Consider the following 228,048-nt stretch of genomic DNA (forward strand, 5'->3'; position numbering starts at 1 on the left):
CAATCTGAGCCAGGATCAAACTCTTCAGTTCAATCTCTGTTTTTCCGATATTGCTACCGGAGGTCACTCACTCAAAATACTGACGAATCTCTTGCGAGATTACGTTTAATATATTTTGTGCGAGCGTTATAACGTATATTTTGAGCATCGGACCCGAAGGTCCGGGCATATCGTCAAACGCCCACACTTATCGACTGTTGATTTTTAAAGATCGCTGCTTGTTTATTCGACGAAGCGTTGTGTTCGTCAGCAGCAGAGAAGCGAGATTATGCGGTACAGCGTGCAACTCGTCAACCCCTTCTTTTTCCCGCTTCGCTTACTGTTTTAACAGTGCTGCGTTGCGAGGGACAGAACTATAGCAAACGATCCGCCTGTCCGCAAGGGCATTCTTCTATTCCCGGAATTCTGCATTCTGTCGCACGCCGGTGGCGGCTTTGCGCAAGGTTATCTACACTTGCCCCATATTCAATAGAAGGTTGCGCATGTTTCCAACTCCGAAAGCCCAAGACACAGCAAAAACTGTCCTGGCCTGGTTACACCGGGCCTTCGATGCGACGACTGGCTGGGTAACACACTTGTCTTGGTGGAAATTTTTCCTGTTTGCCGCGCTGTCGATGATCGCCGCGTCCATTTTGCAGGAAGAACTCTTCTCGCCCTCCCGTGACGAAGAGATGGTGATGCGTTCCCATAAGCGCCCCAACAAGGCCGGGACGGCCGACCCAAATATCACGATTGACGATAGCGGTATTCACTTCAATCCGCGTGCCGGCAAGATCAAGAAGCCGGCAGCGGACGCCGATGCGGACGCCGACACTGGCGACGACACCGCCCCCGCACCGAATGAAGCCGAGGAAGCCACCGCCGCCGAAGCTGCCGCCCCTGCCCTGCCCGCCGACCCGGTCGCCGCGGCAAATCCGGCGCCGCCCGCTCCGCCAGCCCCGCCCGCCCCAAAAGCCGGCAAAACCAGGATGCCTGCCGCACCAGCGGCGCCGGCGGCGCCAATGCCGGGCGAGGAAGTCCATATCGAACTGCCGCCGCAAATTGGTGAGGAATTGTCCAACGCGCTGGAGCAAGCCGTCGACAGCGCAGCCGAAGAAAAGTCTTCCCGCTACCATAAGCAGGCCTCGACCTGGTTCACCAGTTTCATCACGCTCCTGCTGCTGGCCCTTTTTGCGATGAAGGCGCTGGTTGGCGGCAAGAAGAAGGCGGAAGCGGAAGCCCAGGTCGCAAACGCGGCGGCCGAACGCGAATCCATGCAGCGCCAGCTGAGCGAAGCCAAGATGCAGATGATGCAGGCCCAGGTGGAGCCTCACTTCCTCTTCAACACCCTGGCCTCAGTGGAACATTTGATCGAAACAGATCCGCCGCGCGCCTCGGCCATGCAGCGCAGCCTGATCAAGTACTTGCGCGCTGTGCTGCCGCAAATGCGCGAGAACAAGCTGACCAGCACGCTGGGCAGCGAGTCCGACATGGTGGCGGCCTACCTGGCCCTGTTGAAAATGCGCATGGAAGAACGCCTGAGCGTCGAATTTGATGTCTCCGAAGGCCTGCGCACCGCCGCCTTCCCACCCATGATGCTGCAATCGATGGTGGAAAACGCCATCAAGCACGGCCTGGAAGGCAAGCCCGATGGCGGCTACCTGAAGGTTCGCGCGGAAGTGGCGCACAGCAAGCTGCGCGTGACCGTCACCGACAATGGCCTGGGCTTCGGCGCCAAGCCAAGCACGGGCACCGGCCTGGGCCTGACCAATATCCGCGAACGCCTGAAGCTTCTGCACGGCGACCAGGCCTCGCTGAAAATCGAACCCAACCAGCCGAGCGGTGTGATCGCCATTATCGAAGTGCCGTACCAGCTGGCGCGCTCGGAATAAGCGATTGCCTTAAGCTGCGATCCATTGAATAATTGATACTTCTTATTTCATCTTATTGAGCACCATGCCCACTGCAATTATTGCCGACGATGAGCGACTGATGCGTGACCAGCTGCGCATGCGGCTGGAACAAGTCTGGCCGGAACTGGAAATCCTCGGCGAAGCCAAGAACGGCGACGAAGCGATTGAACTAGTCGAGGAATTGAAGCCTGATTTCACCTTCCTCGATATCCGCATGCCGGGCAAGAACGGCATGGAAGCCGCCGCTGAAATCGGCAACAGGAGCAATGTGGTATTCGTCACCGCTTACGACGCCTATGCGGTGGAAGCTTTCGAGCGCGGCGCGGTCGACTACGTGCTGAAGCCGCCCGAGCCCGAGCGCCTGAAGATCACCATCGAACGCCTGAAGGGCCGCCTCTCGTCGCCGGCCGCCAGCGCAGCGCAAGGCGCGGACATGGCTGCCATCCTGAGCCAGCTGGCGGAAAAGATCGCCTCGCCGAAGCCGAAATTCCTGCAATGGATCCAGGCCAGCATCGGCTCCGACCTGCGCATGATCCCGGTCGAGGAAATCCTGTTCTTCCGTTCGGACGAAAAATACACCTGCGTGCAGACCGACAAATTCGAGGCCTTGATCCGCAAGCCGGTGCGCGACCTGGCCGATGAGCTGGATCCCGCCCTGTTCTGGCAGATCCACCGCGCGACCCTGGTCAATGTGAATGCCATCGAAGGCGTAACGCGCGACATCCGGGGCCGCCACCTGGTGATGATCAAAGGCCGTCCAGACAAATTGGAAGTCAGCCGCTCCTTCCTGCATCTGTTCAAACAGATGTGATGCAGATCAAGCCGTCCGGCGGCTGGCTGTAATACGGTGTCCTGGTGGCCGCAGCCGCCAGGAGACCGACCTTGAAGAATCCCCGCACCCGCATCCAGGGACGCCGTTCCACCGATTCCGCCTTGGCGGCGATCCGGGAGGACGAGCGCGTCCACATCTCGCGCGAACTGCATGACGACCTTGGCCAGCTGCTGGCCACCCTGCGGCTTGAACTGACCCTGATGAAGCGGCTTCCGCCAGGCTCGCCGGAAGCCGAAGCCCGCATGGCGAGCATGGACAGCCTGCTGCTGACGGCAATCGGCTCCTTGCGCCGCATCGCGGGCAATCTGCGCCCGCGCGCGCTGGAGGAAGGCGGCCTGTACTTCGCGCTCGAAAGCCTGCGGCGCGAATTCGAAAAGCGGCACGGCATCCGCTGCGCGCTGGAAGCCCAGCCCGACGCGCTGGAGCTCGACGAACGCCATAGCACGGCAATTTACCGCCTGGTGCAGGAATCGCTGACCAATATCGCACGCCATGCCGGCGCCAGCGCAGCGCAGATCAGCCTGCGGCGCGACGACGCTGAGCTGAGCATCGATATCCAAGACGATGGACGAGGCATCGCCAAGGGGGATATGGCGAAAGTGAATACCCTGGGACTGCTCGGCATGCGCGAACGGGTTGCTGCGCTTCAGGGAAGCATCAGCGTGGATGGCAGCGCCAGCCCTGGGCGCGGGACCCGGGTAGCGATCAGGATTCCCCTCCCGGGCGGATCCTGAAAAAAAAAGGCGGGTCCGAAGACCCGCCAAAGATCATGAATCGCTTCGAGAGAGATTTACTGCTTGCTGCAAAAGCTGCTTAGAAGGCGTGGCGCAGGCCCAGGTTGAACGCCTTGTCGCCGGTGCCAGCTTCGGTGTTGTTGCCAACGGTATAGCCAGCGCCGTTCTTGTTCTTGATCTTGGCGATCGAAGTGTAGGCGGTGGTGCGCTTGGACAGTGCATACAGGTAGCCGATGGCGTACTGGTTGGCGTCCTGGTTGTTTTGCTTGTCATCTTTGTGGATGTACGAAGCGACCAGGTTGCCGCCGCCCAGTGGCACGCCCACGCCCAGCAGCCATTCAGCGCTGTTGTTGGAGGACTTAGGGGCAACCGCGAAGCCGTAGGCATTAGCCACTGGCAGTGGTGCGCTGCCGGCGCCTTTGTCTTTTTCGTAGGCGAAGTAGGCCTTGGCGACGCCGAAGTCGTAGTTGGCGGCCAGCAGGGTGTTCTTCGCCTTGTCCTTGCGAACAGCCGGGGTGGCGCCGACTGCGGCCACGTCGTTGTTCTTATTGTTGTGAACCAGGCGCACGTTCAGCGGGCCCTGGGAGTAGTTCAGGCCGAGGCCGAACTGGCGGCCGGCGGTGTTGTCGCCGTTCTGCTCGCCCATGCCGTACATGGCATCGACGTTGAAGCCGGAGAAGACCGGGGAGCTATACACGATGGTGTTGGACGCGCGGGTGTTCACGCCGCCGGTAGGGAACAGGTTCTTGGCGCTGCCGGCGTAGCCCGCGCCGAATGGGTCGCCAACCTGGGACAGGGCGTTGTACAGCATGGTGTACTGGCGGCCCAGTGTGATCTGGCCGGCTTCGGCGCTCTTCAGGCCGACGTAGGCCTGGCGCTGTGCGAACACGCCAGCGGTGTCCTGGTCGCCGGTGTCGATCTTGACGCCGGATTCGATGACGAAGACAGCGGACGTGCCGCCGCCCAGGTCTTCCACGCCTTTGAAGCCCAGGCGGGAAGCCGAACCAACACCACTGGTCACCTTGTTGACGCTGCCGTTCACGCCGCCGCGCTCAGCGACGAAACCTGCGTCAGCGATACCGTAGATGGTCACATTGGACTGGGCTTGGGCTTGCGCGGCGAATGCGCCGATGATCAGTGCTGCCAGGGTAAGTTTTTTCACTTGTCGTCCTACTTTGTTGAAGTTGAGGGAAATGTTTCAAACGCAGCTATATTGCCCTCGAATTACTTCAACAATATGACAAGAAAAACTTACTTCAGGCGCCCCGTCACCACCCAGTAATATTCGGACCGCAGGACCTTGATTTCGCGCGCCGCAATGCCCAGGCGCTTGCGCAGCCAGCTGTCGGACGGGTAGTTTTTCATGACTTCGACGCGGTGTCCGGCGTCATCTTTCTGGAATTCGTAGGTATTTCCGTGCTGGTCGGTGCGCGCGATGGGGAAGCTCTCGCCGTCCACATAATCCTCGCCAAGCAACACCAGCAGGACATCCTTGCCGACCTTCTCACGCAGCTGCTTCAGGAACTTGTCCTGGGTTTCGCGCGGCACCTGGGCCCACAGGAATTCGGCGTAGACGGCCGTGTACTGGCCCGGCTCAGCGTCGAGGGTGGACAGGTCGGTGCTTTCCAGCTGCAGGACCTCATGGTCTTCCAGCAGATTTTCGACGTGCTCGCGCACCTCGTACAGTTCTTCTTCGTTAATCACAGTTCGTAGTTCTCATGTTCGCCCTTCATCGCCTGTTCGATCAACTTGCGGTTCAAAGTCGGCGCCAGCAGTTCGATGAAGGTATATATATAGGAGCGCAGGTAGGCGCCCTGCTTGACGGCCACGCGCGACACATTCATGCCGAACAGGTGTCCGGCAGGGATCGCGCGCAGGTTACGGTCGCGTTCCGGGTCGAAGGCCATGCCGGCAATGATGCCGATCCCCATGCCCAGCTCCACGTAAGTCTTGATCACGTCCGCATCGATCGCCTCCAGCAGCACGTCCGGCTTCAATCCCCGCTTTTCGAAGGCCTGGTCAATGCGCGACCGGCCGGCAAAGGCGGCATCATACGTGATCACGGGGTGCTCGGCCACCTCTTCCAGCGTGACCGATTTGATCCGCAGGAGCGGATGCTCGGGCGGCACCACCACCACGTGCTCCCATTGGTAGCAAGGCAGGGTGATCAGCCCGTCCACCGCGGCGATGGATTCGGTGGCGATGGCCAGGTCGGCCTGGTCGCGCTGCACCATCTCGGCGATCTGCCGGGGATTTCCTTGCAATAAAGACAAGCGCACCTTCGGGTATTTCTGCATGAAGGCCTGCACCACCTTGGGCAGCGTGTAGCGCGCCTGGGTGTGGGTGGTGGCGATGGTGAAGCTGCCCGAGTCCTGGGCGGCGTACTCCTTGCCGATGCGTTTCAGGCTGTCGATCTCCTGCATGATCAATTCCACCGACTGCAACACCAGCCTGCCCGGCTCGGTCAGGCCGCGGATCCGCTTGCCGTGCCTTGTAAAAATATCCACCCCCAGCTCCTCTTCCAGCTCAATGATCGCCTTGGAAACGCCCGGCTGGGACGTAAACAAGGCCTTGGCGGCGTCGGTCAGGTTGTAGTTCTGGCGTACGGCTTCCCGCACGAATCGCAGTTGGTGAAGATTCATTCTCGCTCTCGTTGGACTCCCCTGCGCGTATTTTACGCTGATGCTTATGCCTTAACAGCATATAAGCAAATAAAGACTATGTCGTTTGGAATAAAGCCCCGGTTTATTACCATTGATTCCACTTTGGGCATGCCTGACTGGGAAAGCTATGTATCAATACGACCAATACGACCATCTCATCATCCGCGAACGCATCGAGCAGTATCGCGGCCAGGTGCAGCGCCGCCTGAACGATGAGCTGACCGAAGCCGAATTCCTGCCATTGCGCCTGCAGAACGGCCTGTACATGCAGCGCCACGCCTATATGCTGCGCATCGCCGTCCCTTACGGCCTGCTGAGCGCCAAGCAAATGCGCATGTTCGCGCACATCGCCCGCAAATACGACCGCGGCTACGGCCACTTCACCACCCGCCAAAACATCCAGTTCAACTGGATCAAGCTGGAAGAGACGCCGGAAATCCTGAGCGAGCTGGCCTCGGTGGAAATGCACGCCATCCAGACTTCGGGCAACTGCATCCGCAACGTGACCTCCGACGAATTCGCCGGCGTCGCCGCCGACGAGATCATCGATCCGCGCCCTTATGCCGAGGTGCTGCGCCAGTGGTCGACCTTCCACCCGGAATTCATCGCCCTGCCGCGCAAGTTCAAGGTGGCGATCAACGGCGCCGTGGAAGACCGCGCCGCCATCGCCGTGCACGACATCGGCCTGACCGTGGTGACCAATGAAGCGGGTGAAATCGGCTTCAAGGTCATGGTCGGCGGCGGCATGGGCCGCACCCCGATCCTGGGCAGCGTGATCCGCGAATTCCTGCCGCGCGAACACCTGCTGACCTATACCGAAGCGATCATGCGCGTGTATAACCTGCACGGCCGGCGCGACAACAAGTACAAGGCCCGCATCAAGATCCTGCTGAAAGCCCTGGGCGTGGAAGAATTCACACGCCAGGTGGAAGCGGAATGGGAAGACCTGAAGGGCACCGAACAGACCCTGACGCTGGAGGAAATGGAGCGCATCATCGCCTACTTCCAGCCGCATGCTTACCAAACCCTGCCGGCGATCGATCCGGCCGCCGCGCACGCCGACAACAGGGCCTTCCACAATTGGCTGAAGCGCAATGTGAAGGCGCACAAGGTACCCGGCTATGCCGCCGTCGTGCTGTCGCTGAAAAAGACCGGCGTGCCCCCCGGCGATGCAACCGCCGAACAGATGGATTTCATGGCCGATCTGGCCGAGCGCTACAGCTTTGCCGAACTGCGCGTTACCCACGAGCAGAACATCGTGCTGGCCGACGTCGAGCAATCGCGCCTGTTCGAGCTGTGGCAGGAAATCAAGGCGCACGGCCTGGCCACGCCGAATATCGGCCTGCTGACCGACATCATCTGCTGCCCGGGCGGCGACTTCTGCTCGCTGGCCAATGCCAAGTCGATCCCGATCGCCCAGGCGATCGCGGAGCGCTTTGACCACATCGATTTCCTGCACGATATCGGCGATTTCGAGCTGAATATTTCCGGCTGCATCAACGCCTGCGGCCACCACCACGTCGGCAATATCGGCGTACTGGGCGTGGACAAGGACGGCGCCGAATGGTACCAGGTGTCGATCGGCGGCGCGCAAGGCAACCACTCCGCCATCGGCAAGATCATCGGCCCGTCGTTCTCCGCCCAGCAGATGCCGGAAGTGATCGACCGCCTGCTGCAGGTGTACCTGCGCGAGCGCACGCCGGAAGAACGCTTCGTCGACACGGCGCAGCGCCTGGGCATCGCCCCGTTCAAGGAATTTGTATATGCCACGCCGATTGAAACCGCGGGCCGCCTGGTAGGAGAAGACGAATATGCCTAAGCAAATCATCAAGGGCCGCGCGATCGTGGCCGACGACTGGAACCTGGTGCGCGCCGAAGAAGGTGCCGATGCCGACACCGTGTCCGCCTTGTCGGTGCCGGCCGGCCGCGTGATCCTGCCCCTGCAGACCTGGCTGGCGCGGCGCGAGGCGCTGTCGCCGCGCGCCGCGGCCGGCGAGATCGCCGTGTGGCTGGCACCGGACGAAGATCCGGTCGCCCTGCGCGAGGATTTGCCGCGCCTGGCCCTGGTGGCGATCGACTTCCCGAAATTCACGGACGGCCGCGGCTACTCGCATGCCTGGAACCTGCGCTCGCGCCTGGGCTGGACCGGCGAACTGCGCGCCATCGGCGACGTGCTGCGCGACCAGCTGTTCTCCATGCAGCGCGTGGGCTTCGACGCCTATGACACCCGTCCGGACCGCAGCATCGAAGATGCCCTGCTGGGCCTGACCGTGTTCAGCGAGACCTACCAGGCATCGGTCGACCAGCGCGTGCCGCTGTTCCGCCGCCACGCGCGCCCATCGCCTGCCACGGGAGCCTGACCATGAGCGAGCTCGCCACCCGCGTGCGGGATACGCTCGCCACGCTCGAACGCGTCGCCGCCGAATTTTCGCCGGCGGTGTTCGCCTCCAGCCTGGCTGCCGAGGACATGGTCCTGACGGACCTGATCCTGAAGGCCGGTCTCCCCATCGGCATCTTTTCGCTGGAGACGGGCCGCCTGCACAAGGAAACCCTGTCGATGGTGGCGCGCGTGCAGCAGCGCTACGGCTACGAGATCGCCTTGTACCGCCCGGCGCCGGCCGCGGTCGACGCCTACGTGCAAAAGAAAGGCCTGAACGCCTTCTATGACAGCGTGGAACTGCGCAAGGAATGCTGCAATATCCGCAAGGTCGAACCGCTGGGCCGTGCCTTGCAGGGAAAAAAAGCCTGGATTACCGGCCAGCGTCGCGCCCAATCCGCAACCCGCTCCGAGCTGGCGGTGCAGGAGTATGATGCCCCCCATGGCATGGAGAAATTCAACCCCCTGGCCGACTGGTCGGAGCAGGAGGTGTGGGACTATATCCGCGCCAATGAGGTGCCCTACAATGCGCTGCACGACCAGGGCTTCCCGTCCATCGGCTGCGAGCCCTGCACCCGCGCCATCGAGCCGGGCGAAGACGTCCGCGCCGGGCGCTGGTGGTGGGAAAACCCGGACTCGAAGGAATGCGGCTTGCACCTCGTGGACGGTAAACTGATTCGTATCAAAAAGGTAGGTTAAATGAACGCACTGGTAGAACAACACGTCAATTCGCGCCACCTGGACGCGCTGGAATCGGAAGCCATCCACATCCTGCGCGAGGTCGCGGCCGAATGCGCGAACCCAGCCCTGCTGTTCAGCGGCGGCAAGGACTCCGTGGTCCTGCTGCGCCTGGCCGAAAAAGCCTTCCGTCCCGGTCAATTCCCCTTCCCGCTGGTGCACATCGACACCGGCCATAACTTCCCGGAAGTGATCGAATTCCGCGACCGCCGCGTGGCCGAACTGGGCGAACGCCTGATCATCGGCTCTGTCGAAGACTCGATCAGGAAGGGCACCGTGCGCCTGCGCAACCCGCAAACCGATTCGCGCAACGCCGCCCAAGCGGTCACCCTGCTGGAAACCATCGCCGAACACGGCTTCGACGCCTGCATCGGCGGCGCCCGCCGCGACGAGGAGAAAGCGCGCGCCAAGGAGCGCATCTTCTCCTTCCGCGACGAATTCGGCCAGTGGGACCCGAAAGCCCAGCGTCCGGAACTGTGGGACCTGTATAACACCCGCGTCCACCCGGGCGAGAACATGCGCGTGTTCCCGATCTCGAACTGGACCGAGCTCGATGTCTGGCAATACATCGCCCGCGAAAAACTGGCGCTGCCGTCGATCTACTTTGCGCACGAACGCCAGGTCATCCCGCGCAACGGCCTGCTGGTGCCGCTGACCGGCCTGACCCCGGCCCGCGAAGGCGAGACTGTGGAAACCCAGACCGTGCGCTTTCGCACCGTGGGCGATATCTCCTGCACCTGCCCGGTATCGTCCGACGCCGCCGACGTGGACGCGATCATCGCGGAAACCGCCGTCACCCAGGTCACCGAGCGCGGCGCCACCCGGATGGACGACCAGACCTCCGAAGCCTCCATGGAAAAACGCAAGAAGCAAGGATACTTCTGATGAACGCACTGAACGACAACCTGAACCAGCGTAATCTGCTGCGCTTCATCACCGCCGGCTCCGTCGACGACGGCAAGAGCACCCTGATTGGCCGCCTGCTGTTCGATAGCAAAGGCATCTTCGCCGACCAGTTGGCCGCCGTGTCGCGCGCCAAGCACAAGCGCACCGTGGGCGACACCATCGACCTGTCCCTGCTGACCGACGGCCTGGAAGCCGAACGCGAACAGGGCATCACCATCGACGTGGCCTACCGCTACTTCGCCACGCCGAAGCGCAAGTTCATCATCGCCGACACGCCGGGCCACGAGCAGTACACCCGCAATATGGTGACCGGCGCCTCCACCGCCGACGCCGTGATCATCCTGGTCGACGTATCGAAAGTGAAGCTGCGCGAGGACGGCGGCGTCGACCTGCTGATCCAGACCAAGCGCCACTCCACCATCGCCCACCTGCTGCAGATCGAGCACGTGGTGGTGGCCGTAAACAAGATGGACCTGGTGAACTACGACCAGGACGTGTACGACCGCATCGTCAAGGCCTACGGCGAATTCGCCAAGACCCTGGGCATCAAGGACGTCAAGACCATTCCGCTGTCGGCCCTGGCCGGCGACAACGTGGTCGAGCCGTCCGGCAAGATGCCGTGGTACCAGGGCCCTACCCTGATCGAGTTGCTGGAAGACCTGTCGGTGTACGACGAAGCGCACGATGCGCCCTTCCGCTTCCCGGTGCAACTGGTGGCGCGCCATAACGGGCACGAAGCCAACGACTTCCGCGGCTACATGGGCCGCATCGAGTCCGGCAGCATCGCGGTCGGCGACCAGTTGGTGGTGCAGCCTTCGGGCCAGGCGGCCACGGTCAAGGAAATCGTCACCTTCGACGGCTCCCTGCAATCGGCCAGCGCCGGCCAGTCGGTCACCATCGTGCTGGAAGAATATGTCGACGTCTCGCGCGGCGACCTGCTCGCCTCCAGCGCCCAGCCGGCCACCCTGCTCAAGCAGGTCGCGGCCGACGTATGCTGGCTGTCCGAGGAGCCGCTGGACCTGCGCCGCAAGTACTTGGTCAAGCACGGCACCCGGCAAACGGCCGCAAAAGTGGCGAAAATCGACTCCATCCTTGACATCAACACCCAGCACCGTCACGATGCGAATGTGTTGAAGCTGAACGACGTGGCGCGCATTGCGCTGGCCACGCAGCAGCCGCTGGCGGCCGATGCCTATTCGGACATCCGCGCCACCGGCGCCTTCATCCTGATCGATGAGGTCACACACCAGACAGTAGCCGCCGGCATGATCCGCCTCGGCGAGTAACCTTCGCCAGACAGGAGCCTGCGCAATGCCATTCGGGAAAGTGTATTTAATTGGAGCGGGACCCGGGGCGCAGGACCTGATCACCATGCGCGGCGCACGGCTGCTGGCGCAAGCCGACGTGGTGCTGTACGACGCGCTGGTGACGGAGCAGATGCTGGAGCTGTGCCCGCAGGCCGAGAAGATCTCGGTCGGCAAGCGCGCCGGCCAGCGCTCCACCGCCCAGCAAGTCATCAACCAGCAGTTGGTCGATTGCGCCAGGCGCTACGGCACCGTGGTGCGCCTGAAGGGCGGCGACCCGATGCTGTTCGGCCGCGCCGATGAAGAGCTGTCGGCGCTGGAAGCCGAAGGCATCGACGTCGAGGTCGTCCCCGGCATCACCACCGCCGTGGCGGCGGCCGCAGCGGCCCTGCAGCCGCTCACCAAACGTGGCGTGGCGCGCAGCGTGGCCTTCTTCACCTCCTCCACCGCGCCGGGCCATCCGGAAGAACTCACCATCCCGTCCACCGACACGCTGGTGCAGTACATGGGCGGGCGCGAGGCGATCGCCACCGCCAACAACCTGTTGTCGCAGGGGCGCGCCCCGGAGACCCCGGTGGTCGTCATTGAAAACGTCAGCCGCGCCGACCAGCGCATTGAACGCATCACCCTGGCCGACCTGGCGCACGGCCTGCCGGCCGCGCACGGGCCGGTGCTGGTCATGCTGGGCAATGCCATGGCAGCCCGGCCGCAGCAAACCCGGTAAAATATCGTCCTCTTACAAATAGAGGTACAAGATGAGCCAAGCCCACGAAGTCCTGGAGCGCGCCCGCAATGCGCGCCTGGCAGGCAAATACGAAGACGCGCTGCGCGACCACCTATGGTTCCACGAGCATGCGCTGGAAGCCGATCCGTCGCTGGCGGGTGTGCGCCTGTCTTTCGCCCTGCGCGACTGGATCTACCTCGCCGAACAATTCCCGCTTGCGCGCCGCGCCCTGCAAGCGATCCGCGACCGCGACGCCCAGCGCATCCTGAGCGGCGGCGCCACGCCCGCCCGCTTCCACGACGTCTGCGCCATCAATAGCGCGCTGGGCGAGGAGCGCGCCACCCACGACCTGTTCACCCAGCTCGACACCAAGCTGCCCGAGCTGGCCCGGGACTGCGCCGACCTGGCCTTGCCGGCCCTGGTGGCGGTCGAAGACTTTCCGCTGGCGCGCCGCTACCTGCCCGACCCGGTGGGCCGCATCGCGGCCATGGCCAAGCGCGTCAACGATTTTGCCGAAGACCTGGCAAAACGCGGCAGCACCTCGTCTGCCCCGCAATTGCTGGCTTTCGTACTGAACTACACCAAGGAAGTCAGGCTGGTGGTGGAAGTCTTCCGCCGCCTGGGCGAAGACGAGGAAGTGGCCAAAGCCAGTGCGGCCGCACTCGACTCCCTGAAGTCGGAAGCCCTGCGCGACGCGGTGCAGCGCGAATTCGATACCCCCGGCAGCACCATCGCCGCCATGGTGGCTCACGCCAAAGGCAGCGACGACAAGCAGTAATCGGCCATCGCCTGCAGTACGGTGGGGTCCTCCCCCACCGCGCCGACGGTGCGTACCGTCACAGCGGGATGCGCCAGGCGTATCTCGTCGAGGATCAAGGGCAGGTCGCGCAGCACATGCCCGCCCTGCCCCAGGAACACTGGCACCACCGTCACATCATCCACGCCCCGCGCCACCAGCGCAGCCACCTGCTGCGGCAGCGTCGGCGCCATCAGCTCAAGGAAAGCCAGGGAAACGTCGACATCCGGCGCGCGCGCCGCGGCCAAGTCGCGCAGGCGCTCGAACGGCGCGGCCCAACTGGCCGAGCGTGCGCCATGCGCGAACAGCACCAAGGCACGGCCGCCCATCAGTGCCGCTCCACCCAATACAAGGCGCCCAGGGCCAGCGCCAGGTAAAGCAGGCTTGGCATCAGCGCCGTCAGGAAGGCCGGCAGCGCCGACAGCAATCCGATATGCGAGAACAGGGTATTCACCAGCAGGAAGCTGACGCCGATCATGATGCCGATGAAAATCTTCAGGCTCACACCGCCGGAGCGGGTGTGCAGGTAGGCGAATGGCAGCGCCAGCGCCATCAGCACGAAGATCGCCAGCGGGTCGAACATCTTTTTCCAGAACGCGATCTTGAAGCGTTCGGTGCCCTGCTTGTTCTCCTGCAGGTGGCGCGTGTATACGGCCAGTTCGTTGGCCGACATGCGCTCGGGATCGGAGCCCGATACGGACAGGATTTTCGGCGTGATCTCCGAAATCAGCTCCTTGCTGGCGTGCTTCCTGACCTCCACCACGCTGGTGGCCTGCGCGAAGTTGTTGGCCAGATTGGCTTGCGCGCCTTCCACCGCCAGCGCCGGATTGCTGAAGACATTCTCGGTGACGTCGTTCAGCTGCCAGGTATTGTTGCCTTTGAAGGTGGCCGTCTTCGCCAGGGTCAGCGAACGCAGGCGGAAGCCGGTATCGAAATCATACAACTTGACATCGGCCAGCTCGCCATCGGGGCGCACCTCGCGCACATTGAAAAAGCGCGTCCCCTGCACATCGCCCGTCATGCCGGCGCTCTTGACGATGTCCTTGGTCCACATACCAGAGCGGAACTCGGACGACACCGTGGTGCCGCGGCCGGTCAGGCGGATCTTTTCCGACAGCGGCGCAAGGTAAGGAGTGATCAGCTCGCCGAACAGGAAAGCCAGCACCACCAGCACCGCCCCCACCTTGCCGACCATGGTCGCCGCCATGCGTGTGGTCATCGATGACGCGCGCATGATGGTGAATTCCGACGTCGACGCGAACTGCGCCATCGTATAGATCGTGCCGATCAGCGATGCCACGGGCAGCACCTCATTGACGTGCTGCGGAAGCATGGTCAGCACGTACAGCGCGGCGTGCTGCATGCCGTAACCGTTCTTGCCCACGGCCGGCAGTTCGCCGGTCAGGTCCATGAACGCCTGCAGGCCAAGCAGGGCGGCCAGCGCAAAGGCGACCGCCTGCAGGATGGAGACGAAGAAGTAACGCTGAAGAATATTCATTTCCTGATGCCCCCGCGCTTGAAGGCTGCCCACAGGGCGCGCGGATGATAACGGTGGTTCACGTTCAGGCGCCAGGCGAACATCGCCAGCACAACCAGCGTTGCCGCCAGGTGCAAGGGCCACCAGCCCATGGCGAAGGTCATTTTGCCCTGCTTGATGCTGCCTTCGAACACCTTGGTCAGGTTGTTATACGTGAAGAAGACCAGGACCGCGATGATCAGGTTGATGGCGCTGCCGGCGCGCGGATTGGCGAAACCGAGCGGGATCGCCACCAGGATCAACAGCAGGCAGGTGATCGGCAACGCCAGGCGCCACATCATTTCCGCCCTGGCGAAATTATTGCCCCAGTCGGCCAGCAGCGCTGCCGTCGTCATGGCGTTGGCGTCTTTCGCGCTGCCGACCTCATTCGTTTGCTGCGACACGCGCATGCTATAGCGTTCAAACTCCATGCTCTGGAAATCCGCATCGCCCGGCTTGCCCTGGTAACGGCGCCCGTTCTTCAGCACCAGGTAGCGCTCCCCGTTCGGCATTGCGTCGACCACGCCTTCGCTGGCCACAATCACGGACGTACCCTTGGCGTCGACCTGGTTGACGAACACATTGCGCACCACGGCAGTGCTGCCGGTCACACCCTCGACGAAGAAAATACGGTTGGCCGAAGACGATTCCTTGAACTGGCCCGGCGACACTTTCTGCAGGTCTTCCCGCTTGGCGAAGCGCTCCACATACTCCGAGCTCTTGGCGCGCGCCCACGGCGTGACATAGAGACTGAGCAGGGCCGTCAGTATCACCAGCGGCAAGCCGAAGGCGAGCACCGGCCTGATGAAACGCGCCAGGCTCAAACCCGAAGCGAACCACACCACCATCTCCGAATCCTTGTAGGTGCGGGTGATCACCATCAGTACTGAAATAAAACTGGTGAAAACGAGGACAGTTGGCAGATAATTCAGGGCTGCGAACGCCAGAAGCGCGATGATATCGCTGGAGGCGACCTTGCCGCCCGCGGCCCGGCCCAGGATGGTGACCAAGGTCCACGTCAGGAGAATTGAGAACAGCACCGTAAAGGTGGCCCCGGCGGAGCTGGCCAGCTCACGGCGGAGGGCGCGATGGAAAATCATTCGACGTTTATAATTCGTTCTACAAAATTAAGGAGAATCCAAATGGACTTTAGCATAAAAGCATTCGACGCCAAGAACACCATCGCCAGCGCCAAAAGCGGCTGCATCGTAGTCGGCGTCTTCGAAAACAAAAAACTCTCGAAAGCGGCTAAAGCCCTCGACGGCGCCGGTGAAATCACCGCTGCGCTGAAGTCCGGCGACATTACCGGCAAGGCCGGCACCACCTTGCTGCTGCGCGGCCTGAAAGGCGCCGCCGCCGAGCGCGTACTGCTGGTAGGCCTGGGTGGCGACGAAGCCGTCGCCGAAAAAGCCATCGGTTCGGCCATCAACGCCACCATCAAGGCGCTGGGCACCGTTGCATCGACGGACGCTATTATCGCACTGCCGCTGGAGGAAGTGAAAGGCCGCGACGCCAACTGGGCGATCCGCTGCGTGGTACTGGCCGGCCGCGACGCCGTGTACCGCACCGACGCGCAGAAATCCAAAAAAGACCCTGCATGGGCGGGTCCGAAAAAGCTGGCCCTGGCCGTGGCGAACAACGCCGCCACCAAGCTGGCGCTGTCGCAGGCCATCGCCATCGCCAACGGCATGGAACTGACCAAGGATTTGGGCAACCTGTCGGCCAACGTCTGCACCCCGACCTACCTGGCCAACACCGCCAAGAAGCTGGCCAAGGACTTCGGCTTTGAAGTCGAGATCCTGGAACGCAAGCAGATGGAAGCGCTGAAGATGGATTCCTTCCTGTCCGTAACCAACGGTTCCGAGCAGGCGCCCAAATTCATCGTCCTCAAGCACAAGGGCGGCAAGGCCAAGGAGGCCCCGACCGTGCTGGTCGGCAAAGGCATCACCTTCGACACCGGCGGCATTTCGATCAAGGCCGGCCCGGGCATGGACGAGATGAAATACGATATGTGCGGCGCCGGCTCCGTACTGGGCACCTTCCGCGCCATCGGCGAAATGGGCCTGAAGTCCAACGTGATCGGCATCGTGGCCGCCTGCGAGAACATGCCGTCCGGCCGCGCCACCAAGCCGGGCGACATCGTCACCTCGATGAACGGCCTGACCATCGAAATCCTGAACACGGACGCCGAAGGCCGCCTGATCCTGTGCGACGCGCTGACCTATGCCGAGCGCTTCAACCCGGCCGCCGTGATCGACGTGGCGACCCTGACCGGCGCCTGCATCGTCGCCCTGGGCCACCATAACAGCGGCGTCTTCGCGCGCGACGACGAAGCCGGCAACGCGCTGGCCGACGCCCTGATGGCGGCGGGCAAAGCCACCGGCGATACCGCATGGCGCCTGCCGATCGGCGAGCAGTACAACGAGCAGCTGAAGTCCAACTTCGCCGACCTGGCCAATATCGGCTCCCCGGGCGGCGCCTCCTGCACCGCGGCGGCCTTCCTGGAAAACTTCACCCGCAAGTATCCATGGGCGCACGTCGATATCGCCGGCACCGCATGGAAATCGGGCGCAGCCAAAGGCGCCACCGGCCGCCCAGTGCCGCTGCTGACCAACTTCCTGATCGGCCGCCAATAATTGGTAGAACGGGAAATAAAAAAGCCGGGGTGACCCGGCTTTTTTAATAGATGGACGTCGACGTCGGCTGCTGGAGCGGCGCGCCGCGCGCGGCGGCGCCCTCCCCGCGCTGCAGGATCACCGTCAGCGTCGACGGCAAATCAAAGCCCGCGCCAGTCTGTTTGTCGACAATCTGGCCGGCCCCGAGCGTGAAGATGATATTGCCCCACTTGGAGGCATTCTGGCGCGATTCGATCTGGTCATACGCCCAGACATCCTCGCGGCGGCAATCCACCACCAGCGGCTGGGTGCTTTTATGCACCATCACGCGCCCGGGTGAAGTGACAAACCAGCGCCCCCGGTCATTCGAGAGCACGCAGCCGATGGCGGAAACCTGCTGGTGATCCAGCACGGTCTGGACCAGCACCGATTGCTCGCTGGAGTCGAACAAGGTGGCACAGCCCCCCAGCGCCGCTGCGCAGAACGCAGCGGACACGGATCGACTCAGCCGGGATGGCATGCAGTCGGGCTCAGTCTGCCGACTGGCCTTTTTTCTGCCGCAAACCCTGGATGACATGCATGATGTCGTCCATGCTGTTTGCGCCAATCCCCTGGAACGCGTCAAGAACCTCGTTCAGGACTTCGTTACGCACTTCGGCGTCGGCCGTGGCAATTGCCTGTGGGCGCTGCTGGGTCGCGGCACGAGCGCTGGCTTCCTTGGCGGACTTGCGGCCGCTTGGGGATTTACCATGTTCCAGTGCCGCCTGCCAGATCAGCCAACGACGTTGCGTTTCATAGACCAGGTACTCTTCTGGTTTGTCTTCGCGCCGACGGACGATTTGACCGTCCTTCTGCGCCCATGCTTCGAATGCAGATCGCATGTTATTCCTTTAGTGTGCAGTGCTTTGTTAAATCGGAATTAGTTTCCCTATATTACCACTTATTTACTAGAGACAACATTCCAGTCCGTTGCAAATAAGCAAAAACACCCAGCGTAGTGGAAACAACTTCGATACCAACCTTGTAAGTATATTGATGTTTACGGTTGTTTATAGCGTAATTTTAGTACCAATCTGATAACTATGAAGCACTATTGGAAATTTTTTTTGCAGTTGCACCTTTTTGCGACACGAAAAGGCATTTTTGATGTCACCGCAGAATGATTGTTTGGCTCAAATACGACACCTTTCCACAGCATAGTGAGTGTTGCGCAGATCTGCCCCCACCCAACTTGAAACGTCGCCATGAAATTTGCCGCAAGCAAAGTCCATTCGCGCGTCAGCATGCCCACACCGCAGCCCGCTTCCCCGCTATTTCCCCCAGTGCCCAGTGATCTGTTGTTTCCGGTTGTGCCTGGATATCCCGCGATCTCCCACCTACTTGGGGTAGCTGGAGAGGCAATTGAAAATCCGGCACGGGCCATTCTACCTTGCACTGAAGAATTACCCTTGCACTGGAGAACAACCTGTCCCGACTGGGCAAACGACCACGCCAAGTTTCGGTGCGCCGCTGGCGTGCCAGATCTGGGCCGCAGGCCAAGTCGACGAGCGAAAGCATGGTTGCTTGGCGTAAAATGCGCGGATCGCAACGCTGTGGAAATGCTTGTGAATGCAAGCCTTGACCTCGCTGCTCAGGAACCACATGTGCAGCTGGTTGGCGATCTGCTCCACCGGCCGCAATGCCGATTAAAAGAGAATCCCTTATATGAAATTAGCCACTTGGAACGTTAATTCTTTGAATGTGCGCTTGCCGCACGTCATGAAATGGCTGGCCGAGAACCCGGTGGACGTGCTCTGCGTCCAGGAAACCAAGCTGACGGACGACAAATTCCCGGTCAAGGAAATCGAGGAAATGGGTTATCAGGTCGTGTTCAGCGGCCAGAAAACCTATAACGGCGTGGCCATCCTGTCGCGCCACCCGATGGAAGACGTGGTCAAGAACAACCCGAAGTATCCGGACGAGCAACAGCGCATCCTGGCCGCCACCATCAACGGCATCCGCGTGGTCAGCGCCTATGTGCCGAACGGCCAGGCCCTCGACTCCGACAAGTACACCTACAAGCTGGGCTGGCTGGCGGCCTTCCGCGACTGGCTGGGCGAAGAACTGGCGCGCAACCAGCACCTGGCCGTGCTGGGCGACTACAACATCGTGCCCGATGTGCGCGACACGCACGACCCGGCCATGGAAGGTGATATCTTCTGCTCCGACAAGGAGCGCGCCGCTCTGCAGGCCCTGCTCGAGCTGGGCCTGCACGACTCTTTCCGCCTGTTCGAACAGCCGGAGAAGACCTTCTCCTGGTGGGATTACCGCATGCTGGGCTTCCAGAAGAACAAAGGCCTGCGCATCGACCACGTGCTGCTGTCGGCGCCGTTGAAGGAGCGCTGCATTTCCTGCGTGATCGACCGCGCGCCGCGCAAGTGGCAGCAGCCGTCCGACCATGCGCCCGTCATTGCGACGCTGGGCGCTTAAGCAGCCTTCCTGTCCATCATGAGCTGGGCGCGCACGCCCAGCACGGGTTTCGAGAACAGGTAGCCCTGGGCGTAGGTACAGCCCTGCTGGCGCAGGAGCTGGAACTGCCCTTCCGTTTCCACCCCTTCCGCCACGACCGACAGCTGCAGGCTGTCCGACAACGCGATGATCGCGGCCACGATGGCGCGGTCTTCCGCGCTTTGCTCCAGGTCCTTGATGAAGGCGCGGTCGATCTTGATCTTGCGCACCGGGAAGCGCTTCAAATAGGCCAGCGACGAGTAGCCGGTGCCGAAGTCGTCGATCGACAGGCGGATGCCCATCGCATTGATCTGGTCCAGGATCTCCAGCGTCTGTTCGCCGTGCTGCATCAGCGCGGTTTCGGTGATTTCGAATTCGATCAAGGCCGGATCGATGCCCGTGTCCTGCAGCGTGCGCCGGATCGAGTCGACCAGGCCGCGGTGCATGAACTGGCGCGCCGACAGGTTGATCGCCAGCGGCACCGGCGCCATGCCTTGGCGCTGCCATTCCATGCTTTGTTCGCAGGCGCGGCGCAGCACCCATTCGCCGATCGGCACGATCAGGCCGTTCTCTTCGATCAGCGGGATGAACTGGTCCGGCATGACCAGCTCGCCCGCCGGCCGCCGCCAGCGCAGCAGCACTTCCAGCGTTGCCAGGCGGCGCGAGGCGATATCCATGATCGGCTGGTAGTGCAGCTCGAACTGTCCCAGCTGCAGGGCTGAGCGCAGGCTGCTCTCCATTTCGAAATGCATGGCCGCCGCCACGTTCAACGCTTCGTTGAAGTACTGGTAGTTGTTGCGGCCCGATGCTTTGGCATGGTACATGGCCGCGTCGGCATTGCGCATCAGCGTCGCGACATCGTTGCCGTCGTCGGGATAGGTGCAGATGCCGATCGACGGCGTGATGTGCAGCACGCGCCCTTCCAGCGGGATCGGCTCGGACAGCATGTCAATGATCTTTTGCGCCACATGGCTCGATTCATCCATTTGGTGGATGCCGGGCAGCAGCACCACGAATTCATCGCCGCCCAGGCGCGCCACGGTATCGCTGGCGCGCACCGCCTGCACCAGGCGCCCCGCCACCTCCTTCAGCAGCGCGTCGCCCGTCATGTGGCCGAGGGAATCGTTGATGGTCTTGAAGCGGTCCAGGTCGATGAACATGACCGCCAGACGCTGCTCGGAACGCTGCGCCGCCAGCATGGCGCGGTCCAGCCGGTCAGCCAGCAAGGCGCGGTTCGGCAGGCCGGTCAGGCTGTCGTGGTAGGCCATGTGATGCACGCGGGCCTCGGCCTGGCGGCGCTCCACGATCTCCGCCTGCAGCTGGGCGTTGGCGCCGGCCAGTTCGGCCGTGCGCTCCAGCACGCGCACCTCCAGTTCATCGCGCGCCCGGCGCACCGCTTCGGCGGCTTCGCGGCGCGACGTCACATCGTCGATCAGCCACACCGAGCGGCCTTTCGGGTCCGCCATATCGAAGGGGCGGCCGGACAGCCGTGCCCAGAAGCTGCTGCCGTCCTTGCGCACCAGCTGGTATTCGTAGGAGCTGGCATGGCCGGCCAGGAAATCCGCTTCCGTCACCTTGCGCGCCGCCTCCCACCCGGCCAGGTCGGGATAAAAGGTCTGCACGCTGATGCCGGTCATTTCACCCGGCGCGTAGCCGAACAGCTCTTCCATCTTGGCGTTGCAGCGCAGGTTGCGCCCCCTCTCGCAGACGGAAATCCCCATCACCGCGCTATCGAGGATGGCCTGGTTTTCCAGCAGCGCGTTGCGCAGCGATTCTTCGTCGTGCTTTTGCGCGGTGCGGTCTTCGATGATCCAGATCGTGCCCTGGGTCGGGTCGTCAGGGTTGACCACATAGCCGATCAACTGGGCCCAGAAGTCGCTGCCGTCCTTGCGGCGCATCAGCGTTTCGGAGTGGAAGTGCTTGCCCTGGCTGAGCAGCGGGCCCGCAACCGCCCCCACCCGGTGATAGGTCTCATCGTCGGGATAGATGGCACGACCCGGCATGCCCAGCGCTTCATCGCCCTGGTAGCCGAACATGTCGGCGAAACCGCGGTTGTAGCGCGTGATCAGGCGGTTCTTGGTGAACAGCATGGTGATCGAGGCGTTGGTCATGATGGCCTCGACTTCCATCTGGGTCTGGCGCGATGCGGTCACGTCTTCCAGGATCCAGATCGTGCCGCCCTCGTTATGCTCCTGGTCCACCGCCTGCGCACGCACGCGGCACCAGATGACGGCGCCGTCCTTGCGCACCAGCTGGCATTCGCGCAGCTCGAACAGCTCGCCGGCGGCCAGCAGCGGCCCGGCCTGCGCGCCGAAGGCGGTGTGCTGTTCGGCATTCTCAAACAGCTGAGAAGCGTGGCGGCCGCGCAATTCCTCCAGCGTATAGCCGAACATCTCAGCCATGCGCGGATTGACGGTCAGGATCTGCTGGTTTTTGGTGAACAGGATGCCGACCGAGGCGTTATCCAGGATGGCCTTCTGCTCCATCAGCAGGCGGCCCATCGCCTCCGTCGCCGCGCGCTGCTCGTTGATGTCTTCCAGGATGAAGACAACGCCTTCGCGCGGATCGGATGGATCGAGGGCGCGGCCGTTGCTGCGGCACCAGAACAGCGTGCCGTCCCGGCGCCGCAGTTGCAGCTCGACGACGATCGACCGGCCTTGCTCGAGCTGCGGAAAGTATTCATTGCGGATGCGCTCCGCCTCCTCCAGGGAGGGATAAAGCACGGCACTGGGGGCCGCTTCCAGCTCATGGCGCGCATAGCCGAACATTTCGGCGGCACGCATATTGCACTCGACGATATGGCCGCCCCTGGAGAGGATGATGCCGACCGCGGCATTCTCGAGAATGGCTTGCTGCTCCAGCATCGCCTTGCGCAAGGCGCGCTGGTCGCGCTGGGCGCTGCTGATGTCGTTGAAGGTAATGGTGGCGCCGCCTTCCAGCTCGCCCGGCAACGCCTTGACGGTCAGCTGCACCGCCACGTAATTGCCGCTGGCGTTGGTCAGTACGCTGTCCCACTTGGGGGCGCTGCGCGGTGCCATATGCGGCAAGGCGGCAGAATCGATCAGGGCGGCATTCAGCTGGGCGCCGGCTTCGGCCCGTACATGGCGCGCAAAAATGTCAAGGACGTGGCGGCCCCGTGGATCCGCTTGCAGCAAGGCTTCGAATTCCGCGTTCGCAGCGAATACCAAGCCATCGGCATCGCAGGCACAAGCTGGCATGCCGACCAATTGCAGGGCATTGGCCACTACTTCAACGTTGCTCGACACTGAATTCATGTACACCTGGACGCTCGGGGTATCCCGGCGATCATAGCGTACAAAACTGGCTAGTCAAAGAAAAGCCCGGCCGACCGGGCGTTGTTACAACAAGCACATCGGGTTTTACCGCTGTGCAGCAACACCCGCTATCGTGCGGGCGTTCGCTGGCGTATCGTGGCAGACAACGTTAAGCAAAAGATAATTGGGCGCGCATCGGGATTGGCGCCCGCCCCGCAGGCCGGGCCGCCAATCCCCCGAACCTCAGTCGGCTGGCACTCTTACCCAGCCTTCCATCAAGACCCGCGCGCTCCGGCTCATGATGGCTTTTTTTACGCTCCATTCGCCGTTTTCCTGCGTCGCCTGGGCACCCACGCGCAGCGTGCCGGACGGGTGGCCGAAGCGCACCGCTTCACGCTCGCCGCCGCCCGCCGCCAGGTTGACCAGGGTGCCGGGAATCGCCGCGGCCGTGCCGATCGCCACGGCCGCGGTGCCCATCATCGCGTGGTGCAGCTTGCCCATCGAGAGCGCACGCACCAGCAGGTCGATATCGCCGGCCTGCACCTGCTTGCCGCTGGAGGCGGCGTAGCTGGCCGGCGGCGCGACGAAGGCGACCTTCGGCGTGTGCTGGCGGGTGGCCGCTTCCGACACGTCCTTGATCAGGCCCATACGCACCGCGCCATGGGCACGGATGGTCTCGAACTTCGCCAGCGCGGCCGCGTCGCCGTTGATGGCTTCCTGCAGCTCGGTGCCCGTATAGCCGACGGCGTCGGCATTGATGAAGATGGTCGGGATGCCGGCGTTGATCATGGTCGCTTGCAGTGTGCCGACACCTGGCACGTCCAGATCGTCCACCAGGCGGCCGGTCGGGAACATCGAACCGCCCGCGCCCTCTTCTTCCGCCGCCGGATCCATGAATTCCAGCTGCACTTCGGCGGCCGGGAACGTCACGCCATCGAGCTCGAAGCCGCCGGTTTCCTGCACTTCGCCATTGGTCATGGGAATATGGGCAATGATGGTCTTGCCGATATTGGCCTGCCAGATCCGTACCACGGCCATGCCGTCGCGCGGCACGCGGGCCGGAGCCACCAGGCCGCCACTGATGGCGAAGGCGCCCACGGCAGCCGACAGGTTGCCGCAGTTGCCGCTCCAGTCGACGAATGCCTTGTCGATGCTGACCTGGCCGAACAGGTAATCCACGTCGTGGTCGGCGCGCGTCGACGGCGACAGGATCACCGTCTTGCTGGTGCTCGACGTCGCGCCGCCCATGCCGTCGATCTGCTTGCCGTACGGGTCGGGGCTGCCGATCACGCGCAGCAGCAAGTCGTCGCGCGCCTTGCCAGGCGTGCGGGCCGCTTCCGGCAGGTCCTGCAGCCGGAAGAACACACCCTTGCTGGTGCCGCCGCGCATGTAGGTGGCGGGGATTTTGATTTGCGGTTTGTGTGCCATTGTCATGCCGCCTTTGCCGATTCCAGGAAGTCCTGCGCAAAGCGCTGGAGCACCCCGCCCGCTTCGTAGATCGACACGTCTTCCGACGAATCGAGGCGGCAGGTCACCGGTACGTCAACGCGTTCACCGTTCTTGCGATGGATGACCAGGGTCAGCGTCGCGCGCGGCGCACGTTCGCCGATCACGTCGAAGGTCTCGGTGCCATCGATGCCCAGGGTCAGGCGGTTCACGCCCGGCTTGAACTCGAGAGGCAGCACACCCATGCCCACCAGGTTGGTGCGGTGGATACGCTCGAAGCCTTCCGCCACGATGGCCTCCACGCCCGCCAGGCGCACGCCTTTCGCCGCCCAGTCGCGCGAGGAGCCCTGGCCGTAGTCGGCGCCGGCGATCACGATCAGGGGCTGCTTGCGCTCCATATAGGTCTCGATGGCTTCCCACATGCGGGTCACTTTGCCTTCCGGCTCGACGCGCGCCAGCGAACCGGCCTTGATGCTGCCGTCGGCATTGCGCACCATTTCGTTTTTCAGCGTCGGGTTGGCGAAGGTGGCGCGCTGCGCGGTCAGGTGGTCGCCGCGGTGGGTGGCGTAGGAGTTGAAGTCCTCTTCCGGCAGTCCCATTTTGTGCAGGTATTCGCCTGCCGCCGAATCCATCATGATCGCGTTCGAAGGCGACAGGTGGTCGGTGGTGATGTTATCTCCCAGCACAGCCAGGGCGCGCATGCCGCTCAGCGTACGCTCGCCCGCCAGTGCGCCTTCCCAGTACGGCGGACGGCGGATATAGGTCGATTGCGGACGCCAGTCGTACAGCGGTTCGGCGCGTTCGGCAACTTCTTCGCTGCGTGCGAACATCGGGATATAGACCTTGCGGAAGTGCTCCGGCTTGACGGAAGACGCGAAGATGGCGTCGATTTCTTCGTCGGTCGGCCACAGGTCCTTCAAGGTGACAGCCTTGCCGGCGGCATCGTGGCCCAGCACATCCTTCTCGATGTCGAAACGGATGGTGCCTGCGATGGCGTAGGCCACCACCAGCGGCGGCGATGCCAGGAACGCCTGCTTGGCGTAAGGGTGGATGCGGCCATCGAAGTTGCGGTTGCCCGACAGGACAGCGGTGGCGTACAGGTCGCGCTCCACGACTTCCTTCTGGATCGCCGGGTCCAGCGCGCCGGACATGCCGTTGCAGGAGGTGCAGGCATAAGCCACCACGCCGAAGCCCAGCTTCTCCAGTTCCGGCATCAGTCCCGCTTCTTCCAGGTACAGCGTGACGGCTTTCGACCCTGGCGCCAGCGAGGACTTGACCCACGGCTTGCGCAGCAGGCCGGCCTTGTTCGCGTTGCGGGCCAGCAGGCCGGCGGCGATCATATTGCGCGGGTTGTTGGTGTTGGTGCAGCTGGTGATGGCGGCGATGATCACGGCGCCGTCGGGCATCTTGCCCGGTTCGTTTTCCACCACGCCGGAGATGCCGCGTGCCGCCAGCTCGGAGGTCGGAACGCGCTTGTGCGGATTCGATGGGCCGGCGATATTGCGTACCACGCTCGACAGGTCGAACGTCAGCACGCGCTCATATTCCACCTTGGCCAGGTCGTCCGACCACAGGCCGGTATGCTTGGCGTAGGTTTCCACCAGGGCCACCAGCTCGTCGTCGCGGCCGGTCAGCCTCAGGTACTTGATGGTTTGCGCATCGATCGAGAACATCGCGGCGGTGGCGCCGAATTCCGGAGCCATGTTCGAGATGGTCGCGCGGTCGCCCAGGGTCAGCGCGGTCGAACCCTCACCGTAGAATTCCAGGTAGGCCGAAACCACTTTTTCCTTGCGCAGGAACTCGGTCAGCGCCAACACGATGTCGGTGGCGGTGATGCCGGGCTGCGGCCTGCCGGTCAGCTCGACGCCGATGATGTCCGGCAAGCGCATCCAGGAGGCGCGGCCCAGCATCACGGTTTCCGCTTCCAGGCCGCCCACGCCGATGGCAATCACGCCCAGCGCATCGACCATCGGGGTGTGCGAGTCGGTGCCGACCAGGGTGTCCGGATAGGCCACGCCGTCCGTCACCTGGATGACCGGCGACATGCGTTCCAGGTTGATCTGGTGCAGGATGCCGTTGCCCGGAGGGATCACATCGACGTTCTGGAACGCCTTCTTGGTCCAGTTGATGAAGTCGAAGCGGTCTTCGTTGCGGCGGTCTTCAATGGCCCGGTTCTTGTTGAACGCGTCCGGGTCGAAACCGCCGCATTCCACGGCCAGCGAGTGGTCCACCACCAGCTGGGTCGGCACCACAGGGTTGACCAGGGCTGGGTCGCCGCCCTGCTCCGCGATCGCATCGCGCAGGCCGGCCAGGTCGACCAGTGCGGTCTGGCCCAGGATGTCATGGCACACCACGCGCGCCGGGAACCATGGGAAGTCCAGGTCGCGTTTGCGCTCGATCAGCTGCTCCAGCGAAGCGGTCAGCGTGGCCGGATCGCAGCGGCGCACCAGGTTTTCCGCCAGCACGCGCGAGGTGTACGGCAGCGTGGCGTAGGCGCCCGGCTTGATCGCCTCGACGGCTGCGCGCGCGTCGAAGTAATCGAGCTTGGTGCCCGGGAGTTGTTTGCGGTATTGGGAGTTCATGATTACTTGCGGTCCTTCAGTGGTACGAAGGCCAGGTCTTCAGGGCCGACGTAGTTGGCGCTTGGACGAATGATCTTGTTGTCGATACGCTGCTCGATCACGTGGGCAGCCCAGCCCGAGGTACGGGAAATGACGAACAGCGGGGTGAACATGGCGGTCGGCACGCCCATCATGTGGTAGGACACGGCGGAGAACCAGTCCAGGTTCGGGAACATCTTCTTGATTTCCCACATCACAGACTCCAGGCGCTCGGCGATGTCGAACATCTTCATCGAGCCGGCTTCCTGCGACAGGGAGCGCGCCACTTCCTTGATCACCACGTTGCGCGGGTCGGAGATGGTGTACACCGGGTGACCGAAGCCGATCACCACTTCCTTGTTGGCGACGCGGTTGCGAATGTCCGCTTCCGCTTCGTCGGCGCTTTCGTAGCGCTGCTGGATGTCCAGGGCGACCTCATTGGCGCCGCCGTGTTTCGGGCCGCGCAGTGCGCCGATCGCGCCGGTGATGGCGGAGTGGATGTCGGAGCCGGTGCCCGAAATGACGCGGCTGGTGAAGGTCGAAGCGTTGAATTCGTGCTCCGCGTACAGGATCAGCGAAGTGTGCATGGCGCGGATCCAGGACTCGGACGGCTTTTCGCCGTGCAGCAGGTGCAGGAAGTGGCCGCCGATGGTTTCGTCGTCGGTTTCCACGTCGATGCGCTTGCCGTTATGGCTGAAGTGGTACCAGTACAGCAGCATGGAGCCGAAGGAAGCCATCAGGCGGTCGGCGATCTCGCGCGCGCCGGCGATATTGTGGTCGTCCTTCTCCGGCAGGCAGCAGCCCAGCACGGACACGCCGGTGCGCATCACGTCCATCGGGTGGGCGGAGGCAGGCAGCGCCTCCAGCGCCGACTTCACGCCTTGCGGCAGGCCGCGCAGGGACTTCAGCTTCTTCTTGTAGCCCTTCAGTTCCGCCACATTCGGCAGCTTGCCGTGCACCAGCAGGTAGGCGATTTCTTCGAACTCACAGGTGGTGGCCACGTCCAGGATGTCGTAGCCGCGGTAGTGCAAGTCATTGCCGGTCTTGCCGACGGAGCACAGGGCGGTATTGCCGGCTGCGACGCCGGACAGGGCTACGGATTTTTTGGGCTTGAAGGTTGGCGCTGCTTCGGTCATTTCAAATTCTCCTCGATGTATTCTTGAACCGGCTAAGCCGGTGTCTACGCTTACTTTTTCTGTGCTGCGAACAGGGCATCGAGCTTCTGCTCGAAGTCGTGATAGTTGATGCGCTCGTACAGTTCGGCGCGGGTCTGCATCGTGTCGACGACATTTTGCTGCGTGCCGTCGCGGCGGATCGCGTTATACACATTCTCGGCAGCCTTGTTCATGGCGCGGAAGGCGGACAGCGGGTACAGCACCAGGCCCACGTCGGCGGACTTCAGTTCTTCCACGGTGAACAGCGGGGTCGAGCCGAATTCGGTGATATTGGCCAGCACCGGCACTTTCACGGCCGCGGCGAACTGCTTGTACATGTCCAGCGAGACCATCGCTTCCGGGAAGATCATGTCGGCGCCGGCTTCCACGCAGGCGACAGCGCGTTCGATGGCGGCATCCAGCCCTTCCACGGCCAGCGCATCGGTGCGGGCCATGATGACGAAGTTCTCATCGGTACGCGCGTCGACGGCAGCCTTGATGCGGTCGATCATCTCGCCCTTGCTCACGATTTCCTTGCCAGGACGGTGGCCGCAACGCTTGGCGCCCACCTGGTCTTCGATGTGCATTGCGGCGGCGCCGAACTTGATCATCGATTTCACGGTACGCGCCACATTGAAGGCGGAGGCGCCGAAACCGGTGTCCACGTCGACCAGCAGCGGCAGGTCGCATACGTCGGTGATACGGCGCACATCGGTCAGCACGTCGTCCAGGTTGGAGATGCCCAGGTCGGGCAGGCCCAGGGAGCCGGCGGCCACGCCGCCGCCCGACAGGTAGATCGCCTTGAAGCCGGCGCGCTTGGCCAGCAGGGCATGGTTGGCGTTGATCGCGCCGACCACCTGCAGCGGGGACTCTTCTTGCACGGCCTTGCGGAAGGCGGCGCCTGCGGAATATTGGCTCATGGTGTCCTTTCAGTGTGTGAATGTCTGCCGTGCATAGTGCAAGCGGCGTGCCAGCGGCGGCAGCCCAGCAAAATCAAGCACTTGCAACACCGTCGCCATAGTATAATGTTTCAAATTGAAACACGTGCAACGTTTCAGGTGAAACATGCGACATTCGACACCCCTGCCTTTCGACCCTGCCGACAAGCCCGTCATCTGGACCGTTTCGGTCTCGCGCCTGTCGGAGCTGTTCCGCGACATCACGCTGGAATACGACGCCCTGGCCGACATCGAACCGGTTAACCTCGGTTTCGACGAAGCGGCGCGCCACATCCGCGAACGACTGGCGACGGAGCGCTGCGACGCCGTGATCGCAGCCGGCTCCAACGCGGCTTATTTGAAGGGCCGGCTGTCGGTGCCGGTGGTGATCGCCAAAGCCAGCGGCTTCGATTTCATGCAGGCCTTAGCGCGTGCGCGCAAGGTTTCGGACCGTATCGGCGTCATCACCTACCAGGACGACATGCCCGCCCTGGCCGAATTCGCGGCCACCTTCGGCGTACCGATCGAACAGCGCACCTACGCCACGGAAGAAGATGCGCGCGCCCAGATCAACGACTTGAAGGCCGCCGGCATCAAGGCCATCGTGGGCGCCGGCCTGATCACCGACCTGGCCGAGGAAGCCGGCCTGACCGGCGTCTTCGTCTACTCCGCCGCCTCGATCCGCCAGGCCTTCGACGACGCGCTGGAACTGGCGCGCCTGGCGCAGCTAGAGACCAACCGCAGCCGCCGCCACGTGGTGGCCGACACCCTGCGCGCCAAGCATGGCCTGGCCGACCTGCGCGGCGAATCCGACGCCATGGAGCGCGTGCGCCAGGCCGTGGTCCTGTATGCCAAGTCGCCCGCGACAGTGCTGATCCAGGGCGAAACCGGCTGCGGCAAGGAGCTCGTTGCGCAAGCCATCCACCGCGAATCACCGCGTACGCTGGGCGGCGCAAACCGGCCCTTCGTGGCCGTCAATTGCGGCGCCATCGCCGAATCGCTGCTTGAATCGGAGCTGTTCGGCCATGAGGAAGGCGCCTTTACCGGCGCGCGGCGCGGCGGCCACGCCGGCCTGTTCGAAGCGGCCAACCGCGGCACCCTCTTCCTCGACGAAATCGGCGAAATGCCGCTCACCCTGCAAACGCGCCTGCTGCGCGTGCTGGAGGAACGCGAAGTGGTGCGGGTCGGCGGCACACGGCCGATCCCCATCAATGTGCGCTTTATCAGCGCCACCCACTGCGACCTCGAAGCGCGCGTGCGCGAAGGCCGCTTCCGCGCCGATTTGTTCTATCGCCTTGCCGTGCTGCGCCTGGCGCTGCCGCCGCTGCGCGAACGTCCGGCCGACATTCTGCCCCTGGCCGAGTGGTCGCTGCGCACGGCACTGGCCAGCCTCAGCGCCCGCGCCCACCCCAACCTGGCAGCCGAACTGGCCGCCTGCGCGCCGCTTCTGTTGCGCTACGGCTGGCCGGGCAATGTCCGCGAGCTGCGCAACCTGACCGAACGCCTGGCGCTATTCCTTGCCGCCGAGCCGCTGCAGGCGCTGACGCCCAGTTTTGTAGCCGGCATAGCGCCAGAGCTCGGCACGCCGCTGCCCGGCACAGTACAAGTTGCGCCCCGTGCGATTGCAGCGGAGAGCGCGACCGCAGTACTGGCCCGTTTCGGCGGCCGGCGCGATGCCGCAGCCGACTACCTGGGCATCAGCCGCACCACGCTCTGGCGCCGGCTGCGCGAGGAAAGCGGCGCCTGATCCGCACGCCTACGCCGCCCATCATCGCTTTCGACCACTCGTCACATGGGATCAACGGCGCATGGCCGGACACGGTATGCTCAGGCCCCATGAAAAGAGAACGTTATTTTTGGCTACTCCAGGTGCCCGGGTGGTCCGGCGTGGCGATGCGTATCGCCGTCGTCAACCGGACTGGCAATGAGCGCCCTTTGGCGCACCTTTTGCAAATTGCGCCGCCGGCAAGGCAGGCAGTTGACATCGCGCTAAACGATAGCTGGGTGCGCGCCACCTTGCAATTCCGATTTTCGACCTAACGGAAAGCACCGTATGGACTACAAAAAAATTCCGCCACTCGCCCGGCTTGGATGGTTCACCACTCTGCAGATCGCCGGTTGGAGTCTGTTGTTCTTGCTCATAATCCTTGGCAATGGCCGCTATACCGACAGCGGGACGCTGGCCAGCGTGGCCTGGGTATGTGCCAGTGGATGGCTCCTTACAAGCGCGTGGCATCGCTTCTTCAAGGCACGCCGCTGGAATCGGCATGGCAATGACTGGCGCCTGCCAGCGATGGCACTCCTGGTCATCGGGCCGCTGCAGGCGGTCAGCTGGGAGATATCAGCGAGGCTGTTCCTGAAGCAACGCGGCGTCATGGTCGACCAGTTTGCGTCGGAGCTTGCCTTGGGCTGTACCCTCATGCTGGTCTGGACGATTTGCTATATGTTGGCGGCTGCGTTGCGGCGCGCCTCCCGCCTCGAAGCGGAAGCCCTGCGCCTGGAAATTCTGGCGAAAGACGCCGAACTGCGCGCCCTGCAGTCTCAGGTCAATCCGCATTTCTTCTTCAACAGCCTAAATAGCGTACGCGCCTTGATGTACGAGGACGTCGACAACGCCGCCAATATGGTCGATCAATTGGCGTCCCTGATGCGCTACACGCTGATGTCCACCTTCAACGGCTGCGTGCCGCTGCAGCAGGAGATGGATGCCGTACGCGCCTACCTGGCTATTGAACAAATCCGTTTCGAGGAACGGCTGCGCATGCATATCGAGATCGAACCCGGCATGGCACAAGTGACGATTCCACCGATGACGGTACAGAACCTGGTCGAGAACGCAGTCAAGTATGGCGTCGAGCGCCGCACCGACGGCAGCGAGATCCGCATCGTCGTGCGCCAATCGGCCAGCGACGCGCTGATTGAAGTCGCCAACCAGGGCGCGCTGCTGGTCAACTCCGGCTCCACCCGCATCGGCATAGGCAATGCCCGCAAGCGGCTGGCGCTGGCAAAGGGCGAGCAATCCAGCCTGGATCTCAGCGAGCAGGATGGCTGGGTACGCGCCACCCTTCGTTTCCCGCTGGCGGCATGAACGTGCAGGCCATCAAGACACCTCTGCTGGCCCGGCTGAACTGGTACTGGATACTGCATGTGCTTGGATGGAGCATGGTCACGGCCTTCGTCATGCTTGCCAACGGTCCTTACATTACCCGCCCCGGCGCGGTCACCATCTGCCTCCTCGACGGCCTGACCGGCCTCTTAATGACCGACTTCTGGCACCGGTTCATCAAGGCGCGCCGTTGGAATACGCGCACCATCGACTGGCGCCAGTTGGCAGTCGCCTTCCTGCTGCTAGGACCTCTGCAGACGGCAAGTGCCACACTGATCGCCAGCATCCTTATCCCGGAATCCCGCGGCGGGGGCTGGCTGCCGATGCTGCTCCTGTTCTGGTCGGGCGTCATGGTGGCATGGCAGGTGTCGTACATGGCCGCCACCGCGCTGCGCCGCGCCAACCGCTTCGAGTCGGAGGCCCTGCGTCTTGACGTATTGGCCAAGGAGGCGGAACTCAAAGCCCTGCAGTCCCAGGTCAACCCGCATTTCTTCTTCAATAGCCTGAATAGCGTACGCGCCCTGATCTTCGAAAACCCGCAGTCGGCCGCGCAAATGATCGACCAGTTGGCCACACTCATGCGCTTCACGCTGGCGTCCAGCTATGCCGACACCGTAACGCTGAAGGAAGAACTGGAAGCAGTGCACTCCTATCTGGCCATCGAAAAGATCCGTTTTGAAGAGCGCCTTAGCGTCTCCCTGGCCATTGAAGGCGGGATGGAAACGGTGACGATCCCGCCCATGTCCGTGCAGACGCTGGTGGAAAATGCCGTCAAGTATGGTGTCGAACAAAGCAGTGCCGGAACGGAAATCCGCATCAGCGCCAGCCATGCCAACGGCCGCGCCTCGATCGAAGTCGCCAACCGCGGCGCGCTGGCAACACTTGGCAATTCCACGCGCGTAGGTTTGAGCAACGCCCGCAAGCGCCTGCTGCATGCGAAAGGCGGCGAGGCCGGCTTGGAACTGGTGGAAAGCGATGGCTGGGTGCGCGCCACGCTCACATTCCCCGTTTCGGCATGATGCGCGCCCTGCCCGTCGCCGCTCGCGCGTCCCTTGCCCCGGCTGGCGCACAAGCGCGCTCCGCGGCAGTTCTGCCGCCCCCGGACGCAGCCGGTCTGGCTGGGGCAATGCCGCACACCACTCATCACGCAGTTTGACCGTTCATCAAGTTTTCAATTCAGCGCCCGAGCGGGGCCGGCTAAAGTTTGCTTCACAAGGAGGCAATACCATGAAAACCAAGATCGCAAAAATCGCCGTATCCCTGCTGCTGGCTGCAGCGTCCATTCCTGCTGTCGCCGCGACAGCTTTCAAATCGGAAGTTAAAGGCAGCGGCGAGCCAGTCATCCTGATCCCCGGCCTGGCCTCGTCCGGCGAAGTGTGGCAGGACACCGCCGCCCGCATGTGCGTCAAGCACCAATGCCATATCCTCACCCTGGCCGGTTTTGCCGGCGTGCCGGCATTGGCCGGCGAGTCCCTGCTGCCGGCCGCGGAAAAGCAACTGGCCGACTACATCAGCACCAACAAACTGGTCAAACCAACCGTGATCGGCCATAGCCTGGGCGGCTTCCTCGGCCTGAAGCTGGCCAGCGACTATCCTGACAAAGTGGGGCGCCTGGTCATCATCGACACCCTGCCGGCCCTAGGCGCGACCCGCAATCCCGCCGTCACCAAGGAGCAGCTGCAGGCGGTCGCAACCCAGATGCGCGACGGCATGCGCGGCCAGGACGACGCCACCTTCAGCGCCATGCAGCAGCGCAGCGCCGCCAACCTGGTGACCTCGCCGGAGCACGCGCAGCGCATCGCCAACTGGGGCAAGCAGTCCGACCGCGCCACCGTGACCGATGCCATGTACGACATCATGTCGAGCGACCTGCGCGAAGATGTCGGCCGCATCAAGGCGCCGACGCTGGTCCTCGGCACCTGGGTTGCCTACAAGGCGTACGCGCCGAAGGAAGCCATCGAAGGCCTGTTCAAGTCGCAGTACGCCAAGCTGCCCGGCGTGAAAGTGGAACTGGCCGATACCGCTCGTCATTTCATGATGTACGACGAGCCAGAATGGATGTATGCTCGCATCGACCAATTCATCCAATAAACCGACCACCATGGTAAACACCGCGCGTCCGCTGTTGGCAAGGCTTAACTGGTACTGGATCCTGCAAAGCCTCGGCTGGACGCTGGTGTTTATCATGGTTGCGCTGGTGTATAGCCGCCACCTCGGCATGCCCGGCGTGCTTGCCACCTGCGCCTGGACCGGCGTGAGCGGCCTGCTGCTGTCGGACTTATGGCACCGCATTATCAAGGCCCGCCGCTGGAACGCCGGCGCCATCAAGTGGCGTATGCTGGCCGGCCCGCTGCTTCTGCTGGGGCCTTTGCAGGCCTGCAGCATCGCCGCAGCCATCTATATCCTGCAGGGGAAAATCGACGGCGGCCTGTCCTGGGTGCCTGGTTCATTCGCCCTCTGGAGCTGCGTCTTCCTGGGCTGGCAGATCACCTACCTGGCGGCGCTGGCCCTGCGCCGCGCCAACCAGTTCGAAGCCACCGCCTTGCGCATGGAAGTGCAGGCCAAGGATTCCGAATTGCGCGCGCTGCAGGCACAGGTCAACCCGCACTTTTTCTTCAATAGCCTGAACAGCATCCGTGCCCTGGTCTACGAAGAACCGGATTCCGCCTCGCAGATGATCGACCAGCTGGCCAGCCTGATGCGCTATGCGCTGCAGACCGGCCAGTTGCACAAGGTGCCGCTGCAAAAGGAGCTGGAAGCGGTGGAAGCGTACCTGGCCATTGAAAAGATCCGCTTCGAGGAAAGACTGCGCGCCCGCATCGAAGTCGAACCTGGCCTGGAACAGGTCATGATTCCCCCCATGTCGCTGCAAACGCTGGTGGAGAACGCCGTCAAATACGGCGTGGAGATGAGCACCACCGGCAGCGACATCGTGATCACCGCCCGCCGCGTCGGCGACAATGCCCTGATCGAAATCGCCAACGCCGGCGCCATCCGCGCCTTCGGCAATTCCACCAAGGTCGGCTTGAGCAATACCCGCAAGCGCCTGGCCCTGTCGATGGGCGAGGAAGCCAGCCTGCAGCTGAGCGAAAACAGCGGCTGGGTGCGCGCCACTTTGCAGTTCCCGGTGGCGGCATGATGCGCGCCCTGATCGTGGACGATGAACGCCTGGCGCGCGCCGAACTGCGGCGCATGCTGGCCAACCATCCCGGTGTGACCATCGTTGGGGAAGCCGCCAATGCCGCCGAAGCGGCGCTGCAGGTGGCGGCGCTGGAGCCGGATCTGTTGCTGCTGGACGTGCAGATGCCAGGCGGCAGCGGTTTCGACCTGCTCGCATCGCTGGAAGACGCCCCCGAAGTGATCTTCACCACCGCCTTCGACCAGTACGCGCTGCAAGCGTTTGAGGCCAGTGCGCTGGACTACCTGATGAAACCCATCGAGCCGCAGCGCCTCGCTGCCGCGCTGGAACGCGCCGCTGGGCGCCTTGGCCTTGCGCCCACGCCAAGCAGCACGCCGCGCAAGCTCTTCATCCGTGACGGAGAGCGCTGCTGGTTCGTGCGCCTGGAAGACATCCGCCTGTTCGAATCCGAGGGCAATTACACCCGGCTCTATTTCGACGACGCCAAGCCCCTGCTGGCGCGCTCCCTGCTCCAGCTCGAGCAGCGCCTGGACCCGCAGCAATTCTTCCGCGCCAGCCGCCGCCATATCGTCAACCTGGCCGCCGTGCGCAGCATCGACAACGACGACGGCGGTGCCTTGACCTTGCGGCTGGACGGCATGGAGGTGGAAGTGTCGCGCCGCCGGGCGGCGGCGCTCAGGCAATTGCAGGAATTCTGACGCTTATTTCAGCGCCGGAATCGCCTGCGGCTGCAGCGGCCTGACCGGCTGCTCCTTCAGCTTCTTCTGCAGCATTTCAAGCGCCACTTCCAGCTGGCGGTCGCGGCCCGTGTAAGTGGCGTGCGGCAGGTTGTCCACCTCCACGTCCGGCGCCACGCCAGCGCCCTCGATCAGCCATTGCCCGTCCGCCTCGCTGAACTGGCCGGTTTCCGCCACGCGCACCATGCCGTTGTCGGCCAGGCGATTGCGGTCGCTGAGCCAGACGCCGGCGCCGGCCGTACGTTTGCCCACCAGCGGCGCCAGGCCGAGCGACTTGATGCCGGCGGCGAAGGTCTCCCCGTCCGAATAAGTCAATTCGTCGACCAGCACCACCAGGTGGCCGCGGAAGGTATCCTGCATGTTCGCGTATGTGCGGCCCGAGGGCGGCGCCCAGTAGGCCCAGGCCTTGCGCAGCAGTTTTTCGATGATCCAGCTGTCGATATTGCCGCCCTGGTTGCGCCGCACGTCGATAATCAGCCCATCGCGGTTGACGTTGGCGTAGAACTCGCGGGCAAAGGTTGCGATATCGCCCGAGCCCATCGCGCGCAAATGCATATAGCCGATGCGGCCTTTGGACGCTTCGTCGACCTTGCGCGCCAGACCCTGCTCCCAGTCGCCATAGCGCAGCGCCGCCTGGCGGGCCGCGCTCACGGGAGTAACGATGACGGAACGCTCGGCCCCTTTCTCAGGGCTCACTTTCAGCAGCACCTGCTTGTCGGCCTGGTTCAGCAGCAGGTCGGAGATATCGCGCGCCTCGGTCACGGGCTTGCCGTTGACGGCCGTTATGGTATCGCCTTCGTGCACGTCGACATCCGGCTGGGCCAGCGGCCCGCGCGCGTTCGGCAGTTCAGGTTCGGTGCGGTAGACATGTTCGACGCGGTAGCCCAGGGCGGTACGCTGCAGCACGGCGCCCAGGCCCGCGGGGCTTCCTTCCGGCGTGGGGCGGCGAATATCGCCCGGCGACACCTGGGAATGCAAGGCCCCCACCTCGGCCACCATCATGCCGAGAATGTCGTTCAGCTCCGCGCGTTCACTCACACGCTCCACCAGCGGCGCGTATTTGGAACGCACGGCATTCCAGTCCACACCGCGCATCCTGGCGTCGTACAGGAAATCGCGGTGCATGCGCCATGCATCGTTGAACATCTGCGTCCATTCCAGGCGCGGATTGGAAATCAGCGTCCAGTCATCCACCCGGACCTTGGCCTTGCTGATATCGGACGGCTGCTTGGCGCCAGCCTCCACGATCAGCATATCGCCCGGCCCGCTGGCCGAGAAGGTGCGGTAGTAGATGCGCTTCAGATCCGCCGACAGCTCGTAGTTGCGCACGCCGGCCACGAAGACCTCCGGCGAGGGGCCATTGCGGCCGATGGCCAGGGTCTTCAGCGTGCTGCGGCCGTCGCCGCCGTCGCGCTCGAGGAAATACAGACGTTTGTCGTCCACCGCCAAGTCCTTGTAATTGCCGGCGGCCAGCGGAACCTCGTACACCCGCTCCGCCAGGCCCGCGAACACCACGGCCGGCAGCTGCTTGGCCGCAGCGCCGGGCTTGGCGCCGCCGGTCTTTTCCGCCGCCTTCTCGACGGCCTTCTCGGCGGCCTTGTCTTCGGGCGTTTCGGCCGGCTTGGCGCCCGCCTTGCTCAATTCATCGTCGGCCTTGAACGGGAAGCGGTTACCGGGCTGCAGCGCCAACGCATAGACGCCGACGCGCTTGTCGAACACCGGCCCCATATTCCGGTCGCCCCATGGCGAGCCATTGGCCAGGGTGAAGTTACGCGAGGACAGGAAGTACAGCCAGCGGCCATCCGGCGAGAACGCAGGCGACTCCGAGGCATAGCGGTCGCCGGTGACGAAAGCCAGCTGCTTACTGTCGACGGCGTACAGCCCGATCTGCTCGCGCTGGGCATCGGTATTCGAGCGTACGAAGGCCAGGTTGCGGCTGTCCGGCGACCAGATGGCGCTATCGTGCTGGTCGACGCCGGCCTTGCCGGCATCGTCGATCAGGGCATTGCTGCGCGTGGCCAGGTCCAGCAGCCACATTCGGCCTTTCTTGTCGGTGTGCGCCAGCCATTTGCCATCGGGCGAAGGATACAGCGCCCAGCGGTGGTTATTGCCGTCCGCGGTCAGGCGCTCGCCCTTGCCGGAGCCGTCGGCCGCAAACTTCCAGATCTCGTTTTCGCCGCTGGTATCGACGATCGCGAACACCGATTTCTCGTCATGGCTGAACACCGCATCGCGGGCGCGCGCGCCTTCCGGAATGGCGATCTCCACGCGGCGCAGGCTGCCGGTGCCGGCAATGCTGACGCGTCCCCGCGCCGTCAGCAGCACCCGCTCCTCGCGCGCCGACAAGGCCGTGCTGGTCAGGCTGTCGAGCGGCGAGCGGATCTGGCGCGTGCGCTGCTGGTCGAAGTCCGACAAGAGCGAGACCTTCAGCGGGCGCGACACGCCGTCGGCCAGGTCCAGCACCTGCACGTCGGCGCCGAGCTGGTAGACGATGCGTCCATCGCCCAGGGCGGCGTTGCGCACGTCCCAGTCCTTATGGCTGGTGTGGGCGCGCAGGTCGCCGCCGTTGGCATCGGAAGACCAGATATTGTCGGCGCCATCGCGGTCGCTGATGAAATACAGGCGGCCCTTCCACCACATCGGGCGCTTGCTGTTGCCAGCTTCGCCGGCAAAGACCTGGCGCGCCTCGCCGCCGCCGTCGATATCGTAGCGCCACAGCTGGGCATGCGCCCCGCCCCGGTAGCGCCGCACATTATCGCCGGTCATCACCAGGCCGAGCCGCGTGAAGTACAGCGTCTTGCCGGCATCGTCGAGCACCGCATCGTTGGCGTCCGCCACCGCGAAGGCGCGGCGCGCCAGCGTGGACGGCTTGACCGCCGACACTTCCCATTGGTTGCGCGGACCGCTCTGCGCCGGCAGCGCCACCAGCACTTCGCCCTGTGCCGTCCAGCCCAAGACGCGTGCATTCTCGTTGGCGAACGTGACGCGTTTGGGCAGGCCGCCCGCCAGCGGCATCACATACGCTTCCGGCGTGCCTTCATAGCTGGCGATAAAGGCCAGCCATTGGCCGTCGGGCGAAATGGCGGCCATCGATTCCGTCGCGGCGTGCGTGGTCAAGCGCTGTGCGGGGCCGCCATGGAGGCCGCTCTTCCACAAGTCGCCTTCCGCCGTGAACACCACGGTATCGCCGCGCACGGCAGGAAAACGGAGATAAGGATCGGCAGCGTGCGCGCCGAATGCGGCCAGCAGGCCAAGCGAGAGCAGAAGGGATTTTTTCATGCCGAGATTGTGCAATAAAAAACCCGCTCAGTGAGCGGGCTTTTTCGGCATTTCGATGGTGCAGCGCAATGCCGCGGTCAAGCCTTGCGGCGGCGACCCAAGGCCAGCGCCAACATACCGATGCCCAGCAGCGCCAGCGAGCCAGGCTGCGGCACGCCATGCACCTTGTCGCCCGCCGCCATGCCGTACGCGGCAACGCCGTCACGCACATTGAAGGCATAGCGGCCGACCACACCGACATTGCTGCCGCTGATCAGCGCCAGCGAACCCGCGTCGAGCAGCTTGTTCGGGCTACCCGATCCTTTGAATTCGAAATCGGCTGCCGTGCCCACCATATGGAAACCAGCGCGTGCCTTGTCGCCTTGGTCCCATGTCAGCGCGCCATAGTTGTAGTAGAAGTCGAAGTTATTGGCGCCGGTGTCGGAACGGTCCACCAGCATCAGCTGGAAGGTGTTGCGCTTGTCGTCGTTCGATCCGTAGTAGCCGACTTTGTCCCAGGTCACGGCGAAGGCGTTGTGGCCGTCGAATTGCGTGTTGCCGTAGCCGATGCTGCCATGGCCGTTGCGGATGTCGACATCGCCGAAGAACGGGGCCAGGAAGGAGTTGCTGTAGGCGTTGCCGTTGAATGCGGTCGGCGAAAAGAGGCTCATGCCGCTGCCGAAGGAAACATTGCCATTGGTGTTGACGAACAGGCTGCTGAAGATGGTGCCGTTCAGGCCCAGTTTCATGCCGCCCGCCAGGTTGACCAGGGTGCTGCCATCATCGACGGCCGCCACATTGGTCAGCTTGAAACCGGACAGGATCGGGGAGGCGGAAGCGGTGGCGCTGCACGCCAGCAAGGCGGCGCAAATCAGGGAGGTCAACTTGGTCATATGTACATCAACTAGGCAATTGGGCAACAATGCCTGTCATTATACAAATTGAATTAACCAATAGCAAATAAAAAGCCCGCTCGAAAAGAGCGGGCTTTGGGGCCGCGGCGCGGCGCTTATTCGACTTCGACGGTTTCCGGCGGCGGCGTCGGCGCCGCATCCGGTTCCGGGAACTCCAGCTTGATCGCTTCGCCTTCGTCCAGGTCGACGATCACCCGGCCGCCGGAGACCAGGCGGCCAAACAGCAGCTCGTCGGCCAGCGCCTTGCGGATCAGGTCCTGGATCAGGCGCGACATCGGGCGCGCGCCCATCAGCGGATCGAAGCCCTTCTTCGCCAGGAACTTGCGCAGCTTCTCGCTGAAGATCGCTTCCACCTTCTTCTCGTGCAGCTGCTCTTCCAGCTGCATCAGGAACTTGTCGACCACGCGCAGGATGATTTCCTCGTCCAGGGCGCGGAAGCTGATGGTCGCATCCAGGCGGTTGCGGAACTCCGGCGTAAACATCCGCTTGATGTCCGCCATCTCGTCGCCCGCTTCCTTGCTGTCGGTGAAGCCGATCGAACGCTTCTGCAGGCTTTCCGCACCCGCATTGGTGGTCATGATGATGATCACGTTGCGGAAGTCGGCCTTGCGGCCGTTGTTGTCGGTCAGCGTGCCGTGGTCCATCACCTGCAGCAGAATATTGAAGATATCCGGATGCGCCTTCTCGATCTCGTCCAGCAGCAGCACCGCGTGCGGCTTCTTGGTGATGGCCTCGGTCAGCAGGCCACCCTGGTCGTAGCCCACGTAGCCCGGCGGCGCGCCGATCAGGCGGCTCACCGCATGGCGCTCCATGTACTCCGACATGTCGAAGCGGATCAGCTCAATACCCAGGATGAAGGCCAGCTGCTTGGCCACCTCGGTCTTGCCGACGCCGGTCGGGCCAGAGAACAGGAAGGAACCGATCGGCTTGTCCTGTTTACCCAGGCCGGCGCGCGACATCTTGATGGCGGACGCCAGCGCTTCGATGGCCGGATCCTGGCCGAACACCACATTGCGCAGGTCGCGGTCGATGGTGGCCAGCTTGCTGCGGTCGTCCTGGTTGACGGTCTGCGGCGGGATGCGTGCGATCTTGGAAATGATTTCCTCGATCTCGGTCTTGCCGATGGTTTTCTTCTGCTTCGACTTCGGCAGGATGCGCTGGGCGGCGCCCGCCTCGTCGATCACATCGATGGCCTTGTCCGGCAAGTGGCGGTCGTTGATGAAGCGCGCCGCCAGCTCGGCCGCGGTCGACAGCGCCGACGACGAATACTTCACGCCATGGTGCTCTTCGAAGCGCGACTTGAGGCCGCGCAGGATCTGCACGGTCTGCTCCACGGTCGGCTCATTGACGTCGACCTTCTGGAAGCGGCGGCTCAGCGCATGGTCTTTCTCGAACACGCCGCGGAATTCCGTGAACGTGGTCGCGCCGATGCACTTCAGCTGGCCGTTCGCCAGGGCCGGTTTCAGCAGGTTGGACGCGTCCAGCGTACCGCCCGAGGCCGAGCCGGCGCCGATGATGGTGTGGATCTCGTCGATGAACAGGATGCCGTTCGGGTTATCCTTCAGCTGCTTGAGCACGGCCTTCAGGCGCTGCTCAAAGTCGCCGCGGTATTTGGTGCCGGCCAGCAGCGCGCCCATGTCCAGCGAGTACACGACCGCGCTGGTCAGCACTTCCGGCACGTCGCCCTGAGTGATGCGGTAAGCCAGGCCTTCCGCGATGGCGGTCTTGCCCACGCCGGCTTCGCCCACCAGCAGCGGGTTGTTCTTGCGGCGGCGGCACAGCACCTGGATCACGCGGTCCACTTCCTCTTCGCGGCCGATCAACGGATCGATCTTGCCCTCGGCGGCGGACTTGTTCAGGTTCTGCGTGAACTGGTCGAGCGGCGATTCCTTGGTCTGGCCTTCCGGCGCCGCGCCCTCTTCCACGCCCTCGGACGCTTTGCCGGAATCCATCTGCTGGTCCTTGCGCACGCCGTGCGAAATGAAGTTGACCACGTCCAGGCGGGTCACGCCCTGCTGGTGCAGGTAGTACACCGCGTGCGAGTCCTTTTCGCCGAAGATGGCCACCAGCACGTTGGCGCCGGTGACTTCCTTCTTGCCGTTGGAAGCCGACTGGACGTGCATGATGGCGCGCTGGATCACGCGCTGGAAGCCCAGCGTCGGCTGGGTATCCACTTCACCGGTGCCGGGCACCGTCGGCGTGTTATCGCCGATGAAGTTCGTCAGCGTTTTGCGCAGGTCCTCGATATTCACCGCGCAGGCGCGCAGCACCTCGGCTGCCGATGGATTGTCCAGCAGGGCCAGCAGCAAGTGTTCCACCGTGATGAACTCATGCCGTGCTTGCCGCGCTTCGACAAACGCCATGTGCAAACTTACTTCCAATTCCTGCGCAATCATACTTCCTCCATCACACATTGCAGGGGGTGGCCCGCCTTGCGTGCATGCGTTAAAACGAACTCCACTTTGGTTGAAGCTATATCCTTCGAGAACACGCCGCACACGCCTTTGCCGTAGCGATGGACACTCAGCATAATTTGTGTGGCCGTGTCATGGTCCTTATTGAAATACTCCTGGATGATGGCGACCACAAACTCCATGGGAGTGTAGTCGTCATTGAGCAGCGCCACCTGGTACATAGGTGGCGGCTTTATCGCCTGCCGTTCCAGGACGGTTTCGGTGTCATGCTTGGTTGCCATACGCTTATATTCTAATGCTTTCAGACTGGATGCAACGCTCATTTAAGAGGGGCATTTCCGCCACGACTCATCTTACGCGTTTTCGGCGATTACCGCAGATGGCGGTTGGGTTGGTCAAAATCAAGAGGCATAAAAATAGCTGTTGCATAAATCTCACCATGTGCTAGTGAAAGCGCTTGACATAAAAAATTGTTCCGCCAACAATGCGATATCGACTTTGTGCAGATCTGTACATGTTGGTAAGAAGTGAGTTGTCGAGGAGGGGGCAGGAAGCTTCTTGCTTTTATGGCTCGTGTGATTCGTTTTTAATGAAAGTTTTTTTAAAATGGCAACTGGTACCGTTAAGTGGTTCAATGACTCCAAAGGTTTTGGCTTCATCACTCCTGATGATGGCGGTGAGGATTTGTTCGCGCACTTTTCCGCTATTAACATGAACGGCTTCAAGACCCTGAAAGAAGGTCAAAAAGTGCAGTTCGAAGTCACGCAAGGCCCTAAAGGCAAGCAAGCTTCTAACATCCAGGCTAACTAATCCGTAGCCTCGGACACCGAAAAGCCCCGCCCCGCGGGGTTTTTTTTCGCCTACCGGAAAGCGTATTATGCGGTTTTTCTGCATCGCTATTTCAACCATATGAAGCTTCGCACCCTGCGCCCCGGCGACGCCGACGCCCTGCTCGCCTTCGAACTGGCCAACCGCGCCTGGTTTGAATCCAAGGTCGAAGCGCGGCCGCCAGGCTTTTATAGCGGCGCGGGCGTGGCTCACCATATCGCCGACTGCCTCGCCAAATATGAAGTCGGCACCATGCATCCCTGCCTGTTGGTGGATGACGACGACAGCATCCTGGGACGCACCAACCTGAGGGACATCGATGCCGCAAGCCAGCGCGCCGAAATCGGCTACCGCATCGCGCAGCATGCCTGCGGACGCGGCCTGGCCGGCTTGGCGCTGCGGCATATGCTGGCGCAAGCCTACAGCCGCTGGCAGCTCGCTTCCGTGGAAGCCTACGTCACCGTAAATAATCCGATCTCGGCACACATACTGGCCAAACAAGGCTTCCAGCTGGTCGGCCTGGAGCCCGCCCATGCCGAAGTCGCCGGTCAACGCCTGGACTGCCACCACTACCGCCACCTGCGCGTCTGAGCTGGTAAGATAGACTTATCTTTAGGATAAGTTTTTCATATGCATAAGCCGCGCAATCTCACCGCCACCGTGGAATCAACAAGCTACCAGGTCGAAAGGCATGAGCGCTTGGCGAGCGGGGCGATCCGAAAGGCCCTGGAAGAACCCGACAATCCGCACCAATACAGCCTGCTGGAAGTGCCCAGCCACCTGGCCCGAGGACTGCTGCAGCGCTACGCTCGCGGCGACTCGCCCGACTTGCTGCGTCGCCACTTCCATGGTGACTACCTGCCCTTACTGCAGCAAGCGGCAGACTTGTCCGCCAAGCTGTTTCCCGATCATCGGCTGCGCCTGCACGCTGACCAAACGGCCAGCTGGATGTTGTTGTTCGCCTTGGTCTGCTTCGACGACGAGGGCGCGCATGTGGCGCATCTGGACAACTGGTTCACGCCAGACGGAAATCCAGTCCTGTTTGCGATGGTGCGCAAAGCCTTCGCGCCAGGCGAGCGCTACCCGGCCGACCTCGATATTGAGCACAAGGCGATGCCGCACGAGGAGCAGCTGGTGGGCGCGCTGCTGCAACCGCCCGCCACCTGGCCACACGCATTTGCCGCCTACATGAAGCAGTGGCCCAGGCTCATGAAGGATTACGGCTACCGGGAGCAGGTCGAGGAGGGCAAGTCGGCATTTGATTATTTCCCGCTTCACCTGGGCCTTGCCGTTTGCGCCTTCGATGTCGACGACAGCGCTTTCCGCCACCTGCCCTATTATCCGCACGAGCTGGTCGACCATTACCGCGCGCACGTTCGCCTTGCGCGCGATGCCTGGCGCAGCTGTGTGCTGGACCCGGGCGAGGGCTTGCCCGATACCGCCAAACCGAAACCCAGGAAAGACTACGTGCTGAGCAAAGCCGAAGCCTACGCCCGCTGGATCGAGCTGGTGTGCGGCGAACAGCCTGTCCTGATCGACGCCGCCAGGCAGGCGCTGGGTAAGCGCAAAACGATGCCGCCTATCGATAGGCTGACGGAGACGTTGGCGCCGCGTGGCTTGGCGCTGCATGCCGATTTGAAGGATGACGCCGCGCTAGCCACCCAGGCAACTGCACTGTGCAAAGTCTGGCAATTGCCCGCAACGGCGTTTGCCAACACGGCGCAGCAAGGCGCGGCCGCTGCCACCACGATGCTCAACGCGCTGCAAGACTGTGCCGACGTCAACGCGCGGCGGCTTGCCGTCTTCGATGGCGGCGGCGATAACTGGAACGCCCTTCTATACAGCTATCACCACGAAGCCGAGTTCACGACGCTATGCGAGCAACTTGGCCTCAAGCGCTTGGACCGCAGCCAGTGGCAATAACTAAACAAGCAAAAGGAAAAACAAATGACGACATTCGCATCGGCTTCGACGCACCGCCTGCTGGCTGCCCTGCTACTGGCGGCAGGCGCGTTGGCGAGCCAGCCCAGCCTGGCGGCGCCCGTCGAATTGCCGCCACTGGGCCTGTACCGCATCGATACCGACGGTACGATGGCTTTCAGCGGCAACCCTACCCAAGTCCGGATCACCACCGAGGGTGAGCATGGCGATACCAGCGCACGATGGCAGGCTGGCGCAAACAGCGCCACGCGTGATTTCAAGGGCAGTGGTCCGGTCACGCATTGCGTCAAGGCCGTGACCGGCGGGACGCTACCCTTGCCGCCGCAAGCCAATGCTTGCACCGTGCAGTCGATAACCCGAATCAAGGATGGCTTTACCCAGACCGCCAATTGCTCTTTCGGCAGGCTCGACTTGACCGTGCACCAACTCGACAAGGAGCGCTGGGAATATCTCACGGATATGACGATGATGACGACCGGCGCTGCGCCCGATATGTCGGTCCTGGCGCCCATGCTCAAACAGCAGGCCGAGCATGGCGAGACGCCCGAGATACGTGCACGCGCCAAGCAACAACTGGCCGGGCTGCCGGGCATGCAAAAGCAGGGCGACGCGACTTACGCCGCCACCATTGCACGCATGAAGGCGGAAATGGAGACGAGCACCGATCCCGAAGAAAAAGCCGGCATCCGCATGGCGCTCGACCGCATGCAAGCGGGCACGCCGACCATGAAAACCCGCTCGCGTACCGTTTGGACGCGTATTTCGAATGTCTGTGATAGCGGCAAGTAGTTCATGCCGCGCCGACGTTGAAGGGCTGCGCCAGCCGAGAAAAAACCCCATGTCCTTGCGGAACATGGGGTTTGGCATGCTGCCGGGACGGGCCCGGCGGTATCCACTTTCGCAAGTCCACGGAGTTTTGGACACGCGACCGTAACGGGTCTTAACGCATTTCTTTTTGCAGAAGTACTTAACCAAAAGATGCTGGGGAGTGGACTTCGCATAGTTCAGAAGAGAGGAGTCATCGAAGGTCTCCACAAACAAGTTTAGATGTAGATATAGATGCAATCACTCCATCAGATTTTCCCAAGGAGCGGTTCCAGCTGGCCACAACCGAATAGGAAGTGAACGTGCTTGCCGATACCGCAAATATTCAAGAGCGGTTCTGTTGCCTTTCGCACGATTGCAAGGCATGCATGCCAGCGTTAGGTTCCCTTGCGCGTTTGTGCCACCTCTATCCAATGGGGTCATATGCTCTCGCTCGCCACCACCACCCAGGTCTGCTCCACAGTATGCACATCTGTCACCTAGACGAGCACGAATGAGATCAATCGTAATATCGGAAAGGGGTGGACCAGCATTCGCGCGAGCTGCATTCTGTTTTTCCCACTTTTGCTTGTCGCTCCACTTATTCTCTTTCTGCCATTCGGAAGTTTGTCGATTCTTGCACGTCCGACAATAGCTTCTAAATTGCCCACTTGGGGTGTGGCCAAAATATTCTGCAGTTAGTGGCAATGCAGAACCACAACGGCTGCACGCACGCATATCCTGTGAAGTAGTCATAGCTATTTCACTCCCTGAATACCGCCCTTCGCATCATTCGCTTTGGGTCACACCTTAGTTCATCTGACAGTGGCTGTCAGATCATGCTTGACCCACTCTACACGTAATTCTCAGCGCCATCGTCGTCATCCTAATGCTATGCCCAAATTCCAACGAAGACGCGACACTTGCACGCCTCCATATCGGCATGTTTCCGTTTGCAGCCAGCTCCAACGGAAAGCCTGGTAAAAAGACCTCCGCACCTAGGTCGATGAACATATCTCCATCATGCCCGTCGGGTGAAAGAAGATCACGTGCCAATGACAGCTCGGGAAGCGAAATGGGAAGTGCGCCTACGTCGGCGTTTTGCCCAAGTTGTGGATGATGTAGCCATGCCACAGTACCAAGCGTGGCATCCCCAAGAGGGGCCTCTAATGTGTTCCATTTGATACCCGTACCCGATGAAATGAACGGAAATGCAAAAAAGCCCCACTCTCCTATGAGAATGGGGCTTCTGAAACGAGGTGAAATCTCGTGAATTGCCGTTACATCTGCTCGATCATCACCTCGCCGAAGCCGGAGCACGACACCTGGGTCGCGCCTTCCATCAGGCGGGCGAAGTCGTAGGTGACTTTCTTGGAAGTGATGGCCTTCTCCATGGCGGAGATGATCAGGTCGGCCGCTTCGGTCCAGCCCATGTGGCGCAGCATCATTTCAGCCGACAGGATCAGCGAACCCGGGTTCACGTAGTCCTTGCCGGCGTACTTCGGCGCGGTGCCGTGGGTCGCTTCGAACATGGCCACGGAGTCGGACAGGTTGGCGCCTGGCGCGATACCGATACCGCCCACTTGCGCCGCCAGTGCGTCGGAGATGTAGTCGCCGTTCAGGTTCAGGGTGGCGATCACCGAGTACTCCGCCGGGCGCAGCAGGATCTGCTGCAGGAAGGCGTCAGCGATGGAATCCTTGACGGTGATTTCGCGGCCGGTCCGCGGGTTCTTGAACTTGCACCATGGGCCGCCGTCGATCAGCTCTGCGCCGAACTCCTTCTGCGCCAGCGCGTAGGCCCAGTCGCGGAAGCCACCCTCGGTGTACTTCATGATATTGCCCTTGTGGACGATGGTCACGGAAGGCTTGTCGTTGTCGATCGCGTACTGGATCGCCTTGCGCACCAGGCGCTCGGTGCCTTCGATCGACACCGGCTTGATGCCGATGCCCGACGTTTCAGGGAAGCGGATCTTCTTGACGCCCATTTCCTTGGTCAGGAAATCGATGATCTTCTTCGCGCCTTCGGTGCCTTGCTGGTATTCGATGCCGGCGTAGATGTCTTCCGAGTTTTCGCGGAAGATCACCATATCGGTCTTTTCCGGCTCGCGCACCGGCGATGGCACGCCCTTGAAGTAGCGCACCGGGCGCAGGCAGACGTACAGGTCCAGCTCCTGGCGCAGGGCCACGTTCAGGGAGCGGATGCCGCCACCGACCGGGGTGGTCAGCGGGCCCTTGATGGACACAACATAGTCTTTCAGCACCTTCAGGGTCTCTTCCGGCAGCCACACGTCCGGGCCATAGACCTTGGTCGACTTCTCGCCGGCGAAGATTTCCATCCAGCTGATCTTGCGCTTGCCGCCGTAGGACTTGGCAACCGCCGCGTCGACCACCTTGATCATCACCGGGGTGATGTCCACGCCGGTACCGTCGCCTTCCAGATACGGGATGATCGGGGTGTCGGGTACGTTCAGGGAAAAATCGGCGTTTACGGTGATTTTCTGGCCGTCGGCAGGTACTTTGATATGTTGGTACATCGTGTTCTCCGAAGAAGGGTTTTTCGCAGTCTTCTATAAGACATAAGACATAAGCGTTCCACATTATGCACCAGTATTTTACTGGGCGCCATGCATTTGCGACTACAATCCCGCCTATGCCCCTGATACTTTTTAATAAACCTTTCCAGGTATTGTGCCAGTTTTCCCCTTCGGAAGATAAGCAGACCCTGGCCGACTACATCAAGATCCCGAACGTCTATCCGGCCGGGCGCCTCGACTACGACAGCGAGGGCTTGATGCTGATGACCGACGACGGCAAGCTGCAGCACAAGATCGCCCACCCCGACCGCAAGGAGGCCAAAACCTACCTGGTGCAGGTGGAAGGTGTGCCCGATGCCGGCGCCATGGCGCGCCTGCAGGCGCCGCTCAACCTGGGCGACTTCACCACCTTGCCGTGCACGGCGGTGCGCATCGCCGAACCGGGCTGGCTGTGGCCGCGCAACCCGCCGATCCGCCAGCGCGCCGACCAGCCGACGTCGTGGCTGGCGCTCACTTTACAGGAAGGCAAGAATCGCCAGGTGCGGCGCATGACCGCCGCCATCGGCCACCCCACCCTGCGCCTGGTGCGCTCAGCCATTGGCGGTATTTCCCTGGCCAGCCACCCGCTGTTGCCGGGCGAATGGATGGAAGTTTCGCCGGACGACCTCGCGACGCGCTAAATAAGTCAACCAGGCAAGACTCTTCTGCGTTGATGAAGCAGGTTCATCAGAACCTTCATCCACTATAAAAGGAGTTCGTCATGTCTAAGACTACAGTCGTACTGCTGGCCTCCCTGATTTCCGTCTCCGCCTTCGCTGCCGACCACCATATGAAAGCCTCCGCTTCGGCCTCCGCCGCCGCGTCCGCCGCTTCGATGGCCTCGGCCGCTTCCGCCGCACCAATGGCTTCGGCTGCTGCCGCGGCGCCGGCCGCATCGGCCGCCTCCATGCCCAAGCACAAAGCCAAGAAGCATGCGGCCTCGGCATCCGCCGCCGCTTCCGCTGCCTCGGCCGCCAGCGCTGCCTCGATGAAGTAAGTAACCGCCACCCGGCGAAAAAGCAGCCCGCGCGGCTGCTTTTCTTTTTCATAACGCCGCCGGCGGCAAGCAGCAATACAAAGCGAAAAACCCGCTATGGCGCAATGCCAAGCGGGTTATTCCGGTACACCTGTTTGGCGGCTAATGCCGCCAGCACACGAACTTAGGCGGACAGTGCCTTCAGGGCAGCTGCCAGACGGCTCTTGTGACGAGCAGCCTTGTTCTTGTGGATGATTTTCTTGTCAGCGATCGAGTCGATGGTCGACACGGAAGTCTGGAAGATGGTGGTAGCAGCAGCTTTGTCGCCAGCCTGGATTGCCTTACGTACAGCTTTGATAGCGGTACGCAGGGTCGAACGCTGAGCGGAGTTGTGAGCGTTTTGCTTAACTGCTTGACGAGCGCGTTTGCGCGCTTGTGCGGTATTTGCCATTTGAGAATCCTAATTCGTTGTCAAAGTTCGTTTGCAAACAATAGCGTTTGCCAAACCGGTGCGGTGTTTTCAGAGCCGGCTGAACGTCGCTGCCTGCCATACTGAATTCTGTACAGCCTTAAATTATAACGGGGTTTTGCTGCCAGGGCAATTCAAAATGTCGGTACGTTGCTGGTTTCGCTATAATCAGCGCCCATGAACTTGCTCAAGACCCTCGCTGCCATTTCCAGCATGACAATGCTGTCCCGGATTACGGGACTCCTGCGCGACATCCTGTTTGCCCGTGCCTTTGGCGCCGGCGGATTGACCGACGCCTTCTACATTGCCTTCCGCATCCCCAACCTGCTGCGCCGCCTGTTTGCCGAAGGCGCTTTTTCCCAGGCATTTGTGCCAATGTTGGCCGAATACAAAGGAAAGCAGGGCGACGAGGCCACCCGCACCCTGGTCGACCATGTGGCGACCGTACTGGTCTGGGCAACCTTGCTGACCAGCGCAGCCGGTATTATAGGCGCTCCGCTGTTCGTCTACCTGATTGGTTCGGGCCTGAGCAAGGATCCGGCCGCCTTCGACGCGGCCGTCTGGATGACGCGCCTGATGTTCCCCTATATCGCCTGCATGTCCTTCGTCGCACTGTCGAGCGGCGTGCTGAATACCTGGCGCCAGTTCAAGATCCCGGCCTTTACCCCGGTCCTGCTGAACCTCTCCTTTATCGGCGCCGCCCTGTTCCTGGCGCCGCACTTGAAGCAACCGGTGTATGCAATGGCGATTGCCGTCATGGTGGGCGGCATCCTGCAGGTGCTGGTGCAGGTGCCGTCGCTGGTGAAGATCGGCATGCTGCCGCGCCTGTCGTGGAACCCGGGCGCCGGGCTGGCCGATCCGGGCGTGCGCCGTGTGCTGAAGAATATGGGACCGGCGGTGTTTGCCGTCTCGGTCGCGCAGATCAGCCTGATGATCAACACCACCTACGCGTCGTGGATGGCCGAGGGCAGCGTCTCCTGGCTGACCTTTGCCGACCGTCTGATGGAATTCCCGAATGCGCTGCTGGGCGTGGCGCTGGGCACCATCCTGCTGCCCAGCCTGTCCAAGGCCAGCCAGGAGCAGGACCATGCTGAATACTCCAACCTGCTGGACTGGGGCCTGCGCCTGACGTTCCTGCTGGCCCTGCCCGCCGCCGTGGGTATCGCCGTGCTCGCGCTGCCGCTGATCGCCACCTTGTTCCACCATGGCCAGTTCACCGACCTGGCCGCCCGCATGTCCGCCCAGCCGCTGCTGGCCTATGCGGTCGGCCTGGTCGGCATCATCCTGGTCAAGTCGCTGACGCCGGCCTTCTATGCGCGCCAGGACGTGCGCACCCCGGTGCGCATCGGCCTGTTCGTGCTGGTGGCGACGCAGCTGATGAACCTGATTTTCGTCAAGCAGTTCGCCGTCGCCGGCCTGGCCCTGTCGATCAGCGTGGCGGCCCTGATCAATGCCGCCCTGCTCTATCGCGGCCTGCGCCAGAAGGACATTTACACGCCGCAGCCGGGCTGGCCGAAGTTCTTCGCCAAGCTGGTGGTGGCCGTGACCGTCATGGGCGTCGCCGCCTGGTTCGGCGCACAGCAATTCGACTGGCTGGGCATGCGCAGCCACGGCCTGCTGCGTGCGGGCGCCCTGTTCCTGGTGATCGGCGGCTGTGTCGTGGTCTACTTCGGCACCTTGTTCGCACTGGGCTTCCGCGTACGCGACTTCCGCCGCCGCGCCAAATAAGGCGGGCGGCCTTTAGCGGCGGGCGGGCGGCGCCGGCGGCTCCTCGCGCGCGGGCTCGCTCGAAGGCTCTTGCGGCTCCTGCGGCGGCTCCTGCGGTTCCTGCGGCGGCTCCGGTTCGGGCGGGGGTTCCGGCGGCGGCGCGGTCGGCTTCGGCGGTTCCTGCGGTGTGCCCGGTTTGCTGCCGGGCTGGTTTTCCGGAACCGTCCCTGGCTGGGTACCGGTCATACCGCCGGGCGGCGTGCCTTTCGGAGGCTGCCCGGGCAGTTGGCCGGGCGTCTGGCCATCGCCGCCCTTGCCACCGGGCGTCTGCACGCCTTCGCCCGAGAATTTCCAGTCGCCCAGGCTGGCCTTGCCTTCAAACGCCACGAAGCGCGCCGGGAAATTGCCGATCTTGATCGGCGCCGCCTTCGACAGGCTGTAGATCGCCAGGATGCCGCCGGTTTCATTGGCCTTCACGATGCCCCATTCCGCCTTGCCCGTCATCGGGTCGACGTAGATACGGCGCAAATGCCGCCGCAGCCCGGGGAAACGCGGGTCCTTCAGCAGCTCCGCAAACGACTTCGGGTAATTGGGCTGCCCTTCCGGCGTGGCGGCGGCGTAGCTGGCCAGCGCATTGCTGTACTCCATGCCGATGTCGAGCAAGGCTTGTTCGGCGTAGGCGCGCTGGATGGTCGTGCCCAGGCGCAGCGCCATCGCCCCGACCAGGCCGATAATCGTCACCAGGATCACGACACTGATGTAGGTGAAGCCGTGCTGCTTACCAGTCGGAATAGGGTTTGCCGCTGCGGTCATTGCCGGGCGCTCCGCTCTTGATGTCTGCCATGGCGCCCTTGCCCGCTTCGGCGGGCGGGACGAGGATCCAGCTGTCGCTCTTTTCCGTGATCGGGTCGATCGGCACGGCGCGCAGGTATTTCTTTTCCACCAGCTGCTCCAGGCTGTCCGGGAAGCGCCCGGTATCGCCGTAGAACTGGTCGATGATGGCGCGTGTGCTGCGCAGGTTATCGGCCAGGATGGTTTCCCTGGTCTTGTCCACGCTGGGGAAATAGCGCGGCACGGCAAGCGTCAGCAGCAAGGCGATAATGCCCAGCACCACCAGCAGCTCGATCAGCGTGAAGCCCTTTTTGTTCACCATTTCTTGTAAGGCACGCCGTTCAGGCCCACCTGCTCCGAAGTCGAATACACGTCAAACACATCCTCGCCCTCGCGCGGGTCTTCGGCTTCGCTGGCGTAGCTGCGCTTGCCCCAGGTCTGGGCATTGTTGGCGTTGCCCTCCGCATTGAACGGGTCGCGCGGAATGCGGCGCAGGAAGTAGATCTTGGCACGCTTGGGGCTGCGCTGGTCGACCACCCCCTCCACCAGCACCTCCAGTGTGCGCGGATAGCCGTTGCCGGTGATGGTCTTGGCGATGCGGCCTTCGTCGTAGGCGACCTTGTAGTCGTCCAGCGCCTTGCGGATGATGTGCAGCGCGCTGCGCAGCTCCTGTTCATTGCGGCGCTGGACCACGGTCTGCCCGACCGGGATCGCCAGCGCGGCCAGCAGGCCGAGAATGGCCAGCGTCACCAGCAATTCGATCAGGGTGAATCCGCGTGCGCGCATGCTTACTCTTTTTGCTCCGCGCCGGTTGGAAGCGGCAACGGCTTGGTCACCGTCGATGTGGCGCCCTGCTGGTTTTGCGCGCCTTCCGCAGGCGGGACAGCCGCCGGAATGGCGCCCGGCACGGGCTGCACGGCGCCGCCGGCGGGACGTGCGCCCGGCATGACAACGGCCTGGCGCGGCGTCACATCGGGACGGCGGCGGAAATTGGCCTCGGTGCCGGCCGAAAACTCGGAAGCGGAGATCTCCGGCCGCTGCAGGTTGCGCACCAGGTGCGGCGTAATCGACAGCACGATCTCGGTCTTCTGGTTGTCGTCCGTCTGCGAACCGAACAAGCGGCCAAGGATGGGCAGGTCGCCCAGGCCAGGCAGGCGGCTGGCGGTGCTGCGCTGTTCATTGTTGATCAGGCCCGCCAGCACCTGGTTCTCGCCATCCTTGAGCTGCAGGAAGGTGGACGCCTGGCGCGTGCCGATCTGGTAGGCGACGGTGCCGGTCTTCGTGACGAGCCGGTCGATCAGGTTCGACACTTCCAGCGAAATGCGGATGCCCACCTCGTTATTCAGGTAGATGGTCGGTTCGGCATTCAGCGTCAGGCCGACTTCGACATAGCTCACCGATTCCGAGGCAAAGCCCGCGGTGCCAGGCGACACCGTGGTGGTAATCACCGGCAGCTTGTCGCCGATCACGACCTTGGCTTTCTCCTTGTTGCGCACGCGGATGCGCGGGCTGGCCAGCAAGTTGGTGTCGCCGGCGGTCCTTTTCAGGTTGATGGTGCCGTTCAAGCCGGTCACGCCGACCAGGTCGCGCGTCAGGATATCCAGGTCGCGCAGGGTCACCGTGGAGCCGGTGCCCTTGCTGCTCAGGACCGACAGGCCCACCGCGTTCGGCCACTCGACGCCCAGGCCCAGCAGGCGGCTGCGTTTGACCTCCAGGATGTCCACGTCCAGCATCACCTCGGGCTCCGCCTGGTCCTGCGCGGCGATGATCTTTTCCGCCAGCTTCACGGCGTCGGCGCTGTCGCGCAGGATCACCAGGTTGAGCTTTTCATCGGCCACCACATCGCGCGATTTGAGGATGGTCTTGAGGGTATTGGCCACCGTCTTGGCTTCGGCGTTGGCCAGGTAGAAGGTGCGCACCACCGTCTCCTGGTATTCCTTCAGCTTGGCCGCCGTGTTCGGGTAGATCAGGACGGTATTGCTGTCCATGACCTGCTGCTCCAGCTGGTTGGTCATCAGCAGGAAATAGATCGCCGACTCCACCGTGCTGTTCTTCAGCTGGATGGTGGTGCGGGCATCGCTCTTGACATCCTTGTCGAAGATGAAATTCAGGCCCGAACGGCGCGAGATGATGTCGAACACCTGCTTCAGCGGCGCTTCGCGGAACTCGATCGTGATCGGCGTCTTGTAGGCTTTGGAGAGCCCGGATTCGGACAGCGCCTGCGGCATCTGTTCGTTGATGGTCCGCATCAGGGCGCGCGCCCTCGCATGGTCCGGCTTCTCGGTCAGCACCGTGGCGACGCGGCTCTTCGCCGCATCGAAGTCCTTCTGCTCTAGAAAGGCGTTGGCCTGCGCCAGCAGCTTGTCGTGGCGGTCGGCCATCTCCAGCGCGCGCAAGCCGCCCGCGGCGCGTTCATTCTGCGGATTCATCGCCAGCACGCGCTGGAAGTTCTGCGCCGCCGGAAGGTATTTGCCCTCGTTGACGAACTGGTCGGCCTGCTCCAGCAGGCGCGCGCTGGTGCGGTCGCGCGCCTGCAGGTAGGCGGCGCGGTAGATGGCGCTGCTCGGATCGCGTTCGATCGCCTCCTGGTACTTCAGCAGGCCGGCTTCCACCTGGTCTTTTTCCACCAGGTCGCGTCCTTCGCGAAAGGCCATATCGGCTGCGCAGCCGGACAGCGCCAGCACCAGCACCGACAGCGTCAGCGTTCTCAGACTTGGCTTCACTCAATCACTCCAATATTTAGCTGCTGCACCTGATTCATGGGCAGATAGGTCATCGTCAGGGTAGGCGGTGCAATGGCATCCACGCGGTACATGCCGTCGATCTGGCTGCCTTTTTGCACGACAAAGGTCTGTTCGCCGCGGCCAAGATACACTTCCCACTTGCCGTCCGCAGCCGCCTTGCCGAGGAACTGGAACGGCAGCGGCGGCGCGGTTGGCGGCGGCGGCGGCGCCGGTTTCAGTTCCGCTGCGGACGGCGGCGGCGGCGGCGGCGGGTTCCACGACTGGCCGCCGAACACGCCGTCGCGGCTCTTGAACGAACCCTCGCCGGCATCGCCGATCAATTCCTCGCGCGGCAGCAGGCGCAGGATGGCGGCCGCGCCCGGACGCGCGGCAGCGGCCGGCGCGGCGGCCGGCGCCGTTGCCGGCTGGGCGCGCGCGGGCTTGCGGTCGACCGCTTCGGCCACGCCGGCGTTGGGCGATTTGTCGCCGAACAGCACCAGGACGGCGGCTGCGGCCAGCGCCACGCCCATCAGGATATGGCGCGGCTTCATGGCTGATCCTTCAGGTACAGCGTGAAGCGCACGCGGGCCTCCACCACGGGTTCAGCAATCGCCTCGCGGCGGAAGGCAACATCGTCCAGTGCGGCGAAGGGGATGGCCACCAGGGCCTGCAGGCTGAATTGCCAGATATTCTGGTATGCGCCCTTGACCGGCAGCGTGACCTGGTAAGACGCCACGCCGCTGGCCTTGTCCTGGCCGAACTTGTAGTCGCCCTGCTCCAGCGCCAGGCCGGTCTTGGCGGCGATGTCGAACAGCTGCTTGACCTGCTGTTCGGCATGGCGCTTCTCGCCCAGCGCGGCATAGAAATGGGCCAGGTTCTCGTTGGCGCTCGGCGGCGGAGCCGCCTGCACCAGCTGCGCCGGGGCCGGCGGCAAGGGCTGGTATGCCTGCTGGCGCGCCTTGAGCGACCAGGCCAGCACCAGCGCGCCGGCGGCCAGCAAGGCCAGTGCGGCGCATCCGGCTAGGCCAAGGCGCATCGCGGCAAGGCGCAGCCGCAGCATCACGGCAGTCAGGTTCATCGCGCCCTCCACTGTACTTCCACCTGGAACCGCAGCGGGCGGTTCGGGTCCTGGTCGTTGACTTCGTGGCGCAGCAGCGCCGCGCCGGTAAAGAATTCCTGCTGCTTCAACTGCTCGATATAGCCGACCATATCGTCGCTGTTCTTCGCCTCGGCCGTGATCTTCAGGATCTGCTTGCGCGGGTCGGGATCGAGCGCCAGCAGCGCCACCGTCGGCAGGTTCGCTGCGGCGACCGCGTCCTGCAGCTGGCGCCATGGCAGGTTCAGCTGGAGGATGGCGGCGTTGACCGCGGCCGCCTGGACTTCGGGAATGGCAGTTTCAGGCTTGCGTTCCGGCGCGCGCACGGCGGCGGCCTGCTTGCGCTGCTGCGCCTGCAGGGTCGCGTCGCGTGCGGCCTGCTGCCTTGCCGCCTGCATGCCGACCGCGGCGCCCGCCAGTAGCAGCAGCGCGCCCAGCGCGCCGGCCAGCAGCACGGCCGGATGAATGCGGTACAGCGCGGCGCGCCAGCCCGGCGCCGCGAAATCGATGCGCATCGGCTTCATGCGGCGGCTCCCAGGGCTGCGGTGGCGATATGCTTGTCGCTGCCGGCCGGCTTGGCCAGCGCCGCCGGAATCTCGCCGGCCAGCTGGATCAGGGCCGGCGCTGGCAGACCAAGCAGCAGGGCTTCGCGCTGCGCCGCCTGGGTCAGCCAGTAATGGTCGGCGCCTTGCGGAATCGCGACGTGGCGCACTGCGCGCAGGCGCCCGTCTTCGCAGGCGGCCAGCGCCAGCAAGCCGGCCTGCGCCACGCCGAACCAGGCGCCGTTCTTCAAGGCGCCCGCATGACGGTTCCAGGCCGCCACGAAGTACGGCACGATGGCGGTCGGCACCAGCCCATGCTGGACGGCGGCGTTTTCAATGGCGCTCTTCAATCGGCGCGGAACGGCGGCGGCCAGGAAGGGCGCACCGGCGTTCCAGTCGGCGCTGATATGCCAGGCCGCCGGCGTCTCGCCGTACAGGGCGTGGAAGCGCAGCGCGGTGGCGCCTTCCAGGTCGGCCAGGCGGGCTGCCTGCACCGGCGGCGTTACCTGCCACAGGCGCACCAGTTCATCCGAGAGGACGAAGCTGGCCGCCATGCCGGCCACCGGCTGTCCGGCCAGCAAGGCCGCCATGGCGCCCGGCAGCGCATCGGCGACGGCGTCGTGCGCCAGGCCGGAAGCGGCCGGCGCCAGCGGCTGAGCAGCCAGCAGCTCCGGCGCCGCGCTTCCCCAGCGCCGCGCGCGCAGCAGGCGCAAAGCCTGCGGCGTCACCTCGATGCGCAGCGATTGCGTGAAATTCTTAAGCATGCAAGGTCACCCGCTTGATTTCCGCCAGCGTGGTATCGCCGCGCCGCACCACTTCCATCGCGGCGTGGCGCAGGCTGCGCGTGCCGTTGGCATAGGCGGCGGCCTTGATCTGGCGGATCGGCCGTTTTTCCACGATCAGTTCGCGGATTTCATCGTTCAGGGTCAGGATTTCCGCGATCGAGCGGCGTCCCTTGAAGCCGGTGCCGCGGCAGTCGCCGCAGCCCTTGCCTTCCTTGAAGTGGTAGTCGTACACGTCGGCGCGCGCCAGGCCCACGCTGGCCAGCTCCTCGTCGGACGGGGTCACCTCGACCGCGCAATGCGGGCAGTTGATGCGCACCAGGCGCTGCGCCCAGATGCCGTTCAGCGCCGAGACGAAGGCGTACGGGTCGATGCCCATATGGGTGAAGCGGCCGAACACGTCGAATACATTATTGGCGTGCACGGTGGTCAGCACCAGGTGGCCGGTCAGCGCCGACTGCACGGCGATTTCCGCCGTTTCGCGGTCGCGGATCTCGCCCACCATGATCTTGTCCGGGTCGTGGCGCAGGATCGAACGCAGGCCCTTGGCGAAGGTCAGGCCCTTCTTCTCGTTCACCGGAATCTGCAGGATGCCCGGCAGCTGGTATTCCACCGGGTCTTCGATGGTGATGATCTTTTCGCGGCCGTTGTGGATCTCGGTCAGCGCCGCGTACAGCGTGGTGGTCTTGCCGGAACCGGTCGGCCCGGTCACCAGCAGCATGCCGTACGCCTCCTGAGCCAGCGAGCGCAAGGTCGCCAGCGACGCCGCGTCGAAGCCCAAGGCTTCCAGCGTCAGCGAGCCGTAGGATTCGATCATGGCGCGCTTGTCCAGAATACGGATCACCGCGTCTTCACCGTGGATCGAGGGCATGATCGACACGCGCAAGTCGATTTCCCGCCCCATCGATTCGACGCGGAAGCTGCCGTCCTGCGGCACGCGGCGTTCCGCGATATCGAGTTCGGCCAGCACCTTCAGGCGCGAAATGATCTGCTCCGCCACATCGATGCCGTTGACGGCGGTGGCGTGATCGAGCACGCCGTCGACGCGGTATTTGACGGCCAGGCCGCCCGCCGTCGACTCCAGGTGGATGTCGGAAGCGCCGGCCTTGAGCGCATCGTACAGGGTGGAATTGACCAGGCGCACCGCCGGGCTGGCGCCTTCCGAAACGGAGGCGAACGACAGCACCGCCGCCGTCTTGCCGTCGCGCCGCGCGCCCTCGCCGCCGGAAACCAGGCTGTCGACCGCGCGGGCCGACTCTTCCTGCTTGGACAGGTAGGCCTGGATATCGGCCTGCAGCGCCAGCCGCAATTGCAGCGGCGCCGACGCCGGGCAGCGCGCCTGCGTCGCCAGCCAGGTCTGCAGATCGAGGTCGAACGGATCGGCAATCACGCCCACCGACGCGCCGTCCTGCGTGCGCAGCAGCACGCAGTGGCGCGCCATCGCCTGCGACAGCGGCAACAGATCGAAGGCCGGCGCGAAGGCCAGCATATCGGCCGTCTCCAGCACGGCCAGGCCGAACGGCTGGGCCAGCGCCCGCACCGCCAGGCGCGGCTCGATGCCGGACAGCTGTTCCAGTTCCTCCACCAGGCTGCGCTTGGACAGCGCGCACTGGGCGCGCGCCTTGGACAATACATTCGCGTCGAGCACCGGCAAGGTCATGCCATCTCTCCCGCCAGGTCAAAAATCGGCATATACAAAAGCACCACAATAGCGCCCACCACCAGGCCGATACAGGCCATCAGCAGCGGTTCAAATGTCCGGGTAAAACGGTCGATCCAGCGCCCGATCTCGCCGTCGTAGAAGGCCGCCGACTGCGTCAGCATCGCCCCCATCTCGCCGGTGCGCTCGCCCACGCGCAGCATGCGCAGGGAAATTGGCGTGGTCAGGCCGTTGGCCTCGAACGCCGAGGACAGCGGCAACCCCGCTTCGATCATGGCGCGCGCGCCCTGCAAGCCCTCTTTCACATTGGCCGAGACCATGGCCTGCACCGTGTCCACCGCGTTCAGGATGGTGATGCCGCCTTCGCTCAGCATACCCAGGGTCAGGTAAAGGCGCGACAGCTCATAGATTTTCACCCGCTCGCCCACGCCCGGCAAACGCGCCAGCAGGCGCGCCATGCCGCCGCTGCGCAGCAGGCGCTGCACGCCCAGCACCAGGCCGCCGATCAGGGCGCCGATGCCGGCCAGCAGCGGCACCGTATGGGCCGCCGCGAACTGGCCCCAGGTCAGCATCAGCTGCGACATCCACGGCAGGTTGCGGCCGGCGCCCTGGTACACCTCGGCAAAGCGCGGCACCACATAGGCGATCAGGAACAGCGAGACCCCGCCGCCCACCAGCAGCAGGATGCAGGGGTAGATGGCGGCGCTCACCAGCTTGGCGCGCACCAGGTCCACGCGCTGCTGGTAATCGATGAAGCGTTCCAGCGAGCGCGGCAGGTCGCTGGTGCCTTCGGCCGCCTTGACAATGCCCACGTACAGGGGCGGGAATAATTGCGGCTGCTCGGCCAGGACGGTGGAAAAGCGCTGGCCTTCGCGCAGGCCATCCAACAGGCGTTCCAGCACGCTGCGCGTGGCCGGGGCCGCCTCCTTTTCCAGCAGCGCTTCCAGCGCTTCCACCACGCCCAGGCCGGCATTAAGCAGCGCCAGCAGCTCCTGGCTGAACAGCACAAGGGATAGCGCCTTGGTTTTGCCCGCGCGCAGCCCGGCGCGGCGCGGTGCGATGGCGCTGACGAACAGGCCGCGCGCCTCCACCTGGCGGCGCGCGTCGGCCTCGTCGCGGCCATCGACCACCAATTGGCCGATCGCCATGTCCGGTGACAGGGTTCGAACGTCGAACTGCATCGTTCAGGCCGGGCCGTGCTTATTGGGCGCCGATATCGGCGTTTTCGCCCTCGCCGCCGGGCTGGCCGTCCTTGCCGAGGGAGATGATCTCGTATTCCGCCTTGGCGCCCGGCGCCTTGTACTGGTATGGACGACCCCACGGATCGGCCGGCACGACCTTCTTCAGATAAGGACCGTTCCATTTGGCGCCGGCCGTGGCGGGCGCCGTCAACAGGGCGCCCAGGCCCTCTTCCGTGCTCGGGTAGCGGCCGACATCCAGGCGGTAGGTGTCCAGCGCTTTGTCGAAGGCCTCGATCTGCGCTTTGGCGACCGTGACTTCCGATTTGCCCAACTGGGAAAAATATTTGGGGCCGACATACGCGGCCAACAGGCCAATGATGACGATCACCACCAGCAGCTCAAGCAGGGTGAAGCCGCGATTGGCTCTGCCATGAATCCGTGCTGCAAACATCCGTACCACCTCCGCCTTGAATAGAACTGCAGAGGCTACCACGCAGCTTTAGGTTTCGACAATGTTTTCTGTAGTGCGTGTCCACCAACCGCTTGCCGGACGCCATTTCGTCTCAAGCTTAACAAAAGTGTCGCGAATTTTTCACAACTAAAACTATCGGCCCATCTCGTTTCTTCATAGGAATGTCCAAACTTTATATGTTCTTCGCTTAATAAAATTAAATTTATATCATTGAAATTTTGATCACTTTCTGCCGCACTATTGCTATATTCGTTGCAACCTGAACAACACAGGGATCGCCGTTTTCGACCACAAAAATGTAAGGGAACGCAATATGCAACAGCATTTCACACGCCTTAAAAAGCTTGCCGGCGGCACCCTGCTCGGCGCAGCCGCCGTGTTCGCCGCCCCGGCCCACGCCAGCGTCGCCAGCTTCGACGGGCAAGCGCCCATGGTGTACAACCATGGCGAAAAATTCCAGGATAGCGGCCTCACCTTCACGTCGCAGATTTCGGCTTACCTCCAGTCCCAGGGCGTCAATTCCGGCATGGGCGGCGCCATCCTCGACAGCAACAACCCGAACAGCTGCGGCGCCCTCAACGACTGCCCCACGGGCGGCAGCGGCAAATTCTATGCAGGCTTGAATGATGGTTCGGTCGACATCGGACATGCCGGCGGCTTCTTCTCCCTGAACTCCCTGCGCTTCGCCTTCTTCACCCCGCTCGCCGGCCTGGAAAACCTCACGTTCGGCCAGCTGGTGCTGAACGCCACCACCGTCGATGGCACCAGCCTGCGCCTCAGCACCGACTTCGCCGGCCAGGATGAAGACGGCCACTTCATGTTCTCGACCTGGAAGCTGGCGCCCGACTTCAAAGCCCTGCGCCTGAGCAAGATCAACCTCAGCGCCTGCCTGTACGACGGCAATGGCGGCTGCTTCAATATGGCCGACTGGGCGCCTTACGCGGCCCAGTTCGCCATCGACGACCTGGACGTCAATGTGCCGCTGCCCGGCTCCGTCCCGCTGCTGCTGCTCGGCCTGGCCGGTCTCGCCGCCATCCGCCGCCGCGCCCACTAACCGTCAACCAAGGATCCCTCCATGAAATTGCGACCCCTGAGCCTGGCCGTCATGGCCGTGCTGTCCGGCCTGGCCGTGCAAGCGTCCGCTGAAGACGCGCGCCATTCCTATATCGTGCAACTGGCCGACGCACCGGCCGCCAACTACACCGGCGGCGTGAGCGGCCTGAGCGCCACCAAGCCGGCTGCCGGCAAACGCCTCGACATCACTGCGCAGAACGTGCAGGACTACATGGCCTACCTGGAGCAGAAGCAGTCGAGCGCCACCGCCATCGTACCGAACGCCGAAATCGTCCATAAGTACAAACTCGTGCTGAACGGCTTCGCCGCCCGCCTGACCGACGCCGAAGTGCGCGCCCTGAAGAAATCCGGCGCCGTGGCCAGCATCAGCGCCGACGAAGCGCGCCCCCTCGACACCAACTACACCCCGAAATTCCTCGGTCTCGACACCCCGGGCGAAGGCCTGTGGTCCAAGCTGGGCGGCATCGACAAGGCCGGCGAGAACGTGGTGATCGGCATCGTCGACGGCGGCATCTGGCCTGAACACACCTCCTACGCCGACCGCGTCGACGCCCAGGGCAAGCCCACCTACGATATCAGCGGCACCCTGGTCTACGACAAACCCGCCGACTGGAACGGCGCCTGCGAAACCGGCGAAGGCTTCACCGCCGCCCATTGCAACAACAAGCTGATCGGCGCGCGCTTCTTCAATGCCGGCTTCATCGCCAGCGGCCGCCCGATACACTGGAGCGACTTCGTCTCGCCGCGCGATTCCCTGGCCGGCCCGACCGGCCATGGCGGCCACGGCACCCACACCTCGACCACGGCCGGCGGCAACTTCGGCGCCGTCGGTTCCCTGTCGGGCATTCCGGTGGGCAGCATGTCCGGCATGGCGCCGCGCGCCCGCATCGCCGCCTACAAGGTGTGCTGGACCTTCCTCGATGCCACCAATCCCGACGGCACCGGCACCCGCAATTCCTGCTTCAACTCCGACAGCGTGGCCGCGATCGACCAGGCTGTGGCCGACGGCGTGAACGTGATCAACTTCTCCATCGGCGGATCGCAAAACAGCGTCAACGACCCGGTCGAGATGGCCTTCTTCAATGCCGCCGCCGCCGGCGTGTTCGTCTCCGCGTCGGGCGGCAACTCCGGCCCGGCCAATGCGGTGGCCCACCTGTCGCCCTGGCTGACCACGGTGGCCGCCTCCACCCACAACCGCGCCAGCATCGCCAGCCTCAAGCTGGTGGGCGGCGCCAGCTATTCGGGGGCTTCCTACAACCAGGCGCCCCTGCCCGACACCCCGACCATCCTGGCCCGCGACGCCACCCTCAAGCCCTACGCCCAGCTGAGCACGGCCGACAAGGCCGCCGCCCGCCTGTGCTATACCGCCAGCGACCGCCTGACCTATGGCGGCGGCGCCGATGCCGCGCTCGATCCGGCCAAGGCCAGCGGCAAGGTGCTGCTGTGCGAACGCGGTAACAGCGCCCGCGTCGACAAGTCGCGCGCCGTCCGCGAAGCCGGCGGCGTCGGCATGATCCTGATGGACGCCTCCGCCACCCAGGCGCCGGCAGCCGATCCGCACAGCATTCCGACCGTGCACCTGAACTTCGCCGACGGCTCCGCCGTGCGCAGCTGGATCGCCGGCCACCCGGATGCCTTGAGCAGCATCGACAAAGCCGTGCTGACCACCAGCGCGGTGCCGGCGCCGCAACTGGCCGCGTTCTCGTCGCGCGGCCCGAACATGCACAACGCCAACATCCTCAAGCCCGACCTGACCGCCCCCGGCGTCGACATCCTGGCCGGCGTGACGGCCGACTACAACAAGCAGGCCGACCGCGACGCAATCGCCAACGGCACCCTGGTGCCCACCGCCAACTGGGCCAGCTACCAGGGCACGTCGATGTCCAGCCCGCACGTGGCCGGCCTGGCCGCCCTGCTGCGCCAGGCCCACCCGGACTGGACCCCGGCGGCCATCAAGTCGGCCCTCATGACGAGCGCCAGCGACACCTTTGCCGATGGCCAGCCCGGCATGGCGGCCGGCACCCTGCCCTGGGGCCAGGGCGCGGGTCATGTGCGCCCGAACAAGGCGGTCGATCCCGGCCTGGTGTACGACTCCGGCACGCTCGACTGGGTCCGCTTCATGTGCGGCATCCCGGGCACCCTGCCCGCCAGCATCTGCGCCTCGACCGGCGCGATCCAGCCGTACAACCTGAACCTGGCATCGCTGACCGCGGCCAATGTGCTGGGCAAGCTGACCATGAGCCGCACCGTCACCAACGTCGGCAGCGAGGAAGCGACCTACACCGCCAGCGCCAACCTGCCCGGCTACAACGTGGTGGTCAGCCCATCGACGCTGACGGTGGCGCCAGGCGCCAAGGCCACCTTTACGGTCAACCTGACCAATGTCAGCGCCGCGGCCAATACCTGGTCGTACGGCAGCCTGACCTGGAGCGACGGTGCCGGCCACGTGGTGCGCAGCCCGCTGACGGCCCGTCCATCCATGCTGGTCGCGCCAGGCAAGCTGTATAACGAGGCAGCCAACGGCAGCACCTCCTTCACCATCGGCACCGGCTTCAGCGGACCGCTGGCGACCATGAAGGGCGGCCTGAAGCCCGCCACGCGCAGCGCAGCCACTGTCGGCACCGACGCTTCCAGCGATGCCGGCCTGTCCGCCTGCCGGGCTGGCGGCAATGCCGGCGTCAAGATGCATACCGTGACCGTGCCGGCCAATGCGCTGGTGGCCCGCTTCGCCCTGTACGATGCCGACACCTCGGGCCACGAGACCGGCACCACCGACGACCTGGACCTGCTGGTGCTGAATCCGGCTGGCACCCAGGTCGGCACCAGCGGCGGTTCGACCTCGAACGAAGTGATCACGCTGAACCAGCCGGCGCCCGGCAATTACAAGGTGTGCGTGATCGGCTATGCGCCGCACAACGGCAGCGCCGATTACACGCTGTCCTCGTGGACCGTGGCCAAGGATGAAATGGGCGGCAACTTGAAAGTGGGCTTGCCGCCGATGGCATTCACTGGCGCCACGGCGACCATCGCCGCTTCCTGGTCCGGCTTGGGCAACGCCAAGCACCTGGGCGCCATCGTCTTCACGGCGCCGGGCGGCAATGTCTCGACCACCTTGCTGGAAGTCGATACCACCCTGCCGCTGCCTGAGCAGAGCCAGCAGCGCAAGCTGGCCGAGCGCCGCGACTGAACCATCGCCGCAGCATCGAAACGCCGCGCTTGCCGCGGCGTTTTTTTTATTCCACCAGTGCCCCGTTCGCGCCGCCCAGCTGGCATTGGCCGGCACGGCACTGCGCTCCCGGATCCATCAGGAAGCTGCAGTCGCTCGCCAGGCCGCTCGCCTTGTTTTCCTGCTCGCGCTCCTTGCGGTAGCGCTCAGCCAGCGCTTTGACCTTGTCGGGGCTGGATTGGGCCGTGGAATAGGCCATATACGCTTCCGGTCCGCCACAGGGCTTGGCGCCCAGCGCCACCGCCTTGCATTGCTGGTCGGATGTGCAGGCGGCTGCGCGGCCCAGGGCGCGCAGCGCCATCAACGTACTGGAAGCGCCAGGCGAGGCATGGCCACATCCAGCGGCGGTAACAAAGGCCAGGAGAAGAATGATCGGTTTCATGGGAGGAAATAACTGCTGAGCGTAGGTTCCGGTTCACAAAACGGGCGCAGTACCGAATAAGGCACCCTGTTTTCACGGCTATTAAACCACAGCAGCGCCGAACGACTCGGGCCGCCGCGCAAGCAGCTGCGACAGCCGTTGCAGTCCCGCGCGTAAGCGTGCACGGTCCTTGATATTCCCTAACGAGATACGGATTGCATTCACAGATCCGCTGCCAGTTGCGAATGCCTCCGCCGGCGTGACTGCAATGCCCTCGCTGTCGGCTGCACGCGCAAGCTGTGTCGGGGTCCAATAGGCAGGCAACTCAAGCCATACATGCAGGCCGTCGCCGGGGCCGCTGCACCGCCCCGCCAAAATATCCCGGGCCATCCGCTGGCGCAGGCGCGCTTCCTTGCGTACGCCTTCCATCAATTCCCCGGCCGAACCGGAGAGTATCCACTGGGTGGCCAGCGCGGCCGTCAGAGGGGCAACCATCAGCGCAAATGATCTGAGCGCCGCCAGGAAACGTTCGCGTTCCTGCGGGTCGCGTATCAGCACGAAGGCGACGCGCAAGCCGGGCGTCAGGCATTTCGAGAGGGTGGAGATGTAGTACACCAGTTCCGGCGCGAACGTGGCAACCGGCGCTGGCGGGGCATCGGCAAGGAGCCAGTAGGGGTCGTCCTCGACGATGCGTACCTTGCAGCGCCTGGCGATGCTGGCGAGCGCCTTGCGCCGGTGTTCCGGCATGGTGAGGGCGGTCGGATTCTGTAATGTCGGATTGAGGTAGATCATGCCAGGCTTGTGCTGGCGGCATGCCGCCTCAAGCATCCCAGGCACCATCCCGTGCTGGTCCGCTTCCACCGCCACGATGCGCCGGCCGAACTGGGTCGCTGCGGCACGCAAGCCGGGATAACTGCTCGGCTCTGCCAGGATGACATCGCCAGGCTCCGTCAGGGCCAGGATCAATGCGGCGATCGCCGCTTGCGCGCCCGGACAGACCACCAGCTGTCGGGAATCCAGGCAAGCGAACATCGGTTCCAGCCATTTGGCGCCCGCCTGGCGCTCGGCGTCGCTGCCCCCGGCCAAGTGATAAGTCATCAGCAATGCAGTGTCCGCCCGCATCAGCACTTGCGACAAACCTTGTTTCAACAGGTCGTCGAAGTCCACGCCATCCGGCGCAGGCGGGGTATTCATGCTGAGGTCGAGGATGGCAGTCAATTCGACTTTCGGCGCCGCGACATAAGTGCCGCGCGCGCCGCGGCCCTCCAGCAAGTGGCGGCGCCTGGCTTCGTCGTATGCGCGCGTGACCGTCGTCAAATCCACGTCCAGCTGTGCCGCCAAATGGCGCTGCGGTGGTAGCCGGTCACCCGGCTTCAGCGCGCCGTCGGCCACCGCCGCCTGCAAGGCATCCGCAATCTGCAAGAAACGTGGCCCGCCGTGGACGGCCAAGCGCGGCAACCAGATTGGCAAATCTACATCTTGTATGGTTTTCAGCTGGGACAATTTGTCTCAATGTATGGAAATTGCTTTCAGTTAGTATGTCTCAAATCTTTCAGCGGCACCATCCAGATTCAAACAGGATGCCTGCGAGGGCCCCACGGTAGATAGCGTCAAGTAAAAGTCAGGAAATACGGAAAAATGGATTGGATCCCTTTCGTCTTGGTGACCTTCAAGGTAATCGTGCTCGCGACGGGCATGTTCTTCGCCATCAAGTGGCATTACGACCAAGGGAAGAAGGAACAGGTGCGGGAGAAGGCGGCGGAGCGGCGCGCGGTGCTACGCGCAGGCGGCAAGATCGCCGCAGTCTTCATGCTATCGCTCCTGGCCCTGGGGCTTGCCACCTTCGTCTTGGGCAAGATGCTCGGTTTGGACTTGAGCTACCCTTGAAGCCAACGGCTCCTGATAGATCGGGAGCTCATTGACCCGCGGGCGGCTGCCAAAGTTCAACCTTATTCCCCTCCGGGTCCATCACCCAGGCGAACTTGCCAAAGTCCGATTCCTCGATCTTGTCGAGGACGTGGCACCCTTCTTCCCGCAGGGCCTTGACCAGGCCGTGCAGATCGTCAACCCGGTAGTTGACCATGAACGAAGCCGGGCTCGGGGCGAAATGGTCGCTCTCCTGGCTGTTGATGCACCAGGCCGTGGTACCGGCAACCGGCTTTCCTTCCGCATCGGTCCAGTCAAAAGCGGCCCCGCCCCAGGTTTGCACATCAACGCCCAAATGCAGTTTGTACCAGGCGCGCAGTGCCTGGGCATCCTTGGCTTTGAAGAAAATACCGCCGATACCGGTCACTCGTTTCATGTCGTCTCCTTTGCTGTGAAGGACCTTTGCGGTCCCGATGTGGAATTAAGCGATACTGCGCGCCACGGCATGGGCGCGGTTATTGACGCCGAGCTGGCGGTACAGGCGCTGCAGATGGTTCTTGACTGTCAGCGCGCTGATGCCCAGCAAGCGGCCGATTTCCTCATTGCTCTTGCCTTCGCGCAGCCATTGCAGGATTTCCGTCTGGCGCGGCGACATGGCGGAACCGGCGGGCGAGACCCACGCTGCCGAAGCAATGCGCTGCGCGGCCAGGTGAAGGTATGGCAGCAGTACTTGCAGCAGCCAGCCTTCGCGCAAGCCCGCAGCGCCAGGCAGTCCAAGCAAGGCAAAGGCGCTGCCGCCGGCCGCCAGCGCGCCGCTGCCGTGGATGAGGCCATGCCCCAGCTCGCCCGCCCGCAGCGCCAGCGGCTGGCCGCCGCCCTGCTGCCATTGGCGCAGCCAGGCCGGCACCGGGCCTTGCGCCGGGTCGCACAGCAGGGATGGCGCGAGCAGCGTACTGCTCAGGCACTCCACCTTGCGCGGCCGGCCCTGTTCATCCAGCTGGACGCACAGCAGCACGCCATGCGGCAGCAGGGTTTGCAGCGCGCCCTGGCTCCACAGGAACAGCTCGCGCTGGCTGGCAATGCCGCGCGCGCCGTCCAGGGCGTGCAGCAGGTATTCCTGTTCGCGGGCGTCCGGGCTCAGCATTGGGCATGGAAACGGTAGCCGCTGCCGCGCACAGTCTGGATCGCGTCGTGCATGCCGCTGGGCTGCAAGGCGCTGCGCAGCCGGCCCACGTGGGCATCGACCGTGCGTTCATCCAGATAGACATGGTTGCCCCAGACCTGGTCCAGCAACTGGGCACGGCTGTGCACGCGGCCCGGGTGGTGCATCAGGTAATTCAGCAGGCGGAATTCGACACGGCCCAGGTTCAGCTGGCGGTCGCCCGCCGTCACGCTCAGGGTGTGGGGATCGAGGCGCAGGCCGGCCACTTGCAGTGTGCCCGGCATGGCCGACGGACGGCGGCGGCGCAGCACCGCATGCAGACGGGCGATGGTTTCGCGCGGGCCGAAGGGCTTGCAGATGTAATCGTCGGCGCCGCTTTCCAGCGCCAGCACCTTGTCCTGCTCGGCGCTGCGTACGCTCAGCATCAGGATCGGCAGCTCGCAGGTACGCGCCGTCGTGCGCCATTGGCGGATCAGGGACAGCCCGGACTGTCCCGGCAAATCCCACTCCAGCAGGACCGCTTCGGGCAGTTCGCCATGCAGCGCCCCCTGCGCTGCGGCGCCATCGCCATGGCACTGCACCGAATAGCCCGCCTGCCCCAGGTTATGGGCTAGCAGTTGCTGCACGGCAGGGTCGCTGTCGATGACGAGAATATTGAATGACATGGCAAAAAACGCAGGTCCTTATGCGGAAAACTATGAATCATGCCAAGTCCTGGGCGCTAATACAATTTTAATTAAGTATTAATATTCTGCCGAAATAAATCGCCCTCTCCCTCTATGACTTGCAAATGAAAAAGCACCCCGGGAGCCGAAACTCGCGGGGTGCCTGTGGCGTTTGTACAACCAGTGCTGCTTAAGCGCGGCGGCGTGCCAGGGCCAGCATCAGCAGGCCGAGGCCGGCCAGGGCCAGGGCGCCCGGTTCCGGCACGGCGACCGGCGCGGCGTCCACGCTGGCCACGGCATTATTGATGGTGACGACCTGCAGGTCGGCACTGCCGTCCGGCGCCGCGACAAACATCAGGTCCAGGATCTTGCCCTTGATCTGGTTGCCGTTGATGTCATAGGCCAGGATGCCGAAATCCGAATTCAGCAGCGCCGAGGCGTCGCCCGAAATCGTCAGCAGGAAGCTGAACATGCCGCCGAACACGCCCTGGTAAGCCACATCGTTCAGGTTGGTCGAGTTCGGCAGCGCAAAGCCGCCTGGCACCAGCGCCGCGTCACCGCCCAGCAGGAAATTGGCCGGGTCCATGTCGAAGCCCTGCAGCTTGGACATGGTCGCCGTGGCGGCAGGTGCGCCGTCCACGCCATTGAAGGTGAAGTCCAGGTAGCCTGGACGTCCGGCGCCATACACGGCCGTGTCCAGGGTGACCAGGCGCACGATATCGGCCATGGCCTGGCCGCTGGCGCCGAATGCCAGCAGCAGGGCCAGGGTGCGCAGGCAACGGGAGATCAATGAGTTTTGCATGGTGTCAGGTCCTTAGAAACTGCCGTTATAGACTTTTGGCGTGTAGTTGACGGCGACGTGGCCTGGGTTATTGAATTGCAGCTGGACGGTAAGCTTGGCGCCGGCAGCCATCGACGATGCGACGGTGATGTAAGGCATGCCATTGAAATAGCCGCTGGCATTGTTCAGGGTCACGCCGGCCGGCAAGCCTTGCAGCACATACTGCACTTCCGCGGTCAGGTCGGCGCCGCTGGCATTGGTCAGCCAGGCCGTGGCCGTGCCGATATTGCTGAAGCGGCCCTGCACCAGGCCGGAGCGCTGGATCTGCATGCCGGCACTCACGTCCACGTAGGACGGCGCCAGGTTCAGGCCGATCACCACCGGATCGTGGTCCGAGGCGCGGTAAGGCAGCGCGTTGTACAGGGCCTGGGCGGCGGCATTCTTGCCGTTCAGGTTGTAGTCCAGCACCTCCGGCTCGTCGGCATTGACATTCCACAGCGTGGCGCCGGCTACCTGCGGCCCCAGCGAAGTGCTGGCCAGGGCCTGGTCCAGGTAGCCGCTTTCGCCGGCAAAGACATAGGAGTGCGGCATGCCGTTCGGGCGCACGAAGCGCTCGATCTGGTTGTCGAAGCGGACCTGGCGCTCTTCCGCGGCCAGGAACATGATCGGGTCTTCCATGCCGTTCGCATTGAAGTCGCCCATCAGCAGCACATCGCTGTCGCCGGCGGCCGCCACCACTTGCGGCACGAAGCTGTCGCCCAGCTGCGCCACCTGCGCCAGGCGGTCGGCGTTGAAGCAGCCCTGGCCGTCGCCCTGGTCGGCATTGGCGCCGCTGGCGCCGCTGCAGCGCTTGGCGCGCAGATGGTTGACCACCAGGCTGAACTTGGCACCGTTCGGGGCCTTGAAGGTCTGCGCCATGGGCGGGCGCTCGAACACGGACGAAGCATCGGACAGCGCGCCGCCCACCAGGGCCACCTTGCCCGGCTTGTAGAGCATCGCCACCCGGATCGCGTCGGTGCCGGTGGCTGGCGGCTTCGGCACGTAAGCGTATTCCACCTTGCCGTAGGCGGCGTTCAGGCTGTCGACCAGGTAGCTGGCGGCGTAGTCGCCGTTGTTCTGGATCTCCATCAAGCCCACCACGTCGGCGTCGATCGCCTTTAGTTCGGCGACGATCTTGTCGCGCTGGCGCACGAACTCGGTCATATTGTCGGCGCCGCGGCAGTTGGCCTTGCTGGTGCCCGAGCCCAGGGTGCAGCCCTGGTTGGTCTGGCCCAGCACATCGGTGCCGTCGGTGAAGGTGGTGAAGAAATTCAGCACGTTGGCGCTGGCCACGCGCAGGCTGCCCGCCACCGCTTCCGGCGCGGCGCTGCGCGGATTATCGCGCGAGAACAGCGGCGCTTGGGTCGGCTGCAGCTTGAAGCCGGCACCGCCGCTACCCAGCGCGCCGTAGTCGACCACGCCGGTCAGGCCGCTGACGGTATCGCCGCTGCGCACCGTACTCTCCTGGCCGAGGTAAGGCACCGTGTCCGGCGCGACAAACAGGCCGTCGTCCAGGGTGATCATATTGGCGGCATTGGCCGCGGCCATGGCGATGGCGTCCGAGCTGCCCGCCGGGTAGCGGTTGGTCGGCGCTTCGCGGCGGCCGACGGCCAGCGTCAGTTCGCCGCGGCTGCCCAGGGACCCGGTGCCATTGACGGTCAATTGGCCCGGGAAACGCACCAGCATGCCTTCCACACTGGCCAGGTCGATGCCCAGCAGGTCGAGGTTGACAGGCGTAACGCTGTGGCCGCCGCCCTGGCTGACCACGCTGGTCACGGTCGACAGTTCGGTATAGCTGCGGTTCGCGCCGCTTGGCTTGTATTCGGTGACGGTGCCGCTGACGCGCACCAGGTCGCCCACGGCCGCCGTCACCGGCGTATTGCCCATGTAAACAAAGATGCCGTCCGACGTGGCGGGATCGCCGTCGCCATGCTCGTCCTGGATGAAGAAGCCGGTGCCGACCTTGGCCGTCACCACGCCCTCGGTGGTCAGCTTGACGCCGTTGAACGGGCTGGCGGCGCCCGCGCCCTGGATTTGCGGCACCGGCACCACGGCCGTGCCCATTTCGACGGTCACGCTGACCGTGCAGCTGGCGTCCTGGCCCTGGTTGTTGCTGAACTTGATGGCCACCGGATAGGTGCCGATCGCCACGGAGGGCGCGGCAACCAGCGCGACGCTGGCATTGCCGCCGGCATCGGCGGCCGGCGTCATGCCGCCCAGGCTCAGGCCGGGCACCGCAACCGAGGTGATCGCTGCGCCGTTGACGATGCCGTCCACGTCCGAGGCGGACAAGGCGATGCTGCCGCCCTTACCGAAAGTCAGGGTGGCGCTGGCCGGGCAGACTGGCACGATCGGCTGAGGCACGGGGCCGCCGCAGGCATTGGCCGGCGAGGCCGCCGTGCGGAATTGCGGCGCGGCCGCGCTGAAGTCGGTGGCGTTATTGTTGGCGTCCGTGCAGCCGCCATTGGCGCGCAGCAGGCTGGTGGTCGCGCTCATGGCCGGCGCGGCCGCCGTTTCCGAGAAGTTGGCCGTGCCGTAGCCGACCAGGTCCTGGATCGACGGGCTGTTCGGCTGGGCCCCCGACAGGGCGATATTGTTGTTGACCAGCGCCACCTTGCCGGAGGCGCCGCTCATATTCACGCCGCCGTTGACGAAGTCGGCGGCCAGGTCGGCGCCCACCGAGGTATTGCTGGAGGCCAGTTTGACCAGGAAGTACTTGCCCGGCTCGATGCTGATGCCGGCCGGCAGTTCCGCCCGGCCCCAGCTGGTGCCGGTGGCCGATGCGTACTGGATGGTCCAGCCGCCCACGGCCACGGCGCTGCTGCCGCGGTTGAACAATTCAACGTAATCGTAGCGCAGGGTAGCGCCGGTATTGCCGCCCGCACCGTACATCTGGCTGATGACCACGTCGGCTGCGAAAGCCGGCTGGCAGGCCAGCAAGGCTGCCAGCGCGGTAGCGCGCAAGGAAATGCGTTTATTCATAAATGTTCGACCCAAAAGTGCCAAGCGAAAGGAAGATGTTGTTATTCTTTGCATATTAGTTGTTTGATATGACCACTTGGTGACGCCAAACTAGTCCGAACGGACTAATGGCGCAGGGGGCGGCTCAGCGCTGATAAGTCCGGGCCAGCGGCTCGCCGATGAACACGCCTTGCGCGGGCCACGCCACGCTGCGCCAATATGCTTCGATCGCCGTCGCGCCGCTGAGATAATGGCGCAACAGGATGGCGGGATGGGGAAACTTCTGCCAATGGCTGCACGGTTCGCTCACCGTGCCGTAACTGGCCGTGGCGCCCGCTTCGAGCCAGCGCAGGCTGCTCATCTGCGTGCTGCCCAGCAGGTCGCCGCCCCAGGACGTCAGGTGGTCGGCCAGCGCGCCGGGCAGGAAGTGCAGCGTGTCCAGTTTGTCCACCTGGGCCGCGCCGGTCTGGTACAGGATGATGTCCGCCGCCCCTTCCAGCACGTCCTGCCGCAGCGTATGGATTTGCAGCTGCCGCGCCGGCACACGGGCGCTGGGCGGGAAGAAGCGCGCCCGCACGCTGCGCGCCTTGTCGCCGGTCTCCAGGAAATAGGCGCCGGCCTGCGGCACGCTGAAGCCTGCCACCCGGCCCCGGTCGACCACGGCGCGCGCCAGCGCTTCCGGCGTCGACGGCAGCAGCATGGACAGGCGCATGCCCTGCGGCAGGGCGCTGCGGTTGAAATAGGGATTCTCGCGTCCGGGGGCGCAGGGCTGGCGGCATTGCCCGCCATCGAAGCCCAGGGTGTACGCGGCGCTCAGGCCGTTGCATTCGACCGCATACGGCGCGGTCCACACGAACAGCACGGCGCGCACTTCGGGGCCCAACTGGCCGTCGACCTGCTGTTTCAGGGCGGCGAACGCGGCGGCATCGAGCCGGCGCGGCGGGCCGGGCAGGCGCACATGGGCCACCCGGCGCTCGGGAATGCCGCGCGCCTGCCGGTAATACGCGGCAATGGCCACGCTGGAGGGATCGGCGTCGTTGACGACCAGGCCAAGCTGGGCCGGCTGAAGCTGGGCGCGCGCCCCGGCTGCCACCAGCAGGAGCGCGGCAAAAACGCAGCGTTCAGCCGCGGTGGTAGACATCCTCGAAGCGGACGATATCGTCTTCGCCGAGGTAGCTGCCCGACTGGACTTCGATCAGGTGCAGCGGCAGCTTGCCGGGGTTTTCCAGGCGGTGGTTCATGCCGATCGGGATATAGGTCGATTCATTCTCGGTCAACAGGGTCACCTTGTCGCCGCAGGTCACGCGCGCCGTGCCCGACACCACCACCCAGTGCTCGGCGCGATGGTGGTGCATCTGCAGCGACAGCTTGCCGCCCGGGTTGACGATGATGCGCTTGACCTGGAAGCGCTCGCCCATGTCGATGCCTTCATAGCTGCCCCAGGGGCGGTACACCTTGGTATGGTGCAGGTGTTCGGTGCGGCCCTTGGCCTTCAGGTGCTCGACCACCTGCTTGACGCGCTGCACCTGGTCCTTGTGCGCCACCAGCACCGCATCGGCGGTTTCCACGATCACCAGGTCCTGCACCCCGATGGCGGCGACGATGCGGCCCTCGGCGCGCACCAGACAATTGCTGGCGTTGTCGGTGTAGACATCGCCGCGCGTCACATTGCCGTTGCCGTCGGCCGGTAGCACGTCGACCAGCGCCGACCAGGAACCGACGTCGCTCCAGCCCAGCGAAGCGGGCACCACGAGCGCATTCCTGGTGTGCTCCATCACGGCGTAGTCGATGGAATCGGAGGCGCAGGCCGTGAACGCCGCTTCATCCAGGCGGCAGAAATCCAGGTCGCGGTAGCCTTTGGCCACCGCCTCCTTGCTGGATGCGGCCATCCCCGGCTGAAACTGCGCCAGCTCCTTCAGGTAGGCATCGGCGCGGAACAGGAACATGCCGCTGTTCCAGAAGAAATTGCCGGCATCGAGGAAAGCCTGCGCCGTCGCCCGGTCGGGCTTTTCGACGAATTTGGCGACCTTGAAGCAGCCCTGCGCCGGCAGCGCCTCCCCGCTCTGGATATAGCCGTAGCCGGTTTCCGGCGCGCTCGGCACGATGCCGAAGGTCGCCAGGGCGCCGCCTTCCACCTGGCCGGCGGCGCGCAGGATGGCGGCGTAGAAGGCGTCGACATCCTGGATCACGTGGTCGGCCGGCAGCACCAGCATCACCGCCTGCGGGTCGATCGCCTGCAGGTAATGGGCGGCGGCGGCAACCGCCGGCGCCGTATTGCGTCCCACCGGCTCCAGCAGGATGCCCAGCGGATCGATGCCGATCTGGCGCATTTGTTCGGCCACCAGGAAACGGTGCTCATTGCCGCAGACGACCAGCGGCGCCATCATGCCGTCGCGGCCGGCCAGGCGCAGCGCGGTTTCCTGCAGCATCGTCTTGTCCGACACAAGGGGCAGCAATTGCTTGGGCAGTGCCGCGCGCGACAGAGGCCACAGGCGCGTGCCGGCGCCGCCGGACAGGATGACGGGGTAGATTTTCATGTTTATAGTTGTTTATTTTGCAACATTTTCCTCGGAACGGCGGTCCACGCGGCGATCCCGCGCATTCATCCATCCGCCGCAATCAGCTTGCGAAACATGGTGCATTTCGCCGGCGCGGTCGACACTGTAATCCTTAAAGACGATCAGTTCGTCGATTGTAGCGTCTGACAATACCCGAGTATATTCGAACAACACGCTGCGCACTACCCGTGCGCCGCTGCTGATCTGGCTGCCGTGTCCGACCCAGGTCGGCCCGATGATGGTGGCGCCGGCCTCGATCCGGCATCCGGAGCCGATATACACCGGCCCGACGATGCGCGTGCCCTGCCAGTCGATGCTGGTGTTCAGGCCGACCCAGACCCCGTCCTCCACTTGCACGCCGGGCACCGTCATATTGCCGATGCCGCCGGTCAGCACGCCCTGCAGCACTTCCCAGTAATCCTTGACGCTGCCGATGTCGATCCAGTTGAACTTGCGCGTCTGGCAGTAGAACGGCAGGCCGCGCTGCGCCAACAGGGGGAACAGCTCGGAGCCGATATCGAACACCTGGCCCGACGGGATCAGGTCGATCACCTCCGGCTCGAACAGATAGATACCGGTACTGGCGCAATTCGACTTGGCCTCGTCGCGCGACGGCTTTTCCTGGAATTCGCGCACCCGGCCGTCTTCGTCGCTGACCACCACGCCGTAGCTGCTGACTTTGTCGAGCGGCACTTCGCGCGTGATAACGGTCGCCATGGCCCCCTTGCGGCGGTGCTCGTACAGCGCCGATTTCAGGTCAAGGTCGATCAGCGCGTCGCCGCACAGCACCACCACGGTTTCGTCGAAAAAACCGCCGAATTCCTGGATTTTCTTGATGCCGCCGGCCGAACCCAGCGGTTCGGGCACCACTTCGCCCTGCTCATTGATATAGCCCTCGAAGGAGTAGCCGATCTGCACGCCGAACTGGTGGCCCTCGCCGAAATACTCCTCGATCTTTTCATGCAGATAGCTGACGTTGACCATGATCTCGCTCACGCCGTGGCGCTGCAGGTGTTCCACCAGGTAGGCCATCACGGGCTTGCCGAGAATGGGGATCATCGGCTTGGGTAATTCGTACGTCAAAGGACGCACCCGCGTGCCCTTGCCTGCCGCCAGTATCATCGCTTTCATGGGTTATCCTTCTCAAAAATAAGCTCTGGTGCGGAATACAGGCGTTCGTAGGCTGCCAGCAGCTTGGGCGCCTCATATTCCCATTCTAGTTCGTTGACGACGCGGTTGCGACCAAACGCCCCCATGCGTGCGCGGCGCTCCGGATCATCAAGCAGTTCAACAATTTTCAGGGCCATGTCGACCGGGTCGTTCTTCGCCGCATACAGCGAAGCGTCCAGTGCCGACACCCTGCCCTCCGTGAGGTCGAACTGTACTATAGGTTTGCCCAGCGCCATGTACTCCATGATCTTGTTCATGGTGGATTTGTCGTTCATATCGTTCGCCACGTCCGGGTTGACGCAAACGTCGGCCGTATTCAGCATCTCGAGCAACTGCTGGTCGGGCACCCGGCCGGTGAAGGTCACATAGTCGGCCACCCCCAGCTCGCGCGCCAGCGCCTTCATCTGCTCCAGCGACGTGCCGCCGCCCACCAGGCCGAAGTGCACGTCGCGCCGGCCCATGTCGTACACCATGAAACGCACGCTTTGCAGCAAGAGGTCGATCCCCTCCTGCGCTCCCATGACGCCGACATAGCCCACCAGGAAGCGCCGCCCCTGTTTCAGCGCCGCCACCGGCGGCAGCACGCGCAAGCGGTCCAGCTTCGGGCCGCTGCGCACCACATACACCTTGTCCGGGTCCATGCCGCCGCGCCCGACGGCGATGCGCTTGTAGGAATCGTTGGTGGCGATCGAGATGTCCGCGGTGCGGAACGACAGCCGCTCCAGCCACACCATCAGCCGGTAGAAAACGTCGCGCCGCCCGAACTTGGCTTCGTAGAGTTCCGGATTGATGTCGTGGTGGTCGAACAGAAAGCGCTTGCCCAGCGCGAATTTGAAAAAGGCGCCGACCAGGAACAGCAGGTCGGGCGGATTGCAGGCATGGATCACGTCGAAGCCGTGCCGGAACAGCACCTTCCACGCCAGGCGGGAGCTGTGCCACAGCGCCGCCGAATACTCGAGCGCATAACCCAATGCCCCCTCGGCCTCCATCGGCAGCCGGTAGCGGTGGATGTGGATGCCGTCCAGCTCCTCGTAGCGCGCCTCGTATCCTTTGCCGGTCGGGCAGATGATCGCCACCTGGTAGCCATTGGCATGCAGGGTGGTCGCCTCCTGCCACACCCGCCTGTCGAACGGCGACGGCAGGTTCTCGACGATGATCAGGACGCGGCGCTTACCAGCATATGCCATCGTAGGCCCCTTCGCTCTGGCGGTCCGACACGCGCACCAGGTCGACCAGGTGCTGCCCCGGGCGCAGCTTGTCCGGCACAGACTGGAATTCCGCCGCGCCGTTGCCGATCACCACCGTGTCGGCGAAGGCCAGCACATCGTCCAGCGAATCGACCATCAGCCGCGAGATATGCGGGATGATGTTCAGGATATAGTCCTGGTTGGCGCCGGTCAGCGCCGCCAGCTTCACGTTCCGGTCGTACAGCTTGAGCTCATAGCCTTTTCCGATCAGGTGCTCGATCACGTCGACCAGCGGCGACTCGCGCAGGTCGTCGGTGCCGGCCTTGAAGGAGAAGCCGAGGATGCCGACCTTCCGGCCCGGCTTTTCCATCACCATCTTCAGGCCTTTTTCCACCTGCTTGTGGTTGGACGGCAGGATCGCGTTCAGCAGCGGCAGTTCCAGGTCGAGCTGGCGCGCCTTGTAGATCAGGGCGCGCACATCCTTCGGCAGGCAGGAGCCGCCGAAAGCGAAGCCGGGCTTCATATAATAGGGCGAGAGATTGAGCTTGGTGTCCTTGCAGAAAATCTCCATCACCTCATGGCCGTCGATGCCGACCGCCTTGCAGATGTTGCCGATCTCGTTGGCGAAATCGACCTTCAAGGCATGCCAGGTATTGTCGGTGTATTTCACCATCTCCGCTGTTTCGACATCGGTGCGCACCACCGGCGCCTCCATGCCGGCATACAGCTGCAGCAGCAGCTCGCCGGAGCGTTCATCGGTTTCGCCCACCACCGTCTTGGGCGGGTGATGGTAGTCGTGCACCGCCGTTCCCTCGCGCAGGAACTCGGGATTGCTGCACACGCCGAAGTCGGCGCCGGCGCGCTTGCCCGACGCCTGCTCCAGCGCCGGAATCACCAGCGAGCGCATCGAGCCCGGCAGCATGGTGCTGCGCGCAACGACGACGTGAAAGCCATGCTTCTCGCGCAGCGCCGCGCCGATCTGTTCGCAGACCTTGCGCACCGCGCTCAAGTCAAGATTGCCGTTCAGCTGGGACGGCGTGCCCACGCACACCAGCGAAATCTCGCTGTCGAGCACTGCCTCGCGCACGTTTTCCGTCGCGCGCAGGCGGCCGTCGCGCACTGCCGCAGCGATCATCTCGCCAATATCCTTTTCGATGATCGGCGTGCGGCCTTCATTGATCAGCCCGACCTTGGTGCGGTTCGGATCGACCCCGATCACGGTATGTCCGTCCGCCGCCAGGCAGCCAGCGGATACCGCCCCCACATACCCCATGCCAAAGATACTGATCTTCACGATGACGCTCCTTCAAGTAGGGCAATTTCGGTCACGATCGTGCTGGTGCCGCGTATCGTTCCGCGCCAAATGGCTGTCGTGATTCCGGTTTTGCAGTCAAAAGTGCGCGAGATCCATCCCGCGATCGGCGCCGTGCTGGCGCAATAGAGTTGCGGCCCTTGTCCGAAGCGGCAGTCCATGCGCAAACCCTTGCCGCGCCTGGCGGCGTGCAGCGTCTGCCCACGGGCTTCGGTATAGCAGCCTTCCGCAAAATGCCAGTGCAGGGCCACCTCGTGCTCGCCAATGCATTCTAGGGTATCCTCCACTTTCAGCGCGTTCCGTTGCGCGTCGAAGCGGACCGCGCGCCGGTGCAAGACAGGATCACGCAAGCGCAGGTAGCCGTCTTGTTCTCCCTCAAAGAATTGCGCCGCGTCGTGCGCCAACGCAACGGCCCGCGCCTTGTGCAGCCACATGAAGTTGCCGCCGATCTCGGACTGGTCTTTGCCATCGACTTGCACCGTGTTGTGCGCGGCCGTGCTGCGGAAGTAATCGCGCCAGTGGCGCTGCGTATGGTAAGCGTACGTGCCCGGATCGATCAGCAGTTCCTCGCCGCCCATCGACAGCGTGAACGCCAGCGCATCGGCATGGCCGTGCGCCGCCAGCGAGAGATAGCCCAGCGGACCGCAGTCGATCACGATGCGCACCTCGCGCGGCGTGCCGAAGTCCTTGCCGAGCAGGTAATAGCCGCCCTGCGGAAAGGCCATCCTGGGAGCTTCAGCCGCCGCCGGCCCCAGCGATGCCCAGCGCGCATCGGCATCGGCGAACAGCCAGCGGTTGCGGTCGTCCAGCACCGCGGCCTTGGCCTTGAAATCGGCGCGGCCGAACAGCAGCGCGGCACTGGCAAGCAGGGAACGGTAAGGCGGCGCGGCTGCCGCATCGAGACGCAGCATGCGGGCATCGTCGGCATCGCCGATCATCGGCACATTGCCGCCCGCGTCCATCAGGGCCGCAAGGAATTCCGCCATGCGTTCAAGGCGCGCCAGCCAGTCGGCACCGAAGCCGCCGCCGTTGGCCTGTGCGGCCAGCTGGCAAAGCAGCATCATGTCCATCACTTCGTGGTGATAGTAGACGGCCTGCTCCTTGTTGACGCCATCCTCGCAATTCTGCCGCAGGCATTCGCCGGCCAGGCCCCGTTCCGCCATCGCGCGCCAGCGCACGCTTTCTGGCCAGCAGGGCCATTGCAGGCTGGCGAGGTACAGGCCCGCATACTCGCCCAGCAAATGGTTGTTGGCCGAGGAGTGGCGCGACAGGTGTCCGCTGATGAAGTGGCAATGCTGGTAGACTGCATTGAGCCAGCGCTGGCGCCAATCGTCGTCGATGTCCCCGCCCAGCAGCTGCCAGGCGGCGGACCAGTTCAGCAGGCGCACGCCAAGCTCCAGCGAACTGGCCCAATGCACGCCGTGCGGATAGGGACACTGGTCCAGCCATGACAGCAGCAGTGCGCGCGCGCCGTCCTTGTATTTGCGCTCCCCGCTGCAGCGCCAGGCCTGGGCCAGCGTCACCAGTTCCAGGTGGCGCGCCGGTTCCCACAGATATTTGATATCGCCCACCAGGGACGGGTCCCGGTAATCGATGGAAGGCCCCGGCGCCATCGGCGCCAGGACACCCGTGCGCGGATCGCGGTTCCATTGCGGCGGAAAGCCCAGCGGTGCACCCTGCAGCGCAAACACCTTCCAGCGCCCGCCCAGGAGTTCATCGGCCGCGGCGCACAACGCTGCCGCATCGACGCCTGCCGCATCGACTCCGGCCGGGACGGCGAGGAACGCGGCGCCGAAGCGGTCCAGCGCCGGCACCGGCGGATGCCTGGCCAGGCCGAGTCCCATGGCCCCCGCCTTGCGGCGTGCCAGCTGGTGCACGCGCCAGGCGATTTCGGCGGGCCCCATCAGTTTGAGGCGGTTGATTTTCCAGGCCAGGGTGGTCATCGCGGCATGAACCCGAGTTCACGGTACAGCCGCTCGACTTGCGGCAACACGGCATCGCTGCTGAAAGTCGATTCCACCTTGCGCCGCGCCGCCGCGCCCATGCGCCGCGCCAGCGCATCGTCCTCCAGCAGCTGCGCCAGCCGCGCCGCCAGCGCCTCGACGTCGCCCGGCGCGACCAGAAAGCCCTCGACCCCGTCCGCCACCGCCTCCGGAATGCCCCCGACCGGCGTCGCCAGCACGGGCAGCCCGGCCGCCATGGCCTCCAGCACGCTCATCGGCAAACCCTCGTTATATGAAGGCAGCGCATACAGGGAAGCCAGGGCCAGCTGCTGCTGGCGCCCTTCCGCCCCGACCCAGCCGAGCAGGTTCAGCTGGCTGGCAAGCCCCAGCTGCGCCGCACGCGCGCGCACGGCATCCAGTTCGCCGTCCCCGCCCAGCCGCAATTCCAGCCCGGACACCTGGGGCGCCACGCGCGCCGCCGCCTGCAGCAAATCGTAACTGCCCTTGCGCCGACCCAGCCGGCCAAGCGACAGCACGGCGCCGGGCCGCCGCGCCGCCCAATCGCTGGCTGGCGGCAGCAGCACCGGGTTGTAGATCGCTTCCACGCGGGGGTTGCGCGACATACCCTGCACCCAGCGGCGCCAGGCTTCCGACAGCACCACCACGCGCGCCGCATGATCGAAGATGAACCGTACAAAGCGCTTGCGCCACGGCCCGCATTCATCGCCGTAAAACTGGTTGAACTCCGCGCCATGCAGGTGCAGGATGGCCGGCACGCGCGCCGCAAACGCCAGCAGGAAAAACCCCGACTTGCGCCAGAAACTCGCCCTGGAGGAAAGGTGCACATGGATCAGGCCCACTTCCCCGCGCAGCAGGAGGGCGATGAACGCGGCGTAAGCCCTGCACATCACGCCCAGCTTGCGCCATTTGCCGCCGTCGCAGTGCGTGGCCAGGTAGCGCACGCCGTAACGCCGCAGCAGGCCGGCCTGCGCGTACACCTTGACCACGGAAGAGACGCCGCCCATGGTATTCATCCCGGTTCCCAGCATCACGATGGTTTTCATGCGCGGCGCCCGTCTTCCCATTCGTTGACCACCCAGCGGAACTTGCCCGCCGCCGTGTTCGGCAGTTCGTCGCGCAGCACCACCCTGACCTGCACCGTCGCATCGACCAGCGCGCGGATGTTGTGCAGCAGCTTGTCCACGTCGACCTGCGAAAAATTCGCGTCCGGCACCAGGCGCAATTCCCAAAGTCCGGGCCCGACCTGCGCCACCTGCGACTTGCGGATGTTTTCCACGCCCTTGAAGGCGAACGTCAGCACGGACGGGCTGACTTCCGCACCGTCGCCGCCCGTGATGCGGTCTTCCAGCTTGCCGGTCACCGCTTCGATCATCGGGAACGGGCGTCCGCAGGCGCAGCGTCCCGGCTTCCAGCGGGTGCGGTCGCTCAGGCGGTAGCGCACCAGCGGCATGGCCAGGTTATGCAGGGTGGTGCCCACCACGTGGCCGTAGCCATTGGTCGGCTCGCCGTATTCGTCCAGGATCTCCACATGCGAGTAGTCGGTGTTGAGGTGCAGGGAGCCGTACTCGCATTGCGTCGCCAGCGCTACCCGCTCCGCCATGCCGTACATGTCCATGATCCGTCCCGCCAGGCGCTCGCGTATCAGTTCCTGCTGATGCGGATACAGCGGCTCCGAGGCCGTAAACAGAAACGGCACATGCAGCGCCATGCCGCGCCGCTCCAGCTGCTGCGCCAGCGTGTAGGCCGTGGAAGGATAAGCCTGCATCATGGCCGGCGCGTAGCCGCGCAGCTTGTCGATGATGGGATCGATGCAGCGGTCGGTCAGGTGGCGCGAGGACAGCAGCAATTGCCGGTTATAGCGGTTCTCGAACCAGAACGGCGGCGCCTGCTGTTCCAGCCCCGCCACCATATCGCCGCGCAGGGTGGCGCGCGGCATGCCGTCGACATAGCCGCCCCAGCTCCAATGGCGCTTGATGAATGCCTGCTCCATCTGCACCGACTGCAGGCTGCGGATCAGCACCAGCGGCGTCCCCGTGGTGCCGCTGGTCTTGCCCAGCACCTGCCACGGCCGCCTGGCGCCGCCGTTCGGATACAGCGCGCGCGGATGATCGAGCAGCGCCGTCTTGTCGATGACGGGGAACATCTCGCGCAGCACCTGGCGCGCTTCGACCGGCGAGAAGTCGCGCGGGATATGCGCGTAGTACGGCAGCCTGTCGATCGCCGCCTGCAGCGTGCGGTGCAGCAGCCGGTCGCCCAGTAGTTTCAGGGCGTAGTCGTCCATCAGCTCATGTCCCCGCAGCCGCCTGACCAGGCGCTGGCTGAGCGCGTTGTCGCGCACCAGCGCCCGGCCACCGTAGAGGAACTCCTTACGCAATTCGGCCAGCATACCGCCTCCTAATGTGCGCCCAGCAAACTCCGATAACGTTGCGCCACCGCCGCGCCCAGCACCCGGTAGCTGCGCACGGCCTCGATGAAACCCGGTCCGGCCGCCGCACGTTGCCGCGCCGCCTGCGGGTCGCGCAGGATCTCCAGCAAGGCCTCCGCCATGGCCTGCGGGGTACTGGCCGCCAGCCATCCGGCGCCGCTGGCGGCCAGCACCGCCGCCTGGTCCGGGATATCGTTGCCGACACAAGGCACCCCCAGCGCCAGGTACTCCAGCAGCTTGGTGGGCGAACTCGCGTCGTACAGCGCGCCCCGCGGCACATACGACACCGCGGCCTGCGCGCCCAGCAGGTACTCCCGGGCCTGCGCAGCGGGCAGCCAGCCGGTCACCTGCACGGCGCCGTCCAGCCCGCGTGCGCGGGCAGCCTCCAGCAGCAGCGCCTCATCGCCCCGCTGCGGCGCACCGCCGATCAGCAGCAGGCTGGCCTGCGGCAACTCGCGCCGCACCAGCAGCAAGGCATCGAGCAGGCGCTCAAGGCAGCGCGCCCGGTCCAGCGTGCCGAGGTAAGCCAGCACCGGCCTGCCGTCCCAGCCCGGCCAGGGCCGCGCTGCAGGCTGCGCCAGCACTTCCATGTCCACCCCCATCGGCACTGCGCTGATGCGCTGCGCCGGCACGCCATGCCGCGCCACCAGGCGCGCCATCTCTTCGCTCTGCACGAACACATGGTCGGCGCGCGGCAGCAGCACCCGGTACAGCAGCCAGCGTTCGGCCAGCCCCTTGAGCAGGACCAGCCGCGCGCGGGCGCCGCGCTGCCCGCGCGCGCGCTCGATGCGGCCTTCGCTCATCAGGTATGACAGCCAGTACACCATCGGCAAGCCTTTCAACCTTGCGACCAGCAGCGCCAGCAAACCGATACTGACCATGTCGCGCACCTGCACCACATCGAGGCTGCGCCGGTTCGCGCCCAGCAAGGCGCGCAGGCACAGCATCAAGAACGACCATTCCGCCTTCCAGCGCGCACCGGCGCGTGCCCGGCGGGAAGAAGCGAAGCCCTGGTCATCGGCCGGCGCGGCGCTTCCCTTGCCGACGACATGGCACTGCACGCCATGGCGCGGCAGGTATTTCCCGAACAAGGTCGCCACATCGGCGCGAAACGTCGGCAAAGGTTCCGGCACCAGCTGCAGGATGCGTAGTGGTCGAGCCATGCTTCATCCTAGCAAGAAGCGCTCGATTTCAACGCCCGGTTCGCCGTGCCCTTCCAGCCGGCCGGCGGCCGTGCGCACGCGCTGTGCCAGTTCCGCGCGGCGCGCCGGTTGCTCCAATGCACAAGCCAATGCCTGGCGCATGGCTTGCACATCATCGTGCGGGACAAAGCCCGGATAGTCTTCGCCCAGATAGGCCTCGATCGCTTCATGGCGCGTCGCCACCAGCGGCTTCCCATGCCGCAGCACGCGCAGCAGCACGCTTTGTCCGCAAGCTTCGCCCAGGCCGCGCAGCGGCATCGCCACCACGCTGCTGCGCGCCAGCAGTCCTTCGAACTCCGCTTCCGGCAGGTCGCGCAGGATGCGCGTGCTGCCGGAAGCCGGCGGCCGGATGCGGTTGTTGCGCGAGGCGACAATCACCAGCGGCGCCGCCAGCGCTTCGGCTGCATCGAGCAGCAGGTCGTAATCGCGGTTCGAGAAGCCGCCCGCAAAGATACTGCCGTCGGCGTCCTGCGGCGCGGCGCGGCCGTCGAGTTCCTGCCGCCACAAATGGCAATACACGTCCTGCGGCGCCATCCCCACCCGCTCCACCAGGTTGCGCGCCTCGCCGGGCGAGAAGGCGATGAAGCCCAGGCCCGGCACCCGCAATGCGCGCAGCAGGCGGTCCGCCATGCGGCGCGCGCGCTGGCCGTGCACGAAACAGCCCATCACCAGCAGGCGCTCCGGCCGCGGCAGGATGCGCGCCTTCACCAGCGCCAGCAACGGCAGGGCCTGCCAGCCGACGACCAGCAGCCGGTCCTGCCGCCGCCACAGGCCGAAACAGCGCAGCAGGCTGGGCGACAACATGGCCAGCAGGATGGCAAGCTTGCCGCGCATGCCCTGCGCCTGCGGTCCGATCACCGTGACGCGCGCGCCGCGCTCCCGCAGGTATTCGGTGATATCGCGATAGCCGCCGCTTTGCGACTGCAGCACATGGATCATGGCCGCCTCCCGTCCGCCACCACCTCGCGCAGGATCTGCAGGTACTGGCGGCTGACCACGTCCGCCGTATGTTCCGAGGCATAGCGCAAGGCGCCGCCGTCCTGCAGGGTGCCGTAATATTCGGCGTCCCGGTACAGGCGGTTGATCGATGCCACCATGTCCGGCACATCCTGCGGCATCATGCCGGTCCAGCCGGGCACGATACTGAAGGTCGACTGCGGACAAAGCAGCGGCGTGCGCGTCGACCATGCATCGCACAGGAAACCCCAGCCGGACGTGCTTTCCGTGTAGGCAAACCAGGCGGAAGACAGGCGTTGCAGGGCTTCGATGCGGGTCACGCCTTCCACATGCTCCACCCGGTCGCCCAGCTGCGCCTGCAATTTCTTCACGATGTGCGCATAAGGCCCGCGCCCGATGACGACGAAGCGCTGCACCGGCGTCTGCGCCAGGATGGCCGGCACCGTTTCCAGCCAGCGCTCGCAGTTCTTGTGGCGGATCAGCGAGCCGACGTAGATCATGTCCCCCTGCCGCCGCGCCTGCGCCGGCCGCCATTCCGCCGGCCGCTGCGCGCAATGGGCCGCGTAATACGCGCGCCGCCCGCGCAGGCCCAGCGTCGACAGCCGCGGCAGGTCGGCCGGATCGTTGCTCATCAAGGCATCCACCTGCCCGCATACCTGCCACCAGCGCATGCGTCCGGCCACCTTCCCCAGCGCCGGGACGCCGCCGTAATAGCGCCGCCGCAGCAGCAAGATGGGGTCGGCGGACTCCACCCGCAGCAGCACCGGCACCGGATACAGGGGACGCAGGAGCGCCAGCAAGGGCAGGCAATGGAAGGAATTCACCAGCAGCACGTCCGGCTGGAAAGCATCGGCGATTGCCCGTACTTGCGGCAGGTAGGGCTCGGCCTCATGCGACAAGGCGCGCAGGCTGGGGAAGATGCGATGGATCGCCACGCCCTGGAAATTCTCGTAGGCCGAGCCGGGCTCCGAACTCTTGAGCGCCGAAACACGCGAGGTGACCACCTGCACCGCCACTCCGCGGGCCACGAGCGGCGGCAACACATATGCCACCTCGTCGAAGGTGGGGTTCAGGCCGGGATAGATGGCAAGCACTTTCATGTCGATCTACGCCGCGCGGCGCCCCAGGACTCGGTTAATCAGCTGTCGGTCTTTCGCATCAATCGCACCCGACAATAACAGTGCCGCGGCAAACACGGCGCACAGCAAGAGGCTTCCCGCCGCAGCGGCGCGCACGCCCTGCCCCTGCAACAGCGCCGCCACGCAAGCCGCCGCGCCGATCGCCAGCAGCGCGCGCGCCCACCAGCGCAGCCCCAGCGGCCAGGGGAAACCGCGCCGCCGCATGCCCGCCACCACCAGTCCATTCACGATCAATTCATTGCCCAGCAACGCGGCAGGCAATAGCCACAATCCCAGCAGCGGCGCGCCCAGCCAGGCCAGCAGCGGCAGCACGAGCAGGGAGCACAGCGACGCCAGCGCCCACATGCCCATCAGGCCGATGGCGTTGCACACCACGTTGAGGATCAGGCGATGCAGGCGCAGCGCCAGCCAGCCGCACAGCACGGCGAACAGCAGCCGGTATTCGCCGAAACGGCCGCCGCTGGCCAGCTGCAGCACCAGGTCGCCATATACGGCCGCCACGGCCAGCACCGGCAGCAAGCTCAACGCGCTGACCTTGAAAACGAAATGCGCCCAGCGCTGCAACTCGCCGTAGTCGCTATTGCCTGCGTAGGCGCCGATCATGCGCGAACGCACGACGGAGAAAATGACCATGCCGGGCATATAGTTGCGGATGATATCCGTCAAGCGCAGGACGAATCCCAGGCCCGCCATCGCTTCCGGGGCCTGGCTGCGCGCAAGCAGCAGGATCAGGCTGGAGGGCGAGTACAGGTATTCGACAATGCCGCTGGCGTAGTTGTGCAAGGCAACGGCGCGCATCTGCGCCAGCCCGGGCGGCTGCCATCCTGGACGGGAATGCAGCGGCAGCCGGCGCACCGCATGGGCGATGGCGCCCGCCGCCAGCAGCAGCGCGCCCAGGCTGGCCGCCAGTTCCGCCAGCAGCAATTGGCGCGCCGTCCCGCTGCCCATGGCCAGCAAGGCGCCGGCCATCACCGCGCCGCGCAGCAGGGTGACCGCCTGCATGCGGCTTTGCAGGGCCAGCGCTTCGAGCGTGTTGTCGCGCAGGATGCGCAGGCCGCCCTCCACCACCAGCAGGCCCGCCAGCACGCCCGCCAATTCCGGCGGGAAACTGGCCGGCAGCAGGCCGCGGCTGCGCGCCAGCAGCAGCACGCAGGCCAGCAAGGCCAAGGACAGCACCCGCACCGCGGCGATCCGCGTCACCAGCGCGGCCAGCGCGCCGCGGCTGCCGCGCAAGCGGTACTCGGGAAGGAAACGCAGCAGGACCCAGTCGAGGCCGAAACTCGACAGGCCCAGCACCAGCTCCACCAGGGCCATGCCCACCACATAGTGGCCGAACTCGGCGGCCGGCAGCACCCTTGCCGACAGCCCCAGCACACTGGCGGTCAGCAAGGCGGTCGGGATTTTTCCGACCAGGAAGGCGACGATATTACGCCGCGTTTGGGGGCCTGAGTATGGCTCGGTCATGGCATGGCTCAGTCCCCCCGCTCGCTCAAGGCAGCGGCAATGTGATGGTTTGGCTGCCCACCGTCAGCACGCGGCTGGTGGTGCCGGTCGTGAGCTTCACGGCAGGCTTCTTGCACCCGATGTCCAGCAGGACGACAAACTCCCCCTTGGCCGCGGCGGGCCGCGTGAAGGCGGCATGGTCTTCAATCCCCGTGCGCGGCGCGGGCCCCTCGCGCTTGACGAGCGTTGCCCCCGGCGTCAGCGAACTCACGCACAGCGAGCGGTCGCCGTTGACGATGGTGGCGCTGCCATCGGCATTGGTGGCGATCGTCACTGCCGCGTGGAAATTCCACTCCCAGGCATGGGGCACCGTCGCGGTCAGGGTATCCATCACGACCGCCGCATCCTGGCCGCGCAGGTACCACAGCTTGCGGCGGTTCAGCGACAGCGCGCCTTCGAAAGCCGGCGTGGCATCGCCCTCCACATAGTCCATGGCCGCCGTGGTCGAGAAACCGGTGATCTTGCCGTTGCGTGCCAGGTTGGCGGTATTGCCTTCGATGCGCTGCCCCACGCCATTATCGTAAGTGACGGCATTGTGCGATTTGGTGGCGCGGTACCAGCTGCTCCACAAGGGCGAGCCATACCAGTCGTAGTAGCCGGCCTCGATCAGCAGCCGCTTGCCGCCGCTGTTCAGCACGATCGAATTCTGGTCGCCATGGCTGTGGTTGTACGAGCCGTACGGGCTGGACTTGAAGTACAGCGAGGTGCGCTTGGTATCGGCCATCGAACTGTGCATCGCCGCCCAGCCCACGCTCGGATAGAAGGCGGCATTCGACGGCGGCACGGCGGTGGCGACCGTCGTGACCGGCAGCGGCGACGGCGCCTGCAGCAGGGTCAGCGGGTCTTCCACCCCGGCCATGCTGTTGTAGTACCACTTCGCCACCGGCGTATTGAAGCGCGACGCGAAGGCTTTCAGCAGGTAGGTGTTGGGCACATCCTCATGGCCGTCGCCGAAGACATGGTTCGGCGTGCCGGGCGGGACGAAGTGGGCCAGGAAGCGCAGGAAGCCGTCCGACCATGGCTTGCGGTAGATCGAGACGCCAAGCGCCTGGCTCAGCGGATCCCAGATCTGCACAGAGAAATCGGCCGCGGCCTGGCCATAGGCGGTGCCGTTGGCATAGCCGCCTTCCGGGCCGCTCCAGGTATAGACCTGGTGCACATAGGTTCGCACCGCAAAATCGAACCAGGTTTGCGCCAAGGGCACATCGCCCAGGTTGAGGGCGCCGATCAGCGCCAGGAAGCCCAGGGTGTTGCCGCCGTGCGCATCGTAGGGATACTGGTCCATGCGGCCGTTGCTGCCGGCCAGGTCGTTATAGATATCGGTGGTACGCCGCGCAATGGCGTTCTGCCAGGTGGTTTTGCGGGTGGCATCGAGGTTCGCCCACAGCATGTCCATGGCCTTCGACAGCGACAGCGCGATGGTACGGGTGGCCTGGTCCTGGTTGGCATAGCTGGTCGGTCCGGTCGGGCTCAAGGCCGCCAGTTCGTCGCCGCGCTTGATCGCTTCGTTCAGGTAGGCCGTGGCGATTGCTTCCCCCTGTTTCAGACGGTACAGCAAGGCCGCCGCTTCCACCTGGTGCGCGGTACGGTTGATGCGGTTGCGGATGTCGGAATTCTGGTTGCTCAGTGCCGTGGTCATGGTGCCGCTGCTGGCCAGCGGCCAGTCGGTATCCTTGACCGGCGCCAGCGTCAGGCGCGACTGCACGGTCTCGATCAGGCGCCGCACCTGCTCGCCGCGCTCGGCGATCATGGCCGGGCTCCACTTGGCATACGGCAGGAAGGTCGGCGATAGCATGCGCGAGCGGGGGTGGCTCAGCACGTTATTGCGCAGGGTGGCGTTGTCCGGCACTTCGAACTTGACGGCGGTGCTGTCGATCGTGAAGCTGCGCACCGCCGACCAATCCTTGGCCACGGTTTCCGCCAGGGGCACCACGGCAGCTTCCGCCGCCGCTTCGATCTGGGCCTGGTTGGAACCGGCCGCCTTGGCCTTGGCGCGTGCCGCCGCGTCGGCATCGTTCATGGCCTGCGTGCGGTTGAACGGCGCCACCTTCCAGGTGTAAATGCCGGCCGCGGTGAAGGCATGGGTCGGCAGCAACCAGTTGCGCGGCACTACCGACTTGATCGGCGCCGCTGCACCGGGCGGCTGGATCACCACCAGGTACCAGGTGGCCGATGTGGCAATCGGATAACGCGACCAGGAAAAGCCGGGCGGATTCTGCGGCTGCAACTGCATTTTGTCCGGCGCCGGGCGCACGGCTTCGATGTTGGCGGAGGTCGCCCAGTCGGCATGACTTGCGGTAGCAAAACTAGCCAGGGCAGCGAGTACGGAAGAACGAAGCAGGGATGATTTAACGAATTTCATGTGATACTCTCCAGATAATTTCGTTTGCGAATCAATAAGTTAACCCATCATTGACGCGCGACTGCAAGGAAAGTCTACATCACGTATTTCACAAATTCGTTTCTGCGCGATAAAAGTTTTGTAACAATGTCGCCCAGAAATGACACAATTCCCTAGCTTCGGAACGCGCTGAAGCGGCATAGCTGAACGATCGTCCCCATGCACATCATCAGGAGCAGCTGGGCGGTGGGTTCATCCATCAGCGCGCGGTTATATACCAGCATCATGAGAAACAGCAGCATTGCGGCGACGCAGGTATCTGCCAGTGCGAGCTGGGCCACGCCACCTTGTTTTCGGCGTACGTAGCGCCAGGCAGCCAGCAGGGAAAACAGTAACATGGCGCCGTAAGCGAGAGCGCCCAATAGACCGACATCCCAGAGCAGGATGGCCAGCGCGCTGGCGTCCAGATGCAGCGGCTGGTAGCGCCGGGCCACCTCCCCCGCGCCCAGCAGGCCCGAGGGTTTGCTGGCGCCGGGGCCGTACCCCACCAGGCGGCGCGGCGTGCTGGCCAGCGGATCGCGCCACCACAGCGCCAGCGACGCGGCGCGGCTGATTTCCCCGGTGCGGTAGTTGACGTTGTCGGGATCGAAGAAATAGCCGCCGCCGCGGTTGAACTTCTCGGCCACATTGTGCGCCGACTGCACTTTCTTGCCCCAGTACAGGGCATCGTAGACAAAATACGTGGTGCCGAGAAAAGCCGCCAGCAGGATGCCGAATCCGACGAAGGCGGCGAAGCTGCGCAGGATACGGCGCCGCAGCACCCAGGCCAGCACCAGCGGCAGCCAGACGAAGGCGGCCTTCACTTCGCCCAGCAGGATGATGGCGAAACCGACCGCCTGGAAGGCCAGCATCGCCCGGCCTGTCATCTGTCCCGCGTTCCAGCGCGCGGCGGCATAGCCCATGGCCAGCACGGTAAACAGCACCATGATGGCGCTGTTGCCGCCAAAGCCCGGCGTGCCGCCGAAGGTGCCGACAATCGAGTCGAAGCTGGTGCTCGTGGCGACAAAAAAATGCTGGTACAGCACCACCGGCACTTGGAGCAGCACCACCCAGAACATCATGCGCCAGCTGGTTTCCAGGTGATGCTCCTTCCAGCGGAACCAGTACAGGGCGAACAGCACCGAGAACATCGGCAGCATCGCCTTCACCGAGGAAAACACCTGCGCCTTCGGCACGCGGTTGAACACCAGGCTGATGGTAAAAGCCAGCAGGAACAGGATGGCGGCGATTTCCACCGTCGAACCATCGCCCTCGCGCATGCGCCGCGGCTCGCGCTTCTGCAGCACCAGGTCGAGCAGCGCGCGGCAGAAGAACAGGATGGCCAGGCCGAACGCCAGCCAGGCGGCCGGCCGCAGGCGCAGGAAGTACACGGCCGAACCCTGCAAGAGGAAGGTCAGGATGAACAGGCACCAGAACATGCCATGCAGCGGCAGCACAAACAGCAGCAGCACCGACAGCACCGCCGTACCGACGATCGCCACCAGCGGCGGGGAATCGAGCCCGCCCACCATGCCGACAAACACCGCCAGCAGCATGAATGGCAACAGCAGCATCAGCGGCAGCCCCCGGTGGGGCGCCGCAAGCGCCCGCGCGCCGACCCTGGACGGAACGGCGCCGGCGGGGGCCGTGCGGCGCAACGATAGCATGCGTATCATTGTCGCCCCCTAATCGCCGAACACGCCGGCCAGCCGTTCGCGCGCCGGCCGCTCCAGCGCCGCCAGCATGGCGCGCACGAACTGGTCCTGCAGCGCATACGCCGCATCAGGGTCGGCGCCGATACTGGACACCCGTACCAGCATGCCATCCGGCACCGTCCCGCTCAAGCCATAGCGCAATTCCTGCAAGCGCTGGTCGACGCCGGGCATGGTGGCCTTGCGGCCGATGGTGATCCAGTAGGTGATCGGTTCCTGCCGCGCACCGGCGACGGCGAACAGGCGTTTTACCGGCAGCACGCCCTGCCCGGTATCCAGGCCGCCCGGCTTCCCGTCGCGCACCGTGAAGCCCTGCGCCGTGTAGCACACCTCGGGCTTGTGCACGCCCATATTGTCGCCCTGGTCGCCGCCGTAGGCGATCGACAGCATGATGCGCTCGCCAAGGCGGTTGACATAGGTGCGGCCCAGGGTCTGGTTGTAAATCTTGTCCAGCTTGGCCTGCGTGGCGGGATCGACTTGCAAGGGAATCACGCGCGTATCGACCTGCCATTCACCGAAGCTGCGCGGCACCATCTGCTCCAGGCTGAAGCGGCCCTGCGCGTCGGCCATGCGCACGGTCGGCGTCAGTGCGCGCGTCACGGCGGCCGAGGACAGCATCAAGGCCGCCAGCACCACACTCACGATCATCGATTTCTTCATGAATTGCGCCATTTCACAAACCATTGCAGGAAGGCGTCAACGCCGATAATCAGCAGCAGCGCCGTGAGGAAGAGCACCATGCCGGCGAAGCCGTGCAGGAAGCCCTGCCCCGCCGCGTCGCCGAGATAAAAGGTCACCAGCGACAGCGTGATCACCCGGATCACATTGGCGGTGAAGGAAATCGGGATGATCAGCAGCGCCAGCGCCACGTTCCGGAAGGCGGAAGAATGCCGCACCACATTCAGGTAGAACAGGCCCAGCGCCTCGAGCGTCAGCAGGGTTTGCAGGCCGGCGCAGGCGTCGGCCACCAGCAACTGGTACTGCCCCACCTGCAGGATCACCCCGCTGCGCGCGATCGGAAAACCGGCTGCGTACAGCACATGTTCGGTGGCCCACGACACCGCCATCTTCATCGGCATGGTCAGCATGCCGACCAGCGGCCCCGGCAAAGGCACCATGAAGGCCATGAAGAAGAAGGCGAACCATTGCACGCGCAGCGCGCCATGCCCGCATTTGAGCATCAGCAGCGCCGCCAGCAATACGATGAAGGAGGCAATCTCGAAGGCGATGATGCCCTGCGAGCGGCCCAGGATGTAGGCCAGCAGCCCCCCCCCCAGCACCGGCCAGCCAAGCGCGGACGGCTGGCCGTCGGCGCGCGCCTGCATGGCCGGCCATTGCCTTGCCATCAGCCACAGCGCCAGCAGCAGGATCATCGGCCCGTGCGCCTGCTCCTCGGTCGACCATAGGCCGGTAAACAGGCGGTAGAAGGTGGGCACGTACAAGACCAGCATGCCCATCGCAACAGGCAGCCAGTCCAGCAGCGCGGCGCGCTGCGCGGCGCGCATGGCTGCCGGCGGGCGGACGGCCAGGCCCGGGTCCACTCAGAACTCCAGCAACACCGAGCCGACCACTTCGGCGCCGGCGTAGCGCACCTGCTCGCTGAGCGCCGCCACCTCGTACAGCGAGGTCGCATTGCGGCGCACCACCAGCAGCACACCACGGGCGCGCGCCATCACCGGCAGCGAATCGTGGGCGGTGAGCACGTCCGAGGTATCGTACAGCACGACGTCGTGCAGCGCCTCCAGCTGGGCATTGAGGCCGGTGAAGTCCTTGCGCGCCAGCAGTTCGGCCGGATTGGGCGGCAGCGTGCCGGCACCCAGCACGGCCAGCGACTCGAAGGCGTCGATGCGCGTCACGGACGCCATGGTGGCACGCCCGGCCAGCATATCCGACAGGCCCAGCCTGCCCGGCAGGTTGAAGATGTCGTGCTGCGCGGGCTGGCGCAGATTGGCGTCGACCAGCAGGGTGTTCTGTCCCAGCTGGGAGAACACCACGGCCAGGTTGGCGGCGAACAGGCTGGTGCCGGAGCCCGGTTCCACGCCCACGATGGCGAGCGACTTGTGGCCGCGCGCGAACCAGCGCAGCATCAGCTGGCCGCGCACGGCGCGCAGCATTTCCACCTGGCGGCTGAACGGCTCATAGGCCGCCACCAGGTGCGGCGAGTAGTAATGCTCGCCGGACGGGAGGTAGGGATAATCGAACTGCCGCGCCAGGACTTGCTGCACGTCGGCGGCGCTGATCATGCCCAGCGCCTGGGCCGCCTCGCCGAAGCGGATGCCGGTTTCCTCCTGCATGCGCAGCACGGCATCGGTATTCTCCGGCGTCAGCTTGCCCGCTTCCTGCAGCAGGGCGCCGATGGTGGCATCGCCCACGCCTTGCGGCGAGGCGGGATTGAAATGCAATGGGCTGTTCATCGGCGTCTCCTAATTCAGGCGCAGCTGGCGCGGCGCATGCAGGCGCGGCAGGCCGAAGCGGCGCCGGCGCGGCGGATTCCAGTCGATCGTGGCCAGCACGGGGATCTGCACCACCTCGGCCAGGTCGGCTTCCGAACGCACGCGCCGATCGAACATCTCGGACAACATGGCGATGCCAATGCCCAGCATGCCGCCCAGCAGCAGCGACAGCACCGTATTCAGCAGCACGCGCGGGCCGGCCGGCTCGATCGGCGGCACGGCCGGGTTCAGTACCGAGACGTCGGACTGGTCGGAGCCGCCCTCGATACGGGTCTGCGACACGCGCTGCGCCGCCGCGTCGAAGGCGCGCTGGGCGCTCTCGACGTCCTTGTTCAGCACATTCATTTCATCGCGCTGGCGGTTCAGCTGCAGCACCTTGGTTTTCTGCTCGGCCAGCGCCGTGCGCAGCGCCGCTTCGCGCTGGGCGAACACGCTGGCATTGTTGCTGACCGACGAAGTGACCAGGGCCGTCTGCTCATTCAGGCCGGCGCGCAGGCGCGCCACCTCCGCCGCCGCGCTCTGGTATTGCGGGTGGTTGCGCCCCAGGCGCTGCCCCATTTCGGCCAGCTTGGATTCCTGCTGCGACAGGTTGACGCGCAGGTTCTGCACCACTGGGCTGGCCGTCACGTCCGGCGAGGCGTTGCCGGAACCGCGTGCCACCGCCTGCCGCGAATTGGCCTCCATGGACTGCGACTGGGCCGACACCAGCTGGGCCGACAGGTCGTTCAGGCGCATCGATTCCACGTCGAGGCGGTTGTCGACGCTGACGATGCCGTGCTCCTGCTGGTACTTGGAGAGCTTGGCCTGCGCCACTTCCAGGGTATCGCGCAGCACCTTCAGCTGGGAGTTGAAGTAATTGGTGGCCTTCTTCATCGGCTCCACCTTGAGCTGCACATTGATCTTCTGGTATTCGTCGGTGAAGGCATTCGCCACCGCCGCCGCGAACTGCGGGTCGGACGCCTTGAAGGTCACGTTCAGCACGGAGCTTTCCTTGGCCGGCACGATATCGAGCTTCTTTTGCAGCAGCTCGGCCAGCCAGTCGCGCACCGTCCCCAGGCCGCCGGTCGACTCGTTGAACTGGGCGATCACGGCCGGGCTGTCGGCCAGCTTCAGCTGGTCCACCACACGCAGTGCGACATTCTTGCTGTTGATGATGTCGATCTGGGTGGCCATATAGCCGGGCAGCAGCTGGCCCGGCAACGCCATCCCGGTCAACGGGTCGACGCCCTTGTAATTCATCACCAGCGAACTGGTCGCCTCGTACGTCTTGGGCAGCAGCAGGCTGACAACCAGGGTGGCGCTGACCGTGACCAGCAAGGTCAGCAGCACGATCTTCTTGCGCGCCTGCAGGATCAGCAGGAACTGGGCGAAATTCATAATGCCTCCTTAGAACCAGCTTTCCTTGATGAAGATGACGTCGTCGGTCTGCACCACGTCCTCGTTCCGGGCGGCGATCACCTGTTCCGAACCGTCGCCGCCGCGGCGCTTGATCTTGATGCCGCGCTCAGTGCCGCGCGGAGTCAGGCCGCCGCCCACCGCCAGCGCCTGGCTGACCGTCATGGTGCGCTCGAGCCGGAACGAACCGGGGCGCTGCACCTCGCCATAAATGTAGAAGCGCGGCGAGCGTTCGGCATAGATCACATCGTTGGGCCCCAGCTCGATTTCCTGGTCCAGCGCGCCGTTGCGCACCATGTCCACCACGTCGATCACGGTCTTCGTGGTCTTGCCGTCGCGGGTACGCACCACGCTCACCGTATCGCCGCCATCGGCATTGAAGCCGCCCGCCTGGGCCAGCATATCCATCACACCGCGCTTGCCGCCATCGAGCGGATAGCGCCCGGGCCGGTTCACCATGCCCAGCACCGATACTTGCGCGCTCTGGATCTGCGAGACGATGATGCTGACCTGGGCCGTCTTCAGGTAGCCCTTCTTCACCAGCTGCTCGCCGATGGCGCGCTCGGCCTGCTGCACGGTCAGGCCGCTCACCTTGACCTCCCCCAGCAAGGGGAAGGTGATGCGGCCCGACTCACTGACCCGGGTTTCGGTCGCCATGTCGGGGTTGCCGAACACGGAAGCCTTGATCACATCGCCCGCCCCCAGCGTCAAGTCCGCCGCCGGCGCCAGCCCCGCGCCCAGCGCAAATGCCAGCGCCGCCATCCACATCATCAGTCGTTTCATGATCGCTCCTCGTTCGGTTATTTCAGGCCGGCGACGCCGCGTTCGATTTCGGTGGCCGGTCCGCCCGCATCCGCTACCGGCGAGGGCTGGTTGATATAGGCAATCTTGGCGCCGGCGCGCAGGCGCTTGACCTCCTGCTCCGCCGCCTCCTTCCCTTTTTTAGCGACCAGGTATTGTTCGATCTGCGGCCGCGCTGCATCGAGCTCCACCGGTGAAGCGCGCACATCGGCAATGGTCAGCAGCATGCTGCGTTCGCCTTCCCGCACGATGAACAACTGCCCTTTCGACAGCGCCAGCAGCTTGGCCGACAGTTCCGGCGGCAACTCCGAACCGCTGCGGCTCAGCTCCGCTTTCTGGTACTTGACTTTATGGGCATCGAGCCAGGCCGCGACCTCGTCCAGCGAACGGGTCTTGTCCATCACGGCCTTCAGTTCGTCCGTCACCTCGCGCGTGGGCAGGACGATTTCATGCATATCGAAATGCTTGCGCTGGGAAAAGAACTGCGGATTCTGGCTGTAGTAGGTCTCGACTTCCGCCGCGCTCGGTTTGGCCGGCGTGCCCAGGCGTTTCTGCATATAAGCCTGGGCCAGGATCACCGCGCGCGCCCTTTCGATGGCCTGCACCACGCGCGGGTCGCGGTCGACCTTTTCCCTGGACGCTTCGCCGATCAGCAGCTGGCGGTCGATCAGCGCTTCCAGCGCCTGTTTGCGCGCGGCTTCCTGCTGCGCGGCCGGGGCATTGCTGCGCGACAGTTCATCGTTCAACTGCATGACGGTGATTTCATTGCCATTGACACTGGCGAGCGCCTGGCCGGGTTTCTGTTCCACCTTGCTGCTGCAAGCGGACACCAGGACCAGCAACAGTCCTGCGCAAGCCTGATTCGGGTTGATGTGCTTCAAAATATCCTCCCTCGACTATTGCAACTCATTCTAATAGCGCGGCTGGCGCGCACGATTGATTCAGTACGCGTTTTGCCGTGCCAGCACCACCTTGACTGTGCGCAAGATGATCCACAGGTCGAGCCACAGCGACCAGTGGCGCAGGTAGTCCAGGTCATAGCGGATACGCGCCTCCATCTTTTCCAGCGTCTCCGTTTCGCCGCGCAGGCCGTTGACCTGGGCCCAGCCGGTAATGCCCGGCTTGACTTTATGGCGCAACATATAGCCCTTGATCAGCTTCCGGTATTGTTCGTTGTGCGCCACGGCGTGCGGCCGCGGCCCGACAATGCTCATCGTTCCCTGCAGCACGTTGATGAACTGCGGCAGCTCATCGAGCGAGGTCTTGCGCAGGAAGGCGCCGATGCGCGTGATGCGTGGATCGCGGGCCGTGGCCTGGCGCACCACGGGGCCATCCTCCGTCACCCGCATCGAGCGGAATTTGTAGACGATGATTTCCTCGCCATACAGGCCGTAGCGGCGCTGGCGGAAAATCACGGGGCCCGGCGAACTGATCCACACGGCCAGGGCAATGGCCAGCATCAGCGGCGCCAGCGCCATCAGGATGGCACTGCCGATGATCACGTCGCTGGCGCGCTTGACGATGCCGTCGAAGCCGACAAAGGGCGTCTCGCAGATCGCCACCACGGGCATGCCGCCCACGCTGTCGAAGCGCGCCTGCATCAGGTCGAACACATAAATATCGGGCAGGAAATACACCGAGGCCGTCGTGTCCTGCAGTTCATCCAGCAATTTGCGGATGCGCGGCTGGGCCGAAATCGGCTGGCTGATGAAAATCATCTTGATGTGGTGATCGCGCACGAAGTTGGCCACCTCGGCCATTTTCCCCAGCATGGGGTGCGACAGGTCGCCCCTGCGGCGGTCCGCCGTACGGTCGTCGAAGAAGCCGCGCACACTGAGGAAGAGATTGGGCAGGCGCTCCGCCGTGCGGGCGAACTTGGTGCCGACCTCGTTGGCGCCCACGATCACGATGGAGCGCACTTCGCTTTCCTTGGCCGGGTCGGTGCCGACATGGCGCGCCGCCAAGTGGCTCATGAGCAGGGCAAACGGCGTCGCCAGGAACCAGCTGAAGACCACGGATTCGTCATAGTGGTAGGCCAGGCCGCTGACGTTGCCGAGGAAGACCAGGATCAGGGCGGTGGCGAACCAGCCCATGAAGATATCGCGCGCATAGGCCAGCACGCGCCCGCTGCGCCAGGTGCGGTAGGGGTCGACATGCTCGTACACCGCCGAGGAAATGAAGAAAGCCAATATCATCAACACCAGCGAATACCCGGTAAACGGTTCTCCATACGCCATCGACGTGGCGTACAGCATCACCATGATGATCAGGGGATCAAGCACGCGCTGGAAGAAGGACACCAGGGGTATATCGTGTACCGTCATCACCGCTCCTCGTTCAGAACTGTAGGGTCGCCATCAGTGACACGCCCTTGGCCTTGTAGCTGCCGGTGCCGGCCAGCGGCGTCCCCGTGCGCCGGTCCTTGTAGCCCGTCAGGCTCAGCAGCACCTTGCGCGCAGGCTGGTAGACCACCCCCATATTGGTGCTGCGCGTGGTATCGCTCGGGTCGCCGTTGAAGAAGACATAGGGCAGGCGTTCGAATTTGCGTTTCTCGCGCTTGAAGCCGGCGTTGGCTTGCACCTTGGCCGAAATATCCCAGGTGGCGTTGACACTGGCGCCCCGGTTGACACTGTTGTTGACCACGATGCTCTCGACCGCGGAGAACTCGCGCCAGGCATCGAAATTGAACCGCAGCTTGGCGCGCGGCCGCCAGTTCAGCGTGGCGCGCCCATTCAGGCCGCTGGTATCGCGCTCGCTGAAGGTGTCGTGCTTGCGCTTGGCATAGCCGGCCAGCAACTGCAATTGCGTGATATCGCTGTATAGCCAGTTGATATTGGCCTTCAGCTCATCCTGGGTGTAGTTCTGATCGAGGAAGGTGGCGCCGATACGGCGCGGATTCAGGAAGCCGCCCTTGATATGGCGCAGCACCACGCCCACCTTGCTGCCGCTGGAAGCGAGGTAGTCGATCCCCGCTTCGCTGCGGTCTTCCTTGCGGTTGTTCAAGCTTTGTGCCGCCAATTCATAATCGAAGCGGTCGCGCTGGAAGCCGGCATGCAGGCGCCAGCTCGGATGCAGGCGCCAGCCGCCATTGGCATATTCGCGGCGCTGGGTGCGCAGATTGCGCTCATCCGAATGGAAGTCGTTGAAGGGCGTGAGGACCTGCTGGTAGCTGCCGCCGATATTGCCGTCGAAATACTTGCCGAGCACCCAGGCCCAGTCCAGACTGAAGTCCTTGCCGCTGTAATTGAGCTGGTCGTAGTGGTCGAAGCTCACGCGCGAGACCTTGGCCTCGCCGGTCAGTTTCTGGCGCCCGATCGGGCGGTCCAGCATGACGCCGGCAATGGCGTGGGTGGCGCGGTCGGAGCGCTGGATGCCTGGCGGGGTATTGTCCGGCAAGCGCAGCAGGTTATCGTCGTAGGTCGCCCCCAAGGTGACATAGGGCTTGAGAGTATCGCTGATGTCCGCATGGGCAGGGCAGCACGCCATGGCGGCCGCCAGCGCCAGCGGAGTCGGCAGGTTGCGCATATCTTGTTTAGCCTTATTGAAAACTACCAATAGATCCAGTTACCCGTTGCCATGATCCATGCGGCCAACAGCCCATTCGTCACGGCATGTCCCAGGATGGGAGTCCACAGCGTTTCGCTGCGCAGATACAACAAGGTGTAGGCAATGCCGGCGACGATGCCGGCCAGCCAGAGGTTATGTTCGATACCGAACAAAAGAATGGAAACCGCAGCCGCCCGCAGGCCGGCGCGCGCAGGCCGCAGCGACAGGAAGTCGCGCTGCTGCAGCCAGCGCAACAGGAAGGAGCGCCAGAACAATTCCTCCATCACGGGAACCACTAGCGTGGCGCCAAGCGCACGGACCGCCACCAGCGGCCAGTCGATGCGCCCGTCTTCGCCCGCCGCGTCGAAAGCGTTCGGCGTGCCCGCTTGCATCCATTGGGCATCGAGAACAATCCACAAGGCAAACACGCATGCGCCGACGCCAACGGCAGCGAACAGCGCAGGCCGCGAGGGCACCCCGCGCAACTCCTGGTAGTTCCTGCGCCACGCCAGCAGCATCGCGGCGACCAGCGCGATCTTGATCGGGTACAGGCTGCGCAAGGTATTGCCTGGCGCACCGAGGCGCTGCAGCACATCGGCGAGGATGATGAAGGCGATGAATGTGGCGAAAGGCAGCACGCGCGGCATGAGCACACGGTCGCCGGCGCGCAGTGGCAGGACTGGCGCCGCAGCCGCAGTGGCGTGCGGCTGCTGGGAAACGCGCTTCGGTGGCTGCTGTAAAGTCACGATATCTGCCTTCCCGTTGGAAATGCCGAAGCAAGACTGCCTCGGCATTAAGGTTGTCAGATATTACAGCGGGCAATCGTGCGCAAGCGCACGAAAGTGGGAAACTGCAAACAGCGGATTGAGTTACATCAAACGTTGTTACGCGCTTCGATTTTCTCCCAGCGTTCCAGCGCAGCCATCAACTCCTCTTCAATCTGCGCAATACGGTCGTTCAGGCGCTTGGCTTCCGCCGGCGTCTTCTTGTAGAAGTCGGGATCGGACAGCGTGATATTCAGCGCAGTCTGTTCGTCTTCCAGTTTGGCAATCAGTTGCGGCAGCTCTTCCAGCTCGCGCTGTTCTTTGTAGCTGAGTTTTTTCTGCTTGGCCGCGGCCGGCGTAGGGGAAGCATCGGCCACCGGTTTCGCATCGCCCTTCTTCACCGCAGTTGCGGCGGCAGCCGACGCGCTATCGCGCACGCGCTCCCAATCGCTGTAGCCGCCGACATATTCCTTCCAGTGGCCCTGCCCTTCGGCAACGATCACCTGCGTGACGACGTTATCGAGGAACATACGGTCGTGGCTGACGAGGAAGACCGTTCCGGCATAATCCTCCAGCAGCTCTTCCAGCAGTTCCAGCGTGTCGATGTCGAGATCGTTGGTCGGTTCGTCCAGCACCAGCACATTGGCTGGCTTGGCAAACAGGCGCGCCAGCAGCAGGCGGTTGCGCTCACCACCGGACAGCGAACTCACCAGCGAACGCGCGCGTTGCGGTTCGAACAGGAAATCGCCCAGGTAGCTCATGACGTGCTTGCGCTGGCCATTGATTTCGACCCAGTCGCTGCCCGGCGCGATGGTGTCGGCCAGGGTGGCGTTATCGTTCAACTGGGCGCGCATCTGGTCGAAGTATGCCACCTGCAGCTTGGTGCCCTGCTTGATCATTCCGCTGTCGGCCTGCTCTTCGCCCAGGACCAGTTTCAGCAGCGTGGTCTTGCCCGCGCCGTTGGCGCCGATCAAGCCGATCTTGTCGCCACGCATGATGATCGCGCTGAAGTCCTTGACGATGACCTTGGCGCCATAGGCCTTGTTCACATTTTCCAGTTCCGCCACGATCTTGCCGGAACGTTCGCCGGTGCCGACTTCCAGACGCACCTGGCCCTGCTGGTCGCGGCGCGCGGCACGCTGTTCGCGCAAGCGCTCCAAGCGGCGCACACGGCCTTCATCGCGCGTACGGCGCGCCTGCACGCCTTTGCGGATCCAGACTTCTTCCGCCGCCAGCACCTTGTCGAACTTGGCGTTCTCGATTTCTTCGATCGCCAGTTGTTCCGCCTTGCGCACCTGGTAGGTGGTGAAATTGCCCGGGTAGGACATCAGATTGCCGCGATCGAGTTCAACGATGCGGGTCGCCACATTGTCCAGGAAGGAACGATCGTGGGTAATGAACAGGATGCTGCCCTTGAAATCGCGCAGCAGGCCTTCCAGCCACATGATGGAATTGAAGTCCAGGTGGTTGGTCGGTTCGTCGAGCAGCAGCACGTCGGGCGCGCCAACCAGGGCGCGCGCCAATGCGGCGCGCTTCTTGGTGCCGCCGGACAGGGTTTCGACCAGTACCGAGCCATCCAGGTTCAGGCGGCCCAGGATGGTTTCCACCTTGTTTTTCAGGTTCCAGGCGTCGCCGGCATCCAGCTTGACCTGGATGTCGTGCATGCGCTCCATCAGCGCGTCATCGTCACCCTGGCCGAATTTGCCGGTCAGCTCGTCGTATTCCTTCAGCAGCGCAGGCAGCTCGCCCAGGCCGGATGCCACCGCGTCGTGCACGCTCTGGCCGGTTTCGAACTGCGGCTCCTGCTCCACATAGACGACTTTCAGGCCCTGCTGCATGACCAGCAGGCCGTCGTCCAGTTTCTGGGAGCCAGCAATAATTTTCAGCAAGGAGGACTTGCCCGTGCCGTTGCGCCCGATCAGGCCGACCCGCTCCCCGGTTTCCAGGGAGAATTCAGCGTGGTCCAGCAGGGCGTGGTGGCCGAAAGCCAGTTGTGCAGATGATAAGGAAATGACAGCCATTGGGGTGCAATTCAAAGCGAGAAAACGAGCATTTTACCTGTTGCCGACCTGTCAGCTATAATTGCGCTCGCTTTGCGTCCTCCCCGTAGCACAATGGATAGTGCACATGCCTCCTAAGCGTGGGATACTGGTTCGATTCCAGTCGGGGGGACCAACAGCACCTGCATCGGGAACCAATCCCCTCCGTACCTGTCCAAACTCAACACCCCGACTGTCTCCTTGCGACAAAGTTAGCGAAACTGCGCGAGGGAGAGCATGATCGATACCAAAGTTCGCATTTTGCCAAGCTTGAGGTCGAAGTGGAATCCAATAAATCCGCCATTGAGAGACTGAGCCGCGCCCTGGAGGAGCTTCGCGCTAGCACCGAACGCGGCTTTGTCGAACTACGCACTGAAATCCGATGGCTGATGGGAATCTGCCTGGGAGGGTTCGCTGCGATATTTGGGGTCCTAGGCCGGATTGCCGGTCTGTACTAGGTGGCCATCCTCGCAAATTCCGCGAAACGGGCTCAAAGCTCCCTTCATTGCCAACGCCGACCGGCGTAAACTCACCAGGTCACTCGATTCGCGCAGCACCCTCGGCGGCCGCCACAAGCTCAGCGTAGCGATATTCGACCAGACGCTACTGGAAACCAGCGCCGCGTAAGGCCGATCAGGCACAGGCCCGATGCCAGCATCAGCCACATGCCCGCTTCCGGCACCGCGAAGACACGCCACACTTCCATCTGGCCATACGTGATGTTCGGCGATTTGTAATCGCGCCCGTCGAGCAGGCTGGAGTCGAAATCGCTGCGCACGGGGTCGATATAGGAATACATGATCGAGTAGCCGCCATGCGTCAGGTCCCACGGCACGTACAGATCGTGGCCGGCGCCGAAGACGGGGCCGGTCGTGGCGTTGTTCCAGGTCTGGAAAGACCCAACCGTGTCCAGGGCGTAAGTACGGGGCGTTTGCCGGTGGATCTGGCGGGAGGTGAGGTTGAACAGGAATCCTGTGCGCCGTGCATCTTCCGTGGTGATATGGAAGCCGCCGCTCGAGGCCCAGCTTTGCGGGTTGTAGCCGCCGACCTTGAACATTTGCCCCAGCTCGTTGGTCGCTTCCATCACGGTGAATGTACGGCCCTTGCCGTCTACTGCCGCGTGGAAATCCGCCGCGGTTTCGCCGTCACGCTTCTGGTACAGGCGCTCGAGCCGGACCGGCCCGTTGCCCAGCCAGCTGGACAACTGGGCCATGTCCGCGTCCGTCAGCAAGGGCGTTGACGCATGGGCTGCGGGTAAAGACAACAGAATGGCTGCGCCCAACAGGCGCGGAAGAAGATTGGCCATGGCATTGCACCTCCACGGCCGGACTATAGCACTTCGCTAGATTTTCGCAGGCACGACTGCCGTGACTTCGATCTCCACCCGGGCGCGCGCTTCCAGCAGCCCGGCCACTTCGACGGCCGTCATGGCCGGATAGTGCTTGCCGATCAGTTCGCGGTAGATTTCGCCGATTTCCTTGTACGCCCCCATGTACTCGTGCTTGTCGACCACGTACCAGGTCATGCGCACGATATGCTCCGGGCCGCCGCCCGCTTCCTTCAGCACCGCAAGGATATTTTCAAATGCCTGGCGAACTTGTCCGGCGAAATCATCTGTTTGGAATTCGCAATTAGCATCCCAGCCGATCATGCCGCTGACAAACACCATGCGGCCGCTAGCGGCGATACCGTTGGAATAGCCGCGTGGGCGCGCCCAGCCCGGCGGTTGCAATATTTGCATAGGGACTCCTCAGCCTTCGCGCAGCAGTTCGCGCGCGATGATCAATTGTTGTACTTCGGTGGCGCCTTCGTAAATCCGCAAGGCGCGGATTTCGCGGTACAGGCGCTCGACCGGGTGCTCGCTGACCACGCCCATGCCGCCGAACATCTGCACGGCGGCGTCGATCACCTGCTGCGCGGTTTCGGTGGCGGTCATCTTGGCCATGGCGGCTTCCCTGGTCACCTTCCGGCCCTGGTCGCGCTGCCAGGCGGCGCGATACGTCAGGAGCGCCGACGCATCGACGCCGGTGGCCATCTGCGCCAGCTTGGCTTGCGTCAGCTGGAAGTCGGCCAGAGTCTGGCCGAACATCTTGCGGCCCTGTGCGTGCGCCAGCGCTTCGTCCAGCGCGCGGCGGGCGAAGCCCAGCGACGCGGCGGCGACCGAGGTGCGGAACACGTCCAGCGTGGCCATGGCAACCTTGAAGCCCTGCCCCGCTTCGCCGAGGCGCTGGCCGGCGGGAATGCGGCAGCCGCTGAACTTCAGGCGCGCCAACGGGTGCGGGGCGATCACGTTGATGCGCTCCGCGATCTCGAAACCCGGTGCATCCTGGTCGACGATGAAGGCGCTGATGCCGCGTGCGCCCGGCTGCTCGCCGGTGCGTGCGAAGACCACGTAGAAGTCGGCGATGCCGCCGTTGCTGATCCAGGTCTTTTCGCCGTCGAGGATGTATGCGTCGCCGTCGCGCACCGCGGCGCATTGCATGGCTGCGACGTCGGAGCCCGCCTGCGGCTCCGACAACGCGAAGGCGGCGATGGCTTCGCCTTTCGCCACACGTGCCAGGTAGGCCTGCTTGTTGGCTTCGCTGCCGAACAGGCTGACGGCGCCGGAGCCCAGTCCCTGCATGGCGAAGGCGAAATCGGCCAGGCCATTGTGGCGGGCCAGCGTTTCGCGGATCAGGCAGATGGCGCGCGTGTCGATGGCGTCCTGCGCGCCGCCGTATGCGGTGCCGCCGACGGCGTGGCGCAGCCAGCCTGCCTCACCCAGCGCGCGCACCAGGGCGCGGCATTGGGCGTCGGTATCGCTGCCATGGGCGTCGCGCACATGCTCGGCGGCCCAGGCATCCAGTTCGCGTTCCAGCGCCGTGTGGCGCGCTTCAAAGAAGGGCCATTCCAGGTAGGATTTGTCCCCCATTTCAATCGCCTTCGAATACCGGTTTTTGTTTCGCCACAAAGGCGTGATAGGCGCGGTGGAAATCGTTGGTTGCCATGCAAATGGCTTGCGCCTGCGCTTCCGCTTCAATGGCTTCGTCCACGCCCATATTCCACTCCTGCTGCAGCATTTTCTTGGTCATGCCGTGGGCGAAAGTCGGACCGCTGGCCAGCCCCTGGGCGAACGCCCGCGCGGCGGCCAGCAGGTTTTCCGGTGCGTGCAGGCTGTTGAAGAAGCCCCAGCGCTCGGCCTCCGGCCCCGGCATGGAGCGGCCGGTGTACAGCAATTCGGCGGCGCGGCCCTGGCCGATCACGCGCGGCAGCAAGGCGCAGGCACCCATATCGCAGCCGGCCAGGCCGACGCGGGTGAACAGAAAGGCGGTCTTGCTGCGCTCCGTGCCGAGGCGGATATCCGATCCCAGCGCCAGCATGGCGCCGGCGCCGGCGCACACGCCGTCGATGGCGGCGATCACCGGTTGCGGGCAGGCGCGCATGGCTTTCACCACGTCGCCGGTCATGCGGGTGAAGGCCAGCAGGCCGGACATATCGAGCTTGGTCAGCGGGCCGATGATCTCGTGCACATCGCCGCCGGAGCAGAAGTTTTCGCCGGCGCCGGTGATGACGATGACCTTCACATCGTCGGCGTAGGCCAGGGCGCGGAACAACTCACGCAGTTCGGCATAGGAATCGAAGGTGAGCGGGTTCTTGCGCTCAGGGCGGTCCAGGGTGAGAGTGCCGACGCCCTGCTCCACCGTGAACTGGAAATGTCTGGCCTGGTAGCCGGCCAGTGGCGCGCGGTTGCCCGGCAGGTCTTGCGCTTCCCCTTGCAGGTATTTCATCGTTTGTCCTTATCTTCGCGGGCGTAGAGATGGCCCTTCATCTGCGACAGCAGTTCGATCAGCTGTCCCTTGTCGTCTTGCGAAATGTCTTGCAGCAGTTCGGCGACCCAGCCCTCATGCACTTCCGCCATTTGCGCGAACGCCTTGCGGCCGGCAGGCGTGAGCTTGACGCTGAAGGCGCGGCCGTCTTTCGGATCGGGCACCCGCAGCACCAGGTTCTCCTGCTCCAGCTGGTCGGTGATGCCGGTCACGTTGCCCCCCGTGACCATCATGCGCTTGGAGAGTTCGCCCATGCGCAAGCCTTCCGGGTGGCGCTCCAGCTGCGCCATCAGGTCGAAGCGCGGCAGCGTGATGCCGAATTCGGTGCGCAGGCGGCTGCGGATCTCGGCTTCGATCTTGGTGGTGCAGGAGAGCATGCGCAGCCACAGCTTCAGCGACTGGTGGTGGTCGTTGGTCAGGCGGCTTTCGAAGTCCAGTTGCATGGTCCGCTTCCCTTACATGACTTCGCCGCCGGCGACGGCGATGGATTGTCCGGTCATCGCGCTCGCCGCGGGCTGGCAGAGCCACGCCACCGCGTTGGCCACTTCCTCGACCTGCACCAGCTTTTGCTGCGGGTTGCCGGCCGCCAGTTCGGCGCGCGCCTGTTCTTGCGTGCGGCCGGTGGTGCGCATGATGTTGGCGATGGCGTCCTGCACGATGTCGGTCTCGGTGTAGCCTGGGCAGACCGCGTTGACCGTGATGTTCTTGCTCGCCAGCTCCAGCGCCAGGGCTTTCGTCAGGCCGACCAGGCCATGCTTGGCGGCGACGTAGGCGCTGACGTATTTGTAGCCTTTCAGGCCTGCGGTGGAGGCGATATTGATGATGCGCCCCCAGCCCTGGTCCAGCATTTGCGGCAGGACCGCCTGGGTGCAGTGGAAGGCCCCGGTCAGGTTCACGTCGAGCATCTGCTGCCAGTGCCGGCTGCTGGTTTTCGCGAACGGCGCCGGCAGCGCCTGGCCGGCATTGTTCAGCAGGATGGTGATCGGTCCCAGCTGCCGCGCCGCGGCGGCAACCGCCGCCTGCACGGCCGCTTCGTCCGTCACGTCGAGCACGCAGGTCGCCACGCCGGGCGAGAGCTGGGCCGCGGCCCGCTCGAGGGAGGCGGCGTCGCGGCCGGCGATGGTGACGCGGGCGCCGTCCGCCAGCAGCGCGCGGGCGCAGGCCAGCCCGATGCCGCGGCTGCCGCCGGTGATGAAGGCGTGATGGCCAAGCAATGGCATGGCTCAGCCCTCCAGCAAGCTGGCCGCGACCTGCTGCGGCGAGAGCCCGGCGCTGGCCGCAGCCAGCTGCCGTTCACGCGCAAGATTGCGCTCGAGCTGCTGCTTGCCGGGCAGGTATTGCTTGGGCCAGCTCACCGGCGTGTAGCCGATCTTGGCGGCTTCGCCCAGCGTCCAGGAAGGATTGGCCAGGTGCGGGCGTCCCACGGCGCACAGGTCGGCGCGGCCCGCGGCAATGATGCCGTTGGCATGGTCGGCTTCGAAGATCGAGCCCACGGCGATGGTCGGAATGCCGGCCTCGTTGCGCACGCGGTCGGCGAACGGCGTCTGGAACATGCGGCCGAACACCGGCTTTTCCAGCTTGCTCACCTGCCCCGAGGAGCAGTCGATCATGTCGGCCCCGGCCTGCTTGAACAGGCGGGCAATCTGCACCGCGTCGTCCGGCGTGATGCCGCCTTCGACCCAGTCGTGGGCGGAAATGCGCACGCTCATCGGCTTCTGCGCGGGCCAGGCCGCGCGCATCGCCGCGAACACGCGCAAGGGGAAGCGGCAGCGGTTTTCCAGCGAGCCGCCGTATTCGTCGCCGCGCACATTGGTCAGCGGCGAAATGAAGGACGACAGCAGATAGCCGTGCGCGCAGTGCAGCTCCAGCCAGTCGAAACCCGCCTCCTCGGCCGCCACGGTGGCGCGCACGAAATCGGCTTCGATGCGGCGCATGTCGTCGGACGTGGCCGTGCGCGCGACCTGCGAGACGCCCGCCAGGTATTGCTGCTGCGAGGCCGACAGCAGCGGCCAGTTGCCTTGGTCTAGCGGCAGGTCGATGCCGTCCCACATGGCGCGCGTGGAACCCTTGGCGCCGGCGTGGCCGAGCTGCAGGCCGATCCGGGCGTCCGTGCTGTGGTGGATGAAGTCGACGATGCGCTTCCAGGCCATGGTGTGGGCCGGCGCGTACATGCCGGGACAGGCCGGGGTGATGCGCGCATCGGCCGAAACGCAGGTCATCTCCGCCATCACCAGCGCGGCGCCGCCCATGGCGCGCGAACCCAGGTGGGCCATATGCCAGTCGCCGACGCAGCCGTCGACGGCGCTGTATTGCGCCATCGGGGAGACCACGATACGGTTTTTCAGCACCAGGCCGCGCACTTTGTAGGGTGTGAACATCGGCGGCACCGCCTTGCCCGCGGCAGGCATGCCGGCCTGCGCCAAGGCGCGGTCGGCCAGCCAGCGCTCGAATCCGGCCACGTAGTCCTTGTCGCGCAGGCGCAGGTTTTCATGCGACAGGCGCTGGCTGCGGGTCAGCATCGAATAGGCGAATTGCGGCGCTTCCATCGCGCTGTAGCGCTGCACGTTCTCGAACCACTCCATCGAGTTGCGCGCCGCGCTCTGGATCTTCAGCACTTCGACGGCGCGCACTTCTTCATAGGCCGCCAGCGCGGCCGCGGCATCGCCATGGGCGCCGAAACAGCGCGCCAGTTCGATCGCGTCCTCCAGCGCCAGCTTGGTGCCGGAGCCGATCGAGAAATGCGCGCTATGGGCCGCGTCGCCCATCAGCACCACCGGCGTCGCGCCGTTCCAGTGCACCCATTTGCGGCACACGATGCGCGGGAACTTGATCCACACGTTCGAACCGCGCAGGTGGCTGGCATTGAACATCAGCTGATGCCCTTCGAGCCGGTCGGCGAACAGCTTCTCGCACCAGGCCAGCGCCTCCTCCTGCGCCATGTCTTCCAGCCCGGCAGCCCGCCACACCGGTTCCGGCGTCTCGATGATGAAGGTCGAGGTCTCGCCGTCGTACTGGTAAATGTGAGCCTGGAACCAGCCGTGCTCGGTCTGCTGGAAGTCGAAGGTGAAAGCGTCGAATTTTTTGCGCGTACCCAGCCAGACGAAGCGGCATTGGCGCGCTTCGATCATCGGCTGGAAGGTCGCTTCATAGCGGCCGCGCACGCGCGAATTGAGGCCGTCGGAGGCGATCACCAGGTCGGCCTTGTAGCGCGCGGCCAGTTCCTGGTCGTCCTGCACATCGGTCTCGAATACCAGCTCCACACCGAGCGCTTCGCAGCGCTGCTGCAGGATGTTCAGCAGCCGCTTGCGGCCGATGCCGCAGAAGCCGTGGCCGCCGGACGTGACCTTCTGGCCCTTGAAGAAGACATCGATGTCGTCCCAGTGGTTGAAGGACTGCAGGATTTCCCGCGCCGTCTTTTCGTCGGCCGCCACCAGGTTGCCCAGGGTCTGGTCGGAAAACACCACGCCCCAGCCGAAGGTGTCGTAAGGCCGGTTGCGCTCCACCACGACGATGCGGTGCGAAGGGTCCTGCTTTTTCATCAGCAGCGCGAAATACAGGCCGGCGGGACCGCCGCCGATACAAACGATATTCATGCGAATCCTCAGGTGCTACGGAGTTTGAAGCGTTGCAGCTTGCCGGTCTCGGTGCGCGGCAGCGATGACAGGAAGCGGATCGCGCGCGGGTATTTGTACGGCGCGATCTGCCCTTTGACGAATTCCTGCAGCAGCGCCGCCGTCTCGGGCGACGCGTCGAAACCGGGTTTCAGCACCACATGCGCTTCCACGACCTGCCCGCGCTCCTCGTCGGGCTTGCCGACCACCCCGCATTCGGCCACGGCGGGATGGCGCAGCAGCGCATCCTCCACTTCCGGGCCGGCGATGTTGTAGCCGGCCGAGATGATCATGTCGTCGGTGCGCGAGCGGTAGAAGAAGTAACCGTCGGCATCCATTTCATAGGCATCGCCGGTCAGGTTCCAGCCGTTCAGCACATAGTCGCGCTGGCGCGGATCGTCCATGTAGCGGCAGCCGGTCGGCCCTTTCACCGCCAGCCGTCCCACCACGCCTGGTCCCACCGGCTGGCCGCGTTGATCGAGCACGCAGGCGCGGTAGCCCGGAATCGGCTTGCCGGTGGCGCCAGGGCGGATCTCGTCGCCGGCCGCGGAAATGAAGATGTGCAGCATTTCCGTGGCGCCGATGCCGTCGATCATGCGCAGGCCGGTGGCCTGCTGCCATGCGTCGCGCGTCGCGACGGGCAGAGTCTCCCCTGCCGATACGGATTTCTGCAGGCTGGCGAGGTCGTAATTGCCGGCTTGCGCAGCCATCTGGCGATAGAACGTCGGCGCCGTGAAGCAGATGGTGGCGCGGTATTGCGCGATCGCCTGCAGCAGCGTTTCCGGCGTCAGTTTTTCCAGCAGTACGGCGGCGGCCCCCACCCGCAGCGGGAACAGCAGCAGGCCGCCGAGGCCGAAGGTGAAGGCCAGCGGCGGCGTGCCGATGAACAGGTCGTCGGGGCCCGATTGCAGGATGTGGCGCGGGAAGCAGTCGCAGATCGCCAGCACGTCGCGGTGGAAGTGCATGGTGCCCTTGGGGACGCCGGTGGTGCCGGAGGTGAAGCTGATCAGGCAGATATCGTCGGCGGCGGTGTCGCAGGCGGCGGCGCTGGCCGGCTGCGCCGCCATCAGCGCGTCCAGCGAGCTGGCGGCCGCGACACCGGCATCGGCCGGCACATTGAACCACAGGGTGCGCTCGGGGCGGCCGGGCGCGGCGTCGATTTCCTCGCGCAGCGCGTGGGCGCACAGCACCGCCTGCACCTGCGCCTTTTGCAGGATGACGCCCAGCTCGCGCGCGCGCAGCAGCGGCATGGTGGGCACGGCGATCAGCCCCGCCTTGAGCACCGCCAGCAACGCGGCTGCCATCAGCGGATGGTTGGCGCCGCGCAGCAGCACGCGGTTGCCGGGCACCAGCCCCATGGGGCCGCGCAGCACGTTGACGATGCGGTCCACCTGCTGCTGCAGGTCGGCGTAGGTCCAGCTGATCCCTTCGCCGCGCAGGGCCAGGCGGCCGCCGCGGCCGGCGGCGACGGCCTGGTCGAGGATGTCGGCGACACAGTTCACGCGCCCCGGATACTGCAGTTCGGGCAGGTCGAAGACCAGGTCCGGCCATTGCTCGGCGGGCGGAAGGTGCCGGCGCGCAAACTGATCGAGATGCGCGCTCGGTTCTGCTGCAGTGGGTCTGTTCATGGTCGCCTGGGTAAGGTTCGGTTGAAACCAGCCTGCTTGTCGTGTGCAGACTACTTTAAACCTAAAATATATTTACCGCAAGGCCATGCCGGGCAGCCCCTCCCTATCCTTGCCGCACCAGGGACGACTGGTGCAGCACGGCGCGAATGACGTCCGTCAGCGCCGCCTGCACCGCCTCCACGCTGGTGCGCCCATCCATCAGGGGTTTGAGCGCCTCGGCGGCGCCGTGCAGGCCGAGCGTGATGCAGCCCGTGTGCAGGCGTTCCAGGCGCATGCGCGCTTCGGCCTGTTCATCGTGCACCAGCAGCGTTTCCAGCTCGCTGCCGGCCGTGGTCAGCTGGTTCTGGAAACCGGTCAGGTAGACCAGCAGGCGGTCGGCGGCGATCCCCAGCCGGGCCAGCGTTTCGGACGGATCTTCCGCATGGTGCTCGTAGCCGTTGGCCGCCTGGTCCAGGAAGGCCCCCAGGTGGGCGCGCACCTGCTCGGACTGGAACGGCTTGACGATATAGCCGGTGGCGCCGGCCACGGTGGCCTGCTGCACCGTGTCCTTGTCGGTGGCCGAGGACACCAGCACGAAGGGCACCTGCGCCAGCTCGCCGTGGGTACGCACATGCTGCAGCAGCTCAATGCCCGACAGGCGCGGCATGCGCAGGTCGCAGAAAATGATGGCCGGGCGCAGGCCGCCTTGCAGCTGCTGCCAGGCATCGGCGCCGTCTTCGGCCTCGATGATCTCGAACTTGCCGCATCCGTCGATCAGGTGCATCAGCACCATGCGCGAGACCACATCGTCGTCCACTACCAATACCTTCATGCTTTCCTCGCTTGTCCTTTTAATGACGCGTTGGTGATACGACGTGTTCCAGCAGCTGCCGCAGGCGCGGCAGCTTTTCGCGGATAGCCGGCCACATGGCGCGGTCCGCGGCGCGTTCCAGTTCGCCGCACAGCGCATGCAGCTCGGCCTCGTCCAGGTAGGCCGCGCTGCCCTTGAAGCCGTGGAACAGGCGTCCCGCCGCATCGGCGTCGGCGGCGGCCAGCGCCTGGTCCATCTCGCGCAGGCGTTCCGGCAGGTCGGCGATGAAGGCGTCGCGCAGGCGCAGCTTGAGCGCCTGGCTGGCCTGGACCGTCATCGACTCCGGCTGCTGATCGCCCACGCCGAACATGAGGTCGAGCTCCGCCAGCGACGGGCGCGTCTCCGCCTTGGCCCGCATCGGCGGCAGCTTGATGCCGCGCGCCAGCTGCCGTTCGATGGCACGTTCCAGCTGCATATGCAGGGCGCCTTCGTCGATCGGCTTGGTCAGGAAGTCGTCCATGCCGGCCGCCAGGTAGCGGCTGCGGTCCTCGTCGCTGGCGTTGGCGGTCAGCGCCACGATCATCAAATGCGGGTCGAGCACCGGCGCCTCGCGCGGCCCGCCCGAGCGGATCAGGCGCGTGGCGGTGGCGCCGTCCATCTCCGGCATGCGGCCGTCCATCAGGATCAGGTCGTAGCGCTGCTGGGCACAGGCGGCCAGCGCCAGCACGCCGTTGCCGGCGATGTCGACCTTGTGCCCCAGGTCTTCCAGCATCATGCGGATGATGATCTGGTTGGTCGGGAAGTCTTCCGCGCACAGCACGCGCAGCTGGTGCGAGTGCGGCTCGCGCGGCACGTGCGGCGCCAGCGGCGGGGCCACGCCGTCGGGCAGCGGGACCGTGAAGGAGAAGCTGGAACCGGCGCCGGGCGCGCTGACCACCTCGATCCGGCCGCCCATCAGCTCCACCAGCTGGCTGCTGATGGCCAGGCCCAGGCCGGTGCCGCCGTAGCGGCGCGTGGTGGTGGTATCGCCCTGCTCGAATTTCTGGAACAGGCGCGGCAAGGCGTCCGGCGGAATGCCGATGCCGGTGTCCTCCACCGTGAAGCGGATGTGGTGGCCGTCCGGGCCGCTGCCGGTGTTCTCCACCCGCAGCGAGACCTTGCCGCGCTCGGTGAACTTGAAAGCGTTGCCGACCAGGTTGACCAGCACCTGGCGCAGGCGCGTCGGGTCGCCCACCACGAATTCCGGCAGGTCTTCGCTGAAATCGACTTCGAAGCCAACCATATTGGACATGGTCTGTTCGGCGAACAGGCTGACCACGTTTTCCACCATGCTGGCCAGGGCGAAGTCGATCGATTCGATTTTCAGCTTGCCCGCCTCGATCTTGGAGAAGTCCAGCAGGTCGTTGATGATGCCCAGCAGCGACTGGGCGTTGCCCTGGCCGCGCTCGATCTGCTCGCGGGTGCGCTCGGCCAGCCCGGCGTCGCGCAGCGCGAAGCCCAGCATGCCGATCACGCCGGCCAGCGGGGTGCGCATCTCGTGACTCATATTGGCCAGGAATTCGGACTTCTGGCGGGTCGCCTCCTCGGCGCGCTGCTTGGCCAGCGACAGGTGCTTGTCGCGCTGTTCGAGCTCGCGCTTCTGCTCCTGCAGCAGCTGGTTTTTCAGCTCCACTTCGGCCGTGCGCAGGCCGACCTGCTGCTCCAGGCGCAGGTGGCGGCGGCGCAGCGAGCGCACGCGCATATGGTAGGCCGCCCAGGCGCCGCCCAGCGCCAGGACCAGCAGGCACATCCGGAACCACCAGGTTTTCCAGTACGGCGGCGCGATGATGATCGTCAGCGTGGCGGCATTGTCGTTCCAGATGCCGTCCTTGTTGGCGGCCTTGACGCGGAACTGGTAGGTGCCCGGGTCGAGGTTGGTGTAGGTGGCGAAGCGCTTGCTGGAGTCGGTGACCACCCAGTCCTTGTCGAAGCCCACCAGCTGGTAGGCGAAGCGGTTGCGCTGCGGCGCGGCGTAGTGCAGCGCGGAGAATTCCAGCGAAAACACCGAATCGTTTTCGCGCAGCGAGACGGTACTGGTGTATTCGATGGCCTGCTGCAGCACGCCCTTGTTGGCACCGCCCTGCCCCGGCCGCAAGGCCTTGTTGAAGATCTGGAAATCGGTGATGACGGCCGCCGGCGCCTGGCTGTTTTCGCGCACGTCCTGCGGATCGAAGGCGGTGATGCCGTTGAAGCCGCCGAAGTACAGCGTGCCGTCCGAGGCGCGCGCGGCCGAGCCGTCGAAATAGGCGCCCTCGATGGTGCCGTCCACGCCGGAGTAGTTGCGCACCTGGCCGTTGCCCATGTCCAGGCGCGAGATGCCGGTGTTGGTGGACAGCCAGAGGTATTTGCCGCCGTCCGGCAGGATGGCGGCGATGGCGTCGTCGGCCAGGCCGTCCTTGCGCAGGAAGCGGCGGAAATGCAGGCTGCCGTCCGGGCGCCGCTCCATGCGGTTCAGGCCGGCCGCGGTGCCGATCCACAGCGTGCCGTCGTCGTCCTCGTACAGGTAGTGCACCTCGTTGTGGCTCAAGCTGCCCTGGTCGTTCGGATCGTTGCGGTAATGCGTGAATTGGCCGGTCTTGCGGTCCAGCAGGTCCAGGCCGTTGAAGGTGCCGACCCACAGGTTGCCGCGCCGGTCTTCCAGCACCGGCCGTACCACGCTGTCGGCCAGGCTGCGCGTGTCGGTCGGGTCATGGCGGAAGGTCAGCACGCCGCCGCTGGCGGGGTCGAGGCGGTGCAGGCCGTTGCGCGCCGAGGCCCAGATCATGCCTTCGCGGTCGCCGTACAGGTAGCGGATCACATCGTTTTCCGGATCGCCGTGCGACAGCAGCAAGGGGCCGAAGCGGCGCGCCTTGATGTCGAAGCGGCGCACCCCATTGCGCCCGCCCACCCACAGCACGCTGCGGTCGCGCGGATCGCGCAGCAAGGCCGTCACCTGCGCATCCAGGCTGTCGGGGGCCGCGCCGGTGCGGAACAGCAAGGTCTTGCCGGCCACCGGATCGTAGAAGTTCAAGCCGTCGTTGTTGCCGACCCAGACCTTGCCGTCGCCGGCGTCGACCAGGGCGCGCACCTTATTGTCGCTCAGCGAGAAGGGTTGGCCCGGGTCCTTGACCAGGCGCGAAAAACCGCCCGAGCCGAGGTCGACCCGGCTCACGCCGCGGTACCAGGTGCCGACCCACAGCGTGCCGACATTGTCGCGGAACAGCGAGTAGACGTAGTTGTCGGCCAGGCTGTGGGAGTCGCCTTGCTGGTGCCGGTACTGCACGAAGCGGTCGTCTTCCGGGCGCCAGCGCAGCAGGCCGCCGGTCTGGCTGCCCAGCCACAGCGTGCCGTCCTGGTCCTGGAAGACGCGCTTGACCGTGCCCTGCGGCAGGCCCTGGGCGGCGCCCATGATGCGGCGCACCGGGCTGCGTCCTTCCACGTTCCAGCGCTCGACGCCGTTCTGGGTGCCGACCCACAGCGCCTGGTCGCGGTCCACCAGCAGGGCCTGGGCGCCGCGCGCCCCCGCCGCCTGCAGCGGATAATGCGAGAACAGGCGCGAGCCCGGTTCCAGCATATCGATCCCGGCCGAGGTGGCGATCCACAGCCTGCCCCGCTGGTCGAGCGCCAGCGCATTGACCTGGTCGTGCGCCAGGCTGCCGGCGATGTCGCGGTCGTGGTGGTAGATGACGAATTTGCCGGTGGCCGGATCGAAGTGCTGCAAGCCGTCGGCCGTGCCGATCCACATGCCGTCGGCGCCGTCGCCGATGATGGCCTTGATATGGCGGTTGCCGCTGCCGCGCCTCTCCGGCTCCTGCGGCAGGTAATGGATGAAGGTCTGCGCCTTCGGGTCGAACAGGTCAAGGCCGCCGTCCGTGCCGACCCACATGCGGCCGCGCGCGTCGAGGTGCAATGCGCCCACCCAGTTCTCGGCCATGCTGCGCCGGTCGCCGACGATATTGCGGTACACCGTGACCTTATAGCCGTCGAAGCGGCTCAGGCCCGCCTGGCTGCCGAACCACATGAAGCCCTGGCGGTCCTGCACGATCGACAGCACCGATTCCTGGGCCAGGCCGTCGTCCACGTCCAGCTGCTCGAAGCGCAAGGTGCGCGGCGGCGACGCCAGCGCCGGGAGGGCGAGCATGCAGGCCAGCGCCAAGGCGGCCAGGCGGATCAGCAATCGAGGTGTTCTTCCGGCCACGATGGTCAGGATGGGGCAAAGACTGCCATTTTACTATTTACCTGCGTCAAGATCCGAAAAAAGCCAGCACGTCGGCGCGCCGCGCCTGGGTGTCGCGCTGGCCCAGCCGTATCAGTTCCTGCGTGTAGCTGGCCTCGAACAGCAGGTAGGACGCCAGCGCCGAGCCGCGCGCCTCGGTGGCGCCGATCCCGGACAGCATGGTGCGGATCGGCGCCGGCAGGCTGCTGATGTGGCGCGCCGCCAGGTCGTCCAGCCGTTCGGACGGTGCGATCACCAGCAATTCCACCGGCCGCAGCGGGGTCTTGGCCAGCAGCTCCTCGGGCAGCACGGACAGGGTCTGGTTGACCCGGTTCAGGCGCTCGATGTCGACCGCCAGGCCGTCCAGGAAGATGGACGACATGGCGTGGCCGGCGATCTGCGCCAGGCTCGGATAGCGCGGCGTCTCCGTCATCTGGCGCGGCGGCTCGGTCAGGCGGCCGGCGCCGACCACCAGCACTTTTTGCGAACCAAGGTGGATGGCGGGCGAAATCGGCGCCAGCTGGCGCATCGAACCGTCGCCGCAGTATTCCAGGCGGCCGCCCATGTACAGCGGGGTGGCCGGGAAGATGAAGGGGATCGCGGACGACGCGAGCAGGTGCTCGACCCCGATCTGGTCCTGCATGGCCACGCGCTGCATGCGTATCCAGGGCGCGATTTCGGCGGCGGTCTGGTAGAAGGTGATGTGCTGGCCGCCGGTATACGACGAGGCGGTGACGGCCACCGCGTGCAGCAGCCCCTCCTGCAGGCAGTTGTCCAGGCGCGGCAGGTCCAGCATGCGGTGCAGCAGGTTCACCAGCGGGGTGTTATCGAGCAGCGACTGGGGCGGCGTGGCGCGCCATTTGCGCAGCAGCCAGCCGAAGGAAAGCAGCGACAGCCAGCGCGCGCCCGAGCGCAGCACGCCCAGCGAATCGGCGCGGTACACCTGCCCTACCTCGAAATTGCTCCACACATCGAGCAGCCGTTGCACGCCTTCGCCAAAGTTGTCGGCCCGGCAAGCCAGGGCGGTGGCGTTGATGGCGCCGGCCGAGGTGCCGCAGATGATCTGGAAGGGATTGCGCGCCGGCGGCCAGCCCTCTTCCCACAGGATTTCAGAGATGGCCTGCAACACACCGATCTGGTAAGCCGCACGGGCGCCACCGCCCGTCAGGATCAAGCCCGTTTTCTTTTTCATGCCCATTTATCGAGCGTAACATGAAGGCCGCGGGCCGGGAATGTCCTGTCGCAAGCCAGTCACTCGCCGCGCACCACGCCCTCGCGGCGCGGGTCGGCGCCGCCGAACCAGCCGGTCGCGGTGCGCTGCAGGCCTTGCAGGCCGGAGTTCATTTCCACCTGGCGCACCTCGTGGCCGCGCGCCTTGAGCTGCTCCACCACGGAAACCGGCAGCTTGCCCGCCTCCAGTTCGGTCGGGCCGTTGCGGCTGCCGAAATTGGGCAGGCTGATGGCCTGCTGCACATTGAGCTTCCAGTCCAGCGTGCCGACCAGCACCTTGGCCACGTAGTTGATGATGGTGGAGCCGCCCGGCGAACCGGCGGCCAGCACCAGTTTGCCGGTCTGCCGGTCGAATACCATGGTCGGCGCCATCGAGCTGCGCGGGCGCTTGCCTGGCTGCACCCGGTTGGCCACGGGGCCGTTTTCGTCGGCCGATTCCCAGGAGAAGTCGGTCAACTGGTTGTTCAACAGGAAACCGTCGACCATCGTGCGCGAGCCGAAAGCGTCTTCCACCGACGTGGTCATGGAAATGCCGTTGCCGTAGCCGTCGACCACCACCAGGTGCGAGGTGGACGGCTTGTCCAGCGCCGTATCGTCGCCCCAGGCCACCTTCACCTCGGCCGGCACGCCGGCGCGGGCGCGGCCCATCGACTTGTCGCCGATCAGGGCGGCGCGCTGGCGCAGATAGGACTTGTCCAGCAAGCCGGCCGCGCCCTTGCCGGGCAGCGGCACGAAATCGGTGTCGGCCACGTAGCGGTTGCGGTCCGCGTAGGCCAGGCGTTCGGCCTCCGACATCAGGTGGATCGCGTCGGCGCCGAGCACGCCGTCGGCGGGCGCGTAATCGCCGATCCGGCTGTTTTCCAGGATGCCCAGGATCTGCGCGATGGCCACGCCGCCGGACGATGGCGGCGGCATGCCGCACACCGTGTAGGCGCGGTAGTCGGCGCACAGCGGCTCGCGTTCCCGGGCCTGGTAGCCGGCGATATCGGCCGCCGTCAGGCCGCCCGGATTGGTCGGGTGGCCCTGCACCTTGGCGGCGATGTCGCGCGCGATATGGCCTTTGTAGAAGGCATCGGCGCCGCCGGTGGAAATCTCGCGCAGGGTCTTGGCCAGCTCGGGGTTCTTCAGGATATGCCCGACCGGCCAGGGTTGCTTGTCCTTGTCGAAGAAATAGGCCGCCGCCGCCGCATCGCGCTGCAGGTAGCGCTCACTGCTCAGCAAGGCGTTCAGGCGCGGGCTGACGGCGAAGCCTTGTTCGGCCAGCTTGATGGCCGGCGCGAACAGCTTGGGCCAGGCCAGCTTGCCGTAGTGTTTGTGCGCCAGTTCCAGCATGCGCAGCACGCCCGGCGCGCCGACCGAGCGGCCGCCGACCACGCCTTCGGCGCGCGGCAACGGTTTGCCGTTTGCATCCTGGAACAGGGTTTCGGTGGCGGAGGCCGGCGCGGTTTCGCGGCCGTCGAAGGAGCGGACTTTCTTGCCGTCCCAATGCATCATGAAGGCGCCGCCGCCGATGCCGGAGGACTGCGGTTCGACCAGGGTCAGGACCAGCTGGGTGGCGATGGCGGCATCGACTGCGGAACCGCCCTGTTTCAGCATCTGGTAGCCGGCCTCGGTGGCCAATGGGTTGGCCGCGGCGACCATGAATTTCTGCGCGGACCAGCCGGCCTTTTCCTGCCAGCCGGTGGAGATTTCAGGTGCGCGGTTGTCTTGGGCGTGAAGCGGGAGGGTGCAGAGCAGAGCTGCGGCAAGGACGATGGCTTTCATTTTTGCATGCTACACCAAAACCGCTGCCCCGGTGTCAGACCCGCGGGGTCCGACACCAGCCTGCGGCAGCCGCCTGGCGGTTTTACTTTGGCTGCATGCGAATCGCACCATCGAGGCGAATCGTCTCGCCATTCAACATGGTGTTTTCGATAATGGCCTTGGCCAGCGAAGCGTATTCGAACGGCTTGCCCAGGCGCGGCGGGAACGGCACCATCTTGCCCAGCGCATCCTGCACTTCCTGCGGCATCCCCAGCAGCATCGGGGTTTCGAAGATACCCGGCGCAATGGTCATCACACGGATGCCGCTGCGCGACAGGTCGCGCGCCATCGGCAGGGTCAGGCCCGCCACGCCGGCCTTGGACGCGCCATACGCAGCCTGGCCGATCTGGCCGTCGAATGCCGCCACGGACGCGGTATTGATGATCACACCGCGTTCGCCCCACTCTGCCGCCTCGGTCTTGCCCATGGCGTCGGCCGCCAGGCGGCACATATTGAAGGTGCCCACCAGGTTGATGTTGATGGTGCGCGCGAACGATTCCAGCGGGTGCGGACCATCCTTGCCCACGGTCTTGATGGCAGGCGCCACGCCGGCGCAGTTCACCAGGCCGCGCAGGGCGCCCATGGCGGTGGCCGCGGCCACGACGGCCTGGCCGTCGGCTTCCGAGGTCACATCGCATTTGACGAATTTGGCCGCGCCCAGCTCGGCCGCGAGTTTTTCGCCCGCCTCCGCCTGCACGTCCGCCAGCACAACCTTGCCGCCGTTGTCGACGATCATGCGCGCGGTGGCTGCGCCCAGGCCCGATGCGCCGCCGGTAATGATGAATACTTGGTCTTTGATTTGCATACGCTGTCTCCCCTATTCACTTTACGTTACGTAAACGTCAATCGAGGCGTATTGTACGCGAAATCAGTTGCAAGTCATCCACCCTCCGTTGTGCGAACACACCCTTCCGCTTGGGCTGATGAGCGGCCCCGGTCCGCCATGGTAGAAGGTGCCGCTGGCATCGCGGCAGCCGCCGGGATCGCAGGTGACGGGGATCGGCGCGCTGGAGCCGGGCGGCGGCGCCGCAGGCTGGCCTGGCTGCGGCAGCCGCGTGAACGTCGCCGGCGGTGCGCTGACATTGCGCCGCTCCAGGATCGGCGCCCAGGTCAGCGAGGGATCGGCGGCGGGTGCCATGCGCTGGGTCGGCGTGACGATCAGCGGCACCGGGCGGCGCGGCATTTTCTGGCGGGCCGGCGCGGTGCGGCAGGGCTCTTGCAGAAGGTGCTTGCCGTCCGCGCTAAGCCGGCATTCGGGCAGTTTTCGATATGCCTCATTGGATAGGGAATCGGCAGCGTCGGCCGGGCCGGAGAGCCCGGCGATCAGCGCCAGCAAGATAGCCATGTTCATGGAGTCCTCCGCTGCACGCCACCATCATACGCCGCATGCCGCCTGCGGGCGCCACGCAAGCCTTGCACAAAGCTTGGATTCTCATTACGATCGCGCCCGTTCAAAAAATATTGCGACATATTCAACAGCAATGCTTGCCCTGCCCTCGGAAGCTTCCATATGGCGAAAGGCGCGGCTGCACCTGGCCGCCTGCCTTGCCTGCCTGCCGGTCCTGGCATCCGCCGCTTCGGTCGATATGCTCGACGTGGCGCGCTTGTGGCGCGACGTGCAATACCTCCATCCCGCGCTGAGCGACGAGTCCATCGACTGGGACCGGGCCCTGGTCAAGGCTTTGCCGTCCCTGTTGGCGGCACGGGACAAGCCCGGCCTGAAAACGGCGCTCGAACAAATGATGCGCCCACTGAACGATCCGGGCCTGCGCATTTGGGACGAGATCGATAACCAGATGCTGGAATGGCCGGACGATAAGCCTTTGTTCGAGCGCATGCGCGACGGCGTGGGCCTGCTGCATCTGCACGCGGGACGCAAGGTCGAGCAGGCCGCCTGGCAGGCGGCGCTGGCCAGCGTGAACAGCCGGCCCGCCCTCGTCGTCGACCTGCGCGCCACCTCCCGGCACATGGTCGATCTCAATCCCTATCTTGAACAACTTGCTGCGCACTTCATCAGCGCGCCGCTGCCGCTGCCCGCCGAACAGTACCGCTTCCAGACCGGCATGCCGGCATTCGGCGAGCCGGCCGATCCCACCATGCCGGCCGGGCTGATGACGCTTGCCACGCATTCGATCAAGCCAGCCCCCGGCGCGCGCCGCCGTCCCGTCGTCTTCCTGGTGAATGGCCTCACGGCCGTGCCGAAAACGGCCCTGGCCCTGCAACGGCAAGGCGTGGCGCGCATTGTCGCCACCAGCGGGACGTTGGCGACCTACGCCGCGCCCCTGATGCAGCGGCGGGTTGGCGACGGTTTGATGGTCGAGTTCAGCCGGGCCAGGCTGGTCGCCCGCGAAGGCCTTCTCGGCTACAGGCCAGACCGGATCGCCCCCGATGACGGCGACACCGGCATCGCCAGCGCAGCGGTGAAAGCTGCCGCCGCGATGCTGTCGGCCACGCCACGCCGCCGGGCCCAGGCCGTCCCGGTCCCGCTGCCCGTGCAGCGCCAGCAAGCATACGACCAGGGCCAGTTCCCATCGAAGGCAATGCGGATCCTCGCCGCCATCAAGCTGTGGGCCACCATCGAACGCCAATATCCCGCCCGCGATTTGCTCGGCTCCTCCTGGGACGAGGCGCTGCTGGCCTGCATCCAGCGCATGGCCACGGTGGAGGACAATCTACAGTACGCCCAGGCGCTGCAGGCCATGCTGGTGCACCTGGGCGACAACCATGCCTGGGTTTGGAGCCGCGCGCTCAGCGCCCACCGCGGCAAAGCGGACCTGCCCCTTTCGCTGGCCGTGATCGAGAATAAGGTCATCGTCATCGGCGCCGATGCGGCGCACCCGGAATCCGGAGCGCTCGCTGCCGGCGACGAGGTGCTGGCCATCGATGGCGAACCCGTGGCCAGCATGATGGACCGGCTGCGCCCGCAGATTTCCAGCGCCACCGGCTCCGGCATGGTGCACGCCGTGCTGAGAAGGCTGCTGTCGGGCGCGCCCGACAGCCTGGCAAGATTGACCGTTTCAGGGCCCGATGGCGCGCGCCAGGTCGAGATACGCCGCCGCATCCTGGACGAGGAACTGGTGCAGCGCCCGGCGGGCGCCGCCATGCGGTATCTGGGGAACGACCTGGCCTACGTCGACCTGGACCGCCTGCAACAGGCCGAGGTGCCGGCCATGTTCGCTTTCATCGCAGGCCGGCGCGGCGTGATCTTCGATTTGCGCGGCTATCCCCACGGTACGGCCTGGGACATCGCCCGCCGGCTCAACGTCAAGCATGCAGCCTTCGGGCCGGGCATCCACGCGCCGTTCGCCAGCGGCCTGCCCGCGCCTGCGCCACAGCGGCTTAGCTATGCGCAGCCGCTGCGGGCGCCCGATGGGCCTTTATTCACCGGAAAAGTCGCGGTCCTGATCGACAGCCGCACCATGAGCCAGTCGGAACACACGGTGCAGATGTTCGAGTCCGCGGCCCCCATCACCCTGATAGGCAGCCGCAGCGTCGGCACCAATGGCGACTTGCGCCACCTGGTCCTGCCCGGCAAAGTGACGGTGTCCTTCTCCGGACTCGAAATCACCCATGCCGACGGCCGGCGCATGCAGCAGGCGGGCATCGCACCCCATCTTGAAGTCCGCCCCACCGTTGCCGGTGTCCGCGCAGGCCGCGATGAAGTGCTCGAACGTGCCGAACGCTTCCTGCGCGAAGACGGTTAGTTCACGTTTGCTTTGGCCGAAGCGGCCGCGCTCTCGTTCACAACCGGCGCGACGCCCGCAGCAGCCGGCTGCGTCGCCGGCGCGGCGATCGGCGCGTTGGCCTGCATCGGCGCCATGGTCACCGACAGCATGCCGGTGGCCGGCAGCAGCGGCACCAGCAGCAGCGCCACGATATTGATGATCTTGATCAGCGGGTTGACGGCCGGACCGGCGGTATCCTTGTACGGGTCGCCCACCGTGTCGCCGGTTACCGCCGCCTTGTGCGCGTCGGAGCCTTTGCCGCCGTGGTTGCCGTCTTCGATATACTTTTTCGCGTTATCCCAGGCGCCACCGCCGGTGGTCATGGAGATCGCCACGAACAGGCCGGTGATGATGGTGCCCATCAGCAGGCCGCCCAGCGCGCGCGGGCCAAGCAGCATGCCGACCAGAATCGGCACCAGCACCGGCAGCAGCGAAGGCGCGATCATTTCCTTGATCGCCGAAGCGGTCAGCATGTCGACCGCCTTGTCGTACTGCGGCTTGCCGCTGCCGTCCATGATGCCTTTGATGTCGCGGAACTGGCGGCGCACTTCCACCACCACGGCGCCGGCCGCGCGGCCCACCGCTTCCATCGCCATCGCGCCGAACAGGTAGGGAATCAGGCCGCCGATGAACAGGCCCACGATCACCATCGGGTCGGACAGGTCGAAGGTCATTTGCAGGCTGCGCGACTCCAGCGCGTGGGTATAGTCGGCGAACAGCACCAGCGCGGCCAGGCCGGCGGAACCGATGGCGTAACCCTTGGTCACGGCCTTGGTGGTGTTGCCCACCGCGTCCAGCGGGTCGGTGATGGCGCGCACGGAATCGGGCATGCCCGACATTTCGGCGATACCGCCGGCGTTATCGGTGATCGGGCCGTAGGCATCCAGCGCCACCACGATACCGGCCATCGACAGCATCGACGTGGCGGCAATCGCAATGCCGTACAGGCCAGCCAGCTTGAAGGAGATCATGATCGCCACGCAGACCGCCAGCACCGGCCATGCGGTGGATTTCATCGACACGCCCAGGCCGGCGATGATATTGGTGCCGTGGCCCGTGGTGGAAGCTTCCGCGATATGGCGCACCGGAGCGAATTCGGTGCCGGTATAGAACTCGGTGATGTAGACCATCAAGCCGGTCAGCACGATGCCGACGATGGTCGCGCCCAGCATCTTGTAGCGCATATCGTCGTCGGGCCAGATCATCCAGGTCACGACCACAAAGCCGATCAGCGATAAGCCGGCAGCCCACCACAAGCCGGTGTAGAGGGCCGACATGATTTTCTTGCCCGGCTTGGCCTTGACCATCGAGCAGCCGATGATGGAGCCGATGATGGACACGGCGCCCAGCAGCATCGGGTACAGCGCCGCCTGCGCGGGAGCACTGGTGATCATCAGCGCGCCAAGCAGCATGGTGGCGATCAGGGTCACCACATAGGTCTCGAACAGGTCGGCCGCCATGCCGGCGCAGTCGCCCACGTTGTCACCCACATTGTCGGCGATCACGGCGGGATTGCGCGGGTCATCCTCGGGAATACCGGCTTCCACCTTGCCCACCAGGTCCGCGCCGACATCGGCGCCCTTGGTGAAGATGCCGCCGCCCAAACGGGCGAAGATCGAGATCAGCGATGCGCCGAAGGCCAGGCCGATCATCGGCTTGAGCACGTCGTGCACATTGGCGGCGGAGCCACCCATCGCGGTGAGGATCCAGTAGAAACCGGCCACACCCAGCAGGCCCAGGCCGACCACCAGCATGCCGGTGATGGCGCCGCCCTTGAATGCAACATTGAGCGCTTCATTCATGCCCACCGACGCCGCTTGCGCAGTACGCACATTGGCCCGCACCGACACATTCATGCCGATGAAGCCGCAAGCGCCTGAAAGCACGGCGCCGAGAAGGAAGCCGATGGCGGTCTTGATATCGATCGCCGCACCGATGGCTACCAGCAGGACGACACCAACGATACCGATGGTGCGGTACTGGCGGGCCAGGTAGGCCGCAGCACCCTGCTGGATGGCTGTCGCGATTTCCTGCATGCGGGCATTGCCCGCGTCCTGTCCAAGAATCCAGCTGCGCGCCCACAGCCCATACACAACCGCGAGCACGCCGCATGCAATCGCGAACCACAAACTTGCTGCCATAGAATTGCCCCCTTACGTTGTTGGAATCAAGCGCCACAAAACGAACTCGGTAAAACCGAACTGCGTACTGCAAAACTTTGACTTCTTCACGGCCAGGGGGCCGGGCCAGGAACCGGCAAACCGGTGTCAGACCCATAGGGTCAGACACCGGGTTACGGGTTTGGCGTAAAAATTAGCTGTTCAGCGCCGCGAACGCGCGGTCGCGGATTTCGTCGACGGGACCAACGCCTTCGATCTTGCGGTACTTCGGCGCACCAGGCTGGCCCGATTTGGCCCACTCGCCGTAATAGCCGAGCAGCACTTCGGTCTGGTTGTGGTAGACGTCCAGGCGCTTCTTGACGGTTTCTTCCTTGTCGTCGTCGCGCTGCACCAGGTCTTCGCCGGTGACATCGTCCTTGCCTTCGACTTTAGGAGGGTTGAATTTGACGTGGTACACGCGGCCCGACGCCGGGTGGCTGCGGCGGCCGCTCATGCGTTCGACGATCTGGTCGTCCGGCACGGCGATTTCGAGCACGTAGTCGATCGTGACGCCCGCGTCCTTCATCGCGTCGGCTTGCGCGGTGGTGCGCGGGAAGCCGTCAAACAGGTAGCCGTGGGCGCAATCGGCCGCCTTCAGGCGGTCCTTCACCAGGCCGATGATGATGTCGTCGGAGACCAGCTGGCCCGCGTCCATTACTTTCTTGGCAGCAAGACCCAGTTCAGTACCTTCCTTGATTGCGGCACGCAGCATGTCGCCAGTGGAGATCTGGGGAATGTTGTACTTTTCCTTGATGAAGTTGGCCTGAGTGCCCTTGCCGGCCCCTGGTGCTCCTAACAGAATGAGACGCATGAATGTTCCTAAACGATTTAATAATAATTTTTGATGATGCCTGAGCCACCTTGCTAGAAACTTACCACAAAAGTTGGCTTAACCGCCACTTTTGTAGAAAGACTGCACACGCGCCAGGTCTTCCGGCGTGTCCACTCCGGCCGCCGGGGCGGAATCGGTCACGTGCACGGCGATCGGGTAGCCGTGCCAGAGCACACGCAGCTGCTCCAGGGCTTCAATCCCCTCCAGCGGCGACATTTCCAGCGCCGGATAGGCTTGCAGGAAGTCGTTGCGGTAGGCGTACAGGCCGATATGGCGCAAGGGGACGTAGCCGGCCGGCAGGGCCGATTTGTCCTTGGCGAAGGCATCGCGGTGCCACGGAATGGTGGCACGGCTGAAATAGAGGGCGCGCTCCTGCTTGTCCAGCACCACCTTCACCACGTTCGGATTGAAGGCGTCGGCCACGTCGTGCAGCGGGTGGGCGCAGGTCGACATCGGCACGCCGGCGCCGATGCGGGCGGCGGCCGCTTGCAGCAGTTTAGGGTCGATCAGGGGCTCGTCGCCCTGCAGGTTGACCACCACGGCGTCCATCGGCAGGTGCATGGCGCGCGCCACTTCGGCGATGCGGTCGGTGCCGGACGGATGGTCGGCGCGGGTCATGCAGACTTCGACGCCGTGCTGTTCGCAGGCTTCCTTGATCGAGGCGTGGTCGGTGGCGACGATGATGCGGGCGGCGCCCGCTTCCTTCGCACGCTCGGCGACGCGCACCACCATCGGCTTGCCGCCCAGGTCGGCCAAGGGCTTATTGGGCAGGCGGGTCGAGGCCAGGCGGGCCGGGATGATGACGATGAAGGACACCGCTTACTCCGTGGTGTCGGGCAGGGAGCGCGCTTCGTCGGCCCACATGATCGGGATGCCGTCGCGGACCGGGTATGCCAGGCGGTCGCCTTTGCAAATCATTTCCTGGGCTTTTTTGTCGTACTCCAGCGGGCCCTTGCACACAGGGCAGACCAGGATATCAAGCAGGCGTGCATCCACGTAGTTTCTCCACAATTTGATCGGCCAGCGCCGCGTCGATGCGGGCGCTGACTGGAACGACCCAGATTCTGGGATCGTTGCGTAATTCTTCAATTTGCCAGCATTTTACTGCATCCTTCTCCGTCACCAGAATAATGTCGGCCTCGATGCCGGCGAAGGGGCGGTCCTGGAAATCGTGATGGTCGGGCAGCGGCAACTCCTGCGGCTTGAGCCCCGCGGCGCGCAGCATGCCGAAAAAGCGGGCCGGGTTGCCGATCCCAGCGGCGGCGGCCACGCGCAGGCCGGCGCCCTCCCCGGCACGGCGCGCCAGCTCGGCCAGCGTGGTGCGTTCGGTGCGATCGGCCAGGCGCTCGGCGGCGTCCCCCGCCAGGCGCATCTGCCATGGGGCGGCATTGCCCTGCGGCACCACTGCAGCGGCCAGCGCCGGCGTAAGCTCCGGCGCATTGACCACGGTGAAATCGCGCCGGCGCGACGGCGCCTCGCGCAGCGGACCGGCCGGCAGCGTCCAGCCATTGCCCACGCCGCGCCCATCGAACAGGACGATTTCCACATCGCGGGACAGGGCGTAATGCTGCAGGCCGTCATCGGTGACGAGAACGTCGACCTCGGGATGGGCCGCCAGCAGCGCCCTCCCGGCAGCAGCGCGTGCGCGGCCGACAAAGACCGGACAGCCCGTGCGGGCGGCGATCAAGACCGGCTCATCGCCCACCTCGGCGGGTGTCGATGCGGCGCTGACGGCGCGCGGCGCGGCATCCTTGCTGCCGAAACCGCGCGACACGACGCCCGGCCGGAATCCGGCTGCACGCAGCGCCTCCACCAGCCAGATGGTCAGCGGCGTCTTGCCCGTGCCGCCGATGAAGATGTTCCCGACAACGGCCACCGGTACCGGCAGCCGTTCGGAGGACGACAGGCCCGCGGCGAAGGAGGCCCTGCGCAGGGCGGCGATGCCGCGAAACAGCAGCGACAGCGGCCACAATGCGCAGGCGAGCGGCCCGCGCCGCAGCCATTCGCGCGACAGCGTCGTCTCCAGGGAAGACGGCATTACTTGCCTTGGGCGGTCTGCGCCTCGAAGGTCACGCGCTCGAAGCCGGCCAGGCGGGCCGCTTCCATCACGTTGATCACCATCTGGTGCATCGCGAACTGGTCGGCGTTGATCTTGACGATCGGGTTGCCGCCCTTGGCTTCAGCCTTCATCTGCACGGACAGGCTGGGCACATCGTGGAACGCCACCGGCGTGCCGTTGATGGTGTAGTTGCCCTTCGCGTCCACGGTCACGCTCAAGTCGTTCGGCTGCTCCACCGCCTTTTCCGCATCGGCGGTCGGCAGGGTGATTTTCAGCTCGGTGAACTTGCTGTAGGTGGTGGTGATCATCAGGAAGATCAGGATCACCAGCAGCACGTCGATGAAGGGGATCAGGTTAATCTCCGGATCTTCGCGCTTCTGGCCTCGGCGGAAATTCATCGCCATAAACTGATCCCTCGCTTACTTGCGGGAGTTGTGGACCACGTCCACGAACTTGACCGCCTGCTGCTCCATGTCGATGACAAAGGAGTCCACCAGGGCGCGGAAGTGACGGTAGAACACCAGGGTCGGCATGGCGATCGCCAGGCCGAAACCGGTGTTGTACAGTGCGGTCGAGATACCATGCGCCAGTTGCGCAGGGTTGGCGCCGGAGGAATTCTGCGAACCGAAGATCTCGATCATGCCGACCACGGTGCCGAACAGGCCCATCAGCGGTGCCAGGGTGGCGATCGTGCCCAGGGTGGTCAGGAAGCGTTCGAGCTGGTGCGCGACGGCGCCGCCGGCTTCTTCGATCGATTCCTTCATGACGTCGCGCGGGGCGTTCACGTTACGCAACGCTGCCGCAAGGACGATGCCCAGCTGGGAAGATTTTTCCAGCTTGTTGATGATTTCATTGTTGATGTTTCCACTGCGATACACCTTGACCACCTCGTCCAGCAGGGTGGTGGGGATGATGCGCGAACGGCGCAGATACATCAGGCGCTCCACGATCAGTGCGAGGGCGACGATGGAAGCGATCAGCAGAGGCCAGATGGGCCAGCCGGCGGCCTGGAAAATTGCGAGCAAGAGATACTCCTGTGAAATAAAACGTAAACGCGCAATGTAGCCTGTCGAGCGCTAACAGGCAAGTGTGTGCATTCTTCACATTTTCTGTGGACAACACTGTTGGCAATCCCACTATTTCGACCTAAACCCATGATTTGACTATGATTTTTTCTAATGCAAAAAATTTCATCAGCGATGGAAGGACCAGTTCTGCACATATTCTGTGGACAAAATTGTGGGGAATGGCAGCTTTTATATGCTAAACCTTTGAATGGAAAGCGAATTATTCTCAAGCACAAAAAATGCGCATTGGCATTTTTCGTGCTTTTTCCACTTGTGCACTTCTTCACATAATCTGTTGATAAGATTGTTAGCAAGGCCATGCAAGGGGTGAAAAGTCCTTGATTTGTAAGCGAATTCTTGCCGTGCGTAAAAACTTCGCAGAAGAATGTCCACCGTTCTTCCTGACCCGCCGGTGGACATTTTTTGCTCTTCTGCACAAATTCTGTGGACAATATTGTGCGCAAGGCCACGGGATATGGTGCAAGTCTTTGATCTGCAACAATAAACACTTGCCGCCCATTTTTTAAGCAGCCACTTTCCCCACAACTTCTGTGGATAAAATTGTTAGCAAGGGCGAGCGTGGCCTGCCAAGTCATTGATTTTCATCATGAAAGCTTCTATGCAAACATTTTCATCACGCAAGTTTGCGCTTCCCGGAGTTCCTCACATATTCTGTGGATATCTTTGTGCGTAACAGCCATGGCCTATCGCAAAGTCCTTGATCTATAAGGGAATTCATACATTGCCCGGTAATGTAGCATCGGCGTTTACCCTTAATAATCATGTGTTTACAAAAAATCCTTGCGATACGAAGTGATATGTGACATAAGCATGACCGCTTTCAAAAAGTGTGGACAGGTCAAACATGCATAGCCCCGAACCGAACCAGGTCATTACAGTCAGCGCCCTCAACCAGGCGGTTGCCCGCTTGTTGGAGCGCTCTTTCCCCTTGCAGTGGATATCTGGGGAAATCTCCAATTTCACACGGGCAAGTTCGGGCCACTGGTACTTCACCCTCAAGGACGACGGCGCCCAAGTGCGGGCCGTCATGTTCCGCGGCCGGTCGCAGTACGCCGGCTTCGTGCCGCGCGAGGGCGACAAGGTGGAGGTGCGGGCCCTGGTGACCCTGTACGGGCCGCGCGGCGACTACCAGATCAATGTGGAGGCGATCCGCCGCGCCGGCGTGGGTTCCCTGTTTGAAGCGTTTCAGCGCCTGAAGGAGCGCCTGGCGGCGGCCGGCCTGTTCGATAACGAGCGCAAGCGCGCCCTGCCCTTGTTCCCGCGCACCATCGGCATTGTCACCAGTCCGCAGGCGGCAGCCTTGCGCGATGTGCTGATCGCCCTGCACCGCCGCGCGCCGCATGTGCAGCTTGTGCTCTACCCGACCCTGGTCCAGGGCCAGCAGGCCGGCGCGCAGATCGCGGCCGCCATCGACACCGCGTCGCGCCGCGCCGAATGCGATGTGCTGCTGGTCGTGCGCGGCGGCGGCAGCATGGAAGACCTGTGGTGCTTTAACGAGGAAGTGGTCGCTTATGCCGTGGCCAATTGCGCCATCCCCGTGGTGTCCGGGGTCGGCCACGAGACCGATTTCACCATCTGCGACTTTGCCGCCGACGTCCGTGCCGCCACCCCGACCGCCGCCGCGGAACTGGCGGCGACGCCGCGCGCCGACTGGCTCGGTTCCCTGCGCGCCGACGCCACCGACTTGCGCCGCGCCATGCGCCGCGCCCTCAGCGACGCCACGCAAACGCTGGACAACCTGCAGCGCCGCCTGCTCAGCCCCACGGCCCGCATCGCCCAGCAGCGCCTGCAACTGCAGTCCTTGTCCACCGCCATGAGGCATGCCACGCACAATCCGCTGCAGCAGGCGCGCTTCACTGTCGACCGCCTGGCTGGCCGCCTGGCGGCGCGCAAGCCGGATGCGACGGCGGCACGCGCGGCGATGCAGGCGCTGCAGCACCGTGCCGGCGCCAGCATGCGCAACCAGCTGGCGCAACGGCGCGACGCCTTGCATGCGCTGTCGGCGCAACTGGAATTACTGAATCCCCAGCGCACGCTGGAACGCGGCTACGCCATCGTCACCGATGCTGCCGGCGCCGTGCTGCGCCACCCGTCGCAGATCAAACCCGGACAATCGCTGGGCGTACGCCTGGCCGAGGGCAGCGCCGATGTCGGCGTGGCCACCGTGCAGCCGACGCTTACCTAGCGTTCGTATTACAATAGTGGCCGTTTCGGCAAAAATAACTTTTCGTCTCAATCAAAAGGAAACATTCATGGAACATACCCTGCCACCACTGCCGTATGCAATGGACGCGCTGCAGCCGCACATCTCCAAGGAAACCCTGGAATTCCACTACGGTAAGCACCACCAGGCTTATGTCACCAACCTGAACAACCTGATCAAGGGCACCGAGTTCGAGAACCTGTCCCTGGAAGAGATCGTGAAGAAATCTTCCGGCGGCGTGTTCAATAACGCAGCCCAGGTTTGGAACCACACCTTCTACTGGAACTGCATGGCGCCTAACGCCGGCGGCGCTCCAAGCGGTGCCGTGGCTGATGCCATCAACGCCAAGTTCGGTTCCTTCGACAACTTCAAGGCGGAATTCACCAAGTCCTGCGTCGGCAACTTCGGTTCCGGCTGGACCTGGCTGGTGAAGAAGGCCGACGGCTCCGTCGAAATCGTCAACACCTCCAACGCAGCTACCCCGCTGACCGGCGCCGACAAGCCGCTGCTGACCTGCGACGTGTGGGAACACGCTTACTACGTTGACTACCGCAACGCCCGTCCTAAATATGTTGAAATCTTCTGGAACCTGGTGAACTGGAACTTCGTGGCTCAGAACTTCGCTTAATCGCGATCTGCGCCAGAATAGAAAGCCCGCTTTTTGAGCGGGCTTTTTTTTTCGATCAGCCTATGCCGGCTAGTGTCTGACCCTGCGGGTCAGACACTGATTTGCCGGTTTTGCCGAGCGCAGCACGCTGCGAAACCGGTCACCCAGTGTCAGCCCATGGGATCAGACACTAGTTTGCTCCTCTAGACACTGATCACGACCTTGCCGAAGTGATTGCCCGAGGCCAGGTGCTGGTAGGCTTCGCGCGCCTGGTGGATGTCGAACACGCGGTCCACCACCGGCTTGATGTTGCGCTGGGAAACCAGGCGCGACAAATCTTCCTGCATCTTGCGGCTGCCGACATAGATCCCGCTCATGCTCTTGCCCCCAATGACGATGCCGAGCAGCTGGACGCTGGTTTCAAAGCCGCCGCCCAGGCCGCCGATCACGGCCACCTTGCCGCCCATGCCGGCCGACGCGATGGAGCGCGCCAGCGTGTCCTGACCGCCCACTTCCAGCACCAGGTCAACGCCAGCGCCATTGGTGGCGCGCAGCACTTCCTCCTGCCACTCGGGGTTTTTGCGGTAGTTGATCAGGACATCGGCGCCAAGTTCGCGCGCCTTTTCCAGCTTGGTATCGCTGGACGAGGTGATGATGGTGCGCACGCCCGCCGCCTTGGCCAGCTGCAGCGCCCAAATCGACACGCCGCCGGTACCCAGCAGCAGCACCGTGTCGCCAGCCTTCAGGCCGCCTTCCACGAACAGCGCATTCCAGGCAGTGACGCCGGCGCAAGTAAGGGTGGCTGCTTCTTCATAGCCCAGGTGGGGCGGAATGGCAGCCACGCCGTCCTCGTGGATCACCAGCTCTTCCGACAGTGCGCCGGTGCCGCCGGCGCCCAGCGTGACGGCAGTCTTGCCCGGCGTGACTTTGCCGTCCGCCCACTCGGGGAAGAAGGTGGTGGCAACCCGGTCGCCCACGCGGAAACGCTCCACACCCGGGCCCACTTCGATCACTTCGCCAGCGGCATCGGAACCGGGCACCACGGCACCCTCGCCGCTGGTCGGATAGCTGCCATGGGCGACCATCAGGTCGCGGTAGTTCAGGGCAACGGCGCGTACCTTGACGCGCACCTCGTGGTGTTGCAATTCGCGCTTGGGCAGCGTCACGGCTTCCAGGCTTTCGATACCGGCGCCAGGGGTGATGTGGTAAGCGTGCATTTGGAACTCCTTACAAGTTGTGGTTGAGTGCAAAGAACTATATAGTTTCCTTGCACTCCACAGTGGTGGAGTTTTCTCAACAGATTGTCGCCTGGGTGGAAACAATATGAATGAACGACTGAACGGGATCAATGTCTTTGTGCAAGCGGTGGAGGCCGGCAGCTTCTCCGCCGCCGCCACCCGCCTGCACCAGACCCGCTCCGCCGTGGCCAAGGCGATCGCCAGGCTGGAAGAGCGCTTGGGCGTGCGCCTGTTCCACCGCACCACACGCAGCCAGAACCTGACCGAGGCCGGCCAGTCCTATTACGAGCGCTGCGTACGCGCCCTGGCCGAACTGGACGAGGGCGAAGCCTGCATCGGCAGCGGGCGCAGCGAACCGACCGGACGCCTGCGCATCAGCGTGCCGGTGCTGTTCGGGCGCCAGTTCGTGGCGCCCTTGATGATGGAGCTGGCCCAGCGCTATCCGCGGCTGACCATCGACATCTCGTTCAATGACCGCGTGGTCGACCTGGTGGATGAAGGCTTCGACCTTGGCCTGCGCGTGGGGCCCCTGCCCGACTCCAGCAGCCTGGCCGCGCGCCACCTGGGGCAGCAGCGCATGCTGATCTGCGCCGCGCCGTCCTACCTGCGCGAGCAGGGCGCACCGCAGGACTTGCAGGATGTGGCCCGCCATGCCGGCGTCCTGTATTCGCGCGGGCGGGTGATCAAGGCGTGGACGGTCGCCCTGCCGGATGGGCGCACGCGCGACCTGCTGCCGCAGCAACGCATGCTGCTGGACGACCTGCAGGCGATTGCCGACGCGGCGGCGCGCGGGATGGGTTTGGCCTGGCTGCCCTGCTGGCTGGTCGCTCCCTATGTCAACCGCGGCGAATTGCAGGTGCTGTTCGATTGCGGCGAGATGGAAGCCTCGCGCATGCACCTGGTGTGGCCGCACACGCCCTATATGTCGGCCAAACTGCGCGTGGCGATCGACACGCTGCTCGAAGTCACGCCGATCTACCTGGCCAGCGCCGAAAAGAACCCGGCGATCGGCTAGGCGCCGCGTTCCACGTCGTCGTGTTCCTGGCGCCAGGCGCCGGGCAGCGATTCGACGTGGTCGACGTCGATATCCGCGCCATCCGGCGCCGGGGTGTCGCGGCCCGCGCCGGCGCGCTCCCCCGTGCCTTGGGCATCGGAATCGCTATCGAGTTCGGTATCGCCGGGGCCGCCTTGCACGTCGCTGCCGGAATCGGATGAATCGCTGGGACCGAGCGTCCCGGTGTCATGGCCCTTGCGCAATTCGCGGTCGGGCTGGACCGGCATATTGTCCGGATCGAGGGTACTGGTTCCTGACATGGTGTCCTCCTGTTTCCAATAAATCTAACGATTTTGGCCGCCAGGGGGCGCAGTGTTGGAAGATGCCAACACTATAATGTTAGGGTAATAATACTAAAATATCTTCAGTTGTATGCCATTTGTACCAAATTTTCACCGTTAGTATAAGGTTTTCCCAATATGTAACTTTCAAAAAACATGGAACGCTTTCCTGTGCGGCGCCTGCAGGGGTCCGTTGATGCAGATCAAAAAGGCATTTACCTTAGGTCAACACTAGTACAATTCAGACTTGAACAAATTGCACAGGAGTGCCTGCAGAATGAGTAGTTTTGACGCAACCAATAAGCGCCTGAAAAACATTCATACTCGCATCCCGGAGTTCCCGGAAGACTTGGTACGCCTGCTGCGCATGACCTATCACGTCCAGAAACGCATGAAGGATCTGGCGAATTCGGTATTGCGCAAGTATGACCTGGTCGATGCCAGCTACATGGTGCTGGCAGTGCTGTATGGATCGGAAAATGAGACTTCGACGGCCTCCAATCTGGGCGAAGCCTGCATGGAAAAGCCGGCCAACCTGACCCGGGTCTGCAACGACCTGGAAGCCCAGGGTCTGATCACCCGCGGCAACCGCCCAGGCGACCGCCGCTGCGTGATGATCACCTTGACCGACGCCGGCCGCAACCTGATCGAACAGGTGATGCCGGAAGTCTGGACGCGCACCACGCGCGCCTACGACGGCTATAACGGCGACGATATCCGCGTGCAGGAACAGCTGTTCAAGCGACAACTCGCCAACCTGGATGTGACGGCCTGACCCGCCGGATAACAAAAAGCCCGCTTCGCAGCGGGCTTTTTTTTATTGCATTACTTCTGCGGCTTGGTGTGCTTCATGGCATACGCCAGGTGCTCCCACCAATGCTCGCGCGACTGCACGTTGAGCATGCAGGTGCGGTCGATTTCTTCCTTGAAGACCTGGTCGCGGCATTGCTTGTTGGCCAGCGCATTGCGCTGGTTTTCGGCATTGACCACGGCCACCACCAGCCAGAACACCAGCCCGGACAAGAGGACCACCAGGGTCCAGGCCAGGTGGTTGACCCAGGTGTGCTGCACCAAGCCGGCCTCGTCAGGGGCCGACTCCCGGAATGCTCGCATCACGCCTTCTTCACGATGTTCCATGCTTTACTTTTTGCTTGCTGCAGCCTTGGCAACCAGATAGTCCGCCACCACCAGCGCGGCGGCCTGGGACTGCTCTTCCGGCTGGTCAGGACGGCCCGCCATCGAAGGCGAAGTCATAAAACGGCCATCGATCACCAGGGTCGGAGCATATTCAACGCCATACTGGCTGAGCACAGTGTTGATACGCTTCATTTTAGACTCGACACCAAAGGATTTATAGGTGCTTTCGTACTTGGCCTTGTCAACGCCGGCGCTCACCAGCACGGCCGTTACGTCCTCTTCGCGCGGCAGGCGCTTGTGTTCCTTGTGCAAGGCCTCAAACAGCTTCTGGCCGGCGCTCTCCGGGGCGCCCATGGCTTCCAGGGTCACGTAGGCGCGCGCCAGCAAATCGCGCTCGTTACGGGCAAAGTGGATGCGGCGGAAGTGGATCTTGTCCGCGTTCTGCTTGACCCAGGCCGACAGGCGCGGCTCGAGCGCGTAGCAGTGGGGGCAAGTGAACATGAAGAACTCGACGACTTCCACCTTTTTGCCGGGGGCTTCGGTGCGCACCGGGGTGGAAAGTGTCTTATAGTCGACGCCCTCTTTCGGCTCGGCGGCGTAAGCGCCGGCGGCGGTGAACATCAGGGCGGCAGAAGCAATCAGCAGTCGCAGCAAGCGCATGGTCATCCTTACGGGTAAGTGGTAAACGCCGCGAGATTACCATTTTTTGCGCGCTGTGATGAGCCCCGTGGGCCAAATTGGCGCCAACGGGGCTGAATTAAGCCTGCTTTAAGGGCTTAGAAGTCGTAGCGTGCCGAGACTTTCAGCTGGCGGCCGTTGTCCGGGTAGATCCCGCCACGGCAGGAGAACGCCTGGCTGTAGTGGTCCTTGTCGAACAGGTTCAGCGCAGTCAGCGCCAGTTCCCACTGACCGAATTTGCGCGCGTAGCGGCCATCGACGGTGGTGTAGGCTGGCATGCGGGCGTCGCAGCTGTTGTCGAAGTCGCCGCCGTAGCGCTGCTTGGAGACGCGCTGCACGCCGATGTCGGCGCTCTGGCCGTTGGACGGCAGCCATGCCAGGCGCACGGTCACGGTGTTCTTCGGCACCAGCGCCAGCTCGCGGCCGGCGTTCGGACCGGAGCGGAATTCGGCGTCCACCTGCTGGAAGTGGCCCTGCACTTCCCATGCCGGGGCAAAGCGGTAGCGGCCATCGAGCTCGACGCCCTGGCGGCGGGTCGGCGCCAGGTTGGTGTTGGTGCCGTACGGGGCGATGGTCGGATCGTAATAGATTTCGTTTTCCAGGTTATGGCGGAAGACGCGCGCATCGGCCTTGAACGGGCCTGCCGCGTAGTCCAGGCCAATCTCGGCATCATGCGAAGTCTGGGTTTGCAGCGGCTTGTTTTGCAACGGCGTCGAGGCGTTGTCGTCAGCGTTGGCGACGCGATAGCTCTGGCCGGCCTTGGCCCATGCGGTCAAGCCAGGCGCCGCCAGCATGCTGCCCTGTACTTCCCAGGCGTTATGGGCCTGCTTGACGCTGTAGTTAGGGTTGAAGGGCAGATCAACCGTGTCCTTGTCGAACAGCTCGCGGCGCGCCCCTGCCGCCAGGCGGAACTGCTGTCGGCCGCCGAATTTCAATTCATCACGCACGTAGATTGCCTTGCTGCGCTGGGTGGCGTCGGCAGCCGAATATTTCGACTCGCTAACCCGGTTCCAGTGACCGAAATCAAAGCCCGTTACCAATTCATTCAGCAGGCCGCCAAATTGGGCCAGGTGGCGCACTCGCGGCGAGAACTGGCTCTGCTTGCTCTCGTAGGAGTACATCGAGCCGAAGGAGTAGGAGTCCACGTCCTTTTTGCGATGCGACAGTTCGGCAGCCAGGTCGAAAGCGCCGACCTTGTGTTCCCAGGAGGCGGTGTAGCGGTCGCTGTCCATCTTGCCGAAATCGTTCGGCGTCAGGGTCTGCCGCGGGTCGGCGTTGAAGCGGGCTTCCGACAGGCCACCGGCAAAACGCTGGTCCTGGCGCGCGATGTCGGCGCGCAGGGAAACGCGGCCAAAGCCGCTGTCGAAATGCAGGCCGCCATTGAAGCGCGACTGCTTGAAATCGTTGTTGGCGCGGTAGTTGTCGGTGCGCTGGTGGCCGGCCGACGCGTCGATGGCGAAGCCGTTGAAGCCCTGCACCACGCTGCCGCGCACTTCACCGCTCTTGTACTGGCCCAGTTCAGTGAACACGTTGCCGCTGTGCTCGCCGTTTTTCGGCCGCTTGGTGACGATCTGGATCACGCCACCGGTGGCGCCTTCGCCATACAGTACGCTGGCGCCGCCGCGCATGATGTCGATACGCTCCACCAGGTCGATCGGGATGGTGGACAGGGTTGCGCTGATCTGCTCATTCTCGCTCAGGCGCACGCCATCGACCACGATCACCACGTTCTGGTCGCTGTTGGTGCCGAAGCCGCGCAGGTCCAGGCCGAAGTCAGGGCTGCCGGTCAGGCTTTGGCGGCCGTACACGCCGCCGATCTTGCGGATCGCCTGGTTGACGTCGGAGGCGCCGGCGCGGCGGATCTCAGCGGCAGTGATGGTGGTGGCGCCGATCGGCAGCAGCGACGGGTCGCTGGCGAAACGGGAACCGGAAATGACAACGGTGTCAGTTTGGGCTTGGACCGGTGCGGCAAAGCACAGGGCAACAGCTGCGGCAACGGCGCAGCGCGAGGCGAGAATGGTCATGGCTAAAACAATAGAAAGAGTATCCGCCTGCGTCCCCGCAGCCGGAATCCACAGAAGTCGCGCCCGCTGTGGGCACGCTTCCACCTCCTTGGCCGGTATCCGGGCTGGCAAGACGGACCGCCCCACCTTCCTGCCGGCCGGTATGCACCGGCAGTGGTTTTGGGGGCGGCCTGCCGTCGCATGGACGGCGCCTGCGTACCGTTGCGGGGGCAGCACATCGCGTTTCCCGTTTAACTGCACCCATGAACAGGGTGCGGGCACCAAAGCGCCTGCATTATACGCCGCTTGAAGGTGCCTTAAAAGTTTGTCAAGCGGCCGAAGTCGGGCTATATTTTCGCGTTGCAAAAAATTTAATGGAGATATATGCGCATCGCAAAAATGTTGGCCGTGGCCGCCCTGCTGGGCGGCGTCGCGGTCCAGGCCAGGCTGTGGGCGGAAGGCGGCAGCCCGGCCACCGTCCCGGAAACGGGCACCGGCATCCCCCTGGCGCCGGCCAAGGCCGCCGCCGTCACCCAGCCCAGCGCCGCCGGCGCCTGGGGCGGCGTGCGCAGCGGCCAGGAAGCCACGCTGTCCGACCGCGTGGTGGACTACCGGATCGAGGCCAGTCTGGATCCGGTCAAACACACTATCGACGGCAAGCAGCGCCTGGCCTGGCGCAACCGCAGCGCGCAGCCGGTGCGCAGCGTCTACCTGCACCTCTACCTGAACGCTTTCCAGAACGGCAACAGTACCTTCCACACCGAACAGCGCAGGAACGGCAACGGCATCCGCAATAGCGAGTTGAGCAAGGATAACGAGTGGGGCTATACCGAATTGCGCAGCGTGCAGCAGGGGGGCGCCAAGGTGCCCTGGACCTTCGTGCACCCCGATGGCGGGCCGGCGGCCGACCAGACGGTGGTGCGCATGGACTTGCCGCAGCCGGTGGCGCCCGGCGCCAGCACCACGCTCGACATCGACTTTTTCGACCAGCTGCCGCGCGTGATGGCGCGCACCGGCTACTTCGACAGCTTCCACCTGGTGGCGCAATGGTTCCCCAAGATCGCCGTGCTGGAGCTGCCGGGCGAACGCGGCGCCACCGCCGTGCGCTGGAATGCCCATGAATTCCATGCCGAATCGGAGTTTTACGCCGATTTCGGCAATTACGATGTGACGCTGACCGTGCCCAGGGAGTACACCGTGGGCGCCACCGGCGAGCTGCAAGGCGCGCCGGTCGAAAAAGACGGCAAGCTGACCCACCACTATGTGCAGGGCGATGTGCACGATTTCGCCTGGACCGCCGACAAGCACAGCGCCAAGCCCCTCACCGATACCTGGACCGGTCCGGGCAGTCCGCAAGTGAAGCTCACCGTGCTGTACCCGCAGGAATTCGCCTCCAACGCGGCGCCGGCCATGAAGGCGGCCAAGGATTCGCTGGACTACTTCTCCCGGACGCTGGGCCCCTACCCCTACAAGACGCTGACGGTCGTGATCCCGCCGCATAACGCCAGCGAAGCGGGCGGCATGGAATACCCGACCTTCTTCACGGCCGACAGCTACGCCGGTCTGAAGCCTGATACCGCGGCGGCCGGCTTGCTGGACTTCGTCACGATCCACGAATTCGGCCATGGCTATTTCTACGGCATCCTGGCCAGCAACGAATTCGAGGAACCCTTCCTGGATGAAGGCCTGAACGAATTCTGGAACCAGCGCATGATCCGCGACACCGGGCGCAAACTGCACCTGACCACGCCGTTCCTGCGTTCCATCGGCTTCGCGCCCGTCGTCAATGGCTTCGAGTTCGAGCGCCAGGGCGCCCCGCGCGAAGAGCCGTCCGATCCGCTGGGCCAGAACGCCTATGACCGCCTGCAAGGCATCGGCCCAGTGTATTCGCGCACCACGCTGGCAATGCACGACCTCGAAGCGCAGCTGGGCAAGGACACCATGGAGCGCGCCTTCAAGGAGTACTACCGCCGCTGGAAATTCCGCCATCCTAGCGTGGCCGACTTCCGCGAAACCCTGGCCGATGTCAGCGGCCAGCGCAAGCTGGTGGAAACCGTGTTCGCGCAGCAGGTGTATAGCGCGACGCGGGTGGACGACCGCATCTCCGCCCTCACCAGCGAAGAAGTGCTGCCGCGCCCGGGCCTGCAATCGGAGCAAGGCAAGCGCATCGACCTGTCCGAAGAGCAGGCCGACAAACGCGCCGAAGCGCAGCGCGAGGCCTGGGAGAAGGCCCATCCGGACGCCAAGCCGGGCACGGGCCCCTTCCCTTACCTGACGCGCGTTACCGTGCGCCGCCGCGGCGCCGACGTACCGCAAACGCTGGTCGTCACTTTCGCCGACGGCAGCAAGGAGACCGTCGCCTGGGGCGGCGAACAGCGCTGGCAGACGTTCGAGTGGACCAAGCCGGTCAAGGCGGTGTCGGCCCAGCTCGATCCGGAAGGCAAACACCTGCTCGACGTAAGCAAACTCGATGACAGCCGCACTCTGAAGAAAGACGGCAGCGCCTCGCGCCGCTGGACCTTCGACCTGGCCGCCATTATCCAGTCCTTGATTTCCCTGATCGCCACCGTATGAAGCTGACTACCAATCTCAATCGCGCCGGCCGCTCCGCCCTGCAATGGCGCCTGCTGCTGGTCTGGCTGGCCGCCGTGCTGCTGCCGACCGCCCTGCTGGCCCTGCCCTTCTGGCTCGCCCTGTCGTCCCTGCTGGACCAGTCGGTGCGCGCGCCGGAACTGGCGCACGCCCTCAACCTCGCCGCAGTTACCGACATCTTCAGCGAAGTGCGCCGCAACGGCACGGCGCTGCAGGCCGGCGGCCTGGCCGCGCTCATCCTGACCTTGCTGATGTCGCCATTTCTGACCGGTGTCATCGTCACCGCCGCACGCGCGCCGCAGACGGCCACCTTGCGCGAGCTGGCAGCGGGCGGCGTTGCCGAATATCCGCGCATGTTCCGCATGCTGCTGTGGGCCATCGTACCGCTGGGCATCGCCATCGCCCTGGGCGGCGCGCTGATGGACGCCGCCGAGGACTATGCCGGCAAGGCGGTGCTGGAATCGGATGCGTCGCCATGGCAGCTGGCGGCGACCATGGCGACCGCACTGCTGGTGCTGCTGGCCAATCTCACGCTGGACGCGGGCCGCGCCCAGCTGGCCATCGACCGCCGCCGTACCTCCGCGGTCAAGGCCTGGTGGTGGGGCGTCAAGCTGCTGCTGCGCCGCCCCGGCGCCATGCTGGGCAGCTACGCCTTGCTGACGGTGGGCGGCCTCCTGCTGGCGGCACTGCTGGCCGTGGCGCGCCTGAATGTGGGCGGCAGCAATGCCTTGCTGCTGCTGGCGGCCTTCGCGCTGGCGCAGCTGATCGCCTTGACCGTGGCGTGGATGCGCACAGCGCGCCTGTTTGCCCTGATGGCGGTGTCTGCAACAAACCACTGACAGGCGTATATTGGTGGGCATGACGACTTTGCCCACCTTTTTCCTGTCCCACGGGGGCGGCCCATGGCCCTGGATGCGCGAGCAGTTCGGCGGCGCTTACGACCAGCTGGATGCTTCACTGCGCGATCTGCCACGCCAGGCCGGCGGCAAGCCGCACGCCCTGCTGGTGGTCACCGCGCATTGGGAGGGACGCGACTTCCTGCTGTCCTCCTCGGCCAGGCCGCCGATGATCTACGACTACGGCGGTTTTCCGCCGCATACCTACCAGATCCAATATCCCGCGCCGGGTTCGCCTGCGCTGGCGGCGCGCGCGGCCGAGCTGCTGGGCGGGGGCGCCCGCCTCGATCCCGAACGCGGCCTCGATCACGGCACCTTCAGCGCCATGTATCCGGCCTTCCCGGACGCGGATGTGCCGATCGTGCAGCTGTCGCTGCGCCATGGACTCGACCCGGCGCAGCACCTGGCTGCCGGCCGCCTGCTGCGGCCCTTGCGCGACGAAGGAGTGTTAATCGTCGGCAGCGGGCTCAGTTACCACAATCTGCGTGCGTTCAATGCGGCTGGCGCCGAGCCGTCGCAGGCGTTCGATGCCTGGCTGCGCGAGACCATGGCGGCGGCGCCGGCTGAACGTACTTCACGCTTGCTGGCGTGGGAGCGCGCACCGGCGGCGCGCATGGCGCATCCGCGCGAGGAGCATTTGCTGCCCTTGATGGTGGCGGTGGGCGCGGCCGAGGATGCGGCGGCGGAGGTGGTGTATCACGAAGACCGCTTCATGGGGGCGTTGGCGGTCAGTAGTTTCAAGCTGGGCTGAAACCGGTAAACCAGTGTCAGACCCGCGGGGTCCGACACTTGATACGCGGCTGCCGCAGGCCAGGGGTCAGACCCTTGGGTCTGACCCCGGTTTACCGGTTTTCGCGGCGCGTCACGTCCCGCGCTTACCCTTCATGCGCTCGGCCTCTTTCTCGGCCGCCTTGCGCGCGGCTTCTTCCGTCTTGACCCGCTCTTCCTCGGCATAGATCGCCAGCGCTTGCGCGCGGGTTGCCGGCGTCTCCAGCGAAATGCGCCCCAGCGCGCCGCTACGGTAGTCCAGCAGCAGCATGTGCGACGCCTTTTCAAAGTCCCAGTCGCCGCCCTTCAGACGGTAGCTGCGCAGCTGCGCCACGCGCTCGATCAGGGCGACGCCGTCCATGGCCGACACGTCGGCCTTGTAGCGCGCCTTCAGCATCTCCGGATAGCGTTTCAGCAGTTCCTCCGCCAGCCACACCGCCACCTCCTCCTCGATCAGGGCATTCGCGCCGATCGCGTGCGAAGCCGCCAGCGCCATGCCGTCGGACGGCATCTCGATCTTCGGCCACAGCAGGCCGGGCGTATCGATCAGCACCGTCTCCATATCGAGATAGATCTTCTGCTGCTGCTTGGTGACGGCCGGCTCGTCGCCCACCTTGGCCACGCGGCGCTTGAGCAGCGCGTTCATCAGGGTCGACTTGCCGACGTTGGGAATCCCCATGATCATCATGCGCAGCGGCTTGATCGCCTCGTTGCGGTGCGGCGCCAGCTTACGCGCCTTGGAGATCACCTTGGCCACGTCGGACGGCTTCTTGGTCGTCATCGCATAGGCGGTGACGGTCTTGTCCTGTTCGAAGTGGCGGATCCACGCCGCGGTGGCGTCCGGATCGGCCAGGTCGATCTTGTTCAGGATTTTCAGGCAGGGGCGCTGGCGGAACTTGCGCAGTTCCTCCACCAGCGGGTTGCAGCTGGCCGCAGGCAGGCGCGCGTCGACCACTTCAATGACGACATCGACGTCGGCCATCTGTTCCGCCGCCTTTTTCTTGGCGGCGTTCATATGTCCGGGGAACCATTGGATAGACATGCTCTTGCCTTACGAATCGAATGAACAATCCGCCATTTTACCTCAAGACCACCCAGCCGAACGAGGTGTCGGTACGGGCGCCACTGGCCTTGGGTGAGATGCCGAAACGACAAGTTTGCAGCCAGCTCACCGCATCGCGCGACACGGCAGCTTCGAAATAGCTGGCTTCCGGCATGATGCGCTGCGCCTTGCCATCCGCATCGACCAGGAAGCGCAGCTTGATGGCGGCGCGGCCGTCGGGCCGCTGGTCGAGGTTATCGTAGCGCAGGAAATGGCGCGAGGCGGCGCAGCTGCCGGGCAGCAGCATGGGGCGCAAGGGCGCCGCGCCTTCCAGCGTCCAGGCGTACTGGATCGGGAACTGGGTGCCTTCGCGCGCCGCCGCCAGGCCCGGCTTGAAGCGGCAGCGCGCCAACCCGGCCAAGGCCGCCTGGTCGAGAATGGCCCAGCCGCTGCCCTGTTTTACCTGGGCGTTGCGCACGGCGCCGTCCAGACCGATCTGGAACTGCAGCGCCGTACTGCCTTCGACTTCGTAGCGCAGCGCCTCGCGCGGCCATTCCGGCGCCGTGCAGCTGGCCGGCGTGGTCAGCGACGCATACGGAAAGACGCTGGCGCCGGCCAGCCCGAGCAGCAGGGACAGCATGTCAGATCTCGGCCAGGGCTTTCAGATGGGCCACCACGCTGCGCCCCAGTGCCGACAAGTTATAGCCGCCTTCCAGGCAGCTGACGATGCGGCCCTGCGCATGCTGGCGCGCCACCGCCATCACCTGCTGCGTCATCCAGGCGTAGTCGGCTTCGACCAGGCCCATGCCGCCCAGGTCGTCCTCGCGGTGCGCATCGAAACCGGCGGAAATGAAGAGCATCTGCGGCTGGAAGGCGTGCAGCGCGGGCAGCCATTTTTCCTGCACCAGCTGGCGTACCACATCGCCTTTGGAGCCGGCCGGCACCGGCACGTTGACGCGGTTCGGCGTCTCCGGCAGCACTTCGGAGTAAGGATAGAAAGGATGCTGGAAGAAGCTGACCATCAGCGCGCGCGGCTCGTCCAGCAAGGCTTCCTCGGTGCCGTTGCCGTGATGGACGTCGAAGTCCACCACCGCCACCCGCTCCAGGCCGCGCACATCGAGCGCGTGCTTGACGGCGATCGCCACGTTGTTGAACAGGCAGAAGCCCATCGGCTCGGTCGGACGCGCATGGTGGCCCGGCGGACGCACCGCGCAAAAGGCGTTGTCGATTTCGCGGTCGATCACGGCATCGGTGGCAGCGAGGGCGGCGCCGGCCGCGCGCCGCGCCGCGTTCCAGCTGTGGGCGTTGAGCGAGGTATCGCCGTCGATCGGGTAATAGTCGCCGCCGGCCGGCAGGTGGTCGCGCACGATGGCGATGGCGTTGGCGCTATGGTTGCGGGCGATCGACGACTCGTCAGCCAGGGGCGCTTCGCGGTGCTCCAGCAGGCCATCGATCTGGGCATTGATCAACTGGTCGGAAATGGCTTGCAGGCGGGCCGGACATTCGGGATGCCAGTCGCCCATTTCGTGGCGGCGGCAGTCGGGATGGCTGTAAATTGCTGTGCTCATGAATCGCGTTCTCGCATAGAATGTGTGTCTAATCTACCACGCGGCGCGACGAGTACCCAAACCATGTATACCAAATTACACGCCGTAGCACGCCAGGTCGGCCAGGTCATCGTCGGCAAGGAACTGCAGGTGCGCCAGTCCCTGGTTTGCCTGCTGGCCGGCGGCCACTTGCTGCTCGAAGACTTGCCGGGCGTCGGCAAAACCACCTTGTCGCACGCCCTGGCCATGTCCCTGGGCCTGCAGTTCAACCGCATCCAGTTCACCAGCGACCTGCTGCCGGCCGATGTGGCGGGCGTGTCGATTTATGAGCGCGAGCTGAGCGCCTTCACCTTCCACCCCGGGCCGATTTTCACGCAAGTGCTGCTGGCCGACGAAATCAACCGCGCCACGCCGAAGACGCAGTCCGGCCTGCTGGAGGCGATGGAAGAGCGCCAGGTGTCGGCCGACGGCGTGACGCGCCCGCTGCCCGAACCGTTCTTCGTCATCGCCACCCAGAACCCGACCCACCAGGTGGGAACCTTCCCCCTGCCCGAGTCGCAGCTGGACCGCTTCCTGATGTGCATTTCGCTGGGCTATCCGGACGCCGCCGCCGAACGGGCGCTGCTGATGGGCGAAGACCGCCGCCAGATGCTGAAGCACCTGCAGCCCGCCATGACCCCGGCCGAACTGGCGGCGGCGCAGCAATCGCTGCGCCAGATCCACGCCGCGCCGGCCCTGATCGATTATGTGCAGGCGCTGGCGCAAGCCTCGCGCCAGAACGGCTTCTTCGCCGAAGGCCTGAGCCCGCGCGCCGCGCTGGCCCTGCTGCAGGCGGCGCGCGCCTGGGCCGCGATGGAAGGGCGCAACCACGTCATGCCGGAAGACGTGCAGGCCGTGCTGGTGCCGGTCTGCGCGCACCGCCTGCGTCCGCTCAAGTCGTCGCACGGCACCGCGCTGGCCAGCCGCGACCTGGTGCTGCAGCTGCAAAAATCCGTGCCGGTATAAGGTTCCAGCCGATGTTTGCCGCAACGCGGAGATGGCTGATGGGCTGGATCTTCCAGCTCAAGGAGAAGGAACCGGGCGAGGTGCAGCTGGTGATGCGGCGCGTTTTCATCCTGCCGACGCGGCCCGGCCTGGCTTTTGTCGGACTGCTGCTGATCATGCTGATCGGCTCCGTCAACTACAACCTGGGCCTGGGTTTTGTCTTGACCTTCTTCACCGGTTCCTGCGCCGTGGTCGACATGTACATGACAGCCAAGAACCTGGCCTTCCTGCACCTGGCCCCGGGCCGTGCCCACCCGGTATTCGCCGGCGACGAGGCCCAGTTCGAACTGCACGTGCGCAATCGCACACCGCGCGACCGCTACGCCGTCTGGCTCGGCTTCCAGGACGAGGGCGAACCGCGCCAGGCGGTCGACGTGGCCGCCGGCGGCAGCGCCTCGCTGGTGCTGTCGCGCCCCAGCACGGAGCGCGGCTGGCTCGAGGCGCCGCGCGTACGCCTGTTCACCCGCTTCCCGCTTGGCCTGTTCGGCGCCTGGGCCTATTGGCGGCCGGACCTGAAAGTGTTGGCCTACCCGCAGCCGGAAGTGGCGCCGCCGCCGCTGCCCACCAGCGGCGCGGCGCGCGAAGACGGCTACGGCACCGTGGGCCTGGATAATTTTTCCGGCATCCGCAATTACCAGCCGGGCGACCCGATGCGCCACCTGGCCTGGCGCCAAATCGCGCGCCTGCACCCGGCCGACGGCGGCAACCTGGTGAGCAAGCATTTTGAAGGTGGCGCCGTGTCCGACCTGCTGCTGGACCTGAACGCGCTGCCGCCCATGCTCGATATCGAAGTGCGGCTGTCGCGCCTGACCGCCTGGGTGCTGGAGGCGGAGCGGCGCGCCGTGCCCTACGCCCTCCACGCGGGCCACCGGCAGATCGAGCAGGGCCTGGGCGAGGCGCATTGCGCCGCCTGCCTGCGCGCGCTGGCCCTGTACGGCAAGGAGGGGGCATGATCGCCGCGCTCGCCAAACTGGCCGGGCCGCTGACGCGCGACAAGGCCGACACCCTGCTGCTGCTGCTGGCGGCCATCCTGGTGCTGGCGCCCCACTTCGACCACCTGCCGCTGTGGACCTCGGCCACCATCTGCCTGACCCTATTCTGGCGCGCCGCCATCACCATGCGCGGCAGCCGCCTGCCCCCTCTATGGCTGTTGGTGCCAGTCTCGCTGCTGACGATGGGCGGCGTCTACCTGAACTTTCGTACCCTGCTCGGGCGCGAGGCCGGCGTCACCATGCTGGCCCTGCTGCTCACCTTCAAGCTGTTGGAGATGCATGCGCGGCGCGACCTGTTCGTGGTGACCTTCCTGTCCTTCTTCCTGCTGCTGACCAATTTCTTCTACTCGCAGTCGATCGGCACCGCGCTGGTGATGGTGGCCACCATCGTCGTGCTGCTGGCGGCGCAGATCACCTTCCAGTTCACCGGCGCCGTGCCGCCGCTGGCGACGCGCCTGAAGCTGGCCGGCCGGGTGTTCCTGGTGGCCGCGCCGCTGGGCGTGTTCCTGTTCGTCGCCTTCCCCCGCATCCAGGGACCGCTGTGGGGCCTGCCGGGCGATGCCGGCGGCAAGAGCGGCATGTCCGACACCATGTCGCCCGGCTCCATCACCAGCATGGCCTTGTCGGAGGAAGTGGCGTTCCGCGCCAAGTTCGACGGCCCGGCGCCGCTGCAGCAGCAGCTGTACTGGCGCGGCCCGGTGCTGAGCAATTATGACGGGCGCACCTGGAGCCGCATCGGCCGGCCGCAGACGCCTGTCGCCGTCTACCGCCTGGGACGGCAATTGGGCCTGACCGGCCCCGCCCACCGTTACGAGGTGACCCTGGAACCGGGCCGGCGCCAGTTCCTGTTCATGCTGGAGCTGAGCGAACCGCTGACGGCGCTGGAAGACGCCAGCCCGGCGTACACCGACGAACTGGAACAGCTGGCCCACGCCAACAGCGACAAGCGCATGCGCTACGAAGCCGTGGCGCATCCCGCCTATGCCGCACAGACCGCCCTGTCCCCGGCGACGCTGGAACGCTGGCTGCAGCTGCCGCAGGGCTTCAACCCGCGCACCCTGCGCTACGCAGCCGGCATCCAGGCGCTGCGCGCCGAACGCGGCGACGACGCCGCCATCGCCGCCGTGCTGGATAACTTCCGCCAGGGTTTCGAATACACGCTGGAGCCAGACCGGCTCGGGCGCGATGCGGTCGACGAATTCCTGTTCCAGACGCGCAAGGGCTTCTGCGAACATTTCTCCGGCGCCTTCGTCTACGTCATGCGCGCGGCCGGGCTGCCGGCGCGCGTGGTGAACGGCTACCAGGGCGGGGAACTCAATCCGGTCGACGGCTACTACACCGTGCGCCAGTCCGATGCCCACGCCTGGAGCGAAGTCTGGCTCGGCCCGCAACGGGGCTGGGTGCGCGTCGACCCGACCGCCGCCGTGGCGCCGGAACGCATCCGCACCAGCCTGGCGCAGGCCTTGCCGCAAGATGCGCCTTTCGGATTGCAAGGCTTGGTCGAGCTGTCGCGCGACCAGGCATCCTGGCTGGCGCAACTGCGTTTCAACTTAAGCGCAGTAAATAATGCTTGGAATCAATGGATCCTCGACTACAATCCAAACAGGCAGGAAAATTTCCTCAGGGAACTAGTTGCCGCTCTGGGGGACTGGCGCCTGCTGGCCGGACTGGCCTTGTTCGCCGGCCTGATCATGCTGGCGAAATACCGGCGGGCCTGGCGCAGGCGCGACCCCGTTGATGCGGCCTATCTCGCCTTCTGCCGCCTGCTGGCGCGCTACGGCATCGCCAGGGCGCCGGACGAAGGTCCGCTCAGCCTGGCGCTGCGCGTGCGGCAACTGAAGCTGCCGCGCGAGAAACTGGCGGCCATGACGGCATTCCTGGAGCTGTACGGCGCCCTTAAATATGGTGCGCCGCCGGCACAAAACGAGGCGCAGCCACTGACACGGCTGCATAGATTACTGAAGCAATCCCGATGACATTTTTAAAGCAATTCCCCACTACCCTGCTGGCCATGGCCTGCCTCGGCCTGGCTGCGGCCCCGGCCGCCAACGCGGCCGCGCACGCGCCGGCCAAGAGCGCCAAGGCGCCGAAAAAGCCCGCCATCGATTACAGCGGCGAGTTCGTCAACTTCGGCCAATGGAAGGACGTCCAGCAATTCATGGGCGACCTGGAACAGAAGCATGGCATCCCGCTCGCCGAGTCGGAAAAGCTGTTCCTCGAACTGCGCTATATCGATGCCGCGGTCCAGCTGGTCAAGCCGGCGCCGCCAGGCAAGCCGAAAAACTGGCAAGCCTACAGTGCCCGTTTCATCGAACCGAAACGCATCCGCGCCGGCATCGATTTCTGGAACGCCAACCGCGATGCCCTGGCGCGCGCCGAAGCCCTGTATGGCGTGCCGGCCGAGATCATCGTCGGCATCATCGGCGTGGAAACCCTGTATGGCCGCGACATGGGCAAGTTCCGCGTGCTCGACGTGCTGGCCACCCTGGCCTTCTCCTACCCGCCGACGCCGAACCGCGAAGTGCGTATGGCCTTCTTCCGCAGTGAGCTGGAAGCGGCCATTGTCTCGTCGCGCCAGGCCGGGCTCGATCCGCTGGCGCTGACCGGATCGTATGCCGGCGCGGTCGGCCTGCCGCAATTCATGCCGGGCAATATCTACACGCTGGGCGTGGACTTCGACAACGACGGCAAGGTGGATTTGCGCAATTCGCCGTCCGACGCGATCGGCAGCGTCGCCAACTTCCTGGTGGCGCACGGCTGGAAACGTGACGATCCGGCGCCGCTGGCCTACCCGGCCACCATGTCGCCCGAACGTGCCTGGGAAAAATACCTGAACGGCGGCCTGGATCCCAAGTATCGCGGCGAAGAGCTGCTGGCGGCCGGCGTGCACCCGGCCACGGATTTGCCGCCGGGAATGTACGGCCTGGTGGATTTGCAGAACGGCTCGGAAGCGACCGAATACTGGGTCGGCAGCAACAATTTCTTTTCGATCACTAAATACAACAGGAGTTATTTCTATGCCATGTCGGTGGTCGAACTGGGGAAAGCCATCAAGCTTTCAATGAAAGAAACTATGTAACATCGTGTAACTTGTGTGATAAGCAAGGGTGCAGAATTACCGTAACACAAAAATTCAGGTAGAATTCTCTCAGAATGTTGCGGTAGGACAACGCGTTTTCGAGAGCAATATACTATTTTTTGTTGCACGCAAGTACTGCTGACCGTACTGTTGTACAATTGTGTATATATTATGAAACTTGTTAAACAGGAATCCGTTTCAGGATTCAAGGTCGTTAGCAGGACAACTTTAGAGAAGGAACAGAAGACATGACCAACCAAGTCGGTACTGATATGAACAACGAGTCGGAAGGCGATGATCTGCTGCAGTACAACCCGAACCGCCTGCTCGACACCCTGATCGAAAACCTGCGCCTGAAGAATGACGCGGCGCTGTCGCGCGCGCTGGAAGTGGCGCCGCCGGTGATCTCCAAGATCCGCCACCACCGCTTGCCGGTTGGCGCATCGCTGCTGATCCGCATGCACGAGGTTTCCGACCTGAGCATCCGTGACCTGCGCTACCTGATGGGCGACCGCCGCAACAAGTTCCGCATCAGCGACAAGCAGTTCAAGCCGAAAGAAGGCATCGGCGGCTCGTCCGACAGCAAGGGCTGATCGCGGCCCCTGTTGTCACCCTCCCCGCCCGGGGAGGGTGGGCGGTATCGCGCTTTATGCCGGGAACACCCCGGTCGAGAGATAGCGGTCGCCGCGATCGCAGACGATGAACACGATCGTCGCGTTTTCCACTTGCTGCGAAATGCGCAGCGCAATTTCACAGGCCCCCGCGGCCGAAATCCCGCAGAAGATGCCTTCCTCGGCAGCGAGGCGGCGCGCCATGCGCTCGGCCGCGGCCTGCGACACGTATTCCACCTGGTCGACACGCGCCTTGTCGTAAATTTTCGGCAAGTAGGCTTCCGGCCATTTGCGGATGCCCGGGATCGACGAACCCTCTTCCGGCTGGGCGCCGATGATGCGGATATGCTCGTTCTGCTCCTTCAGGAATTGCGACACGCCCATGATGGTGCCGGTGGTGCCCATGGCGGAAACGAAATGGGTGACGCGGCCTTCCGTATCGCGCCAGATTTCCGGGCCCGTGCCCTCGTAATGGGCGCGCGGATTGTCGCCGTTGGCGAACTGGTCGAGGATCAGGCCCTTGCCGTCCTTTTGCATCTGCTCGGCCAGGTCGCGGGCGTATTCCATGCCGCCGGTTTTCGGCGTCAGGATGATGTTGGCGCCGTAGGCGGCCATGCTCTGGCGCCGCTCTTCGCTCAGGTTTTCCGGCATCAGCAGCACCATCTTGTAGCCGCGGATCGCCGCCGCCATGGCCAGCGCGATGCCGGTGTTGCCGCTGGTGGCCTCGATCAGGGTGTCGCCCGGTTTGATCTGGCCGCGCTCCTCGGCCCGGCGCAGCATCGACATGGCGGCGCGGTCCTTGACCGAACCGGCCGGATTGTCGCCTTCCAGCTTGCCCAGGATGATATTGCCGCGCGCGGCCGCTTCGGCGCCGGGGATGCGCACCAGCTGCACCAGCGGCGTATTACCGATGGTATCGGCGATTGTCTTGTATCCCATGTTTCCTGCTTCGGTTGGTTCTGTCAAACGTCCATTCTATCCGCTCCGGCGGCCAGCTGCAGCGACATGAAGACATAGCCCAGCCGCTCGCCGTCGATCCGGAACAGGTCGGGAATCATCCCGGTCTGCACGAAGCCGCATTTGTGGTAAAGGCTGCGCGCCGGCGCATTGCCTTCCAGGACTTCCAGGTCCAGCCATTCGAGGCCCTGTTCGCGCGCCCAGGCCGATGCCGTGCCGACCAAGGCGCTCCCCAGGCCGCCGCGCCGCGCATCGCGGTGTACGCCCATGCCCAGCAGGCAGCGGTGGCGCGAAGCCGGGTCCGGGCGCGAACGCAGGTCGATATGGCCGATGATCTGTTCGCCCGTCAGCGCCACCCAGACGCGGCGCCAGCCCTGCTGGCCAAAGCCGGCGTGCAGGCCGGTGCTGAAGCCGTTCACCTTCTCGGGCGGGAAGCCGGCGCTGCTGCGCGACATCGGCTGGAACAAGGGGGTGCCGCCGCGCCCGTTGTCGCGCAGGTGGTCGTTCAGATAATCGAAGAAGGCGGCCAGTTCTTCAGCGCGCAGCGGCCGGATGGTAAAGGTCATGACAAATGATAGCAGGGGCGAGCAATTGCATTAAACTACACGGCATTACAGGAGACAACACACCATGAGCGAGACCCAGATCATCTCCAAGCATTCGCTGGAGAGCCGCAGGCACCAATTCAATCCGGTGCTGACCGAGCAGGAAATCAAGCGCCTGCACCGTTTCGGCACCGTGCGCCAGTATGCGCGCGGCGTGCGCATCCTGGAAGCGGGCCACACCTGCTTCGGCATGCTCGTTACGCTAAAAGGCACGGTGACCATCTGCAAATACGATGGCCTTGGCAATTCCGAACTGCTGGCCGAGCACGGGCCCGGCGAGTTCACCGCCGAGGTATCGCAGCTGTCGGGCCGCCCATCCCTGGTCAACGCCAGCGCCAAGGACGATGTCGAAGTACTGGAAGTCTCGCCGGAAAACCTGCGCGCGCTGGTGATCGCCGAGGCGGAACTGGGCGAGCGCATCGTGCGCGCCCTGATCCTGCGCCGCGTCGGCCTGCTGGAATCCGAAGGCGGCGGCCTGGTGCTGGTATCCCCGCCCGGCAACGCGGCCTTGTTCCACCTGCGCTCTTTCCTGAGCAGCAACGGCTACCCTTACAGCATCCTCGATCCGAAACAAGACGAACAGGCGCGCGCACTGTGCGAATACTATGCGCCCGGGCCCGAGGACTGGCCGTTGGTGGTGTGTCCGGACGGCGTGGTGAAGAAGAACCCGAGCAACGCCGAAGTGGGCTACTGCATCGGCCTGCTGCCCGACATCGACACGGAAAAGCTGTGGGATGTGGTGGTGGTCGGCGCCGGGCCGGCCGGCCTGGCGACGTCGGTGTACGCCGGCTCGGAAGGCTTGTCCGTGTTGGCACTGGAACAGCGCGCCTTCGGCGGCCAGGCCGCGGCCAGCGCCAGGATCGAAAACTACCTTGGCTTCCCGACCGGCATCTCGGGCGGCGCGCTGGCGGGGCGCGCCTTCGTGCAGGCGCAGAAGTTCGGCGTTGAAGTGGCGATTCCCGCCCCGGCCACGCGCCTGCTGTGCGACAGCTGGCCGCTGCGCGTGGAAATCGCCGGCGGCCAGGTGGTGCGCGCCAAGACCGTGGTGCTGGCCAGCGGCGCGCGCTACAAGCGCCCGGCCCTCGACAACATCAGCGAATTCGAAGGCCGCGGCATCTATTTCTGGGCGTCGCCGATCGAGGCCAAGCTGTGCAAGTCGGAAGAGGTGGTGCTGGTCGGCGGCGGCAACTCGGCCGGCCAGGCGGCGGTGTTCCTGTCGGCGCATGCATCCAAAGTGCATATGGTGATCCGCGGCGACGGCCTGAAGGCGACCATGTCGACCTACCTGATCGAGCGCATCAAGGCGACGCCGAATATCGAACTGCACACCCACACCGAGATCGTGGCGCTGGAAGGCAATGACGACGGCCTGTCCAAGGTCACCTTCCGCTGCAAGGATACCGGCGCCATCGACAGCTGCGACGTCTGCCGCCTATTCCTGTTCATCGGCGCCGACCCGAACACGGCTTGGCTGGCCGACTGCGGCGTGGAAGTCGACGCGCAAGGCTTCATCCGCACCGGTTTCGACGCCGTCAAGGACCAGTGCCGCGCCAAAATGACGCTGGCCGACGCGCCCCAGCGCGCGCCGCTGGAAACCAGCGTGCCGGGCGTCTTCGCCATCGGCGATGTGCGTTCCGGCTCGACCAAGCGCGTGGCGGCGGGCGTCGGCGAAGGCGCGGCGGTGGTATCGCAGATCCACGCCTTCCTGGCCAACCTGCCGGCGGAACAAATCAGCTAACGCAGCGGCGCCGGGTAGGTGCCAGGGCTGACGTTGCCGTCCTTGTCGACCGCCTGGATGCCGAAGCAGACGTTGTCCTTGGACAGGCTGATTTTGGCGTCCGTCACATTGCCGACGAACAGGCTGCCCTGCCAGTCCGCGGCGCTGGTCTCCCGCCACACAATCCGGTAGCCGGCGATATCCGGCTCCCTGTTGGGCTGCCAGAGAACGCTGGAGCCGTTTTCCAGCTCCGCGGTGCGCAGCTGCACCCTGCTAGGCGCGGCCGGCGCATTAGCCAAGGTCGCCAGCGCGGCCGCATTCACGCGCGCCACCTGGGCGATGTAGTCGTAGTCGTTAAATTCGGGCAGGTCGCCGTACACCTTGCCGCCTTCGCTGCGCAGGTTCTGATGCTGGTGGCTGAAGTCCTCCGCCGCTTCGGTAAAGCGCAGGGCCGCATAGCCATTCTCCAGGAAGGGCAGATGGTCGCCGCCGCGCAAATAGCGGTCGCGGCGCTGCACCACATTCACCTGGAAGCCGGGCACATAGCGCTCGCCCTGCTCCTTCACATGGCGCGCCAGCTGGCGCGACAAGGAGTCGTTTTCACCGCCGGTGGAAAGCAATAGGCGCGTGCTCTCGCTGGTTTCCTTCTCCAGCGGCAGGCCCTCGGCAAACAAGCGCACCATCCGGTTATTGAGGTTGCCATTCTCGTCGCGCGCGCTGCCGATGATGTCATTGGTGAACATGCCGGCGATATTCAGGCCCTGCTGCTTCGCCTGTACGGCGTAGTGGCGCGCGCCCAGCAGGCCCTGCTCTTCTCCGGCGACCGCCATGAAGACCAGGGTGGCGTCGAATTTGTACCTGGCCATGACGCAGGCCATTTCCATGACCGCCGCAACGCCGGAAGCGTCGTCATCGGCGCCCGGCGCGGCGCCGCTGGCATCCATCACATCGCTATTGCGCGAGTCATAGTGTCCACTCACCACGTAGAGCCGCTCCCTGGATTCGGCTTGCGCGCCGGGAAGCATGGCGACCACGTTCACAATTTCGGTCGGGTGGCTGATGCGGGCCGAGACGGGCGCGATATGGCTATCGAAACTCAAATGCAGCTTGCCGCTGCCGCAGCGCTCAAGTTCCGACTTGATCCAGCGCCGCGCAGCGCCGATGCCGATGGTGTCGGATTCCGTCTCCGACATGCTGTGGCGCGTCCTGAATCCGACCAGCTTGCGCACCGCGGCTTCGATGCGTTGCGGCGAGATGTCGGCGACGATCTTTTCAACTTGCGGCTGGCGGCGTTCCACATCCGGCGCTGCGGCGCGTGCGATGCCGGAGGCGGCAGCCAGCGCCAGCCCGGCGGCCAGCATGCGAGCATACTTATTGTCAGCCATGAGGGAGTGTCCCCATTGATGTTGGAGCGGCCGCTCGATCTTAATCCCGGCCGACCTGCTTGGCAAACCGCCTGAATTGGATTGGCACATCAGGCCCCGGAATGCGATACTTGAGTTTTTTGCAACAGGATATAACATGTCGTCATTGAAAACGCTGAAGTCGGATTTGCTCCGGCTTGCGCTGTACGCCGTGCTGGCCTTGGCGCTCATGCCGGGGATCACGCTGGTTTTCAGCGGGCACGTGCTGAAAACCTGGGACAGTGAATTCATGCAAGAGCTCGCGCAAGACCTGAGCAAGAGTAATGAAACGCCGGCTGCCCGCGAGCAGATCATGGCGAATTTCCGCGCCAACCCGCCCTCCACCATTTGCGGCAACAACAACCCGGAAATGGCGAAATACCGTGCCCGCGCCTGCGAGCCTTGGGGTAATCATTGGCAGTTCTACTGGGCGCATACGATTTCGCAAGCCATGCTACTGGGCGGACTCGCCTTGTCGGCCATGATCGCCCTGCTTTGCCTGGCCGCCCAGCGCGGCCGCGACGCCCAGTACCGCAGCCTCCTGCTTGGCTGGCGCTTGCTATCCTGGGCCGGCTCCGTCGAAGTGGTGCTGCAAAATGCCATGCTGGCCTGGCTATCGTTCTGGCTGACGGCATGGTACTTCCATATGTATTCGATCAAGCTGGTGGCCATCGCCGGTATTGCCGCCGCCTGCGCCGCACTGGTCGCCGTTGTACAGATTTTCGCGCGCGCCAAATGGAAGTTCGAAGTGGAGGGCGAACTGGTGGGCGAAAAAGACGCACCCGCCCTTTGGCAACGAGTGCGCGCACTGGCGGGAATGCTGGGCACCACAGCGCCGGCCAATATCATCGGCGGCATCGACACCAATTTCTTTGTCACGGAAAGCGACATTGCTCTGGGGAGCGAGAGCGTTGCTGGCCGTACCTTGTTCGTCAGCCTGCCGCTGCTGCGCATACTGGACCAGCGCGAAGCCAATGCCGTGCTGGCGCACGAACTGGCGCACTTCAGCGGCGGCGATACGGCCAGCAGCGCCAAGCTCGGGCCCACGCTGTCGCAATTCGACAATTACCTGGGCGCCATGCGCGGCAATTTCCTGACGCTGGTCGCCTACTATCCTTTGGCGCTGTACCGTACTGCGCTTGAATTGGGACTGATGCGCGAAAGCCGCGAGCGCGAGTTCATCGCCGACCGCGCGGCGGCGGCGGCGGTCTCGGGTCGCCCGTTGATTTCGGCGCTGATCAAGATCTCCGCATACGGCAACTATCGCGGCCACATCGAACGGGAATTGTTTCAGCATGCCGTGCGCCATGATGGCGCCATCGGCATTGCTGCCTACGTGGCCCAGGGTCTCAAGCCGTTCGCCTGGTCCGAACAGTTCCAGGATGCGATGCAGGACGCGAGCGTACCGCATCCCTTCGATTCACACCCGAAGCTCAGCGAACGCATGGCAAACGTCAGCAGTCCGATCCCGGCCAAGCTGTTTGGCGCCGTGGTTGCAACCCAGGTAGCGAACAGTTGGCACAGCGAGATCCTGACTGCGGCGCAGATCGAAGGGCGCCTGTGGGATGCCTACGAAGCGCGCTTCGCCAGCGTGCATGAACTCGACCTGGCATATCGCTACCTGCCGGCCTCCGAAGAAGAACGGGCGCTGGTGCTGAAACACTTCCCGCCGCGCGATTTCGGCTCGATTGCCGTCGCCTATGACGGCGTGACAGTGACGGCGGGTCAGATGGCCATCGGCTGGGACCTGATCAAAAACATGAACTACGAGGATGGCTACGGAGGCGATGTGCTGACCTTGACGATAGTCGACCCGAGCAGCGGAAAATCCTCGTCGAAAAAGGTAAAGCTGCCCGGTATCAAGCCAATGCGCGAGCAGTTGAAGCAGGCGCTGGGAATGTATAAACAGCGGCACGAAGTGGCACGCCAGGGCTGAACGCGAGTCGCACCGTGGCGTTCCCCACGGTGCGACTCGCTCACCAGCGGTCCTACTTATGCTTGGCCTCCTTGTGCTGCGCCGCGCCGCCGTCCAGGGTCTTGCCGTTCACCGTCAGTCCCGCCTCCGACAGCTTGGCGGCATTCTTCTCGCCGATGCCCTTGACCCGCTGTTCCAGGTCGGCCCAGTCCTTGAACTCCCCTTTTGCGCGTTCCGCCATGATGGCCTTGGACTTGGCCGGGCCGATGCCCTTGATGCCATCGAGTGCGGCCTGGTCGGCCTTGTTGACATCGACCTGGGCGAAAGCCATGCCCATGCAAGCCACCAGCGTGGCGCCGGCGAGCAGCAATTTCCTGATCATGATTGCCTCCAATGTGGACACGAGAAGACCTCGTCTAGCCACAACGCGGCGCGCGCGTTGCGGCTGACGCGGTCAGCGCCGGGTTTGAGGCAGATCAATCAGCGTACGACTAATTCAACACGGCGGTTCTTCGCCCTGCCCTCATCGCTGGCGTTGTTCGCCACCGGCGCCAGGTTGGCAACGCCGCGCGCGGTCATGCGGTTGGCAGGGATGCCGTACTTGCCGGCCAGCGCTTCGGCCACGGCCTGGGCGCGCTTTTGCGACAGCGCCAGATTGGCCTCGAACTCGCCCTGGTCGTCGGTGTGGCCGACGATGAAGACTTTCATCTTGGGCTGGGACTGCAGCGCCTTGGCCATCTGCGCCAGTTGCTCGGCGGACTGCTCGCGGATCACGGCCTGGTTGGTGTCAAAGGTGACGCCATACAGGGCAATCTTGCCGTCGCGCTGCAAGCCTTCCTGGATGGCGCGGGTGTCGACAGTCACCTTGCCGCCCTCCAGCACGGCCGGCTCGATGATTTGGACGAACTGGCGCACCCGCTGGTAGTCGCTGTGGTCGGACAGCCCAACCGTCACATAGGTATTGCCGCCCGGGCCCGGCCGGGCCGCAGTGACCCAGTGGAAACGCGGCTGGTTGGCGCTGTTGAAGATGCTGCTAACGTGCGGATCGAAGGATTTCCAGTTCGCCTCGCGCGGCAACTCCTGAACCAGGTTCTGCACCTTCGCCTTCTCGCACTGGTCGGTCTCGCAGGAGTACAGGATCTTGAAGCCGGCGCCGGTCAAGGCCTGCTGGTAGTTGCGGAAGACCTCCAGGGCGCTGCGGCCCTTCGGCCCCCAGTAGAAGCGGTTGGCGACCTTCCCTTCCACCTTGTGCAGCGCGGGCTTGCCGGCGTCGATGTCGACGATGCGGGCCTGGCCCAGGTTCTCGCCGCCGTACATATACAGCATGGAACCTTCGTAGCGGTGCACCAGCGGATGGTCGCTGCCGCCGGCGATGTCTTTGGTGAAGTTAGGCTCGGCGTTGGCTTGCAGCGAAACAGCGGCCAGGAAAGCGAAAAGGTAAGTACGCATGACAATCGGCTAAGGGTTGAACGGATTGCCAATATATCAAAAACCGGTTTTCACGCGCGCCGGTAATCGCCTGCGGGATTAACCATAAAAGTCGGAGCTCTGGCTTCTCGAGGAGCTTTTCGCTTCGCGACGCGCAGCGAAATGTCCGATTGCCAGAGCTGCCCCCGACTTTTACCTTGCTACGCTTAGCCCGGGAAGAGTTCGTCGCGCGTGACGGTGGCGGTGCCCAGCTTGCCGACCACGATGCCGCCGGCGCGGTTGGCGGTTTCCACCGCGTCCTGCCAGCCGGCGCCGGAGCCGAGCATGGCGGCCATGGTGGCGATCACGGTGTCGCCTGCGCCGGAGACGTCGAACACTTCGCGTGCGCTGGCCTGGACGTTGAAGATGCCTTCGTCCGTGAACAAGGTCATGCCTTCTTCCGAGCGCGTCAGCAGCAGCGCGTCCAGCGCCAGTTCGGCGCGCAGGTGCTGCGCCTTGGCGATCAACTGCTCTTCGCTGTTCCAGGAGCCGACGATACGTTTCAATTCCGCCTTGTTCGGCGTCAGCACGGTGGCGCCTTTGTACGGCGAGAAGTCGTCGCCTTTCGGGTCGACCATCACCACCTTGCCGGCCGCGCGCGCGGTGGCGATCATTTCCGCCACGTCCACCAGGCCGCCCTTGTTGTAGTCGGACAGGACGATCACATCGTAATCCGGCAGCAGGGTCTTGAACTGCACCAGCTTGTTGCGCAGCACCGCGTCGCTCGGCGCTTCTTCGAAGTCGATGCGCACCATCTGCTGCTGGCGGCCGATCACGCGCAGCTTGATGATGGTGGAGATGGCGTTGTCGTGCTTCAGGTAGCTGTGGATGCCGCCGCCTTGCAGCAACTGCTCCACTTCCGTGCCGGCTTCGTCGGCGCCGACGATGCCCAGCAGGCCGGCATGGGCGCCCAGTGCCGCGGCATTGCGCGCCACGTTGGCGGCGCCGCCCAGGCGCGCTTCGCGGCGTTCGATGCGCACGACGGGAACCGGGGCTTCCGGCGAGATGCGGCTGACGTCGCCGAACCAGTAGCGGTCCAGCATGACGTCGCCGGCGACCAGGATGCGTACTTTGTCGAGTGCGGGGGCTTTGCTCATATCAGTTCATTACGTTGAGTTCTTCGGTACGGCGTGGCGGGTAGGAGTCCCAGCGGCTGCAACCCGGGCAGTGCCAGTAGAACTGGCGCGCCTTGAAGCCGCAGTGGCTGCACTGGTAGCGGGCCAGCTTTTGCGTGTAGCCGTGCACCAGGTTCTTCACCATCGACAGTTCGGACAGGACGGCGGCCGGCGCATCCATCATGCGCGCTTCCAGCAGCTTGTCCAGGCCGAGCAGGGTCGGCGTGCGGCGCAATTCGTCGATCACCACCTGCTTGGCCGTTTCCACGCCTTCCAGTTCGATCGCTGCCTTGAACACCACTTCCAGCAGGTCGATCGAGGAGGCCTGTTCCAGGTAGGACTTCAGCAGGCTGACGCCTTCCTGCGGGCGGCCCGCCTTGCGGTAGCCGTCCATCAGGCGCGTCGCCACCAGGGCGGTATGCGGCACGGATTGCTGCTCGACCCGGCGCCACATCATCAGCGCGGCTTCGGTGTCGCCCTTGGCCAGCAAGGCGTCGCCGCACAGGATGGTGGCGCGCACGCTGCTGCGGTCGGCCTGCAGGGCTTTCTCCAGCAGGGTTTCGGCATCGTCCGGCTTCATGTGGACCAGGGCGTCCTGCGCCAGTTCGCAATAGAACTGGGAAATCTCTTTCTGGCGCGAGCCGGCGCCGGCTTCCTGCAGCGCCAGGGCGGCTTCGATGGCGCGCTCCCATTCCTTTTCGCGCTGGAAGATCTCCAGCAGCGCCTTGCGGCCTTGTACCGCATAGGAGGTTTCCAGCAAGCGCTTGTAGGTTTCCTCGGCGCGGTCCAGCAGGCCCGCTTTCAGGTAATCCTGGCCCAGCTCATATTCGGCGTGGGCGCGCTGTTCGGCCGGCAGGTCGGGACGCGACAACAGGTTCTGGTGCACGCGGATGGCGCGCTCCGTTTCGCCGCGGCGGCGGAACAGGTTGCCCAGTGCGAAGTGCATGTCGGCCGTTTCGGGATCGAGCTTGACGATCTCGATGAAGGCGTCGATGGCCTTGTCCGGCTGGTCGTTCAGCAGATGGTTCAGGCCGCGGAAATAACCGCGCGGCAGGGTGCGGGATTCGGATACCACGGCGCGGATATCGACGCGCGCGGCAATCCAGCCGAGGGTGAAGAAAGCTGGGATGCCCAGCAGCCACCAGAATTCAAATTCCATATTTTGCTTAGTGCTGGGTGTTGACGCTATCCGGCAGCGGGCGCTCGTTGACTTGCATGGCCGCGGTCTGCAGGGATTGGATCGTGGATTTCAGTTTGTTCGCTTCGCGGCGCTGGCGGAACAAGGTCGGGGTCAGCGCGAGTACGCTCAGGACGGCGCCGGCCACGAAGAAGGCCAGCAGCATCAGCACCAGGGGGCCGCGCAGCTCGTAATTGAGGAACAGGTGCAGGTCGACTTCCTGCGTATTTTTCAGGGCAAAACCAAAGAACAGGACAAACAGGACAACGCCGAAGGCGGTGGAAATAAATTTCATTCTTGGTTCCTATCTTTAAAACCGGTAAACCAGTGTCAGACCCACAGGGTCAGACACTGGTTTACCGGTTCTAAACAACAAAAAAGGGGCAGGCAAATGCCCGCCCCCCTTCATTCTACTAGCCAGAGACTCAATCCTCGATGATCGGTTGCCCGACCATCGCATCGACCCGCTCGCGCAACTGCTTGCCAGGCTTGAAGTGCGGCACCCGTTTTTCGGGAACCATCACTTTGTCGCCGGACTTCGGATTGCGTCCAATGCGAGGCGGCCGCGAATTCAGCGCAAAGCTGCCAAAACCACGGATCTCGATGCGCTGGCCGTCGGCCAAAGCGTTGGTCATCGCATCGAGGATGGTCTTGACTGCATACTCCGCATCCTTGGCCACCAGCTGGGAGTAACGCTCAGCCAGGCGGTTGATCAATTCGGACTTAGTCATCTACGTGCCCGGTAGATTAGTTCTTGTTGTCGAACTTGGCCTTCAGCAGCGCGCCCAGGCTGGTGGTGCCGGAAGCGGCGCTGGAGTCAGCGGCCATCTTCTGCATCACTTCAGCAGTTTCTGCGTTGTCTTTAGCTTTGATCGACAGCTGGATCGAACGTGCCTTGCGATCGATGTTGATCACCAGGGCTTCCACGGAATCACCAACCTTCAGGTGGGTGCCGGCATCTTCCACGCGGTCGCGGGAGATTTCGGAAGCGCGCAGGTAGCCTTCAACTTCTTCGGACAGCTGGATCACGGCGCCTTTTGGCTCAACCGATTTAACGGTACCGGTGACCAGGGAGCCCTTGTCGTTCATGGCTGCGAAGTTGTTGAATGGATCGCCTTCCAGTTGCTTAACGCCCAGGGAAACGCGCTCGCGCTCAACGTCGATTGCCAGAACCACGGCTTCCAGTTCGTCACCTTTCTTGAACTTGCGCACGGCTTCTTCGCCGGTCTCGGTCCAGGACAGGTCGGACAGGTGCACCAGGCCGTCGATGTTGCCTGGCAGGCCGATGAACACGCCGAAGTCGGTGATCGACTTGATTGCGCCCTTGACCTTGTCGCCCTTCTTGTGGCTCATGCCGAAGTCGTCCCAAGGATTGGCCTTGCACTGCTTCATGCCCAGGGAGATACGACGACGCTCTTCGTCGATTTCCAGGACCATGACTTCAACTTCGTCGCCCAGTTGGACAACTTTGTTTGGCGCCACGTTCTTGTTGGTCCAGTCCATTTCGGACACGTGAACCAGGCCTTCGATGCCTTGTTCAACTTCAACGAACGCACCGTAGTCGGTCAGGTTGGTGACTTTACCGAACAGGCGGGTGCCTTGTGGGTAACGACGGGACAGACCGGTCCAAGGATCGTCGCCCAGTTGCTTCACGCCCAGGGACACACGGTTCTTCTCTTGATCGTACTTCAGGACCTTGGCGGTGATCTCTTGACCAACGGTCAGCACTTCCGATGGGTGACGCACACGACGCCATGCCAGGTCGGTGATGTGCAGCAGGCCGTCGATGCCGCCCAGGTCAACGAACGCACCGTAGTCGGTGATGTTCTTGACGACGCCGGTCACCACGGTGCCTTCTTTCAGGGTTTCCATCAGCTTCTGACGCTCTTCGCCCATCGAAGCTTCGATGACGGCGCGGCGGGACAGAACCACGTTGTTACGCTTGCGGTCCAGTTTGATAACCTTGAATTCGAGGGTCTTGCCTTCGAATGGGGTGGTGTCTTTAACTGGACGGGTGTCTACCAGCGAACCTGGCAGGAAAGCACGGATGCCGTTGGTCAGTACGGTCAGGCCGCCCTTGACTTTGCCATTGACGGTACCAACGACGATCTCGCCGGACTCCATTGCTTTTTCCAGTGCCAGCCACGATGCCAGGCGCTTGGCCTTGTCACGCGACAGGATGGTATCGCCGAAACCATTTTCCAGCGATTCGATGGCCACGGAAACGAAGTCGCCTACTTTGACTTCCAGTTCGCCTTGGTCATTCTTGAATTCTTCAACAGGAATGAAAGCTTCCGATTTCAGGCCGGCGTTGACGATCACAAAGTTGTGGTCCAGACGCACGACTTCAGCGGAGATCACTTCGCCAGAGCGCATGTCTTGACGCGACAGGGACTCTTCGAAGAGGGCTGCAAAACTTTCCATTTATTTATTTCCAGGTTAGCCAGTAAGGCCCGCACTATGCGGCTTCAACTGGGTTGAGGGTTAATGTTTAATGGATGCGGCCCACCACTTCAACACCTGCTCAGCCGCTTCATCAGCGTTCATGGCAGACGTATCGAGGAGGTACGCACCCTCTGCCGGCGCCAGCGGCGCAATGGCCCGGTTCATATCCCGGTCGTCGCGCGCTTTCAAATCCATCAGCAGGTCTTGCATACTAGCAGAAATTCCCTTTCCGATCAATTGCTTATAGCGGCGATCGGCGCGCGCTTCGACGGAAGCGGTCAAAAACACCTTGAGCGGGGCGTGCGGGAAGATCACCGAGCCCATGTCGCGGCCGTCGGCCACCAGGCCGGGCGCCTTGCGGAAGGCCAGTTGCAGCGCGTACAAGGCCTGGCGCACGGCCGGGAAAGCGGCGATTTTCGATGCCGTATTGCCAACTTCCTCCTGGCGGATGGCGTCGGTGACGTTTTCCTGCGACAGGAAGATGGCCTCGCCCGTGAAACTGATGTGCAGGTGTTCGGCCAGCTTGGCCAGGGTGTGCTCGTCGTTCAGGTTGCTGCCGCGGCGCAGGGCCTGCAAGGCGGTCAGGCGGTACAGGGCGCCCGAGTCGAGCAGGTGGAAGCCAAGCTTGTCCGCGACCTTGTGGGCTACGGTGCCCTTGCCGCTGGCGGTCGGGCCGTCGATGGTGATGACTGGGATGTTCGATGTTGGCATAAGTTTAATGATTAAACCGGCAAAGCAGTGTCAGACCCGCAGGGTCCGACGCTTGCCCGCAGCTGCAGCAGATCGGTGTCCGACCCTGCGGGTCAGACACCGCCCTACCGGTTTTGGCTAAAAGTTAAACGCTACCACGCTTTGCGACGGACGCAAACGCGGTGAAATACTCGGGGAAGGTCTTGGCGACGCATTTTGGATCATTGATCCGGACTTTGGCGCCCTTGCGGATGCAACCATCCAGCGCGGCCAGCGAGAAGCACATGGCCATGCGGTGGTCGTCATAGGTGTCGATGGTGGCCGGCAGCAGCCTGGCTGGCGGCGTCACGGACAGCCAGTCCGGCCCCTCCTCCACCCTGGCGCCCAGCTTGCGCAATTCGGTGGCCATGGCGGCCAGGCGGTCGGTTTCCTTGACGCGCCAGGAGGCGATATTGCGCAGGGTGGTCGTGCCCTCGGCATACAGCGCCGCCACGGCAATGGTCATCGCCGCGTCGGGAATATGGTTGAAGTCCATGTCGACCGCCTTGAGCGGCCCTGGCGCGCTGGCTTCGATCCAGTTGTCGCCCATGGTGATGGTGGCCCCCATCCGCTCCAGCGCATGCGCAAAGCGCACATCGCCCTGGATCGATTCGCGGCCCACGCCCTGCACCCGCACCGGCCCGCGGCCGATGGCGCCGGCGGCCAGGAAGTAGGAAGCGCTGGAAGCGTCCCCCTCGACGTGGATAGTGCCCGGGCTTTGGTACACCTGGCCGGCCGGAATGGTGAACGACGCCCAGCCATCCTGCTCCACCACGGCGCCGAAGCGGCGCATCAGGTTCAGGGTGATCTCGATATACGGCTTGGAAATCAGCTCGCCCTCGACGTCGATGGTCACGGCGTGCTGGCGCGCCATCAACGGCGCCACCATCAGCAGCGCGGTCAGGAACTGGCTCGACACATCGCCGCGCACCGACAGGCGCTGCGCTTTGAACTCGCCGCTGCGGATATGCAGCGGCGGGTAGCCCTTGGCCATGGTGTATTCGATGTCGGCGCCGGCCGCGTTGAGCGCGTCCACCAGGTCGCCGATCGGGCGCTCGTGCATGCGCGGTACGCCGTGCACCTTGTAATCGCCGCCGATCACGGCCAGGGCCGCGGTCAGCGGGCGGATTGCGGTGCCGGCATTGCCCATGAACAGGTCGGCGCTGCGCTGCGGCCAGCTGCCCTTCACGCCCTGCACCCCGTGCACGGTGCTGTTGCCTTCGCGCTGTTCGGTCCAGTTCACGCCCAGCGAGCGCAAGGCCGCCAGCATCACGGCCGTGTCGTCGGAAGCCAGCAGGTCGACCACACGGGTGTCGCCGTCGGCCAGCGCGGCCAGCAGCAGGATGCGGTTGGAGATGGATTTCGACCCCGGCAGGCGCACCACGCCCTCAGCGTGGGCAACTGGCAGCAGGTCGAGGTGATGCGGATAGTCAGTCATGCGTGTTCCTTATTCTGCCGCCGCGTCTTTGGGCTGCGGCGGTTCTGCCGCCTCGATGGTCTCGATCCATTGCCGCCGCGCGCGCTGGGCGTTGGCATAGGTGGCTTCAAGGGCGGCGGCGTCGCCAGCGGCGAGGCTGGCGCGCAAACGGGTTAATTGTGCCAGATAGGCATCCAGCTCGGTCAGGAGTGCGGCCTGGTTGGCGAGGCTGATGTCGCGCCACATTTCAGGCGAGCTGCCGGCGATGCGGGTGAAGTCGCGGAAGCCGCTGGCAGCGTATTGGAACAGCAAATCCGAGTGGGGCTTGCGTTCGATGTCGTCCACCAGCGCGTAGGCCAGCAGGTGTGGAAGGTGGCTGACGGCGGCGAAGACTTTATCGTGTTCTTCCGGGGTCAGGGTGTGAATGATGGCGCCGCAGGCTCTCCAGGCATTTGCCACGCGCTCGATGGCGGCCGGGGCGTTTTCCGGCAGCGGCGTGAGGACGCTTTTCTTGCCTTGGTACAGGTCGACGATGGCGGCGTCGGGGCCGTTGCTCTCACGGCCGGCGATCGGGTGGCCGGGCACGAACTGGCTTATCTTGTGGCCCAGGACCAGGCGCGCTGCCGCGACGACGTCGGCTTTGGTGCTGCCGGCGTCGGTGACGATGGTGCCCGCGCCGAGGTGCGGCAGGATCGATTGCAGGATGCGGGCGGTTTGCGCAACGGGGGCTGCCAGCAGGATCAGGTCGGCGCCGGCGATTGCTTCGTCAAACCGGCAAAGCGGTGTCTGACCCGCAGGGTCGGACACCGGGTTACCGGTTTGGGCGGCCGAGTCGACGATACCCAGCTCGAGCGCCCGGGCCAGAAAAGCCTCCGAGCGATCCACACCAACAATATGCCGTGCAGCGCCAGCCTGCTTCAGCGCCCGTGCAAACGAGCCGCCGATCAGGCCGACGCCAAAGATGACGACCTTATTCAGCACGGTCCTCCGCCAGCGCCTTGCGCAGCGCAGTAATCAGCACCGCATTTTCCTGCGGCAGGCCGATGGAGATACGCAGCCACTGTGGCAGGCCGTAGTTGCCCACCGGGCGCACGATCACGCCCTGCTTCAGCAGCGCCAGGTTGATGCGCGAACCGGCCGCGTCGTCGGCACCCACGCGCACCAGCACGAAGTTGCCGTAGGAAGGCACGTATTCCAGGCCCATGTCCTTGAACGCTTCCACGAACTGCTCGTAGCCGGCGGTGTTGTTGGCGGCCGACTTGTCCAGGAATTCCTTGTCGTTCAGCGCGGCGATCGCGGCGGCCTGCGCCAGCGAGTTGACGTTGAACGGCTGGCGGATACGGTTCATCAGGTCGGTCACCTCCGGCTGCGCCAGGGCGAAGCCCACGCGCAGGCCGGCCAGGCCGTAGGCCTTGGAGAAGGTGCGCGACACCAGCAGGTTCGGGTATTTCTTGACCCAGGCGGCGGATTCGTACTGGTCTTCCTTCTTCAGGAATTCGTTGTAGGCCTCGTCCAGCACCACCACAACGTTGGCCGGCACCTTCTGCAGGAAGGCTTCGATCTCGGCGCCGGTCACGAAAGTGCCGGTCGGGTTGTTCGGATTGGCGAGGAAGACCAGCTTGGTGTCCGCCTCAATGGCCGCGGCCATGGCGTCCAGGTCGTGGCCGTGGTTCTTGGCCGGCACCACGATGTGGCGCGCGCCGATGCCCTGGGTCGCCAGCGCGTAGACGGCGAAGGAGTACTGCGAGTACACCACGGACTGGCCGCGCTCGACGAAGGCGTGCGCCGCGATTTCCAGGATGTCGTTGGAGCCGTTGCCCAGGGTGATCCAGTCCATCGGCACGTCGTAGCGCTTGGACAGCGCCATCTTCAGGTCGAAGGCGTTGGCGTCAGGATAGCGGCCCAGTTCCGCGGCGGCGGCAACCATGGCCTTCTGCGCCGACTCCGGCACGCCGAACGGGTTCTCGTTCGATGCCAGCTTGACGATCGATTCTTCTTTCAGGCCGAATTCGCGCGCCACTTCGGAGATAGGCTTGCCAGCCTGGTAAGGGGCGATTGCGCGAACGTATTCAGGACCGTAATTCTTGGACATGGATCTAATCTCTTAAAAAGTCAGGTGAGGCTGGTCGGGTAGGATCCCAGCACTTTAAAGAAGGCGGCATTGTCCTTGAGTTCGGCCAATGCCTTGGTCACGGACGGGTCGTGCACGTGCCCTTCGACGTCTACATAGAAATAATATTCCCAGGTGCCGATGCGCGCCGGGCGCGATTCAAAGCGCGTCATCGACACGCCGTGCTTGGCCAGGGGCGCGAGCAGCTGGTACACCGCGCCGGCCTTGTTCGGCACCGCCAGCACCATCGAAGTATGGTCGCGCCCCGACGGGTTGGTCTGCAGGCTGCCGATCACCACGAAGCGGGTGCGGTTGTGAGGGTCGTCCTGGATGTGGGCTTTGACCACGCCCAGGCCGTACTGCGCTCCGGCGTGCTCGCTGGCGATGGCCGCGATGCCCGCATCGTCGCCGGCCATGCGCGCCGCCTCGGCATTCGAGGCCACCGCGCGCCGCTCGATATGCGGGTAGTTCAGGTTCAGCCACACCTGGCATTGGGCCAGCGCCTGCGAGTGGGCGCAGATCACCTGCACCCCGTCCATGCTGCCGGTCTTGGTCATCAGGCTATGGTGGACGGCAATGGCGATCTCGCCCGAGATCAGGCAAGGCGTGGCCAGCATCAGGTCCAGCGTGCGGTTCACCGCGCCTTCCGAGGAATTCTCGACCGGCACCACGCCGAAATCGGCGGTACCGGCTTCGGCGGCGCGGAACACCTCGTCGATCGAGGCGCAAGGCAAGCCTTCCACGGCTGTGCCGAACTGGGCGTACACGGCCTGCTCGCTGAAGGTGCCGGCCGGGCCGAGGTAGGCCACGGTGACGCGGCGCTCGAGCGCGCGGCATGCCGACATGATTTCGCGGAAGATGGTCTGCACTTCGCGTGCGGCCAGCGGGCCGGGATTGCGGTCGGCCACGCCGCGCAGCACCTGCGCTTCGCGCTCCGGACGGAACACGGGCGCGTTGGTCTCGGCCTTGACGTGCCCCACTTCCTGCGCCACTTTGGCGCGCTCGCTCAGCAGCGCCAGGATCTGCGCGTCGATCGAATCGATCCGCTCGCGCAAGGGTTTCAGTTTATCTGTCATTAGTTTGCGTTCACTCTATGCCGCCAAATCCGGCGGATCGGCGCCTGAACACGATGGGTCAGACACCGGTTTTCCGGTTCTAGCGTCCGGCAAATTCGTTGAGGTAGTCAACCAGCGCTTGCACGCCCTCGATCGGCATCGCGTTATAGATCGATGCCCGCATACCACCGACGGACTTGTGGCCCTTCAGCTGCAATAGCCCGCGCGCTTTAGCGCCGGCCAGGAATGCTTCATTCTTCGATTCGTCGCGCAGGTAGAACGGGATATTCATGCGCGAGCGATATTCCTTGCCGACGCGATTCTGGTAGAAGTCGTCGGCGTCGAGCGCCTGGTAAAGCAGCCCGGCTTTCTCAATATTACGCTTTTCCATGGCGGCCACCCCGCCCTGCGCTTTCAGCCACTGGAACACCAGGCCGGCGATATAGATGCCGTAGGTGGGCGGCGTGTTGTACATCGATTCGTTGTCCGCCACGTTCTTGAAATCGAAGGCGGACGGGCAGAACGGCAGCGCCTTGCCGATCAGGTCGTCGCGCACGACGACCACGGTCACGCCGGCCGGGCCGATATTCTTTTGCGCGCCGCCGAAGATGACGCCGTATTTGCTCACATCGACGGGGCGCGACAGGATATGGGACGACATGTCCGCCACAATGGGCGTGTCGCCCTGCACGGTCGGCACGAAGTTGAACTCCACGCCGTCGATGGTTTCGTTGGTGCAGATGTGCAGGTAGGACGCGCCGGGCGTCAGCTTCCACTCTTCCTGCACCGGCACGCGGTCGAAACCGGTCGCATGGGACGATGCGGCCACGTTGACATGGGCGTAGCGGCCCGCTTCCTTGATCGACTTGCCGGACCAGGAACCGGTCTGCACGAAGTCGATCGTGCTGTCCGCGCCGCCGCACAGGTTCATCGGCAGCACGGCATTCTGCGACAGGCCGCCGCCCTGCATGAACAGGATCCTGTAATTGTCCGGCACGGCCAGCAGCTCGCGCAGGTCGCGCTCCGCCGCGCGGTAGATCGAAATGAATTCGGGACCGCGGTGGCTCATCTCCATGACCGACATGCCGCTGCCATGCCAGTCCAGCATTTCAGCGGCCGCCTGCTGCAGCACTTCCTTTGGAAGCACGGCCGGACCGGCGGAGAAATTGTAGATGTTCGCCACGTTGCTATCCTTTTATTTGAAAGAACTCATAATTTCCTGCATCACCTTCTCCAGCCTCGGCATCATGACCTCCTGGATAGCGGCCGACGACTCGGCGGCAACAGCCGGCGTGCGCGCGAGCAGTTTCTTGCCGAGCGGCGTGCGATAGAACGCAGACAGTTGCTCGATCTCAGCCACCGTGTAATTGCGCGCATACACCTGCACCGTGGCCGCCTGGATGTCGTCGAGCATGGCCGGATCGGTAAACATGGCCTGCAGCTTGCCGCTCACTTCCGGCAACCTGGACTTGGCCAGTGCCAGCGCCTCCTCCTTCTGCCCGGCGTCCAGTTCGGGGTTTGCGTTGATCGCGGCCGCCACGGAACGCTCCATCATGGGCTGCATCTGCCCCATGCTGGCCTGCATGGTTTGTCCCAACAGCGCGCGAAAATTCATGGAGGTGAGCAGCTTGTTGACCGCGGCGACGGTCGCCGGGCTCGATGCCGGAACGGCTGGCTTTTCCGCTGCTTGGGCGCCGGCGGCAAACGCCAGCGCAACGACCAGCGATACTGCAAATTTCTTCATTTACTTGTCCGTCTTATTTCGTCGATTCGATGATACGTTTCGCATGTTCCTGCATCAGTTTCTGCGCTGCCTGGGCGCTTTCGCCCATCAGCATCGGCATGACCTGCAGCGACTTCTTGCCGGTCGGGCTGCGGTAGAAGGCCGTCAGCGCCTTGATGTCGTCGTCCGTGAAGTGGCGCGCGTAGAGCGGCACCATCTGGTTGTACAGCTCATCCACCAGCTTCGGATCGTTGAAATCCTTTTGCATCGCCGCGGTCAGGGCCGGCATGCGGCGCTCGGCATTGGCCAGCTCCGCCTTGCGCTGCTCGTCGGTCAGCTTGGGATTGTTACGCGCGGCCGCCTCCGCCCGCATGCGCAGGATCTGCGGCAGCGCCTTTGACAGGTTCTGCACCGAAGCCGTCATATTGGCGCGCGCATTGGTCGCGTCCATCAACTCGCGAATCGCAGCCTCGCTTGGCGGCGCCGCATGGGCGAGCGCAGCGCTGGCCAGGGCGACGGCGGCAAAAACGGTCTTCTTCAATGCTTACTCCTTGTCCTTGCGGAACTGTTCCATGGCCTTGCGAATGCGCGGCGTGGTCAGGCGCTGGCTGATCGCCATCGACTCGGCCATCAGCTGCGGCATCACCTGCATGCTCTTGGCGCCGACCGGGGTGCGGTAATAGGCCGCGATCTGTTTCAGCTCGTCGGCCGTGAAATGGCGCGAATACAGCGCGATCATTTCCGTTTCCATTTCAGCCACCAGGCCCGGGTCGCCGAGGACGCCGCGCAGCACGTCAGCCATTTTCGGCAATTCCGCTTCCATCTGCTGCAGCCGCTCCTTGCGCTGGGCATCCGTGATGGCGCTATCGGCATTCAATGCGGCGGCCGTCTGCTCACGGATCATGCCCGGCAGAGCCTTGGCCATCTGGTCGATCGACGCCTGCCACATGGTACGGTAATTCATGGCATCCAACAGCTCGCGTACGGCGGCGGCATTGGCCCCGGCCGGAACGGCATCGGCGGCAAAGGCCCCATGGGCGAAGGCGAAGCTGGCCAGCAGCGCTAAGGCGATTTTCCTCATTATTTATTCGCTTTCCGAATTTCGAACGATTAAAAACTAACGGGCCCGGCCTGATCGCTCAGACGGGGCCCGTTGCGGGTCAGCCTTATTCGGCTGCTTCGCCGCCTTCAGCCTCTGCTTCCGGCTCGTCGGCGTCAGCCTCCAGGATGCGTTGCAAGCCCGAGAGCTTGGTGCCGTCCTCCACCGCGATCAGGGTCACGCCCTGGGTGGCGCGGCCCATCTCGCGGATCTCCGACACGCGGGTCCGGATCAGCACCCCGCCCGTGGTGATCAGCATGATCTCGTCGGTTGCGCTGACCAGGGTCGCCGCCACCACCTTGCCGTTACGCTCGGAGGTCTGGATCGCAATCATGCCCTTGGTGCCGCGGCCGTGGCGCGTGTACTCGGTGATCGGGGTGCGCTTGCCGAAGCCGTTCTCGGTCGCGGTCAGCACCGATTGCTGCTCATTTTCGGCCACCAGCAGCGCGATCACGTTCTGCCCCTCTTCCAGGTTCATGCCGCGCACGCCGCGTGCGGTACGGCCCATCGGGCGCACATCGTTCTCGTCGAAGCGCACCGCCTTGCCGGAGTCGGAGAACAACATCACGTCGTGCTTGCCGTCGGTCAGCGCGGCGCCGATCAGGAAGTCGCCCTCGTCCAGGTCGACCGCGATGATGCCGGCCTTACGCGGGTTGCTGAAGTCCTTCAGCGGGGTCTTCTTCACCGTACCCAGGCTGGTCGACATGAAGACGTAGTGGTCTTCCGGGAAGGTGCGGTTGACGCCCGACAGCGGCAGCACCACGGTGATCTTCTCGTTGTCCTGCAGCGGGAACATGTTCACGATCGGCTTGCCGCGCGAAGTGCGCGAGCCTTGCGGCACTTCCCACACCTTCAGCCAGTACATGCGGCCGCGGTTGGAGAAGCACAGGATGTAATCGTGGGTGTTGGCGATGAACAGCTGGTCGATCCAGTCTTCATCCTTGGTCGCCGCCGCCTGCTTGCCGCGGCCGCCGCGCTTCTGGGCGCGGTATTCGGACAGCGGCTGGGCCTTCATATAGCCCATATGCGACAGGGTCACCACCATGTCCTGCGGCGTGATCAGGTCTTCGGTTTCCAGGTCGGTCGCGTTGTTCTCGATGTTCGAGCGGCGCGGATCCTTGTCGCCGAATTCCAGCTTGGAGGCGTTCAGTTCGTCGGTAATGATGGCAGTCACGCGCGACGGCTTGGACAGGATGTCCAGCAGGTCGGCGATCAGGGCCATCACGTCCTTATACTCGTTGACGATCTTGTCCTGTTCCAGACCGGTCAGGCGCTGCAGACGCATCTGCAGGATTTCGCCAGCCTGTTCGTCGGACAGCTTGTACATGCCATCGGCCTGCAGGCCGTAGTGCTTCGGCAGGTGCTCCGGACGGAAGGATTCAATGCCGCCCAGGGCTTCTTCGCCGGTACGCTTCAGCATTTCGCGCACGATGGAGGAATCCCAGCCGCGCGCCATCAGTTCCTGCTTGGCGATCGGCGGCGTCGGCGCGGCCTTGATGATGGCGATGAAATCGTCGATATTGGCCAGCGCCACTGCCAGGCCTTCCAGCACGTGGCCGCGTTCGCGCGCCTTGCGCAGTTCGAACACGGTACGGCGCGTCACCACTTCGCGGCGGTGCGACAGGAAGGTGGCCAGCAGGTCCTTCAGATTCATCAGCTTCGGCTGGCCGTCCACCAGGGCCACCATATTCATGCCGAAGGTGTCTTGCAACTGGGTCTGCTTGTACAGGTTGTTCAGCACGACTTCCGGCACTTCGCCGCGTTTCAGCTCGATCACCACGCGCATGCCCGACTTGTCGGACTCGTCGCGGATGTCGGAAATGCCTTCCAGCTTCTTGTCGCGCACGTTCTCGGCGATGCGCTCGAGCAGGGACTTCTTGTTGACCTGGTATGGCAGCTCGTCGACGATGATCGCGGTACGGCCGCCTTCCTTGCCGTATTCCTCGAAGTGGGTCTTGGCGCGCATGACCACGCGGCCACGGCCGGTGCGGTAGCCATCGCGCACGCCGGACACGCCATAAATGGTGCCGCCGGTCGGGAAGTCCGGCGCCGGGATGATTTCGATCAGTTCATCGATCGAGCACTCCGGGTTGGACAGCACGTGCAACGCGCCGTTGATCACTTCCGTCAGGTTGTGCGGCGGGATATTCGTCGCCATGCCCACGGCGATACCGGAGGAGCCGTTGATCAGCAGATTCGGGATCTTGGTCGGCAGGACGGTAGGCTCTTTCTCCTTGCCGTCGTAGTTGGGCGCGAAATCGACGGTTTCCTTGTCGATGTCGGCCAGCAGTTCCTGCGAAATCTTGTCCAGGCGGCACTCGGTATAACGCATCGCCGCGGCGTTGTCGCCGTCGATGGAACCGAAGTTACCCTGGCCGTCGACCAGCATATAGCGCAGGGAGAAGTCCTGCGCCATGCGCACCAGCGTGTCGTAAATCGACGCGTCGCCGTGCGGGTGGTACTTACCCATGACCTCACCCACGACGCGGGCGCACTTCACGTAAGGACGGTTCCACACGTTGTTCAGTTCGTGCATCCCGAACAGGACGCGGCGGTGAACTGGCTTGAGGCCGTCGCGAGCGTCCGGCAGAGCTCGGCCAACGATCACGCTCATGGCGTAATCGAGGTAGCTCTTGCGCATCTCTTCTTCGAGGGAAATAGGGATTGTTTCTTTTGCGAATTGATCCATTGGCGGGTCGATGTATTGTCTAGGCGTACAAGCCTGCGATTTTAGCATGGCGTCAAGCCCGCTGGACGAAAGTCATTGGGTTGACACAAATGCACCGTACGATGAATCGTGCGTTGCAGCTTAACAACATTTTGGTAAGATACGCGAAACTTGGCTTTTTCCTGGATTTTGATGTGGTTTTGCAAAATATGGCAAAATAGCCGAGAAATTAATGGAATTAGTTGTTTTACTAGCGTTACCCCCCGAATAAGGACAAAACCAATATGAAGAAAATCCTCGCAACCCTGTTCGCAGCGTCTTCCGTTCTGGCTGGCCCTGTGCTAGCACAAGACAAGCCAACCGCACCGCCATTCGCCCCTGTGACCCAGGACGTCAAGGCTGCCGCCGGCAAGAGCGCCTACCTGCAGGACGGCCGTGGCGTGATCGCCCGCAACCCGTTCGGCCTGTGCTGGCGCACCGCCTCCTGGACCCCGGCGGACGCCGTGGCCGGCTGCGACCTGCCAATCTGCACCGCGCCGGAAGAACTGAAAGACGGCAAGTGCGTGCTGCCTCCGCCACCACCAGAAGCACCAGTGCAGGCACCGGTCGCCGTTGCTACTGTACCGGCGCCAGTCGCTCCGGTTGCGGCGCCAACCTCCGAGAAGGTTTCCTTCGCAGCCGACGCCTTCTTCGACTACGACAAGGCCGTGCTGAAGCCGGAAGCCAAGGAAAAGCTGGATGAACTGGCAAGCAAACTGGGTTCGATCAACCTGGAAGTGATCATCGGCGTCGGCCACACCGACTCCATGGGCACCGACGCGTACAACGACAAGCTGTCGCTGCGCCGCGCTGACGCTGTCAAAGCGTACCTGATCAGCAAAGGCGTGGAAGCCAACCGCGTGTACTCCGAAGGCAAAGGCGAGAAGCAGCCAGTAGCGGACAACAAGACCGCCGAAGGCCGCGCCAAGAACCGCCGCGTGGAAATCGAAGTGGTCGGCACCAAGAAGTAATTCCCAGCGCCCAGCGCTATGACAGCCCCGCCCCGAGCGGGGCTTTTTTTTAGCGAAGGTGGACTTTTTTACAGTATCATCCGCCCTATGAACGCCGACCCATTAGAACTGCAAAAATTCAGCGAACTGGCCCATCACTGGTGGGACCCGACGTCCGAATTCAAACCCCTGCACGAAATCAATCCGCTGCGCCTGGAATGGATCAATGCCCGCGCCCCGCTGGCCGGCAAGAATGTGATCGATATCGGCTGCGGCGGGGGGATCCTGTCCGAATCCATGGCCCGCAAAGGCGCCAAGGTGACCGGCATCGACCTGTCCGAAAAAGCCCTGAAAGTGGCCGACTTGCATAGCCTGGAATCGGGCGTGCCGGTGCGCTACAAGCTGATCGCCGCCGAGGAGATGGCTGCCCAGGAAGCCGGGCAGTACGACGTCGTGACCTGCATGGAAATGCTGGAACACGTGCCCGATCCGGGCGCCATCGTGCGCGCCGCAGCCGCCCTCGTGAAACCGGGCGGCCATGTCTTCTTCTCCACCCTGAACCGCAACCCGAAGGCTTACCTGTTCGCGGTGATCGGCGCCGAATACCTGCTGCGCATGCTGCCCAAGGGCACGCATGATTACGAAAAATTCATCACGCCAGCCGAACTGTCGCAATATATCCGCACGGCAGGACTGCAAGTGGATGCCTTGAAAGGCATGGGCTACAATCCGCTCACCAAGGTCTATTCCCTGAATAACGACACCAGCGTGAACTACCTGGTGGCGTGCACCCGTCCAGAATGAAGCCAGGCGGCTGCGCGCCGCCTGCCTCGAAAGCCCTAGTAAAAAATGAGCATGTTCCCAGCCCCGCGCGCCATCCTGTTCGACCTGGATGGCACCCTGGCCGATACCGCGCCCGACCTGGCCGCCGCGATTAACCTGCTGCGCACCGTGCGCGGACTGGAACCCACGCCCTACGACGTGCTGCGCCCGCAGGCATCGCACGGCGCGCGCGGCATGATCGGCGTCTCCTTCGGCCTGAAGCCGCAGGATGAAGGCTTTGCGGAATTACGCGACGGTTTTTTCCGCAACTACGAAGCCGCGATGGCGGTGCACAGCACCCTGTTCGACGGCGTCGACGTGCTGCTGGCCGGAATCGCCGCAGCCGGCCTGCGCTGGGGCATCGTCACCAACAAGCCAGCCCGCTTCACCGACCCGCTGGTGCCGCAGATCGGCCTGGCGCTGGCAAGCTGCGTCGTCTCTGGCGACTCCACGCCCCACCCCAAGCCCCACCCTGCCCCACTGCTGGAAGCCGCCGCCCGTCTGGGCCTGGCGCCGGAAGAATGCTGGTATGTGGGCGACGACCTGCGCGACATCCAGGCCGGCCAGGCTGCCGGCATGCGCACCGTCGCCTGCCAGTGGGGCTACTGCGGCGCGGTTGAACCGGCCGAATGGGGCGCCGACCACCTGCTGGCCTCGCCGGCCGAACTGCTGGACCTGATCCGCGCAACCGTACCATCGCCGACCCCGTTAGCAGCCTAGAAACAACGTTACAACTTGCCCAACAGCAATAAGTTTCTATACTATAGTAAGTGTACTTACAAAAGAATTGGTTGGAGAACTTATGGATGGGGATGACAACATCGAGGCCGCGCTGCCACCGCGCAGCAGCGCCCCGCAGCGTTGGAACGCCTCTGTTGCCGAGAGCCGGTTCTATTGGTATGACCTGCTGGTCAACGATCCCCTGGTGCCCGATTTCCGCGACCCGATCGGCCGCTACCAGCGCCGCATGCAGTTCGCGCTCGACGCCACCATGGAAAAGCAGCTGCTGTTCTTCGTCGTGGCCCGCCCCCGCCTGCGTTTCGATATCAAAAAAGGCACCAGCTGGGGCTTCTTCGGCCTGAAATTAAGCGTACCGCTGCTGGTCGGCACGGAAAACCGCCGGGAATCCATCACGCTCGAGCTTGAAGTGCCTTTCGAAGCCACCTTCAAGAAGCCGCTGGTTACCCTGCACGACAAGTACATCACGCTGGACTGGGGCGCGCTGACGGAATGCTATTCCGCCCATGACCTGCTGCAGAGATTCCCAAACGACCTGAAGTACGAAAGCACGGTGCAATACATCGGGATTACGCGCGACCCGCAGTCGCGCCTGGCCAAGGGCCGCCTGCCGTCCGTCAACCGCATCGTCGAGGAAAACGACGGCGCCCGCGACACATTCCTGCTGATCAAACGGATGAATGTCAGTGTTCAGACGGATGCGCCGGACCTGATGGGTGAAGCCTCGGCACGCTCGCATGTGGAAGTCATGGCGGCATCGCTGATCCGCTATTTCGAAGGCGAAAAACCGGCGCACCACGGCACCATCGAACAGAACAACCGGCGCGAGCGCCTTACCCAGCTGGTTGAGACCTACCAGCTCGAAAGCCTTACCGTCGATCTTGGCTTCAAGGAAGCGGACACTTTCCACGACCTGAAGTCCGCCAGTGCCCCGCTTTCGCGCCGCCACCTGGTGGAATTCAGTTATGGCGCCGGCGGCGAAATCCACTCCAAGCGCCTGGCGGACGACGCCCGCCCACTGATCTCACTGGATGAGTGACGCTTTTGAAAAGATTCAGGTAGAATAGAGTTTCCTTCTGTGGGGACGACCTGGTTTCGACGTGGGTTGCAAAGCAGAGCAGGGCATACCGAGGGCTGGTTACCTCGTAAATACACCCAGAAACAAACTAACTGCAAACGATAACTCGTACGCACTGGCTGCTTAATCGCGCCTGCCCGACAACTCCTCGCCCTTAGGGGGTGGCCGCAAGGCCAAGTTGGGTCATTTATAAGGGATCGAGCTACGAGGGTTCACTTCGAGTAGCTCTAAATCTAAGGTGAATCGCCTGTACGAAGCGTGCACGTCCGCGTCGTCCGGGTTAAATTAAATGGCAGTGCTAAGTATGTAGAACTGTCTGTGGAGTGCTTGCGGACGCGGGTTCGATTCCCGCCGTCTCCACCAACTGAACTCTTGAGTAAGACGAAAACGCCATCCAAGTGATGGCGTTTTCCATTCTTGGACGTCACTTTGGTTGTCCGCCAACCTACGCGAGTTTGGCCGCCAAAATCCGCCTTGAAATGGGGGTATACCAAGGGGTATTCTGAATATCATGCTGTAAGCATCACCGACCAATGGGGGTATGATGGCTGCACTGAAAGATTTGGAATCAAGAAGTGGCTCGATTCAGCGATGCCCGGCAAGAAGCTGACCGATGGGCATGGTCTGTACCTGATCAAGTCAGAAGCAGGAACGGGACTCTGGCGCCTCAAATACCGCTTCGCAGGAAAAGAGCGCACCATTTCATTTGGCGCCTACTCCGACGTGCCGCTGCTGGCGGCCAGGACCGAGGCGCGGCAAGTCAAAGAGATGCTTCGTCTCGGAAAAGACCCGGTGACCGAGCGAAAGCTGGCCAAAGCTGCCATGCAGTGCGCAAGTGCCGATACGTTCAGCGAAGTCGCCAAAGAGTGGCTGGCGATGAAAAAGCGCGAGTGGAGCAGCGTCCACTACACGAAGTCGGTCCGCGCCCTGGAACGCGACGTTTTCCCACACCTTGGCGAGCTGCCGGTGTCGCGTATTTCCCGCCCCATGGCCGCAAGGACCATCGAACGGATCAGCCAACGCGGGGCACTCGAAACGGCATCGCGCATCTTGCAGCACGTCAACGGGGTGTTCCGCTATGCGCAGGCTAAGGGCCTGTGCGAGGACAATCCCGCCACGACCGCACGCGAAATCTTGCCACGGAAAAAAGACCAAAAGCTGATGTCTGCGTTGCTCCAGTTGCCTAAACTCGGCGATCTACTTCGTTCCGCCAAAGCCGCGTCCGCCTCGCCATCCGTCAAGATGGCCCACCGCCTGATCGCCTTCACGGCGGCGCGTATCAGTAACGTCGTACAGGCAGAGTGGGCTGAATTCGACCTCGACGGCGAAGTGCCCGTGTGGACCATTCCGCGCACCAAATTGAAAAAGAAAGACGCTCGCTTCCCGGCTTTGCGCATCCCACTGGCACCGTCGCTTGTCGCCGAACTCCGAGACTGGCGTGGGGCCATTGGCGGCAAGGGGTATGTCTTCCCGTCCCCCTCCAATCCCAGCACGCCGATTACGCGTGAGGCGCTGGAGAAGTTCTATCGCGTCACGCTCGGCCTGAAGGAGATTCACAGCCCGCATGGCTGGCGCAGTTCATTGACCACGCTGGCGAAGGACCACGGCATGGATAAGCAGGTCGTCGACTTGGCGACTGACCATGCGCATGACACCGAAACGGCGGTCCGGTACGACCGTGGCGAACGTTATGAGCAACGCATCGCCCTGTTCACTTGGTGGGCAATCCAACTGCTGTCGTCCGAGCAGAGCGCCGCCGTTCACGCCTTGCACGGCAAGCGAAAGGCGGCTTAAACGCTTGGCCGTCAGCCGCACCGGGACGGCACTGTCCATTGCCGTCCATTTTTCAGTTGACGATCAGTCAATTGATAATTACCCTATCCTTTCCTTCAATATTTTTCCTTTTGATATGACCTGGCTAGTTCAACTTTAAGTGGCTTCAAGCGTGCCCTAGCGGGCAACTTGTGCCGTCTTTGCGGATTACTAGCAGCGCCGATGGCGTTCTGACTGCTGCCGCACTGTACGTGCCCTTAGAGGATGCAGAAACCAGTTATCTCCGTTCACTCGGAGATTTTTCAATCAATCTATTAAATGGAAATTTGAAGATGCAATTACACTTGAATGCACTGCTGTCCCTGGAACAAACTGCTGAGCGTTTGACTTCCGTCACCAAGGCCCGCGTCAGCATCGAAGATGTGCTGCAGCTCATTCTCGACAAACGCTTGCCGCTGTCCGTTAAGTTCCTCAAGCCCGTCAAGGTGTGCCCCGGCAAGATCGTTCACTATACCCAGCAGGAAATCGATGCTCTGACAGCTGCTCACAACTACATCGACGATCTGAACTGGGTCGACGACGTGTTCGTCGTAATCGTTCCGGTGAAGGATGGCCGCCCATTGCCCTCGCCGAGGCCGAAGATCGTGTGCAGCCATTACCTCGGCGACGACCGCTGGATGACTTTCCGCGAGGCGGTAACCACCATCACGGGCGTGTGGGATCTGCCGATGGTCGGTGGCGAAGCCTTCGATGTTGTGAGCCTGTTCCATGCGTTGACGGGAAATCCCATCATCGCCCCCGACCACTGCGACGGAACCTTCGTCATTCGTAACGGCGTGATGGCGTGCAAGCTCCTCACTTTGGAAGACCCCATCAAGGATTCCCCACCAGGTCAGAGCCATGCACTGAATGATTACGCCGCTGCCAGCTCACTCCCTGATGCCTCGGTGCTGGGTGTTCGTCCAGAAGCATTGAAAGCGCTGGAGGCTTCTTTGCGCAAGCAGCCGCTCACGCCGGCGTCCGATGAACTCACGACGCGCAGCAAGCGGACCATGCAGACTGTGATCGCCGCCTTGTGCAACAAAATGGGGATCGATTGGAAGGCACCGGGCGCAGCCCGCAAGATCGAAGCGCTGACCGATTTGCTGGACGCGAAGGTGAGCGAACAAACCATCAAACAAACGATTCTCGAAGGCATGGACGACGCCATCGAAAGCCGGTCCACCGAGAAATAACAGTTCAATCTGAATTCTGGAAATAGAAATCTGAATTCGGACTAGCGCGTACAGCGACGGTTCAAGATGCCTCCATCGGCCTGCAGCGGCCTTAACAAGATGGAGGCATCTTCACATGATCCAGATCCCCGAAACCGGCTTCATGCGTCTGAAGCAAATCATCGGCGACCCAGACGCGACCCCGCCCATTATTGGCCTTATCCCTGTAAAAAAGACCTGTTGGTGGGAAGGCGTGAAATCGGGCCGGTTTCCAGCTCCCATTAAGCTCGCCCCCCGAATCACCGTCTGGCGATGCGAAGACATCCTCGCCCTGATCAAATCCCTTTAAGTCCCCTATTCACAGTCGACGCCATTCAAGTTTGCTGCACGCTGCGGCAGGCGAAGAGCGCAAGACCGTGTATTCGCTTAAGAAAGGTAGAACCATGAGCATCGAATCGCTTCTTGAAAAACTCGACGGCGTTAGGCAAACCGGCCACGGCAAATTCGTCGCCCGCTGCCCATCGCATAACGACAGCAACCCAAGTCTTTCGATCACCGTTACCGGCCTTGGTGTCGTACTGCTGCACTGCTTCGCGGGCTGTGCCACTTGCGATGTATTGGACGCAGTCGACCTGGACTTCGCAGACCTCTATCCGCCAAGAATTTCAATGGACGGATATGCGTACAAGCCAGTTCGAGCGCCCTTCGACGCCCGCCAGGTTCTTACAGCGTTGTCGGCTGAAGCGCTCACCATCATTCAGATTTGCCGCATCGTGTTGGATCACAAACCATTGACATTGGCCGACTATACGCGCCTCACCTTGGCTGCACATAGATTCCAGGCCGGATTGGAGAAGATCAATGGTTAATCCTTTTCTGCGCGGCTGGGCAATGCTCGATGCCCATTGGATGAACAAAGGGAGCGGCGCCGCTCGCCCCCAAAACGAATTGTGGTCCGCCCCGACCGAACTGCCGCCAGCGCAACCGGTTGTTCCACGATTCGACGCAAATCTTCTGCCCGAGAACTTGCGGCCTTGGGTGCTGGACATTGCCCATCGCATGCAGTGCCCAGTTGACTTTGTGGCAGTAGGTGCAATTGTTGCTGCGTCGAGCCTGATTGGCGCTCGTGTCACGATGCAGCCCAAGGAGCGTGACGACTGGCGCGTCACGCCAAATCTCTGGGGCCTCATCATTGGACGTTCTGGCGTCATGAAAAGCCCGGCCTTGAGTGCGGCCTTGAAGCCCCTCCGCGACTTGGAAAAGGCGGAGTACAAACGCTGGCAAGCTGCGTACAAAACCTGGCAAGACGAGGCTAAGATGGCGGCGTTGTTGCACCTTGAGAATGAAAAAGCGGCAAAGGAATTGGCCAACAAAGATCCTGATGCCGCACGCGCCCTCCTCCAGCAAAGCGAGGCAACGCCAGAACCATCGTTGCGTCGCCTAATCGTCAACGACAGTACGGTCGAGAAACTTGGCGAGCTGATGCGGGTTAGCACCTGGGGCATGCTGTCGTACAGGGACGAATTGCATGGGCTTCTGACCGCCATGGATAAACCGGGGCAAGAAGGTGCGCGAGCATTTTACCTGCAGGCCTACGATGGAGATAAGGAATACACCTTTGACCGCATTGGCCGAGGAACGCATCGCATCGACTGCGTTTGCCTCTCTGTTCTGGGTTGTATGCAGCCTGGCCTGCTTCGAGAGTATGTACGTGGAACTGTCTCTGGAGGAAGCACGGACGACGGCCTTCTTCAGCGATTTGCTCTCGCTGTGTGGCCTGACCTATCCGACGAATTCCTGAATGTCGACGAAATTCCTGATGAACCTGCAATGAAACGAGCATGGTCGGTCTACCAGCGGCTGGTCAATCTACCACCTCCAGACGCGAACGATGCCGGTTGGCGCTTTACAGTGGAGGCACAGCAGCGCTTCAACGAATGGCGCGTCCAGTTTGAAGAGGACATGTTGCGTCATGCTGTGGCCCCCGCATTGGAATCGCACTTGGCAAAATATCGCAAGTTGGTGCCAGCGCTTGCTTTGATCTTTGCAATGATCGATACACCGGAAAACCACCAGTACGTGGGGATCAAGGAGTTGGAGCGCGCTTTGGCGTGGAGTACCTACCTTCGCAGCCATGCTGAACGGCTGTATGCAGCAACGACTTTGTCGGACCTAACTGGTGCCGACTTGCTCTTGAAGAAAGTCAAAGCACTGCAGCTCGGCGGACAATTCACGCCCCGCGAAGTGGTCAAGAAGGGTTGGACTGGCCTCGCGTCTAACGACAGCGTGCGAAAGGCCATTGAAGTGCTGATCGAACATGGGTGGCTGCGTCGGGAAGTTCACAAAGCTGCCGGGCGCCCCAGCGAAAGTTACCTCGTCCATCCCTTGATATTGGCCGAGGGCGGAGGATAACGGTTGCCAACGAACTCGAATAATGGGCCATACCATCAAGACCCGGCAAAACCGGCAAAACCGGCAATCGCAGTCTTTTGCCGGTTTGCCGGTCTAAAAATGGTACCTGGCCACGAAAAGAAATCTGGGCAACAGAGCGGTACGCAGATGGGTACGCACGACTTACGCGTGCGCGTACCTTTGTGCGTACCGGCACGATGGCCAAATGCAGTCAGGTAAAAGCAGCTACTTCGTTGTTACCGCGCTGGTCTTAAATGCTCATTGATCGCACTATTAATTCGACAGTGGGATGGTCCCACTGTCACTACGGCGTGATGCCAGAATGGAGAAGAAGGATGCAAACTGATTTCTCGTGGAACGACGAAGTAGGAGTGGTGGTTGTTAAAGATGTAGCAGCGACTGCGGTGTACACGAATGATGCGAATCAGGTCGTGATCCGTCAGAAAGGTACGCAAGATGGCGGGGATGTGATGGTCGTACTGCCGGCACTCTACGTTCCGTTCTTGATCGATGCCTTGCAGCAGGAACTCGACGACTTCAACGTCATCGACGAGGAGACGACTAGCTAGGCTTCAGCTCTATATCTAAAGGCAATGATCGAAAGAAGGGGGGCAAAGCGTAATGCTGCCCCCCCTTCCTTACTTTTGCACCCATGGGCACATTCGAGCCTAGCCTAGCTCGTGCCCGTCCAAGGTGATGAGGTTTCAAGTGGTTGCACTACAGTGAGCCAATTACCTGCGAACATTACGCGGTATCTTGCGAGCCGGTTGAGTCGACCAGCGATAAAATTGTTGCCCGAGAGCTGAGCGAGTATCGTACCCTGGCCTCCACCAGCGTAAACGATTCCGAGTTTACGATCAGGCCGGAACCATCGCACCACGTGCGCGACTGTAGAACGTCCAGCGGCAGGCAAGCTGGAGGTGGCACCAGGGTGAGCTTCGGTTTGTCCATAAATAGCAGTATAGCCAGATTCCTTTTAGCCGCTATTAGTCACATCAGCTTCTAGATGCTGGTTCTCGTATAGTTAAGCCTCCCCTGCGGAGCTTCAACGACGTGAATGAGCGCCAACACCAGTCGACGCTAGAATGGCTTCGGCGCAGTTCGCACAGAGGTTCGCACCCCCTACACGCGTGCGTACTGCGAACCTATTCGGCGCAAAAGCGACGAAGGATCGACAGAGGCTGGTGCAGCGCGTCTTTCGTGCTTGCGTCGATCAGCAAGCCTTACTTTAGCGCACGATCAAGTTTACGAGCGACGGAGCAGCGACGAGTGCATAGGAAAACACTTGGCTCGCCAGATCCTGAACTTTTTCCGCAGCGGCCTTTTTCAGCCCACCAGCAACTACATCAGTAATGCCAGAGATTGCCGACTTCTTTTGGGTCAACGAATTGGGGACCATGCCGAGAACAGTTAGCCCCTTTAGCGATAACCTTACCTGAAGAATTTCGCTTTGATCCAGGTAGCTGCCTTGGGACGTCAAGAACCCTTCGGATTCCAAGAATTTCAGCGATTCAGCTGCAAGTGTGTGTGCGTTGAAGGCAATTTCATATGAGGCCTCCTCCGGCGTTACGTCAGCAATTAGCGCCGCCACTTTAAGGTTCACTGGCACCGGGAACGCCGTATACAACTCGTTGAACACTGCAAGACAAAACCTGTTGAACAGATCCACATTTGGAGGTGGTTGCATGATCGCCCCTATTTCAGTGAGTGGAATTGGAACGCGGAGTTGCTGATGAAGAAATGCGCTCGGTTTGTCCGTTCAACGGACAAACCGTTTTGCTTCCTCTTGAACGGACGAAAATCAGGACTTTTTCCTTCAGACGACATTTCCTGGCAGGTGTGGCCCTGAAAGAAACATCGCCATGAAAGGCACCGCCGGTAGCCAGACCTGGCATGCGCCGGGACCCGGCAAGGACGCGATCCATTGCACTGTATTGTCCAATCCATCAGCGAGCGGGATGTGTGGATTCAGAACAGCGTCCCGTCGTACATGTCGCCAAAATTTGGGCGATCATTTCAGGCGCGCAGCCCCTATCGAATAGAAACTTGACTGCGGCAAGTCGAGACTGTCTTGCAGCGATGTCGATTGCCGCCACGGCCAGGTGCGTCATGTTATGGTTCGGGCGGTTGGCGTCCATGACATTCTCCAACAGGGAATAGGTGTATTCATTGCAGTTTGCAGCCAAGGAATCGCCCGGAAAAGTACCGAAAACTCCACCCAGTCTCCCCCTTTCGATCACTAACCGTCAATACAACATGCGTACCAACGGTGTGACTTTCTGTTTGCTACGCAGTCGAAGTCGGCGTAGGCTAAAGTTGAGATACATGCCGAACGGGGCCAATATGAACAGCACTTTGCTCAGCAGCAATAACGTTAATGAATGCATCCGTCGCGTTGAAGTTCAGGACGAACATCTTCGACACTTACGTTTCAAAGTGGAAATCCATGCGACGCAATTGCTTAAGACCAGTGGTTCGGAGCGCGAGCATGCCTATCAACTATACAAACAAGCGATGCGACGCTTGCTGTCGTATCTTTCGACCAATTTCGTTGAATAGGCGCGTTACGACGCAGCCAACGGCTTGTCATGATCTGGACAATGTACGAGATGGAGATACGAAGACGGTGGCAAGCTAAGCCTCGAGGCCGCCGCAGCGCTGAATTTGTTCAAGGATTTTTCATGGAGGTCCGGCATTTGCTGATCGGGAAATCTGATGATCCGCTGCAACACTTGCGGCGAACCATAATGGACCTGCTGGAACCCTGATTTGCCTCTTTTTCTTTGTCGCCGTAGCGTTTTCCCCTTGCTCAGTTGATTTGGCGACAAGCCCGTTTCTAACGGGCTTTTTTGTCAGTTTGGATTGCAGCACAAGCTGCACACTGCGGCTGTACGTGACCTCGTTGCTGCTCATTTCCAGGCGCTTATCGCCACTAATCGTGACATGTTTGATTTCCCAGCCATTATGCGGCGCAGCGTTGTCACCGGCCTGAAGATGGGCCCGCACTTGGGACTTTGTTAGCGGCGAAACTTTGGAGTTGATGCACAGGTCTTTATCGAGCCAGGTTCAGATTGGCCTTGTGCACCACGCATCCACGCAGGCGTTCGCCGGCATCGGTCTGCGTGCTTATCAGGCCGCACGAGGTTTGACATTATCAAGCCAATGAAAAATTCCCACGATATGCTGGCCCGCATGATCTTCTTTGATGCGTCTTCCTACAGCAAGCGCACCTATGCTCGCTTCCGTTCGAGTCAAGCGCTTGAGCGTTTCGTGTCGTCGCCACACGCGATGAGTCGAGCGGCATCGCTGCGTTGGGCACGCGCCTGGCTGCTGGTGATTCAGCTTCCCGCAAGAGAAAAGCGATTAGCGCCGCTTGCTCCGTCGGTCGGAATGAACGACAGCTCCCTGAATTTCAAAACGGGTCATTGCACTTTGACGCGAGAAGACTCGCTCAATTAACGGCGCTGGAACACCAGCCAGCAGCGCGGCACGCTCGCCCGCCATTTCCCCGAATGCAGCTCGAGTTAGAAGGGCAAGTGATAGCTTTTCAGCTGTTACATAATCATTTCGTCTGGTCATGCCTGCTACGCTACGCTGATAAACTCGGGCATGGCGCTGCGGACGCCAACTTTTCAAGGATGCAGCTGACCATGCCAACAAAAATCCATGATTCCGCACTGGGCACCGATGCGGTGTTGAGCTAAGTGGCATATGATGACTGAATACGTTATTGGAAGTAGGTATCTCATGAGTACCACAACCATCATTGGCTTCCTCCTAATGCTCCCGCTTGGCTATGGCGCCCTATTCCAGGCACGCCCCAAAAACTGGGTGTTTGAGCATGCGTCCATCGCAATGCTGGAGATTGCCGGGTTTGTTAGCGGCCTGATCCTCGTTCTGGTGGGGGTGTTTGCATGAGCGGAGAGCCACCGCGTCGATCCATGGCGGCTCCATTGACATGGTCGACGCCACCTTGAATTTCGCATGACGGCTAAGCCGAATCGATGACCACCGGCAGATACTGCGCTACTACTTCCCCCCACGCCTGCAAGCGCCGCATGTGGAACTCTTGCGTCCCTGCCTGCGTGCCCCAGGTGTTGGCCTTCATCAGCGCGGCCATCACCTCGTCCTCCTGGCGCTCGAAGTCCTCCACCATCATCTGGTCGAGTTCACGCACCCGCGAATCCAGCTCCCCCGATTGGGTCAGGCGATGAAAGTCCTGTGGCCGCTGGTCCAGCATCCAGCGCCGAATTGAACGCTCAAGCAAATTGCGGCTTGGTGGAATCATGGTCGTACTTTTTTTTCTCGACTTGGCCACTATGTGCGGTCGCTGATGGCCGCCAGGTTTTCGTTGAATCTTTCGGCTTCGCCACAGCACCCAGACACAGCATGGCGTGATGTGGGAACTGAAGATCAGGACGGTCGACGCGACCGGGCTTACTCGTCCAAAAACGCCCGCATCGTTTTCTGGTACTTGCGTTCCTTGGCGGCCAGCTCCCTGGATTCCCAGTCGTCCACCGGCTCGGGCTTCAGAAGGATGAACTGCGCCAGCGCCACTTCTTCCGCTTCGTGTTCCAGCCCCCCCTGCGCCGTCAAGTTGACGATTTCTGCCTGCGCCTGCCTTGCGGCGGCTTGGATCGCCTGCTCGAACTCCCCGTCCGCCATCAGTTCCAGCGTCTTCTGCGGCAGGTGGCGTTCCCAATGCTTGCGCGCCTTGATCGCCAGTGTTGTCCTGTTCATGGTCGACCTCCTTGCTGGGTACAACTTTATTATCCCCTTTTCCGCCCCCGGCGCATGTTTGTTGTCGAACAGGTGCATCACATGATCAACGCTGGCCTGGCTTTTCGTTTGGTTTCGGCATCGGCCAGTTCGCGCCTCCATTTAGTCCTGTGTAGCAGTGGGGTAGCTGCCGCAAATTCTGGCAGCAGTCAGCAACGCAGCGATGCGTTGTGGGGGCAAGAATCGGGAAATGTAGCGTCAATGGTGAAGCCTTCGTTCGGTTTCTCTTATCGGTTCTTTGGCAGAGGTAATCTATGCATTGCTAGCAAAATGCTTGCTTGATGCGGCCTGGAAGGCAGTCGCTTTGCACGCTTCAAAGTGCATGGCTAGTTGGAGTCCTTCCTTAGTTGATGGTTGTCGAAGCAGGCTAGCGCTCCTGCCTGCCACTATCGACGCCACTGATAAGGCATTGATCAGCACAATCAGACGATAGAAATTTGTTGGCGTATGGAAGTCTGAAATTAGTCCGTGGACTATTCCATGACGGTTTAACCGGCTCGTTTTTCCGTACATTGAAGTATGCTGATACAAGGCATGCTCAACAAACACTCGGATACTTTCGACCATTTGAATTCGTTCATGCGCCTGATCAAAAAAGGCAACCGATGCTAGCTCAGTCGGAATCCAATCAATGCCCTTTAGTTCAACTTCTTTTATGTGGCGTCTCTGCACTTTAGTTAGAGTCTCCAGGAAACTCTCTGCATCGATTCGGTCATCGATGTTCATGCCCACCATCTTTGCCAGGTTACGAATAATCCCCTCAACGCAGGGGATTAACGTGAGCACTGACGCTCTATGCAAACCTAGGTAATGGGCTTCGATAGCCTCCAGGAGACTGTCATAAAACGGGACAATACAAGGGTCCCGCTGATAGATACCTGTGCATGCGTCTGCCATGTCTAGGCTGCCGTTGCAGCGCTCTTCCAGCATTTCCCCGACAAGCCTTTCTTTCTCCTGTGGCGTTTTGGCGTTTTCAATTTGCGCGCCGTGCGAAGACAGATAGCCCAACGGAATGTATGGTGGCAAAACAAGGTCAACATCAAGAAAGATCTTACGTAATCGCGTCACTCCAGAATTCCGATTGATGGGCGTGATCGTGCGAGGGAAGAATGCCACTCCCTCGGCACACTTTATCAGGTAGCCATCAACATCTAAGAATGAAAACATCTGTTTCGACTCCACAACTGCTTGAACGCCCTTGCGATCTATCAGCGCTTGTATCGCGTCAGCCCCTTTTTCCAGTAGCTTAGCTTTGCGGCACTCCTTATAAAGGACCGGGAAGTATCTTGAATCGATCAACGTTTTCCTTCCTGTCATTGCGGTGCGAACGGAGCCTGCGCCGTTAGCGAGATAACGGTTCCGCTTAAGTTGTCGAAGAAGTACGTGCGTTCAAACGGGCTTACAAACGAGCCTAAGGATTGAAGACTATCCCGGTTAAAGAACTGTGAAGGGCTACTGCCTTTGGTAGCTATGACGAGCCAATTTTCAGCGATCACATTCCTGTACTTGGGCAAGCGCTTTGCCTTTGCTGCAATTCGTTCTTCAATGTGCTGCCTGGTTAGCGGTGCTACCCAACCCGCACCCGCTTCCGTCCAATGCTCTTGTGGGCCGTGATCATCAAGGCCATAGATTCTTACACGAGCTACCGAATCGGGCAATTCGTCGTCATATTCTTCTGAGCGTAACACTATGGCCTGACCAGGGCTTACCGGGTGACATCCGACGAGTATTGCCAGTTGTTGCGCTGTTACTTCCAAGTTCTCGTTCGGCCTTATGCGACCTGAATAGAAATTGACCTGCACGTTGACTCGCGCATTGGACCAGAGCGTTTTGTGGAAGGCATGCGCCTTTTGCAGAAGGCGACGCGCCTTGCTCTCTTGCGCTTGACGACTGTGAGAACCGCCGTTAATTTCGATGTACGTCTCGGTCAATTCAACGCCAATGCGTCGCCCCTCATGCTCGATGATAAAGTCAGGCGGCTCTGGTGCATCAACAATCGAAGCCGGGATTGCCGCGTGCTTCAAGAAGCTCGTAAGCAGGTATTTCTCAATCCTCTTCTTGTCGTCGTTGCGCATGTCGAAGCTTCACTTATCACTGTTTGAGAGCTTCAATTCTAAAACATCCGCCTGTGCGTCGCGGCCAAACGAGCGGGGTTCTTTACTGAATCGGCGTTGTCGGTTAAGGATCACCTCGCCGCAGGCAGGGCATTAATCGCCTGTCACGCTGGGGATGATCGCGCTTTTGCCCTTGTAAGTCACGGGGAGGTCGAGGGTATCGTGCATCAGTGCGGCTCAGCCACAGACTGGACATTGCATAGTCTTGGTTCCTCAATTGTTTGATGCGCCACTAACAGCATCCTAGCGGACCCGAGAGGACGGCTGCACCATTTGCGTCGATATCGCCCCCTAGACAGGTAAGAAATGGCTGATCAAGTCTGAAGGGCGGCAGTCAACATATTACCTTCAAGAGCTGCGTGCTTCGCTCTTGCAAACAGCTTACTTCACAAGGGAATGTGTCCTGCCACGATGAATTTCGCTGATTGTTCCATTGGTTACTCCGAATATTTTTGACACTGCAGTCTGCGTCATTCCTTGCGCAAGCAGTCGCCGAATTTCCCGAACATCCTCGTCCGACAGCTTCCGATTGGTGCGCGTGGCGCGAATCCGCTGACGCTGTTCTTCAGTCCATTCGCGCTCCATATTCCGTTCTGCCAAGCCTTTCTTCGGCTTCCCTTTATTTGCTAGCGAAATCTTCAACTTTGTTTCGGGAGTGATTGCATGGCCTGGCTTTCCCTTCTGCGCACGGTTTCGTTCACTGGTCCACGGACACTTCCGAATCTTCATCGCCGCACGAATCTTCTCTTTATGCTCCTCCGACTTCGGAACGCCTATGCAGCCGTCGCCGCCCATCGATCCATTGACTAGGTCATGCCCGGCATCGGTAAAGTGCTGGATCCACTTCATCTCGTCGACGTGCAGCTCGGCGCCGTCCTGAAGGGATATGATTGTCAGTTCGTTGCCGGCTTCCAGAACGGACTTAATCCATGCGGTGCGGCGACTCTTGTCCCTGCCCCGCCTGGTCCACGTCAAATGCTCCTTGAGGCGCTCACTAACCACTTTGGTTGTCTGCCCCACATATCGAATCGTTGCGTCCTTTGACGATGCCAAGCCATACACGGTAACTCTAATATCCAACATATCCAACTGCATACTTCTTCCACACCCCATCAAACAATATAGAGACAACGACACTGAGGTACATGTACCGTCGAAAGTCGGAGATTATATACGGATGATTGGCGTGTGCCCAATCTCTCCAAACATCGTCAAAGTCCCGCTCTGGTTGCGCTTGGTCAGGCAATCCGCGATATTCGCCTCGAACGCGATATGTCGCAGGAGTCGCTGGCCCTGCTCGCAGAAGTTGATCGCAGTTACTTAGGCCGCGTCGAACGAGGCGACAACAACGTAGCCGTGTTATCCCTGCTCAAAATCGCAGAGGCGCTGGATATCACAGTACGCGACCTGATTGCCCGCGCTGGGCTTTGACTGGCCAGTCCACCATTGGACGGTCAGTGTCGATCAGTCCGAGCCACCACATTTATTTCTGCCTCGGCTGCCTCACCACTGGCTCCTCCATTGCCGCACGCCGCCGCTGCTCATCTGCGGCAAGTAGCGCCTGACCAGCCAAACGCTGCTCCTCTGAAAGATCACTCAACCTCGGCAGGTTTTCAATGTGCGGCCCCCATCGCTCCTGAATCGCTCGAAGTGAAATCTCATAAATGTTCGACAGGTTCTTGTGAGGAGCTAACAATGCGTATAGTTCCCTTGCGACCTGCTTTCTCTCAAAAAGCCGTTTACAAATCCAAAGATAGACGTCAACCAGCTCAAGCCCACAACTGCTTACACCTGATGCAAATGTTAGAGGTACGTCAGGAACATCCGCTAGATCCATCTTTGGCAGTCCCGGGCCAAGCTCCCATTCGACTTCACGGCTCTGGGCGTAGGACTCCAATAGGCTTTTTTGGGCCTTATTAAACTGCGATTGCTGATCAACTATGATCCGCTTGGCCTTAACGCTTGAATCCCGTATACGCCTGGTAATTCCATGAATCACAGACTGAAATCCCACTACGTTAGGCATCACTTGCAGCCGGGCCTTGGGGTCCTTTGTGTTGTAATACAGTTCGTGGGGATTGTTAGCCGCCCAACGCAGCGCGTCGCCAATAACTTCCCTGCTTCGGGCGTCAGGAAGTCGGCTGACCCGAGTAAGCAAGATCGTGCAGATCGACGTTAGCTGTTTTGACGCCTCCGCGGAATCAAGTGAAATTCTGGCAGCCCACGCTGCCTTGGCTAACTCCTCATCGAACAAGCCAGATACCTTCATCAACAGGACGTATCGAATAGGCGTCCAATACCCCGTCCATGTCATTGCCGGATTTAGTCCCGCGTCGAAAACCTGGTCGAAGAAGCAGATGACCGCATGATCGGCCTTCACAACGCGATATATATCCAACTGCAAGCCAAGAGTGCGCTGAAGTCTCAATAGCTGTGGAAGCACTTGAACCAGCCCCCCGCTGCCAAGCTGGTTTGCATGTAAGCGCTCCACTCTGAGTTCAGCACGTAGCCTTTTCAGTTCAGGCTCTGCAAGGACGTCCACATCAAAAGCGCATGACAGAACACCGTAATACAGCATTGGCTGACTGTCGTCGAATAAATTGGGCCCGGTATGGCCGCTTTCATCAATGTAAAAATACAAAATGCATCCTGTTCAAGTCGACTTACTATTTACCTGCGCTTGATCTGCATTGCAAAGGCCAGCAAATCAAGCCATGCTTACTCATCTCCAACATCCACCGATGTGGCCGCTTGCTCTGCCTCTCGGTCTTGCGTCCAACGTCTGAAATGCATCTGAATGTCTTCCAAATCGAGCATAGCCCACGGCTCTTTAGGGTCAGAAATTTTCACGCCGTCGAGATGCCCGTAATCGCATTGAGCGCCAGGCGCAACGACAACAGTGCGGGTCGAGGGATCGATAGAAATAAGGGCCAAGTCGAACAGGGTGTGCACGTCTGCACGTAGTAGGATGCCTCGCTTGGCTTCGTAATGATGCCCCTGCGAATAAGGCACAACATGTGCGGCCTCCAATGCAGCAACCGTCTCACAGCCAGTAATTGCGCATCGATTCTCATAGAGTTTCAAAAGAGTTTCTCTAAACCCGGCCTGCCCTCGTCGACTCCATATGTCACGCAGGACTTTTACGTCTTCAGGACGAAGTATTTCACTGATTCCGCTTCGTTCAGAATCTTGCAGAAAGACCCGAATTGCGTTGATTAGATTTTGAGTTTCTTTTTCGGAGGAGATTGCAATCCGATGAAATTTATACTTCGATTTTGGTTTCGCGTACTTGCCGACCGAGGACTGGAGCCCGTGAATCCAAAAATTGACCTCCTCAACATCTCTCAGTGTGCATTGCGCCAAGGCCTTGGCCCCTAATGCAACCTCTATGGTTTGCGGATCATCCGTTTTGCTTCCATACAGCGAAACCATAGTCTTCGTTCCCTGACGATACCGCTTCCGATACTCTTTATCTTTGTTTTTACTCCAATGACTCGACTCTGCCAAACTATCAAACTCGTTGACAACTAATTCCCATGAAAATGACATAGCCATCACCTCCAAAGCTAGACCACACGCGCTTCCGAAAGCCTGCGCAATATTTCAAAAGCATCTTTGCGATCCATAGCAACGCCGTTGTGCCATCTCTATCGCCACCTATGACGTCCCGCACATCCCCTACACCGCACAATCGACTGACCGAATGACGGCATTCGGGCAGCACAAGCGGGAAATGGCAGCAGCCAGTTTGAAGCATTCACCTTCACTTACTTCTAAGCTCGTGGAAGCACAGACTCTCGAAATCCCATTGCAGTTAATCGTTGACGTTGTAGTCGGAGTGCGCTCGTAGGTACAGCAAGCCAAAGAAGATTTCTCGCTCGGGTCAATGCAACGTACCCTATGCGCCCCAGTTCACTATCGACGCCATCAAGCATCGCTTGCGAGTGCGCCCCAGTAGCGACATACAAAACCGCATCAATGCTTTCGCCCTTCGCTCGATGAACTGTGCTTGCACGCAGCCTTTTTTTCATGACATCATTCACATCTGCTCGCGTATCTAATGGCCCTGGAACGAGGCCAGTTCGAGCCAGCTTTCTTCCGATATGGTCAACTGGCACAAGGCCATATTCCCTTTGAAGTTCGTCAAGTAGTTGGCGAACGCGTTCGAGCAGGACTGGGTGCCATTGGCTCGCGCCGGGTAATACTGCTGCGGGAAGCCCCGCCTGTGAGTCTCTCGTAAATCGCCACAATCGGCGTCGCAATTTGCGCAGCGCAGGGTCTTCGTCATTGCGAACAAGGCGCGACATCAGGTCATGAGGCGGATTAATCAGCAAACTCATCACACCACGTAAGACAAACCTGAATGCCTCCATGAAGTTGCCGTTGACGTCGCGGTAAAGCGCAGCCTGAACGAAGTTTTTCAAAGTCCCTTGCCCGCACGGTTCGATCACTCCAGAAAGTCTCCGGGCTGAATCCGCCGAACGGCAAAGTATCGCCGCATCTTCTTCTTTCATCTCTAGCTCCAGTACTTTGGCTCGAAAGGCTTCCAGAACACGGGGCAAACTGCGTCCGGTGTAGCCAATGAAGTAAGCTGAATGGCGCCCATCCTCTTCCTCGCGGTCGGGGTCATCCACTCGGCCTGAGGCTGCGTTTGCTACAGAGAGAATTGACGGCAGCGACCTATAGTTACAGGTCAACTCAAATAGCTCAACACCTGCACGCAGGTGATAGTTGCGCAGGAAGCCCCCATCTGCACCTGCAAATTCATATATGGCTTGGCAGGAGTCGCCGATTAGTGAAATCTGCACACCGGCCTCGGAAAGAAGCTCAAGGATCGCTTGGTGAACGACACCGATATCCTGCGCTTCATCTACCAGTATGTGAGGGAACCGACGCGCCAATGCTCGCAGTAGTGTCGCATTCGCTCTAAGAGTCTGATAACACCAGTAGCGGCCAAGTTCATGCGTATATGCACCCATTCTCCCTATACGCGCAACCTTTCTTCTAACATCCTCTTGATCCAGCATCTCCTTTTCACCATTGTGATCAAAGTAAAAAGTTGGCTCACCTGCGTCAATGCCAACGACTACCTTATCCATCGAAATCGGGTATGCAGTGGTTTGACATCGAATGTCGCTGACGAAGGGTTCACCTCCGGAAATTAAGAACGGAGTCCGTGCCGCCCCCATGATACGGTGGGCATGGGGCCTCAGTACATGTGTGGTAAGGAATGCATCCAACGTGTCTATCTCTACCCGGTTTCGTCCAGCAGAATGAGAGAGCGACTGAGATAGAGCCTGATAGGCCTGTCGAAAAGTATTAACCGCGACGTTTGAAAAGGAAAGCAAGGATACGCGTCCCCGGGATTCACCTAACCTGCGCCGCAACTCCACAAGGCGGCGAACTGCTGTAAAGGTCTTCCCACTCCCCGCACAGGCGATAACCGCCAACGGGACCAAAGGAGCGCCTATCACGGCCTGCTGCTCCTCAGATGGCCTCACGCTTGCTCCTGCCAATTACAAATATGTTCCACTGCAAGGCGAATGTATTCAGGCACGCTGCAATCGGCACCATCAGTAATCACTTGAGCCAACGATTGCCCAAATCTCCCTTTTTGAATATTGTTTTCCTTCCGCTCAAACATCCCCTTGAAGAGTACCTTAGCCTTATCTCGATTGTCTGCTTCGCCTTCAACCTTTCGTCTTAAGTTTCTTGCGATCTTTGGATGGAAGTCGGCCAGCGCAGTAAGCATCGCATCACGATTATTCTCATGTAAGGCTAGGTCGTACTCAAGCGTCTTTACACCGTAAAACACTCTTACATAACGATCTTCTCGAGCCTTCATTTTCGCCGTGTTCTTTGAAATAATGACGGCGTCGCCCAGTGCTGGATAAACGGCCTTGGCCTTTCGCCGCTTCCGCGCTGCCGCAGGGGGGCCTCCGTCTGCCGGTTGTGCTTGGCGTTGATTCACATCGCCATGCGCTATGACGTCGGGTACTTCACCATCAACATCCGCATCCTCAATATCGTCTTCATCATCGTCATAGCCCACCTCCTCATCATCCTCCTGAGCCGCTTCACCTTCCACTTGCCCTTCATTGTTTGGCTCTACATTCTCTTCGTCTGCTTCGTCGATCTGAGACTGCGGGTCCGCATCCGTGATCAAAGCGACAGGTATCTTCAAAGCATTTTCGCCGAACAAAGGAAGGAATGAATCAAAGTTCAGTCCCTCCACGCTTATTAGACTGACCCCATGCTCGCGCAATTCATGCCCGGCTTTGTTGGCCAGTACGTCCACAAGCATGCGCTCAGCGGCGCCTTCGACGAAAATCACTTTTCGTGCAAAAAATAGCTCGGCACGGGTCACATCGAGATAGCGCTCCAACTTCTCTCTCTTACCTTTGTCGAACTTAACTTCTCTTGGAAAGAAGGACGTCACGATGTCACCCGAGTCAACGAGGCAAGTGAGCGAGTCTAAATTAGCATTGCTTGCGAAGTGCGGCGAATGACTGGTAACAAATAGCTGTACTGGCTTCTCCCCGACAACCGCTGGCAATCCGGCAAGGTAGTCAAGCAGAATTGCTTGCAGTTGAGGGTGAAGATGGGCTTCTGGCTCTTCGATAATTAGTCCACGATAGGTGGCCTCAGGATTCTTGGCCAACTCACTCAGGACTACGGCCATGCAAATGAGGTTATTAAAGCCAAGGCCATTTTGATCCAACTCAAAATTATCAACTGTCAGCGCTAGGCGTGAAGACAGTCGTTGGAAATCACTTGCACTTAACCCGACGGTGATGGCTTGGGACAAATGGTTCCCCAACATTTCCCTATGCCGTGTAGTGACTGCCTGTTGCGTGTCTCGGATAGGTCGATGTCCAGTCAACTGAGCGTCAAGCTCGATCAAGGCGTTGTTTATTCCTGCCCGACCATCTTCGTCAGCCAGGAGATGTATAAGGCGCGCCAACTGACTGCTCTTGCTTGGGCGTAGACTCTGCGATGCATCACGAAGCGGCTGAAGATAGACGCCACGCAAGTTTTCCATCATATCGGAATTGAGTGGAACGTCTTCGTGGTCACCGACCCATCTTTTCACTTTGAAGCGACCGCTCAGGTCGGGATCAAAGTATCGTATCCGAATGTGCGCTTCCACCTGACCATCAGCCATCTGTTTAATGGCAGCAAGGAAATCGGCTTCATCGTCCGGTTCGAGTTCACGAAAAACATAGTGAAATTCGATATCGCCCTCGGGCATTCCCTCGGGTGGCCGATGCAAATCACCAAGATCAAAACGGGGGTACGGCTCATCGTGCCCAGCAAGCAGCGCACGAAGACAATCGACGACTGCGCTCTTCCCTACATTGTTCGCCCCGACAATGACATTTAGCCCAGGTTGAAAACGGAGCTGTACGTTTTTAAGTTTGCGAAAATTGGAGATGCCTAATTCAGATAGATACATCGCAGTATATTTTGCTCGTAAACAATAATTCAAACATACACGATTGACACTAGCTTCGTCAGCTACGAACAACCATGTGTAGGAAAAAAGAATACATTTTGTTAAGTCAGAACAATCTGATTTTGCGATTGACATACAACCAATCTTGAGCCGACCATTGGAGCCACCATACGATTTGTAGAGAGAATGCGATGAAAGAGCCAACCGTTTACTTAGATAAGATGGCGGAAGCAAGAACGCGCCTGGCTGCATGCGAAAGTTATGCATCAGTATTTGGGCAATCGCAGGACCTAATCGCCTTAGAATCCGCTGCATTGCAACTAAGAAAGGCGATGGAAGCCATTGCGTTGGCAGCCATCGCTCCCAACAAGAAGCAGTACGCGGATTTCCGGCAACTTGCTGTGAAGTCGCCCGATTTTCGGAAAGACTATCAAGCCGACACCATCTTCCTAACGATCAGCAACTTCAATCCCGACTTTTATCCTGATCCGATCCAGGGGCCAGTCCAAGCATCATCCGGTCACTGGCATTTTGAGCGTCGAGGCCCTGACTACCTGAAAAAAGACCAATTTGTTAGCCTTTACAAGAGGCTCGGGAAATTCCTTCACGCAGACAACCCTTGGGGGGGAGACAAAGGCTGGGTGAATCTGGCTAAGGACCTGCCCCAAGCTGTGCCGAAGTTGAGAAACCTCCTTCTAAAGCATCGCACGGTGATACGAGCCGAGGACTTCAGTGGAGTATGGGTCGTTGACGTCCCAGGCGATGGGAGTCCACCACAGATGTTCCAGGCAAGAGCTGCGGGTTCTTTTGTCGTTGAAAAGCCCATTTAGTACATAGGAAATACCTGTAGTGGCAGATTAGTGACTCCCTCCTTCAGGCGCAAGATGCTTCGATAATTTCCGAGTAAATGGGGTATACATGGGGGTATTCGCGTAATACGAACCCAAACTATCCGCGAAGTCACCTATGATTGAGGCCTAAAGTTCAATAGCCGCCGTCTCCACCACCGAACAAAAAATTAGGGCTCTGCCGCGCAAGCGGTAGGGCCCTAATTTTTTGTTCGCCGGCGCAAAGTTGGCGGGGCACGAATCGGCGTCCGGTACGGGCGCGGGGTGGAGCTGGGATTTCGGGCCGCATGCGGCCAGCCAGCGGAACGACGTTCGCTTGCAAGCGGACGACTCTTCGATTCGGCCATTCTCGAAATCGCACAGCGATTTCGCGCCATGTCAGCGGATCACGGCAAGCTCAGCAGCAAAGCGTCCTTAATAACGGATCACCCAATCCACGCACGATTCCCTACGTGTTGTTCAAGCCCCACCCTAGTGCTTTCATTGACTGAAATCAATTCGCGAAGTTTTCACTCTCCTACACTCGGCGGATCACGCCCGATCCTGGAGGGAAAATGGAAAGGTTCACGATAACCGAAGGTGCTCGTACAACCGTTGGTGGAGTTGTACTGCCAGGTTCCTATCCTGCCTCAATTAATGGGGAAAAGATCGCGCTGGAAGACGATGCAATCCTATGCCGCGCCTGCCGAAAGCAGAAGTATCGATGATTCAAATTGCTTTCTTACTAGCGCTGACGATGCAGAGCGATGCCGTTTATACATACGATAGCTACTAATCGCAGCTGCGCGGCGCAATATTTGATGCCAACGCCATCGTTCCAGCACCCACGATCGAGCACGGACATTTTGTCTGGCAGGGCAAGGGCTTTGTAATGACGCGCGCTCAGGCCTTCCCGTCAGAGCGGGCACATGAAGATGATCTAGGGCGACGTCCCATGGCTTATAAGATGGGGAAATTAGGCTGTATTGAGGGGCAGCCGTCGGCCAGCAGTGGGACGGCAGTAAGGCACTTTGCGGTGTATCTGATCGACGCCCGTAGCGCGGCGAATCCCGAGCTATATAAACTGCCCGGACTGTTCGGCTTTTGCAAAGGCATCAGATTAAGCGATGAAGGGAATGTGCTATTCGACAATGTCGAATATACCTACTCCCCCAACAAAGACGTGCCCGACGGAATCAATTTTATAGAGCAGAGAATTGACGCCGATCACTTCCGGCCCACGGGCAGGAGCCAACGAGGCAAGTTCATCGAAGAGGGAAATGTGTGGAAATCCAGGCTGAAGTCGGGATGTACCTCTTGCAAACCTTCCCGCATCGCTATGAATCATTGGGAAATATCCTCACTTCAAAATCGCCTGCTGTTTCTGGTAATGCTCTCGCAAGCCTTGCGCTAATTCACGCCAGGCGTGACAGACGGTGGCGTTGTAGGCGTCTGCTTCTGCGACTTCAGCAAGCGGAATTCCGGCGGCGTCACGGTCAGCGCTGGTGGCAGGTCCGGCAAGCTCACCGGACCAGGCGGCGTTATATGACAGCACGAAGCCAGCGTTGACGCCATACATAGCGTCATCAATCGGAGTGACATAGGCAAGCACTTGCTTCTCAATTTCTTCCCCCTTCAAGTAGATTTTCTGGATGCGGTCGCGATACTTGATTTCAGTCTGGACAAACACCTTCGTTTGCATCCGTCCGATGTCGACGGCGCGTGCTGCCTGCTCGGCCACGTAATCGGACATCGAATCGGCCCCCTTGCGGGCTTCATGCAGCCGCCCCAGCCCATAGGCGGCTATGCATAGAGCACCGAGGCCTGACCACTTGGCCCAAGTCGGTACAATCGCGCACAGCAGACGCTGAATCGTCGCCATCATGGCAGCACGTTTGCAGCCGGGCCATCAAACCGTGCCAGCCCCCGGCCTCGCATGATAGCGATCAGCTTATCGGCGTAGGCAGGGTCCGTCGCATATCCGGCTGCGGCAGCAGCCCGGGCCCAGCCTTCGCCCGACGTCTCAAGGAAGCACTTGCGGTAACGCGAATTTAGTTTGAAAAAGGCAGCGTGATCTTGCACGCAATGCAGCCAACCGTCGTACGCGCGAAACGCGCATGTGACCTGGACGCGCGCGCCTTTGACATATTCATGCGTGTCGACAAGCACCGTCGCGCCCTTCCAGCCCGGTCCCGGCTTTATGCCGAACAGGTTGAAGCCCGGCGCACGTGCCCCCCAGCTGGATTCCAGTGCGGCTTGGGCCAGCGTGAAGCTGGCTGGAATGCCGCTGCTGCGATGGCAGGCTTGCGCAGCGGGCAGTAACTCCGCGATGAATTCGTTCGGCGCCATCAGAGCACCTCTCTGACATCTTTAACGGCTGCAGCCACATCGTGCGCGATCTCGGCAAGATCCTTGCCACTGCGCCGCTCGAACCAAAGAACCAGGCCTCCGAGAATCCACCAAGCAGGCAGACCAGCCAAGACAAGAAACGGGGCCGCGACGAACAAAACGCCCATTTCAGGTGGGAGGCCATTTAGGGCAGCCAACTGCCCTGCGGATGCAAATAGGCTTGGCCACCAGCTGTGAACGGCAATGACCAGGAATGGCCCCGCAACCGCCGAAGCGATAAGCGTGCAGGCAAACCGGATTGCAGCCTCCTTGAGCGACTTGGGCCACATGAACAAGAAGGCCAGGCCGGTTGCTGCCGCCCCAGCAAGGACGGGGACGCCAAAAATTTTAATGAGGGCTCCGCCGGCAGTGGTTTCGATTGACATGTTCTCTTTCATTGAGGTTTTCGTACGGATTGTTGTGTTTAAGGCGCAATAGCGGATTGGCACTACTGCGCCCCTCCAAGTCAGCGGCAATCAAGCGCTTTGATGTTGAAAGCGCTGCGCAGAACTTCCGGTGCAGCGTTGGCAATGCCCTTAAATTCAGACGTCACTGCTGCGCGCAGAGCCTCGTAACTTTCGCTCTTCACTGCGGCCAAGACCGCAGGTGCTTCAGTGATTTTGAGCAGCGCTTGGCGTGCGGCCAGGACAGCATGGACGATCGCAACGTCGCCCGTCTTGTCTGCAACCCAGCCAATTTGCAGGATGACGCCGAGAATTTCCTGGCGCGTCGCACGCACCTCGGACATGAAGCTATCGTGCAGCACAACGAACGGTGCCTCCGGCAGAGGCTCGATGATCAACTGCCCGTTCAAAAATGCGAAGGAATAACCCATTGGCCTAGCCATCGCTGCTTGGTAATCGGCAATCGGAACCTCGACCAAATCATCTGGCAGATCGTTGCCATAATCGATATCGAAGGGATAGAAAGCGCCTGTAGTCTTTGAATAACGAGTTTTAATGTCCACTTCGATTCCTTAATGTCCAATAGCCATCCAGCGCGAATCAATGGAAACGCGGCCTGACGGGTTATACCCAGCGCAAATAAATCCGGTTGTACTGGAACCATTCGAACCGACTCCCCCAAACGACGACATGGAAAGGTGGCCAAATGTGATCGAGCGGCACGCGGCTGGGAAAGCAACCGGGAATGTGACTGCCACGTCACCGCTCACGCTTGTAACAACACTGCCCCATTGGATAAGCAATCCGCTTGGAAGTTTCTGGTAGCCATTCGCCAACAACGAATGCCCTTGGTTGACAAAGGCCGTTGTCGCCGCCTTGGCGGATTGATCGCCGACCGCTTGCGTTTGAAATACACCCGCTGAACGCAAAGCGGCAAGCAGCTGCGCACGGCTGCTTCCATCCAGGGCAAGTCCCGCCGCTTCGACCACAGTACAAAGTTCCTCCTGCACGTGATCGAACCAGGTATCCTCCAGATCTGTTGCCGGGATCCCTGCAACGGCATTCCCGTTTGTGAAACCGTGCTTACCCGCACCGAATTTGTCGACCGATTTGGTCGCCGTCGTAATCCGCTTCATGCGGTTCCTCCATAAGAAATGTAGACAATTATGTGAGCCGGCTGGCAGTTCGCCAGCAGGCAGGCAAGACCAGCGTCGCCATATGCGAGCGGTTCGCTCGCCCGCCCGTTCACGTTCCAATACGTCACATTGGCAGCCACCTGCACGTTGACCAGTCAGCCGCCTTGACGCTAGCGGCTCCCGGCTTGAGCTGCATTTGATAAAAACATGAACCAGAAGTTTTTGGCACATTTGTTGAATTGCCGGTGCTGAGGCGGATGAGCACTACTGCGCTCGAAGAGGTCAGCGGCTATCGAATTTCCGCAATGCTGAATGCTCCGCGCAAGCTTTCTGGGGCAGAACCGGCGATGGACTTCAACTCCAATTTCACAGCTGCGTGGAGGGCTTCATAGCTTTCGCTCTTCGCGGCTTCGAGTACCGCCGGCGCTTCAGTAATGTTGAGCAAGCCTTGGCGAGCAGCGAGGACTGCATTCACCATGGCGACGTCACCTGCCTTATCCGCAACCCATCCAATCTGCAAGATGACACCCAGGATTTCCTGGCGCGTTGCGCGCACTTCAGAAAAAATGCTGTCGCGCAGCACTGCGAATGGCGTTGGCGGCGGTGGAGTGATGACCAGTTGCCCATTCACAAAAGCGAAGGAGCTAGCTATCGGCCTGGCCATCGCCGCTTCGTAATCGGACAGAGGAACTTCCATCACATCCAATGGCAGATCGTCGCCATAGTCGAATTCAAGCGGGTAAAAGCCGCCCGTGGTCATCGAATAACGAGTTTTCATATTTCTTGATTCCTTAAAAGCCGATAGCGAAACAATAGATTTGAGCGCCCGCGCGCAGACCAGTGTTCGAGACCCACGCACCAACATTCACGCCGGTCTTTGACAGCAACCCAAACGATGCGATAACAGGCTGGCTGCCACCGTCATTTCGGTAGCTTCCGATTACTTGAAAACATTGGTTTGGGAAAATGATTGGGAAGGTAATGCCAAAGTCCGAATTTGCTTGGGTCGAAACGCCGAACCATTGGAAAATCAGCCCGCACGACAGTTTCTTGTAACCATTTCCCAACAACGAATGGCCCGGGTTGACAAAGGCCGTTGTCGCCACCTTGGAAGACTGATCGCCGAGCGCGAGTGTCGGAAACACGCCCGCAGAACGCAGCGCGGCAAGCAACTGCCCACGGCCGTTGCCATCCAGGGCAATTCCCGCAGCTTCGATCACAGTACACAACTCCTCTTGTACATTGTCGAACCAGGTATCCTCCAAGTCAGTCGCCGGGATACCGGCAACTGCATTCCCGTTCGTAAAACCGTGCTTACCTGCACCAAATTTGTCGACCAATCTGGTCGACGTAGAAATTCGCTTCATGCACCCTCCGCGTAAGAAATGTAGACAATTGTGTGAGCCGGCTTGTACTTCGCCAGGAGGCAAGCAAGGCCGGCGTCGCCCCACGATGCGAGCGGTTCGTTCGCCCGTCCGTTCACGTTCAAGTACTTCACATTGGCGGCCACCGGCACATTGACCCGCCATGCGTAGCGCCATCCACCTTGGTGCAGGCCAGAGTTACATCTGCTGCCCGTGCGAAACGGGCGGAACTCGGTAACCGTGCATCCCGGGTAGCCAATCGACGCCAATAAAGAAATAAAAAAGGCGGTCGACTGACCGCCCTGCCTGGCTAGCTTTTGATGCACCCGCCGTCGACGCTCCGCAACGTTTGTCGCGGGCGCCAAGCATTCATCCGGTAGCCCCACGTTTCGCTCCCAGTCATGCAACAACTGACTGGATTCGCGAGGGTCGAACTCTCGAACCAAGGCCGCCGCGTTGTTGTCAAGGCGTGCGAAGCTCTCGGCTGCAGCGCCCAGTACCTTTGCCAACAGGGTGTCCGGGTCACGTGGCCAGACTGGTCCCTCCGGTAGAAGCTGCAGCAAGTGCCGCTGATAGTCCTCTTTGGTCAGGTCCACGTAATTCCTCCGAATGTCGCCATCTCGCCAATACCGTGAATGACGTTTGCAGCGGGCTGGGCGAGCACATGATCCTCTTCGCCGGTGGCGATGCTGATCGCCTCGCGGATATGGCTTATCAGCAGCGTCTTCCCTGGCGCAGACTCGCGCAGGATCAGATCGCGCAACTCCGCCTCGACAGCCGCCTTGACGCTGGCGGTTCCAGGAGTGAGCTGAATTTGACAAAGAACAGGCTTTGCGACTGGAGCGACGACATACGCCTCCGCTGTGACGGGACGGCGCGCGTTGATATACGCCTGTACCACGGCAATCTCAGCCGGATCGGGGATTGGCGAAACATCGCCGTCACGCACGAATCGTAGCGTCACCGTGCCTGGCCCCATCTCCAGCGGGGAGACCCATGCCCGCGTTACACCCGGCACTTCCCTTGCCCATTTCACGTAGTCTGAGCTGCTGCCGCCTTGGGGCGGCTCTTGAATCCGTTGCAGGATTCTGCCGCGCAGCTGGGCATTCTTTTCGGTATCGGAGCCATCGACCAATCCGGCAAGATCGACCGTGCCCCGGCTCGATAGTCCGGCGATCGGCGAGACGAGCGTCAGCTTGGCGCCGGCCGCCGTGTTGGTCACTGCGCCGGCCGTCATCGCCTGTACTTGCACGCTTGCGGTCGACGCCACCAGCGTGATCTCGCTCGTGGTTGAAAATTGGACCCCGTCGCCGCGGACAAACTGGGTGCCGATTGGCACAGTGACGCCAACCGTCCCTTCGACGATCACGCCACCCGTCGATGCTTTGGCCGGCTTGCGGCCGTCTTCAAGCCAGATCGATGCGTGCCGATCAAGGTACTCTTCCTCGGCAGTATCCGGCAACAGTTGACGGCTCAACCACTCGACGTAGCCGTACAGGCCATCGGTTGCCCCTGCCAGGACATGCGCCAGCACATTCAAGTTACCGAACGCCAGCCTGGCGTCGGCCCCAGGGATGCGCTCGATGTCGGCATACGCTGTGTCGCGAAGTTCAATGAGTTCTGGTCTGGAATATGGCATGTTAAGTATTTGCTAGTTGCAGGTTGTTCCATGCAAAGTCGAACTGGAATTTCAGATTCGGCTTGCGCTCTCGTATGAAGGTGCATTGCAGCGCTAGAACTCCGGGGGCCGATATCTCGGTGATCACCTCGACTCGCGTGCACACCTTGTCCTCCACCAGCCACGCCAAAGCTTCGTCCGCGTACTCCTTCGCTCGCTGGACCACGGTCCGGGTCTGCTTTTCGCGCTGGAGCAGCCAAAGCCTGGATCCGATGGGCCGGCGCGTCATCGCGTCGCCCCACCACCCTTTACGTCCACCAGCCTCATCAGGCAAGCTGTCGTCGGCCCGCGCGCGGCGCCAGGTGAACAATGAGATCAATGCGGCGGTCTTGAGATCTTGCTCCGCGGAGAGTTGGCCAGCAGCGGCCAGGCGCCAATCGCCGCGCACGCCGGTGGCATCCCAAAAGGTTTGGATATCCATCTACATTCCCTGATCTGGTACCGCGCCTGGAAGGTTGTGACCGCGGTGTGCGTTGTAGGTCTGGCGCATGCCTGCCATCGACTTGCTGCCATGGTCAATGACGTCGCCCTGGGCGATGATGTCGCGCCCAACCGTCAGGTCTTGCGGAACATGCACCACTGGGGCGTTCTGGATCGTCACGTCCTTTCCGGCGCCATCGATCACGATGCCTGCGCGCGTGAGGTGTACCTTCTGGCCCTGGTCGTCGTAGACGGCCACCTCCCCCGATGCCAGCCCTTTGAGACGGAAACGGCGATCCTCCACGGCAATCAAAAGGCCATGATCGCGATTGCCGCCGACGAACACGACGACCCCCTCGGCGCCAGGCTTCGGCACACTGGTGAAGCCGTATTCCTGGATGCGCTCGACGTCGTCATGCACTTCTTCGGCAAGCAACTGCGCCTGCACCAGCTGCACCGCCTTACCATCGCCGATTGCCCTGAGAATGCAGCGTCCGACCATCAGCGCCGCCCTGCCGCGCGCGGCGGCTGTCATTTTTTCAATCGCTTCAAGCATCATGCCCTCTCAAATTTACTACCTGCGTCCTTGGCGCCTGGTTTGGGCTCCGGAATTTCCGGCAGCTGGTCAAACGCCTTCGGACTGGTCAGCTCAATCTCTGCCGTCGTGCCACCTTCGTCGAGCTTGAACGTGATCGCAGCCACCAGCCACTCCTCGTCGATGCGGCTGAGGCGATCAACGACCCGCACCATGCTGTTGATGCGCCAAATGTCATCGCCCATCGGATCCGGATACCAGCCCTGAACGGTGGCGACATACTTGCGTGCCTTCGCTTCCCGGTTGCCAACTTCCCACTCAGCGCGCTGCCGGATGCGTGCCGCATCAGCCTGCGATTCGCACACCACGATCAGTGGGCGGTACCGGGTAATCTGGCTGTTGCCGGTCTTCGTCCCGTTTGCCGCACGCTTCACAGTCGTCTTACTGGAAATGACCGCCTCGAGCTTGCCGACGTCGTCGACCTCCTGCGCGCTCGCCTGTCCTTTGACCGTAATCTCTGAAAATAGGTTCGCGTGCGACATCTCGAGGTTTGCCGACAGCACGTTCTTGCCGAACTCGAGCGGCACCGCAATACGGCCAGCCCGCCCCGCCCGCGTCAGCAGCAGGCCACCCTCGTGATCGGAAACGAGCAGCACTGCTTCATTGCGGGCGAGTCGTTCCAGCGCCCTGAACACCGTTTCACCGTTCTGGCATGCGAACTTGGGCAGGCATCCTTCGACACGCGGCGAATCAGGCGGGGCGGCCGTCTTCCCGCTCTTCTCTTGCTGTCCCGTAGGCTTCTTCGCGCTCGTCGTCTCGTCGTACACCTTGATGCCGAAGGGAGCGCACAGCCGGTCGGCAATCTGCTTGCCCGTCAGCCCCGAGTAGGCTTGGCTGGGCGCCGAACAATCGACCAGGTCGCCCGTCTTGTCCCGGCCCTTAATCTGAATCCGATGATCGTTCGAGTCGTAAGAAACGTTGACCGAATCGACGTAGCCATTAATGACCACATGGGCGCCGATTCTGACCTCGCAGAACTCCCCCGGCGGGATCGCCCATGCCGTCTGCTGGTCGGGCCAACGCTCGGTCAGGGCAATCTCGAAGGTTCCGGCAATCTGCTCAATGCCATGCCGGACATTCACGATCTTCCAGCCGCCATATACCTGGCCGCCGACATGCAGCGTCAATTTATTATCATTCATCATTCCGCCGCGAGTTGAAGTGACACGCCGGCTGGTATGAAGCCGGGGTGCCGGAGAGCGTTGCGCTTGACGATGTCGTCATTGCGCAGGTCACCGTACAGCGCATACGACAACACCAGCGCTGGCTGTGGCACGAGCAATTGCATGGAGTACGTCCGCGGCAGCGCTGCGCCCTGCCTTGACAGGTGCACGAGAGCGGCTGAGCGAACGGCCTTGAGCGCAGTGGCAACTGTCGCTGATGGGCGCGGCGCCCCGGGCGCGTAGTCGTGCGCATCAAAAAATCCGAGAATAGCGGCGCGAACCGTCTGCACGTCGACCGCTGTCGAAAGGTCTGCGCCGGAAGCGAGGCCGGCGTACCGAACCAAGGCAGCGCGCTTGACCAGCAAGGTCAACACGGCCTGCTGACGACGCACCACGCTTCGAACCGATTGCCCCGGACCGGCGCTAACGCTGGCACTCGCGCTGACATAAGGCCGCTCCAGAATGCCGGTCACCCGGTCAACGGAGCGCACCAGGCCGATAAGTTCCAATGCCAAACTGCGCGGCTCCTCGATGAGGCTTCCAAGCCTTGCCCTCACTGCGGTAGTCGCTGCGGCACTCCTCCTGAAGTCATCAAGCGCCAGAAATGCGTCGAGGGATGAAAGGATATCGCCGACACCCCAGCTCGGCAGTCCATCAACCGACAATTCCTGCGTAAAATCGTCCATGATCGCGCCATAAGCCACGTCCTGAACTTCCAGCAGTTCGGCCCCCGAGTCAATGCCGACCGTAGGTTGCGCCTGTTCGCCAGACTCGACGAAATGCAGCGTGAATTTCGCCAGTCCGCCGAACTCGGTCGACTCGCTCAACTCGCACTCAGCCACCACCACCAGTTTGGTGCCGTAGTAGCGATGCACCAGTTGCCCAGGCCCTTCTTCTTCAATTGCCGCAAGCAACTGATCACGGCCCGACATGTAGTCCGGACCGATGACGTACGCCTCGACCTTGTACTCGCGCGCGCGACGTCCCATATCTTCCAAATAGGGGAAGTCACGCTGCGGGTATTCATGCCGTGCAAGGCGCCGGCCAGCGGTCAAGCTGCCGGCGACCACGTCAAATGGAACGCCGCGAAACGACGCGGGTTGTAATTGATCACGCCAAGTCATAAGAAGTCCAAAAAGAATAGGAGGAAAAGTGAAAACTGCAAGAGTCCGGGGTCAGGCGCCCAGGCCATACAACCCAGCCGATACTTCAATCGGCACCGCGTTGTTTGTGCTCCACAACTGCCGCACCTTCGTCGCCGCGCCCAGGATCTCGAGTTGGATACGGCCACCGACTTCCGTCTTCCCGCCGCCATCTTTGACCGTTTGGGTCGCCGATAACCCGTTGCTGTTGCCCTGAGCAGCCCCAAGACCAAGGCTAGGCATGGCTGACGGAGCGTCGGCGCGCACCGCCGCCGCGCCGGACCACACCCCTGCGCGCATCCCTGCAATGTCCAGCTTCGAGACCATGGCGGCGCGGCCTGCCTTAGTCGCCGATTCTGCGAACGGACCGGCGAACGGCTCCGCATGTTTCGCAGCGTCAGAAGCGCGTTTAGTCGCAAAGTCGAGCAGGGACATGTTCTTGACGATGTCCAGACTCCCGACCAGAGGAATGCTCTTGATGACGCCGATAATCCCATTGCCGAGCGCCTGCCAGGATTCGAGGTAAAGCTGAATCAGTCCGTCGAAGAAGTTGACTTCAAAGACTGCCTTGATCCGGTCCCATGCGCCGACGAAATAGTCGACGATGCCGTCCCAGTTCTTATAGATCAGGTACGCGCCGACAGCGATCGCCGTAATGATCGCCACGACGGGATTGGCCATCATTACGGCCCAAAGATCCAACAGTCCGGCTTTCACCAGCGGCAGCGCAACAGTCCCGATAGAAAACAGTGCAGCAAGCGTCGGTGCAAACGCTGCGCCCAACAGCATCACAACGCGTGTTGTGGCGCTTGTGTTGTCGATTAACCAGCGAAGTGCCGATGCGACACCCGATACGACGTCGGCCACACCTTCAAAGAATCCCACGACCTTGTCCACGTCAAGGGAATTGACGAAGCGGTCCATCCAGTCGACCAGCTTCGGTATTAACTCGAGCAGGCGAGCCTCCCCCCGATCGAGCAGAACCTGCAACTTGGGAGCAGCCACCGCCGCCATCTTTTGTGCTGCTCGGCCAATCAGGCCAGTGATGCGGGTCATGCTGTCGGCAGCATTCCCAGCATCCTCGAAATCTTTTTCAGTCAGCAAAGCCGCCTTGGCGCGCTGCTTGTACTCTTCAAACTTCTCAACGCCCTGGCTCAAGCCTTCGGCCATCTTGACAGAGCTCTTGCCGGCGAGCGCTTGCAGCATCTTCAGCTTGGCGCCAGACTTGTCGCTCTGGCTGAAGACTTCCATCATTTTCTTCAGCACGTCAACGGGCGTCTTGGACTTCAAGTCCGCCATCGAAATGCCCGTGGCGGCAAACGCCGCCTGTGCCGCTTTGCCCCCAGCCACCGCCGAGCTCATATTGCTGGCCAGCTCCTGCATCGCGGCAGAAGAGTCTTCAGCCGAAACGCCGAACTGCCCCAGATAGTCGCGCAGGGCGCTGATCTCCACCAACTGCTCGCCTTTTATGCCGGCATTGGCCATCGAATCGGCGAAGTCATCGACGGCGTTTAGCGCAGTCGAAACGACCCTTGCGGCGGCATTACCAAAGCCCGCGATGGCCTTCAGATTGCCGCCGATCTTCGACAGAGCACCGCTGACCCTTTCCAAACCCTCAGTCTTTTGCAGGTTAGCCCACGCTTTGCCGAGCTTACTCTTGGCCTCGAGCTCTTCCACGCGGTTGGTAATCCGAATGATCACCGCGCTGGCTTGGTCCAGCGCGGCGATGACAATCTCAACACGGTCATTCATGTCTAACACCTTTCTTCAGGACGATACTGACTATCTCATCGCCTCGTACTTCTCCTGGGCGATATCTGCCCAGAAGTCCAGATCCGCCGTGTCGAGATTCATGATCGCCTCTGGCGTCCAGCGGAACGTCCAGGCGATCAGCTTTACCGCTTCGCGCCAGTGCCACTTTCCAAAAAAGGCAACACGAACTCCATCGCTGCGGTAACGTCGCCACCGTCAATCGAATCCGCCTCCGCGCGGGTAAGGCCGCATGTCGCTTCAATGATCTGGAGCGTCAGGTCGTAAGGCTTGCGCCCCGTGACCTCGATGTTGCGCATCTCGCGACCAACGGGGCGGCGCAGCTGCAGGACTTCGAGCTTGGTTCCATCCTTGAGCGTGATTGGGTAGGTCAATGGGAACGGGATGACTTGCCCGGTCTGTTGGCGAACAACGTTCGCGGCGTTGTTGTCTTGGTTTTCCATTTACGCTTCCTCCGCTTTCGAGCCGAAGAACTTCGCCGCAGTTTTCTCGGCTTCGTGTTTCAACGGTTCGGTAACGGCCGCATTGCGAACGACGTATGCCTGACCGCTGTCAGCCTCGAACATGATCGTCATGTCGGTCGCATTGTTGATATCCAGGATGTCGACATCACCGCTCATAGCGATCTCGCACTCGATCTCTGCATGCTGCGGCTTCTCGGTATAGCCGGTCACGCCGCCGTCAATCGTCACGGGAGTACGTACGACGCCGCCCGGGCTGAGTTTGCCGCTTCCAGGCATGGTGCCGATACGGCGGCCATTGAGGGTGATATACGCCGTGCCAGTGAATTTCTTGCTTGCCATGATTTTTCCTTAAGAAAATGGGCCAGCCTTAGACTGGCCCAATTGGTTGATTACAGTCGGAATTCCAGCTTGGCCGCAAAGACGCGGAACTGGTTGATCAGGTCGGGCGGCAGCAGCACATCGATACGGTTCGCATCGGTCTGACTACGTTCGACGATCAGGTCGGTTTTGAACTGGTCGAAGTTTTCTACCAGGCCGGCTTCCTCCCAGTCGCGGAACAGGGCGATCAGCTCGCCGCGGATGGTGCGCGGGGTAACGATCGCCTGGCCGGGCGCGAAGTTGGCACCGTCGTTCGCCAGCTTGTAGCGTGCAAACTTCTGTGCAATGCGCGCCCGCACGCTGTAACGCAGGTAAGACAGCGTGTACATCGTTTCGGCATCGCGGTAGCTGGGGTCGACGAAACCGCCGCTGTTATGCACATAAGTCGTCACCGCACGCTCGACCATCAGGTTGCCGCCAGCATCGGCGATGAAGGTCGCCAGGCCGTAGCTAAGAAGGTTGTTGCGTTCCGCCCTGGTAAAACGCTTCTCTTGCGTCGCCGGAAGCAGGCCAGGACCCACCAGGGTCTGCACCGGGCGTGCCGGATCGATGCCGCCCAGGTAATAGGCACAGATGGTCCCCCAAACGGCAGCATGCTTCCAGACCGGCATTGGCGAGCCGCCCTGCTCCACCGACCAGGCCACCACATGCTCGCTGTTGCGCGAATTGGACCAGGTGTTCAGGGTGCCTACCGTACCGCGGACAGCGGTGTGCGCGCGTCCATCGTTCTGCTTCAACGGACCCCAGCGCGACGCCAGTTCGGTCTCGATCAGCTGCAGTGTGGCGCTATCGGACAGGCCGATCAGGATCGTGTTGTATTGCGTTTCGCCCAGGTTCGCGATCGCAGCCGCAATCGACGGGTCGCCAGCGCCGCTGGCCATCGCCGTGATCGCAACATTCAGCCCTGCCGGCGTCTTTTGCGATTGCGGGTAATAGTTCAGCCGCAAGTCAATGTCGTTGCCCAGGGTCCCCTTATTGCGGGCGGTCAGGGTAACAGTGCCGGCAGCCGACGCAGCGGTCACCGGCAGGTCAGCATTGGCGTTGATCGCTGCAGTCAGGGCTGTCGCGATGATGGTCGGCGTATCGGTGACCGCGACCGCCGCCTGGACCAGCACGCCGGCGACGTACAGATTCAGCAACCCTGCTTCTGTCGGGGCGCCGGTCACGGCAATCGCGCCGGTCGCCGCAGCGCCTGCGCCATTGTCGGCGAGCGGAATGATGGTGGTCTCCACCATATCGGTCACCCCTTGCGACGCCTCGTACATCAGTGCGGCGTGCGAGCCGCGACCGCAGGCGGCCCTGACGTCTGCCAGGCGGGTGGCCATGAACGGCACATCTGCCGCAGCGGTGCCACTGGCGAGCTTCTGGGCGATCACCAGAATGCGGTTAGGCATCACGGTCAGGCCTTTATTGGCTTTGGAATTGTCGAACTCCACGTACTGGCCAGGGGCCAGGAGATTGACCGGAATTTGGTTGAAACTGACCGTCATGCTTTCGCTCCTTTTTTCGCAGCGTTTGATTCAGCGGCTTCCGCCACTTCCTCTACATCGCCGTCGCTGAGGCGGCGAATCCAAAAACCGTCGTCGCCGTCTACCGGCGTTGGACCTTCGATTTCGCGACCAGTTGCCGGGTCGCGTACCAGTCGGCCTTCAACGGGCACAATATTGATAACTCTCATACAGGGTTCCTCTCTTTTAATGGACCGAATGGCAGGATGATGGCCGCACGGGCATCAAGCTGTCCGTCGGGTGTGTGCGGCGCTGGCGGGTCATTGCGGGGGCTCGCCATATCGAACCGCACGTTTAATTGGCCCAGGTCGTCGAAGCCTTGGGCCGGCTCGTGGTAATAGGAAAACTTGAACTGCATTACCGCTTGCGTAAGTTCAGCGCGACCGTCAGCACCCTGGTAGGTGAAAACGGTATCGACGTAGTGAGCGCTGTCCACCAGGCTGGCGAGCTGAGCGACAGAGCTCGAGCCGCTATTCATCTGCGCTTCGATTTGTGCTTCGATCGCGTTGCACAAGTCGTCAAGCGCATCATCGGCATCGACGTCGGCCTGAACAATGACGATGATCTTCAGTTGGAGCTCGCGCAGTTGTGTGAAGTCGTTGCTCTTCGTCGCCGCATCGCGCTCGGTATAAACCAGCACCACCGGGCAATTCTGCGCGGTGAGCGGATACGTGCGCGAGGCCTTGACCCGACCAGCAAGCGATGGCGTGGCGTTGAGTACATCGCGCACTGCGTGACGGATCAGCTGACGCTGACTGTTCATGCAGTCACCTCCTTCCGCTCCAGAAGCGCAACCATGCGACCATGCAGCCAATCGAGGATTGTCCCCATGATCGAGTCCATTCAGTGTGCCGCCTTTGAATTCCATGGCATTCCTCGAAAAGAAAAAAGCCCACCAGGTGGCGGGCTCTCGGGTTTATAAAGATCACTTCTTTACTAAGCTTTGTGCAGACGTCTGCACGCCATCGTTAAGCGACGGCGTTTTGGAACAAATAAGGCAGATCAGGTACGGTGTTGACGTCGTTCACGCGTTCGCCAGCGTGGCACTTGTAGCAGCCTTCCAGGCCGCTGTATTGACAGGGATGGCAACTCGGCACACAAGGCCGCCGAAATCTATAGACGAAAAAAAACCCCGCTTACGCGAGGTTTTGTTTTGCACGGGCGTGACTTTCCCTGATGTGTATTCTAATCGAAGTAAATCCGAGTTGCAATATTCTTTCGCAATAAAATCTCCAATGCCCGCTCCGCCTCGCCCACCACGTCGGTGAAGTCCAGGGATGGAAAGCGCCATACTGTCGCGATATTGCAGCGGCGGCGGATCGCCCAATCGAGATGGCGCGGCAGACTTTGCATCATCGCCTCAACGCCTTCTGCGACGCGCGTCTCCATGACTTCATACAATTCATCAGAGTCCCCCTCAACGTCTTCCGCATAGTCGCTTTGCAGGATTGCACTGCGCCCCCGCCATCCAAGCCGCGTATCGTCGCGCCGCTGCCAGCGCATCCAAACGTCAAGGCAGTAATCGAGTGCCTTCGTTTCTACTCGCGCAGCGACCGGAATCGCGTTCGCCCTCCTCGCCGCGCTACGCACGACCGGCACCGACTCTTCGACCATAGCCACTCCGTCAACAACAAGTACTCCACTCATTGAAATTCCCTTTCTGCCCAAATTCAGAACGTTCTTCACCTATGACCGCAGGCCCAGCGCCTGCTCAGCCATTTCAATCGATGCGATGTAGACGGATTCGCCGCGCTCATGCTTTTGCAAGATCGCATGCGCCCACTCGGTTTGCCCGCTGATGCCAGCACGCTGCGGTATGCCCTTCATGTTCAATTGCGACAGCAATTTCCTGGCTCGATCAGGCTGCAGCCTTGCTTTGCCCGGCGCTGGTAGCTCTTGGCGCTTTATGGGCACCGGCGCCAGATTCAGCTCTTCGGCGTAATGGCGAAGTGCTTCGACCCAACGCGGGCGCAACACCTCATACCCTTGATGTGTCATGGCAAATGCGCCAACCTTCACCCATGCCCAATAAATGGCCGGGTGCGACCATACGTCAGGATCATTCGGATTGAATCGCTCCCGCTTAACCCCTTGCTCCAACGCTTCATGAAACGCAAGCTCCGGGTCAAGGTTCGGCCTGCAAAGCTTGATGAACTCAGGAAGGGTCGGCGGCCTATCCCTTGTTTCGAGCATCCGATATCCGGTCGCCAATTCAGCCCTGGACAAACCGCCCAGCCGTTCCGCCCAATATTCCTTCATTTCGCCGGCGTTTACTCCTGCCCACATGTCAGCGAATCGTGCTCCGTACGCAAAGGACATTCGTTTGAACAATGACTCAACCCAAGTGATGGGCAACGGCTGATGGGGTGATGTCGATGATGTTGTTACGTGCTGCATCGCTCGCTTCCTCTCCAGTTAATCCTGCAATCGTTGCCACGCGGCTTGCGGTAAAACCTGTGGCAACCGCTCTCCCAGGCGTCCTGGCGCCGGCTACTTTCATCGTCGCGGCCTCGCGCGACCAGCGCTCAAGAATTCCTTTGACGTAGCCAAGACTCACCGACTCGCCTTTGGTGCGGCGGGCTTCCTCGCAGGCCGCCGCAATCGTGGCTTCCGTCACGCCTTGTGTAGCCATTTCAATAAGACGAGGGTCCGCTGACTGAGTGCGCACCCCATGCTTTCGGAATTCGACACTAAGAGCCACAGCGCCGCGCGCGTGCTCTTCATTCTGAGTCGGCTGTCGCTGGGGGCTAACTTGGTTCTGGTTCTGGTTCTGGTTCTGGTTCTGGTTCTGGTTCTGGTTATGGTTATGGTTGGTTTCAGCGCCAGGCATCCGCGAACTATCCGCGAATACACCGCGATTGGTTCGCGGATCAATCGCAGTGTGTTCGAGTTCGCTGCCCGTTTCTACCGCCAACGATTCGCCATGCAGTTTGGTCGCCGGACGAACGGAACCGAAGTCACAGCCCGACCGGGGCGACAGCCGCTTGAGGCTGCCAACCATTTCAGCGCATGCCAAACTTTCCGGCGTGTCGCCCCACTTGCGCACGAATTCAGCAAGCTTTGCCTCCGCAGAGACGAGGTCACCTGCCTCGAAGCCAGACTTGATCACTTTCTCAGCCGCGCCCCAGGCTCGCGCACGCGCACCGGCATTTCCGCTTCGAACGTTCGCGCGATACTCCTCGATCTCACGGTCGCAACGCTCGTTGACCCAACCCGCTTCCGTCAAGGAAAAGAAGTCTTCCAACACCTGCTGCGCAGCGCTTATTTCGTCCGGCGCGACAATCAGCAGCCTGCGAAACAGGGTGCGCTGGTCGGCAGGCAGGGGGAGTTCCTTCTCGTAGTAAATGTCGAGCATGTCGCGGTAAATTCCCCGCTCTAAGCGCGTTAAGTGACGCGTGGCGCTATTAAAGTCGCCGATGTGATGCGGGTAGTAGTTCATCGCAATGCCCGTTCTGGGTCATGAGAGAGTTCAGTCATTCGCGGCTTCCTGCGAGCAGCCTGGCATGCGCTTAACTGGCTTTCTGGATTGTGGAAATGCCACGCAGGATCGCCCGTCCGCCCCCCCTGCCGAAGGAATGCCCAGTCAACGCCAGGACACAGGTCCTCGCAAGTAAGCTCGCGGTTCGTGAATTTTTCGAGTTTGATTGCCAGCGCCTCCTTACACTGGCGGTTGCCATAAGCGATTTGGCGCAGATAGTCAAAGGAGGTTCCACACCGGGTGGCAAGATCGTAACGTTGCCAAATAGGCAAGTTATTTAAATAATCAAGTAGTCTCATGCGGAAACTTTATCAATTGATATAGTCAAAGTCAAGCATTTGATAATTTATCATTTGATAAATTTCTGGTTTAATGCCGGGATGGACATGTATCAACATCGGCGGGAACGCCTCGTCGCACTTATTCGCGACAAACATTTCGGACTTCGGAAGAGCCTGGCTGACGCTAGCGGCTGGAGCGAAGCGCGCATTTCGCAAATCTTGTCTCCGACCTACCGCGACGGGCGTGCATTTAGCGAGAAGATTGCGCGCAAGCTGGAAGAGGACCTGTCCTTGGCTCCGCTTTACTTTGACTATGGCGCTGGCCCGGCACCGGTGCCGGCAACTCCGCCGGCAAGTGAGTATTTGCGCGTACAGCCAATTAATGAAGACAGCCCCGGCATTGTTGCAATTCGCAAAGTACGGCTCCGTCTGTCTGCTGGCATCATGGGGTTCATCGCAGACCCCGACCCCGATGCGGCGCAGTCGTTCAATCTTGATGAGGATTGGATTGTCCGCAACCGTTATAACGCCGACGAACTGCTTGCTATCGAGGTTACTGGCGAAAGCATGGAGCCAAGGCTTTACCGTGGCGACCTGGTCGTCGTAAATACTGGCGACACACGGCCTGTTGACGGACAGGTCTTCGCGATCAACTATGAGGGGGAAGCGGTTGTTAAACGACTTGCGCGCGATATGGGCAAATGGTGGCTGACCTCAGACAACCCTGACCAGCAACGGTTTCCGCGCAAGGTCTGCGAAGGTGGCAATTGCCTGATTATTGGCAAAGTCGTCCTCAAGAAGAGCGAGAACATTTAATGCCGGTACGTTCGCTCGAATGCGTCTTCGTGGACGACGTGGATCTCGCTCGCGACGACTCATTGGCATTCCTTAACCCCGAGCGAAACGCGATTGTCCTTAACAAGCCTGGCGCTGATTCAGAGCTTTGCATTTGCGTGACCGCTGAGGCCTCTGGCGCCCAGCCAATGGATCGGCTTTCCTTGTCGCTTTCCGTGAATTCGAAAGAGATTGCCTGGATCAGCTTCGCTCACGCAGCCGTTCAGCCCCCGGATCCTTCGCAAGACCGCTACCAGATCGATCACATTTTCACGATTCCCCACCACCTTACTTATCGTGAATGCACATTCGTCGTTACCGCAACTACCGAACGCGGCCACTTGGGCACTCGCGAACTTAAGCTAGAACTACCTCCCCCGTTTTAAGCATTTGCTTGTGCCCGCGGCACAACGGTGCAATATTTCGCAAAGAAACTTTACCAATTGATTGACATTATGTTTATCATTTAGTAAAGTATGTTTCATCGTCAGTTCGATGGAGCAAGTATGCAATCTTTGTTCAGGGGTGTGGTCCAGCCCACAATCGGTGGACAATGTGCGTCCGCTTCCCGCGCTACTTCGAAAGCTCTCCTCGTCGACGCGAGCGGAGTTTAACTATGTCGGCTCTCGTTCCCGACGCGATCTCAATCGACATCGCCTTTCGATCTCTTGGCACTACCAAGAGCCTCGATCAGGTGATGGCAGATTCAGCCCTGAAAAGAATTCTCCTCAATGGCGCCAGAGTGCATATGAGGCGCCGGGCGAAGTTCGACCCGAAACGAATGCAAGCAAACGATACCGATTAGAAGAAAGAAAATTGCTGCGCATGCGCCTTGACTGGTGCTACTGCGAGACTTCGTCTGCAGCTCAAGCGCCGACGAATGCCGGCAAGGCGTCGAAGCTGGCGGCAACCGCATCCGGTGCCACGCCCAGTTGCTCCGCCGGCGCATCCGTCGCCAGCGCTGTTCCGCGGCCGGGTAAGAACTGTTCGCCAAGCGCGAAGATCGGGCGCGGGTCGAACAAGGCCAGTCCATCGAAAGCTACCGCTTTGATACGCGGTGTCGCGGCCTGCGCTGGAAGTATCGCGCTTGCTGCGCCTGCGGCGGGTGCACTGATAAAGCTGGGTCGGTTCATATTGTTCTCCGATCGGGTCTCGATAAGCCTACTTTACGGAGTTCCTCCTCAAAGCAGAATCCTCGGCCGGCAGAATAGATTCTTTCGGGATTTGCAGGAATGCGCATCGGGTAGAATCTGGCCATGACATCCCCAGACAACAGCTTCTCCCCCGCCGAGCGCGCAGGTTTGTACCGCGCCATCCGTGAACGCCGTGATGTGCGCTCCCAGTTCCTTCCCGCCCCGATTCCGCACGAGGTCCTGGCCCGCCTGCTGCAGGCGGCGCACCATGCGCCGTCGGTCGGTTTCATGCAGCCGTGGGACTTTATCGTCATCGATAGCAAAGAAGTCCGGCAGCAGGTCCATGCGATCTTCGAACGGGAAAACGCGAAGGCGTTGGAGAACTATGCGGGAGACCAGGCCTCGCTGTACAAGCGCCTGAAGCTGGAAGGCATTCTTGAGAGCCCGATCAACCTGTGCATCACCTGCGATCGCACACGCGGCGGGCCCAATGTGCTGGGGCGGAATTCGATCCTCGATATGGACTTGTTCAGCGCCTGCCTGGCGGTGCAGAACTTGTGGCTGGCGGCGCGCGCCGAGGGAATCGGCGTGGGCTGGGTCAGCATCCTTGACCAGCAGGAGCTGGCTGCCACCTTGCAGTTGCCGGAAAATGTGTATCCAGTGGCCTATCTTTGCGTGGGCTATGTGAGCGAATTCCTGCCCAGCCCAGAACTGCAGGCCAAAGGCTGGCGCTCCCGCCTGCCGCTGGAAGAGCTTGTCCACGGCAACCAATGGGGCCAGCCGATCGAAGACGCGGCGCTAGAGTCGGCACTGCGCAAGGCGGCAGTATAAGAAGATCCCGCTTAAAGAACAGGAAGACCAGGTCATGTTGTCTACCGCGATTCAAGGCCGGTGCGGCGCTATTTTGTGCGCGCTACTTTGCGCAAGTGCTTGTGCACAAGAGAGCAACCATCCGCCGCAGTTCTTACGCGATCCCATACTGGGCCTGCGGCTCCCTGTAGCCAGCGCCAAGCTGGATGTTCTGCCCGAAGAGATACGCGCGCAATGCGAGCAGATGGCTGACACTGAGACCTGGACCACACGCCCCTGGATTTTCGGCGTCGCAAATGACTCAACTGCTACGTACTACCTGATCCACGGGTATTCCATGCGTCGCAATCCAAAGCCTGGACAGCGCCTGTATTTCCAGCCAATTGATGGTGGTGTTTATACGATCTCCGGCACCGAGTGCACTGGCGATCCGGCGCGCGAAACGTTTGCAGTGCGGGACCCCGCGCAAATTCCACGGGAAGTGCTGCAACAACTCGCCCAGGATCTTCTGACCCGCCTGGCGCGCGCCGCCGGCAGCAAGCAACGCTTGCGGGCCGCGATCAAGCAGCAGCATATCGACATTCATCAGCTGTCGCCAGAGATGCAAGAAGCGCTCAACGCCTACTTTGCGCCCACGCATTAGGTATAGCTTCCGATTTGACAGCGGCGGATATACAACGATCGCGCCGGACGCTTTCCAAAGACCATCTGTGCCAAAAACCCACGCAACAATTGCGCTCACTGAACGCAGATGTGGCGTGACGCACAGAACACTTCGAAGCCCCTGGCATAGCATGTACATAGGCTCAGGGAGGCAACGTGGAACAGCGAAGTCACCAGGATCGGCGCCTCGATAACGGCACTGCGGAACGCTTCGACATGGCGGTACGCACAGCGCTGGCCTTCGACCAGGACGCCGCATATAGCTACCTTTCCATCTGCGGCGTCGAGCGCATGCTGATACGCTCGTTTGCCGAGCGCTTTCCTACCCGAGTACGGGCCGTCGCCTCGCTCCCTTGGCACACCATCGACCGCCGAGCGGATTCAATGCAGCGTGCGTTTTAAGACGCGCCGCCTTTTCAGCAGGGCCCTGCGCGTGTCGTAGGCAGACTGCAGGTCGAGCCAGAACTCCGGCGTGGTTTCGAAATAACTGGCCAGTTGCAGGGCAGTGGCGGGCGAGATGCCGCGTTCCTGGCGCACGATGCCAGTCACGCATTCAGGCTCCAGGTGCAGCACGCCTGCCAGCGTGCTTGCTGTCAGGCCCATGGGATCCATGAATTCTTCCAGCAGGACTTCACCCGGGTGGATCGGGCGCATAGTGTTTTCCATAGCCGCCTCCTTCAATTCCATTCTACTACCGTGCGCGCCCTACCATTCGCTTGTCTTAGAATAGTTGCATATGAAATGCGCAACTTTCATTGCTTCCGCCGCCATCCTTGCACTTGCAGCCAACAGCGCGTTCGGCTCCTGCGGCACGATCCGTTTCGCCTATCCCGACCAGCATCGCCCGCCCTATTGGATGGGTAACGGCCCGACCGTGCCGGAACCGGCCGGCGCCAGCGTGGAGTGGGTGCGTGAACTGGCGGCCAGCAACGGCTGCACGCTGGAACTGGTCAGGCTGCCGATGATGCGCCTGCGCAGTTCGCTCATCAGTGGCGCAGTGGACTTTGCCCCGGTCGACATCACGGCCGATGGCCAGCCCGGCATTGTGATGCCACGTGACACGCACGGCAAGCCTGACGCGAAGCGCGCCACCACCTTGCTCCTGATGGCCTTCGTACGCGCCAAGGACGGTTATGCGCACGACCTGGACCCAGTGGACATGGTGCGCGGCAAACGGGTCGGCATCATGTACGGTTCTTCCTACGCCGCGCGGCTGGAGAAGGCCGGCGCCATGATCGACCAGGGCGCGACTACCGTGCCCAGCAACTTCGACAAGCTGCAGCTTGGCCGCATTGATGCCTTCGTCGTTCCCATGATCGCCGCGACCGATCTGGATAAATTCCTGAGCGAGCACTACAAGGGCGAGCTGGCGCGCCTGGATAAACCCTTCTTCAAATCCCACAATTGGCTTGCCACCAACCCGGCCTATTACGAAGCGCACCGGCGCGAGGTCGATACTATTTGGAACTGGCTGGGCACTGATGGCAACCGGCGCTTCAACGAGATCCTGCGCAAGTACACGGGGAACTAGGACATTCTCCTTTTCGCGCCTAAAATGGACTATTGGCGTGGCTACAAGGAGGCAATCATGTCCACACTCAACAAGGGGCGCGGCCTGGAACAGCAGACCCGGCACGGCACCACGAGCATCGGCACCATGGGTTCCGGCTGCACCGGCCAAAGCAATCATTCCCAGGGTAACCAGCAATCCGCCGACACGGCCGGACGGACCGACGACTTGCTGTCGGGCTGCGTCGAGGAAGACGAGCGCGAACACGGTTTCCAGGGCGGCACGCAATACCGGCAAGGCGAACAGCAGCAGAGCGGGCCGGATACGGTGCGGCGCAGCGAACGGTGAATTCTTGACCCAGTTTTAGTTTCTACTGTTGTGCAATCTTCCCGGGTAAAGCATAATTGCGAATGATAACAATTCTCATTACGCAGCCACTCAGGAAATAGCATGAAGTTGAATAAAACCCCGCTGGCGCTTGCCATTGCGCTGGCGCTGACGCACGCCGCCGTATTCGCTGAAGACGCCACGCTCCCCTCCGTCACCGTCACCGCCGGCCGCGAAGCCGCCTATAACCCCAGCACCGCCACCAGCGCCACCAAGATTGATGCGCCGCTGCGCGACATCCCGCAAACCGTAAACGTGGTCCCGCAGGAATTGCTGCGCGACCAGGGCGCCAGCTCGATGGAAGATGCCATGAAGGGCATTCCGGGCGTCGGCCTGTCGCACGGCGACGGCCAGCGCGACCAAGTCACCATTCGCGGCTTTACCGCGATCGCCGACCAGTTCATCGACGGCATGCGCGACGACGCGCTGTATTTCCGCGACCTGTCGAATATTGAACAGGTGGAAGTGATCAAGGGTCCAGCTTCCGTGCTGTACGGCCGCGGTTCCTCCGGCGGCATGATCAACCGCATCACCAAGAAGCCGGGCATCAACCGCAGCGAGGCCGGCGTGACCTTCGGCAGCTGGAGCAAGAAACGCGGCGAATTCGACGTGGCGCGCAATCTGCAGGACAGCGGCGTCGCCTTCCGCGTCACCGGCGCGAAAGAAGATTCGGACAGCTACCGCAACCAGCAGTTCCTGAAGCGCGAGGCGCTCTCGCCTTCCGTGCTGTGGAAGCTGGACGCCGACACCTCGCTGCTGGTGCAGGGCGAGTACCTGGCCGACCGCCGCCTGACCGACTTCGGCATTCCTTCCTATAAGGGCGAACCGGTCGATGTGGATTCGGGCACCTATTACGGCGCGGCCAATGCGCGCGACGTAGACTTCAGCCAGGCGCGCGTCAAGTCGCTGTCCGTCGCGCTGGACCACCGCATCAATGCCAACTGGTCGCTGCGCAATGCCTTCCGCCGCTACGACTATTCGCTGAACCGCAACAACACCCTGGTCGGCAGCGTCAACGAAACGGCGCAAACGGCATCGCTCAGCCACGCCAATATCCGCCGTGAAGAGGATGGCTACTTCAACCAGACCGAGTTGACCCAGCGCGCGGACTTCTTCGGCATGCAGCACCAGCTGCTGTACGGCGTGGAAATCGGCAAGCAGGACAAGGACCTGGTCAACCGCTCGCAGACCAACGTGGCCACCGTGAACCTGTTCAAGCCTGCCCTGCCCGTGCTGCAACTGGCGGCAAACGCGGCGCCTGGCACCGACAACCTGGGCATCATGAAAAACAAGAGCGTCTACGTGCAGGACCTGGCGACGCTGACGCCGCAATGGAAACTGCTGGCCGGCGTGCGCTACGACGATTTCAGCCAGGAGACGCGCGAGCGCCGTGTGGGCCAGAAGGACTTGGAACGCACCGACCGCGCCTGGAGCCCGCGCGCAGGCCTGGTGTACCAGCCTAGCGGCAGCGCTTCCTACTACGCTTCGTTCAGCAAGTCCTTCCAGCCTTCGGGCGAAACCTTCGCGCTGGCCGCCAACAATGCCGCCATCGAACCGGAGCAAACCACCAACAAGGAAGTGGGCGCCAAGCTGGACCTGTTCGGCGGCCAGGCCACGCTGGGCGCATCGCTGTTCCGCCTGCAGCGCACCGGCATCAAGGCCACCGATCCGGTCACCAACGTCGTAATGCCGGTCGGTACCCAGCGCACCGACGGCCTGGAACTGACCTTCAGCGGCGAACTGGGACAGGGCTGGCAAGTGTCCTCCGGCCTGGCACTGCTGGATGCGGAAATCATCAAGTCCATCGCGCGCGACGACGGCCAGCAGGTGCAGGGCAAGCGCCCGACCCTGACGCCCAAGCACAGCGCCAGCCTGTGGCTGAACAAGGCGCTGGGCGGCGGCTGGTTCAGCGGCGCCGGCTTGAACTACCAGGGCGACCGTTTTGCCAATCCGGGCAACACCACCACCCTGCCCGGCTACACCGTGGTCGATGCCATGCTGGCTTACCGCACGGCGTCCTTCGATGTGCAGCTGAACGTGAACAACCTGTTCGACCGCGAGTACATGGTGTCCGGCCACGGTTCAAGCAAGCTGCTCAACCTGCCGGGCGCGCCGCGCAATGCCCGCATCACAGCCCGCTACCGCTTCTGATTCATCTGAGGCACAATCGGGGCATTACTTTGCGAAAGGAATGTCCCGATGATTTACGAGTTTGCGGAATTTGAGATCAAGGATGGCCAGGGCGCCGAGTTTGAAGCAGCGGTGCAGAAAGCCGTGCCGCTGTTCCAGCGCGCCAAAGGCTGCAAGTCCATGCGCCTGGAGCGCGTGATCGAGCGCGCCAACACTTATCTGCTGGTCATCGTGTGGGAAACGCTGGAAAACCACACCGTCGATTTCCGCGGCAGCGAAGACTTCCAGACCTGGCGCGGCATGGTCGGCCAGTATTTCGCCGCCACTCCGCGCGTCGAGCACACCTCCAACGTCGTCGCCGGCTTCTAATGCGAAGCCTCGCCTGCCTGCTGCTGGCAGTTGCCAGCCTGCCGGCTTTTGCAGCTACGCCGGCCGAGACCATGGATGCCTTCCAGCATGCGCTGGCTGCGGGCAAGCGCGAGGCCGCCCTGGCACTGCTCAGTCCCAAGGTGCAGATCTTCGAATCCGGCTATGTCGAACGCAGCCGGGATGAATACGCCGCGCACCACCTCGACAACGATATCGACTTCCTGCGCGCCACGCAAGTACGCCTGCTGCGCCAGGAAGAACGCCGCGATGGCGCCAGCGCCGTCGTGATGCGTGAAACGGAAACCACTGGCAGCTACCGGAACGCCGGGGTCCATCAGTTCGGGCTGGAGACCGCTGTGCTGGAACAGCAGGGCGACGCTTGGCTGATCGTGCACCTGCACTGGTCCTCGCGCCAAGCCAAGCCGCAATAAGCGCGCGCCGCTTCGACGCGTGTTACGCGACAATCGAGCCAAACAGGAGATACATCATGCCTAACACCATTTATCGCAATTTCCGCCAGATCGAGGATGCCGAAGGTGCGCGCAGCGCCCTGCTGGCTGAAGGCTTTGCCAATTCGGCAGTCCAACTGAACCTGCATGGGACGCGCGCGCTGAATACTACCGCTTCCGCCGTCCAGCACATCATGGATTCGCTGACGCCGGACGATGTCGACAACACGGACAAGCCTGATCGTCCCGCAGCCCTGCTGTCGGTGGATGTCGACGACGACGCCCAGCGCGAGCAGGCCGATAGCATCATGGCCCGTTTCGGCGCCCAGGAAGCATGATTTCGTACGCCCGCTTGGATGACTTTTAATGTGGCCACAGCCCCCTGGTAACTCTTCAAGATCACTGCTAATTTTTCTCATCCTGACGAATGGAGCAAGGCGACGGGGAAACAGATTCTTGACGACGAACTGTGGTCATTAATTGAAACGCCGCTGCCGCCGGCGAAACCACGTCGCTTCCGTTATCCGGGGTTCGTTGGAACCAGTTGCCGCAAGAGATGGGCTGTGGCTCAGGCATCACTTGTTGGCGGCGCCTGCGCGACTAGCAAAAGGCGGGCTTCTGGGAGCAACTCATCTACGTTCCGCAATGGCCTCCGCTCATTGATGCGATTCCTCGCATCGCGGGCCTGCACGGACGGCAGTTAGGGAAGCAATCAACAGAAAATTGAGGAACTTCAAAACGCGAAATGCGTGGCATAGAAAAATGGTAACTGAAGAGGAATATCTTCTACTTTAGCTGGCCAGCATTTCGTCGCTCGTTCTGTGCCAAGGTTCTGTCGTTCAACCAAGAGCAAGCCATGGCAATCGATGTCTACTTTCAAATCAACGGCATTAAAGGCAAGTCGCAGGATTTGGCGCAACAGGGCTGGATTGAGATTTCATCGGCTCATTGGGGGGTGTGGTACAGCCCAGAAGCGCGACCGCCTACACTGGTGGTGGCCATACCGCCGAACGCTGCAAGCACCATCCGCATTTCCAAGGATGCTTGCGCACCTGGCATCGTCAATCCTAGACGCCGGGTCATGGAGGTCACAAGAGTGGCTTGAATATGGACATTCGGCCGCTGCGCAAGGATGGTCGAGAAGATCCTGTGATCTGGTTCGATCGCCAGTACGGCCAGGAATGCTTAAGGCGGGAAAGCATAATGATCATTTCCATGTGAACCTGCGAGGCTAGCTATGCGTCGTACAACCTGGCTTATA

213 protein-coding genes, 1 tRNA gene, 1 other RNA gene, 2 pseudogenes and 1 riboswitch are annotated in these 228,048 nt (G+C 62.6%); of the genes and pseudogenes, 72 read left to right on the plus strand and 145 right to left on the minus strand.

Going from position 1 to position 228,048, the window contains the following annotated elements; all coding sequences use genetic code 11:
- The first annotated feature begins 482 nt into the window (after window positions 1–482).
- The 3 genes from H597_RS0100005 (at window position 483) to H597_RS29155 (ending at window position 3,458) form a co-directional block, all read left to right on the plus strand.
- The gene (locus H597_RS0100005; RefSeq protein ID WP_028100309.1) at window positions 483–1,871 is read left to right on the plus strand and encodes a sensor histidine kinase; all 1,389 of its coding nucleotides are present in this window, start codon (window positions 483–485) and stop codon (window positions 1,869–1,871) included.
- A gap of 64 nt (window positions 1,872–1,935) precedes the next feature.
- Complete coding sequence (locus tag H597_RS0100010) at window positions 1,936–2,703, plus strand: LytR/AlgR family response regulator transcription factor (protein WP_028100310.1); 768 nt, start codon at window positions 1,936–1,938, stop codon at window positions 2,701–2,703.
- A gap of 71 nt (window positions 2,704–2,774) precedes the next feature.
- Window positions 2,775–3,458, plus strand: coding sequence for a sensor histidine kinase (locus H597_RS29155; RefSeq protein WP_051293416.1), 684 nt, complete (start codon window positions 2,775–2,777; stop codon window positions 3,456–3,458).
- 79 nt (window positions 3,459–3,537) lie between these two features.
- On the opposite strand, the gene H597_RS0100020 is transcribed toward H597_RS29155, so the two are convergent.
- From H597_RS0100020 to H597_RS0100030, 3 genes are all read right to left on the minus strand, one after another.
- Window positions 3,538–4,620 carry a porin gene (locus tag H597_RS0100020; RefSeq protein ID WP_028100311.1) on the minus strand — a complete coding sequence of 361 codons (1,083 nt, stop codon included), beginning with the start codon at window positions 4,618–4,620 and terminating at the stop codon, window positions 3,538–3,540.
- 89 nt (window positions 4,621–4,709) lie between these two features.
- Window positions 4,710–5,162: a hypothetical protein gene (locus H597_RS29160; RefSeq protein ID WP_051293417.1), complete on the minus strand. Its 453-nt coding sequence runs from the start codon at window positions 5,160–5,162 to the stop codon at window positions 4,710–4,712.
- Complete coding sequence (locus H597_RS0100030; RefSeq protein ID WP_028100312.1) at window positions 5,159–6,100, minus strand: CysB family HTH-type transcriptional regulator; 942 nt, start codon at window positions 6,098–6,100, stop codon at window positions 5,159–5,161. The genes H597_RS29160 and H597_RS0100030 overlap by 4 nt, the downstream gene beginning before the upstream one ends.
- A gap of 148 nt (window positions 6,101–6,248) precedes the next feature.
- Between H597_RS0100030 and H597_RS0100035 the strand changes: the two genes are divergently transcribed.
- The 7 genes from H597_RS0100035 to H597_RS0100065 are packed head-to-tail and all read left to right on the plus strand — an operon-like array spanning window position 6,249 to window position 12,948.
- Window positions 6,249–7,940 (plus strand): nitrite/sulfite reductase, encoded by a 1,692-nt coding sequence (locus tag H597_RS0100035; protein WP_028100313.1) that lies wholly within the window; start codon window positions 6,249–6,251, stop codon window positions 7,938–7,940.
- Entirely contained in the window at window positions 7,933–8,481 is a 549-nt protein-coding gene (locus H597_RS0100040) for a DUF934 domain-containing protein (protein WP_028100314.1), read from the plus strand. Before H597_RS0100035 ends, H597_RS0100040 begins: the two co-directional genes overlap by 8 nt.
- Window positions 8,482–8,483: 2 nt before the next feature.
- On the plus strand, window positions 8,484–9,197 hold the full coding sequence (locus H597_RS0100045; protein WP_028100315.1) for a phosphoadenylyl-sulfate reductase: 714 nt from the start codon (window positions 8,484–8,486) through the stop codon (window positions 9,195–9,197).
- Window positions 9,198–10,121: a sulfate adenylyltransferase subunit CysD gene (gene cysD / locus H597_RS0100050; protein WP_028100316.1), complete on the plus strand. Its 924-nt coding sequence runs from the start codon at window positions 9,198–9,200 to the stop codon at window positions 10,119–10,121. It abuts the gene before it with no gap.
- Complete coding sequence (locus H597_RS0100055; protein WP_028100317.1) at window positions 10,121–11,428, plus strand: sulfate adenylyltransferase subunit 1; 1,308 nt, start codon at window positions 10,121–10,123, stop codon at window positions 11,426–11,428. The genes cysD and H597_RS0100055 overlap by 1 nt, the downstream gene beginning before the upstream one ends.
- Before the next feature lie 25 nt (window positions 11,429–11,453).
- Window positions 11,454–12,170 (plus strand): uroporphyrinogen-III C-methyltransferase, encoded by a 717-nt coding sequence (gene cobA, locus H597_RS0100060; protein ID WP_028100318.1) that lies wholly within the window; start codon window positions 11,454–11,456, stop codon window positions 12,168–12,170.
- Window positions 12,171–12,201: 31 nt separating this feature from the next.
- The gene (locus H597_RS0100065) at window positions 12,202–12,948 is read left to right on the plus strand and encodes a hypothetical protein (RefSeq protein ID WP_028100319.1); all 747 of its coding nucleotides are present in this window, start codon (window positions 12,202–12,204) and stop codon (window positions 12,946–12,948) included.
- On the opposite strand, the gene H597_RS0100070 is transcribed toward H597_RS0100065, so the two are convergent.
- The 3 genes from H597_RS0100070 to lptF are packed head-to-tail and all read right to left on the minus strand — an operon-like array spanning window position 12,918 to window position 15,582.
- Complete coding sequence (locus H597_RS0100070) at window positions 12,918–13,295, minus strand: sirohydrochlorin chelatase (protein WP_028100320.1); 378 nt, start codon at window positions 13,293–13,295, stop codon at window positions 12,918–12,920. The two genes, H597_RS0100065 and H597_RS0100070, sit on opposite strands and share 31 nt — an antisense overlap.
- Window positions 13,295–14,464: an LPS export ABC transporter permease LptG gene (gene lptG / locus H597_RS0100075; RefSeq protein WP_028100321.1), complete on the minus strand. Its 1,170-nt coding sequence runs from the start codon at window positions 14,462–14,464 to the stop codon at window positions 13,295–13,297. Before lptG ends, H597_RS0100070 begins: the two co-directional genes overlap by 1 nt.
- Window positions 14,461–15,582: an LPS export ABC transporter permease LptF gene (gene lptF / locus H597_RS0100080; RefSeq protein WP_028100322.1), complete on the minus strand. Its 1,122-nt coding sequence runs from the start codon at window positions 15,580–15,582 to the stop codon at window positions 14,461–14,463. The genes lptG and lptF overlap by 4 nt, the downstream gene beginning before the upstream one ends.
- Before the next feature lie 42 nt (window positions 15,583–15,624).
- Between lptF and H597_RS0100085 the strand changes: the two genes are divergently transcribed.
- Window positions 15,625–17,118 carry a leucyl aminopeptidase gene (locus tag H597_RS0100085; protein ID WP_028100323.1) on the plus strand — a complete coding sequence of 498 codons (1,494 nt, stop codon included), beginning with the start codon at window positions 15,625–15,627 and terminating at the stop codon, window positions 17,116–17,118.
- A gap of 43 nt (window positions 17,119–17,161) precedes the next feature.
- On the opposite strand, the gene H597_RS29165 is transcribed toward H597_RS0100085, so the two are convergent.
- A complete protein-coding gene (locus tag H597_RS29165; protein ID WP_229632054.1) occupies window positions 17,162–17,593 on the minus strand; it encodes a hypothetical protein in 432 nt (143 codons plus the stop codon).
- Between the two features lie 34 nt (window positions 17,594–17,627).
- Window positions 17,628–17,978 carry a phiTE_015 family protein gene (locus H597_RS0100095; RefSeq protein ID WP_028100324.1) on the minus strand — a complete coding sequence of 117 codons (351 nt, stop codon included), beginning with the start codon at window positions 17,976–17,978 and terminating at the stop codon, window positions 17,628–17,630.
- Window positions 17,979–18,801: 823 nt separating this feature from the next.
- Between H597_RS0100095 and xth the strand changes: the two genes are divergently transcribed.
- Window positions 18,802–19,566 carry an exodeoxyribonuclease III gene (gene xth, locus H597_RS0100105; protein ID WP_028100325.1) on the plus strand — a complete coding sequence of 255 codons (765 nt, stop codon included), beginning with the start codon at window positions 18,802–18,804 and terminating at the stop codon, window positions 19,564–19,566.
- On the opposite strand, the gene H597_RS0100110 is transcribed toward xth, so the two are convergent.
- The 5 genes from H597_RS0100110 to prpB form a co-directional block, all read right to left on the minus strand.
- Window positions 19,563–22,859 carry a bifunctional diguanylate cyclase/phosphodiesterase gene (locus H597_RS0100110; protein WP_028100326.1) on the minus strand — a complete coding sequence of 1,099 codons (3,297 nt, stop codon included), beginning with the start codon at window positions 22,857–22,859 and terminating at the stop codon, window positions 19,563–19,565. The genes xth and H597_RS0100110 overlap by 4 nt on opposite strands.
- Before the next feature lie 243 nt (window positions 22,860–23,102).
- On the minus strand, window positions 23,103–24,287 hold the full coding sequence (gene prpF / locus H597_RS0100115; RefSeq protein WP_028100327.1) for a 2-methylaconitate cis-trans isomerase PrpF: 1,185 nt from the start codon (window positions 24,285–24,287) through the stop codon (window positions 23,103–23,105).
- Between the two features lie 2 nt (window positions 24,288–24,289).
- Complete coding sequence (acnD, locus tag H597_RS0100120) at window positions 24,290–26,887, minus strand: Fe/S-dependent 2-methylisocitrate dehydratase AcnD (protein WP_028100328.1); 2,598 nt, start codon at window positions 26,885–26,887, stop codon at window positions 24,290–24,292.
- 2 nt (window positions 26,888–26,889) lie between these two features.
- On the minus strand, window positions 26,890–28,041 hold the full coding sequence (gene prpC / locus H597_RS0100125) for a bifunctional 2-methylcitrate synthase/citrate synthase (RefSeq protein ID WP_028100329.1): 1,152 nt from the start codon (window positions 28,039–28,041) through the stop codon (window positions 26,890–26,892).
- Between the two features lie 50 nt (window positions 28,042–28,091).
- Window positions 28,092–28,979: a methylisocitrate lyase gene (prpB, locus tag H597_RS0100130; protein ID WP_028100330.1), complete on the minus strand. Its 888-nt coding sequence runs from the start codon at window positions 28,977–28,979 to the stop codon at window positions 28,092–28,094.
- A gap of 145 nt (window positions 28,980–29,124) precedes the next feature.
- On the opposite strand from prpB, the gene prpR reads away from it, so the two are divergent.
- The 6 genes from prpR (at window position 29,125) to H597_RS0100160 (ending at window position 35,940) form a co-directional block, all read left to right on the plus strand.
- Complete coding sequence (gene prpR / locus H597_RS0100135; protein WP_028100331.1) at window positions 29,125–30,744, plus strand: propionate catabolism operon regulatory protein PrpR; 1,620 nt, start codon at window positions 29,125–29,127, stop codon at window positions 30,742–30,744.
- Between the two features lie 387 nt (window positions 30,745–31,131).
- Window positions 31,132–32,085 carry a sensor histidine kinase gene (locus H597_RS0100140; protein WP_229632055.1) on the plus strand — a complete coding sequence of 318 codons (954 nt, stop codon included), beginning with the start codon at window positions 31,132–31,134 and terminating at the stop codon, window positions 32,083–32,085.
- Entirely contained in the window at window positions 32,082–33,122 is a 1,041-nt protein-coding gene (locus H597_RS0100145) for a sensor histidine kinase (protein ID WP_028100333.1), read from the plus strand. The genes H597_RS0100140 and H597_RS0100145 overlap by 4 nt, the downstream gene beginning before the upstream one ends.
- 208 nt (window positions 33,123–33,330) lie before the next feature.
- Window positions 33,331–34,194 (plus strand): alpha/beta fold hydrolase, encoded by an 864-nt coding sequence (locus tag H597_RS0100150; protein ID WP_028100334.1) that lies wholly within the window; start codon window positions 33,331–33,333, stop codon window positions 34,192–34,194.
- Entirely contained in the window at window positions 34,166–35,242 is a 1,077-nt protein-coding gene (locus tag H597_RS0100155; protein WP_229632056.1) for a sensor histidine kinase, read from the plus strand. Before H597_RS0100150 ends, H597_RS0100155 begins: the two co-directional genes overlap by 29 nt.
- Window positions 35,239–35,940 (plus strand): LytR/AlgR family response regulator transcription factor, encoded by a 702-nt coding sequence (locus H597_RS0100160; protein ID WP_229632057.1) that lies wholly within the window; start codon window positions 35,239–35,241, stop codon window positions 35,938–35,940. The genes H597_RS0100155 and H597_RS0100160 overlap by 4 nt, the downstream gene beginning before the upstream one ends.
- Window positions 35,941–35,943: 3 nt before the next feature.
- Here H597_RS0100160 and H597_RS0100165 read toward each other — a convergent pair whose 3' ends face one another.
- From H597_RS0100165 to clpS, 4 genes are all read right to left on the minus strand, one after another.
- Entirely contained in the window at window positions 35,944–39,258 is a 3,315-nt protein-coding gene (locus tag H597_RS0100165) for a S41 family peptidase (RefSeq protein ID WP_028100337.1), read from the minus strand.
- A gap of 77 nt (window positions 39,259–39,335) precedes the next feature.
- A complete protein-coding gene (locus tag H597_RS0100170) occupies window positions 39,336–40,130 on the minus strand; it encodes a nidogen-like domain-containing protein (RefSeq protein ID WP_028100338.1) in 795 nt (264 codons plus the stop codon).
- 116 nt (window positions 40,131–40,246) lie between these two features.
- Window positions 40,247–42,547, minus strand: a complete 2,301-nt coding sequence (clpA, locus tag H597_RS0100175; protein WP_028100339.1) for an ATP-dependent Clp protease ATP-binding subunit ClpA — start codon at window positions 42,545–42,547, stop codon at window positions 40,247–40,249.
- On the minus strand, window positions 42,544–42,846 hold the full coding sequence (gene clpS, locus H597_RS0100180; RefSeq protein WP_028100340.1) for an ATP-dependent Clp protease adapter ClpS: 303 nt from the start codon (window positions 42,844–42,846) through the stop codon (window positions 42,544–42,546). The genes clpA and clpS overlap by 4 nt, the downstream gene beginning before the upstream one ends.
- A gap of 325 nt (window positions 42,847–43,171) precedes the next feature.
- Here clpS and cspE point away from each other — a divergent pair, with 325 nt between their 5' ends.
- The 4 genes from cspE (at window position 43,172) to H597_RS0100200 (ending at window position 46,123) form a co-directional block, all read left to right on the plus strand.
- Complete coding sequence (cspE, locus tag H597_RS0100185) at window positions 43,172–43,375, plus strand: transcription antiterminator/RNA stability regulator CspE (RefSeq protein WP_028100341.1); 204 nt, start codon at window positions 43,172–43,174, stop codon at window positions 43,373–43,375.
- A gap of 99 nt (window positions 43,376–43,474) precedes the next feature.
- Window positions 43,475–43,984, plus strand: coding sequence for a GNAT family N-acetyltransferase (locus H597_RS0100190; protein WP_035372809.1), 510 nt, complete (start codon window positions 43,475–43,477; stop codon window positions 43,982–43,984).
- Window positions 43,985–44,023: 39 nt separating this feature from the next.
- Window positions 44,024–45,316: a PoNe immunity protein domain-containing protein gene (locus tag H597_RS0100195; RefSeq protein ID WP_028100343.1), complete on the plus strand. Its 1,293-nt coding sequence runs from the start codon at window positions 44,024–44,026 to the stop codon at window positions 45,314–45,316.
- Window positions 45,317–45,340: 24 nt separating this feature from the next.
- Window positions 45,341–46,123 (plus strand): hypothetical protein, encoded by a 783-nt coding sequence (locus H597_RS0100200; RefSeq protein ID WP_028100344.1) that lies wholly within the window; start codon window positions 45,341–45,343, stop codon window positions 46,121–46,123.
- 276 nt (window positions 46,124–46,399) lie between these two features.
- On the opposite strand, the gene H597_RS36190 is transcribed toward H597_RS0100200, so the two are convergent.
- Together H597_RS36190 and icd are read right to left on the minus strand one after the other, a co-directional pair.
- Complete coding sequence (locus tag H597_RS36190) at window positions 46,400–46,894, minus strand: HNH endonuclease (protein WP_083940882.1); 495 nt, start codon at window positions 46,892–46,894, stop codon at window positions 46,400–46,402.
- Window positions 46,895–47,418: 524 nt separating this feature from the next.
- Window positions 47,419–48,672 carry an NADP-dependent isocitrate dehydrogenase gene (gene icd, locus H597_RS0100210; protein ID WP_028100345.1) on the minus strand — a complete coding sequence of 418 codons (1,254 nt, stop codon included), beginning with the start codon at window positions 48,670–48,672 and terminating at the stop codon, window positions 47,419–47,421.
- Window positions 48,673–48,788: 116 nt separating this feature from the next.
- Here icd and H597_RS0100215 point away from each other — a divergent pair, with 116 nt between their 5' ends.
- Both H597_RS0100215 and H597_RS33710 read left to right on the plus strand, forming a co-directional pair.
- Complete coding sequence (locus tag H597_RS0100215; RefSeq protein ID WP_028100346.1) at window positions 48,789–49,352, plus strand: pseudouridine synthase; 564 nt, start codon at window positions 48,789–48,791, stop codon at window positions 49,350–49,352.
- A gap of 80 nt (window positions 49,353–49,432) precedes the next feature.
- Window positions 49,433–49,708 carry a hypothetical protein gene (locus H597_RS33710; protein ID WP_083940883.1) on the plus strand — a complete coding sequence of 92 codons (276 nt, stop codon included), beginning with the start codon at window positions 49,433–49,435 and terminating at the stop codon, window positions 49,706–49,708.
- A gap of 163 nt (window positions 49,709–49,871) precedes the next feature.
- On the opposite strand, the gene rpsT is transcribed toward H597_RS33710, so the two are convergent.
- The gene (gene rpsT / locus H597_RS0100225) at window positions 49,872–50,138 is read right to left on the minus strand and encodes a 30S ribosomal protein S20 (RefSeq protein WP_028100347.1); all 267 of its coding nucleotides are present in this window, start codon (window positions 50,136–50,138) and stop codon (window positions 49,872–49,874) included.
- A gap of 195 nt (window positions 50,139–50,333) precedes the next feature.
- Here rpsT and murJ point away from each other — a divergent pair, with 195 nt between their 5' ends.
- The gene (murJ, locus tag H597_RS0100230) at window positions 50,334–51,884 is read left to right on the plus strand and encodes a murein biosynthesis integral membrane protein MurJ (protein ID WP_028100348.1); all 1,551 of its coding nucleotides are present in this window, start codon (window positions 50,334–50,336) and stop codon (window positions 51,882–51,884) included.
- Window positions 51,885–51,896: 12 nt separating this feature from the next.
- On the opposite strand, the gene H597_RS0100235 is transcribed toward murJ, so the two are convergent.
- Genes H597_RS0100235 through gspG form a run of 11 tightly spaced genes read right to left on the minus strand, consistent with a single transcriptional unit; the run spans window position 51,897 to window position 61,129 of the window.
- A complete protein-coding gene (locus tag H597_RS0100235) occupies window positions 51,897–52,676 on the minus strand; it encodes a type II secretion system protein (protein ID WP_035372812.1) in 780 nt (259 codons plus the stop codon).
- Complete coding sequence (locus tag H597_RS0100240) at window positions 52,642–53,016, minus strand: type II secretion system protein (RefSeq protein ID WP_028100350.1); 375 nt, start codon at window positions 53,014–53,016, stop codon at window positions 52,642–52,644. Before H597_RS0100240 ends, H597_RS0100235 begins: the two co-directional genes overlap by 35 nt.
- Entirely contained in the window at window positions 53,010–53,480 is a 471-nt protein-coding gene (locus tag H597_RS0100245) for a prepilin-type N-terminal cleavage/methylation domain-containing protein (RefSeq protein ID WP_028100351.1), read from the minus strand. Before H597_RS0100245 ends, H597_RS0100240 begins: the two co-directional genes overlap by 7 nt.
- Window positions 53,481–53,482: 2 nt before the next feature.
- The gene (locus H597_RS29180; RefSeq protein ID WP_051293418.1) at window positions 53,483–55,417 is read right to left on the minus strand and encodes a secretin GspD/PilQ domain-containing protein; all 1,935 of its coding nucleotides are present in this window, start codon (window positions 55,415–55,417) and stop codon (window positions 53,483–53,485) included.
- Window positions 55,414–55,968 carry a hypothetical protein gene (locus tag H597_RS0100255; RefSeq protein WP_028100352.1) on the minus strand — a complete coding sequence of 185 codons (555 nt, stop codon included), beginning with the start codon at window positions 55,966–55,968 and terminating at the stop codon, window positions 55,414–55,416. The genes H597_RS29180 and H597_RS0100255 overlap by 4 nt, the downstream gene beginning before the upstream one ends.
- Window positions 55,965–56,495 (minus strand): hypothetical protein, encoded by a 531-nt coding sequence (locus H597_RS0100260; RefSeq protein WP_035372813.1) that lies wholly within the window; start codon window positions 56,493–56,495, stop codon window positions 55,965–55,967. Before H597_RS0100260 ends, H597_RS0100255 begins: the two co-directional genes overlap by 4 nt.
- Window positions 56,492–57,037, minus strand: a complete 546-nt coding sequence (locus H597_RS0100265) for a hypothetical protein (RefSeq protein WP_028100354.1) — start codon at window positions 57,035–57,037, stop codon at window positions 56,492–56,494. The genes H597_RS0100260 and H597_RS0100265 overlap by 4 nt, the downstream gene beginning before the upstream one ends.
- Entirely contained in the window at window positions 57,034–57,819 is a 786-nt protein-coding gene (locus H597_RS29185) for a hypothetical protein (protein WP_035372938.1), read from the minus strand. Before H597_RS29185 ends, H597_RS0100265 begins: the two co-directional genes overlap by 4 nt.
- Window positions 57,812–59,497, minus strand: coding sequence for a GspE/PulE family protein (locus tag H597_RS0100275; protein ID WP_028100355.1), 1,686 nt, complete (start codon window positions 59,495–59,497; stop codon window positions 57,812–57,814). Before H597_RS0100275 ends, H597_RS29185 begins: the two co-directional genes overlap by 8 nt.
- Window positions 59,494–60,678, minus strand: coding sequence for a type II secretion system F family protein (locus tag H597_RS0100280; RefSeq protein ID WP_028100356.1), 1,185 nt, complete (start codon window positions 60,676–60,678; stop codon window positions 59,494–59,496). The genes H597_RS0100275 and H597_RS0100280 overlap by 4 nt, the downstream gene beginning before the upstream one ends.
- Window positions 60,679–60,697: 19 nt before the next feature.
- Window positions 60,698–61,129 (minus strand): type II secretion system major pseudopilin GspG, encoded by a 432-nt coding sequence (gspG, locus tag H597_RS0100285; RefSeq protein WP_028100357.1) that lies wholly within the window; start codon window positions 61,127–61,129, stop codon window positions 60,698–60,700.
- 334 nt (window positions 61,130–61,463) lie between these two features.
- Between gspG and H597_RS0100290 the strand changes: the two genes are divergently transcribed.
- Entirely contained in the window at window positions 61,464–62,204 is a 741-nt protein-coding gene (locus tag H597_RS0100290) for an NF038120 family PEP-CTERM protein (RefSeq protein ID WP_028100358.1), read from the plus strand.
- 21 nt (window positions 62,205–62,225) lie between these two features.
- The gene (locus H597_RS29190; protein ID WP_035372814.1) at window positions 62,226–65,411 is read left to right on the plus strand and encodes a S8 family serine peptidase; all 3,186 of its coding nucleotides are present in this window, start codon (window positions 62,226–62,228) and stop codon (window positions 65,409–65,411) included.
- 46 nt (window positions 65,412–65,457) lie between these two features.
- On the opposite strand, the gene H597_RS29195 is transcribed toward H597_RS29190, so the two are convergent.
- Both H597_RS29195 and H597_RS0100305 read right to left on the minus strand, forming a co-directional pair.
- Window positions 65,458–65,832, minus strand: a complete 375-nt coding sequence (locus H597_RS29195; RefSeq protein WP_154667880.1) for a hypothetical protein — start codon at window positions 65,830–65,832, stop codon at window positions 65,458–65,460.
- 81 nt (window positions 65,833–65,913) lie between these two features.
- Window positions 65,914–67,296: an aminotransferase-like domain-containing protein gene (locus H597_RS0100305; RefSeq protein ID WP_028100359.1), complete on the minus strand. Its 1,383-nt coding sequence runs from the start codon at window positions 67,294–67,296 to the stop codon at window positions 65,914–65,916.
- 153 nt (window positions 67,297–67,449) lie between these two features.
- Here H597_RS0100305 and H597_RS0100310 point away from each other — a divergent pair, with 153 nt between their 5' ends.
- Window positions 67,450–67,698, plus strand: coding sequence for a hypothetical protein (locus H597_RS0100310; protein WP_028100360.1), 249 nt, complete (start codon window positions 67,450–67,452; stop codon window positions 67,696–67,698).
- A 28-nt stretch (window positions 67,699–67,726) separates the two neighbouring features.
- On the opposite strand, the gene H597_RS0100315 is transcribed toward H597_RS0100310, so the two are convergent.
- The 29 genes from H597_RS0100315 to H597_RS0100455 all read right to left on the minus strand — a co-directional run bounded on the left by H597_RS0100315 (window position 67,727) and on the right by H597_RS0100455 (window position 103,774).
- Window positions 67,727–68,113 carry a VOC family protein gene (locus H597_RS0100315; protein WP_028100361.1) on the minus strand — a complete coding sequence of 129 codons (387 nt, stop codon included), beginning with the start codon at window positions 68,111–68,113 and terminating at the stop codon, window positions 67,727–67,729.
- A 45-nt stretch (window positions 68,114–68,158) separates the two neighbouring features.
- A complete protein-coding gene (locus H597_RS29200) occupies window positions 68,159–68,821 on the minus strand; it encodes a LuxR C-terminal-related transcriptional regulator (RefSeq protein ID WP_035372940.1) in 663 nt (220 codons plus the stop codon).
- Window positions 68,815–69,504 carry a winged helix-turn-helix domain-containing protein gene (locus tag H597_RS0100325; RefSeq protein ID WP_028100362.1) on the minus strand — a complete coding sequence of 230 codons (690 nt, stop codon included), beginning with the start codon at window positions 69,502–69,504 and terminating at the stop codon, window positions 68,815–68,817. Before H597_RS0100325 ends, H597_RS29200 begins: the two co-directional genes overlap by 7 nt.
- A 190-nt stretch (window positions 69,505–69,694) precedes the next feature.
- Entirely contained in the window at window positions 69,695–70,306 is a 612-nt protein-coding gene (locus H597_RS0100330; protein ID WP_154667881.1) for an NF038129 family PEP-CTERM protein, read from the minus strand.
- Between the two features lie 12 nt (window positions 70,307–70,318).
- The gene (locus H597_RS0100335) at window positions 70,319–73,306 is read right to left on the minus strand and encodes an ExeM/NucH family extracellular endonuclease (protein ID WP_035372816.1); all 2,988 of its coding nucleotides are present in this window, start codon (window positions 73,304–73,306) and stop codon (window positions 70,319–70,321) included.
- A 124-nt stretch (window positions 73,307–73,430) separates the two neighbouring features.
- Window positions 73,431–74,426 (minus strand): TIGR03790 family protein, encoded by a 996-nt coding sequence (locus H597_RS0100340; RefSeq protein WP_028100365.1) that lies wholly within the window; start codon window positions 74,424–74,426, stop codon window positions 73,431–73,433.
- Window positions 74,407–75,822: a mannose-1-phosphate guanylyltransferase/mannose-6-phosphate isomerase gene (locus H597_RS0100345; protein WP_028100366.1), complete on the minus strand. Its 1,416-nt coding sequence runs from the start codon at window positions 75,820–75,822 to the stop codon at window positions 74,407–74,409. Before H597_RS0100345 ends, H597_RS0100340 begins: the two co-directional genes overlap by 20 nt.
- 12 nt (window positions 75,823–75,834) lie before the next feature.
- Window positions 75,835–76,974, minus strand: coding sequence for a nucleotidyltransferase family protein (locus H597_RS0100350; protein ID WP_028100367.1), 1,140 nt, complete (start codon window positions 76,972–76,974; stop codon window positions 75,835–75,837).
- Complete coding sequence (locus tag H597_RS0100355; RefSeq protein ID WP_028100368.1) at window positions 76,971–78,200, minus strand: glycosyltransferase family 4 protein; 1,230 nt, start codon at window positions 78,198–78,200, stop codon at window positions 76,971–76,973. The genes H597_RS0100350 and H597_RS0100355 overlap by 4 nt, the downstream gene beginning before the upstream one ends.
- Window positions 78,184–79,494 carry a nucleotide sugar dehydrogenase gene (locus tag H597_RS0100360; protein ID WP_028100369.1) on the minus strand — a complete coding sequence of 437 codons (1,311 nt, stop codon included), beginning with the start codon at window positions 79,492–79,494 and terminating at the stop codon, window positions 78,184–78,186. The genes H597_RS0100355 and H597_RS0100360 overlap by 17 nt, the downstream gene beginning before the upstream one ends.
- A complete protein-coding gene (locus H597_RS0100365) occupies window positions 79,491–81,455 on the minus strand; it encodes an alginate lyase family protein (RefSeq protein ID WP_035372818.1) in 1,965 nt (654 codons plus the stop codon). Before H597_RS0100365 ends, H597_RS0100360 begins: the two co-directional genes overlap by 4 nt.
- Entirely contained in the window at window positions 81,452–82,519 is a 1,068-nt protein-coding gene (locus tag H597_RS0100370; RefSeq protein WP_051293420.1) for a glycosyltransferase family 4 protein, read from the minus strand. Before H597_RS0100370 ends, H597_RS0100365 begins: the two co-directional genes overlap by 4 nt.
- The gene (locus tag H597_RS0100375; RefSeq protein WP_028100372.1) at window positions 82,516–83,862 is read right to left on the minus strand and encodes a phenylacetate--CoA ligase family protein; all 1,347 of its coding nucleotides are present in this window, start codon (window positions 83,860–83,862) and stop codon (window positions 82,516–82,518) included. Before H597_RS0100375 ends, H597_RS0100370 begins: the two co-directional genes overlap by 4 nt.
- 8 nt (window positions 83,863–83,870) lie before the next feature.
- Window positions 83,871–85,064, minus strand: a complete 1,194-nt coding sequence (locus H597_RS0100380) for a glycosyltransferase (RefSeq protein ID WP_028100373.1) — start codon at window positions 85,062–85,064, stop codon at window positions 83,871–83,873.
- Between the two features lie 3 nt (window positions 85,065–85,067).
- Complete coding sequence (locus H597_RS0100385) at window positions 85,068–86,042, minus strand: glycosyltransferase (protein ID WP_028100374.1); 975 nt, start codon at window positions 86,040–86,042, stop codon at window positions 85,068–85,070.
- Complete coding sequence (locus tag H597_RS0100390) at window positions 86,039–87,160, minus strand: glycosyltransferase (RefSeq protein ID WP_028100375.1); 1,122 nt, start codon at window positions 87,158–87,160, stop codon at window positions 86,039–86,041. Before H597_RS0100390 ends, H597_RS0100385 begins: the two co-directional genes overlap by 4 nt.
- Before the next feature lie 6 nt (window positions 87,161–87,166).
- Window positions 87,167–88,663, minus strand: a complete 1,497-nt coding sequence (locus tag H597_RS0100395; protein ID WP_028100376.1) for a polysaccharide biosynthesis protein — start codon at window positions 88,661–88,663, stop codon at window positions 87,167–87,169.
- A 25-nt stretch (window positions 88,664–88,688) separates the two neighbouring features.
- On the minus strand, window positions 88,689–91,064 hold the full coding sequence (locus H597_RS0100400; protein WP_229632058.1) for a heparinase II/III domain-containing protein: 2,376 nt from the start codon (window positions 91,062–91,064) through the stop codon (window positions 88,689–88,691).
- A 152-nt stretch (window positions 91,065–91,216) separates the two neighbouring features.
- A complete protein-coding gene (locus H597_RS0100405; protein ID WP_154667882.1) occupies window positions 91,217–92,749 on the minus strand; it encodes a hypothetical protein in 1,533 nt (510 codons plus the stop codon).
- Between the two features lie 18 nt (window positions 92,750–92,767).
- Window positions 92,768–93,454 (minus strand): exosortase-associated protein EpsI, B-type, encoded by a 687-nt coding sequence (gene epsI, locus H597_RS0100410; RefSeq protein ID WP_028100379.1) that lies wholly within the window; start codon window positions 93,452–93,454, stop codon window positions 92,768–92,770.
- Window positions 93,451–94,335 carry an exosortase B gene (gene xrtB / locus H597_RS0100415; RefSeq protein ID WP_307577840.1) on the minus strand — a complete coding sequence of 295 codons (885 nt, stop codon included), beginning with the start codon at window positions 94,333–94,335 and terminating at the stop codon, window positions 93,451–93,453. The genes epsI and xrtB overlap by 4 nt, the downstream gene beginning before the upstream one ends.
- Window positions 94,336–95,208: a chain length determinant protein tyrosine kinase EpsG gene (epsG, locus tag H597_RS0100420; RefSeq protein WP_028100381.1), complete on the minus strand. Its 873-nt coding sequence runs from the start codon at window positions 95,206–95,208 to the stop codon at window positions 94,336–94,338.
- Between the two features lie 9 nt (window positions 95,209–95,217).
- A complete protein-coding gene (gene epsF / locus H597_RS0100425) occupies window positions 95,218–96,624 on the minus strand; it encodes a chain length determinant protein EpsF (protein WP_028100382.1) in 1,407 nt (468 codons plus the stop codon).
- A gap of 9 nt (window positions 96,625–96,633) precedes the next feature.
- The gene (gene epsE, locus H597_RS0100430) at window positions 96,634–97,425 is read right to left on the minus strand and encodes a polysaccharide export protein EpsE (RefSeq protein ID WP_028100383.1); all 792 of its coding nucleotides are present in this window, start codon (window positions 97,423–97,425) and stop codon (window positions 96,634–96,636) included.
- A 17-nt stretch (window positions 97,426–97,442) separates the two neighbouring features.
- The gene (locus tag H597_RS0100435) at window positions 97,443–98,324 is read right to left on the minus strand and encodes an EpsD family peptidyl-prolyl cis-trans isomerase (RefSeq protein WP_229632059.1); all 882 of its coding nucleotides are present in this window, start codon (window positions 98,322–98,324) and stop codon (window positions 97,443–97,445) included.
- Between the two features lie 60 nt (window positions 98,325–98,384).
- Window positions 98,385–99,767 (minus strand): undecaprenyl-phosphate glucose phosphotransferase, encoded by a 1,383-nt coding sequence (locus H597_RS0100440; RefSeq protein WP_028100385.1) that lies wholly within the window; start codon window positions 99,765–99,767, stop codon window positions 98,385–98,387.
- Between the two features lie 13 nt (window positions 99,768–99,780).
- The gene (gene epsL, locus H597_RS0100445; RefSeq protein ID WP_229632060.1) at window positions 99,781–100,968 is read right to left on the minus strand and encodes an XrtB/PEP-CTERM-associated polysaccharide biosynthesis outer membrane protein EpsL; all 1,188 of its coding nucleotides are present in this window, start codon (window positions 100,966–100,968) and stop codon (window positions 99,781–99,783) included.
- Window positions 100,969–100,991: 23 nt separating this feature from the next.
- On the minus strand, window positions 100,992–101,735 hold the full coding sequence (locus H597_RS0100450; RefSeq protein WP_229632061.1) for a CAAX prenyl protease-related protein: 744 nt from the start codon (window positions 101,733–101,735) through the stop codon (window positions 100,992–100,994).
- Between the two features lie 128 nt (window positions 101,736–101,863).
- Window positions 101,864–103,774 carry an ATP-binding cassette domain-containing protein gene (locus tag H597_RS0100455; RefSeq protein WP_028100388.1) on the minus strand — a complete coding sequence of 637 codons (1,911 nt, stop codon included), beginning with the start codon at window positions 103,772–103,774 and terminating at the stop codon, window positions 101,864–101,866.
- A 79-nt stretch (window positions 103,775–103,853) separates the two neighbouring features.
- Between H597_RS0100455 and H597_RS0100460 the strand changes: the two genes are divergently transcribed.
- Window positions 103,854–103,928 (plus strand) — tRNA-Arg (locus H597_RS0100460).
- Window positions 103,929–104,369: 441 nt separating this feature from the next.
- On the opposite strand, the gene H597_RS29210 is transcribed toward H597_RS0100460, so the two are convergent.
- The 14 genes from H597_RS29210 to H597_RS35315 form a co-directional block, all read right to left on the minus strand.
- Window positions 104,370–105,098, minus strand: coding sequence for a PEP_CTERM-anchored TLD domain-containing protein (locus tag H597_RS29210; RefSeq protein ID WP_051293421.1), 729 nt, complete (start codon window positions 105,096–105,098; stop codon window positions 104,370–104,372).
- 36 nt (window positions 105,099–105,134) lie between these two features.
- Entirely contained in the window at window positions 105,135–105,533 is a 399-nt protein-coding gene (locus tag H597_RS0100475; protein WP_028100389.1) for a RidA family protein, read from the minus strand.
- A 9-nt stretch (window positions 105,534–105,542) separates the two neighbouring features.
- Window positions 105,543–106,703, minus strand: coding sequence for an acyl-CoA dehydrogenase family protein (locus tag H597_RS0100480; RefSeq protein WP_028100390.1), 1,161 nt, complete (start codon window positions 106,701–106,703; stop codon window positions 105,543–105,545).
- 1 nt (window position 106,704) lies between these two features.
- Entirely contained in the window at window positions 106,705–107,559 is an 855-nt protein-coding gene (locus tag H597_RS0100485) for an enoyl-CoA hydratase family protein (RefSeq protein ID WP_028100391.1), read from the minus strand.
- Entirely contained in the window at window positions 107,556–108,041 is a 486-nt protein-coding gene (locus H597_RS0100490) for a MarR family winged helix-turn-helix transcriptional regulator (RefSeq protein ID WP_028100392.1), read from the minus strand. Before H597_RS0100490 ends, H597_RS0100485 begins: the two co-directional genes overlap by 4 nt.
- A 12-nt stretch (window positions 108,042–108,053) precedes the next feature.
- Window positions 108,054–108,818 carry an SDR family NAD(P)-dependent oxidoreductase gene (locus H597_RS0100495; RefSeq protein ID WP_035372823.1) on the minus strand — a complete coding sequence of 255 codons (765 nt, stop codon included), beginning with the start codon at window positions 108,816–108,818 and terminating at the stop codon, window positions 108,054–108,056.
- Window positions 108,819–108,821: 3 nt separating this feature from the next.
- Window positions 108,822–111,191, minus strand: a complete 2,370-nt coding sequence (locus H597_RS0100500) for a bifunctional salicylyl-CoA 5-hydroxylase/oxidoreductase (RefSeq protein WP_028100394.1) — start codon at window positions 111,189–111,191, stop codon at window positions 108,822–108,824.
- A gap of 8 nt (window positions 111,192–111,199) precedes the next feature.
- A complete protein-coding gene (locus tag H597_RS0100505) occupies window positions 111,200–112,837 on the minus strand; it encodes an AMP-binding protein (RefSeq protein ID WP_028100395.1) in 1,638 nt (545 codons plus the stop codon).
- A 103-nt stretch (window positions 112,838–112,940) separates the two neighbouring features.
- Window positions 112,941–113,648, minus strand: a complete 708-nt coding sequence (locus H597_RS0100510) for a response regulator (RefSeq protein WP_028100396.1) — start codon at window positions 113,646–113,648, stop codon at window positions 112,941–112,943.
- A gap of 19 nt (window positions 113,649–113,667) precedes the next feature.
- On the minus strand, window positions 113,668–117,822 hold the full coding sequence (locus H597_RS0100515) for a hybrid sensor histidine kinase/response regulator (RefSeq protein WP_028100397.1): 4,155 nt from the start codon (window positions 117,820–117,822) through the stop codon (window positions 113,668–113,670).
- A 67-nt stretch (window positions 117,823–117,889) separates the two neighbouring features.
- Window positions 117,890–119,059: a patatin-like phospholipase family protein gene (locus H597_RS0100520; protein ID WP_028100398.1), complete on the minus strand. Its 1,170-nt coding sequence runs from the start codon at window positions 119,057–119,059 to the stop codon at window positions 117,890–117,892.
- Window positions 119,060–119,112: 53 nt separating this feature from the next.
- Window positions 119,113–120,855 carry a gamma-glutamyltransferase gene (ggt, locus tag H597_RS0100525; protein WP_028100399.1) on the minus strand — a complete coding sequence of 581 codons (1,743 nt, stop codon included), beginning with the start codon at window positions 120,853–120,855 and terminating at the stop codon, window positions 119,113–119,115.
- A gap of 82 nt (window positions 120,856–120,937) precedes the next feature.
- A complete protein-coding gene (locus H597_RS0100530; protein ID WP_028100400.1) occupies window positions 120,938–121,699 on the minus strand; it encodes a 3-hydroxyacyl-CoA dehydrogenase in 762 nt (253 codons plus the stop codon).
- 63 nt (window positions 121,700–121,762) lie between these two features.
- Entirely contained in the window at window positions 121,763–122,245 is a 483-nt protein-coding gene (locus H597_RS35315; protein ID WP_028100401.1) for a hypothetical protein, read from the minus strand.
- 130 nt (window positions 122,246–122,375) lie between these two features.
- Between H597_RS35315 and H597_RS0100540 the strand changes: the two genes are divergently transcribed.
- Complete coding sequence (locus tag H597_RS0100540) at window positions 122,376–124,598, plus strand: S41 family peptidase (protein ID WP_028100402.1); 2,223 nt, start codon at window positions 122,376–122,378, stop codon at window positions 124,596–124,598.
- On the opposite strand, the gene H597_RS29215 is transcribed toward H597_RS0100540, so the two are convergent.
- The 7 genes from H597_RS29215 to H597_RS0100575 all read right to left on the minus strand — a co-directional run bounded on the left by H597_RS29215 (window position 124,595) and on the right by H597_RS0100575 (window position 130,694).
- The gene (locus H597_RS29215) at window positions 124,595–126,760 is read right to left on the minus strand and encodes a sodium-translocating pyrophosphatase (protein WP_051293422.1); all 2,166 of its coding nucleotides are present in this window, start codon (window positions 126,758–126,760) and stop codon (window positions 124,595–124,597) included. The two genes, H597_RS0100540 and H597_RS29215, sit on opposite strands and share 4 nt — an antisense overlap.
- A gap of 172 nt (window positions 126,761–126,932) precedes the next feature.
- Window positions 126,933–127,589 carry an adenylate kinase gene (gene adk / locus H597_RS0100550; protein WP_028100403.1) on the minus strand — a complete coding sequence of 219 codons (657 nt, stop codon included), beginning with the start codon at window positions 127,587–127,589 and terminating at the stop codon, window positions 126,933–126,935.
- Between the two features lie 78 nt (window positions 127,590–127,667).
- Window positions 127,668–128,426, minus strand: a complete 759-nt coding sequence (kdsB, locus tag H597_RS0100555; RefSeq protein WP_028100404.1) for a 3-deoxy-manno-octulosonate cytidylyltransferase — start codon at window positions 128,424–128,426, stop codon at window positions 127,668–127,670.
- Window positions 128,427–128,429: 3 nt separating this feature from the next.
- Complete coding sequence (locus H597_RS33720; protein WP_083940888.1) at window positions 128,430–128,606, minus strand: Trm112 family protein; 177 nt, start codon at window positions 128,604–128,606, stop codon at window positions 128,430–128,432.
- Window positions 128,587–129,648, minus strand: coding sequence for a tetraacyldisaccharide 4'-kinase (gene lpxK / locus H597_RS0100565; protein ID WP_028100405.1), 1,062 nt, complete (start codon window positions 129,646–129,648; stop codon window positions 128,587–128,589). Before lpxK ends, H597_RS33720 begins: the two co-directional genes overlap by 20 nt.
- On the minus strand, window positions 129,648–130,067 hold the full coding sequence (locus tag H597_RS0100570) for an ExbD/TolR family protein (protein ID WP_028100406.1): 420 nt from the start codon (window positions 130,065–130,067) through the stop codon (window positions 129,648–129,650). The genes lpxK and H597_RS0100570 overlap by 1 nt, the downstream gene beginning before the upstream one ends.
- A gap of 21 nt (window positions 130,068–130,088) precedes the next feature.
- The gene (locus H597_RS0100575) at window positions 130,089–130,694 is read right to left on the minus strand and encodes a MotA/TolQ/ExbB proton channel family protein (protein ID WP_028100407.1); all 606 of its coding nucleotides are present in this window, start codon (window positions 130,692–130,694) and stop codon (window positions 130,089–130,091) included.
- Between the two features lie 907 nt (window positions 130,695–131,601).
- On the opposite strand from H597_RS0100575, the gene xseA reads away from it, so the two are divergent.
- Together xseA and sodB are read left to right on the plus strand one after the other, a co-directional pair.
- Window positions 131,602–132,942: an exodeoxyribonuclease VII large subunit gene (xseA, locus tag H597_RS0100580; protein WP_028100408.1), complete on the plus strand. Its 1,341-nt coding sequence runs from the start codon at window positions 131,602–131,604 to the stop codon at window positions 132,940–132,942.
- Between the two features lie 67 nt (window positions 132,943–133,009).
- Window positions 133,010–133,588, plus strand: a complete 579-nt coding sequence (sodB, locus tag H597_RS0100585; RefSeq protein ID WP_028100409.1) for a superoxide dismutase [Fe] — start codon at window positions 133,010–133,012, stop codon at window positions 133,586–133,588.
- Window positions 133,589–133,770: 182 nt separating this feature from the next.
- Here the strand turns inward: sodB and H597_RS0100590 are convergent, their stop codons facing one another.
- Window positions 133,771–134,784, minus strand: a complete 1,014-nt coding sequence (locus H597_RS0100590) for a zinc-dependent alcohol dehydrogenase family protein (protein WP_028100410.1) — start codon at window positions 134,782–134,784, stop codon at window positions 133,771–133,773.
- A 106-nt stretch (window positions 134,785–134,890) separates the two neighbouring features.
- On the opposite strand from H597_RS0100590, the gene H597_RS0100595 reads away from it, so the two are divergent.
- The gene (locus H597_RS0100595; RefSeq protein ID WP_028100411.1) at window positions 134,891–135,820 is read left to right on the plus strand and encodes a LysR family transcriptional regulator; all 930 of its coding nucleotides are present in this window, start codon (window positions 134,891–134,893) and stop codon (window positions 135,818–135,820) included.
- Here the strand turns inward: H597_RS0100595 and H597_RS29220 are convergent.
- The gene (locus H597_RS29220; RefSeq protein WP_051293423.1) at window positions 135,817–136,119 is read right to left on the minus strand and encodes a hypothetical protein; all 303 of its coding nucleotides are present in this window, start codon (window positions 136,117–136,119) and stop codon (window positions 135,817–135,819) included. The two genes, H597_RS0100595 and H597_RS29220, sit on opposite strands and share 4 nt — an antisense overlap.
- 298 nt (window positions 136,120–136,417) lie before the next feature.
- Between H597_RS29220 and H597_RS0100605 the strand changes: the two genes are divergently transcribed.
- A complete protein-coding gene (locus H597_RS0100605) occupies window positions 136,418–136,915 on the plus strand; it encodes a MarR family winged helix-turn-helix transcriptional regulator (protein ID WP_028100412.1) in 498 nt (165 codons plus the stop codon).
- Between the two features lie 50 nt (window positions 136,916–136,965).
- Here the strand turns inward: H597_RS0100605 and H597_RS34530 are convergent, their stop codons facing one another.
- The 3 genes from H597_RS34530 to H597_RS0100620 form a co-directional block, all read right to left on the minus strand.
- Window positions 136,966–137,277, minus strand: a complete 312-nt coding sequence (locus H597_RS34530) for a hypothetical protein (RefSeq protein ID WP_028100413.1) — start codon at window positions 137,275–137,277, stop codon at window positions 136,966–136,968.
- Window positions 137,278–137,280: 3 nt separating this feature from the next.
- A complete protein-coding gene (locus H597_RS0100615; protein WP_028100414.1) occupies window positions 137,281–137,937 on the minus strand; it encodes a thiol:disulfide interchange protein DsbA/DsbL in 657 nt (218 codons plus the stop codon).
- A gap of 116 nt (window positions 137,938–138,053) precedes the next feature.
- Window positions 138,054–139,979: a TonB-dependent receptor gene (locus H597_RS0100620; RefSeq protein ID WP_035372824.1), complete on the minus strand. Its 1,926-nt coding sequence runs from the start codon at window positions 139,977–139,979 to the stop codon at window positions 138,054–138,056.
- Window positions 139,980–140,052: 73 nt separating this feature from the next.
- A riboswitch (cobalamin riboswitch) is annotated at window positions 140,053–140,259 on the minus strand.
- Between the two features lie 83 nt (window positions 140,260–140,342).
- Here H597_RS0100620 and H597_RS0100625 point away from each other — a divergent pair.
- Genes H597_RS0100625 through H597_RS0100635 form a run of 3 tightly spaced genes read left to right on the plus strand, consistent with a single transcriptional unit; the run spans window position 140,343 to window position 144,197 of the window.
- A complete protein-coding gene (locus H597_RS0100625; RefSeq protein WP_028100416.1) occupies window positions 140,343–142,532 on the plus strand; it encodes a M1 family metallopeptidase in 2,190 nt (729 codons plus the stop codon).
- Window positions 142,529–143,389, plus strand: a complete 861-nt coding sequence (locus tag H597_RS29225) for a hypothetical protein (RefSeq protein ID WP_051293424.1) — start codon at window positions 142,529–142,531, stop codon at window positions 143,387–143,389. The genes H597_RS0100625 and H597_RS29225 overlap by 4 nt, the downstream gene beginning before the upstream one ends.
- Before the next feature lie 19 nt (window positions 143,390–143,408).
- A complete protein-coding gene (locus tag H597_RS0100635; RefSeq protein WP_028100417.1) occupies window positions 143,409–144,197 on the plus strand; it encodes a DODA-type extradiol aromatic ring-opening family dioxygenase in 789 nt (262 codons plus the stop codon).
- Window positions 144,198–144,308: 111 nt separating this feature from the next.
- On the opposite strand, the gene ylqF is transcribed toward H597_RS0100635, so the two are convergent.
- From ylqF to H597_RS0100650, 3 genes are read right to left on the minus strand one after another with little or no spacing between them, the layout of a single operon-like run.
- Window positions 144,309–145,256: a ribosome biogenesis GTPase YlqF gene (gene ylqF, locus H597_RS0100640; protein ID WP_083940889.1), complete on the minus strand. Its 948-nt coding sequence runs from the start codon at window positions 145,254–145,256 to the stop codon at window positions 144,309–144,311.
- A 37-nt stretch (window positions 145,257–145,293) separates the two neighbouring features.
- Window positions 145,294–145,896, minus strand: coding sequence for an energy transducer TonB (locus tag H597_RS32965; RefSeq protein WP_051293425.1), 603 nt, complete (start codon window positions 145,894–145,896; stop codon window positions 145,294–145,296).
- A 1-nt stretch (window position 145,897) separates the two neighbouring features.
- Window positions 145,898–146,824, minus strand: coding sequence for a histone deacetylase family protein (locus H597_RS0100650; RefSeq protein ID WP_028100419.1), 927 nt, complete (start codon window positions 146,822–146,824; stop codon window positions 145,898–145,900).
- Window positions 146,825–146,887: 63 nt separating this feature from the next.
- On the opposite strand from H597_RS0100650, the gene H597_RS0100655 reads away from it, so the two are divergent.
- The 5 genes from H597_RS0100655 (at window position 146,888) to H597_RS0100675 (ending at window position 152,511) form a co-directional block, all read left to right on the plus strand.
- The gene (locus H597_RS0100655; RefSeq protein ID WP_028100420.1) at window positions 146,888–147,808 is read left to right on the plus strand and encodes an AAA family ATPase; all 921 of its coding nucleotides are present in this window, start codon (window positions 146,888–146,890) and stop codon (window positions 147,806–147,808) included.
- Window positions 147,809–147,846: 38 nt separating this feature from the next.
- Window positions 147,847–148,800 (plus strand): DUF58 domain-containing protein, encoded by a 954-nt coding sequence (locus tag H597_RS0100660; RefSeq protein ID WP_229632062.1) that lies wholly within the window; start codon window positions 147,847–147,849, stop codon window positions 148,798–148,800.
- Entirely contained in the window at window positions 148,797–150,815 is a 2,019-nt protein-coding gene (locus H597_RS0100665; RefSeq protein WP_028100422.1) for a transglutaminase TgpA family protein, read from the plus strand. The genes H597_RS0100660 and H597_RS0100665 overlap by 4 nt, the downstream gene beginning before the upstream one ends.
- Window positions 150,812–151,918, plus strand: a complete 1,107-nt coding sequence (gene mltB / locus H597_RS0100670; protein ID WP_035372825.1) for a lytic murein transglycosylase B — start codon at window positions 150,812–150,814, stop codon at window positions 151,916–151,918. Before H597_RS0100665 ends, mltB begins: the two co-directional genes overlap by 4 nt.
- A gap of 248 nt (window positions 151,919–152,166) precedes the next feature.
- Window positions 152,167–152,511, plus strand: coding sequence for a hypothetical protein (locus H597_RS0100675; RefSeq protein ID WP_028100424.1), 345 nt, complete (start codon window positions 152,167–152,169; stop codon window positions 152,509–152,511).
- Between the two features lie 54 nt (window positions 152,512–152,565).
- On the opposite strand, the gene cysM is transcribed toward H597_RS0100675, so the two are convergent.
- Entirely contained in the window at window positions 152,566–153,468 is a 903-nt protein-coding gene (gene cysM / locus H597_RS0100680; RefSeq protein ID WP_028100425.1) for a cysteine synthase CysM, read from the minus strand.
- A gap of 23 nt (window positions 153,469–153,491) precedes the next feature.
- Window positions 153,492–154,052, minus strand: coding sequence for a GNAT family N-acetyltransferase (locus tag H597_RS29235; RefSeq protein WP_035372826.1), 561 nt, complete (start codon window positions 154,050–154,052; stop codon window positions 153,492–153,494).
- A 64-nt stretch (window positions 154,053–154,116) separates the two neighbouring features.
- Between H597_RS29235 and H597_RS0100690 the strand changes: the two genes are divergently transcribed.
- Window positions 154,117–155,829 carry an FAD-dependent oxidoreductase gene (locus H597_RS0100690; protein WP_028100426.1) on the plus strand — a complete coding sequence of 571 codons (1,713 nt, stop codon included), beginning with the start codon at window positions 154,117–154,119 and terminating at the stop codon, window positions 155,827–155,829.
- Here the strand turns inward: H597_RS0100690 and H597_RS0100695 are convergent.
- Window positions 155,826–157,193 carry a M28 family peptidase gene (locus H597_RS0100695; RefSeq protein WP_028100427.1) on the minus strand — a complete coding sequence of 456 codons (1,368 nt, stop codon included), beginning with the start codon at window positions 157,191–157,193 and terminating at the stop codon, window positions 155,826–155,828. The genes H597_RS0100690 and H597_RS0100695 overlap by 4 nt on opposite strands.
- Before the next feature lie 136 nt (window positions 157,194–157,329).
- On the opposite strand from H597_RS0100695, the gene H597_RS0100700 reads away from it, so the two are divergent.
- Window positions 157,330–159,147: a M48 family metallopeptidase gene (locus tag H597_RS0100700; RefSeq protein ID WP_028100428.1), complete on the plus strand. Its 1,818-nt coding sequence runs from the start codon at window positions 157,330–157,332 to the stop codon at window positions 159,145–159,147.
- Between the two features lie 52 nt (window positions 159,148–159,199).
- On the opposite strand, the gene H597_RS0100705 is transcribed toward H597_RS0100700, so the two are convergent.
- The 17 genes from H597_RS0100705 to gyrA all read right to left on the minus strand — a co-directional run bounded on the left by H597_RS0100705 (window position 159,200) and on the right by gyrA (window position 176,152).
- The gene (locus tag H597_RS0100705) at window positions 159,200–159,508 is read right to left on the minus strand and encodes a ComEA family DNA-binding protein (protein WP_028100429.1); all 309 of its coding nucleotides are present in this window, start codon (window positions 159,506–159,508) and stop codon (window positions 159,200–159,202) included.
- A gap of 98 nt (window positions 159,509–159,606) precedes the next feature.
- Complete coding sequence (locus H597_RS0100710) at window positions 159,607–160,575, minus strand: OmpA family protein (protein WP_028100430.1); 969 nt, start codon at window positions 160,573–160,575, stop codon at window positions 159,607–159,609.
- A 185-nt stretch (window positions 160,576–160,760) separates the two neighbouring features.
- A complete protein-coding gene (gene rfaE1 / locus H597_RS29240) occupies window positions 160,761–161,690 on the minus strand; it encodes a D-glycero-beta-D-manno-heptose-7-phosphate kinase (protein ID WP_051293426.1) in 930 nt (309 codons plus the stop codon).
- 1 nt (window position 161,691) lies between these two features.
- Window positions 161,692–162,867, minus strand: a complete 1,176-nt coding sequence (gene lapB / locus H597_RS0100720; RefSeq protein WP_028100431.1) for a lipopolysaccharide assembly protein LapB — start codon at window positions 162,865–162,867, stop codon at window positions 161,692–161,694.
- Window positions 162,868–162,874: 7 nt separating this feature from the next.
- On the minus strand, window positions 162,875–163,180 hold the full coding sequence (locus H597_RS0100725) for a LapA family protein (protein ID WP_028100432.1): 306 nt from the start codon (window positions 163,178–163,180) through the stop codon (window positions 162,875–162,877).
- A 130-nt stretch (window positions 163,181–163,310) separates the two neighbouring features.
- A complete protein-coding gene (locus tag H597_RS0100730) occupies window positions 163,311–163,616 on the minus strand; it encodes an integration host factor subunit beta (protein WP_028100433.1) in 306 nt (101 codons plus the stop codon).
- A 16-nt stretch (window positions 163,617–163,632) separates the two neighbouring features.
- Window positions 163,633–165,309, minus strand: coding sequence for a 30S ribosomal protein S1 (gene rpsA / locus H597_RS0100735; protein ID WP_028100434.1), 1,677 nt, complete (start codon window positions 165,307–165,309; stop codon window positions 163,633–163,635).
- A 60-nt stretch (window positions 165,310–165,369) separates the two neighbouring features.
- The gene (gene cmk / locus H597_RS0100740; RefSeq protein ID WP_028100435.1) at window positions 165,370–166,041 is read right to left on the minus strand and encodes a (d)CMP kinase; all 672 of its coding nucleotides are present in this window, start codon (window positions 166,039–166,041) and stop codon (window positions 165,370–165,372) included.
- A gap of 124 nt (window positions 166,042–166,165) precedes the next feature.
- A complete protein-coding gene (gene aroA / locus H597_RS0100745; RefSeq protein WP_028100436.1) occupies window positions 166,166–167,497 on the minus strand; it encodes a 3-phosphoshikimate 1-carboxyvinyltransferase in 1,332 nt (443 codons plus the stop codon).
- Window positions 167,498–167,506: 9 nt separating this feature from the next.
- A complete protein-coding gene (locus H597_RS0100750; RefSeq protein ID WP_083940926.1) occupies window positions 167,507–168,454 on the minus strand; it encodes a prephenate dehydrogenase in 948 nt (315 codons plus the stop codon).
- On the minus strand, window positions 168,447–169,568 hold the full coding sequence (gene hisC, locus H597_RS0100755) for a histidinol-phosphate transaminase (RefSeq protein ID WP_028100438.1): 1,122 nt from the start codon (window positions 169,566–169,568) through the stop codon (window positions 168,447–168,449). Before hisC ends, H597_RS0100750 begins: the two co-directional genes overlap by 8 nt.
- Window positions 169,569–169,588: 20 nt before the next feature.
- On the minus strand, window positions 169,589–170,662 hold the full coding sequence (gene pheA, locus H597_RS0100760; RefSeq protein ID WP_028100439.1) for a prephenate dehydratase: 1,074 nt from the start codon (window positions 170,660–170,662) through the stop codon (window positions 169,589–169,591).
- Window positions 170,663–170,741: 79 nt separating this feature from the next.
- Complete coding sequence (serC, locus tag H597_RS0100765) at window positions 170,742–171,824, minus strand: 3-phosphoserine/phosphohydroxythreonine transaminase (protein WP_028100440.1); 1,083 nt, start codon at window positions 171,822–171,824, stop codon at window positions 170,742–170,744.
- A 12-nt stretch (window positions 171,825–171,836) separates the two neighbouring features.
- Entirely contained in the window at window positions 171,837–172,385 is a 549-nt protein-coding gene (locus tag H597_RS0100770; protein ID WP_028100441.1) for a DUF2059 domain-containing protein, read from the minus strand.
- 13 nt (window positions 172,386–172,398) lie between these two features.
- Window positions 172,399–172,905: a DUF2059 domain-containing protein gene (locus H597_RS29245; RefSeq protein WP_051293427.1), complete on the minus strand. Its 507-nt coding sequence runs from the start codon at window positions 172,903–172,905 to the stop codon at window positions 172,399–172,401.
- 3 nt (window positions 172,906–172,908) lie between these two features.
- Window positions 172,909–173,445 (minus strand): DUF2059 domain-containing protein, encoded by a 537-nt coding sequence (locus H597_RS0100780; RefSeq protein ID WP_028100442.1) that lies wholly within the window; start codon window positions 173,443–173,445, stop codon window positions 172,909–172,911.
- An 85-nt stretch (window positions 173,446–173,530) separates the two neighbouring features.
- A complete protein-coding gene (gene gyrA / locus H597_RS0100785) occupies window positions 173,531–176,152 on the minus strand; it encodes a DNA gyrase subunit A (RefSeq protein WP_035372827.1) in 2,622 nt (873 codons plus the stop codon).
- Between the two features lie 263 nt (window positions 176,153–176,415).
- Here gyrA and ompA point away from each other — a divergent pair, with 263 nt between their 5' ends.
- The 11 genes from ompA (at window position 176,416) to H597_RS0100835 (ending at window position 185,726) form a co-directional block, all read left to right on the plus strand.
- A complete protein-coding gene (gene ompA, locus H597_RS0100790; RefSeq protein ID WP_028100444.1) occupies window positions 176,416–177,141 on the plus strand; it encodes an outer membrane protein OmpA in 726 nt (241 codons plus the stop codon).
- An 87-nt stretch (window positions 177,142–177,228) separates the two neighbouring features.
- Window positions 177,229–177,924: a bifunctional 2-polyprenyl-6-hydroxyphenol methylase/3-demethylubiquinol 3-O-methyltransferase UbiG gene (ubiG, locus tag H597_RS0100795; protein ID WP_028100445.1), complete on the plus strand. Its 696-nt coding sequence runs from the start codon at window positions 177,229–177,231 to the stop codon at window positions 177,922–177,924.
- Window positions 177,925–177,969: 45 nt separating this feature from the next.
- Entirely contained in the window at window positions 177,970–178,662 is a 693-nt protein-coding gene (locus H597_RS0100800; protein ID WP_028100446.1) for an HAD family hydrolase, read from the plus strand.
- 82 nt (window positions 178,663–178,744) lie between these two features.
- A complete protein-coding gene (locus H597_RS29250; RefSeq protein ID WP_051293428.1) occupies window positions 178,745–179,719 on the plus strand; it encodes a hypothetical protein in 975 nt (324 codons plus the stop codon).
- A gap of 41 nt (window positions 179,720–179,760) precedes the next feature.
- Window positions 179,761–180,121, plus strand: a transfer-messenger RNA (tmRNA) gene (gene ssrA, locus H597_RS33725).
- Between the two features lie 228 nt (window positions 180,122–180,349).
- Window positions 180,350–181,552: a tyrosine-type recombinase/integrase gene (locus tag H597_RS0100810; protein ID WP_028100447.1), complete on the plus strand. Its 1,203-nt coding sequence runs from the start codon at window positions 180,350–180,352 to the stop codon at window positions 181,550–181,552.
- A gap of 323 nt (window positions 181,553–181,875) precedes the next feature.
- On the plus strand, window positions 181,876–182,766 hold the full coding sequence (locus tag H597_RS0100815; protein ID WP_028100448.1) for a hypothetical protein: 891 nt from the start codon (window positions 181,876–181,878) through the stop codon (window positions 182,764–182,766).
- Window positions 182,767–182,881: 115 nt separating this feature from the next.
- The gene (locus H597_RS0100820) at window positions 182,882–183,094 is read left to right on the plus strand and encodes a helix-turn-helix transcriptional regulator (protein ID WP_028100449.1); all 213 of its coding nucleotides are present in this window, start codon (window positions 182,882–182,884) and stop codon (window positions 183,092–183,094) included.
- 94 nt (window positions 183,095–183,188) lie between these two features.
- Entirely contained in the window at window positions 183,189–183,614 is a 426-nt protein-coding gene (locus tag H597_RS0100825) for a hypothetical protein (RefSeq protein ID WP_028100450.1), read from the plus strand.
- Window positions 183,607–185,157 carry a YfjI family protein gene (locus H597_RS0100830; protein WP_051293429.1) on the plus strand — a complete coding sequence of 517 codons (1,551 nt, stop codon included), beginning with the start codon at window positions 183,607–183,609 and terminating at the stop codon, window positions 185,155–185,157. Before H597_RS0100825 ends, H597_RS0100830 begins: the two co-directional genes overlap by 8 nt.
- Before the next feature lie 335 nt (window positions 185,158–185,492).
- Entirely contained in the window at window positions 185,493–185,726 is a 234-nt protein-coding gene (locus H597_RS0100835) for a hypothetical protein (protein ID WP_028100452.1), read from the plus strand.
- Between the two features lie 659 nt (window positions 185,727–186,385).
- On the opposite strand, the gene H597_RS0100840 is transcribed toward H597_RS0100835, so the two are convergent.
- On the minus strand, window positions 186,386–186,844 hold the full coding sequence (locus H597_RS0100840) for a hypothetical protein (protein WP_154667885.1): 459 nt from the start codon (window positions 186,842–186,844) through the stop codon (window positions 186,386–186,388).
- A 1,475-nt stretch (window positions 186,845–188,319) separates the two neighbouring features.
- On the opposite strand from H597_RS0100840, the gene H597_RS34535 reads away from it, so the two are divergent.
- Together H597_RS34535 and H597_RS0100855 are read left to right on the plus strand one after the other, a co-directional pair.
- The gene (locus tag H597_RS34535; protein WP_154667886.1) at window positions 188,320–188,616 is read left to right on the plus strand and encodes a hypothetical protein; all 297 of its coding nucleotides are present in this window, start codon (window positions 188,320–188,322) and stop codon (window positions 188,614–188,616) included.
- Window positions 188,617–188,904: 288 nt separating this feature from the next.
- Window positions 188,905–189,075, plus strand: a complete 171-nt coding sequence (locus tag H597_RS0100855) for a hypothetical protein (RefSeq protein ID WP_154667887.1) — start codon at window positions 188,905–188,907, stop codon at window positions 189,073–189,075.
- A gap of 73 nt (window positions 189,076–189,148) precedes the next feature.
- Here H597_RS0100855 and H597_RS0100860 read toward each other — a convergent pair whose 3' ends face one another.
- From H597_RS0100860 to H597_RS0100880, 5 genes are all read right to left on the minus strand, one after another.
- Window positions 189,149–189,445: a hypothetical protein gene (locus H597_RS0100860; RefSeq protein ID WP_154667888.1), complete on the minus strand. Its 297-nt coding sequence runs from the start codon at window positions 189,443–189,445 to the stop codon at window positions 189,149–189,151.
- 149 nt (window positions 189,446–189,594) lie between these two features.
- Window positions 189,595–189,897, minus strand: a complete 303-nt coding sequence (locus H597_RS0100865) for a hypothetical protein (protein WP_028100458.1) — start codon at window positions 189,895–189,897, stop codon at window positions 189,595–189,597.
- A 291-nt stretch (window positions 189,898–190,188) separates the two neighbouring features.
- Window positions 190,189–191,235, minus strand: coding sequence for a hypothetical protein (locus H597_RS0100870; RefSeq protein WP_028100459.1), 1,047 nt, complete (start codon window positions 191,233–191,235; stop codon window positions 190,189–190,191).
- Window positions 191,236–191,249: 14 nt separating this feature from the next.
- On the minus strand, window positions 191,250–192,011 hold the full coding sequence (locus H597_RS0100875; RefSeq protein ID WP_028100460.1) for a hypothetical protein: 762 nt from the start codon (window positions 192,009–192,011) through the stop codon (window positions 191,250–191,252).
- Between the two features lie 420 nt (window positions 192,012–192,431).
- Window positions 192,432–193,145 carry an NUMOD3 domain-containing DNA-binding protein gene (locus tag H597_RS0100880; protein ID WP_028100461.1) on the minus strand — a complete coding sequence of 238 codons (714 nt, stop codon included), beginning with the start codon at window positions 193,143–193,145 and terminating at the stop codon, window positions 192,432–192,434.
- Between the two features lie 93 nt (window positions 193,146–193,238).
- Here H597_RS0100880 and H597_RS0100885 point away from each other — a divergent pair, with 93 nt between their 5' ends.
- A complete protein-coding gene (locus H597_RS0100885; protein WP_028100462.1) occupies window positions 193,239–193,481 on the plus strand; it encodes a helix-turn-helix domain-containing protein in 243 nt (80 codons plus the stop codon).
- Between the two features lie 52 nt (window positions 193,482–193,533).
- On the opposite strand, the gene H597_RS0100890 is transcribed toward H597_RS0100885, so the two are convergent.
- The 4 genes from H597_RS0100890 to H597_RS0100905 all read right to left on the minus strand — a co-directional run bounded on the left by H597_RS0100890 (window position 193,534) and on the right by H597_RS0100905 (window position 199,641).
- Window positions 193,534–194,691, minus strand: coding sequence for a DUF3800 domain-containing protein (locus tag H597_RS0100890; RefSeq protein WP_028100463.1), 1,158 nt, complete (start codon window positions 194,689–194,691; stop codon window positions 193,534–193,536).
- 77 nt (window positions 194,692–194,768) lie between these two features.
- Window positions 194,769–195,605 (minus strand): HNH endonuclease, encoded by an 837-nt coding sequence (locus tag H597_RS32970; RefSeq protein ID WP_051293430.1) that lies wholly within the window; start codon window positions 195,603–195,605, stop codon window positions 194,769–194,771.
- A gap of 218 nt (window positions 195,606–195,823) precedes the next feature.
- Complete coding sequence (locus H597_RS33730; protein WP_083940890.1) at window positions 195,824–197,551, minus strand: UvrD-helicase domain-containing protein; 1,728 nt, start codon at window positions 197,549–197,551, stop codon at window positions 195,824–195,826.
- Window positions 197,548–199,641 (minus strand): ATP-dependent nuclease, encoded by a 2,094-nt coding sequence (locus tag H597_RS0100905; protein WP_229632063.1) that lies wholly within the window; start codon window positions 199,639–199,641, stop codon window positions 197,548–197,550. Before H597_RS0100905 ends, H597_RS33730 begins: the two co-directional genes overlap by 4 nt.
- A 56-nt stretch (window positions 199,642–199,697) precedes the next feature.
- On the opposite strand from H597_RS0100905, the gene H597_RS0100910 reads away from it, so the two are divergent.
- Together H597_RS0100910 and H597_RS34540 are read left to right on the plus strand one after the other, a co-directional pair.
- Window positions 199,698–200,336, plus strand: a complete 639-nt coding sequence (locus H597_RS0100910) for a hypothetical protein (RefSeq protein WP_028100466.1) — start codon at window positions 199,698–199,700, stop codon at window positions 200,334–200,336.
- Between the two features lie 952 nt (window positions 200,337–201,288).
- The gene (locus tag H597_RS34540; RefSeq protein ID WP_154667890.1) at window positions 201,289–201,747 is read left to right on the plus strand and encodes a hypothetical protein; all 459 of its coding nucleotides are present in this window, start codon (window positions 201,289–201,291) and stop codon (window positions 201,745–201,747) included.
- Here H597_RS34540 and H597_RS32975 read toward each other — a convergent pair.
- The 22 genes from H597_RS32975 to H597_RS35775 all read right to left on the minus strand — a co-directional run bounded on the left by H597_RS32975 (window position 201,694) and on the right by H597_RS35775 (window position 218,182).
- Window positions 201,694–202,218 carry a hypothetical protein gene (locus tag H597_RS32975; RefSeq protein ID WP_051293432.1) on the minus strand — a complete coding sequence of 175 codons (525 nt, stop codon included), beginning with the start codon at window positions 202,216–202,218 and terminating at the stop codon, window positions 201,694–201,696. The genes H597_RS34540 and H597_RS32975 overlap by 54 nt on opposite strands.
- Window positions 202,215–202,682, minus strand: a complete 468-nt coding sequence (locus H597_RS0100925; protein ID WP_028100467.1) for a glycoside hydrolase family 73 protein — start codon at window positions 202,680–202,682, stop codon at window positions 202,215–202,217. Before H597_RS0100925 ends, H597_RS32975 begins: the two co-directional genes overlap by 4 nt.
- Window positions 202,682–203,119, minus strand: coding sequence for a hypothetical protein (locus tag H597_RS0100930; RefSeq protein WP_028100468.1), 438 nt, complete (start codon window positions 203,117–203,119; stop codon window positions 202,682–202,684). The genes H597_RS0100925 and H597_RS0100930 overlap by 1 nt, the downstream gene beginning before the upstream one ends.
- Window positions 203,120–203,187: 68 nt before the next feature.
- Window positions 203,188–203,688: a hypothetical protein gene (locus tag H597_RS0100935; protein WP_154667891.1), complete on the minus strand. Its 501-nt coding sequence runs from the start codon at window positions 203,686–203,688 to the stop codon at window positions 203,188–203,190.
- Window positions 203,689–203,697: 9 nt separating this feature from the next.
- On the minus strand, window positions 203,698–204,261 hold the full coding sequence (locus tag H597_RS35575) for a gp53-like domain-containing protein (protein WP_035372828.1): 564 nt from the start codon (window positions 204,259–204,261) through the stop codon (window positions 203,698–203,700).
- A 289-nt stretch (window positions 204,262–204,550) separates the two neighbouring features.
- Entirely contained in the window at window positions 204,551–205,039 is a 489-nt protein-coding gene (locus H597_RS0100945; RefSeq protein ID WP_154667892.1) for a hypothetical protein, read from the minus strand.
- A 13-nt stretch (window positions 205,040–205,052) separates the two neighbouring features.
- Complete coding sequence (locus H597_RS35580) at window positions 205,053–205,628, minus strand: gp53-like domain-containing protein (RefSeq protein WP_211231995.1); 576 nt, start codon at window positions 205,626–205,628, stop codon at window positions 205,053–205,055.
- The gene (locus H597_RS0100955; RefSeq protein WP_035372829.1) at window positions 205,625–206,221 is read right to left on the minus strand and encodes a YmfQ family protein; all 597 of its coding nucleotides are present in this window, start codon (window positions 206,219–206,221) and stop codon (window positions 205,625–205,627) included. The genes H597_RS35580 and H597_RS0100955 overlap by 4 nt, the downstream gene beginning before the upstream one ends.
- Window positions 206,212–207,264, minus strand: a complete 1,053-nt coding sequence (locus H597_RS0100960; RefSeq protein WP_028100472.1) for a baseplate J/gp47 family protein — start codon at window positions 207,262–207,264, stop codon at window positions 206,212–206,214. Before H597_RS0100960 ends, H597_RS0100955 begins: the two co-directional genes overlap by 10 nt.
- Window position 207,265: 1 nt before the next feature.
- Window positions 207,266–207,724 (minus strand): phage GP46 family protein, encoded by a 459-nt coding sequence (locus H597_RS0100965; protein ID WP_035372831.1) that lies wholly within the window; start codon window positions 207,722–207,724, stop codon window positions 207,266–207,268.
- Window positions 207,725–208,282: a phage baseplate assembly protein V gene (locus H597_RS29275; RefSeq protein ID WP_051293435.1), complete on the minus strand. Its 558-nt coding sequence runs from the start codon at window positions 208,280–208,282 to the stop codon at window positions 207,725–207,727.
- Window positions 208,279–209,463: a phage baseplate assembly protein gene (locus H597_RS0100975; RefSeq protein WP_035372833.1), complete on the minus strand. Its 1,185-nt coding sequence runs from the start codon at window positions 209,461–209,463 to the stop codon at window positions 208,279–208,281. Before H597_RS0100975 ends, H597_RS29275 begins: the two co-directional genes overlap by 4 nt.
- Window positions 209,460–210,605 carry a DNA circularization protein gene (locus H597_RS32985; protein WP_083940892.1) on the minus strand — a complete coding sequence of 382 codons (1,146 nt, stop codon included), beginning with the start codon at window positions 210,603–210,605 and terminating at the stop codon, window positions 209,460–209,462. The genes H597_RS0100975 and H597_RS32985 overlap by 4 nt, the downstream gene beginning before the upstream one ends.
- A 51-nt stretch (window positions 210,606–210,656) precedes the next feature.
- Window positions 210,657–212,375 carry a phage tail tape measure protein gene (locus tag H597_RS0100985; RefSeq protein WP_028100476.1) on the minus strand — a complete coding sequence of 573 codons (1,719 nt, stop codon included), beginning with the start codon at window positions 212,373–212,375 and terminating at the stop codon, window positions 210,657–210,659.
- Between the two features lie 143 nt (window positions 212,376–212,518).
- Window positions 212,519–212,836, minus strand: a complete 318-nt coding sequence (locus tag H597_RS0100990) for a phage tail assembly protein (protein WP_028100477.1) — start codon at window positions 212,834–212,836, stop codon at window positions 212,519–212,521.
- Window positions 212,837–213,196 (minus strand): phage tail tube protein, encoded by a 360-nt coding sequence (locus tag H597_RS29285; protein ID WP_051293436.1) that lies wholly within the window; start codon window positions 213,194–213,196, stop codon window positions 212,837–212,839.
- Between the two features lie 50 nt (window positions 213,197–213,246).
- On the minus strand, window positions 213,247–214,725 hold the full coding sequence (locus H597_RS0101000; RefSeq protein WP_028100478.1) for a phage tail sheath C-terminal domain-containing protein: 1,479 nt from the start codon (window positions 214,723–214,725) through the stop codon (window positions 213,247–213,249).
- The gene (locus H597_RS33740; RefSeq protein WP_083940893.1) at window positions 214,722–214,913 is read right to left on the minus strand and encodes a DUF2635 domain-containing protein; all 192 of its coding nucleotides are present in this window, start codon (window positions 214,911–214,913) and stop codon (window positions 214,722–214,724) included. Before H597_RS33740 ends, H597_RS0101000 begins: the two co-directional genes overlap by 4 nt.
- Complete coding sequence (locus H597_RS0101005) at window positions 214,910–215,611, minus strand: hypothetical protein (protein WP_154667893.1); 702 nt, start codon at window positions 215,609–215,611, stop codon at window positions 214,910–214,912. The genes H597_RS33740 and H597_RS0101005 overlap by 4 nt, the downstream gene beginning before the upstream one ends.
- A gap of 317 nt (window positions 215,612–215,928) precedes the next feature.
- Window positions 215,929–216,357 (minus strand): hypothetical protein, encoded by a 429-nt coding sequence (locus H597_RS0101015; protein WP_028100480.1) that lies wholly within the window; start codon window positions 216,355–216,357, stop codon window positions 215,929–215,931.
- A gap of 72 nt (window positions 216,358–216,429) precedes the next feature.
- Window positions 216,430–217,002 (minus strand): hypothetical protein, encoded by a 573-nt coding sequence (locus tag H597_RS29290; protein WP_154667894.1) that lies wholly within the window; start codon window positions 217,000–217,002, stop codon window positions 216,430–216,432.
- A 76-nt stretch (window positions 217,003–217,078) separates the two neighbouring features.
- The gene (locus tag H597_RS35775) at window positions 217,079–218,182 is read right to left on the minus strand and encodes a YdaU family protein (RefSeq protein ID WP_051293438.1); all 1,104 of its coding nucleotides are present in this window, start codon (window positions 218,180–218,182) and stop codon (window positions 217,079–217,081) included.
- Between the two features lie 419 nt (window positions 218,183–218,601).
- Here H597_RS35775 and H597_RS0101030 point away from each other — a divergent pair, with 419 nt between their 5' ends.
- The gene (locus H597_RS0101030) at window positions 218,602–219,318 is read left to right on the plus strand and encodes a S24 family peptidase (RefSeq protein WP_028100481.1); all 717 of its coding nucleotides are present in this window, start codon (window positions 218,602–218,604) and stop codon (window positions 219,316–219,318) included.
- A gap of 884 nt (window positions 219,319–220,202) precedes the next feature.
- Here the strand turns inward: H597_RS0101030 and H597_RS34555 are convergent.
- Window positions 220,203–220,469: a hypothetical protein gene (locus H597_RS34555; RefSeq protein WP_028100484.1), complete on the minus strand. Its 267-nt coding sequence runs from the start codon at window positions 220,467–220,469 to the stop codon at window positions 220,203–220,205.
- Between the two features lie 123 nt (window positions 220,470–220,592).
- Between H597_RS34555 and bluB the strand changes: the two genes are divergently transcribed.
- From bluB to H597_RS0101060, 3 genes are all read left to right on the plus strand, one after another.
- A complete protein-coding gene (gene bluB, locus H597_RS0101050) occupies window positions 220,593–221,300 on the plus strand; it encodes a 5,6-dimethylbenzimidazole synthase (protein WP_028100485.1) in 708 nt (235 codons plus the stop codon).
- 34 nt (window positions 221,301–221,334) lie between these two features.
- Window positions 221,335–221,922 carry a hypothetical protein gene (locus H597_RS0101055; protein WP_028100486.1) on the plus strand — a complete coding sequence of 196 codons (588 nt, stop codon included), beginning with the start codon at window positions 221,335–221,337 and terminating at the stop codon, window positions 221,920–221,922.
- 176 nt (window positions 221,923–222,098) lie between these two features.
- Window positions 222,099–222,344, plus strand: a complete 246-nt coding sequence (locus H597_RS0101060) for a hypothetical protein (protein ID WP_028100487.1) — start codon at window positions 222,099–222,101, stop codon at window positions 222,342–222,344.
- Here the strand turns inward: H597_RS0101060 and H597_RS0101065 are convergent.
- Window positions 222,324–222,608 carry a HigA family addiction module antitoxin gene (locus H597_RS0101065; protein WP_035372838.1) on the minus strand — a complete coding sequence of 95 codons (285 nt, stop codon included), beginning with the start codon at window positions 222,606–222,608 and terminating at the stop codon, window positions 222,324–222,326. The two genes, H597_RS0101060 and H597_RS0101065, sit on opposite strands and share 21 nt — an antisense overlap.
- A gap of 70 nt (window positions 222,609–222,678) precedes the next feature.
- Here H597_RS0101065 and H597_RS0101070 point away from each other — a divergent pair, with 70 nt between their 5' ends.
- The 8 genes and pseudogenes from H597_RS0101070 to H597_RS34560 all read left to right on the plus strand — a co-directional run.
- Complete coding sequence (locus H597_RS0101070; protein WP_028100489.1) at window positions 222,679–223,473, plus strand: substrate-binding periplasmic protein; 795 nt, start codon at window positions 222,679–222,681, stop codon at window positions 223,471–223,473.
- A gap of 57 nt (window positions 223,474–223,530) precedes the next feature.
- Window positions 223,531–223,800, plus strand: coding sequence for a hypothetical protein (locus H597_RS0101075; RefSeq protein ID WP_154667895.1), 270 nt, complete (start codon window positions 223,531–223,533; stop codon window positions 223,798–223,800).
- Between the two features lie 102 nt (window positions 223,801–223,902).
- Window positions 223,903–225,990, plus strand: coding sequence for a TonB-dependent receptor (locus H597_RS0101080; protein WP_028100491.1), 2,088 nt, complete (start codon window positions 223,903–223,905; stop codon window positions 225,988–225,990).
- 48 nt (window positions 225,991–226,038) lie between these two features.
- Entirely contained in the window at window positions 226,039–226,338 is a 300-nt protein-coding gene (locus H597_RS0101085; protein ID WP_028100492.1) for an antibiotic biosynthesis monooxygenase family protein, read from the plus strand.
- Window positions 226,338–226,769 carry a nuclear transport factor 2 family protein gene (locus H597_RS0101090; RefSeq protein WP_028100493.1) on the plus strand — a complete coding sequence of 144 codons (432 nt, stop codon included), beginning with the start codon at window positions 226,338–226,340 and terminating at the stop codon, window positions 226,767–226,769. The genes H597_RS0101085 and H597_RS0101090 overlap by 1 nt, the downstream gene beginning before the upstream one ends.
- A gap of 56 nt (window positions 226,770–226,825) precedes the next feature.
- The gene (locus tag H597_RS0101095) at window positions 226,826–227,125 is read left to right on the plus strand and encodes a hypothetical protein (protein WP_028100494.1); all 300 of its coding nucleotides are present in this window, start codon (window positions 226,826–226,828) and stop codon (window positions 227,123–227,125) included.
- Between the two features lie 60 nt (window positions 227,126–227,185).
- Window positions 227,186–227,388: pseudogene (locus H597_RS33750) on the plus strand (hypothetical protein); the annotation flags it as partial.
- A 255-nt stretch (window positions 227,389–227,643) separates the two neighbouring features.
- Window positions 227,644–227,810, plus strand: a pseudogene (locus H597_RS34560) (type VI secretion system tube protein Hcp); the annotation flags it as partial.
- Window positions 227,811–228,048 lie beyond the last annotated feature (238 nt).

It is taken from the genome of Pseudoduganella violaceinigra DSM 15887, from assembly GCF_000425385.1.
Lineage (GTDB): Bacteria > Pseudomonadota > Gammaproteobacteria > Burkholderiales > Burkholderiaceae_D > Rugamonas > Rugamonas violaceinigra.

Excerpts from the sequence above, each read along its gene's own strand:
- adk (WP_028100403.1), bottom strand. The coding sequence starts at position 127,589 with ATGCGTCTCATTCTGTTAGGAGCACCAGGGGCCGGCAAGGGCACTCAG.
- H597_RS29285 (WP_051293436.1), bottom strand. The coding sequence starts at position 213,196 with ATGGCAAGCAAGAAATTCACTGGCACGGCGTATATCACCCTCAATGGC.
- clpS (WP_028100340.1), bottom strand. The coding sequence starts at position 42,846 with ATGGCAACCAAGCATGACACCGAAACCGTCCTGGAACGGCAGGCGATA.
- H597_RS0100695 (WP_028100427.1), bottom strand. The coding sequence starts at position 157,193 with ATGGCTGACAATAAGTATGCTCGCATGCTGGCCGCCGGGCTGGCGCTG.
- H597_RS0100625 (WP_028100416.1), top strand. The coding sequence starts at position 140,343 with ATGCGCATCGCAAAAATGTTGGCCGTGGCCGCCCTGCTGGGCGGCGTC.
- H597_RS0100245 (WP_028100351.1), bottom strand. The coding sequence starts at position 53,480 with ATGCGCGCACGCGGATTCACCCTGATCGAATTGCTGGTGACGCTGGCC.
- lptF (WP_028100322.1), bottom strand. The coding sequence starts at position 15,582 with ATGATTTTCCATCGCGCCCTCCGCCGTGAGCTGGCCAGCTCCGCCGGG.
- H597_RS29235 (WP_035372826.1), bottom strand. The coding sequence starts at position 154,052 with ATGACCTTTACCATCCGGCCGCTGCGCGCTGAAGAACTGGCCGCCTTC.
- gyrA (WP_035372827.1), bottom strand. The coding sequence starts at position 176,152 with ATGGATCAATTCGCAAAAGAAACAATCCCTATTTCCCTCGAAGAAGAG.
- H597_RS35575 (WP_035372828.1), bottom strand. The coding sequence starts at position 204,261 with ATGAAGCGGATTACGACGGCGACCAAATCGGTCGACAAATTCGGTGCG.
- H597_RS32975 (WP_051293432.1), bottom strand. The coding sequence starts at position 202,218 with ATGATGGCGACGATTCAGCGTCTGCTGTGCGCGATTGTACCGACTTGG.
- H597_RS0100840 (WP_154667885.1), bottom strand. The coding sequence starts at position 186,844 with ATGCAACCACCTCCAAATGTGGATCTGTTCAACAGGTTTTGTCTTGCA.
- H597_RS0100375 (WP_028100372.1), bottom strand. The coding sequence starts at position 83,862 with ATGCTGGCCGAATTGCGTAAGGAGTTCCTCTACGGTGGCCGGGCGCTG.
- H597_RS0100570 (WP_028100406.1), bottom strand. The coding sequence starts at position 130,067 with ATGAATTTCCGCCGAGGCCAGAAGCGCGAAGATCCGGAGATTAACCTG.
- H597_RS0100705 (WP_028100429.1), bottom strand. The coding sequence starts at position 159,508 with ATGATCAGGAAATTGCTGCTCGCCGGCGCCACGCTGGTGGCTTGCATG.
- cobA (WP_028100318.1), top strand. The coding sequence starts at position 11,454 with ATGCCATTCGGGAAAGTGTATTTAATTGGAGCGGGACCCGGGGCGCAG.
- aroA (WP_028100436.1), bottom strand. The coding sequence starts at position 167,497 with ATGACTGACTATCCGCATCACCTCGACCTGCTGCCAGTTGCCCACGCT.
- H597_RS0100045 (WP_028100315.1), top strand. The coding sequence starts at position 8,484 with ATGAGCGAGCTCGCCACCCGCGTGCGGGATACGCTCGCCACGCTCGAA.
- prpC (WP_028100329.1), bottom strand. The coding sequence starts at position 28,041 with ATGACCGAAGCAGCGCCAACCTTCAAGCCCAAAAAATCCGTAGCCCTG.
- ylqF (WP_083940889.1), bottom strand. The coding sequence starts at position 145,256 with ATGTCTATCCAATGGTTCCCCGGACATATGAACGCCGCCAAGAAAAAG.
- H597_RS0100800 (WP_028100446.1), top strand. The coding sequence starts at position 177,970 with ATGAGCATGTTCCCAGCCCCGCGCGCCATCCTGTTCGACCTGGATGGC.
- H597_RS0100265 (WP_028100354.1), bottom strand. The coding sequence starts at position 57,037 with ATGAAGCCGATGCGCATCGATTTCGCGGCGCCGGGCTGGCGCGCCGCG.
- H597_RS0100350 (WP_028100367.1), bottom strand. The coding sequence starts at position 76,974 with ATGAAAGCGATGATACTGGCGGCAGGCAAGGGCACGCGGGTGCGTCCT.
- hisC (WP_028100438.1), bottom strand. The coding sequence starts at position 169,568 with ATGTCCAAGAATTACGGTCCTGAATACGTTCGCGCAATCGCCCCTTAC.
- H597_RS0100985 (WP_028100476.1), bottom strand. The coding sequence starts at position 212,375 with ATGAATGACCGTGTTGAGATTGTCATCGCCGCGCTGGACCAAGCCAGC.
- H597_RS0100770 (WP_028100441.1), bottom strand. The coding sequence starts at position 172,385 with ATGAAGAAATTTGCAGTATCGCTGGTCGTTGCGCTGGCGTTTGCCGCC.
- H597_RS0101055 (WP_028100486.1), top strand. The coding sequence starts at position 221,335 with ATGTTGTCTACCGCGATTCAAGGCCGGTGCGGCGCTATTTTGTGCGCG.
- pheA (WP_028100439.1), bottom strand. The coding sequence starts at position 170,662 with ATGACAGATAAACTGAAACCCTTGCGCGAGCGGATCGATTCGATCGAC.
- H597_RS0100495 (WP_035372823.1), bottom strand. The coding sequence starts at position 108,818 with ATGCCATTGCTTGGCCATCACGCCTTCATCACCGGCGGCAGCCGCGGC.
- H597_RS34540 (WP_154667890.1), top strand. The coding sequence starts at position 201,289 with ATGGCTTATAAGATGGGGAAATTAGGCTGTATTGAGGGGCAGCCGTCG.
- H597_RS0100880 (WP_028100461.1), bottom strand. The coding sequence starts at position 193,145 with ATGCAGTTGGATATGTTGGATATTAGAGTTACCGTGTATGGCTTGGCA.
- H597_RS0101065 (WP_035372838.1), bottom strand. The coding sequence starts at position 222,608 with ATGGAAAACACTATGCGCCCGATCCACCCGGGTGAAGTCCTGCTGGAA.
- H597_RS29200 (WP_035372940.1), bottom strand. The coding sequence starts at position 68,821 with ATGCTGAGCCCGGACGCCCGCGAACAGGAATACCTGCTGCACGCCCTG.
- H597_RS0100190 (WP_035372809.1), top strand. The coding sequence starts at position 43,475 with ATGAAGCTTCGCACCCTGCGCCCCGGCGACGCCGACGCCCTGCTCGCC.
- xth (WP_028100325.1), top strand. The coding sequence starts at position 18,802 with ATGAAATTAGCCACTTGGAACGTTAATTCTTTGAATGTGCGCTTGCCG.
- H597_RS0100335 (WP_035372816.1), bottom strand. The coding sequence starts at position 73,306 with ATGAATAAACGCATTTCCTTGCGCGCTACCGCGCTGGCAGCCTTGCTG.
- H597_RS0100160 (WP_229632057.1), top strand. The coding sequence starts at position 35,239 with ATGATGCGCGCCCTGATCGTGGACGATGAACGCCTGGCGCGCGCCGAA.
- H597_RS0100675 (WP_028100424.1), top strand. The coding sequence starts at position 152,167 with ATGACCAACCAAGTCGGTACTGATATGAACAACGAGTCGGAAGGCGAT.
- H597_RS0100370 (WP_051293420.1), bottom strand. The coding sequence starts at position 82,519 with ATGAAAACCATCGTGATGCTGGGAACCGGGATGAATACCATGGGCGGC.
- H597_RS34555 (WP_028100484.1), bottom strand. The coding sequence starts at position 220,469 with ATGAACCGACCCAGCTTTATCAGTGCACCCGCCGCAGGCGCAGCAAGC.
- prpB (WP_028100330.1), bottom strand. The coding sequence starts at position 28,979 with ATGAGCCAATATTCCGCAGGCGCCGCCTTCCGCAAGGCCGTGCAAGAA.
- H597_RS0100500 (WP_028100394.1), bottom strand. The coding sequence starts at position 111,191 with ATGAATATCGTTTGTATCGGCGGCGGTCCCGCCGGCCTGTATTTCGCG.
- H597_RS0100330 (WP_154667881.1), bottom strand. The coding sequence starts at position 70,306 with ATGCAAAACTCATTGATCTCCCGTTGCCTGCGCACCCTGGCCCTGCTG.
- H597_RS0100605 (WP_028100412.1), top strand. The coding sequence starts at position 136,418 with ATGAGTAGTTTTGACGCAACCAATAAGCGCCTGAAAAACATTCATACT.
- cmk (WP_028100435.1), bottom strand. The coding sequence starts at position 166,041 with ATGCCAACATCGAACATCCCAGTCATCACCATCGACGGCCCGACCGCC.
- H597_RS0100030 (WP_028100312.1), bottom strand. The coding sequence starts at position 6,100 with ATGAATCTTCACCAACTGCGATTCGTGCGGGAAGCCGTACGCCAGAAC.
- H597_RS0100725 (WP_028100432.1), bottom strand. The coding sequence starts at position 163,180 with ATGAAATTTATTTCCACCGCCTTCGGCGTTGTCCTGTTTGTCCTGTTC.
- H597_RS0101080 (WP_028100491.1), top strand. The coding sequence starts at position 223,903 with ATGAAGTTGAATAAAACCCCGCTGGCGCTTGCCATTGCGCTGGCGCTG.
- cysD (WP_028100316.1), top strand. The coding sequence starts at position 9,198 with ATGAACGCACTGGTAGAACAACACGTCAATTCGCGCCACCTGGACGCG.
- epsL (WP_229632060.1), bottom strand. The coding sequence starts at position 100,968 with ATGCGCAACCTGCCGACTCCGCTGGCGCTGGCGGCCGCCATGGCGTGC.
- H597_RS0100660 (WP_229632062.1), top strand. The coding sequence starts at position 147,847 with ATGGGCTGGATCTTCCAGCTCAAGGAGAAGGAACCGGGCGAGGTGCAG.
- H597_RS0100195 (WP_028100343.1), top strand. The coding sequence starts at position 44,024 with ATGCATAAGCCGCGCAATCTCACCGCCACCGTGGAATCAACAAGCTAC.
- H597_RS0101070 (WP_028100489.1), top strand. The coding sequence starts at position 222,679 with ATGAAATGCGCAACTTTCATTGCTTCCGCCGCCATCCTTGCACTTGCA.
- H597_RS34530 (WP_028100413.1), bottom strand. The coding sequence starts at position 137,277 with ATGGAACATCGTGAAGAAGGCGTGATGCGAGCATTCCGGGAGTCGGCC.
- lpxK (WP_028100405.1), bottom strand. The coding sequence starts at position 129,648 with ATGCCGTCTTCCCTGGAGACGACGCTGTCGCGCGAATGGCTGCGGCGC.
- H597_RS0100165 (WP_028100337.1), bottom strand. The coding sequence starts at position 39,258 with ATGAAAAAATCCCTTCTGCTCTCGCTTGGCCTGCTGGCCGCATTCGGC.
- H597_RS0100475 (WP_028100389.1), bottom strand. The coding sequence starts at position 105,533 with ATGCAAATATTGCAACCGCCGGGCTGGGCGCGCCCACGCGGCTATTCC.
- H597_RS0100085 (WP_028100323.1), top strand. The coding sequence starts at position 15,625 with ATGGACTTTAGCATAAAAGCATTCGACGCCAAGAACACCATCGCCAGC.
- lptG (WP_028100321.1), bottom strand. The coding sequence starts at position 14,464 with ATGAATATTCTTCAGCGTTACTTCTTCGTCTCCATCCTGCAGGCGGTC.
- H597_RS29275 (WP_051293435.1), bottom strand. The coding sequence starts at position 208,282 with ATGATGCTTGAAGCGATTGAAAAAATGACAGCCGCCGCGCGCGGCAGG.
- H597_RS0100520 (WP_028100398.1), bottom strand. The coding sequence starts at position 119,059 with ATGGGCATGAAAAAGAAAACGGGCTTGATCCTGACGGGCGGTGGCGCC.
- H597_RS0100070 (WP_028100320.1), bottom strand. The coding sequence starts at position 13,295 with ATGGGCGGCCGTGCCTTGGTGCTGTTCGCGCATGGCGCACGCTCGGCC.
- H597_RS32985 (WP_083940892.1), bottom strand. The coding sequence starts at position 210,605 with ATGACTTGGCGTGATCAATTACAACCCGCGTCGTTTCGCGGCGTTCCA.
- H597_RS0100960 (WP_028100472.1), bottom strand. The coding sequence starts at position 207,264 with ATGCCATATTCCAGACCAGAACTCATTGAACTTCGCGACACAGCGTAT.
- prpF (WP_028100327.1), bottom strand. The coding sequence starts at position 24,287 with ATGGCACACAAACCGCAAATCAAAATCCCCGCCACCTACATGCGCGGC.
- cspE (WP_028100341.1), top strand. The coding sequence starts at position 43,172 with ATGGCAACTGGTACCGTTAAGTGGTTCAATGACTCCAAAGGTTTTGGC.
- H597_RS29220 (WP_051293423.1), bottom strand. The coding sequence starts at position 136,119 with ATGTCAGGAACCAGTACCCTCGATCCGGACAATATGCCGGTCCAGCCC.
- H597_RS0100810 (WP_028100447.1), top strand. The coding sequence starts at position 180,350 with ATGCCCGGCAAGAAGCTGACCGATGGGCATGGTCTGTACCTGATCAAG.
- icd (WP_028100345.1), bottom strand. The coding sequence starts at position 48,672 with ATGTACCAACATATCAAAGTACCTGCCGACGGCCAGAAAATCACCGTA.
- H597_RS0100040 (WP_028100314.1), top strand. The coding sequence starts at position 7,933 with ATGCCTAAGCAAATCATCAAGGGCCGCGCGATCGTGGCCGACGACTGG.
- H597_RS0100255 (WP_028100352.1), bottom strand. The coding sequence starts at position 55,968 with ATGAAGCCGCGCCATATCCTGATGGGCGTGGCGCTGGCCGCAGCCGCC.
- H597_RS29250 (WP_051293428.1), top strand. The coding sequence starts at position 178,745 with ATGGATGGGGATGACAACATCGAGGCCGCGCTGCCACCGCGCAGCAGC.
- H597_RS29185 (WP_035372938.1), bottom strand. The coding sequence starts at position 57,819 with ATGCTTAAGAATTTCACGCAATCGCTGCGCATCGAGGTGACGCCGCAG.
- H597_RS0100170 (WP_028100338.1), bottom strand. The coding sequence starts at position 40,130 with ATGACCAAGTTGACCTCCCTGATTTGCGCCGCCTTGCTGGCGTGCAGC.
- ubiG (WP_028100445.1), top strand. The coding sequence starts at position 177,229 with ATGAACGCCGACCCATTAGAACTGCAAAAATTCAGCGAACTGGCCCAT.
- H597_RS0100865 (WP_028100458.1), bottom strand. The coding sequence starts at position 189,897 with ATGAACAGGACAACACTGGCGATCAAGGCGCGCAAGCATTGGGAACGC.
- H597_RS0100825 (WP_028100450.1), top strand. The coding sequence starts at position 183,189 with ATGAGCATCGAATCGCTTCTTGAAAAACTCGACGGCGTTAGGCAAACC.
- H597_RS0100990 (WP_028100477.1), bottom strand. The coding sequence starts at position 212,836 with ATGGAAAACCAAGACAACAACGCCGCGAACGTTGTTCGCCAACAGACC.
- H597_RS35580 (WP_211231995.1), bottom strand. The coding sequence starts at position 205,628 with ATGAAGCGAATTTCTACGTCGACCAGATTGGTCGACAAATTTGGTGCA.
- H597_RS0100965 (WP_035372831.1), bottom strand. The coding sequence starts at position 207,724 with ATGGATATCCAAACCTTTTGGGATGCCACCGGCGTGCGCGGCGATTGG.
- H597_RS0100235 (WP_035372812.1), bottom strand. The coding sequence starts at position 52,676 with ATGACCGCAGCGGCAAACCCTATTCCGACTGGTAAGCAGCACGGCTTC.
- H597_RS0100710 (WP_028100430.1), bottom strand. The coding sequence starts at position 160,575 with ATGCGTACTTACCTTTTCGCTTTCCTGGCCGCTGTTTCGCTGCAAGCC.
- H597_RS0100690 (WP_028100426.1), top strand. The coding sequence starts at position 154,117 with ATGAGCGAGACCCAGATCATCTCCAAGCATTCGCTGGAGAGCCGCAGG.
- H597_RS0100510 (WP_028100396.1), bottom strand. The coding sequence starts at position 113,648 with ATGAAGGTATTGGTAGTGGACGACGATGTGGTCTCGCGCATGGTGCTG.
- H597_RS0100540 (WP_028100402.1), top strand. The coding sequence starts at position 122,376 with ATGCTTGCCCTGCCCTCGGAAGCTTCCATATGGCGAAAGGCGCGGCTG.
- H597_RS0100355 (WP_028100368.1), bottom strand. The coding sequence starts at position 78,200 with ATGGCATATGCTGGTAAGCGCCGCGTCCTGATCATCGTCGAGAACCTG.
- H597_RS0100145 (WP_028100333.1), top strand. The coding sequence starts at position 32,082 with ATGAACGTGCAGGCCATCAAGACACCTCTGCTGGCCCGGCTGAACTGG.
- rpsT (WP_028100347.1), bottom strand. The coding sequence starts at position 50,138 with ATGGCAAATACCGCACAAGCGCGCAAACGCGCTCGTCAAGCAGTTAAG.
- acnD (WP_028100328.1), bottom strand. The coding sequence starts at position 26,887 with ATGAACTCCCAATACCGCAAACAACTCCCGGGCACCAAGCTCGATTAC.
- H597_RS0100035 (WP_028100313.1), top strand. The coding sequence starts at position 6,249 with ATGTATCAATACGACCAATACGACCATCTCATCATCCGCGAACGCATC.
- H597_RS0100325 (WP_028100362.1), bottom strand. The coding sequence starts at position 69,504 with ATGTCATTCAATATTCTCGTCATCGACAGCGACCCTGCCGTGCAGCAA.
- H597_RS0100615 (WP_028100414.1), bottom strand. The coding sequence starts at position 137,937 with ATGCGCTTGCTGCGACTGCTGATTGCTTCTGCCGCCCTGATGTTCACC.
- H597_RS0101030 (WP_028100481.1), top strand. The coding sequence starts at position 218,602 with ATGGACATGTATCAACATCGGCGGGAACGCCTCGTCGCACTTATTCGC.
- H597_RS0100650 (WP_028100419.1), bottom strand. The coding sequence starts at position 146,824 with ATGAGCACAGCAATTTACAGCCATCCCGACTGCCGCCGCCACGAAATG.
- H597_RS32965 (WP_051293425.1), bottom strand. The coding sequence starts at position 145,896 with ATGCTGTCCCTGCTGCTCGGGCTGGCCGGCGCCAGCGTCTTTCCGTAT.
- H597_RS29290 (WP_154667894.1), bottom strand. The coding sequence starts at position 217,002 with ATGAAGGAATATTGGGCGGAACGGCTGGGCGGTTTGTCCAGGGCTGAA.
- H597_RS0100505 (WP_028100395.1), bottom strand. The coding sequence starts at position 112,837 with ATGAACAGACCCACTGCAGCAGAACCGAGCGCGCATCTCGATCAGTTT.
- H597_RS34535 (WP_154667886.1), top strand. The coding sequence starts at position 188,320 with ATGAAAAATTCCCACGATATGCTGGCCCGCATGATCTTCTTTGATGCG.
- H597_RS0100830 (WP_051293429.1), top strand. The coding sequence starts at position 183,607 with ATGGTTAATCCTTTTCTGCGCGGCTGGGCAATGCTCGATGCCCATTGG.
- H597_RS0100095 (WP_028100324.1), bottom strand. The coding sequence starts at position 17,978 with ATGCGATCTGCATTCGAAGCATGGGCGCAGAAGGACGGTCAAATCGTC.
- H597_RS29210 (WP_051293421.1), bottom strand. The coding sequence starts at position 105,098 with ATGGCCAATCTTCTTCCGCGCCTGTTGGGCGCAGCCATTCTGTTGTCT.
- H597_RS29225 (WP_051293424.1), top strand. The coding sequence starts at position 142,529 with ATGAAGCTGACTACCAATCTCAATCGCGCCGGCCGCTCCGCCCTGCAA.
- H597_RS0100835 (WP_028100452.1), top strand. The coding sequence starts at position 185,493 with ATGCAAACTGATTTCTCGTGGAACGACGAAGTAGGAGTGGTGGTTGTT.
- H597_RS33740 (WP_083940893.1), bottom strand. The coding sequence starts at position 214,913 with ATGAGAGTTATCAATATTGTGCCCGTTGAAGGCCGACTGGTACGCGAC.
- H597_RS0100365 (WP_035372818.1), bottom strand. The coding sequence starts at position 81,455 with ATGACCACCCTGGCCTGGAAAATCAACCGCCTCAAACTGATGGGGCCC.
- H597_RS0100065 (WP_028100319.1), top strand. The coding sequence starts at position 12,202 with ATGAGCCAAGCCCACGAAGTCCTGGAGCGCGCCCGCAATGCGCGCCTG.
- prpR (WP_028100331.1), top strand. The coding sequence starts at position 29,125 with ATGCGACATTCGACACCCCTGCCTTTCGACCCTGCCGACAAGCCCGTC.
- H597_RS0100110 (WP_028100326.1), bottom strand. The coding sequence starts at position 22,859 with ATGAATTCAGTGTCGAGCAACGTTGAAGTAGTGGCCAATGCCCTGCAA.
- H597_RS0100385 (WP_028100374.1), bottom strand. The coding sequence starts at position 86,042 with ATGATCCATGTGCTGCAGTCGCAAAGCGGCGGCTATCGCGATATCACC.
- H597_RS0100240 (WP_028100350.1), bottom strand. The coding sequence starts at position 53,016 with ATGGTGAACAAAAAGGGCTTCACGCTGATCGAGCTGCTGGTGGTGCTG.
- epsG (WP_028100381.1), bottom strand. The coding sequence starts at position 95,208 with ATGAACAGCCCATTGCATTTCAATCCCGCCTCGCCGCAAGGCGTGGGC.
- H597_RS0100635 (WP_028100417.1), top strand. The coding sequence starts at position 143,409 with ATGACGACTTTGCCCACCTTTTTCCTGTCCCACGGGGGCGGCCCATGG.
- lapB (WP_028100431.1), bottom strand. The coding sequence starts at position 162,867 with ATGGAATTTGAATTCTGGTGGCTGCTGGGCATCCCAGCTTTCTTCACC.
- H597_RS0101095 (WP_028100494.1), top strand. The coding sequence starts at position 226,826 with ATGCCTAACACCATTTATCGCAATTTCCGCCAGATCGAGGATGCCGAA.
- clpA (WP_028100339.1), bottom strand. The coding sequence starts at position 42,547 with ATGATTGCGCAGGAATTGGAAGTAAGTTTGCACATGGCGTTTGTCGAA.
- epsF (WP_028100382.1), bottom strand. The coding sequence starts at position 96,624 with ATGAATTTCGCCCAGTTCCTGCTGATCCTGCAGGCGCGCAAGAAGATC.
- H597_RS0101015 (WP_028100480.1), bottom strand. The coding sequence starts at position 216,357 with ATGGTCGAAGAGTCGGTGCCGGTCGTGCGTAGCGCGGCGAGGAGGGCG.
- H597_RS33710 (WP_083940883.1), top strand. The coding sequence starts at position 49,433 with ATGTCTAAGACTACAGTCGTACTGCTGGCCTCCCTGATTTCCGTCTCC.
- H597_RS0101075 (WP_154667895.1), top strand. The coding sequence starts at position 223,531 with ATGTCCACACTCAACAAGGGGCGCGGCCTGGAACAGCAGACCCGGCAC.
- H597_RS32970 (WP_051293430.1), bottom strand. The coding sequence starts at position 195,605 with ATGGCTATGTCATTTTCATGGGAATTAGTTGTCAACGAGTTTGATAGT.
- H597_RS0100530 (WP_028100400.1), bottom strand. The coding sequence starts at position 121,699 with ATGCAAATCAAAGACCAAGTATTCATCATTACCGGCGGCGCATCGGGC.
- H597_RS0100665 (WP_028100422.1), top strand. The coding sequence starts at position 148,797 with ATGATCGCCGCGCTCGCCAAACTGGCCGGGCCGCTGACGCGCGACAAG.
- H597_RS0100590 (WP_028100410.1), bottom strand. The coding sequence starts at position 134,784 with ATGCACGCTTACCACATCACCCCTGGCGCCGGTATCGAAAGCCTGGAA.
- mltB (WP_035372825.1), top strand. The coding sequence starts at position 150,812 with ATGACATTTTTAAAGCAATTCCCCACTACCCTGCTGGCCATGGCCTGC.
- H597_RS0100395 (WP_028100376.1), bottom strand. The coding sequence starts at position 88,663 with ATGACCGAGCCATACTCAGGCCCCCAAACGCGGCGTAATATCGTCGCC.
- H597_RS0100390 (WP_028100375.1), bottom strand. The coding sequence starts at position 87,160 with ATGAAAGTGCTTGCCATCTATCCCGGCCTGAACCCCACCTTCGACGAG.
- H597_RS0100005 (WP_028100309.1), top strand. The coding sequence starts at position 483 with ATGTTTCCAACTCCGAAAGCCCAAGACACAGCAAAAACTGTCCTGGCC.
- H597_RS0100485 (WP_028100391.1), bottom strand. The coding sequence starts at position 107,559 with ATGAAATACCTGCAAGGGGAAGCGCAAGACCTGCCGGGCAACCGCGCG.
- H597_RS0100945 (WP_154667892.1), bottom strand. The coding sequence starts at position 205,039 with ATGAAAACTCGTTATTCGATGACCACGGGCGGCTTTTACCCGCTTGAA.
- H597_RS0100055 (WP_028100317.1), top strand. The coding sequence starts at position 10,121 with ATGAACGCACTGAACGACAACCTGAACCAGCGTAATCTGCTGCGCTTC.
- H597_RS0100405 (WP_154667882.1), bottom strand. The coding sequence starts at position 92,749 with ATGCTATCGTTGCGCCGCACGGCCCCCGCCGGCGCCGTTCCGTCCAGG.
- H597_RS0100155 (WP_229632056.1), top strand. The coding sequence starts at position 34,166 with ATGCTCGCATCGACCAATTCATCCAATAAACCGACCACCATGGTAAAC.
- H597_RS0100275 (WP_028100355.1), bottom strand. The coding sequence starts at position 59,497 with ATGACCTTGCCGGTGCTCGACGCGAATGTATTGTCCAAGGCGCGCGCC.
- H597_RS0100975 (WP_035372833.1), bottom strand. The coding sequence starts at position 209,463 with ATGATGAATGATAATAAATTGACGCTGCATGTCGGCGGCCAGGTATAT.
- cysM (WP_028100425.1), bottom strand. The coding sequence starts at position 153,468 with ATGGGATACAAGACAATCGCCGATACCATCGGTAATACGCCGCTGGTG.
- H597_RS0100440 (WP_028100385.1), bottom strand. The coding sequence starts at position 99,767 with ATGACGGTACACGATATACCCCTGGTGTCCTTCTTCCAGCGCGTGCTT.
- gspG (WP_028100357.1), bottom strand. The coding sequence starts at position 61,129 with ATGTTTGCAGCACGGATTCATGGCAGAGCCAATCGCGGCTTCACCCTG.
- H597_RS0100700 (WP_028100428.1), top strand. The coding sequence starts at position 157,330 with ATGTCGTCATTGAAAACGCTGAAGTCGGATTTGCTCCGGCTTGCGCTG.
- ompA (WP_028100444.1), top strand. The coding sequence starts at position 176,416 with ATGAAGAAAATCCTCGCAACCCTGTTCGCAGCGTCTTCCGTTCTGGCT.
- H597_RS0100930 (WP_028100468.1), bottom strand. The coding sequence starts at position 203,119 with ATGAAAGAGAACATGTCAATCGAAACCACTGCCGGCGGAGCCCTCATT.
- H597_RS0100150 (WP_028100334.1), top strand. The coding sequence starts at position 33,331 with ATGAAAACCAAGATCGCAAAAATCGCCGTATCCCTGCTGCTGGCTGCA.
- H597_RS0100620 (WP_035372824.1), bottom strand. The coding sequence starts at position 139,979 with ATGACCATTCTCGCCTCGCGCTGCGCCGTTGCCGCAGCTGTTGCCCTG.
- H597_RS0100820 (WP_028100449.1), top strand. The coding sequence starts at position 182,882 with ATGATCCAGATCCCCGAAACCGGCTTCATGCGTCTGAAGCAAATCATC.
- xseA (WP_028100408.1), top strand. The coding sequence starts at position 131,602 with ATGCATAGCCCCGAACCGAACCAGGTCATTACAGTCAGCGCCCTCAAC.
- H597_RS0100455 (WP_028100388.1), bottom strand. The coding sequence starts at position 103,774 with ATGGCTGTCATTTCCTTATCATCTGCACAACTGGCTTTCGGCCACCAC.
- H597_RS0100855 (WP_154667887.1), top strand. The coding sequence starts at position 188,905 with ATGAGTACCACAACCATCATTGGCTTCCTCCTAATGCTCCCGCTTGGC.
- H597_RS0100490 (WP_028100392.1), bottom strand. The coding sequence starts at position 108,041 with ATGCAACTGGACTTCGAAAGCCGCCTGACCAACGACCACCACCAGTCG.
- epsI (WP_028100379.1), bottom strand. The coding sequence starts at position 93,454 with ATGAAGAAATCGATGATCGTGAGTGTGGTGCTGGCGGCCTTGATGCTG.
- H597_RS0101085 (WP_028100492.1), top strand. The coding sequence starts at position 226,039 with ATGATTTACGAGTTTGCGGAATTTGAGATCAAGGATGGCCAGGGCGCC.
- H597_RS0100280 (WP_028100356.1), bottom strand. The coding sequence starts at position 60,678 with ATGCAGTTCGACGTTCGAACCCTGTCACCGGACATGGCGATCGGCCAA.
- H597_RS0100730 (WP_028100433.1), bottom strand. The coding sequence starts at position 163,616 with ATGACTAAGTCCGAATTGATCAACCGCCTGGCTGAGCGTTACTCCCAG.
- H597_RS0100345 (WP_028100366.1), bottom strand. The coding sequence starts at position 75,822 with ATGAAAATCTACCCCGTCATCCTGTCCGGCGGCGCCGGCACGCGCCTG.
- H597_RS0100875 (WP_028100460.1), bottom strand. The coding sequence starts at position 192,011 with ATGCGCAACGACGACAAGAAGAGGATTGAGAAATACCTGCTTACGAGC.
- H597_RS0100595 (WP_028100411.1), top strand. The coding sequence starts at position 134,891 with ATGAATGAACGACTGAACGGGATCAATGTCTTTGTGCAAGCGGTGGAG.
- H597_RS29215 (WP_051293422.1), bottom strand. The coding sequence starts at position 126,760 with ATGGCAGCAAGTTTGTGGTTCGCGATTGCATGCGGCGTGCTCGCGGTT.
- H597_RS0100910 (WP_028100466.1), top strand. The coding sequence starts at position 199,698 with ATGAAAGAGCCAACCGTTTACTTAGATAAGATGGCGGAAGCAAGAACG.
- H597_RS0100260 (WP_035372813.1), bottom strand. The coding sequence starts at position 56,495 with ATGAACCTGACTGCCGTGATGCTGCGGCTGCGCCTTGCCGCGATGCGC.
- murJ (WP_028100348.1), top strand. The coding sequence starts at position 50,334 with ATGAACTTGCTCAAGACCCTCGCTGCCATTTCCAGCATGACAATGCTG.
- H597_RS0100860 (WP_154667888.1), bottom strand. The coding sequence starts at position 189,445 with ATGATTCCACCAAGCCGCAATTTGCTTGAGCGTTCAATTCGGCGCTGG.
- H597_RS0100380 (WP_028100373.1), bottom strand. The coding sequence starts at position 85,064 with ATGGCTCGACCACTACGCATCCTGCAGCTGGTGCCGGAACCTTTGCCG.
- H597_RS0100400 (WP_229632058.1), bottom strand. The coding sequence starts at position 91,064 with ATGAAATTCGTTAAATCATCCCTGCTTCGTTCTTCCGTACTCGCTGCC.
- H597_RS0100905 (WP_229632063.1), bottom strand. The coding sequence starts at position 199,641 with ATGTCAATCGCAAAATCAGATTGTTCTGACTTAACAAAATGTATTCTT.
- H597_RS0101005 (WP_154667893.1), bottom strand. The coding sequence starts at position 215,611 with ATGGAATTCAAAGGCGGCACACTGAATGGACTCGATCATGGGGACAAT.
- H597_RS0100010 (WP_028100310.1), top strand. The coding sequence starts at position 1,936 with ATGCCCACTGCAATTATTGCCGACGATGAGCGACTGATGCGTGACCAG.
- H597_RS0100780 (WP_028100442.1), bottom strand. The coding sequence starts at position 173,445 with ATGAGGAAAATCGCCTTAGCGCTGCTGGCCAGCTTCGCCTTCGCCCAT.
- H597_RS0100925 (WP_028100467.1), bottom strand. The coding sequence starts at position 202,682 with ATGGCGCCGAACGAATTCATCGCGGAGTTACTGCCCGCTGCGCAAGCC.
- H597_RS0100480 (WP_028100390.1), bottom strand. The coding sequence starts at position 106,703 with ATGGGGGACAAATCCTACCTGGAATGGCCCTTCTTTGAAGCGCGCCAC.
- H597_RS35775 (WP_051293438.1), bottom strand. The coding sequence starts at position 218,182 with ATGAACTACTACCCGCATCACATCGGCGACTTTAATAGCGCCACGCGT.
- rpsA (WP_028100434.1), bottom strand. The coding sequence starts at position 165,309 with ATGGAAAGTTTTGCAGCCCTCTTCGAAGAGTCCCTGTCGCGTCAAGAC.
- bluB (WP_028100485.1), top strand. The coding sequence starts at position 220,593 with ATGACATCCCCAGACAACAGCTTCTCCCCCGCCGAGCGCGCAGGTTTG.
- H597_RS0100290 (WP_028100358.1), top strand. The coding sequence starts at position 61,464 with ATGCAACAGCATTTCACACGCCTTAAAAAGCTTGCCGGCGGCACCCTG.
- H597_RS0101000 (WP_028100478.1), bottom strand. The coding sequence starts at position 214,725 with ATGACGGTCAGTTTCAACCAAATTCCGGTCAATCTCCTGGCCCCTGGC.
- H597_RS36190 (WP_083940882.1), bottom strand. The coding sequence starts at position 46,894 with ATGACTACTTCACAGGATATGCGTGCGTGCAGCCGTTGTGGTTCTGCA.
- sodB (WP_028100409.1), top strand. The coding sequence starts at position 133,010 with ATGGAACATACCCTGCCACCACTGCCGTATGCAATGGACGCGCTGCAG.
- H597_RS0101090 (WP_028100493.1), top strand. The coding sequence starts at position 226,338 with ATGCGAAGCCTCGCCTGCCTGCTGCTGGCAGTTGCCAGCCTGCCGGCT.
- H597_RS0100315 (WP_028100361.1), bottom strand. The coding sequence starts at position 68,113 with ATGAAACGAGTGACCGGTATCGGCGGTATTTTCTTCAAAGCCAAGGAT.
- H597_RS0100215 (WP_028100346.1), top strand. The coding sequence starts at position 48,789 with ATGCCCCTGATACTTTTTAATAAACCTTTCCAGGTATTGTGCCAGTTT.
- H597_RS0100340 (WP_028100365.1), bottom strand. The coding sequence starts at position 74,426 with ATGTCTACCACCGCGGCTGAACGCTGCGTTTTTGCCGCGCTCCTGCTG.
- epsE (WP_028100383.1), bottom strand. The coding sequence starts at position 97,425 with ATGAAACGACTGATGATGTGGATGGCGGCGCTGGCATTTGCGCTGGGC.
- H597_RS29195 (WP_154667880.1), bottom strand. The coding sequence starts at position 65,832 with ATGAAACCGATCATTCTTCTCCTGGCCTTTGTTACCGCCGCTGGATGT.
- H597_RS0100310 (WP_028100360.1), top strand. The coding sequence starts at position 67,450 with ATGGATTGGATCCCTTTCGTCTTGGTGACCTTCAAGGTAATCGTGCTC.
- H597_RS29190 (WP_035372814.1), top strand. The coding sequence starts at position 62,226 with ATGAAATTGCGACCCCTGAGCCTGGCCGTCATGGCCGTGCTGTCCGGC.
- ggt (WP_028100399.1), bottom strand. The coding sequence starts at position 120,855 with ATGAAAGCCATCGTCCTTGCCGCAGCTCTGCTCTGCACCCTCCCGCTT.
- H597_RS0100200 (WP_028100344.1), top strand. The coding sequence starts at position 45,341 with ATGACGACATTCGCATCGGCTTCGACGCACCGCCTGCTGGCTGCCCTG.
- H597_RS35315 (WP_028100401.1), bottom strand. The coding sequence starts at position 122,245 with ATGAACATGGCTATCTTGCTGGCGCTGATCGCCGGGCTCTCCGGCCCG.
- H597_RS0100655 (WP_028100420.1), top strand. The coding sequence starts at position 146,888 with ATGTATACCAAATTACACGCCGTAGCACGCCAGGTCGGCCAGGTCATC.
- rfaE1 (WP_051293426.1), bottom strand. The coding sequence starts at position 161,690 with ATGAGCAAAGCCCCCGCACTCGACAAAGTACGCATCCTGGTCGCCGGC.